This window comes from Massilia phyllostachyos, assembly GCF_021044825.1.
Classification (GTDB): Bacteria; Pseudomonadota; Gammaproteobacteria; order Burkholderiales; family Burkholderiaceae_D; genus Telluria; species Telluria phyllostachyos.
Genome location: NZ_JAJNOC010000007.1, coordinates 57,672 through 261,013, shown reverse-complemented (window position 1 = coordinate 261,013; position 203,342 = coordinate 57,672). Strand labels below are relative to the sequence as shown.

Below are 203,342 nucleotides of genomic sequence, written 5' to 3'. Positions count from 1 at the left end.
GCCAGACGGACAACGACGGGCTTCTGAGCGTGGTTTTCTGCAATCGGCAAGTCGGCGAAATCGACCTGCGCATTGCACGGTAAAATGGGCTGACGTGTGTAACCTATGTCTCTAGACATGTGTTACCTATGTCCCTGTGCCAAACAGGACCGCCCACCCTACGGGATTGAGGCAGATCAAACTTACGTAGCTAAGTAACTGATTTTTAAACAGATTCCGTACTATCCACAAGATCTGTGGATAAAGATGTGGAAAAGCACTACTTGACAAGCCGAAAGACCAGTAACGGCGCGGGTTTCAACAAAATGCCCGTTCCAGAGGCAAAAACGAACACCTTATAAATCAAGGACTTGCACATACGGCGCTTTACCCGGCAACCCCTCCGTTAGGAAGATTCCTACAAAAGCTGCCCGCGGGGGATAAGTCGCCAAACTGAGCCCATCTGCACGCATCTCGCACGGCGCATTTCCACGCTCGTTCCCATGCTCACTTCCAGGCATTGCGCACCCGGTCCCGCACCATCATCCTGACGCTTTCCGGCACCGGCTTGCGCAGGTGCTGGGTCCCGGCATTGAGCCAGACGGCTTCCTCGAAATGCTTGAGCATGGCCGGCGTGATGAAGCGGGTGCGCGCCGCATACACATGGCGGTCGCCGGTCGAGGCCTGCTGCTTGATGAAGAAGCGGTTCGGCAGCACCAGCTGCAGATGCTCGCGGGCGCGCGTCATGGCGACGTACAGCAGGCGCCGCTCTTCCTCGATATCGTCCTGGTTGCCGGTCGCCATGTCCGACGGGATGCAGCCGTCGACCACGTTCAGCACCGTTACCGACTGCCACTCCTGCCCCTTGCTCGAGTGAATGGTCGACAGGATCACGTAATCCTCGTCGAGCAGCGGCGGGCCGGCGCGGTCGCTGGTGGCCTCGGGCGGGTCGAGCGTGATCTCGGCCAGGAAGGCTTCGCGCGAACCGTGGCCGCCGGCCAAGGCCGCCAATTGCTCGACGTCGGCCGCGCGGACTGCGGCGTCGTCGTGCAGGCGTTCCAGGTGCGGCAGATACCACTCCTTGACCAGCTCGATGTCGGCCGGCCAGCGCAGGCCGGGCGTGCGCAGGCGGCGGTACAGGGCGCAGAAGGCGTCCCAGTCGAGCTTGCTGCGCGCGGGTGCGGCGAAGGCTTCCAGCGCCGCCACCGGGTCGGGCGATTCGGCCATGGCGTCCAGCAGGCGGGTCGCGGTGGCCTGCCCGATGCCGGGAATCAGCTGTACCGCGCGAAAGCCCGCCAGGCGTCCGGCCGGGTTCTGCACGAAGCGCAGCACGGCGAGCACGTCCTTGATGTGCGAGGCCTCGAGGAATTTCAGGCCGCCGAACTTGACGAAGGGGATGTTGCGGCGCATGAGTTCCAGTTCCAGCGCCGCGCTGTGGCTGGCCGCGCGGAACAGCACCGCCTGCTGGGTCAGCTTGACGCCAGCCTCGCGGTGTTCGAGGATGCGGTTGCAGACCCAGCGCGCCTGCTCGGCCTCGTCGGGGATCAGGACCAGCTGCGGCTTGCGGCTGGATGCCTTGTCGGTCCACAGCGTCTTGGCGTGGCGCTCGAGGGCGCCGGCGATCACGGCGTTCGACGCGTCCAGGATCGGCTGGGTCGAGCGGTAGTTGCGCTCGAGCGTGATGACTTCGGCCGGGCGCGTGAACTCCTTCGGGAAGTCGAGGATGTTGCGGATGGTCGCGCCGCGGAAGGCGTAGATCGACTGGGCGTCGTCGCCTACCACCATCACGCCCTCGCCGCCCGGCTTCATGCCCGTGATGATCGCGGCCTGCAGGCGGTTGGTGTCCTGGTATTCGTCGACCAGCACGTGGTCGAACCGGGCGCCCAGTTCGGGGCCGAGCTCCGGGTCGCCCGCCATCTCGGCCCAGAACAGCAGCAGGTCGTCGTAGTCGAGCACGTTCTGCTCCTGCTTGGCGTCGACGTAGGCGCCGAACAGGGTCTTGAGCTGGCCTTCCCACTCGCTGCACCAGGGGAAGGTCGACTGCAGCACCGCGCCCAGCTCGGCGCGGCTGTTCACCACACGCGAGTAGATCGACAGGCAGGTGCCCTTCAGCGGGAAGCGTTTTTCCGTGTTCGACAGGCCGATCTCGTGGCGCACCATGCCCATCAGGTCTTCCGAATCGCCGCGGTCGTGGATGGTGAAGGATTCGTCCAGGCCGATGCGGCCGGCGTATTCGCGCAGCAGGCGCGCGCCGATCGCGTGGAAGGTGCCGGCCCAGGGCAGCGTGATCTGGGAGCCGACGCCACTCCTGCCCAGCAGGCGCTGCAGGACGCCGCTGGCGCGCTGGCCCATCTCGTTGGCGGCGCGCCGCGAAAAGGTCAGCAGCAGCAGGCGCTGGGGGTCGGCGCCGGACTGGATCAGGCGCGCCACCCGGTGCGCCAGCGTGTTCGTCTTGCCGGAGCCGGCGCCTGCCACCACCAGCAGCGGACGGACGGGGTCGGCGCCGATGTCGTGCTCGACCGCGGCGCGCTGCTCGGCGTTCAGGCTGGCGAAGGGATCGGCGGCTGGCGCGGGCTGGTCGAGGACGGCGGACATGGGATGCGGGAACGGATGAGCATTGGATGCCATACTGTACATTTATCCAGTAAGCCTGCGCAAGCAGAAATCCAGCCTGGCCGGCGCACGATGCCGCCCGCTCGAACGGCCTTGCCCGCAATCAGGTCATGCATTACATGCACAGAATTCGCTAAGTCGCGGATCTATAAAAACTTTTCCGGATATCCACAAACTCTGTGAATAACTATGTGGACAAGCGGGGGCTTGACACGCGGAACACGGCCAATGATGCGGCTTTCAACAATTTGCCTATTGGGAAGGCAACGCGGACTACCCTGTAAATCAAGGGTTTACGTGCATGTCTCGCGTGCGCATCAGGCTCATCCACAAAATTATTCTTGGGAATTTTTTGTGCATAAGCCCGGGCCGCTTGACCCGGCTTCGAACCGAACTCGACAGTAGCCGAAGCGAGTTCAGGCGGGGTTGAGAGCGGCGCCGCCGCGCCGCCGCGCCGGCTCTAACAGGACGCGGGTGATGATGCCGGTATCGACCGCATGCGATTTCAGGAATTCGAGGGCGGACAGCGTGCCCGCCGCCCGCATCAGCATCAGCGCGTCGTCGATGATGTCGCGCTGGTGCAGATCGCACCGGGAATCGCCGGCGGCGGAGTCGGCAACGGCGTGGAGGGTTCGCGGGGGAGTCATCGTGCGCCTGGCCTTTCTGGAAATGGATTGGTGCGGCTGCGTGCAGTATGCTCGATGGCGGATCAAAGTCAATCTCAATTTTGATCAAATTCGCCCACTAGTTTTGGCTGAGTTCGCGATCGTTGGGTGAACCAAAACGCGTTGTCGAAGTCCTACGCATCGTCGAGTTAACTCATCTGGAGTGACGATGCAAGGCCCGCGCTTCGACGAATTGTTTGCTTTTCTGACCGCCGCGCCATTGTCCAGCGCCGATCTTGCCCGGCTGCGCGACTGGCTCGACAGCATCCGCGACCCGGCCGAATGCCTGGCGCTCATCGAAGCGGCCGCGGCAGGCCGGCCCTGTCCGCATTGTGCTTGCGCGCGTTTGCACCGCTCCGGCTTCGCCAGCGGCCTGCAGCGTTATCGCTGCCTGGGTTGTCGTCGCTCCTTCAATGCGCTGACCGGCACGCCGCTGGCCCGGCTGCGCAAGCGCGAGTGCTGGCTGCCATATATCAAGTGTTTGCTGGAATCGCGCACCGTGCGCGACGCGGCGCTCGTTACCGGCGTGCATCGCACAACGAGTTTTCGCTGGCGCCACCGATTCGCGCCGGGCGCCGCCAGGCACCGGCCCGCAGCATTGACGGGAATCATAGAGGCCGACGAAACCTACCGCCTCGAATCACAGAAGGGTTCGCGCACCTTGACGCGCCCGCCGCGCAAGCGTGGTGGCGCGGCCCGGCGGCGCGGCATCAACCGCGAGCATGATTGCCTGCTGGTGGCGCGTGACCGCATCGGCACGACGCTGGACTTCCATACCGGACGTGGTCCCGTGACCGCTGCGCAACTGCGCACCTGCCTGCAACCGGTGCTGCCGGGCGACGGGCTGCTCATCAGCGATGGCGCTGCGGCCTATGTCCGGTTTGCCCTTGACGCCGGAATCATGCACGAATCCGTCAACGTGCGGGCGGGCCGGCGCGCACGCGGCGCGATCCACATTCAGAACGTGAATGGCTGGCACAGTCGCTTCAAGAACTGGCTGGTGCGCTTCAAGGGCGTGGCCAGCCGCTACCTGGCGAGCTATTCCGGGTGGCAGCGATTACTGGATGCGCAAGCGTTGCGTACACCAGCGCAGTGGCTATGTGCTGCGGTACGACAAGTTCAGTGAAGGCAGCTGCGAATCCATCATTAATGCGAACACAGCCCTAGTTTTTTTGCTTGTGCGCCGTCAGCTGCCCAGCGCTGCGCCACCCCGCGCGCACGCCGCCTACAATGGCCGCGCCAACCATCACCCACGAGGACACCATGAGCATGCATCCCGACACCGACATGAATCCCGGCGACGAAGCCGAACCGGGCACGCCCGGCGCGGGCGAAGACGTCTGCGAAGCCTGTGCCGGCAGCGGCAAGCAATCCGACGGCAAGCCCTGCCCGAATTGCGGCGGCAGCGGCCACGTCATGCGGGGGATCGGCGGCGGCTGAGGCCGTACGACTGGCAGACCTGCGCGGCACACGGCATACTGGCAATATTGTCAATCACCAGCACAAGAACAGCCATGTCCAACCTGCTCAACGAACACGCCTGCTTCGGCGGCGTGCAGCGTTTCCATTCCTTCGATTCCAGTGCCATCGGCCTGCCGATGCGCTATTCGGTCTACCTGCCGCCCGGCGCCGGTGAGCAGCCGCTGCCGGTGCTGTTCTACCTGGCCGGCCTGACCTGCACCGAAGAGACCTTCATGACCAAGGCCGGCGCCCAGCGCGTGGCGGCCGAGGAAGGCCTCATCCTGGTCGCCCCCGACACCAGCCCGCGCGGCGCCGGCGTGCCGGGCGAGACCGACAACTGGGACTTCGGCGTGGGCGCCGGCTTCTACGTCGACGCCCTGCAGGAACCCTGGTCGCGCCACTACCGCATGTACAGCCACATCCTCGAGCTGCGCCAGCTGGTGCTCGACACCCTGCCCGCCGATCCCGCGCGCGTCGGCATCTTCGGCCATTCGATGGGCGGGCACGGCGCGCTGATGCTGGCGCTGCGCAATCCGGAGCTGTTCCGTTCGGTGTCGGCGTTCGCGCCGATCGCGGCGCCGATGCGCTGCCCGTGGGGCAAGAAGGCCTTCGGCGGCTACCTCGGGGCGGACGAGTCGGCATGGCGCCAGTACGACGCCAGCGAGCTGATGGCGGGGATGACGGGCGCGCCCTTCCCCGGCGGGATCCTGATTGACCAGGGGCTGGCGGACAAATTCCTGGCCGAGCAGCTGTATCCGGAAGCGTTCGAGGCGGCCTGCCTGGGCGTCGGACAGCCGCTGACGCTGCGCCGGCACGCGGGCTACGATCACGGCTACTACTTCATCTCGACGTTCGTCGAAGACCACCTGCGCTTCCACCGCCGCGTGCTCGGGTAATTCAACTCACGAATGCGTTGTCACTGTGCTTGCACGGGTTGAACGCGTGGGCGGAGGACCGCCCACCCTACGAGGGTGTGAAAAATTCGTCCATGGCTGCGTTGCCTCGTCTCGCCGTACAAATGTACTGTCTTCGACTCGGCGCCTTGCCATCGCCGTTTTTTCACACCCTCTACGGTTGCAGGCCATAGCGGTCGATGAAGGCCTTCACGCCACCGGGGTTCGCGGCTACCCAGCGCTCCAGCTCCGGGCGGTAAGCCTGGCGGAACTGCAGCAGCAAAATCCCCGCCTCCAGCTGCCCGTCCTTCTCCAGCGCCTGCATCGCCAGCAGCCCCGGATCGGTGATCCCCTCGCCGGTCTTCGCCTTGGCCTCGTCGGCGACGCGCAGCGCGGTGCGCCAGGACGCCAGCTCGATCTCGTAGGCCGACTTCGCCTTCGCCTTGTCCTCGGCGCGCATGTTCGCCTCGGCGATGGCGCGCGCCAGGCGGATGGCGGTGTCCGGGGTCTTGTCGCCGGACGGCCCGTCGACGCTGACCGTGAATTTGCCGTCCGCGCCCTGGTCCACGCGCGCACCGCGGCGCAGCCCCAGCGGCTTGAGCGGCGCCTGCGCCCGCGCCTGCGTGCGCAGGCCGGACAGCCAGGTCCAGCTCGGACGCTGGGACGGGTCCGCCGCCACGGCCGACAGCATGGCGGCTTCCGCATCCGCCAGCCGGCCCTGCTGGGCCAGGGTGCTGCCCAGGAAGCGCCAGGCCTGGGCGTTGCGCGGCTCGATCTCGGTGGCGCGCCGGAACAGGCGCTCGGCCGGGACCAGGTCCTTCTGGAAGAAGTAGCAGTTGCCGGCGCCGATCCAGGCCAGCGAAAACTTCGGATCGGCGCGCATCACGGCTTCGTAGCCGGCCAGCGCTTCCTTGTAGTTCGCCTTGGCGAACTGCTGCTCCGCCGCGGCGAACAGCGTGCGCGCTTCCCGAGTCGGCACGTGCAGCAACGAAGGCCCGTCGTCCAGCAGACGCAAAATTTCCTGCGCCACCGGATTGCCCGGCTCCAGCGCCAGCGCGCGCCCCGCCAGCGCCCGCGCCAGCCTGCGCATCTCCTCGACCTTCTCGGGTTTCGCCAGCGTCGACAGCTTGTAGAACACGCCGGCCGCCGCCGATTGCGGCAGCGAGGCATTCGGCGCCAGGGTCTCGGCTTGCTTGATCTTGTCCAGCGCTTCAGGGAACTTGCCCTGGCTCTCCAACACCTGGCCCTCTGCCAGCAGGCGCCGGCAATCGGCGGTGCAGGGTTCGGCGGCCGACGCCGGCAGGCACAGCGCGAGCACGGCGGACACGATCAGGGGGCGTAGCAGTCGCATTGCATGGTTCCATGAAATCAAAGCTGCATTTTACGCCGCCGGACGCCCTCCATTCCTCACCGATTCCCACAGGGCAAACGTACGCCGTGGCGGCACATCCCTGTGTATGCTGGCGGCATGGCATCCGGCGTCATGCGGCGCCCCGCCATGCTTGCCGATCGTCTTCGTCGAATGCGCTGTGCCATGCCGGACGCCAAGGGATACCAGGATCGCCAACACGCCGGCCGCGCGCTGGCGCGGCGGCTGCGCCACGAACTGGGGCCGAAACAGGCCGACTTGCTGGTGCTCGGCCTGCCGCGCGGTGGGGTGCCGGTCGCCTTCGAGGTGGCGCGGCTGCTGGGCGCCGAGCTCGACGTGCTGCTGGTGCGCAAGCTCGGCATGCCGCATCACGAGGAGTATGCCATGGGAGCGATCGGCAGCGGCGGCGTGCGCGTGCTGCAGCCGGGCGTGCCGGGCCGGATGGGCGTGACGCAGGAACAGGTCGACGAGGTCACCCGGCGCGAGCTGCTCGAACTCGAGCGGCGCGACCGGCGCTATCGCGGCGGGCGGCCGCCGCCGCGCATCGCGGGACGATGCGTGATCGTGGTCGACGACGGCATCGCCACCGGCAGCACCATGGCGGCGGCGCTGCAGGTGGTGCGGCGCCAGGGTCCGGCGCGACTGGTGGTGGCGGCGCCGGTCGGTGCGCCCGATACGGTCGCGCTGCTGGAAAGCCAGGCGGACCAGGTGGTCTGCCCGCTGGCGCCGTCGCGGTTCCAGGCAGTCGGACAGTATTACGGCGCCTTCGGGCAGACCGGCGACGAGGAAGTACAGGATTTGCTGGCGCAGGCATGGGCGACGCCCGCCGCGCAGCGTGGGCAACAGGACGGGCAACAGCACGTGCAATAGAACAGGCAACAGAACGGACACCAGAACAAGACAAAGGAGCGGACATGAAACCAATTCCAACCGAGACGGCAAGTGATGTGGGCATTGTGGGCAAGTGGCTGGGCGCGGCCGCGGCCGGCGCGCTGCTGATGTATTTGCTCGACCCCGAGCGCGGGGCGGCGCGGCGTTCGCGCGCCGTGTCGGCCGTGAAGAGCGGCGCCGCGCGCACCGGCGCCACGGTCGACCAGGCCCTGCACAGCGCCGGCGACCGCCTCGGCGCGCTCACCGACAGCGCGGCCGACGCGATCTCGCGCGGGGCCGGCAAGCTGCAGGCCCAGGCCGCGCCGCTGCTGGAACGGGTGCGCCACGGCGCCGAGGATGCCGGCGCGCGCATCGCCGACCAGGCCGACGCCTCGCGCGAGCGTATCCTGCGCGAAGCCGAAGCCCTGCGCGCCAAGTACGACGCCCAGCGCGACGCCGAACGCAGCCACGCCAATGCGGGCCGCAACCGCTACGATCATGACGAGCACTACCTCGAAGGCAGCAACAGCGGCGGCCTGGCCGGCTGGCTGCAGGACCTGGGCGAACGCATCGGCGAAACCGTCGGCGCGCGCCGCGGCCAGGATTCCGCGCTGCTCGGCGGCAGCCTGATTGGCCTGCTCGGCGTGATGCGCCGCAATCCCGCCGGCCTGCTGATCGGCCTGGCCGGCCTGGCCCTCCTGATGCGCTCGACCGGCAGCAAGCGCTACTCGGTCGGCTCGCTGTCGCTGCCGCCCACGCGCCACCTGGGCGCCCCCACCCCGGCCGAGCCGGCGCCGGTCCAGCCGGCCGAAGCGGCCCCGAGCAGCCCGACGCTGCACTGACGGACCCGCACCATGGCCACCGCCAGCGCCCATGAAACCGGCGCGATCCGCGCCGCGGCCCAGCCGCTGGACGGCGGCGCCGGCGACTACGATGCGCTGCTCGACTTCGTCGGCGACGCCCGCTTCGTGCTGCTGGGCGAAGCAACCCACGGCAGCGCCGAGTTCTACGACGAGCGGGCGCGCATCACCCGGCGCCTGATCGAGGAAAAGGGGTTTACCGCGGTCGCGGTGGAGGCCGACTGGCCGGACGCCTGGCGCGTCAACCGCTACGTGCGCGGCGAGGGGATGGACGCGGACGGCCGCGCCGCCCTGTCCGGCTTCGAGCGCTTCCCGAGCTGGATGTGGCGCAACACCTCGGTGCTCGATGTCGTCGAATGGCTGCGCCGGCGCAACGACGCCAGGGGAGCGGACAAGGTCGGCTTCTACGGCCTCGACCTGTACAGCCTGTTCACCTCGATCCAGGAAGTGCTGCGCTACCTGGACGGCGTCGACCCGGTCGCGGCCGAGGAAACCCGGCGCCGCTACGCCTGCTTCGACCACTACGAGCAAGACAGCCAGCACTACGGCTACGCCACCGGCGTCGGCCTGTCCGAATCCTGCCAACAGGGCGTGCACGCCGCGCTCACCGAGCTGCAGGAGCGCGCCTTCGACTACATGCGCGACGGCGGCCCGGGCGGCGCCAGCCCCGAGGACGCCTTCTTCTACGCCCAGCAGAACGCGCGCCTGGTGAAGAACGCCGAGGAGTATTACCGCACCATGTTCCGCGGCCGCATCTCATCCTGGAACCTGCGCGACAGCCACATGGCCGAGACCCTGGACGCGCTGGCGCGCCACCTGTCGGGCAGCGGCAAGCCGGCCAAGATCGTGGTGTGGGAGCACAACTCCCACATCGGCGACGCGCGCGCCACCGAGATCGGGCGCCAGGGCGAATGGAACGTCGGAGAACTGGCGCGCAAGGCCTACGGCAAGGACGCCTGCCTGATCGGTTTCACCACCTACGACGGCCGCGTCACCGCCGCCTCGGAATGGGACGGCCCGGCGCTGCACAAGCACGTCCGCCCTGGCATGCCGGGCAGCTACGAGCACCTGCTGCACGAAGTCGGCCTGCCGCGCTTCTTCCTGCCCCTGCGCGGGCCCGGCCCGGCGCGCGACGTCCTGCTGGAAGAACGCCTGGAACGCGCCATCGGCGTGCTCTACCTGCCGCGCACCGAGCGCCACAGCCATTATTTCATGGCCTCGCTGGCGCGCCAGTTCGACGCCATCGTCCACATCGACCGCACGAGTGCGGTGACGCCGCTCGATTCGACCAGCGGGTGGCATTCGGGCGAGCCGCCGGAGACCTATCCGCAAGGCCTATAAAACGCGGAACGACTGTACGGCATGTTCCCCCGCTAACTCCAAGACGTGCTGGGGCAGGTGGCCAAAACACGTCAACGGTTCCTCAGCCCTCGAAGACCGCATACCCATCCCTCCCCTTCCCCTTCGCCGCATACAGCGCCGTATCCGCCGCCGCCAGCAGCTGCTCCTGGTCCTGGCGCGGCGTCGACAGCGCCACGCCGACGCTGGTCGAGGCCTGCACCAGCCCGGCGCTGGTGCGGAACGGCGCGCGCATGGCTTCGACGATCTTGGCGGCGATGCGCTCGGCTTCCGGCCGGCCGCCGATCTCTTCCAGGATCACGACGAACTCGTCGCCCGACAGCCGCGCCGGGGTGTCGGTGGCGCGCACGCCCACCGTCAGGCGGCGCGCGAATTCCTTCAGCACCTCGTCGCCGACCCCGTGGCCGTGGGTATCGTTGATGCGCTTGAAGTGGTCGATGTCGAGGTAGGCCAGGGCCAGCGGGCGGCCGCTCCTCTGGCTGCGGTCGAGGGCGTGGTGCAGGGCTTCGCCGAACATGCGGCGGTTGGCGATGCCGGTCAGGGTGTCGATGCGCGCCAGTTGCAGCAACTGTTCCTCGACCTCCTTCACGTGGGTCATGTCGTGCACCAGCGAATACACGCCGGCCACGAAGCCGTCCGGCTGGACGTCGGGGATGTAGGTCGCCTGCAGGATGCGCGGCTCGCCGCGCACCGGGATGCGGATCTCGTGGGTCACGCCGTGGCCGGCGAAGGCCTGCTCCAGGTGAGGGAACACCTCTGCCGCGATGCCGTCGCCCAGCAGCTGGGAAATCGGCATGCCCTCGAGCTGGGCCGGTGCGACGCCGAACCATTTTTCATACGTGGCGTTGCCGAACTGGAAGCGGTGCTCACGATCCATGTACGAAATCAAAACCGGCAAATTATCGGTGATCATGCGCAGGCGCTTCTCGCTGGCCGCGCGCCCGCTCTCGGCGCGCTCGCGCTCGGCCATGAGGGCGTGGAAGGCCCGGCCCAGTTCGCCGATCTCGTCCTTGCGGCCGTCGCGCAGCACGTCGATCTCGGCGCGGTCATGGCGGATCGCGGCGACGTTGTCGCGCAGCGCCTGCAGTGGCGCCAGCAGGCGGAACACCAGCACCCAGGCCAGCAGGCCGGACGCCAGCGCCAGTCCGCCGGCCCCGAAGAAGGCGTTGTGGCGCATCGTGATCATCGGGGCGAAAGCCTCCGCCTGCGGATAGCGCGCGGCCAGGATCCAGCCGGTGCTGCGCAGATGCTTGTAGGCGTAGATCGATTCGCTGCCGTCCTCGCTGCGCGCTTCCAGCCAGCCCTCGAAGCCGGCCAGCGCCTGCTCGGTGCCCTGGTTCATGCCGGGAAAGCTGCTCACGTGCTGGAACAGGCGGCTCTCGTCCGGATGGTCGATCACCACGCCCTCGTCCGTCATCAGGAACAGGTAGCCGGTGCGGCCCGGCTTGAGCGCGCCGATCTGGCGCAGGAAGCCCGAGCGGCGCAGGTCGACGCTGCCGGACAGTACCGCGACTACCTTCCCCGCCGCATCCTTCAGCGGGGTGCTGAACACGACGATGTGGTGGCCTGTGAGGCGGCTGCGGATGGGGCGCGAGATCGTCCTGCCCTTGCCTGCAAGGGCGGCTTCGAAGTGGTCGTAGCCGCGCGCGTTGATCAGCTGCGCGCCGGGCAGCTCGCGCAGAGACAGCTTGAGTTCGCCTTCGGCGTCGAACACCACCAGGTTCAGGTATTCCTCGGCGCCCCACAGGCGCACCTGGCCTTTCAGGAAGGCGGGCAGGCGCGCCCAATCGGTGCGCAACTCCAGCGGGATACCGGCGCCCAGCGCCTCGACCTGGGCCATCCGCGCGCCGATGCGGTCGTCCATGAAGGAGGCGGCGCCGGACAGCATGGTGTATTGCTGGTCGCCGATGACGGCCTTCATGCCGCGCTCGGCGACGGACAGGGTGGACAGGGTGACCAGCAGCGTGGTCGCGAATACCAGCACGGCGGCGACGCACGCCAGGCGCAGCTTGAGGTTGGCAGAGGAGAGACGCGACCGTGAAATCACCATGAAAATTGACGGAAATGCTCAGTAGAATGACAAAGTATTACATATTCCCGGCCCCCGCCGAGTTCCATTCCGCATAGCAATTGTCTATAAAACTTACTCACGGGACATTTCCATTAACCACTGTTGATCCGAGAAGTTTTCGATTAGCATTTCAGGTTTCCCGCCAATGCACGAGGATCGCCCATGAGTACTTACACGCTGAACATCAACGGCAAGACGCAGGCCGTCGATGTCGAACCGGACACTCCCCTGCTCTGGGCGCTGCGCGACACCCTCGGCCTGGTCGGCAGCAAGTACGGCTGCGGCCTCGGCCAGTGCGGCGCCTGCACCGTGCACCTCGACGGCGTGCCGACGCGCTCCTGCGTGCTGCCGGTGTCGAGCCTGGGCAAGCAGAAGATCACCACCATCGAGGGCCTCGACCCGAAGGCCAGCCATCCGCTGCAGCAGGCCTGGCAGGAACTCGACGTGCCGCAATGCGGCTACTGCCAGGCCGGCCAGATCATGACCGCCTGCCACCTGCTCAAACAGCATCCGAAGCCGAGCGACGCCCAGATCGACGAAGCCATGGCCGGCAACCTGTGCCGCTGCGCCACCTATACCCGCATCCGCGCCGGCATCCACCGCGCGGCCAAGATCGCCGCCAATGGAAAGGGCAAGAAATGAAGCACAACGCTCCGCTTTCTCCATCGCGCCGCGGCTTCCTGCGCGCGACCAGCGCCGGCGCCGTCTTCATGCTCGGCATGTCGGCCGAGGGCGCCCTGGCCGCCACTGCGCGCGCCGCTGCCGCGCCGGGTATGGAATTCGCCCCCAACGCTTTCATTCGCATCGGCCGCGACGGACGCGTGACCTTGATCTCGAAGCAGCCGGAAATCGGCCAGGGCATCAAGACCTCGCTGCCGATGGTGATCGCCGAGCAGCTCGAGGTGCCGTGGAAGGACGTGCGCATCGTCCAGGCCGACCTCGATTCCGCGCTGTACGGTTCGCAGGGCGCGGGCGGCTCGACCTCGACCCCGACCAACTACGAGAACTTCCACCGCCTGGGCGCCGCCGCGCGCACGATGCTGGTGCAGGCCGCCGCCGAGAGCTGGGGCGTGCCGCCCGCCGAGTGCGCGGCCGAGCATGGCGCCGTGGTTCACGCTGCGAGCCGACGCCGGCTGGCCTACGGCGCGCTGGTAGAGCGCGCCGCCAGGCTGCCGGTTCCCGAATCGTCGCAAGTGGTGCTGAAGGACCCGTCCAAATACACCCTGCTGGGCACGCGCGTCGGCGGCGTCGACAACGCCGCCATCGTCAGCGGCCAGCCGCTGTTCGGCATCGACGTGCGCCTGCCCGGCATGCTGTACGCCGTGTACGCCAAGTGCCCGGTCTTCGGCGGCAAGCCCCTGAAAGCCAACCTGGCGGCGATCAAGGCCATGCCGGGCGTGAAGGACGCCTTCATCATCGAGGGCACGCCCAACCTGAACGGACTGCGCCCCGGCGTGGCGATCGTCGCCACCTCGACCTGGAACGCGATCCGCGCCAGGCGTGCGCTCGAAGTCGAATGGGACGAAGGCGAAGGCGCGGGCCACAGCTGGGCCGACTTCACGGCCCAGGCCAAGGCCGCGGCAAGCAAGCCCGGCGCGGCCACCGTGCGCAAGGACGGCGACGTCGCCGGCACCCTGGCGAAAGCCGCCAAGGTGGTCGAAGCCGCCTACAGCTACCCCTTCATCTCGCACGCGAGCATGGAACCGCAGAACTGCACCGCCTGGTTCAAGCCGGCCGACGGCACCCTGGAACTGTGGGCGCCGACCCAGAACCCGGGTTCCGGCCAGGCGCTGGTGACCTCGACCTTCGGCATCCCCAAGGAAAAGATCCGGCTGCACATCATTCGCAGCGGCGGCGGCTTCGGCCGGCGCCTGAGCTCGGACTTCATCGTGGAAGCCACCGCCATCGCACAAAAGGTCGCGGCCCCGGTCAAGCTGACCTGGACCCGCGAAGACGACCTGCAGCACGACCACTTCCGTCCGGGCGGCTTCCACTTCCTGCGCGGCGGCGTCGATGCCGCGGGCAAGGCTGTGGCCTGGCACAACCATTTCGTCACCTTCGCCAACCGGGTCGAGCGCGAGGGCAAGAGCATGCTCGCGCCGGGCAGCGGCGGCAATCTGTCGGGCGACGAATTCCCGGGCCGCTGGCTGGAAAACTGCACGTTGGAACAAACCGCGCTGGAATGCCGCGTGCCGATGGGCCCGTGGCGGGCGCCGGGCAGCTGCGTGTTCGCCTGGGTCTTCCACAGCTTCATCGACGAGCTGGCCCATGCGGGCGGACGCGATCCGCTGGAATTCCGCTTGGAGCTGCTCGGCAGCCGCGACATCGTGCCGGGCACCGGCGAGCGTGGCCAGCCTTATAGCGTGGCGCGCATGAAGAAGGTGCTGCAGGTGGCGGCCGAGGGCGCCGGCTGGGGCAAGAAGACATTCGCGCGCGGCCAGGGCCAGGGCATCGCCTTCCACTTCAGCCACCGCGGCTACGTGGCGCAGGTGGCGGAAGTGACGGTGTCGAAGGACGGCAAGCTGAAGGTCGACCGGGTGGTGGTCGCCACCGACATCGGGTCGCAGATCGTCAACCTGTCGGGCGCCGAGAACCAGGTCGAAGGCTCGGTGATCGACGGCCTGTCGACGATGATGTACCCGGCCCTCGACATCGACAAGGGCCGCATCGTGCAGAGCAATTTCCACGACTACCCGCTGCTGCGCATGCCGGATACCCCGGCGAAGATCGAGATGCACTTCGTCAAGAGCGACTATCCGGTGACCGGCCTGGGTGAACCGGCCCTGCCGCCGCTGGCGCCGGCGGTGTGCAATGCGATCTTCGCGGCGACCGGCAAGCGGGTGCGCGAGCTGCCGCTCAGCAAGATCGACCTGAGCTGGAGCTGACCCGGATCAGTGGCGGTGCGCGGGGTCGTTGTCCTGCGCGCCGTGGTACTCGAGGATGGAGGCGGCTTTTTCCAGCCGCCCCTCCTCGGCCGTAATCGTGATGACGCACTTGCCGATCTCCAGCCCCGGCGTGTACACATCCTTGTAATCGGTGCCGCCCTTCACCGCCGGCTTGTCGCCGACCGTGAAGTTCGCTTCCGACGGGCCGGCTTCGTCGCCGGTGTGGCTGATCTCGATGCCGTCCCGGTCGAAGCCCGCGTCCAGCAGGGCCTGGCGCGCGCGTTCGGCGTCCTGCACGTTGTCGATCACGCGTACGATTTGCTGTTTCATGGTGCCTCCATCGATGCCTGTTGGTGTCCACCGTAACAGAATCGGCGCGGCGCCGGCGCTCAGGTCGGGAAGGATTGCCGCCGGCCCGGCAAGCGCCTACACTCTGGACAAACTAACCCATCACTCAGCCCTTGGCACCCGACGACACCACTTACCGCGCGCAGTTCAATCCGCTGATCAAACCCTTCCTGGTCGTGAAGATCGGCTTCACCATGGCCTGCACCGTGATCGGCATCCCGCTCGCGATCGTGTGGTTCCTCGGGGTCGGGCGCTGGTGGGCCCGGCATTATTTCGACCGCCTGGAGTGCCAGCTCGGTCCGCGCAGCATCCGTTTCCGCAAGGGCATCCTGGTCACGACCGAGAAAACCATCCCGCTGGAAAACATCCAGGACGTGACCTTCGTCGAAGGCCCCATCCTGCGCCGCTTCAACCTGAGCACGCTGAAGTTCGAGACCGCCGGCCACAGCGCCGGCCAGGCCTCGGACATGCAGCTGACCGGCATCATCGATGCCCAGGCCTTCCGCGCCCGGATCCTGCGGGCGCGCGAAGCCTTGCGCCACGACGCACCCAAGCTACAGGGCAACGATGCGCAGCTGGCCGTGCTGCAGTCGATCGAGGCCAGGCTGGCGCAGATCGCCCTGCTGCTGGAGCGGCAGCAGGAACGCGGCGATTAACGCTGGATCGCGATCATGTAGTGATAGCGGCAATTCAGTGCACTTGATCGATCAAGTCGAGGAAACGGCGCGCCGCCGGACCGAGGGCGCGCTCGCGCGACCAGACGATGTCGATCTGCAGGCGGGTCTGCCGGCTGGCGTTTTCAAAAGCGATCTCGACCAGGCTGCCCGCCGCGACCAGCGGCGCTACCAGTGCGCGCGGCAACACGGCCCAGCCCAGGCCCGCCTGCACCAGGTTCAGCGTCGCCAGCTAGCTGTCGGTCTTCCAGACCTGGCGCGGCGACGGCGACGATGCGATCGCTCCCCAGTTCCTGGAAGCCTTCGCGCTCGTCGAGGCGCCTACGTTCGAACACCAGCACCAGGGCGGCCTCGCCCGCGTGCAGCAGGCGCAGGGCGTCGGCCTGCGGGGCCGACAGGATCGCCACGTCGAGCGACGGAAACTCCCGCCCCAGCACCGCCAGCGGCGCGGTCCAGGCGGCGCCGACCAGTTCCGGCGCGACCGCCAGCCGCAAGCAGCGTTCCAGCCCGCCGTGCAGCGCCAGCGCGTCGGCCTGCATCTGGCGCAGCTGGCTCGCCAGGTGGCGGGCGCGCGGTTCGAGCGCGCGCGCGGCGGCGGTCGGCGCCGGCTCGCGCCCGCCGCGGTCGAACAGGGACAGGTCCAGTTCCGCCTCCAGCTGCGCCATCGCCATCCTGACCGCCGACGGCACCCGCCCCAGCGCCCGCGCGTTCGCGGCTCTACACTAGCCTTCCCTTCATCCGCGAACAGGCATCCATGGCGCACCGCAGCCCGCAAGAACTGGTCGAAGACGACATCGCCGCCTACAACGCCTTCGATATCGCGGGCATGGCCGCCCTGCTGGCGGACGACATCCGCTTCGAACATCATTCCGGCGACGCGCTCACCGCCGAAGCCGATGGCCTGGCGGCGTTCCGCCAGCTGGCCGAAGCGTCGAAGGCGCTGTTCTCCCGGCGCGAGCAGCGCGTCACCGCCTGGACGCTCGGCGCGGACGCGGTCACCGTGGCCATCGACTACAGCGGCACGCTGGCCCGCGACATCCCCGGCGGCCCGGCGGCCGGCGCCGTGATCGCGCTCGAGGGCTGCAGCGATTTCGCCTTCGCGCACGGGAAAATCGTGCGCATCACCGACCGCAGCTGACCGCCTGTCGCGGCCCGGCGACACCCCGCGCGATTTGTCCGGAATTGAAACAATCGGTGAAAATTTCCATGTGAGCCGAAAACTATAATGCTGCATTGACTTGATCGCAGCGTTCGCCGAAGGACACATGGATTCGTTCACGCTCGTGGTGGCGTCCGCGCTGGCGGCCATCATCCTGGCCTGCAGCATGGGCCTGATCTACCGCGGCGGCGCGCGCCAGGCCTGCCTGCTCGACTGGATGGCGGCGGGCGTCTTCTTCGCCTGTAACAACGTCCTCGGCGCGCTCGCGATCAGCTACCAGGCCAGCCATTACCTGATCCCCGGCGTCGGCAATGCGCTCTACGTCGCCGGCCACTTCGGCATCCTGGCCGGCCTGCGCCGCCACCTCGGCCTGCGCACCGGATGGAAGCAGGTGCTCGCCTGCGCCGCCTGCATCCCGCTGCTGCATGCCCTGCCCTTCCTGCAGTCGTCGGTCATGCACCGGCTGTTCGTGTTCACCCCGATCATCGTCGCCATCAACCTGGGCGTCGCCGTCACGCTGTGGAACCACGTGCGGCGCGGCGAGTGGGCGCCCTACCTGCCGCTCGCCATCCTCGAACTGTTCTTCGCCTTCCAGCTGACCTTGCGCGCGGCTTACCTGATCCTGGGCGAAGGCCATGCGCTGACCTTCATGGGCAGCCAGTTCCTGCAGACCTCGGGCAGCCTGTTCGTGCTGGTGTTCCTGTCGGTGGCGTGCATGAGCTGCGCGCTGATCGTCACCCACCAGCAGGCCCAGCTCCTGCGCCGCGCCTCGCTCACCGACGCCCTCACCGGCTGGCTCAACCGGCGCGCCCTGCACGAGCGGGCCGGCGCCGAATTCCGGCGCTGCCGCGGCATCGGCGGCGCCCTGTTCTTCATCACCTTCGACATCGACCACTTCAAGCTGATCAACGACCGCCACGGCCATGCGACCGGCGACGCGGCGATCCGCCACGTGACCACGCTGGCGGCCGGCGCATTGCGCGGCAACGACGCCATGTTCCGCACCGGCGGCGAGGAATTCGCCGTGCTGGTGGCGCAGGGCGGCATCGAGGACGTGGTGGCGATCGCCGAGCGCCTGCGCGAACTGATCGCGGCTTCGCCACTGGTGGCGGACAACAAGACCGTGCGCATGACGATCAGCGTCGGCGTGGCGCAGATGCTCGACGCCGACGTCGCATGGGAAGACCTGCTGCGCCATGCCGACGAAGCGCTGTACCACGCGAAGGAACACGGGCGCAACCAGGTGACGCGCTACCAGCCGGCCTACGGCAAGCGCATCGAGCAGGTGCGCAAGGCCGGCTGACGGCCGCTCGGCGCTCAGGCAGGCAGCGCTTCGAGGCTTTCCGGCGCCTCCAAGCGCGCATCCAGCAGCGACAGCAGCTGCGCCACCGACATCGGCCGGCAGAACAGATAGCCCTGCATGCAGGGCGCGCCGTGGCTGGCCAGGAAGCGCGCCTGCGCCGCCGTCTCGATCCCCTCCGCCATCACCCGCAAGCCCAGGTGCGAGGCCATCGCCAGGATCGAGTGCACGATCGCGACCGCGTTGGCGTCGCCCGGCAGGCCGCTGATCAGGCTCCGGTCGATCTTGAGTTCGTGCAGCGGCATCTTGCTCAGGTAGGCCAGGTTCGAGTAGCCGGTGCCGAAGTCGTCGATCGAGAAGCGCACGCCCAGCGCAGCCAGCTCGCGCATGTTGACGGCGGTCTGCTCGAGGTCGTCCACCAGCAGGCCTTCGGTCACTTCCAGCATGATGTCGTGCGGCGAGACGCCGGTCTCCAGCAGGGTCGCGCGCACGCCGGCGACGAAACCGGGGTCGCCGAACTGGCGTGGGCTGACGTTGATCGACAGCGGCATCGCGTGGCCGGCGAGGGCCAGCTCGTGCCAGGCCAGGCAGGCTTCGCGCAGCACCCAGGCCCCGATCGGCACGATCAGGCCGGTGCTTTCGGCCAGCGGAATGAAGACGTCGGGCCCGACCGGGGTCACGCCGCCGCGGCGCCAGCGCAGCAGCGCTTCGGCGCCGACCGGGCGCTCGTCGCTGTCGACCTGCAGCTGCAGGTGCAGCGCCAGCTCGCCGCGTTCGACCGCGGTGGCCAGGTCGCGTTCGAGCGTGAGCGCCTCCTCGGCCGCGACCAGCATCGCGCTCTCGAACAGCGCGATGCCGTTGCGGCCGGCGGCCTTGGCCTGGTACATCGCGGTATCGGCTTCGCGCAGCAGGTCGTGGGCGCTGTGTTCGGGCCGGGTCGGCAGCGCCATGCCGATGCTGCCCGACGAGCGGTAGGCCTGGCCCTCGATCTCGACCGGCAGCGCCAGGCTGCTGCGCACCTGTTCCGCCATGCTGCGCGCCAGCGCGGCGGCGCCGACGCAGTCGCGGCCGAGGTCCTCCAGCAGCACCACGAATTCGTCGCCGCCGAGGCGCGCCACGGTGTCGGTCGGGCGCACCGCGGCGCGCAGGCGCTCGGCCACGCACTTGAGCATCAGGTCGCCGGTGGCGTGGCCGCGCGCATCGTTCACGGCCTTGAAGTTGTCGAGGTCGATGTAGAGGATGCAGCCGAAGCCGCGCGCGCCGCGCGCCCTGGCCAGCATCGCGTCGAGGCGCTCGGTCAGCAGGCGGCGATTCGGCAGGCCGGTCAGCACGTCGTAGAAGGCCAGCCGGTGGATCGCTTCGCTCGCATGGCGCTGCTCGGTGACGTCGTGGCCCACGATCACCCAGTGGCTGATCGCCCCGCCTTCGCTCGAGAACGGCACCATGTCGACCTCGATCCAGCGCGGCAGGCCGGCCCGGGTGTACAGCACCAGCTGTTCCTTGGTCCCCTCGCAGCGCGCCATGGCGGCCGCGATGCGGGCCACGGTGGCGCGGTCGGTGTCCGGCCCGTACAAGCAACGCAGGCTGGTCCCGATGATCTCGCGCGCCGTATAGCCGCTGCGATGCTCGAAGGCCGCGTTGGCGAACATGACCGGATTGGCGCCTTCGCCCTGCACCGCGTTGACGATCACGACCATGTCGTTCAGGCCGGCCAGCGCCGCCGATGTCAGGTTCAGGTCGCTGTTCACGGCGTGCAGCGAGGCCTGGCGTTCTTCCAGCGATTCGGCGAAGCCCTGCACGTCGTCGAGCGAACGCGACAGGCCTTTCAGCAAGCGCCCGCAGGCCAGGGTGACGAAGCCGACGACGCAGGTAAAATTCAGGACGAAGATCGACACGCCCAGGAAGGAGTCGTGCGGCAGGTTCGACACCGACAGCTCGCTGTGGCCGGCCAGGCCCAGCACCATCATGCAGCCGGCGCACACGCCGAGCGCGACGAAGCCGGGCCGCATGCCGAGCAGGATCACCGCGAGGATCGGCGGCGCCACCAGGTAGCACAGGCCGATCGCGCCCACCATCATCATCGAGGCCACGCCGATGACGAACAGCATCGCCAGGAAGTTCAGCACCCGCGCGGTGTAGGACAAGGCGTCGAAGCGCCAGATGGCCAGGATCCAGACCAGCGCCAGCGCATCCATCAGCGCCACGTCGGCGCGGCCGCGGAACAGCGCCAGCGCCGCGCTGGGGACCGCGGTGCAGAATGCGAACACCAGCACGATCGACATCAGCGAGGTGAAGATGCGCATGCGCCACGCAGCGAGATCGTCAAAATCCAGCATGGTCAGGTTTCTCTGTAGGTAACGATTTAGTAAGATCGTCAATTTCGTCAGAGAAACATAGTAACAGTATCCGCGCTGCACTGCGCAAATGTTGCAAGCGAATTGTGCGCGATTGACGCACATATCGAGGCTGATCACCTTTCGTTGAACGCGTGGGCGGAGGCCCGCGGGGCCGCCCAGGCCCACCCTACAAGGGAAGCACCGCCGTTACTTCGATCTCGACCCGCGCCCGCGCTTCCATCAGGCCGGCCACCTGCACCGCGCTCATGGCGGGATAATGGCGGCCGATCACGTCGCGGTAGGCCGCGCCGAGCGCCGCGCCGGCGTCCAGGTATTCGCGGCGGTCGACCACGTACCAGGTCATGCGCACGATGTGCTGCGGGCCGGCGCCCGCCTCGCGCAGCACCGCGACGATGTTTTCCAGGGCCTGGCGCGCCTGGGCGACGAAGTCGTCGCTGGCGAAGCGGCCCTCGGCATCCCAGCCGATCATGCCGCTGACGAAGATCTGGCGGCCGCTGGCGGCGACGCCGTTCGAATAACCCTTGGGACGCGGCCAGCCGGGCGGTTGAAGGATGTCCATCAGGCGCCCTCCCCTGCCAGCAGCTCGCGTGCGATGATCAAGAGCTGCACCTCGCTCGCGCCCTCGTAGATGCGCAGCGCGCGGATCTCGCGGTACAGGGTCTCGACGGTCTCGCCGCTGACGACACCCTGGCCGCCGAACAGCTGGACCGCGGCGTCGATGACCTGCTGGGCGGTTTCGGTGGCCGTCAGCTTGGCCATCGCCGCTTCCTTGGTCACCCGCTTGCCGCCGTCGCGCATCCAGGCGGCGCGGTAGGTCAGCAGCGCGGCGGCGTCGATGCCGGTCGCCATCTGGGCCAGCTTCGCCTGCGTGAGCTGGAAGTCGGCAAGGTGCTTGCCGAACATCGCGCGCTCCCTGGCACGCTGCAAGGCTTCATCGAGCGCCCGGCGCGCGAAACCGAGGCTGGCCGCGGCCACCGAGGTGCGGAACACGTCGAGCGTGGCCATCGCGACCTTGAAGCCCTGGCCCTCTTCGCCGATCAGGTTCGCCGCCGGCACCCGGCAGCCGTCGAAGCGCAGGCGCGCCAGCGGGTGCGGGGCGATGACGTCGATGCGTTCGGCGATCTCGAAGCCGGGCGTGCCGGCGTCGACGATGAAGGCGGAGATGCCTTTGGAACCGCGGCCGCTCTCCCCTGTCCGCGCGAAGACCACGTAGAAGTCGGCGATGCCGCCGTTCGAGATCCAGGTCTTGTCGCCATCGAGCACATACGCGTCGCCGTCGCGCCGCGCGGCGCAGGCCAGCGCCGCCACGTCGGAACCGGCCTGCGGCTCGGACAGTGCGAAGGCGGCGATCATGTCGCCGCTGGCGACGCGCGGCAGATACCGTTCCTGCTGCGCCGCGCTGCCGAACAGCGAGATCGCGCCGCTGCCCAGGCCCTGCATGGCGAAGGCGAAATCGGCCAGGCCGGCGTGGCGCGCCAGCGTCTCGCGGATCAGGCAGATGGCGCGCGTGTCGATGGCTTGCCCGGCGCCGCCGATGGCGTGGCGCAGCCAGCCGCCCTGGCCGAGCTGGGCGACCAGGGCGCGGCAGGCGGCGTCGACGTCGTTACCGTCTAGGTGCCCGATATGTTCGGCGGCCCAGGCGTCGAGTGCCAATGCCAGCGCGCGATGGCGCGGCTCGAAGAACGGCCAGTCGAGGTAGTCGCGGTCCGCCATTTCAGTTCCCCTCGAAACGCGGCTGGTCCTTGGCGACGAAGGCCTCGTAGGCGCGGTGGAAGTCGCGGGTCGCCATGCAGATCGCCTGGGCCTGGGCTTCGGCCTCGATGGCTTCGTCGACGCCCATATTCCACTCCTGCTGCAGCATCTTCTTGGTCATGCCATGGGCGAAGGTCGGGCCGTTGGCCAGCAGGGCGGCGAAGGCCTGCGCCTCCGACAGCACCGCTTGCGGCTCGCACAGCCGATTGAAAAATCCCCAGCGCTCGGCTTCCTCGCCCGTCAATACGCGGCCCGTGTAGAGTAGTTCGGCCGCCCTTCCCTGTCCGATCACGCGCGGCAGCAGCGCGCAGGCGCCCATGTCGCAGCCGGCCAGGCCGACGCGGGTGAAGAGGAACGCCGTCTTGCTGCGCGCGGTGCCGTAGCGGATGTCGGAGGACAGCGCCAGGATCGCCCCCGCCCCGGCGCAGACGCCGTCCACCGCGGCCACGATCGGCTGCGGACAGGCGCGCATGGCTTTCACCAGGTCGCCCGTCATGCGGGTAAAGGCCAGCAGGCCCGGCATGTCGAGCCTGGTCAGCGGCCCGATGATCTCGTGCACGTCGCCGCCCGAGCAGAAGTTGTCGCCCGCGCCGGTGATGACGACCGCCTTGACATCGGCAGCATAGGCCAGCGCCCGGAACAGGTCGCGCAGCTCGGCGTAGGAGTCGAAAGTGAGCGGGTTCTTGCGCTCGGGGCGGTCCAGGGTGATGGTCGCGACGCGGTCCTGGACCAAGTACTGGAAGTGGGTGGCGCGGTAATCGGCGAGGCGGCTGCCCGGCAAGTCGTGCATGCGTTGCTCCTGAGGGTGGATTCGGTATCAGCCTTCCAGCAGGCGCGCGGCCAGCTGCTGCGGCGACAGGCCCGCGTTGGCCGCCTGCTGCTGGCGCTCGCGCTCGAGGTTGCGCTCCAGCTGGCGCTTGCCGGCGCGGTACTGGCGCGGCCAGGCCGCGCCGCCGTAGCCGATGCGCGCGGCTTCCAGCAGGGTCCAGGCCGGGTTGGCCAGGTGCGGCCGCGCCACCGCGCACAGGTCGGCGCGGCCGGCGGCGATGATGCTGTTCACGTGGTCGGCCTCGTAGATGGACCCTACCGCGATGGTCGGAATGCCGGCCTCGTTGCGGATGCGGTCCGAGAACGGCGTCTGATACATGCGGCCGTAGACCGGCTGTTCCTGCTTGCTGACCTGCCCCGAGGAACAGTCGATCATGTCGGCGCCGGCCGCCTTGAACAGGCGCGCGATCCGCACCGCGTCACCTGGCGTGATGCCGCCCTCGACCCAGTCGTGGGCCGAGACGCGCACGCTGATCGGCAGCCCGGCCGGCCACGCCGCGCGGATCGCCGCGAACACGGCGAGCGGATAGCGGCAGCGGTTTTCCAGGCTGCCGCCATACGCGTCGCCGCGGCGGTTGGTGAGCGGCGAGATGAAGCTCGACAGCAGGTAGCCATGGGCGCAGTGCAGCTCCAGCCAGTCGAAGCCGGCCTGCGCGGCGGCCTCGGTGGCGCGCACGAAGTCAGCCTTGATGCGCTCCAGGTCCTCGATCGTCGCCGCGCGCGCGACTTGCGAGACGCCGGGCAGGTACTGTTGTTCGGAGCTCGACACCAGCGGCCAGTTGCCCGCATCGAGCGGCTGGTCGATGCCGTCCCACATCGGCCGGGTCGAGCCCTTGGCGCCAGCGTGCCCCAGCTGCACCCCGATCTTCGCGTCGCTGTTGGCGTGGACGAAGTCGACGATGCGCCGCCACGCCGCCGTGTGCTCCGGCGTATACAAGCCCGGGCAGGCGGGCGTGATGCGCGCATCGGCCGACACGCAGGTCATCTCCGCCATCACCAGCGCCGCGCCGCCGAGCGCTCGGGCGCCGAGGTGAGTCAGGTGGAAGTCGCCTGCCACGCCGTCGACCGCCGAATACTGTGCCATGGGAGAGACGATGACCCGGTTCTTGAGCAGAACGTCCCGCACGCGGAACGGCGTGAACATCGGCGGCGTCGGCCCGCCGGGCGCCGGCACGCCGGCCTGCACCGCGGCGCGGCGTGCGAACCAGTCCTCGAAACCGGCGATGTAATCCGGATCGCGCAGGCGCAAGCTTTCGTGCGACAGGCGCTGGCTGCGCGTCAGCAAAGAATAAGCGAACTGCTCGGCCTCCATCGCGCCGTAGCGCGCCACGTTCTCGAACCATTCCATCGAGTTGCGCGCCGCGCTTTGCAGCTTGAGCACCTCGACCCGGCGCACGTCCTCGTACGCCGCCAGCGCATCGTCGAGCGGACCGCCGGCGTCGCCGATGCAGCTGGCCAGCTCGATCGCGTCTTCCAGCGCCAGCTTGGTGCCGGAGCCGATCGAGAAGTGGGCGGTGTGGGCGGCGTCGCCCATCAACACCACCGGCACCCGCCGCCCGTCGATGTCGTCCCAATGCACCCAGTGCGCGCAGGCGATGCGCGGGAAGCGGATCCACATGCTGGAACCGCGCAGGTGCGCCGCGTTGGCCATCAGGCGGTGGCCATCGAGGTGGCGCGCGAACAGGCGCTCGCAGAAGGCCAGCGCCCCGGCCTGGTCCATCGCCTCCAGCCCGGCGGCCTGCCAGGTCTCTTCCAGGGTCTCGACGATGAAGGTCGAGGTCTCGCCGTCGTACTGGTAGGCGTGGGCCTGGAACCAGCCGTGTTCGGTCTCCTCGAAGGCGAAGGTGAAGGCCTCGAATTTCCTGTGGGTGCCGAGCCAGACGAAGCGGCAGTGGCGGCGCTCGAGCTCGGGCTGGAACACCTGCGCATGGCGTGCGCGGATGGCGCTGTTGACGCCGTCGCAGGCGACCACCAGGTCGGCCGCGTAGGCGCGCGCCAGTTCGGCTTCGTCGCGCACTTCGGTGTCGAACTCGAGGCGCACGCCGAGTTCCAGGCAACGCGCCTGCAGCACGCCCAGCAGGCGCTTGCGCGCGATGCCGCAGAAGCCGTGGCCGCCGGACGTCACCGTGCGGCCCTTGAAGTGGACGTCGATGTCGTCCCAGTGGTTGAAGGATTGCAGAATGGCGCGTGCGCTGGCCTCGTCCGCCTCGGCCAGGCGGCCCAGGGTCTGGTCCGAGAACACCACGCCCCAGCCGAAGGTGTCGCCGGCGCGGTTGCGCTCGACCACGGTGACTGCGTGGCCGGGGTGCCGCTTCTTGGCCAGCAACGCGAAATACAGGCCGGCCGGCCCGCCGCCCACGCACACGATGTTCATTCGCTCTCCTCCTGGTTCCCCTTCTATATTACCGTGCCGGATAGTTTAAGTGTCAAGCAAATGACCCGGCCTTGCCAATACAGCCGGCCCCGTGTTTAGTACAATAGAGAAACTTTCGCACTGTGCCGGTGCGCCTGCCACCATCCAACGAGAATCGAATGAACGCCCTGCTTTCGCGCCTACGCCTGAACAGCCTGCGCAGCCGGCTGATGCTGCTGGTCGCGCTGGCGATCACGCCGATCGCCGTGATGACCGTGCTGGGCGGGATGCGCGAGCGCGAGGCGGCGATCCGCGCCTCCGAGGAAAACCTGCAGCGCCTGACCAGCCTGGCCGCCGCCAACGAGGCGCAGTCGCTGGAACGCGCGCGCCAGATCCTGGTCGACCTGGTGAGCGTGCCGGACCTGATGGGCCCGCCCCCGCGCTGCAATGCGCTGCTCGCCGATGTCCTCGACCGCAACGAGGGCTACGTCAACTTCGGCCTGATCCGGCTCGACGGCGACGTCAGCTGCAGCGCGGTGCCGATGCTGCACCCGGTGAACCTGGGCGACCGCCGCCACTTCCGGCGCGCGATCGCCGAGCGCCGCTTCATCGCCGGCGACTACGTGTTCGGGCGCGTGATCCGCAGGCACACCATCAACCTCACCTATCCCGTGACCGACCGCGCCGGCAAGGTGGTGGCGGTGGTGTTCTCGGCGATGGACCTGGTCGGCCTCGACGCCTACATCAACGACATCAACCTGCCGCCCGGCTCGGTCCTGGCCACCGCGGACGCCGGCGGCCTGGTGATCTCGCGCCGGCCGGACCCGGAGCGCTGGTTCGGCCGCAAGCTCGCCCCCAAGCTGCTGGAAGCCATGCGCACCCCCTCGCACCGCCCGGTGGTGGTGGTCGGCGAAGACGGGGTCGAGCGCCTGCACGCGTTCGCGCGCGTGGGCGCGCCGGCGCTGTCGGAATACACGGTGACGATCGGCGTGCCGGTCGAGACCATCACCGCCGCCGCGCGCGACGCGCAGCTGATGTCGCTGCTCGGCCTGGGCGCGACCACCCTGCTGGCGCTGCTGGCGGCCTGGCTGGCGGGCGACATCCTGATCGTGCAGCGGGTGCGTAAACTCATGGACACCGCGCGCAGCATCGCCGCCGGCGAGCTGCAGGCACGTTCCGGCATCGCCTACGGCCGTGAAGAGATCGGCCGCCTGGCGCGCGCGCTCGACGAGATGGCGGCCGCGCTGCAGGCCAAGGAAGCGGCGCGCAGCCAGGCCGAGCGCGAGCTGCGCGCGGCCGACCAGCGCAAGGACGAGTTCCTGGCGATGCTGGCGCACGAGCTGAGGAACCCGCTGGCCCCGATCAGCACCGGCGCCCACCTGCTCAAACTCCTCCACTCCGACAACGCGCAGATCACGCAGACCTGCGCCATCATCGCGCGCCAGGTCGAGCACATGACCAGCCTGGTCGACGACCTGCTGGACGTCTCGCGCGTCACCCGCGGCCTGGTCTCGATCTCGACCCAGGTGCTGGACCTGCGCCAGGTGGTCGAGGATGCGGCCGAGCAGATCCGCCCCCTGATCACGGCGCGCCGCCACAAGGTGGTGCTCGACCTGCCCGACAGCCCGGCCACCGTGCGCGGCGACCACAAGCGCCTGGTGCAGGTGGTCGCCAACCTGCTCGGCAACGCCACCAAGTACACGCCGGAGGGCGGCCATATCCACCTGCAGCTGCGCGCCGGCGAGCAGGAATACGTGCTCGAAGTCGCCGACGACGGCATCGGCATGGAGCCCGGCCTGGTCGCGCGCGTGTTCGAACTGTTCACCCAGGCCGAGCGCACGCCCGACCGCGCCCAGGGCGGGCTCGGTCTCGGCCTGGCGCTGGCGCGCAGCCTGGTCGAGCTGCACGGCGGCGCGGTCGACGCCAGCAGCCCGGGCCTGGGCCAGGGCAGCACCTTCACCGTGCGCCTGCCGCGCTACGCCCAGCCGGCCGAGATGCCGATCGACGTGGCGATCCGCGAGGCGGCGCTGGTCACCAGTCCGCTGCGGGTGCTGGTGGTCGACGACAACCTCGACGCCGCCCACACCCTGAACCTGTATCTGGCGGCCGCCGGCCACCGGGTCGAGATCGCCTACAACGGCCACGACGCCTTGAAACTCGCGGCGGTGTTCGCGCCCCAGGTCTGCCTGCTCGACATCGGCCTGCCCGACATGGACGGCAACGAGCTGGCGCGCCGCCTGCGGCGCGAGCCCGCCACCGCGAACGCCATGCTGGTCGCCGCCACCGGCTACGGACGCCAGCAGGACCGCGAGGCCGCGATCGAGGCCGGGTTCGACCACTACATGGTCAAGCCGGTCAATACGGTGCAGCTGGGCGAATTGCTGGCGCAGGCCGCCGGCGGCGCGACGCGCTAAGAGCCTGTCCCGGTAGGTGGGGGGGAAAGTTCATGGCGATGCATGGCGGGTGTGAGCAAGGCGCGAGGAGGCCGCATGGCTAGCCATGCAACGACGAGCAACGCGGCGCACGTCTGCCAGGCGCGGCAGGAACGACTCCAACCTACCGGGACAGGCTCTTGGCCGCGCATCGCCTATGATGGCGCTTTCCTTGGGAGAGCGTGGATGGGTGAAGTCGGGGTGGTGCTGGCGATGCTGCTGGCAGTGGTCGCGAGCGGATACCTGGTGCGGCTGCTGCCGGTCGCCCTGCCCCTGCCGCTGGTGCAGATCGGGCTCGGCGTGGCCATCGCGAGCCTGGGCTGGCATCCGGTGCGGCTCGACCCGCACACCTTCTTCATCCTGTTCCTGCCGCCGCTGCTGTTCCTGGACGGCTGGCGCATCCCCAAGGTCGGGCTGTTCCGCGACAAGGGCGTGATCCTCGAGCTGGCGCTCGGCCTGGTGCTGTTCACCGTGGTCGGCGCCGGCTTCTTCATCCACTGGCTGATCCCCGAGCTGCCGCTGGCGGTCGCCTTTGCCCTGGCCGCGATCCTGGCGCCGACCGATCCGGTGGCGGTGGGCTCGATCGCCGCACGCGTTCCCATTCCGCCGCGCCTGATGCACATCCTGGAAGGCGAATCGCTGCTCAACGACGCCAGCGGCCTGGTGTGCTTCCGCTTCGCGGTGGCCGCGGCGCTCACCGGTGTCTTTTCGCTGTCCTCGGCCGCCCTGACCTTCCTGTGGGTGGCGCTGGCCGGCATCGCCGCCGGGGTGCTGGTCACGGTCGCGATGGGCGCCGTGCAGCGCCTGCTGGCTTCGCGCTTCGGCGAGGAGCCGGGCGCCTCGATCCTGCTCAATCTCCTGCTGCCGTTCGGCGCCTACATGGCGGCCGAGCATATCGGAGCCTCGGGCATCCTGGCGGCGGTCAGCGCCGGCATCACGATGAGCTACGTGGAACTGGGCGGGCGCGCCCTCGCCACCACCCGGGTGCGCCGCAACGTGGTGTGGGACACCGTGCAGTTCGCGCTCAACGGCGTGATGTTCGTGCTGCTGGGCGAACAGCTGCCCGACATCGTGCGCGCGGCTTTGAAGGGGCCGGACCTGCCGGTGCCGCGCGACTTCTGGTGGCTGGCCGGGAATGCGCTGGCGATCAGCTTCGGCCTCATTTTATTGCGCCTGGTATGGGTGTGGGTCTCGCTGCGGCTGTCGAACTTCGCCGCGCGGCGCGCCGGCCGGCCCGGCATCATGCCGAGGAAGCGCCTGATCCTGGCCACCTCGCTGGCCGGGGTACGCGGCGCCATCACCCTGGCCGGCATCCTGACCTTGCCGCTGGCGCTGCCGGGCGGCGAACCCTTCCCGGGGCGCGACCTGGCCGTGTTCCTGGCCAGCGCGGTGATCGTGGTGTCGCTGGTGGTGGCCAGCATCGGCCTGCCGCGCGTGCTGCGCGGGCTGGAACTGCCGCCGGAAACCGCGTCCGAGATCGAGGAAGACCGCGCGCGCCAGGCCGCCGCGCTGGCGGCGCTGGGCGCCATCGACACCGCCGGCAAGCCCGATCCCTACGACGAGAAGGACGCCGACATCCACGCCAGCGCCGCCGAGCAGGTGCGCGGGCTGTACCAGCACCGGCTGGGCGGGGCCGCGGGTGACGGCGCCCATCCGGCGCGGGTCCGGGTGGCCGAGGATGCCGAACGCTTCTACCGCCTGGCCGCGCTGGCGGCCGAGCGCAAGGTCCTGCAGCAGATGGCGCGCCACGGCCAGCTGTCCGACGAGACGGCGCGCCGCCTGGTGCAGGAACTCGACCTGGTCGAGGCGCGCTACCGCTCGTCCACGAAGCACTGATTGCCGTTGTAGGGTGGGCAATCCCTTGCCCACGCGTTCAACTCCCGGGTGCTCTGTAGCGACGCCATCTCTGGTCGGACGCGTGGGCGCAGGACCGCCCACCCTACAAAAGCCACCAATCATCCGCCAGCACCGAGGCGCGCGCACCGTGCGCAAGCGAACGGTGCGCCTCCCCCATTCGGCGTAGCATCGGGCGACCAGATTCGAGGAGACGCCATGCCCAACCAGGAACCGACCAGCGCCGACAACCCGCTCAGCGATCCGCCGGCCGCCGCCAGGGCGGCCGGCCTGCGTTACGTCCACGACGACCGGCCCGGCATCCGCCGCGAAAAAAAGGGCGACACGGTCGTCTACCTCGACGCCAAGGGCGAAGCGGTCGAGGACGAGGCCACCCTCGGGCGCATCAAGTCGCTCGTCATTCCGCCGGCATGGACCGACGTCTGGATCTGCCCACAGGCCAACGGCCACCTGCAGGCCACCGGGCGCGATGCGCGCGGCCGCAAGCAATACCGCTACCACCCGAAATGGCGCACCGTGCGCGACGAGGTGAAATACGAGCGCATGATCAGCTTCGGCCAGGCCCTGCCCCAGATCCGCGCGGAAGTCGACCGCGCCCTGGCCCTGCCCGGCCTGCCGCGCGAGAAGGTGCTGGCCACCATCGTCTACCTGCTGGAAGCGACCATGATGCGGGTCGGGAACGAGGAATACGCACGCACCAACAAATCCTTCGGACTCACCACGCTGCGCAACCGCCACGCGAAGGTCGACGGCAGCGACGTCGAGTTCAGCTTCCGCGGCAAGAGCGGCGTGTACCACAAGGTCAAGGTGCACGACCGGCGCCTGGCGCGCATCATCCGCCGGTCGCGCGACCTGCCCGGCCAGGAACTGTTCCAGTACATCGACGACGACGGCGACACCCACAGCATCGATTCGAGCGACGTCAACGACTACCTGCGCACGATCACCGGCGAAGACTACACGGCCAAGGATTTCCGCACCTGGTCCGGCACCGTGCTGGCCGCGCTGGCGCTGCAGGAATTCGAGAAGTTCGACTCCGAAGCCCAGGCCAAGAAGAACATCGTGCGCGCGATCGAGTCGGTGGCCGAAAAGCTCGGCAACACGCCCTCGGTCTGCCGCAAGTGCTATGTGCACCCGGTGGTGCTGGACGCCTACCTCGACGGCACGGTGCTGGAGACCCTGCGCGAACGCACCGAGGAAGAACTGAAGCAGGACCTGCACGCGCTGCAGCCGGAAGAAGCGGCGGTGCTGGCGATGTTGCAGCAGCGCCTGCGCCACGAGCAGGAGCAGGCCGACGCCAAGGGCAAGGCCAGGGAGAAAACCACCAAACCGGCGCGCGCCCCCGCGAAGAAAAGCGCCCGTGCGCCGCGGCAGCGCGCGCCCCAAGCCATGAGAGGAGCAGCATGAGCAATCCGACGCAATGGACCATCGAGCAGGTGGCCGCTTTCGAGCACCAGGTGACCGGCGTGACCGCCTCCGGGGACAATCGCATCTTCGTGAACTTCCCGCGCTGGACCGAGGACACGGCCGTCTCGGTCGCCGAGCTGCAGGCCGACGGCAGCCTGCGCCCCTACCCGGACGAGGAATGGAACGGCTGGCGCAATGCGCGCAAGGACGAGCTGGACCCGGCCAAGGGCTGGGTCTGCGTGCAGAGCATCGTGGCCGACGGCCGCGGCAGCCTGTGGGTGCTCGACCCGGCGGCCCCAAGCCAGGCCCACCTGGTCTCCGGCGGCGCCAAGCTGGTGCAGATCGACCTCGCCAGCAATGCGGTCACGCGCAGCATCGTGTTCGACGAGGACGCGGCCCCGCAAGGCTCCTACCTGAACGACGTGCGCTTTTCGAACGACGGCAAGTACGCCTACATCACCGATTCCGGCGTGGTCGGCGCCCTGCTGGTGATCGACCTGGCCAGCGGCAAGGTTGCGCGGGTGCTCGACGGCCACCCGTCGACCCAGATGAAGAAGGGCCTGGTGGTGAAAGCCGACGGCAAGGAGCTGCGCCGCCCGGACGGACGCGGGGTGGAGTTCTCAGCCGATGGTATCGAATTGTCAAGTGATGGCTGCTGGCTGTATTGGCAAGCGATCAAGGGCGACACCCTGTACCGGATCGCGACGCAGGTCCTGATCGAAGGGGGTCTGAAGGGCGACGACGTGGGCGACCAGGTCGAGGAATACGGCGTCAACGGGGTGTCGGACGGCCTCCTGATCCCGCAGGGCAGCAACAAGATGCTGCTCACCGCGGTGGAAGACGACGCGGTCAAGGTGCGCGACCTCGACGAAGGCCCCGGCGGAACGCCGCGCATCCTGGTGCAGGACGCGCGCCTGCGCTGGCCCGACACCTTCACGCAAGGCCCGGACGGCACGGTCTACGTGACCACCTCGCACATCCAGGACTCGGCCTTCTTCAAGCCGGACGCGCCGCCCGCCCTGCCGACCCAGCTGTGGCGCCTGGTCGGCCCCGGGTTCTAAACCTTACCTGATGTAGTAGCCGGACACCTTCCAGCTGCCGTCCGGCTCGCGCATCGGCACCACCATCTCGGTGGACCCGGGCTTGCCGGCGAATTCGGTGCTGTACTGGAGGACGACGTATTCGCCGGCCGGGGCGCCCGGCAGCGCGTGGGTGTAATGCGAGGACGTCAGGGTGCGCGCGCCGGCGGCGCCGATCGGGGCGCGCACGGCGCGCAGCCCCTCTTCCCACTTGGCCTGGGTGACGGCGCCGCGCAGGGCGCTCGCCGCGGCGCTCCAGCTGTCCCCGTATTTTCCCGCATCGACGATCGTCAGCCAGCTGGCCGCGGCCTTGACCGCCGCCTCGGTGCTCGCCGCCACGACGGCGGCATCTTCCTTCGCCTTCTGGACATCGTCCTGGGCGCCGGCCGGCGCGACGACAAAGGCAAGCGACAACAGGGCGGCGGCAGCGAGGCGCATGGGTTCTCCGGTGCGGTGCATGGTTGACCAGGACCGGATGATAGCGCGAATGGACGCGCGCGAGTTGCGCGCTTTGTCACTTTTACAGGGACTCAGTCCTTCTTGGCCTGGATCTCGGACGAGGCGATGTCGGCCAGGTCGCACAGGGCCTGCAGCTCGGTGCTGCGCAGGCGGCGCGGCTCGCGGTCGATCACGCACAGGGTCCCCATCGGCATCCCGCTGCGGTCGCGCAGCGGCACGCCGGCGTAGAAGCGGATGTGGGGCTCGGCCAGCACCAGCGGATTGTCGCGGAAGCGTTCGTCGGTGGAGGCGTCTTCGACCATGAAGGGCGCGTCCTGCAGGATCGCGTGCGAGCAGAAGGCCCATTCGCGCGGGGTTTCCTGCGGCCCCAGGCCGACCCGCGCCTTGAACCACTGGCGGCGCGCCGTCAACAGCGACACCAGCGCGATCGGCGAGCCGGTCACGGTGGCGGCCAGGCGCACGATGCGGTTGAAGCGTTCTTCGGGCGGGGTGTCGACCAGGCCGGTGGCGGCCACGGCGGCCAGGCGGCGCGCCTCTTCGTGGGATCCAGGCCACGTTTCGTCACCGGCCAGCACGAACTCGGGATCGGTCAATACCGGGGGTGTTGTCTCACCAGACAATGATCCGGATAAAGGACCGGCGCGATGAAGCATCGCCTCGATAGTGCTCTGGCGTGTACGGCGGTGTCCACCGGGCGTCTTCCACGAAGGAATGGCGCCGCTTTCCATCCATAACTGGACGGTGCTGGTCGCGACACCAAGCATCCGCGCCGCAGCGCTGGTGGTCAGGATGGGGTCCTCTTCGATGATCTTGCTCTGCATGTAGGGTCCTATCTATTGACGTAGTATACCCGATTTGCCGAAATCTCTCACCGAAAATGCTTGTATTAACGAATATGTTCTGCTATACACATTTTCGTCAATTTAAATTGATAAAAAGAAATTAAAAAGAAGCAAAAACAATCGATTTGCACAAATCTGTTCCGCAGGTCAATAGCGGTTCAACAACACGGAGAAGAGAGACAATGGCTGTTTTCAGAATCTCGGGCATCGCAACACGGCTATATTCGGCGTTTGCGCTGATCCTGGCGGTCACCCTGGTGCTGGCGGTATTCGCCATCAGCCAGGTCAACCTGATCGGCCAGGCCTTGCGTACCGCCGACAGCGTGCGCAACGCCGAACTCGAACCGCTGTACGCGGCGCGCGAGGCGCTGGCCCAGACCGGGATCGCGGCGCGCAACGCCTACATCTTCAAGGATCCGGCGGCCGCCAACCGCGAACTCGACCTGGTCGACGCCAGGAAGGCCGACTACCTGGCCGTCCTCGCCCGCCTCGACCCGGTGCTGCGCGAGAACCCGCTCTACGCCAAGGTGCGCGGCGGGATGCTGACGATGGCGAAGGAACTGGAGCGCCCGCGCGCCTACCGCGCCAGCGGCGACCTGGATGGCTTCGGCGCCTTCCTGGTCGAGGAATGCAGTCCGCTGCGGCGCCGGATCGTGGCCGACATCGACGTCCTGCTGCGCGACCTGCAGGCGCACACCGCCACGGCGATCGACGGCGCCGAAAGCCAGGCCGCCACCGCGCGCTACTGGATCACGGGCCTGGGCGTGCTGTCGGTGCTGCTGTGCATCGCGGTCGGCCTGCTGCTGGTGCGCAGCCTGCTCAAGCAGCTCGGCGGCGAGCCGGCCTATGCGACCAGCGTGGCCCACGCCATCGCCAGCGGCGAGCTGCATCACCCGGTCGACACCGCGAAGGCCGGCCCGGCCAGCCTGCTGCACGCGATGAGCACGATGCGCGACGGCTTGAGCGGCATCGTCGGCAAGGTGCGCGGCGGGACCGATGCGATCGCCTCGGCCTCGTCCGAGATCGCCTCCGGCAACCTCGACCTGTCGAGCCGCACCGAGACCCAGGCCGCGGCCCTGACCCAGGTGGCCGGCTCGATGAAGCAGCTGATCGAACTGGTGCGCCAGAACGCCGACTACGCGGCCCAGGCCAGCGCGCTGGCGCACGACGCCTCGCTGGTGTCGGTGCAGGGCGGCGCGGCGGTCGATTCGGTGGTCACCACCATGGGGCAGATCCACGCGTCGTCGAACAAGATCGTCGACATCATCGCCGTCATCGACGGCATCGCCTTCCAGACCAACATCCTGGCCTTGAACGCGGCGGTGGAAGCGGCGCGCGCCGGCGAACAGGGGCGCGGCTTCGCCGTGGTCGCGAGCGAGGTGCGCAACCTGGCGCAGCGCTCGGCGGCGGCGGCCAAGGAAATCAAGGCGCTGATCGAGGATTCGGCCAGCAAGGTCGACGCCGGCGCCACGCTGGTGAGCCAGGCCGGCGGCACCATCCGCAAGGTGGTCGAAGGCGTGCAGCGCGTCACCGAGATCATGGGCCACATCAGCGAAGCCACCGGCGCCCAGCGGCGCGACATCGAGCACGTCGACGGCGCGCTGGCGCGGCTGGACGAGATGACGATCCAGAACGCCGCCCTGGTCGAGGAAGCCGCGGCGGCCGCGCAGTCGCTGCAGACCCAGGCGGCGGAACTGGCGGCGGTGGTGAATACCTTCCAGCTGGAAGAGCCGGCGCAGAGCCGCTACCGCTTGCTGGCGTAGAGGGTGTGAAAAAACGGCTATGGCAAGGCGCCGAGTCGAAGACAGTACACTCGTACGGCGAGACGAGGCAACGCAGCCATAGACGAATTTTTCACACACTCGCAGGGTGGGCGGTCCTCCGCCCACGCGTTCAAATCCCGTATGAGCAGACGTATCGTCTGTCCATGGGACGGTTGAACGCTACTCCCCGGGGTGATTGAAGACCTGGCGCAGATAGGCCAGGAAGGTCTCGTCGGTACACATCGACTTGCCCGCCGTATCGGCCAGCTTGGCCACCGGCTGCCCGTTGCAGCGGGTGAGCTTCATGACGATGTTCAGCGCCGGATAGGGCGTGTCGTTGGTCAGCTTGGTGCCGATGCCGAAGCCCAGCGTGGTGCGGTCGGCGAAGTGGCGGTACAGCATCAGCGCCTTCGGCACCGTGAGCGCATCCGAGAACACCAGGCGCTTGGTGCGCGGATCGATGCGCAGGCGCGCGTAGTGGGCCAGCGCCTTTTCGCCCCACTCGACCGGGTCGCCCGAATCGTGGCGCAGGCCGTCGAACAGCTTGGCGAAATAAAGGTCGAAGTCGTTCAGGAAGGCGTTCATGCCGACCACGTCGGTGAGCGCCGTGCCCAGGTCGCCGCGGTATTCCTGCACCCAGTCTTCCAGCGCCGCCTTCTGGAAGTCGACCAGGCGCACGCCGAAGGCCTGGTAGGCCTGCAGGTATTCGTGGGCCATGGTCCCGATCGGCACCAGGTTGTATTTCTTCGCCAGGTAGACGTTCGAGGTGCCCTTGAAGAACTGCGGCAGCTCGCGCGCCAGGGTCGCCACCACCTCGTCGTGCCATTCGCCCGAGAAGCGCCGGCGCACGCCGAAGTCGAAGAACTCGAAGGGCGTGGCGCGCTTGGGCTCCTCATCGAACGCCCGCAGCTCTTCGATCTTCTGGTTCAGGCGCACCCGCGCCTCGACAATCGCAGCGTCCTGGTCGAAGCGGCGGAAGTACAGCTCGTTGACGATGTAGAGCACGAAGATCTCGAAGCCCATCACGTGCACCAGCGGGCCGGAAGCGTGGATGCGCAGGTGCGGGCCGTCGGTGGAGACCTGGATGAACTTGCGCTGGAAGCGGAACAGCGTAAGGAAGTCGGCGAAGTCGCTCTTGATGAAGCGCAGGCCGCGCAAGTACTCGACCTCTTCCTCGCTGAACATCAGGGAGCACAGGTGATCGAGCTCGCGCTCGACGTCGTCCTTCAGCTCGGCCAGCGGATAGGCCGGCTCGTTGCGGCAGCGGAAATCGTATTCGCCGTTCGCACCCGGGTGGGTGTGCATCAGCGCCTGCCACATGGTGAACTTGTACAGGTCGGTTTCCAGGAGGCTGCGGACGACGGGCTTCATGCTGTTCCTTCAGGTTGTGGTGTCTTTCTTCTTGCTCTTCTTCTTCGGCGCCAGCATGGTGCCGGTGCAGCCGGGGGTGCCGCAGCGGCAGGCGAACAGCTTTTTCAGGACCGGCGTGTGGCGCTCGTCGTAGATGAGGGCGTAATTGTAGTTCAGTTCCTCGCCGGGCTCGATGTCGCGCATCGCGTGGATGTAGACCTTGCCCTCGTCCTCGAAGGCTTCGCAGTTGGGCGAGCAGGCATGGTTGATCCAGCGCGCCGCGTTGCCGCGGCTGCCGCCGTCGATCACGCGGCCGTCGGCCAGCGTGAAGTAGAAGGTGTGGTTGATCGGGCCGCCGGCCTGCGCCGCGCGCTCGGTGGCCTCGTCCCAGGTGATGCGTTCGCCGCGGTACTCGATGATCCGCTCGCCCGCGCCGATCGGCCGCAGCGCGAACACGCCGTTGCCGTGGACGGGAGACTTCCGGACTTCATAGGCGGCGTCTTTAGTGGCTGCGCCAGGGCTGGATGGACGGGTGGTGGTCATCGATGGAAGTGGTGAAGAAGGGGGGGGTTGAGGTCGATGACTATTATGCAACGGAACGTGCGCGCCATGCCGCACGTCCGCGCAGCAGCCTTCAAGCGTTGAAGTCCTCTTCGCGATACTCGACACCCTCGGGCGCATCCGACTGGCCCCGCCCCGCTTCTTCACGACGCAATTCGACCCGGCGGATCTTGCCCGAGATGGTCTTGGGCAGTTCGCGGAAGGCGATGCGCCGGATCCGTTTGTAGGGCGCCAGCCTGTCGCGCGCAAAGGCGAGGATCGACGCCGCCACTTCGCGCGAAGGCGGGACGCCCTGGCGCAGCGTGATGAAGGCCTTCGGCACCGACAGCCGCAGCGGGTCGGGGCTCGGCACGATCGCCGCCTCCAGCACGTCCTCGTGCTCGATCAGCACGCTCTCGAGCTCGAAGGGGCTGATGCGGTAGTCCGAGGACTTGAACACGTCGTCGTTGCGGCCGACGTAGAAGTAGTAGCCGTCCGCGTCGACCGTGGCGGTGTCGCCGGTGTGGTAGTGGCCGGCGCGCATGACGGCGGCGGTCTTCTCCTCGTCGCCCTCGTAGCACAGCATCAAGCCCAGCGGCGCAGGCGCGAGGTCCAGGGATATCTCGCCCTCGCCCGCCGGCTGGTCGTCGATGTCGAGCAGGGCCACACGGTAGCCCGGCAGCGGGCGGCCCATCGAACCGGGTTTCACCAATTGGCCAGGCGGGTTGCCGATCTGCGCCGTGGTCTCGGACTGGCCGTAGCCGTCGCGGATGCGGATGCCCCAGGCCCGCTCGACCTGCTCGATGACTTCGGGATTCAGCGGCTCCCCCGCCCCGACCAGTTCGCGCAGCGGCGGCTGCCAAGCCGCGAGGTCTTCCTGGATCATCATGCGCCACACGGTCGGCGGCGCGCACAGCGAGGTGACGCCGCAGCGCACCACGGTGTCCAGCGCCGCCCTGCTCGAGAAACGCTCGTAGTTGTAGACGAAGATGGTGGCGCCCGCGTTCCACGGCGCGAAGAAGCAGCTCCAGGCGTGCTTGGCCCAGCCGGGCGAGGAGATGTTCCAGTGGACGTCGCCGGGACGCAGGCCGATCCAGTACATGGTCGACAGGTGGCCGACCGGGTAGCTCTGGTGGCTGTGCAGCACCAGCTTCGGCTTGGCCGTGGTGCCCGAGGTGAAGTAGAGCAGCAGCGGGTCGGTGGCGCGGGTCTCGCCTTCAGGCACGAACACCGACAGCACGTCGCGGCAATCATCGAAAGCGCGCCAGCCGTTTGGCTTGCCGCCGACGGCGATGCGGGTGAAGCTGCCCTGCATGGTCTCGAATTTCTGGCTTTCCGAGGCCAGCGTGATCACGTGCTTCACGCGGCCGCGCTCCAGGCGGTCCTGCAGGTCGTCGCCCGAGACCAGCATCGTGGTCGGCACCAGCACGGCGCCGAGCTTGATCCCGGCCAGCATGATCTCCCACAGCTCGACCCGGTTGGGCAGCATCAGGAGCACGCGGTCGCCGCGGTTCACGCCGCACAGGCGCAGGTACTCGGCCACCTGGCAGGAGCGCGCGGCCATGTCGGCGAAGGAGATCTTCTGTTCGGAACCGTCTTCCTCGACCACCCACAGCGCGGGGGCGTGGTTGTCCTTCGCCATGGGGTCGAAATAGTCGAGCGCCCAGTTGAAGGCGTCGAACCGGGGCGGCTGGTAATCGCGCCAGGCGGTGTCGTAGTCGAGGCGGTGCTGCAGCAGGAAGTCGCGCGCGTGAAGGAAGCGCTGGGTCGGCGTCATGGTGTCTCCTGGTCGCTTGTTGGCATGGCTGCTGCCGGCCATTTTGCCATGATTTACGCGGCGCCCGGCGCAACCGGGCCGGCCGGAAGTCAGAGACGTTTCAGGGGCGTGATCCGCATCTCGTCCTTCGGCTCCATCATGTCGATGACGCGGCAGTCGCCGCACATGCGCAGGCGGTCGAGGTGGCCGGCAAAAGCCGGGTGGGAGCCGAGGCGGCCCAGCATGTTCTCGACCATCTGCAGGGTGCCGAAGGGCTTGTCGCAGCGGATGCAGTGGAAGGGCTGGGTCTCGTTGAGCACCACCGGCCCCTTGCGGCTCTCCAGGAAGGACAGGCGCGGCTGCAGAGTGATGGCGTTTTCCGGGCAGGTGGTGGCGCACAGGCCGCACTGGACGCAGTTCTTCTCGATGAAGCGCAGCAGCGGCGCGCCCTGGCCGTCCTGCAGCGCGCCGGCCGGACAGGCGCCGACGCAGGACATGCACAGGCTGCAGGCCTTGCGGTCTACCTCGATGGCGCCGAACGGGGCGCCCGGCGGCAAGGCAATGATCTCGGGCCGGGCCGGCGCATGCCGGTGCAGGTGCTCGAGCGCGTAGTCGAGGGTGTTGCGCTTGTCGTTCGCCAGGTGGAACACGGCCGGCTCGGCCGGCGTCGCACCGCGCGGCGCATGGCGCAGGGCGACGGCCAGTTCCGCGGGCGCCTCCACGCGCAGCAGCTGGAGGTGCGGGCCGTCGTAGCCGAGGCCGTCGAGCACCGTCTGGGCGATCGCCATCTGCTGGTCGAGGGCGGCGACGTACTGCGGCGCCTCGTGTCCGGTCATCAGGATGGCGACGCCGGCCGCGCCGTAGGCGATCGCCGCGAACCAGACGTCGATGCCGGTCGATGCCGTGTGCTGCAGGGCCAGCGGGATGACGCGGCCCGGGATGGATTCACCAAGCTGGGCCAGCAGCGCGGCGCCGTGCTCGGGATCGTGCAGCAGCAGCACCGGTTCGCTGCCGCCGGCCGCGTGGTAGGAGCGCAGCGCGGCCTGGATGCGCTTGCCGGTCAGCTGCGCCGGCGGGAAGGCGTAGCTGATCGCGCCGGTCGGGCAGACCGTCGAGCAGGCGCCGCAGCCGGCGCACAGGTAGGGGCTGACCTTGATGCGCTCGCCGTCGTCCTGGATCGCCTGGGCCGAGCAGATGTCGATGCAGGCGCTGCAGCCCTTCTGGCCATTGCGGCCGTGGGCGCAGGTACGCTCCTTGTACGAGAAGTACTTCGGCTTTTCGAAGTCGCCGACCATCTCCAGCATGCTCTCCACCGCCTGCGCGCGCGCGGCCTCGTCGTAGCCCGGCGCGTAGTAGCCGTGCGGGCGCTGGTGGCTCGGGATCAGGCGCGTGGGGCTGAGGTCCAGCACCAGGTCGAAGCGGCCCTGCTGGACCGGCTGCAGCGGCGCCTGCCAGCGCGCCTCGAACGCGCCCAGCCAGCCGGCCACCGCGGCGACGCGCGCCACGTGCACCGGGTAGGGCCGCAGCGGCATCGTGTCCTGCAGGTCGAGCAGCAGCACCGTGACCGGCAGCGTGGCCGCCAGGCGGTCGGCCCAGGGCAGCGCGTGGACGGCGGAGCCGACCACCAGGGTGCGGCCGGAGGATTGGTAATTGACCGTGACGGCCGGCTCGAACACCGGAATCGCGTCGGCGGCGGAGATGGCGGCCGTGCGCGCATCGAGGTTGCGGCTTTCCTGGACAGGGTCGATCGGCGGGTGTTCGGTGAAGCGGATGTTCATGGGGTCCCTTGCTGGATGGTCGAGGGTCCGTCGCCGTCGCCCGGCGCGCCCTCTTCTTCTTTGTCGGCCTCCTGCCGGTCGCCCAGCAGCCGGGCCAGCAGGCCCGGCGCATGCTGGAGCGAGGCCAGCATGGCGGGGGCGAGCGGCGAGGCCTTGTTGTAGTCGCTCATATACATATCGAGTCCGTCGACCACGTTGAAGTGCGGGTCGGCGAACAGTTTTTTCAGGGCCAGGCGCTGCACCGACTTGTCGACGTCCTTCGCGACGAAGGAGGAAAAGTCGGCGTCCGGGGTCAGGCGCGCGGCGTCCTCGAGGGTCGGCAGCGGACGCGCCGGGGCTTCCGGCTCACCGGGCGCCGGCGCCACGGGCAGGGGTGGCGGCATCACCGGAGGCGCCGGCGGCGCCGGTGGCGCTTCCAGGGTCTCGCCGCGCGCCTTCAGGCGCGACCAACGCCGGAAGAATCCTTCGTCCGACATCAGGCTCCCTTCATCCGTGCTGGCGTCCGCGCCGCGGCTTGGGTTGATAGTGCTCGCGCAGGTAGCCGGCCACCCAGGCATAGATCTCGGCCGGCATGGTCACGCCGTCGGCCTGCTCGCCCGAGTCGAACATGCGGGTGCCCTCGACGTAGCTGGCCGAGGCCCGCACCGGCATCGCCCGGCCCTCCTCCATGCGCCACAGCACGAAGATCTTCGACTCCGGCGCCATGACGTTCTCGTAGTAGCCGTCGTTCTCGTCGGTCCAGAGTTCGAGTTCGAGGCCGGAGACGAGGTAGTAGTCGCGCTCCGGGCTTGCGCTCAGCACCTGCAGGCGCGGCAGTTCGCCGCGGTCGGGCACCACGCCCACCGCGGCCCAGCTTTCGTCCGCCCAGATGTGCTGGACGGCGCGGCGCTGCATGATCACCGCAATCGGCATGCTGGCCATCTTCATTGCTTGTTCGCCGTCTTCGGGGTGCTGCTTTTCTCCACCGCCGGGCCGACGCCCTTCGGCACCGCCCGGGTCGGTCCGCGCTTGACGTCCTCGCTCGGCGCGGCGGTGCCGTGCTTCTCGCTCTTGACCGGGACGTTGGCCGCGTTCAGGGCCTGGCGGCTGAGCGGCGCCGCGCCGGTGGCCGGGGCCGCCGCCGCCGTGCCGGGCGCCGCGTTGGCGGGCGGGGCCGCCGGCATGCCGGCCGCGGGCGGGGTCACCCCGGCCGGAACGGCGCCCGCCGCCGCCGCGGCGCGGGCCGCGCCGGGGGCGGTGCCGCCGGCCGCGGCCTGGGTGCCGCCGGCAGCCGTGCCCTGGGTGCCGAGGACCATGTTCGGCGCCCGGCCGGCGGCCGGCGCCGCCGCCGCCACCTGCACCGGCGGCTGGATCTTCCAGCCTTTCGCCGGCGCCTGTGCGCGCCAGCGCGCGGCCACCGCATCCATCGAGGCGGCCAGGTTTTCCTTGTCCCTGGCGGCCTTGGCGTCGTCCGCCGCCTTCTTGTCCGCCGCGGCCTGCTGCTGGGCCGGGGTCAGCACCGGCTTGGCCAGCGCCGCCCAGCTCTGCGGGCAGGCCAGCAGCGCGGCCAGTGCGCACGCGCTCGTGAGTCGCTTGATCATTGCTTGCTCTCCAGGGTGCCGCGGCCGGCCGGCGCCTGCGGCGCGGTATTGCTGGCGGCCGGGGCTTCGACCGTGCCGGGGGCCGGCGCGGCGGGCTTGCCGTGGTCGCCGGGCTGGGTCTGGGTGCCGGGCTGGGCGCCCGAGGGCGGGGTCACGCCGGCGGTCGGGCCCTGCCCGGTCTCGCGGGTGGCGCCGCCGACTTCCGCGCCGGAGGTGTTGCCGCCCGAGCCGCCCGCGATGCCCGGCGTGCCGCCGGCATAGGTGGCGTCGGTCACCGGCTTCGGGGTCTGGGCGATGATGGCGCCGCTGGTGGCGCCGCCGGACGAGACCTGGCCGGGATACTTCGTCTGCACGATGCCGCCGACGGTTTCATGACGGCCACGGTCGCAGCCGGCTGCCGATAGCGCCAGTGCGGCGAGCGCGCCGTGGAACAGGATGGTCGATGCTTTCATGATGGGTCCAGTGTCCTCAGTGCGCCGGTCCGGGACGCGGCGCCGGGCCGCGCGGGGCGTCCGGGTGCGGGCGATGGGCCGGGTCGGTGGCGGTGCCGTTCTTCACTTGTTCGTACCAGATCGCGTGGTGGGCCTGGGCCCAGGCTTCGTCCACGGTGCCTTCGCGCATGGCCTGGTAGGCGCCCGGGGTGCCCCAGGTGCCGATATAGATATGGCCCATCGATGCCGCGATATAGCAGGCGGCGCCGGCCACGTGCAGGTAGTTGGCTATCTGCAGCACGTAGCGGGTCTGCCCGAAGGTGACGAAATTCAGCACCAGGCCGCTCACCGACATCACGATGCCGAGCAGGAACACGCCGCCCCAGAACCAGGTCTTTTCGCCGGCATTGAAGAAGCCGGCCGGCACGTGCTTGTGCGACACCAGGCCGCCGCCCTGCTTCACCCACTGCCAGTCGTTGCGGTTAAAGAAATTACGGCCGAGGAAGGTGATGAACATCAGCACCGAGCAGACGATGAACAGCGGTCCGACGAAGTTGTGCAGGTATTTCGAGATGATGGCGAACCACGAGAACAGGTCGTGCCCCATCCACGGCAGCATGATCTTCTTGCCGTACATGATGATCAGGCCGCTGATGGCGAGCGCGATGAAGCTGTAGGCCGTGGCCCAGTGCACGTGGCGTTCCCAGGCCGTGAAGCGCTTGATGCGGCGCCCCGCCGGCGGCACTTCCTCCGCCGCGCCGACCGCCTTGTAGAACACGAAGATCAGCAAGGGCACGCCGAGCAGGATGAAGCCGGCGATGGCCGCGATCGGGCCGTTGCGCAGCTGGCGCCAGGTGTTGCCGCCGCGCTGGACGATGACATTCGCTTCGGTGGCGCCGTACTGGCCCAGGTAATGGCGGTCCATGTGCACCCGGCCCGAGGACGGATTGGTCAGCGAAGGCTCCGGCACGACGGAATCGCCTTCGATCTGGAGCATGGTCTGCTCCTCGGCGTAGGCCGGCTTGGCGTCCTTGTTCGGCACGCCGGCCTGGGCCGACGCCAGCATGAAGGTGCCCAGCAGCGCGAAGGCCAGTGCCAGGAGCAGGCGCAAGGATCGGGTGTGCATGGTGTGCTCCTCTTACGGATTGGCCCGGTTGTACTCGTTCTGCTTCATGCCGCGGTTCTGGATCGTGGCCGACCAGGCCAGGCGGTCGTTGTGGAAGCGGGTCTGGTAGTGGCGCGGGTCGGTCTTGCCGGCGTACTGGCCGTGCAGCCACTCGGGGTGCTGGTCGACCTCGAGGCAGCCGGCCAGCAGCAAGGGCAAGGCGATCAGGCAGTAACGAAGCTTCTTCATTGCGGGAACCTCCCAGGATCGTTCTGCGAGTCGCCCTTGATCTGGTTTCCGCGCGGCAGGTCGCCCTTTGCCTTGATCTCGCCGCCGCGCTTCGGCTTGCCGTAGGCGATCTTCCAGCCCCACAGTTCCGGGCCGTAGCCGCGGGTCTCGACGCGCTGGCGGTAGATGTCGGCGATCTGGTTGGCCTCGCCGCCCAGCAGCGCCTTGGTGCCGCACATCTCGGCGCAGGCCGGCAGCTTGCCTTCGGCGATGCGGTTGCGGCCGTATTTCTTGAACTCGGCCTCGGACGTGTCCGGTTCCGGGCCGCCGGCGCAGAAGGTGCACTTGTCCATCTTGCCGCGGTGGTTGAACATGCCGGTTTCCGGGAACTGCGGCGCGCCGAACGGGCAGGCGTAGTAGCAGTAGCCGCAGCCGATGCACTGGTCCTTGCTGTGCAGGACGATCCCGTCTTCCGTGTGGTAGATGCAGTTGGTCGGGCACACCGCCAGGCAGGGCGCGTCGGTGCAGTGCATGCAGGCGATCGACACCGAGCGCTCGCCCGGGATGCCGTCGTTGATGGTCACCACCCGGCGCCGGTTCACCCCCCACGGCGTCTCGTGTTCGTTCTTGCATGCGGTGACGCAGCCGTTGCAGTCGATGCAGCGCTCCGTATCGCAAATAAATTTCATCCTAGCGGCCATGCCACCCTCCTCTGCGATTGTTGGTTCAGGCGCGTACCACGCGGCACAGCGACACCTTGGTTTCCTGCATCATCGTCACGGCGTCGTAGCCGTAGGTCCAGGCCGTGTTGACCGCCTCGCCGCGCACGGTCGGCGCGCCGCCTTCGGGGTAGTGGCGCTCGAGGTCTTCGCCCATCCACCAGCCGCCGAAGTGGAAGGGCATCCACACCAGGCCGACCGGGACCCGCTCGGTCGGCATCGCCATCACCTTGATGCGCGCCCCGGTCGGGGTCTCGACCCAGATGTAGTCGCCCATCCTGACGCTCACCTGGACCGCGTCGCGCGGGTTGATCTCGCAGAACATGTTCTGCTGCAGCTCCGCAAGCCAGGGGTTGGAGCGGGTCTCCTCGCCGCCGCCCTCGTACTCGACCAGCCGGCCGGAGGTCATGATGAGCGGATAGTCCTTCGAATAGTCGACCGCCTGCACCGATTTGTACAGGGTCGGCAGGCGCCAGAAGTTGGCCTTGTCGTCGTAGGTCGGGTACCTGGCGACCAGGTCGCGGCGCGGCGACGCCAGCGGCTCGCGGTGGACAGGCACCGGGTCAGGGAAGTTCCAGACATTGCAGCGCGCCCGCGCATTGCCGAAGGGCGCGCAGCCGTGGGCGATGACGACGCGGATGATGCCGCCCGACAAGTCGGTCTTCCAGTTCTTGCCCTCCGCCATGGCCTGCTCCTGCGGCGTCAGCTCGGCCCACCAGCCCAGCTTCTTCAGGAACACGTGGTCGAACTCCGGATAGCCGACATCGAGCTGGCTGTCCTTGGTGGTCGAGCCGTCGGCCGCCAGCAGCGACACGCCGTTGTGCTCGACGCCCCAGTTGGCGCGGAACGGCAGTCCTCCCTCGGCCACCGACTTGTTCAGGTCGTACAGGATCGGGGTGCCCGGGTGCTTCATCTCCGGCGTGCCCCAGCACGGCCACGGCAGGCCGTAGTAGTCGCCCTTGCAGGGGCCGTCGTCGGCGCGCAGGGTGGTCGGGTTGAAGGTGTGCTTGTTCTCCATGTGGAGTTTCAGGCGCTCCGGCGAGCAGCCGGTGTAGCCGATGGTCCAGCAGGAGCGGTTGATCTCACGCAGGATGTCCTCGACCACCGGCTCGTTGTGCACGACCTTGATGTTCTTGCACAGCTCTTCGTGGAAGCCGAACTTCCTGGCGAACAGGTACATGATCTCGTGGTCGGTCTTGCACTCGAACAGCGGCATGATGACGCGCTCGCGCCACTGGATGCTGCGGTTCGAGGCCGTGCACGAGCCTTGCGTCTCGAACTGGGAGGCGGCCGGCAGCAGATACACGCCGTCGGTGCGGCCGTGCATCGCCGCCGTCATGCTCGGATAGGGGTCGATCACCACCAGCATGTCGAGCTTCTGCATCGCCGCCTTCATGTCCGGCAGGCGGGTCTGGCTGTTCGGCGCGTGGCCCCAGTAGAACACGGCGCGCAGGTTGCTCGGCTGGTCGATGTACTGGTTCTGCTCGTTCACGGCGTCGAACCAGCGCGACACCGTGATGCCCGGCTTTTCCATCAGCTCCTTGGAGCCGAAGCGCGACTTGATCCATTCATAGTCGACGCCCCAGACGTTGGCGAAGTGCTTCCAGGCGCCTTCGGCCAGGCCGTAGTAGCCGGGCAGCGAGTCGCCGTTGGGGCCGACGTCGGTCGCGCCCTGCACATTGTCGTGGCCGCGGTAGATGTTGGCGCCGCCGCCCGGGATGCCGATATTGCCCAGCGCCAGCTGCAGGATCGACAGCGCGCGCACGTTGGCGGTGCCGACGTGGTGCTGGGTGATGCCCATGCACCAGACCACCGACGAGGGACGGTTCTTGGCCAGCATCTCGGCCGCCATCTTCACCGAGGCTTCCGGCACGCCGGTGATGTCCGACACCTTTTCCGGCGTCCATTTGGCGACTTCCTTGCGCACGTCGTCCATGCCGTAGGTGCGCTGGGCGATGTATTCCTTGTCCTCCCAGCCGTTCTGGAAGATGTGCCACAGGATGCCCCAGACCAGCGGGATGTCGGTGCCGGGACGCACGCGCACGTAGTGGTGGGCGAAGCGCGCGGTGCGGGTGAAGCGCGGGTCGATCACGATCATCTTCGCGCCCAGTTCCTTGGCGTGCAGGAAGTGCAGCATCGAGATCGGATGGGCTTCGGCCGGATTGGAACCGATGAACATCACGGCCTTGCTGTGGTGCAGGTCGTTGAAGGAGTTCGTCATCGCGCCGTAGCCGAAGGTCTGGGCCACGCCGGCGACCGTGGTCGAGTGGCAGATGCGCGCCTGGTGGTCGCAGTTGTTGGTGCCGTAGAAGGACACCCATTTGCGCAGCAGGTAGGCTTGCTCGTTGTTATGCTTGGACGAGCCGATTACCATCAAGGAATCCGGCCCGGATTTCTGGCGCAATTCGATCAGCTTGTCGCCGATCTCGTTGATCGCCTGGTCCCAGGAGATGCGCTGGTACTTGCCGTTGACCAGCTTCATCGGGTAGCGCAGGCGGTGCTCGCCGAAGCCGTGCTCGCGCACCGAGGCGCCCTTGGCGCAGTGCGCGCCCATGTTGATCGGCGAATCGAAGGCGGCTTCCTGGCGCACCCAGACGCCGTTGGCGACCACCGCGTCCACCGAGCAGCCGACCGAGCAGTGGCTGCAGACGGTGCGCTTGACCTCGGTCGGCACCGGGGTGTCCGGGACCTGGTCTGCCTGCGCCGGTTCGATCACGTTCAGGGGCAAGTGGCGCGCCAGGGCGCCGGCGCCGACGGCAACGCCGGCGCCGGCCAGGAAGCGGCGCCGTTTCAATCCGCTGTCGCGGGTGGATTTGACTAGGGACATGCTGGCTCTCTCCGGGTTTCTGCTTGCGTTACCAGTAAGCGGCGGTCTGGTAGTAACGGCGGATGTGCTCGGTCTCGTGGTAGCCGCGCTTGACGCCCGGCTCGGCCTTCACGGGCGCCGCCACCGGCGTCTCGGCCTTGGCGTTGCCGGCGACGACCGCCACGACACCCAGTGGCGCGGCCTTCAGGAAGCTGCGCCGTGCCGGATCCGGTTTTTCTGCGGGCTGTTGCGGAAGCTGTTCCATATTCTTGCCTCTCTTGATTAATCCCTTGCCGCGGCCTCGACCGCGAAGGCCTGCGCCTCGATGTCGAGGAAAGCGCCGGCCAGGCGTGCGACCAGCCGGTAGTAGTTCGCCCCTTCCGCGCCGGCGATGTCGTCCAGGCAGCGCGCATACCAGGGTGCGATGTGGGCGCCGAAGAAAGCTTCCTGCTGCCCGACCGGCTGGCGCGCGATGCCCGGCGCGCCGGTAATAAGCACCCGCATGGTCTCGCACAGGGCGCCCAGGTGATCCTCGAACTCGCCCACGCCGCGCATGCGCCGGATGCCGAAGCGGGCCAGAGCGCCGCGCAGCTCGGCCAGCGGGGTGTCGTTCATGAAGCCGGACAGGTAGCGCGAACCGTAGGGGTTCACCGGCGGCGTGCCGATCGCAACGAAGAGCGCGTCGAATTCCTCCTGCACCGCATCCGGGTCCATGACGCCGGAGGCCAGGCTCAAGGCTTCCCAGGCCTGTTCCAGCGCCGGGTCCATGCCGGCGGAGAGGATCGGGTCGGCCGTGGACAGCGCGTCCAGAAGGCCGGCATCCGGGGCGCGCAACAGCAGGCTGGCCAGCAGCGCGTACAGGTCGGCGCGCGCCTGGTCTTCGCCGGGCAGCGGCATGGGAGCCGGGACTGTATTCACATTCACCGGACGGTCGATCTGGCTTGCGTCTGAAAGTGACAAAGTGCTGCACTCCTGTTAACAGATTCCTATTGGCAGTGTAGTCCTAACACGGGAGCAAGCCGCGCACGGTTGAGACTTAGCACCTATCCCAGTAGGGGGAGGGAAGTTGATGACGATGCCTGGCAAGCGCGGGCAAGGCGCGAGGACGCCGCATGGCGAGCCATGCAAGGACGAGCAACGCAGCCCCCGCTTGCCAGGCGCGTCGGCAACGACCGGTTCCCTATTGGGATAGGTTCCTATCGCATACCCAGCAGGCGCATCAGCATGCGGATCAGGTAGGCCACCAGCGCCAGCGTCAATACCCCGCCGGCCCACAGCGCCGCCATCCAGCCCAGCCGCCGCATCCATTCCTTGCGGCCGGCCATCAGTGGTACCCCGCGTCGGCCTTGACCTTGCCCCGGAACACCCAGTACGACCACCCGGTGTACATCAGGATGATGGGCAGGATAAGCAGGGTGCCGACCAGCACGAAGCCCTGGCTTGCCGGGGGCGAGGCGGCTTCCCAGATCGAGATCGCGGGCGGCACGATGTGCGGCCAGATGCTGATCGCCATGCCGGTATAGCCGAGGAAGATGAGCGCCAGCGCCGACACGAAGGGCACGCGGTGCGGCTCGCGCTGGAGCGAGCGTAGCAGCAGGACGATGAAGACCGCCACCAGGATCGGCACCGGCGCCAGGAACACGATGTTCGGGAAGGTGAACCAGCGCGCCGCCACCGCCGGGTCGCGCCACGGCGTCCAGATGCTGATGATGACGATGGCCGCCAGCAGCATCAGCGCAAAGGGCTTCGCCACCTGCACCATGCGCGCATGCAGCTCGCCTTCCGTCTTCATCACCAGCCAGGTGGCGCCCAGCAGGGTATAGGCGATCATCACGCCGATACCGGCGAGCAAGGGGAATGGCGCGATCCAGTCCAGCGGCCCGCCCACGTAGCTGCGCCCCGACACCGCGATCCCGTCCAGGAAGGCGCCCAGCGAGACGCCCTGGAAGAAGGCCGCCGTCACCGAGCCGCCGATGAAGGCCTTGTCCCACAGGTGACGTCCCTGTTCGGTGGCCTTGAAGCGAAACTCGAAGGCGACGCCGCGGAACACCAGGCCGACCAGCATGAAGATCAGCGGCAGGTACAAGCCGGACAGGATGATGGAATAGGCCACCGGGAAGGCCGCCAGCAGGCCCTCCCCGCCCAGCACCAGCCAGGTCTCGTTGCCGTCCCAGACCGGGGCCACGGTATTCATCATGGTGTCGCGGTCGCGCTTCTTCGGCGTGAACGGGAACAGCATGCCGATGCCCAGGTCGAAGCCGTCCAGCAGCACGTACATGAAGACCGCGAAGAAGATGATGACCGCCCAGATGACGGAGGTGTCGATGCCCATGTCAGCGCTCCCTGTCCTTGTTCCCGCCATCGCCCTCGCTGCCCTCGATGTCGGGCAGGTGGTCCGGACGCGCGTCGTTCTCGTCGTCGTCGCTCTGCACGTCGGCCGCCGAGATCGGCCGCATCGGCGTGCGCTCCTCGCCCGGTCCGCCCTGGCTCGGCGTGCGCAGTTCGAAGTGCTGCGGCCCCTTGCGGATCATGCGCAGCACGAACAGGGTGCCGGCCCCGAACACGAAGAAGTAGGACACCACGAAGATCGCCAGGGTCAGCGCCAGCGGCCCGGCGCCGTGGGGCGAGACCGCGTCGGCCGTGCGCAGGACGCCGTAGACCACCCAGGGCTGGCGGCCGACCTCGGTGGTGACCCAGCCGGCCAGGATGGCGACCAGGCCCGCCGGGCCCATGCACAGGGCGAAGCGCAGGAACCAACGCTGGCTCCATATCCGTCCACCGCGCCGCAGCCACAGGCTCCAGGCCCCAAGCGCGATCATCAGGAGGCCCAGCCCGACCATCAGGCGGAAACTCCAGAACACGATCAGGGAATTCGGGCGGTCCTCGCGCGCAAACTCCTTGAGCCCCTTGAACTGGCCGTTCCACGAGTGCGTCAGGATCAGGCTGCCCAGGTGCGGGATGCCGACCGCATACTTGGTGCGCTCCGCTTCCATGTCGGGGATGCCGAACAGCAGCAGCGGCACCGCCTTGTCGCCCTCGTTCTGCCAGTGGCCCTCCATCGCCGCCAGCTTGGCCGGCTGGTGCTGCAGGGTGTTCAGGCCATGGAAGTCGCCGACCACCGCCTGGATCGGCGCGACCAGCAGGATCATCCACATCGCCATCGACAGCATCTTGCGCACCGCCGGGTTGTCGCGCTTGCGTAGCAGTTGCCACGCGGCGGAGGCGCCCACGATCAGCGCCGTGGTGAGATAGGCCGCGATCACCATGTGCACCAGCCGGTAGGGAAAGGAAGGATTGAAGATGATCGCCAGCCAGTCGGCCGGCACCATGCGCCCGCCCTCGATGGCATAGCCCTGCGGGGTCTGCATCCAGCTGTTGGCGGCCAGGATCCAGGTCGAGGAGATCAGGGTGCCGACCGCCACCGCGCAGGTGGCGGCGAAGTGCAGGGCCGGGCCGACCCGGTTCCAGCCGAACAGCATCACGCCCAGGAAGCCGGCTTCCAGGAAGAAGGCCGTCAATACCTCGTAGGACAGGATCGGCCCCATGATGCTGCCGGCGAATTCGGACAGGTAGCTCCAGTTGGTGCCGATCTGGTAGGCCATGACGATGCCCGAGACCACGCCCATGCCGAAGGTGACGGCGAACACCTTCAGCCAGTAGTGGTAGAGGTCGACGTAGACCTGGCGCCTGGTGCGCAGCCAGCACAGTTCGAGCACGGCGAGGTAGCTCGCCATGCCAATCGTAATCGCCGGAAACAGGATGTGGAAGGACATGGTGAACGCAAATTGCACGCGCGCCAGATCCAGGGCGGACAAACCGGACATTGCAGCTCCTGTTGCGGGTTTTTCTTATGGGTGTCCGGAATCTAGCATGCAGGATGGGTGCGCACGGTTGCCAAAATTTGTTTCGCATCCAATCGTGCGGATGCTCTGCCATAACTTCCTTCCGAGCAGGAAACCCGGGGGCACTGATCCACATTAATGCCAGCGCAGATCGGCGCGGCGGCCCTGATGGGCTCGTCTATATTGGCTGTCGGTGCCGAGCCCGCCTCGCCATCGCTTCCCTCCTCCCATCGATCGACAACAGGAGATCGTCATGACCAACACACAGATCCCGCTGGCCAGCTCGGCCCCGCCGAGCCCCTGGGCCCAGGCCACCGCCTCGGCCGACACCAAGGCGGCGCGCAGCCTGTCGCCGGCCGCGGCATCCGACCCGCAGCCCGAGCTCAGCGGCAACGGGTTCACCTACCGCCACGACTGGGGCGCGCGCCGCGGCCAGTGGGTGCTGCGCCTGAACTGGGCCGCCGTCACCCCGCAGTCGCGGGTGCTGGTGGCCGCCGCCGAAGGCGCCGCCGGCGGGCCGGATGCCGGCAAGCTCGTCGGCTCGGCCCGCTTCACCGTGCACAACGTCGCGCCGCGCGCCGGCGGCGTCGACATCTGGGTCGACATCGAGTGGAGCGCCGATATTTCCCTCCACGTCGACTACCTCGTCGTCAATCCCTGAGTTGCGCCCACCACTGAAGGAGATGCAAGAATGTCGCCCAACGATCGTCTCGACCGCGATGCGGTCATGCTGCTGGACACCCCGCCGCAGGAACGCGCCGCTTCGGACAGCAACCTTCCCCCCTGGGCCGAGGCCAGCGCCGACGTCACGCCCGACGCCGGCCGCCTGCAGCCGGCCCTGAACGGCGACGGCTTCACCTACCGCCACGACTGGGGCGTGCGCCACGGCGAGTGGGTGCTGCGCCTGAACTGGAGCGAGATCAATCCGCGCTCCCAGGTCTTCGTCTCGATCGCCGAAGGCGCCGGCGGACTGAACGACGGCAAGTTCATCGGCGCGGCCCGCTACACCGTGCACAACATCGCCCCGCGCGCCGGCGGCGTCGACATCTGGATCAACATCGAGTACCCGGTCGACATCTCGCTCTACGTCGACTACCTGGTGGTCAACCCGGCCGGCGCCGGCGCCAGGACGGTCTCGGTGACTGTGCACCGCCACAGCAGCGTCGCCCTCAGCGAGATTGATGCTGACCGCATCCTGGGCGACATGGGCACGATCCTGCAGAACGACGACACCGGTCCGGACGTCGCCACCCCGGTGCAGTTCGTGCGCAACGGCGCGGTGCGCGTGCTGCCGGCCACGGTGCCCGCCACCATCGCCACCGCGGCCGACCTGAACGCGCTGCTCAGCGCCGGCTCCGGCGTGAAGATCGTACAGGCGATCCGCTGGTGCGGCGGCCCCGGCGACACCATCATCGGCTGCGCCCCGGTCGGCAGCGGCACCGTCAACGTCGCCGCGGTGCGCTTCACCGCCAACCAGGAAGGCCTGATCTGGGTCCACGAATACGGCCACAACTGCGGCCTGCCGCACCGTACCGACGACCCGCGCGCGGTGATGTATCCGTCGGTCGGGGTCGACCACAACGTGGTCAACGCCGCCGAGTCGGCCGCCTACCTGGCCGGCCCGGTCGCCGTCACCGGCGGAGTCATGGCCGCCAGCGGCTGCAACTGCGCCAACGGCGGCCTGCGCGCGCCGGCCGACGTGCGCGACTTCGTGCAGCAGCATTGGGTCGAGGGCGTGCCCCACGAACTGGCCTCGCAGTACGGCGAAGCGGACGCGAAGAAGCTGGTCGACTGGCTGGTGAACGAGCCCGGACGGCACGAGCAATTCCTGGGCCAGATCGTGGCCACGCTCGGCTACATCGGCGCGCAAATCGCGGTCCAGCCGCTGATCGACTTCGTGAAGAGCCCGCGCACCGGGCGCGCCGTGTTCAATGCGAAGAACATCGCCCTGATCCGCCTCGGCGACCTGGCCAACCGCTCGGGCAGCAAGGCGGCGGTCGAGTTCCTGGCGCAAGTCGCGCGCGACACCGCGCTGGCGCGCACCCTGGCCGCGCCGCAGGCGGCGCTCGAACAGGCCGACGCCGGCAAGGCCGGCCTGAGCGCCGTGAGCGCCGAGACCCTGGCTTCAGAGCTGGCCGTGTCGGCGACCTTCGGCCTGGCCCTGGCCGGGACGGAAGCCGCACGCCGCACCGTCGAGGCGCTCAAGGCGGACCAGAACGCGTTTGCCTCGGTCAACCAGGCGGCCGGCGAAGCGGCGCGCATCGCGGCCACGGTGGTGCAGAAAGGCCATGAAGAGTATTACCGGATGAAGCAGCAGCGCCACCAGCTGTAAGCCATCCCCGCGCAGGGCGCCCCTGCGCTGTACGGACGCGCACCGGTCTATAATGGTCGCGTCCGTACTTCGTTTACAGTCATGAACCAAGCCATCTCGCTGCCGGGCGACGCGCCGGTCAGCATCCAGGCCCTCAAGACCAGCTGCGCCGCCTGCAGCATGCACCAGCTCTGCCTGCCCATGGGTCTCGAGGACGCCGACATCAACCGTCTCGACCAGATCATCGGCGGACGCCGCCGCCTGGCCAAGGACGAGCGTCTGTACCAGATGGGCGAACCGTTCACGAGCCTGTACGCGGTGCGCTTCGGCCACTTCAAGACCTACCAGGTGAACGCCGCCGGCGAGGAGCAGATCACCGGCTTCCAGATGGCCGGCGAGCTGCTGGGCATGGACGCGATCAGCGGCGCCCACCATTGCGACGCGGTGGCGCTGGAAGACAGCGAAGTCTGCGAGATCCCGTTCGCGCGCCTGGAAGAGCTGTTCGGCCAGGTGCCGGCGCTGCTGCGCCACTTCCACCGCATCATGAGCCAGGAAATCACGCGCGAGCAGAACGTCATGCTCCTGCTCGGGAACATGCGCGCCGAGCAGCGCTTCGCCGTGTTCCTGGTCAACCTGTCGGCGCGCTATGCGGCGCGCGGCTATTCACCCAACAGCTTCCAGCTGCGCATGTCGCGCGAGGACATCGGCAACTACCTTGGCCTCACCATCGAGAGCATCAGCCGCCTGCTGTCGCGCTTCAAGAAGCAGGGCTGGCTGCAGGTCGACAAGCGCGAAGTCACGCTGCTCGACCCGGCCAAGCTGAAGGCGCTGGCGGCCGGCCTCGATGCGTGCAGCCCGATGGGCTGAGCGCAGGGTATCGTCATGCCGGCCAAGCCGCACTTCGACCTGCACCTGCGCAGCTACGGTGAGTCGCGCGAGTCGGACCGCCATGTGTACGCCCAGGTGGTGCTGCCGGTCAGCGGCGAAGTCGCGCTCGAGATCGAAGGCCGCCAGGGCCGGCTCGACCCGCTGCACGCGGCGCTGGTGGCGCCGGGCGCCTGGCATTCCCAGTACAGCCAGGTCGCCAACCGCTCGCTGATCCTCGACATCACGGCCGAGGCCCTGCAGCATGGACCGTGGCAGGAACTGCTCGAGCGCCCCTTCACCGGAATCGGCCCGGCCGCGCGCAAGCTGGTCGAGTTCATGGGCATCCTGGCGGACAGCCAGCCGGTGGCGCCGACCGTGCTGCAGGGATGGGCCCCGCTGCTGCTCGACACCCTGAGCATCGGCGCGCCGCAGGCCACGTCGCGCCTGGCCGCCCTGCTCGCGCGCATCGAGCTCGAGCCCGGCCTGCCCTGGACCACCGAGGCCATGGCCCGCACCGCCGGCGTCAGCGTAAGCCGCCTGCACGCCCTGTTCCGCGCAGAGCTGGACGCCAGCCCCCACGGATGGCTGCTCGATTGCCGCCTGCAGCGCGCCTGCGCGCTGTTGTCCGGCACCGACCGCGCCGTCGCCGACGTGGCGTTGGCGACCGGCTTTTCCGAGCAGAGCGCGCTGACGCGGGCGATGCGGCGCCTGCTCGACACCACGCCGGCCGCCTACCGCGCCCGACATCGGGAGACGCGGTCAAAGCGCCAGTAGCTTTTGCCAAGCATCCGCAACACGCGCGGCCGACAATCTCCACTTTCAGGAGACCTCATGCGCGCGCCATCTTCCACCCCGTCTTCCACCATCCGGCTCGGCATCGGCGCCGGCATCCTCGCCGGGTCCTTCTGGGGCCTGGTGTTCCTGGCGCCGATCCTGGTGCCCGGCTTCACGCCGCTGGAGTTATCGAGCGGGCGCTACCTGGCCTACGGCCTGGTGGCGGCAGTGCTGATCGCGCCCGGCTGGCGCCGGCTGCTGCGCCGCCTGGCGTGGCGCGAATGGCGCCAGCTGGCCTGGCTCAGCCTGTGCGGGAACATCGTCTACTACCTGTTCGTCGCCCAGGCGGTGCAGGCCGGCGGCGGCGTCATGACGGCGATCGTGATCGGGCTGCTGCCGCTCACCGTCACCCTGGTGGGCTCGCGCGACCATGGCGCCCTGCCCCTGCGGCGCCTGGCGCCCGCCCTGCTGCTGGGAGCGGCGGGGCTGGGCTGCATCGCCTGGCAATCGCTGGCGTCGTTAGAGGGCAGCGGCTCGGCGCTCGGCCTGGGCTGCGCGGTCGGCGCGCTGGTGTCGTGGACCATCTATGCGGTGGCCAACAGCCGCTGTTTGGCGAGGCTGGATGGCGTGAGCGCGCACGATTGGAGCCTGCTGACCGGCGTCATGACCGGCCTGCAAGCCCTGCTGCTGGCGATTCCCGCCTTCCTGCCCGGCGGCGAGGCCCACGCACAGGCCGAGTGGCTGCGCTTCGGCGGCGTGGTGCTGGCGGTGGCGATTCTTTGCTCGGTCGTCGGCAACGGGCTGTGGAACTACGCCAGCCGCAGCCTGCCGCTGGCGCTGACCGGGCAGCTGATCGTGTTCGAGACCATCTTCGCCTCGCTCTACGGCTTCATGTGGGAAGCGCGCTGGCCGACCGCTTGGGAAGTGGCGGCGCTGGTGCTGATGGTCGGCGGCGTGGTGTCGTGCGCGAACGCGCACCGGAAGTGAACTTCAAAGTTCGATGACGAGGTCCGGACGGAAGGCTTCCTGCTCGCCCTTGCTCAGGTAGCCGAGCGGATTGGCGACGACGCGGCAGAACCAGGACCTGGACCCGTCGTCGCCGCTAACGACGTAATCGTTGGCGCAGTGCAGGTGGCCGTGCATCCAGACGTCGGCCTGCGGCAGCAGATGGTCGAGCGCATTGCAAAAGCCGGCGGTGCCGGGCGTCAGGCCATAGCGCGGGTCGGCGCTGCGCAGGCTGGGGGCGAAGTGCGTGACCGCCACCGTGACGCCGTCGAACGGCGTGTCCAGGGCGTTGCGCAGCCAGGCCTGGCAGTCGAGCGACATCGCGCGCAGGCCCTCGGCCAGCACCGGCGCGCCATCCTTCAGGGTGGTGTTCTTGGCCAGGTAGTAGTTGGCGGCGCGGAAGGCCTTTTCGCGCTTCTGCAACTGCTTGGTGAGTTCCGTCTCCTGCATCGCCAGCGCGTCGAAATCGCTCCACAAGGTGGTGCCGATGAAGCGCACGTGATCGATCACGACCGTCTCGCGGTCCAGCCATTCGATGCCGAGCTGCGCGCAGGTGGCGCGCAGGCGCGCGTAGGCCAGGTCGAATTCGAGGCCGTCGAATTCGTGGTTGCCGGGGATGTAGAGCACCCGTGCCTTCGTTGCACCATCGCGCAGCGGCGAAAAGCGCGCCAGGCCGAAGTCCTCGCCCGTCAGGCGCGACCCAAGCTGGTAGGAGCCGATGTCGCCCGCCAGCACCACGACGTCGGTCTCGGGATGGATGAGGGGGACGAAGGCCGGGTAGCGTTCGAGGTGCAGGTCGGAGAAAAGCTGGATGCGCATGGTCGGCGCAGTATAGCGGCTTTCGCCGCCAGGCTGCGCCGCGCGCTTTCAGAAGGTGATGCGCACCCAGGGAGCGCTGCTCTTCGCCGCGCCGTGGTAGACCGCTTCGATGTTGTTGCCGTCGGGGTCGAGCACGAAGGCGCCGAAGTAGCCGGGGTGATAGGGACGCTCGCCGGGCCGGCCGTTGTCCCTGCCGCCGGCCTGCAGCGCGGCGAAGTAGAAGGCGTTCACCATCTTCTCGTCGCGCGCCTGGAAGGCGAGATGGTGGCGCCCGGTCAGCACGCCCTGCGCGGCCTTGCTCCTGCGGCTGGAGACGAACAATTCGTCGGCCCAGAAGTAATCCGGCCCTTCGCCGCCGAGCGGAATGCCGAGCACCTCGAACACGGCGCCATAGAACCTGCGCGAGGCCTTCAGGTCGCGCACCACCAGCTGGATGTGGTCGATCAGGCGGCCGCGGTAGATTTCCTGTGTTTCCATGCTGTTCTCCCAATGAAGACGTTCATGAAATACAGCTCGTGAAGGCGCAGTGTAGCACTCCAGGCAGCTAGCCCCAGATGCCCGGCAGCTTGCCCCGTGCGGCCTCGCTCAGCATCTTCAGCGCGTCGGCCTCGATGCGCGCGGCGGGCACGTGGCGCAGCACCTGGTCGGCGAACGCGGGTAAACCCATCAGCATGCTTGAAACGCGCGCCACTTCGCCCGAGCGCAGCGCGATCCGGAACCAGCCGGCGCTCTTCGCGTAGCGGATCTGCTCGACCTCGTCCCAGCCGAAGGACAGGCGCCGCCCGCTGGGACGCCCAATATCCATGCCCGCCTCGCGCACCGCATGGCGTCCGTTGACATAGTCGGCCACGAGGAACAGGGACAGCAGCGTCAAGCCGACGAAGAACAGGTAGAACCAGACACTCACGGTATCGTCGGGCCAGATGGTGAAGGCCGCCATCACGCCGACCCAGAGCACGGTGCCGGCGCTGCCCAGCGCGAGCATCGAGCGGGGCTGCTGCAGGCGGTCGAGGTCTGCCGCGCGCCGCGCCTGTTGACGGCTGCGCGCCAGCCAGCGCATGGTGAAGGCCGTCGCCACGATCCAGAACAGGGCCTGGGCCACGGCGCTCAGCCAGCCGGGCATCGTCATTCTTGTCCTTTCGGTACGGCGTGCAGCTGCTGGGCGACGTACTGGTACCACTTGTCGTGCGAGATCGGTTCGCGGCCGGGGATGACGTTGATCCGCTCGAAACTGCGGTAAGTTTCGGGACGGTCGAGGAAGACCAGGTAGGTCATGCCGACGTCGAAGCGCGGCGTGACGTAACACCAGTTAGAGAGTCCGCCCAGCCGGCCGCCGCCTGCCTGCCAGAAGCGTTCGTCACTGTGGTCGGGAGAGGCGGCGACGTCGTCGGCGACGGCGCTGCGGGCCGTGATCTCGAAGCGGCCGCGGTAGGGTCCGGCCAGGTGCTGCAGCACCGTGAAGTCGTAGACGACCTGGCCGGATTCCGATTCGGCCGCCCGCACTACTTTCGCCACGTAGACCTCGCGCGCCGAGGCCACGAGCATCTCGGGCGAGGCATCCATGCCGGGCTTGCGGGTGCGGCAGGCATGGGCGGAACCCGTGCCGATCGCCGCGATGACGAGTGCGGCCACGAGACGCCGCACCGGTTTGTCGAATCGCTTGCTCAAACTCAGGCCTTCTTCTGCTGCGCGATCCAGCCATCCACCAGTTCGCCCAGCACGTCGAGCGGCACCGAGCCGGCGCCCAGCACCAGGTCGTGGAAACCAGGGAGCGAGAACTTGGCGCCCAGTTCGCGCCTGGCCTTCTCGCGCAGCTCGATGATGCGCAGCATGCCGATCATGTAGGCGTTGGCCTGGCCCGGCCAGGCGACATAGCGCTCGACTTCCTGGGCGCCGATGCCGTAGTCGATCGCCTGCTGGCGGGTCCAGCCCTTCGAATGCAGGCCGGTGTCGACCACCAGGCGGCGCGCGCGGAACAGTTCCGAACCCAGCGCGCCGAGCAGGCCGGGGACGTCGCCTTCGTACCAGCCCTGCTCCACCGCCAGGCGCTCGGTGTACAGCGCCCAGCCTTCCGAGTGGGCGCTGCCGCCGCTGAAGATGCGCTGGCTGCGGTATTTCGGGATGCCGGTCAGCTCCTGCTGGATCGCCAGCTGGAAGTGGTGGCCCGGGACCGCCTCGTGATACGACAGGCTGCGCATCCGGATCATGTCGAAGGTCGGGCCGCGCATCGGCACCCAGAAGATGCCGGGACGGGTGCCGTCCGGCGCCGGCAGCGAGTAGTGGGCGGCGGCCGACGGTTCGGTCAGCGGCGGTTCGCGACGCACTTCGACCGGCGCGCGCGGCTTAAGGTTGAACAGCGTGCTGCTGCGGCGTTCGGCGTCCTTGACCATCTCGGCGTAGCCGGCCAGGATCGCGGGACGCGGATCGCCCTCGCCTTTCGGTTGGAAGCGCGCGTCGAGCTGCTTCATGCGCTCTTCGATATTGCCGTCCGTGAGGCCGAGCGAACGCAGGTGCTTGTCCATCTCGCCTTCGATGCGCGCGACTTCGCGCAGGCCGATCTCGTGGATCTCGTTCGGGGTCAGCTTGGTGCTGGTGAAGTTCTCGACCGCGCGCGCGTAGGCGGCGGCGCCGTTCGGCAGGCGCGAGATGCCGGCCACGTCGCCGGTGCGCGGATGGATCTCCGCCATGAACTCCTGCACCCGCTTGTAGGCAGGACGGATGCTGTCCTCGACGATGCGGGCGGCGCGCGCCAGGGCGGCATTGCGCGCGTCAATACTCAGGCCGTCCATCTTCTCGGTACGCTGGGCCAGCGACGTCACCAGCACGTTGTCGCCGGCGGCGGGCTTGAGGAAGGTGTCGACCTGGTACTGGGCGCGCTCGAGGATGAAGCGCGGCGGGATCAGGGAGCGGCTGGCGGCGTCGAGGGCGCGCGCCAGGGCTTCGTCCATGCGCGTGCCGACCTGCTCCAGGCGCGCCAGATAGCTGTCGACGTCCTGCGGGTTGCGCAGCGGGTGCGTCGTGGTCATGAAGTTGACCAGGCTGACCTGCACGCCGCTGAACTGCGAGAACACGAAGGCATGGTCCTCGAAGGGTTCGTTGGCGATCACGTTCTGCAGCGACCAGCGCATCACGCTGGCGGAGGTGCGCTGGGTCGCGTCGAGCGGGCCCGCCATCCATTTGTCGAGACGCGCCAGGCCGCTGCGCGCCAGCGCCTGCACCTTCTGGCGCTGCGCCTTCGTCAGGGGCGTGAGCTGGCGGTCCAGGCGCGCGCCTTCGGCGCCGCCGAAGTACTGGGTCGAGGTGGCCATCTGCGGATTCATGCGCACCCAATCCTGCGCGAACTGGTCGGCCCATTTATCGAAGGCCTTGTTCGGCTTGGCGGCGGCGGACTTGCTTGGCGCGGCCGCGTGGGCGGCGAGCGGCAGGCTGGCGACGGCGACGGCGGCGGGAATGAACAGGGCGCCGACTAAGGCGCGCAGGCTGCGCTGGCGATGGGATGGCATCGTTGGTCTCTTTCTTGTCGTGATGGATTGGGTTTGCCGCGCTGGAATCTAACACGGAAGCGGCGCCGAAAACAATGCGCACGCCATTGACGGACGCTGGCCGACGATGCCAGACTAGGGCATTCCCATCCTGGAGAACAAGCATGCGCATCCTGCATTTCACGTTCGCCCTGCTGGCACTGTCGGCGCCGGGCCAGCAGGGCGACGCCGCCGCGGCCGAACCCGCGACCCTGGCCAGCCTGCCCGCCCAGGTGCGCGAGCTGCTGGAACGGCGGCATGGCGAAATGGGCGATGCGGGTGCGCCCTTCAGCCAATGGTGCCAGACCGATCCCGGCACCTACCACGCACGCCTGGTGTCGATCGAAGCGGAGCCGGAGCGGATCGTGATCCTGTTCGAGCATGGCAGCCTCGCGGGTGCGCTGAAGGCGCGCGCCGAATACCGTCTCGACAAGGGGACGTGGACCGAGCCCGGCATGGCGCCTGTGCCGGCGCCCGAGGCGCCGCCGGTACGCTGGACCGGGCGGACGCGCCATTTTTCCTCGCCGCTGGACACGGTGTCGCCGCCGCTGACGGCAACGCTCACGTCCCCGCTGGCCACCGTGACGTCCCCGCTGGTGCGGCGCGGTCCTTGAACAGCCGGTCCATCACCACCCACTCCCCGCTCAGGTAAATTCTGGCATGCATATGAAATTTTCTTTCACCGAAATCGCGCTGCTGGGCGCCCTTCTCGGCGCCGCGCCAGCCCAGGCCGAGCAGTTCAAGGTCCTGCTGTTCACCAAGACCGCCGGCTGGCACCACGACGCCGTGAATGCCGGCGTGAGCGCGGTGCAGGAACTGGGCAAGCTGCACGATTTCGGCGTGTTCTGGACCGCCGACGCGAACCGCGTGATGAACGACGCCGAGCTGGCCAAGTACCAGGCCGTGATCTTCCTGCTCACCACCGGCGACATCCTCGACGAGGCCCAGCAGGCGGCCTTCGAGCGCTACATCCGCAAGGGCGGCGCCTTCGTCGGCGTGCACAGCGCCTCGGACACCGAGTATGGCTGGCCGTGGTACACGAAGATGGTCGGCCACATGTTCAAGGTCCATCCGGCGGTGCAGACCGCGGTGCTGCAAGTCCGCGAACGCAACTTCCCCGGCATGGAACGCTTCGCGCCGCGCACCCTGTTCACCGACGAATGGTACGAGTTCGGGCCCGCCACCTCGGACAAGCTGACCTACCTGCTCACCGTCGACGAAAGCAGCTACCGGCCCGAGACCGCGAAAAGTCGCGGGATGGGCGCCTTCCACCCGGTCAGCTGGTACCAGTCCTACGACGGCGGACGCGCCTTTTATACGGCGCTGGGGCACATGGCGGCGAGCTACCGCGATCCGGTGTTCCTGCATCACCTGTATGGCGGGATCTACTGGGCGGCGACGGGACGCGGTTTCAAGGCCGAGTGAGTATTTAATGTGGTGCCCGATCCAGTCCAAATGCCGATCTCGTCAAATCCGGCTGGAGCCTCCAGCGCCTGAGCAAGACAACAGAACAGCACGCTATTCCCGGTCCGCCCGAATCAGGAGCGTCGCTTCCTTGTTCGGGCGCCACGACCGCGCCAGCCTCCAGGCGCCTTGCGCCGTCCCGCCTTCGATCACCACCTGCCAGTTCGTCGCCTGCAGCCCCGGCGCCGCCGCCGAAAAGCGGCCGCGCGCATCGGGCAAGGCCTCCAGCACGCGGTCGCGCTCCGGCAGCGTCGGATGCGCCAGGCGGATGTGGAACGGCGCCACCAGCGCCTGGCCATGGCTGGTCAATCGTCCTTTCAACTTCTCCCTTTCGTAGGCCGCCTCGAATGCCAGGTCCAGGCGGGTTGCCTCGCGGTCGCGCCGCAGTTCCTGGTTGATCGCCTTGCCCTGCTTGTAGTAGTCGCCCACCACCATCGCATCCGGCCGGCTCAGCGCCAGCCAGGTGGTGATCGCGCCGGCCACCACCACGGCCACCGGACCGATCATCAGGAACCACGGCCAGCGGTGGCGGTACCAGGGAGCGTTCGTCGACATGTCGTTCTCCATTCCTTATTTCGGCACGAGGAAGACGGCGTCCTCGCTCACCTGCAGACCATGGCCGTCGGCCGACGCCACGCTGAACGCGATCCGGTTCGAGCCCGGCATCGCCTGGCCGGGGCCGATGCGCACCCGCACCGGCACCGCGCGCGTGCTGGCAGGGCCGATCTCGACCACCTCGCCTTCGACCACCTGCGCCGAGACGATGCCGGTGACGGCGATGCGCAGGCGCTGCGGGGACTCCAGGGTGTTCATCAGCTGCAGCCGGTAGACGTTCTCGATCATCCCGTCCTCGACCTCGCGCCCCATCGAGCCGCGGTCGCGGATCACGTCGAGCTTGAGCGGATTGCGCAAGGCCAGCGACGCCACCATCGCCATGCCCAGGACCGCCAGCACCAGGGTATAGACCAGCACGCGCGGGCGCAGGATGCGGCGGCGCACTTCGGCCGTGCTCAGGCGCCCGGCCAGCGCGTTCTCGGTCGCATAGCGGATCAGGCCGCGCGGGCGCGCCACCTTGTCCATCACGCCGTTGCAGGCGTCGACGCAGGCGGCGCAGCCGATGCATTCGTACTGCAGGCCCCGCCGGATGTCGATGCCGGTCGGGCAGACCTGCACGCACATGCTGCAGTCGATGCAGTCGCCCGCCCCTGGAACAGTCTGCCGGGGATTGCGCGGTTCGCCGCGCGCGGCGTCGTAGCTGACGATCAGCGTGTCCTTGTCGAACATCGCGCTCTGGAAGCGCGCATAGGGGCACATGTACTTGCAGACCTGCTCGCGCATCCAGCCGGCGTTGCCATAGGTGGCAAAGGCGTAGAACAGCACCCAGAAGGTTTCCCACGGCCCCAGGCCGAACGAAGCGATGCTGGCGCCCAGCTCGCGCACCGGCGTGAAGTAGCCGACAAAGGTGAAGCCGGTCCAGCCGGCCACCAGCAACCAGGCCGCGTGCTTGCCGCCCTTGCGCGCGATCTTCTCCAGCGTCCAGGGCTGGCGCGCGAGCCGGATGCGGGCGCTGCGTGCGCCTTCGAAGCGGCGCTCGATCCACAGGAAAATCTCGGTATACACCGTCTGCGGGCAGGCGAAGCCGCACCATACCCGCCCCGCCACGGCCGTCACCAGGAACAGCCCGTAGGCGCACAGGATCAGCAACGCGGCCAGATAGATGAAGTCCTGCGGCCACAGCACCAGGCCGAACAGGTAGAACTTGCGGCTGGCCAGGTCGAACAGCACCGCCTGGCGGCCGTGCATCGAGATCCAGGGCAGGCCGTAGAACAGCAGCTGGGTGAGCCACACGCAGGCCCAGCGCAGCGAGGCGTAGCGGCCCTTGATCTCGCGCGGATGGATCTCCTCGCGCGCCGCGTACATGCGGATGACCGCTTCCTGTTGAACAGTCATTTTGCTTCAGCCGTCACGATGGGCTGATTCGACAGGCTCCACACATAGGCCGCCAGCACGTGCACCTTCTCTTCTCCGAGGAACTCGCCGAAGGCCGGCATGGTGTTGCTGCGGCCCTTGCGGATGGTTTCCATCACGGTCTCCTGGCTGCCGCCGTAGAGCCAGACCTTGTCGGCCAGGTTGGGCGCGCCGAGCAGCGGATTGCCCTTGCCCTCAGGGCCATGGCAGGCGGCGCAGGCGGCGAACTTCGGTTTGCCAAAGGCGACCTTGATCGGGTCGGCGGTGAGGCCGGACAGGTTGCGCACATAGTGGGCCACGCTCTCGATGTCCTTGTCCGAACCGAGCGCCGCCCCCATCGCCGGCATGGCGCCGACGCGGCCCTGCATGATGGTCCGCTTGATGGTGGCGGGCTCGCCGCCGTGCAGCCAGTCCTGGTCCGCCAGGTTCGGGAAGCCCTTGCTGCCGCGCGCGTCCGAGCCGTGGCACTGGGCGCAGTAGGTCAGGAACAGACGCTCGCCGATGGCGTGGGCCTGCGGGTCGCGCGCCACCGCCTCGATGTCCTGGCCGGCATACTTGGCGAACAGCGGGCCGAAGTCGTTTCTCGCCTGCTTCAGTTCGGCCTTGTATTCGCCGGCCGAGTTCCAGTTCAACTTGCCGGTGTATGCGCCCAGGCCCGGATACAGGAACAGGTAGCCGGCGCCGAACACGATGGTCAGGTAGAACAGCACGATCCACCAGCGCGGCATCGGCGTATTCAGTTCGGTCAGATCCTCGTCCCAGACGTGGCCGGTGGTTCTCTCCGGCGTGCCGTCCGCGCGCAGTTTCACCCGGTGGGTCGACTGCGTCCACAGCAGGATGCCGCAGCCGAGGATGGACAGCACGGTGATGACGGCGATGTACCAGTGCCAGAAGCCGTTGAAGAAATCAGCCACGGTCGCCCTCCTCGTCCGCGAAGGGCAGCAGCGCGGCGCTGTCGAAATCGCTGCGCTTGCGCAGCAGGTAGGTCCAGGCGACGATGCCCACGAACGTGACGAAGCTGATGACCGTCATCACGCTGCTCGCGCTGTCGAAAATCTGTTGGAGTGCCATGTTCTAATTCCTCGTCTTGATCTGGGTGCCCAGCCCCTGCAGGTAGGCGATCAGCGCATCCTGCTCGGTCTTGCCATCGAGTTCCCCCGGCCCGGCGGTGATCTCGGTTTCGGTGTACGGCACGCCCAGGCGCCTCATCGCGCGCATCTTCGGCACGATCTCGGCGGGATTGAGCTTGGCGCCGGCCAGCCACGGATAGGCCGGCATATTCGATTCCGGCACCACGTCGCGCGGGTTGTCCAGGTGGGTGCGGTGCCATTCGTCGCTGTAGCGCCCGCCCACGCGCGCCAGGTCGGGGCCGGTGCGCTTCGAGCCCCACTGGAAGGGGTGGTCGTAGACGAATTCGCCGGCCACCGAGTAGTGGCCATAACGCTCGGTCTCGGCGCGGAACGGCCGGATCATCTGCGAATGGCAGTTGTAGCAGCCCTCGCGGATGTAAACGTCGCGGCCGGCCAGGCGCAGCGGCGAGTAGGGTTTGAGGCCGGCCACCGGCTCGGTGGTCGACTTCTGGAAGAACAGCGGCACGATCTCGACCAGGCCGCCGAAGGAAATCACGAGCAGCACCAGGCCGATCAGCAGCCAGGGGTTCTTCTCGATCCATTCATGGGTGAATTTCATGTTCGTCGTGCTCCAGGTTCAGGCGTGCGCCGCTTCGACGTGCGCCAGCTGCGGCTTGATGCCGGGGATCGGCGCGTCGCTGCTGCGGGTGCCGCGCATCGTCAGCCAGGTGTTGTACGCCATCAGGACCATGCCGGACAGGTAGAGCAAGCCCCCGGTGAAGCGGATCACGTAATAGGGATAGGTGGCCTTGACGCTCTCGGCGAAGGTATAGGTCAGCGTGCCGTCCGGGTTCACCGCGCGCCACATCAGGCCCTGCATCACGCCGGCGATCCACATCGAGGCGATGTAGAGCACGATGCCGATCGTGGCGACCCAGAAGTGGGTCTCGACCAGGGCGACACTGGCCATCCGCTGCTTGCCCGCCATGCGCGGAATCAGGTAGTAGATCGAGCCCATGGTGATGAAGCCGACCCAGCCCAGGGCGCCGGCGTGGACGTGGGCGACGGTCCAGTCGGTGTAGTGCGACAGCGAGTTGATCGTTTTAATCGACATCATCGGCCCCTCGAAGGTGGCCATGCCGTAGAACGAGAGCGAGACGATCATGAACTTCAGGATCGGATCCGAGCGCAGCTTGTGCCAGGCGCCCGACAGGGTCATGATCCCGTTGATCATGCCGCCCCAGCTCGGCGCCAGCAGGATCAGCGAGAACACCATGCCGAGCGACTGGGTCCAGTCGGGCAGCGCGGTGTAGTGCAGGTGGTGCGGGCCGGCCCACATATAGGTGAAGATCAGGGCCCAGAAGTGGACGATCGACAGGCGGTAGGAATACACCGGACGCTCGGCCTGCTTGGGGATGAAGTAGTAGACCATGCCGAGGTAGCCGGCGGTCAGGATGAAGCCGACCGCGTTATGGCCGTACCACCACTGGATCATCGCGTCCTGCACGCCCGCATACACCGAATACGACTTCATGCCCGACACCGGGATCACCGCGCCGTTGACCACGTGGAGGATGGCGACCGCCAGGATGTAGGCGCCGAAGAACCAGTTGGCGACGTAGATGTGCTTGACCTTGCGCTTGACGATGGTGCCGAAGAAGACCACCGCATACGCCACCCACACCACGGTAATCAGGAGCACGATCGGCCATTCCAGCTCGGCGTATTCCTTCCCGCGCGTGAAGCCCAGCGGCAGGGACACGGCGGCCGACACCAGCACCGCCTGCCAGCCCCAGAAGGTGAAGGCGGCCAGCCGGTCGGAGAACAGCCGCACCTGGCAGGTGCGCTGCACCACGTAGTAGGACGTGGCGAACAGGCCGCAGATGCCGAAGGCGAAGATGACGGCGTTGGTGTGCAGCGGACGCAGGCGGCCGTAGCTGAGCCAGGGGGTATCGAAGTTGAGTGCGGGCCAGGCGAGCTGGGCCGCGATGAAGACGCCGGCGGCCATGCCGATCACGCCCCACACGACCGTGGCGACGGCAAACTGGCGCACGATCTTGTAGTTATAGTTTAGACTGGTGTCCAAGATGCTCTCCTGAAAAGTCCTTGTGGATGACAATCAGGAGTGTCGTTTTTCGTACTGTAAAAATCCTTGATCTGAATCAAATTGTTCAGTTTCAGATGAGCTCAGCGAACAGGAAAAACGCTATGCCGCCGCTATCGCAATCCGTGTCGGAACAATTGAAGGCGAGCCTGCACCAGGCGCGCATGGACTTGCTCGAGACCGTGCGTGGCCGCACCGAGTCGCCCGACGATGAAGCGCCGCGCATCGGCCCGCTGGCGCACCAGGGCCAGAGCGATGACGCTCCCCAAGCGGAAATGCTGAGTCACAACGAGCAGCACCTGGCCGACCACGAAACCGCCCTGCTGCACGAGATCGACGTCGCCATCGGCAAGCTCGAAGCCGGCGGCGCCGGCATCTGCGAATCCTGCGGGCGCGACATCCCGGAAGCGCGCCTGCTGGCCACGCCCACGGTTCGCCTGTGCATCGAGTGCCAGCAAGAGCTCGAGCACGACCGGCACATCGGCCGCGGCCCCTCCATGTAGGGTGGACGGCTCCACCTGGGCAGTTTGAATTGCCGCGCATCGAACGCCGTCCGCGCGTTCAACTCACCGATGCTCCGCCGCGCCGTCGGCCCCCACCCGGTCATCGTCAACCAGAATCCTGAGCCCCGGCCCCTCGAGATCCTCGAACTGCCCACTCTCCGCCGCCCCGAAGAACACCCACAAGGCCAGCCCCACCAGCATCACGCTGAGCGGCACCAGCAAATACAACGCCTCCATCTCACCCTCTCCTCAACCGCAGCGCATTGAGCACCACGACCGCCGAACTGAGCGCCATCCCGATCCCCGACAGCCAGGGATTGAGCATCCCGCTCGCCGCCGCCGGAATCGCGGCCAGGTTGTAGACCGTGGCCCAGGCCAGGTTCTGGCGCACGATCCGCAATGTACGGCGCGCCGTCTCGGCCGCATCGGCCAGCGGCCCCAGTCCCTCGCCCAGCAGCACCCCGTCCGCATGCAGCTGCGCCAGCTCGGCGCCGCGCCCCATCGCGAAGGACACGTCGGCTCCCTTCAGCACCGCCGCGTCGTTGACGCCGTCGCCGACCATCGCCACCACCGCCCCGCCCTTCTGCAGCTCGCGCACGAAGGCCAGCTTCTCGGCCGGCAGCCGGCCGCCGTAGGCATGGGCGATGCCGAGCTGGCTGGCCACGGCCTGGGCCACGCCCTGCTCGTCGCCGCTGAGCAGCACCACGGTCTTGCCGCAATCGCGGAAGCGCCGCACCACCTCTCGCGCTTCCTCGCGCAGGCTGTCGGACAGATCGAAGCGCGCCAGCCAGGCCCCGGCGCGCGCCAGCCACACCGTGGTGATGCCCGGCGGCGCGGCCGTGCGCGCCATGCCGCCCGCCAGTTCGGCGACGAAGGGCGCGCTGCCGATGCGGTAGACCACGCCGTCGATGCTGCCCTCGATGCCGCGCCCGATCTCGAAGCGCAGCTCGCGCGCCTGCAGGCCGGACTCCGGCATGGCGGCGCGGATCGCGGCGCTGAGCAGGTGCGCGCTGTCGGTCTGCAGGGCGCCGGCGATGCGCAGGCAGATCTCGTTATGCAATTCCCCGACCGGCAGCACCCGGCGCAGCCGCGGGCAGCCGTGGGTGAGCGTGCCGGTCTTGTCGAACACGACGTGGGTGGCGCGCTCGAATGTCTCGAGGGTATGCGGCGCCACCGCCAGCACGCCGCGCCGCAGCAGGCGGTCGGTCGCCGCGGCCAGCGCGGTCGGCGTGGCCAGCGACAGGGCGCAGGGGCAGCTCACCACCAGCACCGCGATCGCGGCCTGCCAGGCGCGCCCCGGGTCGAGCACCTGCCACACCGCGTACACCGCCACGGTGAGCAGCAGCAGCGCGACCACGAACCAGGCGGCGACGCGGTCCGCCCACAGCGCCAGCGCCGGCTTGCCCTGGCCGGCGCGCTCCACCAGCCGCACCAGGGTCGCCAGCGTGCTCTCGTGCGCGGTCGAGGTGACGCGCACCACGATGGCCTGGCCGGCATTGATCGCGCCGCCAGGGAGCGCGTCGCCGACCACGGCCGGGCGCGGCTGGCTCTCGCCGCTCAGCAGCGAGACATCGACGTCGGTCTCTCCTTCGATCACCACACCGTCGGCCGGCACCGCCTGGCCCGGCTTGACCAGCACCAGGTCGCCCGGCGCCAGGCGCGCGGACGGCACCAGTTCGGTGTCGCGCAGCAGCCGGTCGCCGCGCAGGCGCAGGCTCGAGGCCGGGGCGCCGCGCCGCAGCCGGTCCAGCGCCTCGGTGGCGCGGCGGCGCGCTTCCAGTTCGAGGGTGCGGCTGCCCAGCAGCAGGAAGATGAACATGGTGATCGAATCGAACCAGACCTCGCCCACGCCGGAGACCAGGCTGGCGCAGCTGGCGGCGAAGGCGGCCGCGATGCCGAGCGCCACCGGCACGTCCATGCCCGGCATGCCGCGCCGCAGGTCGCGCCAGGCGCCCTGGAAGAAGGGCAGCGCCGAATACAGCACGGCCGGCAGGGTCAGGGCGAACGAGGCCCAGCCCATCAGCGCGCGCATGTCGGCGTCCATGGTGCCGTCGTCGGCCAGGTAGACCGGCACCGCATACATCATCACCTGCATCATCGCCAGGCCGGCCACGAACAGCTGGCGCAGCAAGGTGCGGCGCGCGCGCCGCAGGGCGTCGTCGTGACGGTGCGCCTCATAGGGATAGGCGGCGTAGCCGATGCGGCGCAGCGCGCGCACGATGACGCTCGGGCGGCATAGCGCCGGATCCCAGCGCACGAACACGCGTCCAAGGGCGACGTTCAGCGCCACTTCGCGCACGCCAGGCAGCGCGCACAGGCGGCGCTCGACCAGCCAGACGCAGGCGCCGCAGCGCACGCCCTCGATGGTGAAGCTGCCCTCCCCTTCCTCGCCGGCCTCGTCATACAGCGCCAGCTCGGGCGCGTCGGCGTCGCCGCCGGCGGTGGCCGCGAATTCCGTGCGGTTCTTGTAATAGCCGCCAAAGCCGCCGTCCACGATGGCCTCGGCCGCGGCCGCGCAGCCGGGGCAGCACATGCTGCGCGCCGCGCCGCCGACCCGCGCCTCCCAGCGGCTGCCGGGCGGCACCGGCAGGCCGCAGTGGTAGCACCCGAGCGGCTCGCTGCCCGCGTCCCGCGCGTCGCGCATGGCCGGCGCGAGCACGGCGCTCATTGCGCCGCCCCGATGCACAGGATGTCGAAGACGCTCGCGGGCATGCCGCCCGCGGCGCGCCACAGACCGAGCAGGCCGAAGCCGAGCACCAGCAGGCCGCAGGCGCGGCGCACGGCGTGCAGTTGCAGCACGGTGCGCAGGCGCACCCCGGCCATGCCGATCGCGGCCAGCATCGGCAGGGTGCCGAGGCCGAAGGCCAGCATCACGGCCGCGCCGCCGCTGGCCGAGCCACTCAGCATGGCGGTGGCCAGCACGCTGTACACCATGCCGCAGGGCAGCCAGCCCCACAAGGCGCCGGCCGCGAACAGGCGGCCGGGCGAATCGAAGGGACCGATCTTCGCCAGCAAGGGCGAGATCCGGCGCCACAACACCCGCCCGCCCCGCTCCAGCCAGGCCAGGCCGCGCCAGGCATCCAGCAGGTAGAGGCCGAGCGCCACCAGCATCAGGTTGGCGGCCCAGCCGGCGCCGGCCTGCAGCAGCGGCAGCCCGGCCAGGCGCCCCACGCCGCCGGCCAGGCCGCCGGCCAGCGCGCCGGCCATCGCGTAGCTGGACAGGCGCCCGGCATTGTAGGCGGCGACATGGCTGGCCGCGGCCGGCCACTCCCAGCTGTAGGCGCCCACGGTGCGCACCGGCACCGGGAAGGCGCGCGCCGGCAGCGGCACGGACAGCGCGGCGACGATCCCGCCGCACATGCCGGCGCAGTGGACGCTGCCGAGCAGGCCCACCAGGAACACGGGCAAGAGGCCGATGCCGTGGAGCGTGTTCATACGGTCTGCGAGTGACGCGGACCATCCGGCCGCGCGGCCAGGTAGCGGTCGAACACCATGCAGATGTTACGGATCAGGAGGCGGCCCTTGCTGCTCACGGTCAGCCACTCCGCGCCGATGGTAAGCAGGCCATCCTCTTCCATTTTGCGCAGGCGCGCCAGTTCGGGCGCGAAGTAGTCGCGAAACACGATCGGGAAGGCTTGCTCGAGCGCGGGAATCGAGACCTCGAACTGGCACATCAGCTTCTGGATCAGGCTGCGCCGCAGCAGGTCGTCCACGCCGAGGCGGGCGCCGCGCGCCACCGGCAGCTCGTTCTGGTCGAGCAGGTCGTAGTAGGCATCCAGGGTCTTGACGTTCTGGCTGTAGGTCGCACCCACCGCGCCGATCGCCGACACGCCGCAGGCCACCAGGTCGGTGTCGGCATGGGTCGAGTAGCCCTGGAAGTTGCGGTGCAGGCGGCCCTGGCGCTGGGCCACGGCGAGGTCGTCGTCCGGCTTGGCGAAATGGTCCATGCCGATGTAGACATAGCCTGCGGCGTCCAGGCGCTCGATGCACAGCTGGAGCATCGCCAGTTTCGTTGCGCTGTCCGGCATCTCGGCGTCGATGATGCGGCGCTGCGGCTTGAACAGGTGCGGCATGTGGGCGTAGTGGTAGACCGCGATGCGGTCCGGGCTGGCAGCCACCACCTTGTCCAGTGTCGCGCGCATGGTGTCCAGGGTCTGCTTCGGCAGGCCATAGATCAGGTCGATGCTCACCGAGCGGAAGCCCGCCGCGCGGGCGGCGTCGATCACGGCGCGGGTATCTGATTCGGGCTGGACCCGGTTGACGGCGCGCTGGACGTCCGCATCGAAATCCTGCACTCCCAGGCTGATGCGGTTGAAGCCCTGGCGCCGCAGGCTGTGCACGCGCGCGGGCGAGACGGTGCGCGGGTCGACCTCGATCGCGTACTCGCCGGCGGCGTCGGGCGCGAAGCGGAAGGTGCGGCGCAGGTGGGAGGTCAGGTCCTCCATCTGCTCGTCGCTGAGGTAGGTCGGGGTGCCGCCGCCGAAGTGCAGCTGCTCGACCTCGCTGCTGCTCGACAGCAGGGCCGCCTGCATCGCGATCTCGCGCTTCAGGTAGGCCAGATAGGTCGCGGCCTTCTCGCGGTTCTTGGTGACCACCTTGTTGCAGGCGCAGTAGTAGCAGACCGTGTCGCAAAAGGGAATGTGCAGGTAGAGCGAGAGCGGGCGCGCGCCGCCGCGGGTGCGCAGGCCGGCCACCGCGTGCAGGTAGTCGCGGTAGCCGAAGCTATCGTCGAAACGGTCGGCGGTCGGGTAGGAGGTGTAGCGCGGGCCCGACTTGCCGAGGCGCCGCAACAGGTCGGCGTCGAATTCGACGCCCTGGTGGACGGCGGCGGGCGGCGCCGCGAAGGCCGGCTGGACCGGGGTGGGAAGCGCTGTTGCATGCATGTCAATCTACTCCTGCTACGCCCGGTTTGCGGAACTGCAAACCGGCTCGAATAGCAGGCAGTCTATTGATTTGCGTCCCGAAAATCCTTGACTTGCATCAAATACGACTCAGTCTGCTTCCCTAAAACAGGTTGTAGGGTGGGCCTGGGCGGCCCCGCGGGCCTCCGCCCACGCGTTCAACTCACGGATGCATCGAGGCGACGCCTCTACTAGTTGAACGCGTGGGAGCGGGAGCGCCCACCCTACGAGTGTGTGAAAAATTCGTCCATGGCTGCGTTGCCTCGTCTCGCCGTACGAGTGTACTGTCTTCGACTCGGCGCCTTGCAATAGCGGTTTTTTCACACCCTCTACGGTATCCCGACGGCGCTTGACTGAAGGGCATCAGGCTCGGTCTGCTCCCATTGAAACAGCTGCCCCACCGGCAGTTCGTTGCGGTCCAGCAGCGCGTAATAGTCATACAGGGCGCCCACGTTGCGGCAGGCCGGCGCGCCGAAGCCGGTGCGCGCGCCCACCCCGCAGCCGCACGTAGCCGTCGGCGCCGCTTGGCGCATAGGACGCGATGTCGAGGTGGTCGCTGCACAGCTGCAGCATGCGCTGAGCGACGCTGCCGGCGGTGATGGTGTCCTCATCGCGCCCGGCGCCGGGACGGTGGCAGGGCAGCACGCGCTCCGGCGCGGCGGCCAGGACCGCTCCCAGCATCCGGCGCAGCTGCCCGAACTCCTGGTCCGGCGCGCCGAAGGGAAAGGCCATGCAGACCGTGCCCAGCCCGGCGGCGCGCGCGGCCGCGACCTGCGCTTCCAGCTGGCCGGCATGGGTGCCGGCGGCATCGAGCTCGAAGCGGATGCGGCTGAACCCCTGCGCGCGCAGGCGCGCCAGGCGCCCGGGCGTGACGCCGCCCGGGTCGATGGTGGCCTCGTGTTCGGCCGTGTCGCCGTCGAGGAAGCGGAACTGCCGGCGCAGGTGCGCCAGCAGGGGATCCAGCCGGCACTCCGGCAGCTGGCTGGCGCCGGCCCCTTCGAAGCTCAGTTGCCGGATCGTGCTCACGCCGGCCAGCAGCACCGCGTGCATCGCCGCTTCGCGCTTCAGGTAGCCGAGATAGGTGTCGAGGGCGCCGTCGGGATCGGCGTCGCCGGCGAACGAGGGAATGTGCAGGCGCAGCGCGAGCGGGCGGGCGTCGCGCAGGGGGAAGCGGGCGACCGCGGCCAGGTAGTTGAGCCACGCCGGTGACGGTGCGGTGACATGGGGATCGGCGTGCATGATCGCTTCCAGGGAAATCGCGCTTTGCGAAATTGCAAAGCGCTCGACTCAGCATCAGTGTAGGAAGCGGATTCAGCGGTCATTTGATTTGTATCAAACGACTGAAGCGCCGTGCATGTACCCGACGCGGCCCGTCTCAGCTGCCCTTGCCGAACTTGAACACCGACAGGGCCTGCACCAGTTGGGCGGCCTCGTCGGCCACCTGGTTCGAGGCGTTGGCCGATTCCTCGACCAGGGCCGCGTTCTCGCGCGTGATCCCGTCCAGCGCGGCCATCGCGGCATTCACCTGGGCGATGTCGAGGCCCTGCTCGCGGCTGGCGCCGGTGATGCCGTGCATGATGGCGGCGGCTTCGCGCACCGAGTCGACCACCTCGCGCATGGTCTGGCCGGCGTCGCCCACCAGGGCATTGCCGGCGCCGACGTGCTGCACCGAGGCTTCGATCAGCGCCTTGATTTCCCTGGCCGCGGCGGCCGAGCGCTGCGCCAGGCTGCGCACCTCGCCCGCGACCACCGCGAAGCCGCGGCCCTGCTCGCCGGCGCGCGCCGCTTCCACCGCGGCGTTGAGGGCCAGGATATTGGTCTGGAAGGCGATGCCGTCGATCAGGCCGATGATGTCGACGATGCGGGTGGCCGAGGCGCTGATCTGCTCCATGGTGGCGCCGACCCGGGTCACCGCCTGGCCGCCGCTGCCGGCCACGCTGGACGCCGCCTCGACCATGCCGTCGGCGCGCACCGCGCTCTCGAGGTTGTGGCCGGCCGCCTGGGCGATCTGGGCCAGGCTCGTAGCCGTCTGCTCCAGACTGGCGGCCTGGGCTTCGGTGCGGCTGGCGAGGTCGCCGTTGCCGGCCGCGATTTCGCGCGTCGCGTGCTCGATCGAGGCCACGTTGCGGCGCACGTCGCCGACGATGGCGGTGAGGTTGACGTTCAGCTGGCGCAGCGCGAGCTGCAGTCGGCCGATCTCGTCGTCGCGCCCCGCCTCGACCGGGTGCGACAGGTCGCCGCCGGCCAGCGCGTAGACGGCGGCGGTGGCGTCGCGCAGCGGACGCGCGATGCTGCGCTGCAGTTCGGCCCAGGCCGCGAGGGTGGCGGCCACGCCGATGCCGGACAGGATTTTCCACACCAGGCCGTCGGCGGCGACGCCGAGCGCCGTTATCAGGAGCGACTGGCTGGCCATCATGATGCCGAGGCGCCGCGCCAGCGGCAGGCGGCGCAGGCGGTTCAGGCGCTCGCGCCAGCCGGTGCGCACGGCGGCGCCGCGCCGGATCGCCACGCCCTTGGCCTCGCCGGCGCGGATCTGCCGGTACAGCTCGCTGGCGGTCTTGACCTGCTCGCGCGTGGGCGCGGTGCGCACCGACATGTAGCCGGTCACGCGCCCGCCTTCCTTGACCGGCACCACGTTCGCCACCACCCAGTAGAAGTCGCCGTTCTTGCGCCGGTTCTTGACCAGGCCGGTCCAGGGCTCGCCCGCCTGCAGGGTCGTCCACAGGTCGGCGAAGGCTTCCGGCGGCATGTCCGGATGGCGCACGATATTGTGCGCCTTGCCGAGCAGCTCGGCTTCGCTGAAGCCGCTGGCTTCGACGAAGCTCGGGTTCACATAGACGATGCGGCCCTTGGTATCGGTCTTCGAGACGATGGACTGGCCTTCTTTTAATACGTATTCGATGCCGGTCACCGGAAGATTGCTTCTCACTACGACTCTCCTTTGTTTCTCATGGGCAAATTTTAACGCCCGACGATAGGCAGGAGAATGGGACTTTTTGACATGGATCAAAAATTGGAAGAATCGTCCCGGATTTTTCTCCTGACTTAGTTGATTTACATCACTGTTGATTCGTGTACTCTGTGAGATATGGACAACCTGACACATTCCCTCGTCGGCCTCGCCCTGGGCGAACTGGTCGACCGCGCCCTGCCCGCCCCCAGCGATCCGGCGCGCGGGCGGACCCGTCGCCGCCTGCTGCTGGCGACCGGCCTGCTGGCCAGTAATTTCCCCGATCTCGACCTGGTGCTGACGCCGCTGCTGCCGGCGCCGCTCGGCTACCTGATCCACCATCGCGGCCATACCCATACCCTGCTGTACGCCCTGCCCCAGGTGGCCCTGCTGCTGGCGATGCTGTGGCTGCTGTGGCCAGGCGCGCGGCGCCTGGTGAGGGAGGATGGGCGGACGCGCCGCGCCGTCGTCGCTACCGCACTGCTCGGCATGGTGCTGCACCTGTCCTTCGACGCGCTCAATGTGTATGGCGTGCATCCCTTCCACCCCTTCGATTCGCGCTGGCTGTATGGCGACCTGGTGTTCATCGTCGAACCGGTGTTCTGGACGGCGCTCGGGGTGGCCGTGGCCTTGCCGCGCGGGCCGCGCCTGCGCTGGCCGCTGCTGGCTTTCTTCGCGGCGACGCCGCTGGTGTTTACCTGGCTCGGCTTCCTGCAGTGGGGCTCGCTCGCCCTGCTGGCGGCGATCGGCCTGGCGGTCGGGGCCGCCCACCATCGCTGCGGCGGACGTGCGGGGCTGCTGACTGCGTGTGCGCTGTGCCTCGGTTTCGTCGGCGTGCAGGGCCTGGCCGGCGTGCAGGCGCGCGCGCAGGTCCGCGCCGCGCTGGCGCAGCTGGCGCCGGGGGCGCGCGTGTTCGACATTCCGCTGTCGTCGTTCCCGGCCAATCCGCTGTGCTGGTCGTTTGCCACCGTGAGCGAGGATGCGGCGGGCGGCAATGGACCGGGCAACTATGCCGTGCGGGTCGGCGTGCTCAGCCTGGCGCCCGGATTGAGCCCGGTGGCCAGCTGCCCGGTGCGTTTCGGCGGCCAGCCCGGCAGCGAGCAGCCTGCGCTGGCATGGAAGTTCAGCCAGACCCGCAGCGTGGCCGAGTTCCGCGCCCTGCAGCGCGATAACTGCCACTTCGACGCCTGGCTGCGCTTCGCCCGCGTGCCCGCGCTCGCAGGCGGTGTGGCGACCGACGTGCGCTTCGGCGCGCCGGACCAGCCGAACTTCTCGACCCTGCCCTATGCCGAACGGCAGGGCGCGCCCTGCCCGGCGCCGCTGCCAGGCTGGGGCTATCCGCGCGCCGACCTGCTTGGCTGGGACCGGCCCGGATGAAACGGCGGCGGCAGGCGGGCGGCGCCGCGCCGCTGCGGCTATACTGCCGCAATGGACCCCGACCTGCCCCTGCCCGCCACCGCCTGCTACTGCTCCTCGCTGCGCCAGGCCTCGCGCTACGTCACCTCCTTCTACGACCAGATGCTGTCCGGCTCCGGCCTGCGCGTGACCCAGTTCGCGATCCTGTCGCGCCTGCGCAGCCGCCCGGCCACCGTCAGCCGCCTGGCCCAGGGCATGGTCATGGACCGCACTACCCTGGCGCGCAACCTGCAGCCGCTGGTGCGCGCCGAACTGGTGGCCGTGCGGCCCAGCGAGCAGGACCGGCGCGAGCGCGTGGTCGAGCTCACCGCGCTGGGACGCGCCAAGGTCGAAGAGATCCTGCCGGCCTGGCGCCGCGCCCAGGCGCGCTTTGACGAACAGTTCGGCGCCGACCGCGGCGCCCAGCTGCTCGCCACCATGCGCGCCGTGGTCGACAGCGGCCTGCACGCCCCTGGCGAACTGCCCGCCGTGCAGGAATGAACCGGGCTCGGGAATGCTCCCCGCCGCCAATGTTGCGTACAATGCGCGGTTTCGCCTATCCGGAACCGATGTGAGCATGCATGCCTTTCTCTCCAACGGCGGCGCCGCCGGCGCCCGCATCGCGGCCCGCGACTGGACACGCCACCCGCTCGGCCCGATCGACGCCTGGCCGGCGGCCCTGCGCACCTCGCTCGGCCTGATCCTGGGCTCGTCCTTCCCGACCTTCCTGGCCTGGGGCCCGGACCTGGCGCTGATCTACAACGACGCCTACGAACCCCTGCTCGGCATGAAGGCCGACGACGCGCTCGGCCGCCCGCTGCCGGATGTGTGGGCCGAGGCCTGGGACTCCGTCGGCCCCTACGCGCGGCGCGTGATGGCCGGCGAGTCCTTCTTCTTCGAGAATTTCGCGACCCGGCTCGAGCGCCACGGTTATCCGGAACAGGCCTGGTTCACCTTCTCCTACAGTCCGGCGCGCGACGAGACCGGGGCGGTGTGCGGCGTGATGTGCACCGTGATCGAAGTCACCGACAAGCTGCGCGCGCTGGCCCGACACAAGGAGGCCGAGGAGCGCCTCGCGCTGTCGCTCGAAGCCTCGGGCAATATCGGCACCTGGTCCTACGATCTCGGCACCGCCGCCACCCACGTCGACGAACGCTTCGCGCGCCTGTTCCAGGTCGACGCGGCCCTGGCGCGCGACGGCACCGAGCTGACCCGCTTCACCGACATGATCCATCCGGCCGACCGGCCGCGCGTGCTGGCCGCGATCGACCACGCGATCCTGACCGAGACCCTGTACGATGTGGAGTACCGCATTCCGCAACTCTCGGGCGTGGACGTGTGGGTCAATGCGCGCGGCAAGGTGTTCGCCGACCCCGAGACCGGCGCGCGCCGCTTCGCCGGCATCGCGGTCGACATCACCGAGCGCAAGCGCGCCGAACAGGCCCAGGCGGCGGCCGAGCGCGCGATGCAGGTCAGCGAAGCGAAGTTCCGCCTGATCGCGAATGCGATCCCGCAGCTGGTGTGGTCGGCCGGCCCGGACGGCGTCAACGATTACCTCAACTCGCGCTGGCACGAATTCACCGGCCTGCTTGAAGAGCGGATCGGCGGCAACGGCTGGCTCGCCCTGGTCCACCCCGACGACCTGCCGCTGCTGGAAGCGCGCTGGCGCGCCAGCCTCGCCAGCGGCGCGCCCTACGAGGTCGAGCACCGCATGCGCGATCGCCATGGCGAATTCCGCTAGATGCTGAACCGCGCCGAAGCCTGGCTCGACGAAGCCGGCCGGCCCACGCGCTGGATGGGCGCCCTCACCGACATTCACGACAACAAGACCGGCGAGGAAGAGCTGCGCGCCCAGGCGCGGCGCAAGGACGAGTTCCTGGCGATGCTGGCGCACGAGCTGCGCAACCCGCTGGCGCCGATCAGCAACGCGGCTCAGCTGCTGTCGATGACCGCCCACGACCCGCAGCGGGTGCGCCAGTCGAGCGAGGTGATCGTCCGCCAGGTGCGCCACATGACGTCGCTGGTGGACGACCTGCTCGACGTCTCGCGGGTGACCCGCGGCCTGGTCGAACTCGAACGCGAGCGGGTCGACCTGTGCCTGGTGGCGGCCAGCGCGGTCGAACAGGCGCGCCCCCTGATCGACGCGCGCCGTCACCACCTGGTGGTGCATTACGGGCCGGCGCGGGCCTGGATCCTGGGCGACCGCATCCGCCTGGTGCAGGTGCTGGTCAACCTGCTCAACAACGCCGCCAAGTACACCGCCCAGGGCGGCACCATCGTGCTCGCGGTCGAGGCGCACGGCGACAGCGTGACGGTCTCGGTGCGCGACGACGGCATCGGCATCGACCGCGCCATGCTGCCGCACGTGTTCGGGCTGTTCACGCAAGCCGAGCGCACGCCGGACCGTTCGCAGGGCGGGCTGGGACTGGGACTGGCGCTGGTGCACAGCCTGGTGCAGCTGCATGGCGGCCGGGTCGAGGCGCATAGCGAGGGGCTGGGCAAGGGCAGCTGTTTCGCGGTTACCTTGCCGAGCGTGGCGGCGCCGGCGGATGCGCAGGGCGAGGAGCTGCCGGTCCGCGCTTCCGGCGCGGGGCCGGCGCGGCGCATCCTGGTGGTGGACGATAACGTCGACGCCGCGCTGTCGCTGGCCGACGTACTACGCTCGCTGGGCCATACGGTCGCCACCGCGCACGGCTCGCGCGCCGCGCTGGCGCTGGCCGAAGCCGACTGGCCGGACGTCTTCATCCTCGACATCGGCCTGCCCGACATCGACGGCTACACGCTGGCGCGGCGCCTGCAGGAACTGGGAGATGCGCGGCCGGCGCGCTATCTGGCGCTGACCGGCTATGGTCAGGCTCACGACCGCGTGCTGGCGCGCGGCGCGGGGTTCGATCATCACTTCGTCAAGCCGGTTAATCTGGAGGCGCTGGTGGAGGCGATCGGGGACACGCTGTCCGGGCACGGTGTCTGAACTGCCGCCGGGAGTTTCGGGCCAGGCTGTCGACGATTCTTGAAGTGGTCCCAAGGTGGAAACGACGCATCTGGGCGGATTCCCAGACAGCGTCACGCCAAGCTAATCCAGCGTCCAGACGTATTGGAGTAATACCCATTCCTTCTCAAGCTGGCCATCTTGCGGCGCTACAGCAAGCTTGCATCGAGCAGTAGCCTCCAAGGCAGCTTTGTCTTGCATTTTGTGCCCACTCGACTTGACGATCTCTTTATCGAGCACAGTGCCATCAGTGTCAATCAGGAACTTCATTGTCACCGTTCCAGTCATCTGTCTCTCAATCGCTTCGCGGGACCACGCCGGTCTCTTGCAGGGCATGACTGGCATTGCTGAGCGAAGTTTGGGGAGCGCATCAGCCTGCTCAGACGCGGTACTGTTGGGTGAGGTGTCTGTTTGTGCTTTGCAGGGAAGCGCAACGATCGCGGCAGTGACTACGAAGCAAGATAGGCTTCGATACAGAGTGGCCTGCATACTACTTTGCGTGTTAGAGACTTGATACATCAGGTGGTTTCCTACATAGCAACTTCGATGGCGATGAGCCAAGCATAGCAGGTCTCCTTCGCTCAATAAGCGCGGACTGTCACAAAGGACAGCAAGCTCCCCAGAGCGGACTTTGGCTTCCAGGCGAGAGACTGATTGGCGCTTTGGTTCCTATAGGCTAGTCGGATCGTTTTCAGTGTCTCTACCGGTTGACAAATTCATTCCTGTGAAAGCAGCCCGGTTGCGCCCGACGAATTCTTCAAGTTTTTCATAGGGCACCTCGTCGCCGCATGCCTTATTACTGAGAAGCGCAAAATCATGGGTCTCGTTATCCCTGATTGAACCCATCCACAGTCGCCGCTGCGCTTCATGCAGGTGCGGGTCGGGAAACGGAAACATATCAGCCGCATCCTCGATACATGCGGCTACCGTATCAGCTCCGATTTGGCGAAACGCTTCAACAAACATCGAATACGGCGGATTGTGTGGAAAGTCGTTTTCGAAAAAGTATTCGAGGCCGCCGTTATCGATGATGCCTTGAGCTGCAGTAACGATGACAACGGTTCGCATAGGTTCAGACAAGCGTGCGGCGTTCCCGTCGAATTCCCGAAGGAACGTTTGGGAGTAATCAATCGCTTTATCGAAGAAGGATTGAATCACGCATGAACTCCTAGCGATTTCGTCGGACATTGGCACCGGCGAAACCAACGTATCCAGTGACTGGCGCATGGGTCGACCCGGTTAGCCCGTCGATCTCAACGTCTGCTATTGGCGCGAATCCGCCCGTCTGACTCGGCATAGCAAGTTGCCGAGATAAGAAATCGCAGGCTCTCGAGACCCGCGGCTATCGACGCTTTGTGAACTGTCGTGGTACCGGTCCGCCAAACCTCAGTCATAAACGGAAAGCTTGACTGATGCCCCATCCGGTAAACCGGCAATTTGCTGGGCAAGATGACCGGAGGCTCTGATGAGTTCATCGAACGCGATCGTGCCGAGGTTATCTCCGCCGTACTCACCGCCGAGTACTCCAGGGATCTTCAGGCAGTATTTTCGCCCTGGAGCTAACGCGCCGAACCGTTGAAAAGCCTGGTCTACCAAATCTCGCATATACCAGTCATACAGGAACTCCTGGTTCGTGGCCAAGCCATCCAGTTCTTCTCGACCGCTCGCTACAACCTCGCAATAAAGATCTTCCGGGCATAGACGCCAGTACTGCCCGCGCACGTCTCTCAAGATCAGGTTGCCGAATTCGTTGTCATCCATGATGTCGACCTGCTCGATGCCTACCCATCCCCAAGCGCTTCGGACCTCGTCAAGTAACTGCACGCTTCGCCCCCCAATCACGCATTCCATATGCCCGCTCCGGTGCCGATAGCTGACAGTCAGTTTTGGCTCACTGTACGAGCTTGACGGTGGGAGGACAAGCCCCCCAGTTGCTTTGGGGTCTTACGGCACCGTTGATTAGTCGAAGGATGCGCCACACAAGCGTGCCAGCAGCGCATCGATCTCATCCAGCCCGGCCGGCTTGGTGAGATGCGCATCGAACCCCGCAGCCAGTGCTTCACTGCGGTCATGTTCCGCCCCCCACCCGGTGTGCGCGGCCAGCAGCGCGCCGTCCAGGTGCGGCATGGCCCGCACCGCGCGCGCCACCTCATAGCCGGACAGGCCCGGCATCCCCACATCCAGGATCAGCAATGCGAAAGAATCCGCGCGCGCACTGGCCAGCGCCTCCTCGCCATCGTGCGCCAGCGTCACCTGGTGGCCGCGCGCCGTGAGCACCGCGGCCAGCATGGTGGCCGCATCGACGTTGTCGTCGGCCACCAGGATGCGCAGGCCGCTTTCCACGGGCGTCGCCTCGCCGCGCTCCGATCCGTCAGGACGTGCGGCAGGCGCGGTCGCCAGGCTCGCCAGCGGCAGGCGCAGCGTGAAGGTGCTGCCCTGCCCTGCGCCGGCGCTGGCCGCCGTGATGGTCCCGCCATGCATCTGCACCAGGCTGCGCACCAGCGCCAGCCCGATGCCGAGGCCGCCCTGGGCGCGGCCGATGTTCTGCGAGACCTGGCTGAACATCTCGAACACGCTCTCCAGCGCATCCGGCGGAATCCCGATGCCGCTGTCGCGCACCTCGATCACGGCGTCGCCGCCCTCGCGCCGCGCCGCAAGCGCGATGCGGCCGCCGCCGGGCGTGTACTTGCAGGCATTGGTGAGCAGGTTGGCCAGCACCTGCGCCAGGCGGGTCGGGTCGGCGTCGAGCCACAGCGGCTCTTCCGGCAACGCCACCGCGAGATCGTGGCCGGCCGCCTCCACCATCGGCATCACGCCCTCGATGGCGGCGCCGACGATTGTGCCCAGCGCCACCCGTTCGCGCTTGAGTTCGATCTTGCCGCTGTCGATGCGCGCGATGTCCATCAGGTCGTCGATCAGGTGCACCATCTGGCGCAGCTGGCGGTCCATCATGGCGCGTGCGCGGCCCAATGCCTCCTGGCTCGCGCCGGGCAGCTGCATCAGGTCCAGGCCCGTGCGCAGCGGCGCCAGCGGATTGCGCAGTTCGTGCGCGAGGGTGGCCAGGAAGCGCGTCTTGCGGCCGTTGGCGTCGAGCAGGTCGACGGTGGCCTGGCGCAGGCGCTCCTCGGCCAGCTTGCGTTCGGTGATGTCGCGGCTGACCGTGGCGTAGCCTTCCGGCCGGCCGTCGGCATCGCGAATCACGTAAACGGTATAAATCATCCAGACCGGCTCGCCGCTCCGGAAGTGGCGCATCCGGACCTCGGTCTCGGCGTGGCCTTCGCGCGCCACGCGCGGCAGGAATTCGTCGCGGATGAAGGCGCGGTCTTCGGGATAGAAGAATTCCTGCACCGGCGTGTTCAGGGCTTCCTCGTAGGACCTTGCGCCCACCAGGCGCAGCGCGGCCTGGTTCAGGAAGAAGGGTTTCAGGTCGAGGCCGGCCATGCCGATGAAGTCCTCGCTGCGCTCGGCCAGCGAGACGAAGCGCTGGCGATCCAGTTCAGCCTGGCGGCGGTCGTGGATGTCTGTGGTGGTGCCGACCCATTCGCGGATCGCGCCGTCCTCGTTAAAGATCGGCACCGCGCGCGCGGCGGTCCAGCGGTATTCGCCGCCGAGCGCGCGCACGCGCTGCTCGGCCTCGTAGACGCGGCCCTCGGCCATGCAGCGGCGCCAGTGGGCCAGGCAGGCCGCGCGGTCGTCCGGATGCACGGCGTCGGTCCAGCCGAAGCCGCGCCATTCTTCATAGGTCTGGCCGGTGTAGGCGCGCCAGGTCGGCGAGTCGGCTTCCATCGATCCGTCCGGGCCGCAATGCCAGACCACCTGGGTCGAGGCTTCGATCAGCGAGCGGAAGCGCTGCTCGTTGCGGCTGATCGCTTCTTCCGCCAGTTCGCGCTCGGTGACGTCGCGCGTGGTGCCGGCCACCGCCTCGACCTCGCCGTCGGGGCCGATCACCGGCACGAAGATGTATTCGTACATGCGGCGCCCGAAAGTGCCGTTGAAGGGCACGGTGCCCTTGATCGGCTTCCTGGTGGCCTTGACCTGCTCGATCTCGCGGCCATGCATCTCGGCGTGCCAGTCGGGATAGCCGAGCTCCAGGCAGTTCTTGCCGATCGCCTCATCCCAGGTCTTGCCCCACATCTGCAGCAGCACCGCGTTGGCGTAGGTGAAGCGGTGATCGAGGTCGAACACATAGGCCAGGTCGGGCGAATTCGACAGGAAGGTTTCGTACAGGCGGCGGCGCTGTTCGGAGGTGCGGCTGACCTCCTGCAGCGCGACGTCGCTGCGGCCCTTGGCGGCGGCCAGCTCGCGCTCGGCGCGGCGGCGCTCCGCGACTTCTTCCTCGAGGCGCAGGTTCAGGGTCTGCAGGGCGAGGCGGTTCTGGTGTTCTTCGGTGACGTCGGTGCAGACCACCAGCACGCCCTGGATGCCGCCGTCGTCCTCGATCGGGCTGAAGCCGTAGGTCCACCAGGCGTCGCGCAGCATGCCGTCGCGCAGCAGCGGCACCAGTTTGCGTTCGTGCCAGGTGGCGGGGCCGCCCGCCAGGATGTCCTCGATCTCCGGCCCGATGATCGGCCAGGCTTCGGTCCAGCAGTCGCGGCCACGCGCGCCGAGCGCGGCGGGGTGGCGGGCGCCGTCCATGGTGGCGCGGTAGGCGTCGTTGTAGAACTGGACCAGCTCCGGGCCCCAGAACAGGAACATCGGGTGGCGCGCGCCCAGCATCAGGCGCACGGTGTGCTTCAATGCCGGCGGCCAGCCGGCGGGCGTGCCCAGCGGCGACGCATGCCAGTCGCGGGCGCGCATCAGGGCGCCCATTTCGCCGCCGCCGGACAGGAAGGCGGTGGACATGAAGGTGTCGCATTCTCCAGATAGCATGGGCGAAGCCGGGTCAGGGAGGGTGGCGGGCAGTATAACCGGGGCGCCGGGAAAGCTTGCGCTCCCGATAGAAAATCCTTCGAAGCCGTTACCGGAGGAAACGAAAATTTCGCCCGTTACGGTTTGGAACAATTTCGAATCGTGCAGACACTCAGCCGGGATTAGGATTTTGCTTATGAACTTCAGCTTCTCAACCCCACACAAAGGTGCCTGCCTGGTGAAGCTCTGGGCCAGCGGGCGTTACGGTTTTTCGCTGCCGAAGAAGGTCGAGATCACCGGTCCCGACGGCGTCACGGTGACCTTCGTGCATCGCAGCCGGAAAGTCGGGATCAAATCCGAACTCACCAACCGCACGCTGGTCAGAATCGCTATCGCCCAGTACCTGGCGGCGGCCGGCGGCGAGCCCGCCTTGCCGGAAGTGGAGATCGACGACGGGGCCACGCCCTTCGCCGGCACGCTGACGCAGATCCGGCCGGTCGCGCCGCCACCGCCGCCGCCGCGGGTCCGGCCATCGCGCGTGATGCCGCGCGCGGCGGTCAAGGAAGCGGCTTGAAGAACCCGAACGACACCCGACACGCGACACGAGGACAACCATGCGAATCACCTTCACGCCCGGCCAGGTGGCCATGCTGATCGAACGCGGCGAGCGCCAGCTCGAACAGATCGTCACGGATTCGGTGCGCCTGGACGGCCCGGGGCGCAACATCGCGCGCTCGTGCCACCACGCGCTGCACGAGACCGTGGTGACCCTGACCCGCCTCTACCGCGAGCAGGTCGAGGGCGGCGCGCCGGTCGCCACCCGCATCGCGCGCGCCTACGCCAAGGGCACCGATGCGCAGTCGGGGGCCCCGACCATCGCCTGCGTGCGCACCATCCAGTCGCTACTGCGGGAGGCGCCTGTCGTGAGCCCGACCGCAGCGCCGGCCCCGGCTCCCGATACAACCGGCGCCTCCACGACGGCGCCGGTCGCCGATTGCCGCACCTGAACCTCCGTCAGGCGCCGGTGCAGCGCCTGCGCTGACGGCGGTCGATCCTCGATGCAGGCCGCACGGCGCGGCCTGCGATGGCGAACCCGTCTTGCGTGTCAGGCGACGCCGAGCCTGCGCGCACGGGTATTGCCGCCCACGCCCACCGCGGTAGCGATCGCCAGCGCCTGGAACAGCGCCACGCCCGCGAACACCCAGCCCGGGTGGCCCGCATCCATCACCAGCCCGAACAGCAGCGGACCGATCGCCAACCCGCTGTCCAGGCCCGAATACACCACGCCATACACGCGGCCGGTGGCGCCGGCCGGCGCCGCGGCGCGGATCATCAGGTCGCGCGAGGGGCCGGCCACGCCCGAGCACAGGCCGATCAGCGCCATCAGCGGCAGCGCCATCCAGGCCGGACCGGCGCCCGCCGCCAACACCAGCGCCAGCAGCGCCGCCGCCGAAAAGGCCAGCGCCACGATGCGGTCATGGTGCTGGCTGCCTGCGCCGAGGAAGCCGCCCGCGACCATGCCCAGCGCCGAGGCCAGCATGTAGGCGGTGTAGGAGCTGGTGGCCAGCACGTGCGAGATGCCGTACAACGATTCAAGACTGATGGTCGAGAAGGCCTGGATGCCGCCCAGGGCGACGGCGGTCAGGAGGAAGAAGCCGAAGCACAGCCACACCGCGCGCAGCCTGAGGAAGCCGAGCGTGTCGCCGCCCGCGCCGGCTTGATGGCGGACGATCGGGTCCGGATACAGCGCGTGGCGGTTCAGCACCAGGAGCAGCAGCACCGCCACCGGCAACGCCGCCGCGCACAACAGCGCCACGCGCCAGCCCTGGCTGGCCGCGATGGTCGCCAGGAACAGCGGCGAGGCGGCCCAGCCGATGTTCCCGCTGATGCCGTGCACCGAGAAACCGTGCGCCAGCCGCGGGCGCGAGACGCGCTGGTTCAGCAAGGTGTAGTCGGCCGGGTGGAACACCGAGTTGCCGACGCCGGCGAGGAAGGCGCCCACTGCGAGCCCCGCGTAGCCGCCGGCCTGCGACAGCACCAGCGCGGAGACACCGAGCATCGCGATCCCCGAGAACAGCACGGCGCGCGCGCCGAAGCGGTCGACCACGAAGCCGGCCAGCGCCTGGCCGACGCCGGAGACGACGAAGAACACCGTCATCAGGAGGCCCAGCTCGGTGTAGCTGAGGTTGAAGGCGGGCTTCAGCCAGGGGATCAGGGCCGCCAGGATCAGGTGGTAGAAGTGCGATGTGCCGTGCGCCAGGCCGACCAGGCCGATCACGCGCGCATCCTGCCGCAAGCTGTTGTCGTCGTTTTTCATGCTCGTGCTGTTTGTCGAAAAGGCCAGTGTAAGCACGATCGCGCCGTCCGTTTTAAGATAGCGTGTCAAGATTTATCGAGAAACCGTCATGCGCACCCTTCCTCCCGCCGCCGGGCCGGGCCCGACCTGCGAACGCCCGGTCGGTCTTTCGGCACGCGACCTGCCGGCCGACGTCGTGGTCGGCGCCCACAGCCACGAGTGGGGCCAGCTGACCTATGCCGCCGACGGCATGCTGCGTGTGAGCGCGGACGGCGGCAGCTGGATCGTGCCGCCGCAGCGCGCGATCTGGATCGCCCCGCACGTCGAGCATGAAGTCACCTTGCTGGAAGCCGCGCGCCTGACGCCGCTGCGCGTGCACGCGACGCGCGCGCCCTTCCCGGGCGAGAACTGCCGCGTGGTGGAAGTCGGCGCCCTGCTGCGCGAACTGATCGCGGCGCTGGTGACCGGCGGCGACGGGCTGCCGGAACGGCGCGCGGCCCTGCTCGGGGAACTGATCCTCGACGAGCTGGCGCAGGCCCCGACCCGGCCGATCCGCGTGCCGCTGCCGCGCGACAAGCGCCTGCTGCACCTGTGCCGGGCGCTGATGGAAGCGCCGGGCGACAGCCGCACCCTGGGCGAATGGGCGCGCGCCGCCGGCGCGTCCGAACGCACGCTGGCGCGCCTGTTCGAGACGGAGCTGGGCATGAGCTTCGGCCAGTGGCGGCGCCAGGTGCGCCTGGCCCACGGCGCCTCGCTGATCGCGCGCGGCATGCCGCTGTGGCAGGTGGCCGAGCAGCTCGGCTACGCCAGCCAGTCGGCGTTCACGGCGATGTTCCGCAAGACCTTCGGCGCCCCGCCGTCCGCCTATTTCGCCGCCGGCTTAACGTAGGGTGGGCGGGCAATGCCCGGAATTGCCAGCCCACCCTACTAGAAGCTGATGACGAAGCGGGCGCCCTGGCCCTGCCCCAGCGGACGCGCGTAGCGCACCGTGCCGCCGTTGCCGTGGACCAGGTGCCGCACCATCGCCAGGCCAATTCCCCCGCCCTGCTTCTTGGTAGTGAAGAAGGGCGTGAAGATATGGGCCACCAGTTCCGGCGGCACCCCTGGCCCGTCGTCCGACACCTCGATGCGCAGCCGGCCGCCGCGCACCAGGCGCGCCGTGACGCGCGCGCCCGCCCCCGCGACCGCGCCGCTGGCCTCGAAGGCGTTCTTGAGCAGGTTGATCAGGGCCTGCTCCAGCTGGCCGGGATCGGCCACCAGCTCGAGCGAGGACGGCTCCACGGCGAACAGCACCTCGCCGCCGCGCGCACGCCAGCCGGGGCCGACCAGCGCGCGCACCCGTTCGAACAGGTCCTGCAGCACGATCCGCTCCGGCTGCGCGGCCGGCACGTTGGACAGGCTGCGGTAGCTGGCGACAAAGGCGGCCAGGCTGTCGGCGCGGCGGCTGATCGCATCCAGTGCCGTCACCAGGTCGTCGCCCACGTCCGGCGCCAGGCCCGGGCGGCACTCCTCGAGCATGGCGCGCGCGGTGCGCGACAGCGAGGCCACCGGGGTGAGCGAATTCATGATCTCGTGGGTCAGCACGTGCACCAGCTGGCGCCAGGCATCGAGCGCCGCCGCTTCCAGCTCGCTCTCGACCGGCATCAGGGCCGCCAGGCGCTGGCTGCTTCCCTGCAGCGCCAGCGTCGATACCGCCACCAGCGCACGCTCGACGCCGCGCTCGGTGTCGAAGGCGATCATGCCGCGGCCCTCGCCCGCCTGGGCGACCAGTTCCGCATACAGGCTGGACGGATCGCTGGCGCGGCCCGGCGCGACCAGCTTGCGCGCATTGCCGTTCAGGGGCGCCACCACCCCGCCTTCGATGCGAAACAGCGCGATCGGCGCATGCTCCAGGCGCGCTTCCAGGGCCTGGGCCTGGTCGACCAGGTGCTGCTGCTCGATCGTGAGCACCGCCTTCGTTTCCGGCGGCCTGGGGCGGCGCAGCATGGCCAGCCGCGTCGTACAGCGCATCAGTGCGAACAGCAGCGGCCAGGCCGCCAGGCCGCACAGCACCACCAGGCGCGGCGCGTCGTGGACCCGGCCGGCCAGGTAGCCGAGCAGCGCCGCACCCAGCGCGCACAAGAGTGCCGCCGTTTTCAGGCGCGCCTCAGAGGCCATGCTTTTCCATCTTGCGATACAGGGCGGCGCGGCTCAGGCCCAGCATGCGCGCCGCCATGCTGATATTGCCCTTGGCCTTGTCGAGGGCGGCGGCGATGGTGTCGCGTTCGCGCGCGCCGAGACGGAAGTCCTCCGGCTCGGCAGGCGCAGCGACAGTGGCGGTTGCAGGCGTGGCCAGGCCGAAGTCCTCGAAGTGGTATTCAAGCCCGGGCGCCAGGATCGCCGCCCGTTCGCAGGCATGGCGCAGCGCGCGCACGTTGCCGGGCCAGGACCAGGCGCACAGGCGCTCCTGCGTGTGCGGCGCCAGCTCGCGCACCGGCCGCCCGTACTGGCTTTCGTACAGCGACAGGTAGTGGTGCAGCAGCTGCGGGATGTCTTCCTGCCGTTCGCGCAGCGGCGGCACCCGCAGCACGATGGTGTTCAGGCGGAACAGCAGGTCGGGCCGGAACACGGACGGGTCGAACAGGCGCGCCTCGTCCAGGTTGGTGGCGCTCACCACGCGCACGTCGAGGCCCTCGGCGCGGTCGGCGCCGAGCGGGGTGACTTCGCGCCGTTCCAGCGCGGTCAGCAGCTTGGCCTGGGCGCCGAGCGGCATGTTGCCGATCTCGTCGAGGAACAGGGTGCCGCCGCGCGCCGCCTGGAAGCGTCCGGCGCGGTCGCTTCGCGCGTCGGTGAAGGAGCCTTTGCGGTGGCCGAACAGTTCGCTCTCGAAGGTCGCTTCCGGCAGCGCGCCCATGTCCACCGCGAGAAAGGTCGCGGGCGCGCGGCGCGAGGCCGCATGGATGGCGCGCGCCACCAATTCCTTGCCGACGCCGTTTTCGCCCAGCACCATGACGTTGGCCTCGGTCGGGGCGACGGCGGCGATCATCGACCTCAAGGCGTGCATCGGGCTGGAGTCGCCCATCAGCGGCGAGCCGTCCCCTGCCGCGGGCGCCGCCGCCTGGCGCGCCACGGCGCCGTCCACCGCCGCCACCAGCCGGTCGTTGTCCCAGGGCTTGGTGATGAAGTCGAGCGCGCCGCGCTTGATGGCCTCGACCGCGAGCGGCACGTCGGCGTAGGCGGTCAGCGCGATCACCGCCGGGGGCCGCGGCAGCGCGCGCAGGCGCGCCAGCACCGCCAGGCCCTCGAGGCCATCGATGCGTCCCGGCGTGAAGTTCAGGTCCAGCAGCACCACGTCCGGCCGGCTGGCGGCGAGCCGCGCATCGAGCTGCGCCGGGTCCCCCAGGGTCGCCACCCGCGCATGGCGCCGGCGCAGCAGCAGCTGGGCGGCGCAGGCGACGTCGTCGTCGTCGTCGAGGATCAGGATGGAAGCGGGCGATGGCGGCATGGAGCGCATTCTAGCAGCGCATCCGGCCGCGGTGGACAGGTCGCCGGACACCTGTCCGCTCCCGCACATGCATACCTGTCCGCTTCCGGACAGTTCGGTGCGAAACCGTGTCGGCAAGAGCCAGAAAGCGCGTGGCACGGAAGTTGCGATGAAGGAGGCATCGACACTTTGACACCCGCAACGCATGGACCGACTACCCCCACAAGCAGCACACAGCGCCGTCACCGGCGCCGCCATGGACATGGTGGTGACCAGGCCGAAGCGCCGCCTCTATCTGCGCATCGGCGCCGCCCTGCTGCTGCTCGCCGCCTTCGGCGCCGGCGCCTGGCGTCTGATGCCGCACGGCCTGCAGGTCGACGCCGCCGACGTGCGCCTCGCCCGCGTCGAACGGGGCGTGTTCCGCGACGACATCGTGGTGCGCGCCAGCGCCCAGCCGCTGAACTCCATCATGCTCGACTCGGTCGAATCGGGCCGGGTCGAGGAAGTGCTGGTCGAGGATGGCCAGCCGGTCGCCAAGGGCCAGCTGCTGTTCCGCCTGTCGAACCCGATGCGCAACCTGGCCCTGCTCGAGCGCCAGGCCGAGCACGCGCAGCAGATCTCGAACCTGGCCAACCTGCGCGTGGCGCAGGAGGCCGGCCGCAGCGAGCACCGCCGGCGCCTGGCCGACCTCGAATTCACCTTGCTGCAGGCGGTCAAGCAGCATAGCCGCAACCAGAAACTGGCGCAGCAGGGCTTCATTTCGGCGGTCGCCCTGGACGAGTCCAGCGACAAGCTGGCGCAGCAGCGCCGCGTGCTGGACAACGAGCGGCGCAGCATCGAGACCGAGGAAGGCGTGCGCCAGCGCGGCCTGCAGCAGATGGAGACCGCGATCGACGGCTTCCAGTCCGGCCTGCACCTGGTCAGCGCCACTGTCGACGCGCTCAACGTGCGGGCGCCGGCCGCCGGCGTGCTGACCGACTTCCGTCTGCAGGTCGGCCAGACCGTGCGCCCCGACCAGAACGTCGGCCGCATCGACGACCCCAAGCGCTTCAAGATGTCGGTCCAGATCGACGAGTTCTACCTGAGCCGGGTCACGCGCGGTCTGCAGGGCGGCGTGACGCAGGAAGGCAAGCGCCATCCGCTCAGGGTCAGCGCCGTGTTCCCGCAGATCCGCGAGGGCCGCTTCACCGCCGAGATGGTGTTCACCGATGGCCAGCCGGCGGTACTCAGCCCCGGCCAGAGCCTGGACGCCCAGCTGACCCTGGGCCAGCCGGCCAGGGCCCTGCTGCTGCCGATCGGGCCTTTCATGAACGACAGCGGTGGCGCCTGGGTCTTCGTGCTCGAGAAGAACGGCCACGACGTCCGCAAGCGCACGGTGCGCCTGGGCCGCCGCAACAACAGCCACGTCGAAGTGCTGTCCGGGCTGAACTCCGGCGAGCAGGTCGTCGTCTCCAGCTATGCGCCGTTCGGCAAGGCCGAGCAGCTGCAGATCAACCGCTAGAATCAAATTCAAACGAACGACAAAACAAGAAAGGAAGCACCATGCTGAAACTCAGGGGCGTCTCCAAGATCCACCTCGCGGGAGAAGTCCAGACCCGCGCCCTCGACCGCGTCGACGTCGACATCGCGGCCGGCGAATACGTCGCCATCACCGGGCCCTCCGGCTGCGGCAAGTCGACCCTGCTGTCGGTCCTCGGCCTGCTCGACGTGCCGAACGAGGGCGACTACTTCTTCGAAGGCCAGAACGTGGCCGGCTGGAGCGAAGCGAAACTCAATGCCCTGCGGCGCGGCAAGATCGGTTTCATCTTCCAGAGCTTCAACCTGATCGAGGAATTGTCGGTCTACGAGAACGTCGAGCTGGCCCTCGAATACACCGGCACCCCGGCCCTCGAACGGCGCCGCCGGGTGGAGGCGATGCTGGAGCGGCTGGGCGTGGCGCACCGCGCGCGCCACCATCCTTCCCAGCTCTCCGGCGGCCAGCAGCAGCGCGTGGCGATCGCGCGCGCCCTGGTGGCGCAGCCCGCGATGCTGCTGGCCGACGAACCGACCGGCAACCTCGACACCGCCCATGGCGACGAGGTGATGCGCCTGCTGCGCAACATCAACGCGGAAGGGACGACCGTGGTCATGGTCACCCACTCGCCCAGCCACGCGGCCCAGGCCTCGCGCACCCTGCACCTGGTCGACGGCCGGGTGGTGGTCGACGCCCTGCAGGCGGCATGAGGAGCGCCCGATGATACTTCGCGATTTCCGCATCGGCTGGCGCCTGCTGGTCAAGGAACCGGCCTACTCCGCCGTCGTCGTCATGGGCCTGGCGGTGGGCTTCGCCACCTGCTTCCTGCTGCTCGGCTACGTGGTGCATTCGTTCTCGTATGATCGCCACGTGCCGGAGCGCGGCCAGGTCTATCGCCTGATGCAGCACTGGAACATCTTTGCCGGCGCCCGGTGGGGCGACGGCGTCAGCCTGCCGGCGCGCGACGCCATTCTCGCCAGCGGCCAGCCGCTGCTGGCCAGCGCCATGATCTCGCGCGACGTCGACGTACGCATCGGCGGCGCGGTGCAGACCATCGACGTGAGCGTGGTCGATACCGCTTTCCGCGAGATTTTCCGGCCCAAGGTCCTCGCTGGCGACCTGGGCGCGACCCTGGCGCGTCCCGACGCCCTGGCCTTGACGCGCGAGACCGCGCTCAAGCTGTTCGGGTCGCTGGACGTGGTGGGCAAGACGATCGGCATCGCCGGGCAATCCTACCAGGTGGGCGCGCTGCTGGAAGACCAGCCGGCCGCCACCACCCTGCCCTATGCCGCGCTGGCCGGCATCCGGACCCGCATCTGGAATGCCGAATACCGCGAGCTGGTCACGAACAACTGGGGCTCTTCGCATGGCCGGGTGTATATTAAGCTGCTGCCCGGCGCCGATGCGGCGCAGGCGTTGGCCGCGATGCGGCGCACGATGCTGGCGTCCAGCTTCTACCAGCGCCAGAGCCCGGACCAGATCGCTTCACTGAACGGCCGCGACATGATCGACTTCCGCCTCGGCCCCCTGGCCGACGCCTACCTCGACCCGCTGATCAAGGGAAGCAATCCGGTGCACGGGGAGCGCAAGGCCATCTTCGGCCTGGCCGCAGTAGGCTTGCTGATCCTGGTGCTGGCGGCCACCAACTACGTCAACCTGGCCACCGTACGCACGGTGCGGCGCCAGCGTGAGATCGCGATGCGCAAAGTGCTCGGCGCCGGCGCCAAGGCGGTGAGCCGCCACTTCCTGGCCGAGTCGGTGCTGGTGTGCCTGGTCGCGACCGTGATCGGCCTGCTGCTTGCCTGGCTGCTGCTGCCGGTGTTCGCTGACCTGGTGCAACGCAAGCTCGACCACATCTTCAATCCGCTCGCACTCGTCGTCAGCCTGGCGCTGGGCGTGCTGGTGGGCTTGCTGGCGGGCGCCTACCCGGCATGGTCCGCGATCAAGGTACGCCCGACCGCGGCCCTGGCCGGCCGCGGCAACAGCGAAACGGTCGGCGGCCTGCGCCTGCGCCGGGTTCTCACCGTGCTGCAGTTCGCCACCGCCATGGGGTTGACCGGGCTGACCCTGGGCGTGGCCTGGCAGACCCGTTACGCCAGCAGCCTCGATCCGGGCTTCGACCCGGATCCTCTCCTGATCGTGGAAACCGCCGGCGACATGCGCGACGCGAACGTGAGCGCCTTCCGCGACGCCCTGGCCCGCATCCCCGGCGTCAGCGGCGTTGCCGTCAGCAACGTCCCCATGACCACGAATATCAACACCAACTCGATGAAGCGCGAAGGCGGCACCACGGTCTCGGTCAGCTGGTTCCGCATCAGTCCCGACTTCTTCGGCGTGTACGGCCTGAAGCCCGTCGCCGGACGCCTGTACGACCCGGCGCGCGACCGGCCGGCGGACGAAGACAAGATCGTCATCAACGAGGCGGCGGTGCGCACGCTCGGCTTCTCCAGCGCCCTGGAGGCGGCCGGCAAGTCGATCGATGTCGGCAACGGCAGCATCAAGCAGGTGATCGGCGTCGTCCCCGACATCCGCGACGTCTCCGCACGCGAAGAACCGCAGCCGACGATGTACCGCCTGGGCCTGCAGACCGGCGTGTTCACGGTCCGCACCGCGGACCGTGAAGGCGTCCAGCACGCGATCGAGGCGCTGTGGCCGCGCTACTTCCCGAACGACGTGCTGCAGGTGCAGCGCATGTCGGCGCTGTTCGCGCAGAGCTATGCCGACGACCTGCGCCTGGCCAAGCTGCTGGCCGCGTCCAGCGTGATCGCCACCGCGATCGCCGCCTTTGGCATCTACGTGCTGGCGGCCTACAACGTGCAGCGCAAGGCGCGCGAGATCGTACTGAGAAAACTCTACGGCGCCGGCAGCGCCGCCATCGGCCGCCTGGTAGCGCGCGAGTTCCTGGCCCTGATCGGCATCGGCGCGCTGATCGGCCTGCCGGTCGCATGGCTGGCGCTGGAGCGCTATCTCGCCGGCTTTGCCGAGCGCGCCCCAGTCGGCGCTTGGACCCTGGCCGCGGCGCTGGCGGTCGCCTTGCTGGTGGCGCTGGGCTCGACCGTCCGCCATGTGGTAAGCGCGATGCGGATCCGCCCGGTCCAGGCCTTGCGCGAGTAGCACAGGCGCATACAGCCGGCCTCACTCCCCGCCATACCCAAAATTGCCATTTCCGCAAGAAATGGCAATTTTTTGTCCTTTCCATGTATTACGGAGGCCGATAAACATGAACATTCACACAACAATCGTCAACATCCCCGACGCTGTAAATCTCTCCAATTGTTTGCAGATGATTAGCGTAATTTGACGATTCCGACAGCGAGACGGCCCCGGTTTCATCACTTAATTAGTTTCCCTAGGGAATTTTCTGTATTGCGCAAGCGATATCATCAATTTCCCCGTTGCATTAAGCTTACATTTAGAACAATTTCCTTGAAAAAAAATAAATGGCATGAGATCATCACGCCTCACATAGTGCAAATAAGAAATGATCGTTGTAACCAGTGCAATTCAGTCACTGTGTGAACGCTGTCCCACACCACAATAAACGAGGGAAACCCATGAAGAAATTCGTCAACAACCTGCTTCTCGCAGGCGCTCCGCTGGTCATGCTGATCGGCAATGCTGCTGCAGACACCTGCGGCGGTCGTTTTGGTCCGTGCGAAGTGCCGGAACCGAGCACCCCTGCCCTGTTCCTCGGCGCGATCGGTGTCGCGATCGCTGTCGCCAAGTTCCGGAAGAAAAAGTAATCCGGTTCTCCATTGCGCGCTGAACCTTGCGCGCAATGCATCGCAGCACAACCCGTTAGTGAACCCGGCGCTGGCCCGAACAGGCCCGCATGGGCACCTGTTCGCCAAAATTTGGCGATTGATCCTCCAAATACGTTTCCAAGGACAACCATGTCAGCCACGCCGCGCGTTATTACTTTCGTCTCCGAATGGGGTTCGCCCGATCACTACTGGCTCCCGGGCCTGTACATCCAGGGCGTCACGCCGCTGAATCCGGGCAACACGTCCGCCGGCACGCTGTACACCCCGTGGTGCCTGGCCAAGGATATCCCGCTGCCGATCGAGGCGACCTATAGTGCTTATATCTATTCGTCGTACGAGATCGGCAGCCTGTCCGCCGTCCCCGGTCTTGCGAACAGCATCAACCTGGCGAACCTGGACAACATTAACTGGCTGCTGAACAATTACAAGCGCCTGAACGCGGTCGACGGCGACGTCCAGGGCGCCATCTGGAAGATGATGGGCAGCTCGCCCCTCAAGAACTACATCGGCCCGCAGGATATCCAGAAGATCGACGCCCTGGTCGCCGAAGCGATGCAGCACGATGGCTACGTCCCGGACATCGGCGACACCATCGGCGTGATCGTGGATCCGTGGGCGAACAGCGTCCACCGCCAGCCGCTGATCGTGGAAATGAAGGCCGCCTCGCTGGGCGACCGCGTCTGGCACGACGCCAACGCCAACGGCATCCAGGACGCCGGCGAGGAAGGCATCGCCGGCGTGACCGTCAAGCTGGGGCGTGACCAGAACCAGGATGGCGATTTCGACGACGCCGGAGAACTGCTGGGCACCGCCACCACCGACGCCAACGGCAACTACGTGTTCAAGGGCCTGACCCCGTCGCTCGAGTACCGCGTCACTTTCTCGCTGCCGGCCAGCTACGACCGCGTCAGCCCGCGCCAGTCCGACGGCAGTCCTGCATCGGGCGCCAACAGCGACGCCGTGTTGTCCAACGTCGTCGTGCTCGCACCGGGCGAAAACAACAGCAGCATCGACGCCGGCTTCTACCGCAGCGCGAGCCTGGGCGACCGCGTCTGGCATGACGCCAACGGCAACGGCCAGCAAGATGCGGGCGAGCTGGGTATCGCCGGCGTGAAGGTTACCCTGGTCGGCGGCGGCGCCGATGGGCTGATCTCGACCACGCTCGATAACACCAGCGTCGAGATGGTCACCGACGCCAACGGCAACTACACCTTCGGCGGCCTGACCCCGGGCGTGGAATACCAAGTCAAGTTCGGCGCCCCGGAGGGCTTCGTGCCGACCCACGCCAACGTCGGCAACGACGCCAGCGATTCGGACGCCGTCGGCGGCCTGTCTCAGATCGTCAAGCTGGCCTCGGGCGAGAACAACACCACCATCGACGCCGGCTTCTACCGGACCGCCGGCCTGGGCGACCGCGTCTGGCTGGACGCGAACGGCAACGGCCGCCAGGACGCGGGCGAAACCGGCATCGCGGGCGCCAAAGTGACCCTGATCGGCGGCGGCGCCGACGGCCTGCTGTCGACCACCGCGGACAACACCAGCGTCGAGACCACGACTGACGCCAACGGCAACTACAAGTTCGACGGCCTGACGCCGGGCGCCGAATACCAGGTGAAGTTCGAAGCACCGAGCGGCCATGTGTTCACGGCCGCCGACAAGGGCGACGACAGCGGCGACAGCGACGCCGGCGCGGGCGGCCTGTCGCAGATCGTGAAACTGGCCTCGGGCGAGAACAACACCAGCATCGACGCCGGCGTGTACAAGCCGGCCAGACTGGGTGACGTCGTCTGGCATGACGCCAACGCCAATGGCCAGCAGGATGCGGGCGAGAGCGGCATCGAAGGCGTGACCTTGACCCTGGTCGGCGGCGGCGCGGACGGCCTGATCGCCACCACGGCCGACAACGTCGAATTCACCACCGTCACCGGCGCCGGCGGCAGCTACCGCTTCGACGGCCTGACCCCGGGCATGGAATACCAGCTGACCTTCGGCGGCAAGGATGGCTACGTCGCCAGCGGCGCCGACATCGGCGATGACGAGACCGACTCGGATGCGGGCATCGGCGGCAAGAGCCAGGTCCTTACCCTGAAGTCGGGTGAACACAACGGCAGCATCGACGCGGGTGTCTACAAGCTCGCCAGCCTGGGCGACCGCGTCTGGCTGGACGCCAACGCCAACGGCCAGCAGGATGCGGGCGAAGTCGGCGTCGCCGGCGCCAAGGTCACCCTGATCGGCGGCGGGCTTGATGGCCTGCTCTCGACCACGAACGACAACACCAGCGTCGACACCACCACCGACGCCGACGGCAACTACACGTTCGAGGGCCTGACCCCGGGCGTGGAATACCAGGTCAAGTTCGGCACGCCGGACGGCTTCATCGCCACCAGGGCCAACGCGGGCAATGACGCGGGCGATTCGGATGCGGTCGCAGGCCTGTCGCAGGTCGTCACGCTGACCTCCGGCGAGAACAACACCACCATCGACGCCGGCTTCTACCAGAGCGCCAGCCTGGGCGACCGCGTCTGGCTGGATGCGAACGGCAATGGCCAGCAGGACGATGGCGAAACCGGCGTGGCCGGCGTGAAGGTCACCCTGATCGGCGGCGGCGCCGACGGACTGCTCTCGACGACTGCCGACAACACCAGCGTCGAGACCACCACCGACGCCGACGGCAAGTACCGCTTCGACGGCCTGACTCCGGGCATGGAATACCAGGTCAAGTTCGGCGCGCCGGCGGGCACCGTGTTCACCAGCCAGGACAAGGGCGATGACGCGAGCGATTCGGACGCGAACAGCGCCGGCCTGTCGCAGATCGTCAAGCTCGCATCGGGCGAGAACAACACCACCATCGACGCCGGCGTGTATGCCCCGGCCAGCCTGGGCGACCGCGTCTGGCATGACGCCAACGCCAACGGCCAGCAGGATGCGGGCGAAGCCGGCATCGGCGGCGTGACCGTGACCCTGATCGGCGGCGGCGCCGACGGCCTGCTGTCGACCACGGGCGACAACACCAGCGTCGAGACCACCACCGACGCCAACGGCAACTACAAGTTCACCGGCCTCGTCCCAGGCATGGAGTACCAGGTCAAGTTCGGCGCCCCGGCCGGCTTCGTCGCCACCGGCGCCGACGTCGGCAACGACGCGAGCGATTCGGACGCCGTCGGCGGCCTGTCGCAGGTCGTCAAGCTGGCTTCCGGCGAGAACAACACCACCATCGACGCAGGCTTCTACAAGACCGCCAGCCTGGGCGACCGCGTCTGGATCGACGCCAACGCCAACGGCCAGCAGGATGCGGGCGAAACCGGCGTAGCCGGCGCCAAGGTCACCCTCATCGGCGGCGGCGCCGATGGCCTGATCTCGACCACGGCCGACAACACCACCGTGGAAACCACCACCGACGCCAACGGCAACTACAAGTTCGACGGCCTGACCCCGGGTATGGAATACCAGGTGCAGTTCAGCGCACCGGCCGGCCACGTGTTCACCGGCGCCGACCAGGGCAACGACGCTTCCGACAGCGATGCGAACGGCAGCGGCCTGTCGCAGATCGTGAAACTCGCATCGGGCGAGAACAACACCACCATCGACGCCGGCGTATACGCCCCGGCCAGCCTGGGCGACCGCGTCTGGCTCGACGCCAACGGCAACGGCCAGCAGGACGACGGCGAAACCGGTGTGGCCGGCGTCAAGGTTGTCTTGACTAGCGGCGGGCTTGATGGCCTGATCTCCACGACTGCCGACAACACCAGCGTCGAGACCACCACCGACGCCGACGGCAAGTACCGCTTCGACGGCCTGGCGCCGGGCGTGCAATACCAGGTGCAGTTCGCCAAGCCTGCCGGCAGCGTGTTCACCGCCCAGGACAAGGACAATGACGCCAGCGATTCGGACGCCAATGCGAATGGCCTGTCGCAGGTCGTCACGCTCAAGTCGGGCGAACACAACGCCACCATCGACGCCGGCATCTACCTGCCTGCGAGCCTGGGCGACCGCGTCTGGCTCGATGCCAACGCCAACGGCCAGCAGGATGCGGGCGAAGTCGGCGTCGCCGGCGCCAAGGTGACCCTGATCGGCGGCGGGCTTGATGGCCTGCTCTCGACCACGGGCGACAACACCAGCGTCGACACCACCACCGACGCCAACGGTAATTACAAATTCGAGGGCCTGACCCCGGGCACCGAGTACCAGGTGAAGTTCACCGCCCCTGCCGGCTCCGTGTTCACTACCCAGGACAAGGGCAACGACGCCAGCGACTCCGACGCCAATGCGAGCGGCCTGTCGCAGGTCGTCAAGCTGGCCTCGGGCGAAAACAACAGCACCATCGACGCCGGCGTGTATGCACCGGCGAGCCTGGGCGACCGCGTCTGGATCGACGCCAACGGCAACGGCCAGCAGGATGCGGGCGAACTGGGCGCCGCCGGCGTCAAGGTCACCCTGATCGGCGGCGGGCTTGACGGCCTGATCTCGACCGGGGGCGACAATACCCGCGTCGAAACGACCACCGACGCCAACGGCAACTACAAGTTCAGCGGCCTGGTGCCGGGCATGGAATACCAGGTCCAGTTCGGCAAACCGGCCGGCACCGTGTTCACCTCGCAGGATCTGGGCAATGACGCCAGCGATTCGGACGCCAATGCCACCACCGGCCTGTCGCAGATCGTGAAACTGGCATCGGGCGAGAACAACACCACCATCGATGCCGGCATCTACACCCCGGCCAGCCTGGGCAACCGCGTCTGGCTCGACGCCAATGCCAACGGCCAGCAGGACGCGAACGAAACCGGCGTCGCCGGCGTGACCGTCACCCTGACCGGCGGCGGCGCGGACGGCCTGATCTCGACCACGGCCGACAACACCACGGTGACCACCACCACCGACGCCGGCGGCAACTACCTGTTCAAGGACCTGGTCCCGGGCATGCAGTACCAGGTCACCTTCGGTAAACCAGCCAATATGTTCTTCACCAAGAAGGACGTGGGCCTGGACGCCAGCGACTCGGACGCCGACGCCGTTACCGGCAAGACCCAGGTGATCACCCTGAAGTCGGGCGAGTTCAACGACACCATCGACGCCGGCGTGTACGCCAACGCCAGCATCGGCGACCGCCTGTGGATCGACACCAACGGCAACGGCCTGCAGGACGACGGCGCCACCGGCCTGGCCGGCCGCACCGTCACCCTGATCGGCGGCGGGCTTGACGGCCTGCTCTCGACCACGGCCGACAACACCAGCGTCTCGATGCTGACCGGTACCGACGGCGCCTACAACTTCAGCAACCTGACCCCGGGCGTACAGTACCAGGTCCAGTTCAGCAAGCCGACCGGCTACGTGTATACCGGCAGCAGCATGGGCGGCAACGACGTGACGGATTCGGACGCCAACTCGACCACCGGCATGACCCGCGTGGTCACCCTGCAATCGGGCGAGAACAACAAGAACCTGGACGCGGGCCTGGTCAACGTAACCGGCGACCTATCGATCACCAAGACCGACGGCGTCTCCTTCGTCACCCCGGGCCAGACCATCACCTACAAGATCGTGGTGACCAACACCGGCACTGCGATCGCGGCCAACGCCGTGGTCACCGACAGCATCCCGTCGACCCTGACCAACGTCACCTGGACCAGCAGCGCCACCAGTGGCGCCAGCGGCAACCAGGCCTCGGGCAGCGGCAGCATCAACGACACCGTGACCCTGAACGGCGGCTCGAGCATCACCTACACCGTCACCGCCAAGGTCGCGTCGCTGTCGGCGCTGGAAACCATCTCGGACTTCTCGACCCTCGGCAACAACGTCGGCGTCGGCAGCAGCAAGACCGTCAACGGCGTGACCGCCGAAGCGGCCTGGGTGTCCGGCTCGAGCATCAACAGCGCCACCCTGTGGGCCCGCGACTCGGGCGAGGACAAAGGCCTGGGCGTGCTGTCGCGCGGCGAGAGCAGCTCGGACGGCGAAGCCGCCACCGGCCTGTCGAACCAGAAGAACATGGAAGTCATCCGCCTGACCAAGGACGATGCCGACCAATGGAGTTCGCTGTGGGTCTCGAACCTGGACAAGGACGGTTCCGGCGGCGCCGAGATCGGCACCCTGTACTGGTCGGACAGCGCCACGCCGGACATCACCCGCTTGACCACCAAGTTCACCTTCAAGGCCGGCGACTTCGGCGTCGGCGCGGAAAGCGGCGACATCCTGAGCCTGCGTCCGTCGAACTTCGACGCCAGCGCCAAGTACGTGTTCTTCGTCGCCGGCAGCAACCCGAGCGGCAACAACAACGACTTCCTGGTATGGAAGGCGGGCACCGTGCCGGCCCAGCTGTCGAACACCGCCAAGGTGACGCCGCCGTCGACCTTTATCGACACCAACAGCGGCAACAACAGCGCGACCGACACCGACGACATCAAGCTGCCGACCCCGGTGGCCGTCAAGCGCGGTTCGATCGGCGACACGGTCTGGGAAGACAACAACTACAATGGCATCCGCGACAGCGGCGAAGCGGGCATCAAGGGCGTCACCGTGAAGCTGCTGGACGCCAGCGGCAAGGTGCTGGAAACCACCGTCACCGACAGCAACGGCAAGTACCTGTTCGACAACCTGAACGCGGGCAGCTACCGCGTCGAGGTGGTGGAACCGAGCGGCTACTACGTGACCAAGCCGAACGTCGGCAGCAACGACGGCGTCGACTCGGACATCGACACCGCCAACGGCAGGACCGGCCTGATCACCCTCACCCAGGGCGAGAACGACCTGACCTGGGATGCGGGCCTGTACCGCAAGGCTTCGCTGGGCGACAAGGTGTGGGAAGACCTGGACCACGACGACATCCAGGACAGCAACGAAGGCGGCATCGGCGGCGTCACCGTGCAGCTGTACACCTCGGGCGGCACGCTGCTGGCGACCACCAAGACCAACAGCAGCGGCAACTACAAGTTCAGCAACCTGGACCCGGGCACCTACTACCTGAAGTTCGACAAGGGCGATGTCATCTACAAGGGCATCAACATGGACAACTGGAAGTGGGCGAGCAAGAACGTCGGCAACAACGACGCGATCGACTCGGACGTGAACGGCGACGGCGTCTCGAAAGTGAACGTGACCCGCACCGACAACATCACCCTGAGCTCGGGCGAGAACGACATGACGTGGGACGCCGCGATCACCCCGATCGCGATCGACCTGAACGGCGATGGCGTGCACACCGTGGCGCGCTCGGCCTCAAGCGCGACCTTCGACCTGCTCGGCACCGGCAAGGGCATCGCCTCGGGCTGGCTGTCCTCGAGCGACGGCTTCCTGGCGGTCGACCACAACGGCAACGGCAAGATCGACGACATCTCGGAACTGTTCGGCGGCGCCAAACAGGGCGCGGGCTTCAGCCAGCTGGCCAGCTACGACAGCAACCATGACGGCGTGGTCGACGCCCAGGACGCCGCCTTCGGCGACCTGCGCATCTGGCAGGACGCCAACGGCAACCACCAGACCGACGACGGCGAGCTGATGACGCTGGCGCAGGCGGGCGTGGTCTCGCTCAAGGTCGACTACGTGGTCCTGCCCTTCGTCGACGGCCAGGGCAACCTGCACCTCGAGCGCAGCAGCGCCACCTTGGCGAACGGCCACGTCACCGACATGACCGACGTCTACTTCGCCATCGACGCCCGCGACGCCGCCGCCTCCGGCGCCCCGACCCTGGCCGACCTGCTGGCCTCCGTCGAGACCGATGCGGCGGTGCCGGTCGCGATCATCGGCCAGGCAGCCATGGCCGCATAAGCGTCTCCGCGCCATCGCGAAAGGGCTGGATACCACCGGGTTTCCAGCCCTTTTTTCGTTTTCCCGCCAATCCCCTCACACGAGGTTGGTGTGCATGTTTACTAAAAGGATACTAAATAGGGTGCGGTTTAGCATTGCTTTGTTGCCCAGAAGGCAAACTCGGCATATATATACGTGTCACAAGAATACGCCTGACGCCACCGTTGGAGACACCATGACCGTTCGCTTTACCCGAGCAGTTCACCTTCTTTCCGTCCTGAGCATCCTGGCCATCGTGGCCGTGAACCCCGCCGATGCCGCCACGCCCGGCAGTCCCGCCGCTGCCGTGAACGTGTTTATCGGCACCGGCGGCGACGGCCATACCTTCCCCGGCGCTACCCGGCCCTTCGGCATGGTGCAGCTCAGCCCCGACACGCAAGTGCGCCACTTCCGCCAAAGCTATCCCTGGGCCTCGGGCTACAACTACGCGGACGACTCGATCCTGGGCTTCTCGCATACCCACTTCTCGGGCAGCGGCCACTCGGACCTGGGCGACGTGCTCCTGATGCCCTACAGCGGCGACACCAAGCTGGAGCCGGGCTATCCCGAGCGGCCGCATTCGGGCTACCGCTCGCGCTTCTCGCACGATGAAGAAAAGGCGGAGCCGGGCTACTACGCGGTGCGCCTGAAGGACAACGAGGTCGACGTCGAGCTGACCGCCAGCGAGCGGGTCGGCCTGCACCGCTACCGCTTCGGCAAGGATGCCCAGGCCAAGGTGATCCTCGACCTGCGCCAGAGCATCTACGACTATGGCAGCAAGAACCTGTGGTCGCGCCTGCGCCTGCGCGATGCGACCACGATCACCGGCATGCGCGAGACGCGCGGCTGGGCGCCGGGCCGCCAGCTCTACTTCGCCATCAAGTTCTCGCGTCCGATCACCAACCGCCAGCTGCTCAACCGCGAGGAAGCGATCGAGTACCGCGGCTTCGCCTCGCCCGGCAAGACGCCCGCCGAGAAGCCGATCGTCGAAGGCAAGGCGCTGATGGCGAACCTCGAATTCGGCGTGCCGAGCGACGGCCAGCTCCTGGTGAAAGTCGCCCTGTCGCCGGTCAGCGAGGACAGCGCGATCGCCAACCTGGACGAGATGCCGGGCTGGGACTTCGACGCCGAGCGCACCCGCGCCTCGACCGCGTGGAACGAAGCCTTGTCCACCGTGAAGGCCGAAGCGCCGGAGCCGATGCGCACCATGTTCTACACGGCGCTCTACCACAGCATGCTGGCGCCGTCCCTGTTCATGGACCGCGACGGCCGCTACCGCGGCCCGGACAACCAGGTGCACCAGGCGAAAGGCTTCAACTTCCACTCGACCTTCTCGCTGTGGGACACCTACCGCGCCCTGCACCCGCTGCTCACGCTGGTCGCGCCCGAGAAGCGCAACGCCGACTTCGTGAACTCGCTGATCGCGGCCCAGGAACACAGCCCCTACGGCATCCTGCCGGTGTGGTCCTTCCACGGCCTGGAGACCTGGTGCATGATCGGCTACCACGCGGTGCCGGTGATCGCCGACGCCTACATGAAGGGCGTCAAGGGCTTCGATCCCGAGAAGGCATTGAAGGCCATGCAGGCCTCCGCCGAGTACGGCCCCTACGGCGGCCTGGAACACTACATGAAGCTCGGTTACGTGCCGATCGACAAAGAACCGGAAGCGGCCTCCAAGACCGTCGAATACGCGTTCGACGACTGGACCATCGCGCGCATGGCCGAGAAGATGGGCAAGAAGGATGTCGCCGCCAACTACTACAAGCGCGCCCAGAACTACCGCAATGTGTTCGACAAGGAGACGGGCTTCATCCGCGCGCGCAAGTCGACCGGCGAATTCCGCACCCCGTTCAACCCGGTGCAGTCGAACTTCGGCAGCGACTATACCGAGGGCAGCGCCTGGCAGTATTCCTGGTATATGCCGCACGATAACGCGGGCCTGCTGTCCTTCCTCGGCGGCGACGCCGGCCTGGTGGCCAAGATGGACGAGGTGTTCGACGCCAGGATCCGCGACGACCTCTACGCCCACATGGAAGACATCTCGGGCCTGATCGGCCACTACGCCCACGGCAACGAGCCTTCGCACCACGTGGCCTACCTGTACAACTACGCCGGCGCGCCGTGGCGCACCCAGGAGCGCGTGACCCAGATCATGGCCAGCCAGTACCACAACCGCCCGGACGGCCTGTCCGGCAATGACGACCTGGGCCAGATGTCGGCCTGGTTCGCCTTCACCGCCATGGGCTTCTATCCGGTGGCGCCGGGCTCGAACGAGTACGTGATCGGCCGCCCCTTCCTGGAGCGCACCCAGCTGAACCTGCCGAACGGCAAGCGCTTCACGATCCGCGCCGACGGCCTGTCGGAAGCGAACCGCTACATCGGCCGCGCTCTGCTGAACGGCAAGCCGCTCGCGCGCACCTTCCTGCGCCACGAAGACATCACCGCCGGCGGCGAACTGGTGTTCACCATGCAGGCCACCCCGAACAAGGACTGGGGCAAGGAGCGCAGCGCACGTCCCTATACCCAGACCCCGTATCAACAATAACCAACAGACCTGAGACGCCATGACCATGAAACTCGCAGCAGGCCTCCTCCTCGCAGCCAGTGCCCTTGCGGCACAGGCCCAGGTGGTGGGCAAAGTCACCGACCCGGTGGAGTGGGCCAACCCGCTGATGGGCACCCAGAGCAAGCCGGAGCTCTCGAACGGCAACACCTACCCGGCCATCGCCGTCCCCTGGGGCATGAACTTCTGGACCCCGCAGACCGGCAAGATGGGCAACGGCTGGGCCTATACCTACGACGCCGACAAGATCCGCGGCTTCAAGCAGACCCACCAGCCGTCGCCCTGGATGAACGACTACGGCCAGTTCGCCATCATGCCGGTGGTGGGCGGCAAGCGCTTCAACCAGGATGCGCGCGCCAGCTGGTACTCGCACAAGGCCGAAGTCTCCAAGCCCTACTACTACAGCGTGTACCTGGCCGACGCCGACGTCACCACCGAGATCGCGCCGACCGAACGCGCGGCCCAGTTCCGCTTCACCTTCCCGAAGTCGGATGCGAGCTACATCGTGGTCGACGCCCTCGACAAGGGCTCTTACGTGAAGATCATCCCGGGCCAGCGCCGCGTGATCGGCTGGAGCACCCGCCACGCGCACAAGCTGCCGGCGAACTTCAAGAACTACTTCGTGATCGAGTTCGACCAGCCCTTCTCCTCGACCGACACCTGGCAGGGCGAGAAGCTGCTTGATGGCGTGCTGGAAAGCCAGGGCGAGCATAGCGGCGCGCTGGTGGGCTTCCGAACCGCCAAGGGCCAGAAGGTCAATATGCGGGTGGCCTCGTCCTTCATCAGCCTGGAACAGGCGGAACTGAACCTGCGCCGCGAACTGGCCCAGGACGATTTCGACACCACGAAAGCAAAAGCCAAGGCGCTGTGGAACGGCGTGATGGGTAAGCTCCAGGTCGAAGGCGGCTCGATCGACCAGACCCGCACCTTCTATTCCTCGCTGTACCGCATGGTCCTGTTCCCCAACAAGATCTACGAACTGGACGCCAACAACCAGCCGGTCCACTGGAGCCCCTACAACGGCGAAGTGCTGCCGGGCCGCCTGTTCGCCGGCACCGGCTTCTGGGACACCTTCCGCGCCCTCTACCCCTTCCTGAACCTGGTCTACCCCTCGATCAACGCCGAGATGCAGGAAGGCCTGGCCAACTCCTTCAAGGAAGGCGGCTGGCTGCCGGAATGGTCGAGCCCCGGCTACGCCAACGTCATGATCGGGAATAACTCGGCCTCGGTGGTGTCGGACGCCTGGATCAAGGGCGTGCGCGGCCAGGACATCGAGACCCTGTGGCAGGCCCTGAAGCACGGCGCCGACAACGAAGGCCCGATGACGGCGGTCGGCCGCGCCGGCGTGAAGTACTACAACGAACTCGGTTACGTGCCCTACGACGTCGGCATCAACGAGAACGCCGCGCGCACGCTGGAATACGCCTACGACGACTTCACCATCTGGCGCCTCGGCAAGGCCCTCGGCAAGCCGAAGTCGGAAATCGACATCTATGCCCAGCGCAGCATGAACTACAAGAAGCTGTTCGACCCCGAAACGGGTCTCATGCGCGGCAAGAACAAGGACGGCAGCTTCCAGACCCCGTTCAATCCGTTCAAGTGGGGCGACGCCTTCACCGAAGGGAACAGCTGGCATTACTCGTGGTCCGTGTTCCATGACGTCGACGGCCTGGTGAATCTGATGGGCGGGCGCAAGGCCTTCGTGGACAAGCTCGATTCCGTGTTCTCGCTGCCGCCGATTTTCGACGAGAGCTACTACAAGCAGGTGATCCACGAGATCCGCGAGATGCAGATTGCAAACATGGGCCAGTACGCGCACGGCAACCAGCCGATCCAGCACATGATCTACCTGTACAACTACGCCGGCGCGCCGTGGAAGGCCCAGCACTGGATCCGCGAGACCATGGACCGCATGTACGCGGCGACCCCGGACGGCTACTGCGGCGACGAGGACAATGGCCAGACCTCGGCCTGGTACGTGTTCTCGGCCCTCGGCTTCTACCCGGTCACACCCGGCGTGAACCAGTACGTGGTCGGCACGCCGCTGTTCCCGAAAGCCACCGTCAAGCTGGAGAACGGCCGCAGCTTCAGCGTGAACGCGAAGGGCCAGGGCCGCTACGTCGACGCGCTGAAGGTCAACGGCAAGGCGGTCCAGCGCACCTGGCTCTCGCACGAGGAACTGATGAAGGGCGCGCGCCTGGACTTCAGCATGTCGGCCAAGCCGAACATGGTGCGCGGCACCCGCGAGCAGGACGTGCCCTACTCCTTCTCGCGCGACGAGAAGCAGTAACCTCGTAGAGGGTGTGAAAATACGGCGATGGCAAGGCGCCGAGTCGAAGACAGTACGCTCGTACGGCGAGACGAGGCAACGCAGCCGTAGACGAATTTTTCACGCCCTCGTAGGGTGGGCGGGGACCGCCCACCCTACGAAACCAACGGTTGGGCCCATGGGACCGTCCCGGAGCGGGCGCGTCCCTCCTCGTTTTTGATGTAGTATTTTTCCAGCTTTACCGGCGGCCCCATGCCATCGTGGCCGGCCGCCGGATGCATCGCCATCGTCAACCCTGACCGTCGACTGCCATGCTGGAAGCCCCGCTGCCACCGGACGAAGCGCGCCGGCTGGAGGTCCTGCGCGACCTCGGCCTGCTCGATACCGCGCCGGATGAACGCTTCGACCGCATCACGCGCCTCGCGGCCGCCCTGTTCGGCGTGCCGATGGCCTTCGTCACGCTGGTCGACAGCGAGCGTAACTGGTTCAAGTCGCGCGTCGGCCTCGACCTCGACGCCATCCCGCGCTCGTTCGCCTTTTGCGCCCGCGCGATCCTGGAGCGCGACGTGCTCGTCATCGAGGACGCAGGGAGCGATCCGCGCTACGCGGACAACCCCTATGTGACGGGCGCGCCGCACGTGCGCTTCTATGCCGGCCATCCGCTCGCCACGCCCGACGGCAGCTGCCTCGGCACCCTGTGCGTCCTCGACACCGCGCCGCGCGGCTTCGGCGCGCGCGAGCGGCGCCTGCTGGCCGACCTGGCGGCGGTGCTCGACGGCGAATTCGCGCAGGCCTGGGCCGCCGCCCGCCGCGAACGCGCCGAGCAGCTGCAGCGCGCCCAGCAAGCCTGGCTGGAGACGGTGCTCGAATGCCTGCCGGACGGCGTCATCACGCTCGACGCCAGCGGCTTCCTGTTGTCGGCCAACCCGGCGGCGCAGCGCCTGCTTGGCGGCCCCGAGGTCGCGCTGGTGGGACGCCCGGCCCAGCACTTCGTGCTCGAACGCGCGGCCGGCCTGGCCGCCGGCCTGCGCGCCGGCCCGATCCTGGAGCAGGTGGCCACCGCGCGCCGCCTCGACGGCGCCACCTTCCCGATCGAATTCTCGCTGAGCGCCATGCTGCTGGGCGGGCAGCGCCACTACTGCGCGGTGTTCCGCGACATCGCGCGGCGCCAGGAGGAACAGGCGCGCCTGGAAGCGGTCGACGCGCGCCGCCGCAAGAACTTCGCCACCGCCACCCACGAACTGCGCACCCCGATGGCGAGCGTGCTCGGATTCTCGGAACTGCTGCTCAAGCGCGACTTCGACCCGGCCACCAGCCGCGAACTGGTCGAGATCATCCACCGCCAGGCCGGGGTGCTGGTCACCCTGGTCAACCAGCTGCTCGACCTGTCGCGGATCGAGGCCGGCGGCAAGGAAGCGCTGCGGGTCGCGCCGCTGGACGTGGCCGACCTGCTCGGCCGCGCCCTCGACGCGATCGAAGGCCTGGGCCAGAACGGCCGCATCGGCATCGACATCGACGTGGGGCTGGCGCCGGTGGTGGGCGACGCCGACCGCTTGCAGATGGCGCTGGTGAACATCCTCAACAACAGCATCAAGTATTCGGCTCCCGGCACGCCGATCGCCGTGCGGGCGTTCGCCAGCCAGAACGGCAAGCTGGCCGCGGTCGCGATCCGCATCAGCGACCAGGGGATCGGCATGACGCCGGAACAGCAGCAACGCATCTACGAGGCCTTCTACCGGGCCGACACGGTCACCACCACCCAGGGCAGCGGGCTGGGCATGGCCATCTTCAAGGAAATCATCGACCTGCACAACGGCACGGTCGAAATCGCGTCCGTCCTCGGCAAGGGGACGGCGGTGACGGTGATCCTGCCGGCGGCAGGCGCTGTCCGGCCCAATTCCGCACATCGGTAAATACGGAAAATCCACTAAAACCGGAAAGATCGATATAAACGTCCGTGCACAGCAGCGGCACGGTTCTTTTTTGCGCCGGAAGCCTGTCCAAACAACCATTTACCTGGGGAAGCCACTTACTTCCGAGGGACATGTTCTTCCTAAGCAACACACCAAGTAAATTTCCATTGAGAAATTCAGCAAAAGTGATACCATGCGTCCATGTTCAAAATTCAGCAAATCCGAAACATGACTCTCAACCGCTTCATCGCCGATCTGCTCGACCTCTGCCGTCTGCGCCATCTCGACCGCTTCGACCTGCTGCTGGCCGGCTTCACTCTCTGGACCCTGCTGCTGGCCGGCGGCTCCGCCTTCGCCGCCGGCGCCGACCAGCTCGACGTCGGCATGCAGGCTTTCCGCGTCGTCAACGTCGCCGGCAAGCCGAGCCTGCAGCCGACCGAACATGCCCGCCCGGGCGACACCATCGAGTACCGGGTCAGCTACCGCAACGCCGGCGCCACCCCGGCGCGCCAGGTGGCCGCCACCCTGCCGGTCCCGGCCGGCTCGATGGTCTACCTGCCCGACACGGCCAGCCCGCAGCGCGTCGAGGCCAGCCTGGACGGCAAGACCTGGGCCCCGGCGCCCCTCACCCGCACCGTGACGCGCGAAGGCCGCAAGGTCGTCGAACAGGTCCCGGCGCGCGAGTACCGATTCCTGCGCTGGAACCTGGGAGACATCCCGGCCGGCCAGACCCTTGCCGTCAGCGCCCGCATGCGCGTGGTCGCGGACGACAAGGAATAAGCAGTCCGCAGTTCAGCAGCACCGCAGTCACGGAATAACAGCACTTTAACAACACCCCGTCCCACAAGGAAGTTCACATGAAGACCACCAAGCTTTCCTCCGCCCTCTGGACCGCCGCCCTCGGCGGCGCGCTGCTGGGCGCGGCGTCGTCGGCCTACGCGGCCACCCCCGCCGGCACCCGCATCACCAACCAGGCCACCGCGACCTATACGGATTCGACCTTCACCAACCGCACCGCGGCCTCGAACACCGTGGTCACCACCGTGCAGCAGGTCGGCGCGGTCAGCCTGGCCGGCACCGGCGTCAAGAACGCCGTCAGCGGCGGCCAGGTCGTGTACGCCCACAGCGTCACCAACAACGGCAACGGCGACGACACCTTCGCCTTGAGCGTCGCCAACACCGGCGGCGTGTTCACCATGGCCAACACCGTCTTCTACCCGGACGCCAACAACGACGGCGCGCCCGACGCCGGCGCCGCGGCGATCACCGTGACCCCGACCGTCGCGGCCGGCGCCACCTATCGATTCGTGGCCGTGTCCTCGCTGCCGGCCAGCCTGGCCAACGGCAGCAGCAACATCCTGACCGTCACCGCCACCAGCGCCTTCGACACCACGGTCAAGGCCACCGCCCTCGACACCACCACCGTCGCCGGCGGCGCGGGCGTGGACATCACCGCCAACACCACCGGCGGCGTCAAGGGCGCGGGCCCGGGCGCCGAGGCGAGCGCCCAGGACAGCAAGAACATCGCTGCCGGCGGCACCGCGCGCTTCACCCTGTCGCTGGCCAATGCCGCCGGCACCGCGGACACCTTCAACCTGGACGCCAGCACCGTCGCCAACTTCGGCACCGTGGGCCTGCCGGCCGGCTGGACCGTCGTCTTCAAGGACGGCAACAACTCGGTGATCACCAGCGCCACCGTCGACGCCAACGGCACCAAGGTGATCTACGCCGAAGTCACCGCCCCGGCCGGCGCCACCGCCGGCACCCTGGACGTCTACTTCCGCGCCACCTCGCCCGACAGCGGCGCGAGCGACCGCATCCACAACGCCGTGGTCGTGGGCGCCGCCGGTTTCCTGACCCTGACCAAGGCGCAAGCCCTGGACGCCACCTGCGACGGCATCCCTGACACGCCGTTCAGCAGCGCCGACATCACCAGCGGCGCGGTGCCGGGCGCCTGCATCCGCTACGAGATCACCGCCAGGAACACCGGCGGCAGCGACATCGGCGCGGTGACCGTCAGCGACAACATTCCGGCCAACACCGTCTACCACGCAGTCCGCGCCGCCGGCACCACCCTCGGCGACCTGCTTGCGCCGCTGGCCGGCGGCGTCGGCAGCGTGTCGACCACCATCCTCCTGATGCATCCGAACGATACGGCGGTCCTGACCTTCGGCGTCAAGATCACCCCGTAATCCCTCCCCCCCTGCAGTCATGGACGCGGCGCCCATCCGGGCGCCGCGGCGGACCCGGTCATCCTTTTTTTCATCATGCGAGCAACTCTCCGTCACCTCGCAGTCCTGTTCCAGGCCTGCGCACTCCTGCTTGGCGCAGCCGGCGCCCAAGCCGCCATCGTCAACAAGGCCAGCGCGACCTGGAACGACCCGGAGCGCGGCATCCAGCGCCAGCAATCGAACACCGTGACGGCGGTGCTCCCCGAACTGATCACCTACTACACCGACGCGCGCTACCAGAGCCCGGCGCGCGTCACCAGCGCCGCCTCGACGCTCTACGTCCAGGCCGTGGCGCCGGCCTGCAACGCCGACCCGCTGGTGGCCGAGACCATCACGATTTCCATCAGCGCCACGCGCGCCGGCGACGCCGAAAAATACAGCGCGGTCGAGACCGCCCCGGACAGCGGCGTGTTCCGCACCACGCCCTCGCTCGAAGAAGCCAACGCAGTCGCGAAGACCGCGGCCGCGAACACGTCGCGGCTGGCGAAAGGCGGCGGCGACGATCCCGACGACGTCCCGCTCCCGGCCAACACGATGAGCGTCGCCGACGGCGCGCTGCGCGCCATGAAGAACGACACCCTGATCGCATCCATCGACAGCTGCGGCAGCCGCACCGCCGTCGCCTCGATCCTGGTCGACCCGAACGGCGTGGTGTTCGACGCCGCCAGCAACGCCCCGATGGCGGGCGCGCGCGTCAGCCTGATCGACGTCAGCGGCGCCGGCAACGGCGGCGTGGCCGGCGGCCCGGCGCGCGTGTTCGGCTACGACGGCGTCACCGCCATGCCGTCGAGCGTCATGACCGACGCCAACGGCGTGTATTCCTTCCCGCTGGTCGCCCCCAGCCTGTACCGCCTGGCGGTCGAGGCGCCGGCGTCCTACGCCTTCCCGTCGAAGGCCGCGCCGAGCTCCCTGCCCTCGACCCGCGACGTGCACCTCTACGGTTCCTTCGGCGGCAACTTCACCGTCAGCGCCGACATGGGCCCGGTGATGATCGACCTGCCGCTCGACGCCAAGCCGGGCATCCTCTACCTGGAAAAAACCGCGTCGCGCGCCAGCGCCGACATCGGCGACGTGGTCGACTACACCATCCGCGTGCACAACACCGCCGACGAGGCGCTGCAGTCGGTGGTGGTCGACGACGACCTGCCGGCGGGCTTCCGCTACCAGGCCGGCACCCTGCGCGTCGACGGCGCGCCGATCGAGCCGGAAGGCGGCGCCGGCCCGGCGCTGCGCATCAAGGTGGGCGAGCTGCCCGCCACCGGCGCCATCGTGGTGCGCTACCGCGTGCGCGTCGGCGCCGGCGCCCTGAACGGCGACGGCATCAACCGCGCCCGCGCCTCGAGCGGCGCGCCGCGCGCCCTGGCCAGCGGCGTGGCCGCGGCCAAGGTCAAGGTCGACGCCGGCCTGTTCGCCGACAAGGGTTACCTGGTCGGCCAGGTGTTCGCCGACTGCGACGGCAACGGCCTGCGCGATAAGAACGAAGCCGGCATCCCCGGCGTGCGCATCTGGCTGGAAGACGGCAGCTTCGCCCAGACCGACGCCGACGGCCGCTACAGCTTCGCCGACCTGTCGCCGCACACCCACGCCGCACGCCTGGACCAATTGACGCTGCCGCAAAACGCCGTCATCGCCAGGGACGCGGCCAACCGCTTCGTCGACCTGCAGGACGGCCAGCTCGGCAAGGCCGACTTCGCGATCGACGCCTGCTCGCCGCAGCTGCTCGACGCCATCAAGGCGCGCCGCACCACCCTGCAGGCCAGCAACGCCGCCGCCGAACGCGCAGCCAGCAGCCAGGCCGTGGCGCCGGCAGCGGCTGCCGCCACCGACGTTTCGAAGCTCGACAACAGCCTTGGCTTCGTCGGCCTGCAGGACGGCGCCGTGATGCCGCACGCCCTGGCGACCATCCGCGTCAAGGGCACGGCCGGCGCCCGCTTCGAACTCGATGTGAACGGCAAGACCGTCGGCATGGAACGCGTCGGCCAGCGTTCGACCGTCGCCGAACGCCAGCTGGAAAGCTGGGAATTCGTCGGCGTCACCCTGAATCCGGGCCGCAACCGCCTGGCCCTGCGCCAGTTCGACAGCTTCGGCAACCCGCGCGGCGCCAGCACCCTGGAGGTGATCGCGCCGGGCGAAGCGAAGACCGTGCGCCTCGAACTCGACAAGGCTACCCAGGCCGCCGACGGCCGCTCGCTCACCACCGTGCGCGTGCACATCGAAGACGCCAACGGCGTGCCGGTCACCGAGCGCACCCCGGTCACCCTGGTCGCGACCCGCGGCAGCTGGGAAGCGCAGGACCTCGATCCGCGCGAACCGGGCATGCAGGCCTTTGTCGAAGGCGGCTCGGCCCAGTTTGCCCTGCGCGCGCCGAACGAAGCCGGCGACGCCGCCCTTACCGTCTCCAGCGGCGCGCTGCGCGGCGAAGCGGCCGTGAACTTCGTGCCGGCCCAGCGCCCGCTGCTGGCCACCGGCGTGATCGACGCCGCCGTCGGCCTGGGCCGCAGCAGCGGCAACACCGTGCGCCCGTCGCGCACCTTCGACAGCCTGGACGACACCCTGCGCGGCCTGAGCGCCGGCCTGGAAGACCGTCACGCGGCGGCAAGTGGCCGCGCCGCCGCCTTCATGAAGGGCACCGTCGCGGGCGACACCCTGCTCACCATGAGCTACGACACCGACAAGCCGAAGCAGGACGCCGAACGCCGCCTGTTCCGCGACCTCGACCCGAACGCCTACTATCCGACCTATGGCGACGACGCGGTGCGCGGCTTCGAGGCGCAATCGGCCGGCCGCCTCTACCTGCGCGCCGAACGCAATAAATCGTATGTCGCCTACGGCGACTTCACCCCGGCGAACGGCAACCCGGCGCGCAAGCTCGGCGCCTACCAGCGCAGCCTGACCGGCCTGCGCCAGCACCTGGAAAGCGGCGCCCTGGTGGTCGACAGCTTCGCCAGCTACGACAGCACCCGCCAGCTGGTCGAAGAGATCGCCGCCAACGGCACCTCGGGCCCCTACCTCACCGGCAGCGGCGCGATGGTCATCAACAGCGAGCGCGTCGAGATCGTCATCCGCGAACGCAACCGCGACGGCGTGATCGTGGCCAGCCGCCCGATGGTGCGCTACGTCGACTACGACGTCGAGCCGCTCACCGGCCGCATCCTGTTCCGCGCGCCGGTCGCCAGCCTGGACGCCGACCTGAACCCGCAGTACGTGCGCATCAGCTATGAAGTCGACCAGGGCAACCCGAACTTCTGGGTGGCCGGCGTCAGCGCCCAGTACCGCGTCGGCCCGCGCCTCGAAGTCGGCGCCGCCGTCGCCACCGATCGCAATCCGGCCCAGACCCAGACCCTGTCGAGCGTGAACGCGACCGTCAAGCCGGACGACAAGACCACCGTGATCGTCGAAGCCGCCCGGATGGACCGCGCCGGCAAGGACCTCGGCCGCGCGGCCCGCATCGACGCCGTGCGTGTCGACGGCGCCCTGGAAAGCCGCGTGTTCTACGGCCGCGCCGACGAGAACTTCGACAACGCCTCGGCCAACCTGCCGCGCGGCCGTCTTGACGCCGGCGCGCGCCTGCGCTACCGCGTCGGCGAGCGCGCCACCGTCGACCTGGAAGCCCTGCACACCGCCGACGCCATTACCAAGGCCGAGCGCAACGGCGTGCTGGTCGGCGGCGGCTACGCCTTCGCCGGCGGCGTGCGCGTCGAAGCCGGCGTGCGCCATGCCCGCGAACAGGCGCCGAGCGGCGCCGTCGTGGCCCAGCCGGCGCTGACCAGCGTGCGCATGAAGGTCGCGGCCCAGATCCCGAACCTGCCGCAGGCCGGCGTGTTCGTCGAGGCCGAGCAGGACGTCAAGGATGCGGGGCGCCGCATGGTGGCCCTGGGCGGCGACTACCGCTTCGCCGGCGGCAGCCGGGCGTACGCGCGCCATGAGCTGATCAGCAGCCTGGGTTCGAACTACGCCCTGAACGACAGCCAGCAGCGCAACGCCACCGTGATCGGCCTCGATTCGGACTACATGCAGAACGGCCGCGTGTTCTCGGAATACCGCGCCCGCGCCGGCGGCAGCGACGGCGGCCTGGGCGAGCGCCAGGCGGAAGCCGCGATCGGCCTGCGCAACCTGTGGCAGCTGGGCGAAGGGGTGCGCGCGCACACCAGCTTCGAGCGCGTGCGCGTGCTGTCCGGCTCCCAGGCCAACGAGGCGGTGGCCGTGACCGGCGCCGTCGAAATCTCGCGCAGCCCGGTCTGGAAAGGCACCGCGCGCCTCGAGCTGCGCCACGCACAGGACAGCGACAACGTGCTCTCGACCCTGGGCCTGGCGCGCCGCCTGGACGCCGAATGGTCGCTGCTGGCGAAGAACACCGTGTCGGCCAGCCGCAGCCGCGCCAACGACACGCTGCGCCTGAACGAATTGGGCCAAGCAGGGGTCGCCTTCCGCGCCCTGGAAACCCTGGGCTGGAACGGCCTTGCCAAGTACGAATACAAGGTCGAGCGCGACACCGGCGCCGAGCAGGTCGAGCGCGCCGTGCACATGGTGGCCGCCAACGCCAACTGGCAGCCGACCCGCGAGACCCTGTTCAGCGCGCGCATCGCCGCCAAGCTGGCGCGCGACCGCTCGCTCGGCCTGGACAGCCGCAACAGCGCCCAGCTGCTCGGCGTGCGCGCCACCCACATGATCGCCAAGGACTGGGACGTGGGCGCCTCGGCCCAAATGCTGCTGGACGGCGGCGCCGCCAAGGGCCGCCAGTTCGGCGCCGGCGTCGAAGCCGGCTACCGCCTGCGCGACAACATCTGGGTCTCGGCCGGCTACAACCTGCTGGGCTTCCGCGAGCGCGACCTGGCCGGCGCCGACGCCACCCAGAAAGGCGTGTACCTGCGCCTGCGCATGAAATTCGACGAACGCCTGCTCGAGGGCCTGCTGGCCCCGGCAAAATAAGGGAACACGGACATGACCGCCCACGTTTTCACCCGCCTTCGCCTGGCTTTCCAGGGCCTGCTGCTCGCCGTCCTGCTGGCGCAAGCCATGCCGGCGTCCGCCGCCTGCTCGGTCGGCGCCTGCATCACCGCCGGCCCGCGCCTGGCCAGCGTCAGCACCACCCAGAGCGCCCTGCTCAATCCCCTGCTCGGCGGCCTGCTGGGCAGCAGCCTGAACCTGTCGGTGTCCGACTGGAACGCGCTGGCCCAGGGCGACGTCAAGCTGCTCGGCATGCTCAATGCCCTGCAGGCCACGGCCAACGTCTCCAGCCCCGCGCAGGCGCTGGGCGCCGGCGTGACCCTCGGCCAGATCGCCGCGGCGCTGGAAGCGCAGGCGCGCGCCCAGGCCAACACCAGCCTGGCCGGCGTGCTGGCGCTCCTGCGTTCGCAGCTGGGCAGCGCCACCGCCACGGTGCGCCTGTCCGACCTGCTGAAGGTGTCGATGGACAGCGGCGCGCTGGCCGACACCACCGTCAACGCGCTCGACATGCTGACCGGCCTGGTGCAGCTGTATAACTACCGCAATGTGGTGAGCACCCCGAAACCGGTCGGCATCTCGGGCGGCGCGCTCGGCATGGCGGGCGTGATCAACAGCCTGCAGCTGTACGCCCAGGTGATCGAGCCGCCGGTCTACGTGTGCGGCCCGGCCACCTCCACCTTCCATTCGGCCGCCGTGCGCACCAAGCTCAAGCTCGACCTGGTCACCCTGAGCCCGGCCACCACCCTGCTCACCGCGCTGCCGGGCGTGTACGCCGCCTCGATCGCGATCGGCAAGCTCGACGTCTACGTCGAGGTGGCGCGCGCCGAAGGCAGCCTGGCCGCGGTCGACGCCACCACCCGCGCCGTCACCCTGCAGGTCTCGCCCGGCGTCACCGACATCTACATCGGCGGCATCGAGGACGGCGTGTTCTTCAACCGCAGCCGCAGCATCCAGGATGCCGACGTCGGCTTCGGCAACGTCGGCGCCCTGGCGCTGAACAGCCTGAACGTCGCGATCGAGGTCAGGAGCATCGTGCGCGGCCAGGGCTCGCTGCTGCCGGTGCCGGTGACCATGTCGGGAACCTTCCCGCAGACCACCACGGTGTCGTCCAGCACCGCCTTCGTCACCAACGCCGCCAACAGCCTGGTGAACAAGCTCGAACTGCGCACCACGCCCTCGCTCGGCTTGCTCGACGTGGCCGTCCTGCCGGTGCTCAGGACCGTGGTCAGCGGCGCCCTTACGCCGGTGCTGGCGCCGGTGCTGACCGGCGTGGCCGACCCGTTGCTGCAGCTGCTGGGCATCGGCCTCGGCCAGGCGCAGGTGACCGTACACGGCATCTGCCAGGCCTGCGACGACTTCAAATTGACCAAGACCGTCGACAAGCCGAGCGCCCTGCCCGGCAGCGTGATCACCTACACCATCGTGTACCAGAACACCGGCACCACGACCCTGAACAACCTGGCGATCGCGGACGCGACCCCGCCCTTTACCACCTATGCGAGCGGCGCCTGCGGCACGCTGGCCGCTGGGCTCGGCGCCTGCGCCGTCGCCGCCCAGCCGGCCGCGGGTGCGACCGGGCCGGTGCGCTGGCAGTTCACCGGAACCCTGGCGCCGGGCGCCTCCGGCACCGTCAGCATGAGTGTATTGGTACAATAGTAAATGTTGCCCAACATACACACATACTAAATATTACAATTTGGATACTTTCGGAAAGTGTGAATATTTGATAGATTTGATGGACACCTCGAAACGTACGCATTAGCACGATCGTGCGGGCCCCTGCCCGAGCGGACAACGTCCTTGGTTATCACCGCCGGCCCAGCGCCGCGGCCACTCATCCGCCTGCGCGCAGGCACGACCATGGACGCAAGACCGGAAATGACGCAGGACGCAGGCAAGCAGGACCATCTGAACGAAGAAGTGTGTTCCACCAAGGACGCGGCGCGGCTGCTCGGCGTCTCGCACCGCACGGTGCAGCTGTGGGTCGAGAGCGGCCAGCTGCAGGCGTGGAAGACGCCGGGCGGGCATCGCCGCATCAGCATGTCCTCGGTCGAACGCATGATCGCGCGCCGCGACCCGTCCGCCGGCGCGGTCCAGGATGCGGCGCCGCCGCTGAAGACGGTGCTGGTGGTCGACGACGACCCTTCGATGCGGCGCCTGTACCAGCTCGAACTCGACGGCTGGGGCCTGCCGCTGCGCCTGGTCCTGGCCAGCGACGGCTTCGAAGCGCTGATCCGCATCGGCGAACTGCGCCCAGACCTCCTCATCAGCGACCTGAACATGCCGGGCATGGACGGCTTCCGCATGATTCGTCGCCTGCGCAGCGACGACGCCGGCCGCGCGCTGTCGATCATCGTGGTCAGCGGCATGGACCGCGAATCGATCGCCGCCCTCGCGCTGCCGGGCGACATCCCGGTGTTCTCCAAGCCGGTGCCGTTCGGGCAACTGCGCGCGGCGGTCGAAGCGGCGCTGTCGAAGGCCTGAGTTTTCGCTCACCAACGGGGGACGGCGCGTTTCGAGCCATTAGCCCGAAGACCGTCGCTCCCGCGAAGGCGGGAGCCCAAGTTTGCATGCAGTCCGGCACCGCATGCGTTCACACCTGGCTGAAAAATTGGATTCCCGCCTTCGCGGGAATGACGTGCCGAAGGTCGTGGCGCCAGGCGCCTGGCCTCACACCTGCGCCCCTCCAGGCAGGCGGCAGCCGCCCTCGTCGCACGCGTCTTCCGAGCCCTACGCCAGCAGCCGTCCCATCAGGCTTCCCACCAGCATGTCGTGCTGGTGCCCGAACAGGCTGTGACGCAGCCTGCCCTCGCGGTCGAACAGCATCAGGGTCGGCGTGCCGCGCAGCCGATAGCGCGCCATGGTGCGCGGAACAGGGCCGTCCGGATCCGGCTGGTCGATCGCCACCGGGAAGCCGATACGGTATTCGTGCACGAAGGCGGCCAGCGCCTGCGGGCCCATGGCGGCGTGGTGCTCGAACACGCTGTGCAGGCCGAGCACCGCCAGCTCGTGGCGGCCGAACAGCGCCTCCATCGCCTTCGCCTGCGGCAGCGCGTGGCTCACGCAGCCGGGGCACAGCATCTGGAAGGCGTACAGCGCCACCACCTTGCCGCGCAGCGCGGCCAGGGTCAGCGGGCCCGGCGTGTTCAGCCAGGCCGCGACCTCGAATTCCGGCGCGGGGCCGGTCGTCAAGGCCGTGTCCATCACTGCGCCCGCAGCTTCACGCCGGGGAAGTCGACCGGCACCGCGAAGGCCACGTTCACGTAGTTGGTGAACAGGTTCAGGGCCACGTGCGCCATGATCTCGACGATCTCGCCGTCGCTGAAACCGGCGCCGCGCAGGCTGGCGACGTCGGCTTCCTGGACATGGGCGCGGTTCTCCACCACGGCGAGCGCGAAGGTCAATGCGGCGGCGGTCTTCGGGTCGGTTGATTGCCCGGCCTGGGCGGCGCTCATTTCCTGGGCGCTGGCGCCGGCCTTGCGGCCGAGCGCCGTGTGCGCGGCCAGGCAGTATTCGCAGCCGTTGCGGTCGGCGATGGCGACCGCGATCTGCTCGCCCAGGCGCGCCGGCAGGGCGCCGCCGCCGAGGGCGCCGAACGATCCCCACATGCTGCGCAGTGCGGCCGGCGAATTGGCGACGGCGCGGAACATGTTCGGGATGACGCCGAAGGCGCCGTGGATCTGCTCCAGCAGCTGGCCGGCTTCACCCTGGGCGGCGGCGGGGTTGACGAGCGCGATGCGCGACGATTGGGACATGGTGTGCTCCTTCAGTTTCGATTGCGGCCGATGCATGGGTGCGGCCGCTTCACCCGCAAATCCTTTGATTTAAAATAGGAGTCCTAATTATTACTGCCAAAAAAAACGGTCAGGCAAACGCCTCCCAGTTGCGGCGCTGGACCAGCGGATCGGCCGGCGCGTGTTCGGCGCAGTCGATGCGCAAGAAGGAGATCGGCAGCGGCGCGTTCACCAGGGCGCAGTGATGCGGGACCTCCTGCCCCGGGTACTTGTTCGCTTCAAAATGGCGGCACGACAAGCAGGCGCGCAGCTCGGGGAAGCGATCGGTCTTCTGCAGCTCGGCGATCAGCTTGAACAAGCCGGTCAGCATCTGCTGCTGCTGCCCCGCCGGCAGGCGCGCCACCGCCGTATCGGCGAACGACAGCGCATGCCCCAGGCGCGCGGCGACCGCCTCGCCCTCCGGCGTCAGGTGCAGCGCCGTGGCGCGCCCGTCGTCCGCGGCCTTCGCCTTGCGCACCAGGCCCTTGGCCACCAGGGCGGCCACCGAATCGCTGGTGCTGGCCGCCGAGATCGACAGCTGCTTCGCCAGCCAGCTCAGGCGCACGCCGGTGGTGCGGTATTGCAGCAGTTGCAGGATCTCGGCCTGGGCCGGGTTCAGGCCTTCCGCGAGCGAGACTTCCCACATCCCCGAGCGCAGCACGGTGGCGATGCGGCCGATGGCGGTCACGATGCGCGCCGAGATGTCCGGCGTGCTGTCCCAGGGCGTTTCTGCTTCGATGTCCATGCGAGGCAGAATACCACGTTCCGGCGATATGTCAAGGAGTCCTAATTAAATGCCGGCGCCGGTTCGGTAGGGGGCGCTGCCCCGCGCGCCATTGCGCTAGCATGGCCCCATCACCCACATCCAGGAGGAGACCATGGCAGCTTCCGAACAAGCCAATATCCAGCATTGCATCGACGCCTGCGCCGCGGCCCTGCGCGCCTGCCAGGCATGCGCCGCCGCCGACATCCGCGAAGGCATGAACGGCTGCGCGCCGATCAACCTCGATTGCGCCGACATCTGCGCCGCCACGCTCAACGTGCTGTCGCGCGGCTCGCCGCACCACGGCGACTATTGCGCCCTGTGCGCCCACATCTGCCGCGCCTGCGCGGCCGAATGCGCGAAACACGCGGCCGAGCACCAGCATTGCGCCGAGTGCCAGGCCGCCTGCGAGCGCTGCGCCGCCGAGTGCGACAAGCACGCGCGCGAACGCCACATCTGAACCGGTTTTAACGCCGGCTTAACATCCGGCTAACGGGGGACTGAGCCATGCGCGCCTAGCATGCGCGGCATGGCTTCCTCCGTACCGAACACCGCCCCCCACGCTTCCCTCCCCGCCACCCGCCTCGCGCGCATCACCGCCTGGGCCGGCCCCTACGCGGCGCTGTTCCAGATGGTCCTGCTCGGCCTGGCGCTGCTGTCGCTGTCGCGCCTCGGCCTGGTCGCCTGGCAGTGGGACCGGGTGCGGGCCACCGGCATCGCGCCGAGCGTGTTCGTGCAGGGCGTGCGGGCCGACCTGATCCTGCTCGGTTACTTCGCCGCCGTGCCGCTCCTGTTCGCGCCGCTGCTGGCGCACCGCGCCACCGCCCGCTTCTGGCGCGCCGCCACGCTGGGCTGGGCCACGCTGGCGCTGGTCTTCATCGCCTTCATGGAGCTGTCCTCGCCCCAGTTCATCCTGCAGTACGATGTGCGGCCGAACCGCCTGTTCATCGAATACCTGGCCTATCCGCGCGAAGTCTTCGCGACCTTGTGGAATGGCTTTCGCATCGCGCTGGTGCTGGGCTGCGGCCTCACCGTCGTGATCGGCGCCGCCATCTTCTCGCTGCTGCGGCGCGCGGCGCGCGGGTCCGGCGCCTGGCCGGCGCGGCGCCTGCTGCTGTTCTGGCCTGTGCTCTGCTTGCTGGTCGCGATGCAGGTGCGCTCGACCCTCGGCCACCGCCCGGCCAACCCGGCGCTGTTCGCCCTGAGCGGCGACTCGCTGGTGAATTCCCTCATCATCAATTCCGCCTGGTCGGTGCTGGACGCGGCCGGCGCGATGCGCAGCGAGTCCAGCTCGTCCGAGATCTACGGCGCGATGCCGCGGGCACAGGTCCTCGACACGGTGCGCGCCGCGCCCTGGCTGCGCACCGCCCGCTTCGACCAGCCCGGCCTTCCCACCCTGCACCGGCAGCAGGCGGCGGTGACGCGCGCACGGCCGCTGAACCTGGTGATCGTGCTGGAAGAAAGCCTGGGCGCGACCTTCGTGGAGTCGTTAGGGGGCCTGCCGGTCACGCCGGAGCTGGAAAAGCTGAAGAGCGAGGGCTGGTGGTTCGAGCAGCTGTACGCCACCGGCACCCGCTCGGTGCGCGGCATCGAGGCGGTGGTGGCGGGCTTCGCGCCGACGCCGGCGCGCAGCGTGGTCAAGCTCTCGCTGGCCCAGCGCAACTTCTATACGCTGGCCGACGGCCTGGGGCGCGCCGGCTACCACACCGAATTCGTCTACGGCGGCGAAGCGCACTTCGACAATATGCGCGGCTTCTTCACCGGGAACGGCTTCAGTCAGGTGGTCGACCTGCCGCAGATGCAGCCCCGTTTCGTGGGCAGCTGGGGCGCCTCGGACGAAGACCTGTTCGACAAGTCGCTGGCGCGCCTGCGGTCGCTGCACGACGCCGGCAAGCCCTTCTTCAGCCTGATCTTCACCTCCTCCAACCACGAACCCTTCGAGTACCCGGACGGCAGGATCACGCCGCACGACGCGGCGAAACAGACCGTCAACAACGCGGTCAAGTACGCCGACTACGCGCTCGGCAAGTTCATCCGCGCGGCGAAACAGGAGAGCTACTGGAAGGACACCGTGTTCCTGATCGTGGCCGACCACGACAACCGGGTCTACGGCGACGCCCTGGTGCCGGTCAAGAAGTTCCACATCCCCGGCCTGATCCTCGGCGCCGACGTCCAGCCGAAGCGCATCCGGCCCATCGCCAGCCAGATCGACCTGGCGCCGACCCTGCTGTCGCTGCTGGGCGTGTCGAGCACGCACCCGATGATCGGGCGCGACTTCGCGCGCGACAGCGAGTCGCCGGGGCGGGCGCTGCTCCAGTTCAACAATATCTTCGCCTACCTGGAGGGGGCGTCGGCGACCATCCTGCGTCCCGGCGCGGCGCCGCTGCTGGGCCGCTACGACGCCGCCACCGGCGTGCTGGATCCGCATGCGGGCACGCCGAGCCGTGCGCAGGCCGAGCGGGCGCTCGCGCACGTGCTGCTGCCGTCGCTGCTGTACCGCGAGCAGCGCTACCGGGCGGCGCCCTGAACGGTCCGGGCCCGAAACAAAGCTGCAACAAACCGGCCGGCCGCCGGTACTCTTTTGTCTATCGTTCCTGCTAAGATGGCTGCGCCACGCCACCGACCCGGGACGACAAGATGCTTGCACCATTCGCGCGCCTGCTGCTTGCCTTCGCATTCGCCTTCTCCCTCCTGAGCGGATGGGCCCGGGCCGCGCCGTCGCAGGAAACCGGCCATGCGCGCGCCAGCCTGCTGGTCCATGCGCCGGAGGGCGTCAAGGCCGGCGCCACGGTCTGGCTCGGCCTGCGCATCGAGCACCAGCCGCACTGGCATACCTACTGGCGCAACCCGGGCGACTCCGGCCTGCCGACCACCATGGCCTGGACCCTGCCGGCCGGGTTCGAAGCCGGCGACATCGCCTGGCCGACTCCGAAGCAGCTCCCGCTCGGCCCCCTGATGAACTACGGCTACGACGGCGACCTGCTGCTGCCGGTGCGCCTCACCGTGCCCGCGAGCTACGCAGGCGCGCCCTCGCCGCTCAAGGTGCGCGCCGACTTCCTGATCTGCGAAGAAGTCTGCATCCCGGAGTTCGCGGAACTCGATCTCGTCCTGCCGGCCGCGCCGCAGGTGTCGCACGCTCCATTGTTCGAGCGCGCCTTCGCCGCCATGCCGCGCCTGGACACCGGCGCCGGCGCCGATGCGCGCCTCGAAGAAGACGCCCTGGTGATCGAGGTCGCGGGCCTGCCCGCCGCCTGGCGCGGCAAGGCGGTGCAGCTGTTCCCGGAAAACGGCGCGGTGCTCGACCATCCGGCGCCGCTCGGCCAGGCCTGGCGCGGCGACGTCCTGCAGCTGCGCGCGCCCCTGTCGGCCCAGCGCAGCGAGAGTCCGGCGGCGATGGAGGCGGTGCTCACGGCGGAACATGCGGCGCCCGGGATCCGCATCGGTTTCGACATCGCGGGCGCGTGGCCGCAGCCCGGCGCCGCGGCGGCGCCTGCGCCGGCGGCGGCGCCTGCGCCGGTGGCAGCGAGCGCGCCCGTGCCCCAGGCTTCAGACCGGTCCTGGCTGGCGGTGCTCGCCTTCGCCTTCCTCGGCGGCGCCATCCTCAACCTGATGCCCTGCGTGTTCCCGGTGCTGTCATTGAAGGTGCTCGGCTTCGCCCAGCATTGCGGCGAGCGCAGGCGCATCGTCGCGGGCGGCTTCGCCTACACGGCCGGCGTGATCGTCTCCTTCCTGCTGCTGGCGGGCCTGCTCCTGCTGTTGCGCGCCAGCGGCGAGCAGCTGGGCTGGGGCTTCCAGCTGCAGTCGCCGCCGGTCGTCGCGGCGCTCGCCATCCTGTTCACCCTGATCGGCCTGAACCTGGCCGGCCTGTTCGAGTTCCGCCACCTGCTCCCGAACCGCATCCTCAACGCGCGCGCCCGCAACCCGGTGGCCGACGATTTCCTGACCGGCGTGCTGGCGGTGGCGGTCGCCTCGCCCTGCACCGCCCCCTTCATGGGCGCGGCGCTCGGCGCGGCGCTGTCCTGGCCGGCGCTCCAGGCGCTGTCGGTGTTCGCCATCCTCGGCGCCGGCATGGCCGCGCCCTACCTCGCCGCCAGCCTGTTCCCGGCCTTCGCGCGCATGCTGCCGCGCCCGGGGCCGTGGATGGCGCGCTTCAAGACCTTCATGGCCTTCCCGATGTTCGCCACCGTGGTCTGGCTGCTGTGGGTGCTCGGCCAGCAGGCCGGTATCGATGCGATCGCGGGCCTGCTCGGCCTGCTGGTGGCGGGCGCCTTCGCCCTGTGGGTGCTGGGGATCCCGGCGCGCGGCGCGGCGGGGCGATGGATCGGCGTCGGCGCGGCGGCGATCGCGGTCGCGGGCGCGGCAAGCTGGTCATGGCCGGCGCTGCGCGGGGCGCCCGTGACCGCGGCCGCGGAAAGCGGCTGGCAGCCGTGGTCGCCGCAGGCGGTGCGGGAAGCGCGCCAGGCCGGACGCCCGGTCTTCGTCGACTTCACCGCCGCCTGGTGCGTCACCTGCCAGTACAACAAGCGCACCACCCTCGCCGATCCGGGCCTGCTGCAGGACTTCCGCGCCAGGAACGTGGTGCTGCTGCGCGCCGACTGGACCCGGCGCGACGAGACCATCACGCAAGCCCTGAAGGAACTCGGCCGCAGCGGCGTGCCGGTGTACGCGCTCTACCGCGACGGCGCGCCGCAACCGACGCTGCTGTCGGAACTGCCGAGCGTGGATGAAGTACGGCAGGCCCTGGCCGCGCCTTGACTTACGATACGTTCCCGATGCATGTGCAGTCCCACCAACCCAAGGAGGATTTCATGAAGCGCACCACCATCGCAAGCTCCCTGTTCGCCGCCGCCATGCTGCTCGCCGGCGCCGCCCAGGCCGAGGCCGTGGTCGGCCAGGCCGCACCAGGCTTCTCCGGCGTCGACAGCGCCGGCAAGCCGGTCTCGCTCAACCAGTTCAAGGGCAAGTACGTGGTGCTCGAATGGGTCAATCCCGAGTGCCCCTTCGTCAAGAAGCACTACGACGGCGGCAATATGCCGGGCGTGCAGAAGTACGCGGCCGGCAAGGGCGTGGTGTGGGTGGCGGTGAACACCAGCCCCGAAGGCGGCGACCGCGGCGCGAAAGCGAGCGCCGTGAACGACTGGCTGAAGGCCAAGGGCGCGGCGCCCACGGCCACCGTGATGGACGTCGGCGGCGCGATCGGCAAGGCCTACGGCGCGCGCACCACGCCGCACATGTACCTGATCGACCCGAGCGGCAAGCTGGTCTACGCCGGCGCGATCGACAGCAAGCCCACCGCCAACCCGGCCGACATCAAGACCGCCACCAACTACGTGGTCCAGGCGATCGACGATGCGCTGGCCGGCAAGCCGCTGGCGCAGGCGGTCACCAAGCCCTACGGCTGCTCGGTCAAGTACGGCTGAGCCGCCGGCATGCGCGCAGGATAATCGTTCCCCGCCCCGGCTTTTGCGGCCGGGGCGCTGCTATGATGGCCGCACCACATCAACAAGGGGATATCCGAATGCGTCGTCCACGTGCTTCTCGCCTGTTATCGCGCCGTTCCGTGCTTGCCGCGGCGGCAAGCCTGGCAGTCCTGCTGCCGGTTTCCAGCGCCTTCGCGGCGCCCTTCGAATCGAACCGCATCACCGTCATCTCCGTCGGCGCGGGCCCCGACGTGGTCCTGATCCCGGGCCTGAACTCCTCGCCGCGCGCCTGGGCCACCACGGTGGCCGCGGTGCCGGGCTACCGCTACCACCTGGTGCAGCTGTCGGGCTTCGCCGGCCAGCCGGTGGGCGGCAACAAGGAAGGCGACGTCGCCGCGCCGGTGGCGGAAGAAATCGCGCGCTACATCAAGGACGCCGGCCTGAAGCAGCCGGCGGTGATCGGCCACTCGATGGGCGGCACCATGGGCCTGATGCTGGCGGCGCGCCATCCGGATGCGCTGTCGAAGCTGATGGTGGTCGACATGTACCCCTACCTCGGCACCTTCTTCGCCGGCCCCGGCGCGGGCCCCGACAAGGTCGCGGCGGTGGCCGACGCGATCGCCGCCGGCAACCTGGCGGCCAGCCCCGAGCAGCGCCGCCAGCGCGCCAACGAGACCATCGCCGGCATGGTCGACACCGCCGACATGCGCCCCGGCGCGATCGACGATTCGATGAGCAGCGACGCGGGTGTCAGCACGCGCGCCTTCCGCGAACTGCTGGTGACCAACCTGATTCCGGAACTGTCGAAGATCAGCAAGCCGGTGACCGTGCTCTACGTGCAGCCGAAGACCGTGCCGCTGCCGGCCGAGCAGTTCGATGACGTGTACAAGAGCGCGTATGCGCCGGTGCGGCAGCTGACCTTGAAGCGTATTCCGGACAGCGCCCACTTCATCATGTGGGATCAGCCGCAGCGCTTCCAGGGCGAGGTCAAGGCCTTCCTGGCCGAGCCGTGATGCTGTTGTAGGGTGGGCCTGGGCGGCCCCGCGTTCCTCCGCCCACGCGTTCAGCTCCCGGATGAGCTGTCCCTGCGCCCCCCGTAGTTGGACGCGCGCACGGCGAAGCCGTGCACCCTACCGTTCAGGCCTGGAGCTGGGCGCGCAGCGTCTCGATGAAGCGCGCCTTGTCGAACAGCGTCAGGACTTTCGTATCCCCCCCGCCTTCCGCCGGCACTTCCAGCACCTCGCCCGCATCGCGCCGCATGTCCTGCGGGCCGTTCAGCTTCAAGAGCTGCGGCGACGGACGGCGCTGGCTGTCCGGCAGCGACAGGATGGTGTCGACGTGGTCGACGATGATGCCGTAGCGTTCGTCGCCGTGCTCGAGCACCAGGATGCGGCGCTCGGTGGTGCCGCTGGACGCCGGCATGCCGTACAGGCGGCGCAGGTCGATCACGCACACCATCTGCTGGCGCAGCTGCATCATGCCGTGCACGCACTCCGGCATGCCGGGCGGGCGCGTCACATTCTCGGCGAAAGGCACGATCTCGCGCACCTGCTTGATGTCGGTGGCCCAGCCGGTGTCCAGCGAGAAGGCCAGGTAGACCTGGCGCCGGCCAACCGCGCTCGAGGCCTGGCCGGCGGCCTTGACCTGGTCCTGGTACAGGCGCCGGTGGCCGGAGCAGATCTCCGACACCTCGGCGTCCGAGAAGATCTGCGCATGCGCCAGGAAGATCGCATCGGCGCCGTCCGGATCCGGCAGGCAGCCGCGGAACATGCCGGCGCGGCGCGTGCCGAGCATCGGGATCGGCAGGATGTCGCTGTCGAAGTAGGGCCGGATGTCGTCCACCGAATCCACCAGCAGGCCCAGGCGGTCGTCGCCGACGCGCACGATCAGCACGCGCTGGTCCTCGCCCGCCTGGCCGCTGCCGGCCTGCAGCAGAGCCGCGAAATCGACCACGCCGACCGGCGCGCCACGCAGGTTGAACCAGCCCTTGCAGAGCTTGCCCAGCATGACCGATTCGTTCAGTTCCGGCACGCGGATGATTTCCTGCACCGCTTCCATGGCCAGCGCGAAGTGCATGCCGCCGACGCGGAAGGCGATGCATTTATGCCCCTGCGCCTGGCGCAGGAAGCGCTGGCGCTCGGCGTTGCGGGTGGCGTTCGACAGCGAGCGCACCTGCGGCACGTTGTCGATGCGGATCAGGGCCGCCGGGTCGAGCACCTGCAGCATGCGCTCGCCGCCGTCGAGCGTGATGGCGCCCTTGATCACGGCCTGGCCGCCCTCGTAGCGCAGGGTGCTGCGCTGCTCGGGGGCGACGCGCAACACCTCGCCGGTCATGTCGAACACCAGGCCGACCTGCACGTCCTCGTGGTCGATGATGGCGACGCGCTGCTCGCTGGACGAAGCCGGCGCCTGCGGGTCGAAGATGCGCGCCAGGTTGACCATCGGGATGGCGACGCCGCGCAAGGTGAAGATGCCTTCCAGGTAGGGCGGCGATAGCGGGATCGGGGTGATCCGGTAGGGCGAGCGCACCACTTCGCGGATGCAGTCGGCGTCGATCGCGAACTCCTGGCCGCCGAGGTAGAAGGTGCCGAACAGTTCCATGCCGGCGGCTTCCTGCAGCGCGCGCGCGCCGAGGGCGATCGCCTGGGCGCGCGCCGCCACCGCGGCCTGCACTTCCGGCGACGAGATCAGTTGGGGAGAGGCGTTCATGCGAAGGCCTCCTGCGGCTCGCCGACGCGCACCACTTCGAATGTCTGGCGCTCGCAATCGATGCTGATGCGGCGGCCGCGGCTGCCGCCGACGTCCTGGAACGCCACGTTCAGGCCGCGGCTGGCCAGGTGTTCGCGCGCGGCGGCGATGTTGCGGCGTCCGACCTGGTGGTCGGCGCCGTGGGTGCGCAGCATGTGGGCGCCGCCGGCGACGACCACCTCGACCTCGCCGTAGTGCTCGCGGCGCACGCCCATCGCGGCCAACAGGCCGGGAATGGCGGCGCTGACGTAGCGCGCGCCGCTGCCGGCAGTGTCCACGCTGTCCGGCAGGAAGCAGTGCGCCAGGCCGCAGCGGCCGCGCGCGCGCCAGATGATGCCGATGCCGACGCAGGAGCCGAGCAGCGCGGTCAGGACGTCCTCGCCCGCGCCGACGCGCATCTGGCCGCTGTACACGTGGCGGGTGTGCTCGATGTCCATGCGCGCGCGAGACTGCGGCAGCGCCGGCGGCGGCGCGGTCCTTGCCGCGTGATTGAAAGCCTGCGTAGTTGCGAACATCATGCGCCCTCCCCGGCGATGCGATAAACGTGATGCTGTTCGAATTCGAACGGCGTGGCGATGCGGCTGATGGTTTCCTGCTCGCCCAGCACGAGGCGGCCCCTAGAGCGCATGGCGACGCGCACCTGGCGCAGCGCGCGTTCCTGGGTCGCTTCGTCGAAGTAGATCAGGACGTTGCGCAGCATGACCAGGTCGAAATGCCCGCGCATCGGGGCGGGCCCCAGCAGGTTGTGCTCGGCGAAGGTGACGCACTCGCGCAGGGCCGGCGTGACGACGTATTCGCCGGCTGCGGCGCCTGGGGCCATGTACTTGGCGAACAGCGCCGGGTGCGCCGCCTGAAAACGTTCGGCCGAGCGGCCGCCGTAGCTGCCGCTCCTGGCCTGGGCCAGCGCTTCGCTCGCGATGTCGGTGGCATGGATCGCGTAGCGGAAGTTCGGATGGCGTTCACGCAGCTCGGCGCACAGCATGGCCAGCGAATACGCTTCCTCGCCGGTGGCGGCGGCCGCCGACCAGATGCGCAGCACGCCGCCGTCGGCGTTGTTGCGCCAGGCGTCGAGGAAGCTGCTCTCCAGCCAGCGCCACACCGCCGGCGTGCGGAAGAAGGCGCTGTCGTTGGTGGTGACCATGTTCACGAAGGCCTCGACTTCCGGGCCGCCCGCTGCGACGCGGGCGACGTAGTCGCGGTAGCTGGTGAGACCCAGGGCGCGCATGCGCGGCAGCAGGCGGCCTTGCAGCAGCACGCGCTTGTGCTCGTTCATCGCGATGCCGGTGTGCTGGCGCACCAGGGCGATCACGCTATGCAGGGTGTCGTCGGCGAGTTCCATCGGCTCAGACCATGAAGCGGCTGACGGCGTGGCTGAGGCGCTCGGCGTTCTCGTTCAGGCCTTCGGTCGAGCGGGCGATGCTGTCGCAGCTGCCGGCCGATTTCTCGGTTTCCTGGGCGATGTAGAGGATCGCGGCGCTGACTTCCTTGGCGGTCAGCGACTGCTCGCTGGCGCTCGACGAGATGTCCGAGATCGCCTGCGAGGTGCGCGCCACGCCGGCGGCGATGCGGTCGAACGCTTCGCTGGCCTGGCGCGAGATGTCGCTGCCCTGGGCCACGCGGCGCACCGATTCGTTGATCAGCTTCGAGATTTCCTTGGTCGCCTGCGAGGAGCGCTCGGCGAGCTTCCTCACTTCGTCCGCCACCACCGAGAAGCCGAGGCCGTGTTCGCCGGCGCGCGCCGCTTCGATCGCGGCGTTGAAGGCGAGCATATTGGTCTGGCTGGCGATGTCGCCGATCACCTTGACGATCTCGCCGATGTCTTCCGACGACTGGTTGATCATGCCCATCGCTTCGATCGAACGGGCGATCGCGTTGGCGCCCAGCTCCGCTTCGTTGCGGGTGGCCTGGGCCAGGGCGTTGGCGTCCTGGGTGTTGCGGGCGATGCTGCCGATCGAGGCGGTCAGGCCGTCGACCGAGGCGTTCATCTCTTCCACCGTGGCGCCGAGGGCCTGGGCGCTGGCGGCGACGGTGTTGGAACGGTCGGCGATGGTGCGCGAGGATTCCGACAGGCGGTCGGCTGCGCCGACGACGTCGCCGATCACGCTGCGCAGGTCGCCGATCATCTTCATGACGCCGCGCGCCAGCTGGTCGAGCGGCTCGTCGCCGTCGATCTGGACGTCGCCGGTCAGGTCGCCGCGCGCGGCGCGCGCCACCTGTTCCAGCAGGCTGTCGACCTTGCGGCGCTCGAGCTGGGTGCGGTTGACCGCGGCCTGCTCCAGCATCACCTGCTCGGTGATGTCGGTGGCGAACTTCACCACCTTGACCGGACGGCCCGAGAGGTCGAAGATCGGGTTGTAGGTCGCCTGGATCCAGACCACCTTGCCGTCGTTGCCGATGCGCTTGTAGCGGCCTTCGTCGTACTCGCCGCGGCCCAGCTTCTGCCAGAACTTGCGGTAGGCGGCGCTGGCCGCGTATTCGTCGTCGCAGAACACGCGGTGGTGCTCGCCCTCGACGTCGGCCAGCTGGTAGCCGAGCAGGTCGAGGAAGTTTTCGTTGGCGCACAGGAGCACGCCGTCCATGTCGAATTCCACCACCGCCTGCGACTTGCGCATCGCGGCGACCATGCCGGCGGATTCGCCATTGCGGCGCTTTTGTTCGCTGACGTCGGTCGCGAACTTCATGACCTTGACGATGCGCCCCGCTTCATCGAGGATCGGGTTATAGGACGCATTGATCCAGACTTCCTTGCCGCCCTTGCCGAGACGCTTGTACTCGGCGCGCTCCAGCTTGCCGCAAGCCAGGTCGGCCCAGAACTGCACGTACTCTTCCGATTCGACGAAGGACGGCTCGCAGAACATCGCGTGGTGCTTGCCGACGATCTCGTCGGCCGCATAGCCGGTCAGCGCCAGGAAGTTATCGTTGGCGCGCAGGATGGTGCCGTCGAGGCCGAACTCGATCAGGGCCTGGGCACGGTCCAGGGCGCCGTGGATGGCGCGCAGTTCGTTGATATCTTTCGATTCCGGAAGCGTAGTCTGCATGGTTGTGTGATGGTTGGGACAGTGGACAAGCGAGTTGCCGCTTGGAATGTCGCTATCATCACAGAAAACGCAAAATCAGTAAATCCGGTAAAAACGAAAATCGCTGATTTGTTGGTTTTGTTGCGCTTCCGAAACACATTTTATGCGGCAAGCATGCGCCAGCACTTACACGAAGGGCCAGGACAGCACTTGCCGCGCGTGCAACACCGCGCGCGCCGGTATATAGCCGATGGCGAAGACCAGCAGCGCCAGGCCCCACAGGCTGCCCAGCAGGGCCAGCCAGGCGCCGCCGACGCTGGCGCCGGCCACCAGCAACATCATCCAGACCTCGATGCTGAGGAAGAATCCGCGTGCTTCGCGCCATGCCTGCAGCATCGACGCGGCGGCATCCCTGATGATCTTGTGATAATGGTCCATGGTGTCCTCGGCATGCATGAAATAAATACGGGAATAAATGCGAAAAATGAAAGCTCGACGCCAGAAATGACAATCGCCGACACAGGCCGGCGATTCGAGGAGCATATGATACGCTGCGGTGCAGCATATTGGCGTATAGCAATATTTAGCGTTGCGCGGAACGATGCAGCTGGACCACGGACGCCTTCACGCCCGGATGCCGGAATTCTTCCAGCAGCACCGCGGTTTCGGCGCGGGCGCGCGCCATGTTCGCCGCCTTCACGTGGCCGTAGCCGCGGATGGTCTCCCCCACCCCGGCCAGCTTGAGCGCCGCGGCGCGGTTTTCCAGGGTGAGGCCGGTCGCGAGCATGTCCGCCAGCGCCAGCCAGTCGTCGCGCAGGCGGCGCTCGGCGCGCCGCTCGTGGGTGTAGCCGAAGGGGTCGAGCGCGGTGCCGCGCAGGACTTTCAGGGGCTTGAGCAGGCGGAAGGCGCTGCGCATCCAGGGACCGAAGCGCATCTTGGCGGGGACGTCCGTGCCGGGCTTGCGCCGCGCCAGCAACGGCGGGGCCAGGTGGTACTCGACGTGGAAATCGCCCTCGAACTGCTGGCCGAGGCCCTCGAGGAAGCCGGTGTCGAGGTGCAGGCGCGCCACCTCGTACTCGTCCTTGTAGGCCATCACCTTGAACAGGGAGCGGGCCAGGGCCTTGCTGACCGCCCGTTTCGAGCCCGGGCCTTCGATCTCGACTTCGCGCGCCTCCAATCCAGCCACGAGAGCGCGGTACTGCCCTGCGTAGCGCGCGTCCTGGTAGCGCGTCAGCCAGTCGGCGCGGAAGGCGACGATGTCGTCCAGCGATGCCGGCGGCGTGAACTGGATCACCTTGGCCGGCTGCGCCAGGCGCGCGACCGCCTTGGCGTCGGCCGCCACCAGGCGTCCCAGCAGGAAGGCCTTCTTGTTCATCTCGACGGCGACGTTGTTCAATTCGATCGCGCGCATGAGGGCCGGCAGGCCGACCGGGACCAGCCCGAGCTGCCAGGCCGCGCCCATGATCAGGATGTTGGCGCCGATCGGGTCGCCCAGCACGCCGGCGGCGACTTCCTGGGCGTTCAGGCGCAGGGCCGGGCCGCCCGCGTCCTCGATCTTGGCCAGCAGGTCGTCCTTGCGGATGTCGGCGTCCGGATCGCGCGTGAACTCGGCGGTCGGGGTTTCGTTCTCGTTGGCGACTACGCGGGTATGGCCGCGCCGCATGACGGCCAGCGCGTCCGGCATGGCGGCCACCACCAGGTCGCAGGCCAGCAGCGCGTCGGCCTGCTGCAGGTCGATGCGCACCTGGTGCAGCTGCCGCGGCGACGGCGCCACCCGCACGTGCGACATCACCGCCCCGCCCTTCTGGGCGAAGCCCATGAAGTCGAGGGTCGATGCGCCCTTGCCCTCGAGGTGGGCCGCCATCGTGATCAGGGCGCCCACGGTCACCACGCCAGTGCCGCCGACACCCGCCACCAACATCTCGAAGGGCTTGGCGAAGCCGTAGGGCGTGGGCAGCGGATAGGCGGCCAGCATCTCTTCCAGCTGGCCGAGCGACAGCGTGGCGGCCTCAGGTTTCTTCAGGGCGCCGCCGATGACCGAGACGAAGCTCGGGCAGAAGCCTTCGACGCAGGAATAGTCCTTGTTGCAGGACGACTGCTCGATCTGGCGCTTGCGGCCGAGCGGCGTCGCCAAAGGCAGGATCGACAGGCAGTTCGACTGCACGCCGCAGTCGCCGCAGCCTTCGCAGACCGCCGGATTGATCACCATGCGGCGCGCCGGGTCGGGGAAGACGACCTTGTCCGGCTTGTTCTTCTTGCGGCGGCGGCGCTTCTCGGCGGCGCAGGTCTGGTCGTAGACCAGCACCGTCACGCCGGCCACCTCGCGCAGGCGGCGCTGGATGGCGTCGAGTTCGGAGCGGTGGTGCACGGTGACGCCGGCGGCCAGCTGCACGCCCGTGTATTTTTCCGGCTCGTCGGTGACGACCACCGCCTCGACCGCGCCCTCGCTCAGCACCTGCTGGACGATCTGCGGCACGCTCAAGGCACCGTCCACCGGCTGGCCGCCCGTCATCGCCACCGCGTCGTTGTACAGGATTTTATAGGTGATGTTGGTGCGCGCGGCGATGGCCTGGCGGATCGCCAGGTAGCCCGAGTGGTAATAGGTGCCGTCGCCCAGGTTCTGGAACACGTGCTTCTCGCGCGTGAAGCGCGAGGCCGCGACCCAGGGCACGCCCTCGCCACCCATCTGCGTGAGCGTGAAGGTGTCGCGCCCCATCCAGCTCGCCATGAAGTGGCAGCCGATGCCGGCCAGCGCGCGGCTGCCTTCAGGGACCTTGGTCGACGTGTTGTGCGGGCAGCCGGAGCAAAAGTACGGGGTGCGCTTGACCATGTCGGCGCCGTTCGACAGCGCATCAAAGCGGCAGAACTGCGGCAGGTGCTGCGCCAGGTCGAGATCGGGGAGCTTCGGCGCCAGCCAGCGCACCAGGGCCGGGGCGATGCGCGAGGGACGCAGCTCGCCCAGCTGCGACAGCAGCGGCGCACCGACGGTGTCGGTCTTGCCGAGCACCTGCGGACGCTGTTCCGGCGCGAGGTTGTACAGCAGGCTTTTCAGCTGGCCCTCGATGACGTCGCCCTTCTCTTCCACCACCAGCACTTCCTGCAGGCCGTCGGCGAAGGCGTGCAGGCGATTGCGCGCCAAAGGGAAGGTCAGGCCCGGCTTGTACAGGCGCAGGCCGGCGGCTTCGAGCTTGTCGAGTCCGAGGCCGATGCGCTCGAGGGCTTCGAGCAGGTCGAGATAGGCCTTGCCCGCCGCGATGATGCCGAGCTTCGCCCCTGGCGCTGCGACCACCAGGCGGTCGATCGAGTTCACGGCGGCGAAGGCATGCACGGCGTCCAGCTTGTCGGCCACACGCTGTTCGATCGCGAGGCTGGGCAGGTCGGGCCAGCGGTAGTGCAGGCCGTCGGCGGGGGCGGCGTAGTTCGCGGGCGTGTGGTAGACGGGCGGCTCCGGCAGTTCGACGACGGCGCCGCCCTCGACGGTTTCCGAGATCGCCTTGAAGCCGACCCAGGCGCCCGAGAAGCGCGACAGCGCCCAGCCGTACAGGCCGAATTCCAGGTACTCCTCGATGTTGGCCGGATTAATGACCGGCATGCCCCAGGCCATGAAGGCGTGATCGGACTGGTGCGGCATCGAGGACGATACGCAGCCATGGTCGTCGCCGGCCACGACCAGCACGCCGCCCAGCTTCGATGAACCGTAGGCGTTGCCGTGCTTGAGGGCGTCGCCGGCGCGATCGACACCCGGGCCCTTGCCGTACCACATGGCGAAGACGCCATCCACGGTGCGGTTCGGGTCGCCGCCGACCTGCTGGGTGCCGAGCACCGCGGTCGCGCCCAGCTCTTCGTTGATCGCGGGGAGGAACTCGATGGCTTTCGCCTTCAGGATGCTGGAGGCGCGCCAGACTTCCTGGTCGACCGCGCCCAGCGGCGAGCCGCGGTAGCCCGAGATGAAGCCGGCGGTGTTCAGGCCGGCCCGTTCGTCCATGGCCTTTTGCATCACCGTCATGCGGATCAGGGCCTGGGTGCCGGTCAGGAAGACCCTGCCCTGGGTACGTTTCAGGTTGTCGTCCAGCCGGTAGCCGGGGTCGGCCAGGCTGGTGTCCGCGGTCCCTTCCCTGCCTGCTACCTCGTCATGCATCGATCCCATCCATTGTCTCCATTGTTCAGCCCTGCGGGGCTTGTGTATGGTGGTAGATGATAGTCTTCGTGCAGAAAATAACGTTTCTAACTTGCCGGGTTTTGGCTGAGAATAGGGAAATTATTTCGCTTTGGAGCCTTGAATGGACAAATCCAACCTCGATCCGGCGTCATTACGCATCCTGCGCGAACTGCAGCAGGACGGCCGCCTGTCCGTCAACGAACTGGCCGAACGTGTCGGCATGTCGGCCTCGCCCTGCTGGCGGCGCCAGAAGGAGCTCGAGGAGAACGGCTTCATCCGCCGCTACGCCGCCCTGCTCGACCGCCGCAAGCTCGAGCTGGGGCTGGTGTGCGTGCTGCACGTGTCCCTGACCCGGCACGAAGCGGGCGTGGTCGACACCTTCGAGGCGCAGATGAAGGCGTGTTCGGAGGTGATGGAGTGCTATGAGGTGACGGGGACGTCGGACTACATCGTCAAGGTGATGGTGAAGGACATGGATGCTTACCACGACCTGCTGCACAACGTGCTGCTGAAACTGCCTGGGGTGTCGCAGCTGAATACCAGCGTAGCGCTGCGGGAGGTAAAGTACGAGACGGCGCTGCCCTTCTGAGAAGCGCGACCGGCCTCAGGTTTCGCTTCGCAGACGGGCCAGGGCATCGATACCGTGTCCGAATGTCAGACCCTATCAGGTGCCTCGAAATCCAACTGCTCGGCCAGACCCACCAACGGATCACCCAGCTTTGCGCGCCGGTCCTCACGCTCCTACTCGGCAAACAGACTGAGCTGGGGTGTCAACATGGTGGCACTCGCTGGCCGGGTGCAATGTCAGGATTCTACTCAGCCGTTGGCATTTCAGCCGAGGTTTTTCGGGGTGGCCTGAGTATAGTAGTTTCCGTCTTGAGCAGTGCTATCGCGGCTAATGCTCACTGGATGTCATCTCATTCTGTCAGCAACGTAAAGAGCTGCAAAACCGCATCAAGGCTCGGGAATCTGAATCCAGATGCCATTACTCCAGTCGGTGATATGGGTCCATGTCACACGCCGAGAACCATGGCTTCGTCCGTGACCGCAGGTTTGGTTCGCCCATTTGCATGTGCATACTGGACGTCCTCCACCTGTTTCCTACGTTGCAAATGGGCATACCGATACTTCTCGTCGCCCCCCAGGTAGATTACCCTCGGGTCGGAAGGCAATGTCGCATCCTTTGCAAAGCCGGCCAATGAATCGTGCACATAATGGTCGAAAAAGTTGATGATAATTTCATCGTCCAACCCCTTGTTATGGATGAACTCGTTCTCAAATGCTTCGATAAGCACTTTATAGTGCGGACGCAGTTCTCGGCGCGTGAACGTGTTTGGCGCACCGCCGGGCGCTCGGTGCTCCGAGTACATGGAGCGAATCGATTGGACATCCGCAATAAGCCGCGCATCGTACATATCTACCATCGAAGCAAAGTTGCTCATGTCCGGTAGAGCATCTCGTCTGGCTTTTGCTTTCAGCAAAGCGTCTCTACGGTCCCCGTGTTCGGCCAGCGCCAAACGCAGCTCAGCGTCGTACCTCGATATTTCATCGGGAGACAGATTGCTGTAATCATTCAGGGCATACCTCTGCCTCCGTTGACGAGCAGCATTCAAAGCTCGCATTGACTTGCGCTCGTTTTCCTCCAAGCCGGCGATTTCCTTGTCAAGAACGGCCCGTTCTCCAGAAAAGTTTGCATGAACGCGTGCGATCTCGTTAGCCTCATCCTGATTTCCATTTTGCTTCCGGCGAATTGCCCGGAAGCGCCATGCGTAATACAGAGCCATATGTGCATTCATCAATGGCCCTAGATTGCTGAGACCCTGCACTTTTGTTTGATAATAGTTGTAGGTTTCCAGAATTTGCGGGCTCATGTCGAAGTCGTCTCGTTGATCGTCCCTCCATGCGCCGCTGCCGACCAAGGGCACGCCGTGTTCCAGTGCGAACTGGTACATGCTATGAAGTGGGACCAACCCCAACTTGGACCGCCCGTCGCTACTGCGCCCGCCTTCGCCTGGCCGATAGCTACCGCCGACATCAGAATGCGCCCCTGGAAAAACAGTTTCGTGAAATTGCTCCGGCTTTATCACCTTGCCTTGTCGCAGGATGCTGACACTATCTACTGGAAACGAGTTACGGATTTCGTGCGCGGCTACAAAATGCCGAACATGCTCCACCATTTCCGGAATCGCCATCTTGCCGCCCCAGTCCTGGTGACCGTCAAAGACTCCGGGAGCAGGATCAGCGCCCGGAAGCGCTCCCTCAGCAAATGCCAGCGATGCAGGCCGTGTTGCGGCGAAGTCCGGGTCTGACAAGCGTGCCGAAATAATATGTTTGAGGCCGCGCATTGCGGCAACCTTGCCAACATTGTTGACGCTCATCGGCAGACCTACCGACGCGACAGTATCGAACAGTCCCATGAAGCGAACACGCAAGCGATGATTTCCTTGCCTGAGGCGCCAACCGTTGTTACTAACGACACCACGCTCAGCGAGGAGGAGGTTGGCGAACGCACGGGCAAGTGCCGCACCTCGGCTAAATCCGAACAAAGCTACATTGATCTCGATGATCTCGTTGCCTGGAGTTCTCGCTCGCTCCAAGTGCGCTTTCAAACGCTCGTCGAATTGTTCGAGCGCCCAATCGAGCCGTGCGTCGCCTAAACGGCCGCTTCCCAATCCCAACGTGCCGCCACCGTCGTCTCCGACTGCACTGAAATAAGTTCCTACTCCAGGAATATATATCCTGTAGATACCCTTGACGAGGTCGTCTTCCACATGAACCCGATAAAGCTTGGCGACATTACTATGTTTTGCCGTACCAACATCGGCATTCATATTGTTGCCGGTGCCGTCGAAGAAAAAACTCAGCCACGGCCGTTGGCGGCAGCTTCCCGGCGGAGGCTCCTGAGCTGCCTGTCTGGCTGCGGCCACAAGCCCAGCACCGGCTGATGGCATGCGCACGACCGGACAGGTTTCCGCCACCAGCATATTTGCCTGATCTGCTCCGCTGCGCAGGGCTGTTGCTTGCGGATTTAATGGAGGCGACTTGCTGTCTCCTACCTGGTCATTGTCCTGGCTTGTCATCATTTGGACACCGTGGATATCTGGTTTTATCTTCCCGCTCCCTGTCCAGCACCAGACGAGGCGGAGATGGATGCTCGGTCGCAGCAACCTGGACCGAGCCATCAGGATAAAAATGGACCTCCATGTAGCGCGCCCGGTCGGTTGCTCGTTCATCGACTTCGACTTCCGCTTCTTTGAAGAAGGGGAACAAACGCTGATGAACCTCGTGCGAATCGCTGGCGCGAACCTTGTAGTAACAGGCACCGGTCTGCCAGCGCACTTTGACCTTGTAACCCTTTACACCTGGCCAATATTTTGCGCAGCAGACGGTGCCGCCTCCACCACCTGCAGGAGAGCTGACATACAGATTTCCTCCTCCCTCACCACCGACACTGAACTCGTTAATATATCGATTGGTGTAGTTGTATCCCACCAGTGATAGGGAAACCTGACGCGGCTCGTTGAAAACCGGTAATGCTCCGGGGCCACCTTGCGAGCTCACGGCCTTACTGCAAGCAAACAGCGCGAGCAACAGCATCATGGCCGTGCACCGTGCAATTAGTTGATTCAAATTTGATTTAATCGCCAACTGAGACTCCTGAAAAACTATCTTTCGTGTTCTGCCACTGCATCGACAAAGCTGATCGATTCCAGACCGACCTTCGCAAGAATTTCGCGCCAGGGCGACAAGTGCGCGAACTCGTCGCCATGCAGTAGCGCCAGGCTGCAATAGAGGGCCACTTCATGGGTTGCGACAACTCCGGCTGCTTCAGCGGCAACCATATGGCGCTCCAGGAAAGCAATCCGTTGTACCGGCGCCATGCGGATGTATGCTTCGGGCAGCATTGATCTCAGCTGTGCCGCAACCTGGTCGATCTCACTGGCGTCCAGCAATGCAAATTCCTGTGCGGCTGACAGTTCCAAGGGAACGAAAATGTCTTCGGACACATGCTGCGCGGGTTGAGTGCGCAGTTGCCCGCGTCGGTCCAGATACCACCAGCAATCTGCCGGATCGAGAAAGCGACAACGCTGTTCTTCGTCGAGCACCGCAATCAGGGCTTCGAATACGCGTGGATCGAAAAAACGCAGCAAGACATCGATTTCGTCCGAAATACGGGCGCGAATCCGTCTTGCGAGACGATCGCCCAACTGGTCCAGTCCCAGGGGAGAGCTGAGCATCAACATGGACGATGCATAGGTGCCATGCTCCTCCAGCCATTTGAGGAAATGAAGATTCGACGAGACAAGAGGGAACAACAGAGGCGCTGCCGACAGTGCCCGTTCCTCTCTGCTTTCGTTGAACAAACTAGTCCAGACAACTCCGGATTGAACGAGATGGCGGTACAGACCCGGCATGCCCGCGTGATCGGCTAGACAAAACAGGCCGTTGCCAGGATGGATGTCCGCAGCGGACCGACAGAACGCGTGCAGATCGAGATAGTTGTGTATGTTCATCGGATGACAAATGGTGCACCGGCTGCTCTCGCCTTGAGCAGGCATTCAACGCAGATCGACTGCGGCATCAAGGGGAGCGCATAGGACATGCTTGCAGGACCGATGAACGACTTCTTCGCTGCATGGATCGTGATGTTACCGGGGCATTGCACCGTGATGTTTCCCCCTTCGATCGTGATATTCGCCCCATCCGCGGTGGACAGCGAGATGCTCTTCGCCGCCGCCCAGTCCACATACGCATTCGCGCTGACGACATCCACTTCTTCGCGGGCCTGCACCTTCAGCACATCGGCCTGCGCCTGCACGTCGATCGCGTCCTTCGCCGCAATCACCTGCAACCCGATGCCACCCTCGCCCGGCTTCACCGCCCCGGCCAGCATGCCGATCGTCTGCCCCCCGTGCACCCGCAGCTGCCCGCCGGTGACGAACTGCGTATCCTGCCCACTCATGAGGGCCACGGTCTCGCCGTTGGACAGCTGCACCGCCTGCCCCGCCGTCACGCCCAATCCCGCCTTCGCCGACATCGCGATCACCGGGTCGGTCGTATGCGGCAGCTTGCACTCCCCGGGCGCCGTGTCCTTCTTCGCCGCGCTCGACCTGGCGGCATCCACGCCTTCGCTTCCCACCATGCCCGACACCGCGTTCAGCATCGCCTGCAGCGGCGCGGCCTTCTCTTCCAGCACGCTGCTCTTGTCTTTCGCAGCGCCGAGATGCGCCGCCAGCCCGACGGTCTCGTGCTTCACCGCCGCATCGCTGAAGCTCTCGCCCAGCTTGACCGCCTGCTTCATCAGCGCGATCCCCGCCACGTTGTCACCCGCCGGCTCGCGCTCGCCCGCGCCATGATTGATGCGATAGCTGCTCACCAGCAGACCGGCATGCGCACGCACGGCCCCATACGCATCGGTACGCAGCTCCGCGCCCACGCCGCGCAGGCTGCCGCGGAAGTTATCGGCGCCATGCACCAGGTGGCCGAGATTGAGCTCGGTGGCGGCCAGCGTGGTGCGCAGCTGCACCCGCCCCTGCGCGTCGGTATCGTCGAACAGCAGCTGGTTGTAGCCGGCGCCGCCGAATTCCTTGCTGCGCACGCCCCACTGGGCGGCGGCGTTGCGGTGGCCGGGGCTGTCGCCCGACGCCCCATGCCACACCGGCGCATTGCCGCCGGCGAGATTGCCCTGGTTTGAGGCCGCATGGTCGCGCGCCGCGCCATACGTCGCGCTGCCGTCCTCCTGGCTGGCCGCGCCGCCCTCGCCCTGGCCGTTGTACACCGCGCCGACGATGAGCGGCCGGTCGATGTCGTTCTCGATGAACTGGACGATCACTTCCTGTCCGATGCGCGGCAGGAACTGGCTGCCGATGCCGCCGCCGGCCAGGCGCTGCGCGACCCGCACCCAGCAGGTCGCGTCGCCGCTGTCCTGCCAATGGAAGCGGATGCGCACCCGTCCCAGACGGTCGCAGTGGATCTCGTCGCTGCCTGTCGGCGTGTCGGCGCCGTCGGGCCCGACCACGATCGCGCTCTGCGCCCCCATCGCGGTCGGACGCGGATGCGCACGGCCGTCGTTCCCTTCCAGCTGCGGGCGCCACGGCAGGTCGTGCGGCAGCGCCTCGAAGCAGTTGGCATAGCCACTCTGCTGCGCCTGGGCGATGGCGAGCGCGAAGTCCGGCAGCGCATCGAGCTCCAGCGCCTCCTGAAGCAGTTCCGGGATCGGCCCGAACAGCTCCGCCAGCGCTTCAGTGGCCCTGGCCGGCAGGTTGTTCACGCCCACGCTGTCGACCCGCAGCACGGTGTACGCCGCTGCCTCGCCCAGGCGCTGCAGGGGCGCGCCGAGGATATCGAGGCGGGTGCCGGCGCGCAAGGTGCGCAGGGTCGAGCGGCCGCGCCACAGCCCGGCGCGCGCCTCGCGCGACTCCATCTGGATGGTCGCATGGCGTTCGGCCTGGGCGCGGTCGGCATAGTGGTACTGGCCCGGCGCGTCATAGGATTCGAGCGGCGGCAACCGCGATGATGGCGCCAGGCGCGAGGGCACGCTGCCGGCCACCGCCTTCTTGGCCTTGTAGTCGTAGCTGAGCAGGGTGGTCGCCGAAGGCCCGATGCGGCGCACGGTGGCCAGCGCCTGCACGGTGTCGCTCAGTTCGCGCGCATGGGCGCCGTGGAAGCGCACGCCGGTCCCGCGGCTGGACGGGTCGTCCGGGATGGCGGCGCCGCTGGTGGTGTCGGCGAACAGCACCATCTCCGGGCCGCCCTCGCCCTGCTCGAAGCGCCAGGCCAGGCCCTCTTCGGCCAGCAGGCGCAGGACGAAGGCCAGGTCGGATTCGCGGTACTGGCAGCAGTAACTGCGCGGCACGGCGCCGGCCATGAACGAGACCGCATCGTCGCTCCAGCGCCAGCGCGCCGCAGGCAGCTGGGCGCCGAACACCTCGTCGACGATGTCGGTGACCTGCTTGTCCTGCCACACGCGGCTGTTGCGCACGTGGGCCAGGCGCCAGATCCAGTGGCTGATGCGCAGCCGGTAGCGCGCGAAGCCGCCTTCGCTGCCCAGCAGCGCCGCCTCGCTGATCTCGCCGGCGAAGGTGCTGCGGGCGCCGTCGGCCAGGCTGATTTCCAGCCCCGCCGGCCGGCCGAGCAGCGCGGCGATGTCGATGTCGGCGCGGGTCGAGAGCGCGATCACGTCGCGCATGCCGACGCCCTGCACCTCGTCGCGCGCCGCGAAAGCTTCCACCAGCAACCCGCCCGAGCCGAGCGCCGGGCTGTCGTCTTCCAGGTTCAGGGCATACAGGCGGGTGGCGCTGGCGAATTGGGCGAGGGCCGCCATGGCCTGGTCGAGCAGTTCACGACGCATGTTCAACTCGATACTTTGGAGATCCGGACCGACTTGCATTCGGCTGCGCCCTTGGCGCTGCCCTGGCACACGCGCACCCGGCAGCGCTGCACTTCGGCGGCGGTGGCGTTGGTGGCGCAGCGCTTGTAGATCTCTTCGGGCGAGCCGGCTTCCGGGGTCTTGGTATGGGCCAGCAACGCGGCCAGCAGGGCGACGTCGTTGTCGACCGGGGCGGCGCGTTTCGGCGCCGCCTTGGCGGCAGGCGCCTGCGCGGGCCTGGCGGCAGGCTTCGGCCTGGCCGGCGCGGCCGCCACGCGCGGCTTGTCGCTGCGTGCGGGCTTGTCCTGGGCCGGTTTGGCCTTGCCGCCATCCTTGGCCGCGCCGTCCTGGCGCGCGGCGGGCGCGGGCGCATCGAGCAGGCTGGCCAGCTCGGGTTTCGACGCGGCCGGCGGCGCGGCGTGCAGCGCGTCGGACAGTTCGTTCTTGCCCTTGATCGCGGCAACGGCAGGCGTGTCGAGCGGGGCCGGCTCTTCTTCCCGGATCAGCGCCGCCGTAGCGATGTCGGGAGGTGCCGGAGCCGGGAGTGCCGCGGTCGGCGCCGGCGCCACGGCCTGCACCGGCGCCGCCGGCATCGACGATGGCGCGTGGGCGGCGGCCAGGGTCGCGTCGGCCGAATCGTTCACACTGCCCAGCGCCAGCCAGGCCAGCGTCGCAATCCCCGCAAAGGCGACGCCGAAGACGGCGGCGCGCACGCCGCGCTGGCGGTCGTGCCGGGGCCGGTCCGGGGCGACGCGCGCAGGCGCGGCCCGGCCGTCGAGCTGGCTGAGGACGCTGCGGTCTTCCTGCGCCGGGGCTGCGCTCCCTGAAAGAAGACTGGGTCGGCCCGCGCCGGGGCGGCGTTCGCTGTCGTGCAAAACACACTCCTCTGTTGAGTTGACCATAACTCTACGTCAAACGTGAAAACGGTGCCAAAAACCAAGTAACCAATTGTGCGTCGCTATGCATTACCCATAATTTCAATCGTGCGGGGAGTTATCGCACTAGAAAGATATACTCTGCGGCAACTGCGTTTCCGTAACAATTCTTAGATAAGGAAAAGTACGTGCTGCTCCTTGCTGTTGCGTTGTACTTCGCACTGGCATGCCTGATCAGCTGGATGCTGCTGTTCCCCACGGGACGCGCCTTCATGCACCAGGCCCTGCTCGGCGCCGGCACACGCATTCAACGGCACTGGCAGTCGATCGCCCGGCGGCGCACGCCGGCCCTCGCATCGACCCGCCGGTCCGGCCGCGATGCCCTCCACGGGGCCGGCCGGTTCCTGCGGCAGCATTATGCAATCTGCATGGCAGGCGTCGTCCTGCTCGCCGCGCCGGCGCTGTTCGCGCTGATCAGCGGTTCGCACACGCGCCTGAGCGGCTTCGAGGACGACACGCGCGAGGTCAACGGCCAGGTCGCGGCCCTGCTCGAGGGCGAAGGGCTGGTGCCGCCGCCGCCCTTGCCGCCGGTGGCGTTCACCACCGCGGAAGTGAGCGAAGCGCGTCCGCTGATCGCCTCGGCGAGCCGCGACTGGGCGATGCTCGACCCCGATTTCGAACAGCGCCTGCTGCTCGCGTTCCGCATCATGAAGGAGAAGCACGGATACGAGATGGTCCTGCTGGAAGGCTACCGCAGCCCCGAACGCCAGCAGAAGCTGGCCGCGATGGGGCCGAGCGTGACCAACGCCGCCGCCTTCCAGAGCTGGCACCAGTACGGCCTGGCCGCGGACAGCGCCTTCCTGCGCAACGGCCGCATCGTGATCACCGAAAAGGATCCCTGGGCCATGCGCGGCTACCGGTTGTACGGTGAAGCGGCGGAATCGGTCGGCCTCACCTGGGGCGGCCGCTGGAAGATGATGGACCTGGGGCATACGGAACTGCGCCGCCCCGGCGTGATGAAGCGGCGCTAGCGAACGGAGAAAAGAACATGGCAGGACCCTTGAACAGGCACAGGCGCGGCCTTCCATCCGCCGCCACCGGCGCCGGCCGGCATACCACGGCGGACCAGGTCTAGCATGCGCGGCTGGCTCAAGGGCGCGCTGCTCTCCTCGTCCGTGTTCGGCGCCAGCTGGCTCGGCGCGGTGTCGTACTGGCGTTCGACCAACCGCATGCCGTCGGTGCTGGACCTGCTCACCTGGCTGGCGCTGCTGCCGCTGGCCCTGCTGCTCGCGTTCTGGGTCGGGCGCCGCATCATGGCGGCGCGCGCCGCGCCCGCGGCCGCCGCCGCGCCGGAAGCGCCGGCCGCCCCGGCCGCGGCGCCGGCCCTGCCCGCGCTGGCGATCCTGGCGGCCGCGGTGCGCACGCCGCACGGGTCCAGCGCGCAGGAGCTGGCCCAGGCCGTCGCCGAAGGACGCGCGCGCGCCGGCCTCGATCCGGAACTGGTGGACGTCGAAGGCTTTCCCGTGATGAGCGCGCGCGCCGGACTGGACGCCATCGCCGAGATCCGGGCCGAGCTGGATGCCTGGCGCAGCGCCGCGGGACTGGCCGACCCGCGCTTCACGCACGAACAATGGCGGGCGCTGGCGCTCGGCGCCGCGGCCGCCGGCGAGCTCCTGATGCAGGCGGCCGGCCATCCGCAGCTGCAGGCCGCGACCGACGGCGCCCATGATGCGGCGGCGCCGCTGCTGCAGATTCACGCCGCGCTCGCATCCGGCTGGAGCGAGGAGCAGCGCACCGTCATCGCCGCCTGGCTGGGGGCGCTCGCGGCGCAGGCCGGATGGCCGGACAAGCGGGTGGAGAGCAGCTGCCTGCCCGTGGGGGCGCCCGCGCTCCTGGCGCGGCTGGCCGATCGAGCACACCATGCCGGCGCACCGGTCTTCGCCATCGTCCTCGACTTCGGCTCGCAGATCGGCGACACCGCCGCGCAGGAGCTGGCGGCGCAAGGCGCGCTGTTCGCCGCCGCCAATCCGCAGGGCCTGATCCCGGGCGAGGCGGCGGCCGGCCTGCTGGTCGCCGACGGCATGCAGGCAGCCGGCTTCGGCCTCCCGGCCACCGCGCTGCAACTGGCGAGCGCGCCGCGCAGCGCGGCCGAGGCCGGCCGCAAGCCGGACGCCGCCCGGCTGCGCAGCCTCGCCACGACGCTGCTGCCGGACGCGGACGACGCGGCCGCCGTCAGCGCCCTGTATGCCGACACCGGCCACCGCAGCGCCGGCCTGATGGAACTCATGAAGTTCGCCCGCGACGCCCTGCCCCACCTCGACCCTGGCCAGGACCTGCACAGCCTCGGCGCGGCCTGCGGCCATTGCGGCCACGGCGACGAGGCGCCCTTCCTGGCCGCCATCGCCCTGGCCCACCAGCACGTACTCGATACCGCCGGCGCCGCCCTGTGCGTCGGCAACGAACACCCATTACAACGCCACGCCGCCCTGGTTCGTCCGGACGCGGCACTTTCCTGACCGAGAACGACCGACGATGCAAACACTTCGGCAAACACTGACTTCACGACCCGCTCTCACCGCGGCCGGCCTGCTGGCGCTGGCGGCGCTGCTGTGGCTCGCCACCGCCCTGCTCGGCCTGCCGTCGGCCTGGGCCTGGACCATCTTCCTGCTCGCGCTGCTCGGCGTGGGCGCCGCCTGGGGCTGGCGCCGCTACCGGCGCCAGCAGGCCGGCGTGCAGCTGGGCGACATGCTCGAACAGCAGGCCACGGTGGCCACCAGCGCGCCGAAGGCGAATCCGGCCCAGCGCCAGGAACAGGAAGAGATCCGCAGCCGCATGCTGGACGCGATCTCCACCATCAAGGGCTCGAAACTGGGCCAGCTGTCGGGCGACGCCGCCCTCTACGAGCTGCCCTGGTACATGATCATCGGGAACCCGGCGGCGGGAAAAAGCACCGCGATCGCCAGCTCCGGCTTGCAGTTCCCCTTCGCCGACAGCAAGATCGTGCACGGCGTCGGCGGCACCCGCAACTGCGACTGGTTCTTCACCACCGACGGCATCCTGATCGACACCGCCGGCCGCTACTCGGTGCAGGAAGAAGACCGCGCCGAGTGGTTCGGCTTCCTCGCGCTGCTGAAGAGGTACCGCAAGAAAGCGCCGATCAACGGCGTCATCATCGCCGCCAGCGTGGCCGAGCTGACGGGGAATCGCCCCGAGTTCGCGATCAACCTGGCCAAGAACCTGCGCCAGCGCGTGCAGGAGCTGACCGAGAAGCTCGAGGTGCACGCGCCGGTCTACGTGGTCTTCACCAAGGCCGACCTGATCACCGGCTTCAACGAATTCTTCCAGGACGCCGAGCGCGGCGAGCGTGACCGGATCTGGGGCGCGACCCTGCCCTACAGCCAGAACGTCACCGGCCAGCAGGTGCTGGACCAGTTCGATGCCCGCTTCGACGAGCTGTACGAGGGCCTGAAGGACATGAGCGCGGCGAACATGGCGCTGCAGTGGCGCGAACGCATGCCGCCCGGCGTGTTCACCTTCCCGCTCGAATTCTCCAACATCAAGGGACCGCTGCGCGCCTTCATCGCCACCCTGTTCGAAGAAAACCCCTTCCAGTTCAAGCCGGTGTTCCGCGGCTTCTACTTCACCAGCGCGCTGCAGGAAGGCGAGCCGGTGTCGGTGTCGTCCGAGCGCGTGGCGCGCCGCTTCGACATCAAGCTGCAGCCGCACGAGGAAGGCGAAGTCCAGCAGCAGCAGGGCTACTTCCTGCTCAATCTCTTCCGCAAGGTGATCTTCGCCGACAAGGACCTGGTGGCGCAGTACGCGAGTCCCGCCAAGATCCGCATGCGCTACGCCGCCTTCATCGCCTGCGTGGCGGTGGCCGGCCTGGCGCTGGGCGGCTGGACCTGGTCGACCATGAACAACCGCCAGCTGGTCGCCAACGTCGAGGCCGACCTGGCCCAGGCCGCGCGGGTGCAGGCCAAGCGGGTCGACCTGCAGTCGCGCTTCGAGGCGCTGCAGATCCTGCAGGACCGCATCGAGCAGCTGGAACGATACAGAGAGGACCGGCCGCTGTCCCTGAGCCTGGGCCTGTACCAGGGCGACTACCTGGAGCGCAAGCTGCGCGAGGAATACTTCAGCGGCGTGCGCGAAGTGATGCTCAAGCCCGTCGGCGAATCGCTGGAAGGCTTCCTGACGGAGGTGAACCGCAACGCGGCCGCGCTGCAGCCGTCGGCGCGCGCCGGCAGCGCCAGCGACGCCGCCGCCCAGACCGCGGCCCAGGCCTCGCAGCAGTTCAAGGATTCCTCGCCGACCAGCAGCGAGGACGCCTACAACGCCCTGAAGACCTACCTGATGCTGTCCGATCCGGCGCGCGCCGAAGGCGCCCACCTGAACGACCAGCTGACCCGCTTCTGGCGCAACTGGCTCGACGCCAACCGCGGCGCCATGCCGCGCGAGGAGATGATCCGCGGCGCCGAGCGCATCATCACCTTCTACCTGTCGCAAATCCAGGACGTGTCCTGGCCGCGCCTGGAGCCGAAGCTGGCGCTGGTCGACCAGACCCGCGACAACCTGCGCCGCGTGGTGCGCGGCATGCCGGCGCGCGAGCGTGTCTACGCCGACGTCAAGGCGCGCGCCGCCACCCGCTTCCCGACCATGACGGTAGCCCGCATCGTCGGCGAGCATGACAAGGAGCTGGTGCTGGGCAGCTATGCGATCCCCGGCACCTTCACGCGCGAGGCCTGGGAAGGTTTCGTGCAGGATGCCTTCCGCGACGCCGCCAACCGCGAACTGCAAAGCGCCGACTGGGTCCTGAAGACGGCGTCAAAGGACGACCTGACCCTGGAAGGCAGCCCCGAACAGATCCAGAAGTCGCTGGTGGAGCTGTACAAGAACGACTACGCCAAGGAATGGCAGCGCTTCCTGCAGGGCGTGACGATCCAGGACCTGGCCAGCTTCGAGGCCGCCGCCGGCGCCATGAACCGCCTGGGCGACCCGCAGACCTCCCCCATCGGCAAGCTGGTGACCACGGTCTACCAGCAGACTTCCTGGGACAACCCGACCCTGGTCGACGCCGGCCTGCAGCAGGCCCAGCGCGGCGTGATGGCCTGGTTCAAGGAGACCGTCCTGCGCCAGAAGCCGTCGCAGGTGAACATCAACATCCCGGCCGGCACGCCGCGGAACACCGCCCTGCCGCTCGGGCCCGTCGGTCGCGAGTTCGCGGGCGTGGCGCGCATGGTGGTCGCCAAGGACAACAACGCGTCCCTGATGCGCGGCTACATGGACCAGATGTCCAAGCTGCGCAGCCGCTTCAACACCATCAGGAACCAGGGCGACCCCGGCCCCGGCGCCAAGCAGCTGATGCAGCAGACCCTGGACGGCAGCGGCTCGGAACTGGCCGACGCCCTCAAGTACGTGGACGAGCAGATGCTGATCGGGATGAGCGACAGCCAGAAGGCGGCCATTCGCCCGCTGCTGGTGCGCCCGCTGATGCAGAGCTTCGCGGTGATCGTCAAGCCGACCGAACTCGAGATCAACAAGGTATGGGCGGCCCAGGTGGTGCAACCCTTCCGCCAGAACCTGGCGCCGAAATACCCGTTCGCGGTGGAGTCGCGCCTGGAAGCGAGCAACCAGGAGATCGGCGAGATCTTCGGACCGGGCGGCGCGATCGCCAAGTTCTTCGACACCACCATCGGCCCGCTGGTGGTGCGCCGCGGCGACGTGCTGGCGGCCAAGACCTGGGCCGACATGGGCATCCACCTGGCGCCCACCGTGGTGGCCAGCTTCCCGGGCTGGATCGCGCCGCTGTCCGCCAACGGCGTGGCCACCGTGGCCGCCACCAGCGGCGGCGAGGAACAGACCATGTTCGACCTGCAGGCCCTGAGCGCGGTCGGCGCCACCGAGTTCACCATCGAGATCGACGGCCAGGCGCTGCGCTGGCGCGGCCAGGCCCAGCCCTGGGTCCACATGGCCTGGCCCAGCAGCTTCGGCACGCCGGGCGCGCGCATCACCGCGATCACCCCGCAGGGCCGCAGCGTGACCCTGTTGAACGAGCCGGGCCGCACGGGCCTGAAGAGCATGATCGAATCCTCGAGCCGCAAGAAGAAGGATGGCGGCGTGTTCGAGCTGACCTGGTCGAACGAAGGCGTGAGCGTGTCGGCCAACCTGAAGGTGATCGGCACCCGCAAACCGGCCGCGGCCCCCGCGCCGGCGCCGGGCGCGAACAGCGCCGGCTTCAAGCGCCTGCGCCTGCCGGACACCGTGGTCGCCGCGCCAGCCGCCATCATCGCCACCGCCGGAGCCGCCCAATGAGCCGTCTCGCATCGAACGCCGGCGCCGCCGGCGCCCACCTTGCATCCGTCGGCTACTTCGGCAAGGTGCCGAGCCGGGGCGACTTCATCAAGGCCAGCGACAACCCGGCCCTGCTCAAGATCCTCGACGACTGGCTGGCCCGCTCGATGGACTTGCTCAGCAGCGACGCGCGCTGGAAGCTCAGCTACGACGCGATGGCGCCGCTGCACTTCGCCATCATCGGCCCGCGCCGCCGCCATGCGATCGCGGGCCACATCGTGGCCAGCAGCGACCAGTCGAGCCGGCGCTTCCCCTTCCTCATGATGAGCACCCTGGAGGTGAACGAGCCGGCCGAATTCGTGCCGGACGCGCCGCTGGTGCTGAACCGCCTGTGGAACCGCCTCGAAACCTTGAGCGCCGGCGTGCTCAAGGCCGCGGATGCCACCGCGCCGCTGCAGGCCGCCACCAGCCAGGCGATCGAGGTCGACCTGCGCACCGCCGCCTACGACGCGGCCTTCGCTGACTTCCTCGAGATGCAGACCGTCGGCGGCCTGCAGGCCATGCTGGCCCAGGCCGGCTTCAAGGGCACGGTGCGCCTGCTGCTGCTGGCGCTGGGCATGCTGCTGCAGCCGGTGCTGGCCAGCAGCTCCAGCCGCCTGGAAAAGAGCCTGCTGCTGCCGCTGCCGCGCGACCCGATGTACCGTAGCCTGGTGGCGGCGTTCTGGATGCACCTGATCACGCCTTTCCTGGCGCGCGCCGACTTCGAGCTGGCGCTGTTCCTGACCCGCATGAACGAGCGTCCGGCCCTGGTGCTGGGCTTTTCCGGCGCCTCGGCCCAGACCCTGCAGGCCATCATCGACCCGCACGCCGCGCTGGAGCGCCACATCACCTTCGACGAACTCGATTGGGTCGAGGACCAGGTCAACGACGACTACGCCGTGCGCAAGCTGTCGACCTACCTGGCCCAGGACGAGCTGTCGCTCAAGTCCGCCCTCGATTCGCTCGGCACCGCTTTTATCGGAACCTAGACATGGCACGATTCTTCCCTCCCCTCCTGCTGGCGCTGCTGTTCGGCGTCGCCGACCCGGCACTGGCCCAGGCGCCGCAACCCGGCCAGGTGCTGGCCGCCGGCACCGTCCCCGACGAAGCCACCAAGGCCGCCGTGCTGGCGCGCCTGCGCGAACTGTACGGCGCCGAGCGCGTGGTCGACCAGATCGCGATCGGCCAGGTGGCCGTGCCGGCCAACTGGAACGGCTATGTGCAAAAGCTGCTGTCGCCCGACCTGAAGCAGATCAGCCGCGGCCAGCTGAAGATCGACGGCACCACGGTCAGCCTGCGCGGCGAAGTCGCCAACGAGGGCCTGCGCCAGAAGATCGCGGGCGACGTCGCCGCCAGCCTGAACCCGACCTACACCGTCAACAACGGCCTGCGCGTGTCCAGCAACGAGCAGGGCATCCTGGACAGCGCGCTGGCCAACCGCGTGGTGGAATTCGAAAGCGGCAAGGCGGCCCTGACGCCCAGCGGGCGGGCGATCCTGGACGAGATGATCGCCGCCATGCAGAAGGTGAAAGGGCGCAAGGTCGAGATCATCGGCCACACCGACAACGTCGGCCTGCGCGCCACCAACCAGGGCCTGAGCCAGGCGCGCGCCGAGGCGGTGAAGGCCTATATGGCCAGCCACGGCATCAACGGCGAGCTGCTCACCGCGTCCGGCCAGGGCTCGGACCGTCCGGTGGCCAGCAACGACACCACCGAGGGACGGGCGCGCAACCGCCGCATCGAATTCCGCATCGCACAGTAAAAGCACAAGGATCACGCATGTTCAACGCCGAAGACCTCCTTCAGCCCATCAGCCCGGAGCGCCCCGCCGGCGCCGACCTGAGTTTTTCCGCCGACATGGACGCCATCGTCCACGCCCGCAAGTTCGACGACCCTTCGCTCGACCAGGGCGAATGGGTGACCGAACTGAAGGAAGCCGACTGGGATTTCGTCGTCAAGCGCAGCAGCGCCCTGCTTTCCAATACCAGCAAGGACCTGCGCCTGGGGGTGTGGCTGACCGAGGCGGCCGCCAAGCGCCATTACCTGGCGGGGCTGGCCGAGGGCTTGCGCGTGGTCGGCGGCCTGGTGGAACGCTTCTGGGACCAGGGACTGTACCCGGAAGCGGAGGACGGCGACCAGGAGCAGCGCATCGGCAACCTGGCCTGGATCCTGGCGCGCATCCCCGGCCTGCTGAAGGAGATCCCGGTCACCGACGGCAACGGCAGCGCCTGGACCCTGCTCGACTTCGACGTCGCGCGCAAGGCCAACCTGGACGACGGCCGCCGCCTGGCCGAGATGGAAGCGGCGCGCCGCGCCGCCAGCACCGCCTTCCGCAGTGCCTTTGCCGCGGGCGCCCAGGCTTGCATGGACGCGCTGCTCGACCTGGAACGCGCGGCCGACGCGCGCCTCGGCAACGAGGCGCCGGCCTTTGTCGCCGCGCGCGACGCGGTGCAGGACCTGATCCGCACCATGCCGGCGCCGGACGAGCCGGCAACGGCCGCACCGGCGCAGCAAGCCTCGACGGGTACGCCGTCCACAGCGCAGCCGCAAGCGGCGGCGGCGCCGGCCGGTCCGCCGGGCGCGATCACGACCCGCCAGCAAGCCATCACCCAGCTGCGCGCCATCGCCGACTTCTTCCGCCGCACCGAGCCGCACAGCCCGGTATCCTACTTCGCCGACAAGGCGGCCAATGCCGGCGAACAGGACCTGCACACCTGGCTGCGTTCGGTCGTCAAGGATTCGGCTTCGCTGGCGCACATCGAGGAAATGCTGGGGGTGCAGCAGCAGGACGGTTGATGCGCGGCCGGCCACGGGTTCATGCCCCTGCCCCTACCCATACCCACAGTCCACGGTCACCGTCGATATCCGGAAGGCGTTCTCCGGCGGCGGGCCGGCAACGCAAGGCGATGCGTTCGGCCGCGATATACCATCCGGGCGCGGGGCACGCGGCCCCGGTGGGAGCGGCAACGATCCCCCACCCGGCCAGCTCCTCCGGCGGCATGTCCACGCCAAGGGCATGCACGCGTGCGACCAGCTTCAATTCGTCGATGGCCCGGCGCAGCGCCACGAAGAAATCCCAGTCGCCGAGGTCCTCGTCCGGCACATACGTGAACAGGCTGACCGAATACAGCAGCAGGTACTTGCCCGAGTCGTAAGTCACCTCGATCAGCGGCGCAGGGGTGAAGCAATCGCGCAGGCTGAAGGTGCTCATGTTGGGGAGCGGGCTGCCGTCGCCATGCACCGCGTCAATCAGGTCGGCGCTCACGCTGGGCATCAGGTCGACGATGCGGCCGCGCGCGTCGCGCCGAAACAGGCTGAAACGCCGCCCGGACGGCTCCCTGAACACCAGCTCCTCGCCCGCCGTCCAGTAGCAGCAATAGCGCCGCCCGTCCTCGATGGTATAGCTGCCCCGGAGCGGTTCGCCGATGCGCTGGACCAGCGTCATGGCCCCGGCCGGCGGCGCCCCCTCTTCCGGCGCCGGTTCCCAACGGCCGGTCGCGTCATCGAACGCGATGATGTCGTCGGCGGCGTGGTGCCGGTACAGCCAGACCACATTCACTACGCGGCCGGCGCGGCCGCCATCGACTGCACGCCGAGCTGCTCGAACAGGGAACGCACCTCCCCGGCGTTCTCGCGCCGGAGCAGCGCGAACGACTGGTATTCGTCGAACGGCGAGATGGCCGCCAGGGTCCAGCCCAGCGGCGCCAGGCGCCGGTCGAACCAGGCCAGCACCGCGCCGGAAAAGTCGTCGCTGCGGAACACCCGGCGCGATTCCTCGGCGCTCGCATACGGCAGCGCGGCGCCCAGCAATGCATTGACCTCAGCCACCCCTTCTTCGCCGAAGGTCTTCCACTCCCAGCCGGCCAGGCGGCTCGATTGCGCCAGCACGGCGTGGATCGCGCCTGCCAGGTCCTCGCGCGCGAACGCATCCTGCGGCGCCGCGTCGACGGGATCGTGGCGGAACAGCGCCGCCATCGTCTCGTCCCACAGCGCGGCCACGTCAATCCGCTCGAGCCGCTCGGCCAGCCGCATCGGCCGCGCGACCCGGGCCAGGCGCTGCGACAGGTCTTCCTCGTCGTCCTCGTCCAGCGCGTATTCGTCACTGCGCTCGCCGTCCGGAATGCGCAGCACGACACGCAGGGCATCGCCGGCGAGCGCCAGGTGATAGGAACGGTAATCCGTGTAATCCGTCCCGATTTCCAGCACACCGTCCTCGAAAGTGTGCACCACCCGGTCGATCTCGTCGTAACAGGTCACCGGCTGCTGCGCGCTCGACCTGGCGGTGTCGATCAGGTAGACGGCGTCGTCATGGAATGGATGGCGCGCGTCTTCCATCGTCAGGCAATCGCGTAGCTGAACTTGCCGTCCGCATCGGCGGTCACCGCGATGCGCTCGATCGCCCCGCCCTCGGCCATGCGCGCCAGCACCGACTCCGCCACCTCCGGCAGCAGGGTGCCGTTCAGGATGTTGTCGACATTGCGCGCGCCGGAATCGACTTCGGTGCAGCGCGCCAGCACCGCTTCCACCAGCGCCTCGTCGTACTCGAAGGCGGCCTTGTGGTTGGCGGCGATGCGCTCGCCGATGCGGCGCAGTTTCAGCTCGATGATGTTGGCCAGCACGTCGTCCGACAGCGGATAGTAGGGCACGACTTTCAGGCGGCCCAGGAAGGCCGGCTTGAACTGCTTGACGAGATAAGGCCGGATCATCTCTTCGAGCGCATCGGACGCCGGCAGCGCTTCCTCGGCCTTGTTCAGGCAGGCCTGCATCATCACGCTGGACGCGACGTTCGAGGTCAGGATGATGATGGTGTTGCGGAAGTCGATCTCGCGCCCCTCCGCATCGTCCATCACGCCCTTGTCGAAGACCTGGAAGAACAGCTCCATCACGTCCGGGTGCGCCTTTTCCACTTCGTCGAGCAGCACCACGCTGTAGGGGGTGCGCCGCACCGCCTCGGTCAGCACGCCGCCTTCGCCGTAGCCGACGTAGCCCGGGGGCGAGCCTTTCAGGCCGGAGACGCTGTGCGCTTCCTGGTATTCGCTCATGTTGATGGTGATGAGTTTACGCTCGCCGCCATACAGCACGTCAGCCAGCGCCAGCGCGGTTTCCGTCTTGCCGACACCCGAGGGGCCGACGAACAGGAACACGCCTTTCGGCTTGTTGGGGTCGTCCAGGTTGGCGCGCGCGGTGCGCACGCGCTGGGCCACCGCCTCGATCGCATGCGGCTGGCCGATCACGCGTTCTTCCAGCATGGGCTTCAGGTTCAGGACGGTCTTGATCTCGTCCTTGACCATCTTCCCGAGCGGGATGCCGGTCCAGCCGGCGACGATCTCGGCCACCACATGGCCGTCGACCTGCACCGGGACCATCGGCGTCTCGCCCTGCAGCGCGCGCAGTTCTACCGCCAGCGCCTGCACATCCCCGCCCTTGCCCTCGCCCGCCTCGATGGCGCGGCGCGCTTCCACGATGCGGCTGCTGAGCGCCTTTTCGCTTTCCCAGCGCGCGCCCAGGGTGGCATGCCGGTCCTGCAGGGACGCCGCCTCGCGTTCCAGCTCCTCGAGGCGCGCCCCATGCTGGCTGCCGCTGGCCTGCTCGCGCCTGAGCGCGGCGGCTTCGGCCTCGATCCGTTCCAGGCGCCGCGCCGTGTCTTCGATGGGGGCCGGCGTCGCGTTCTGGCCCAGCGCCACCTTGGCGCAGGCGGTGTCCAGCACGCTGATCGCCTTGTCCGGCAGCTGGCGGCCCATGATATAGCGGTGCGATAAACGTACTGCCTCGGTGATCGCCTCGTCGTAGATGCGCACGCCGAAATGCTGCTCCATCAGCGGCGCCATCCCGCGCAGCATGGCGCAGGCCAGTTCCTCGCTCGGCTCCTCGACCTTGATCACCTGGAAGCGGCGCGCCAGCGCGGCATCCTTTTCGAAATACTTCTTGTACTCGCCCCAAGTGGTGGCCGCAATGGTGCGCAGTTCGCCGCGCGCCAGCGCCGGTTTCAGCAGGTTGGCGGCGTCGTTCTGGCCGGCGGCGCCGCCGGCGCCGATCATGGTGTGGGCTTCGTCGATGAAGAGGATGATCGCGTGCGGACTCTTTTTCACTTCGTCGATCACGTTCTTGAGGCGGTTCTCGAACTCGCCCTTCACCGAGGCGCCGGCCTGCAGCAGGCCCATGTCGAGGGTGTGGATCTCGACGCCCTTGAGCACGTCCGGCACGTCACCCTGGGCGATGCGCAGGGCAAGCCCCTCGACCACGGCGGTCTTGCCGACGCCCGCCTCGCCGGTCAGGATCGGGTTGTTCTGGCGCCGCCGCATCAGGATGTCGACCGCCTGGCGGATTTCCATGTCGCGCCCGATCACCGGGTCGACCTTGCCGTCGCGCGCGCGCTGCGTCAGGTTGGTGGTGAACTGGTCGAGCGCCGGCGTCTTCGATGCCGCGCCCGTCGTCAGCTCGCCGACCGGGTCGCTGCCTTCCTCGGCTTTCGGCTCCACGCTCACGGCTTCCTGCGAGCCGGCCGCCAGCTTGTCGAGATTGTGCTTGATCTGGTCGACGTCGAAGCGGTCGAACAGCCTGGAGCCGCGGTAGGCCAGCTGCGACAGTTCCGGATCGCTCAAGAGCGCCTGCAGCAGGTGACCGCTGCGGATCGCGGCGGGACGGCCGGCCGGGATGTCGAGCGAGGCGATCAGCCAGGCGTGCTCGAACAGCTTGGGCAGGCGCGCCGAGAACACGGGCGTACGCGTATTGCCGGTCTTGAGGCGCGCGACCTCGGCCTGCAAATCGGCTTCCAGCATGCCGGCCGCGATGCCGCTCTGGCGCGCGATGATGGCGAAGTCGCTCTTCGGCTGCTCCAGCAGCGCCAGGAACAGGTGCTCGAGATCGACCTCGTACTGGCCGGCGGCCACGCACAGCCCGGCGGCGCGGGTGGCGGCATTGCGGCAGGTGTCGTTCAGTTTGCCGATCAGGGTCTTCAGGTTCAGGCTCATGCCGAGGTTCCTTGCAGGTCGATAGGATTAATCGGTAGTGTCATAGCGCGTGGACGTCGTAGCGCACGTCGTCACGGTCCGGCATCGGCGAGTCCTGTTCGGCGCTCACCATGAAACTGTCCCAACCGAGGCGGCCGGCGCCGATGCCGTTCTCGGGGTCGAGCAGGGTCGGGCGCACGTCTTCGCCGTGCAGCACCAGCTGGATCTCGTATTCGAGCGTCACGCCGGTCATCATCGACAGCATGCTGGACAGCGCCCGCGCCGCCTTGCCGCCCGGGAGAAAGGCATCGAAGCGGCTGCGCCGCAGCGGGCCGACCACGATGCGCATGCACAGGTCGCGCTGCCACACGCGGGTGCCCGCCATCGCGCCCGCGCCCAGCAGCGACGCCCCGTACCCCAGGCGGCTCTGCTGCTCCTCTGGCACGTCGTACCAGCGCCCGACGAACTGCTCGGCCCTGACCTGCTCGCCGAAGTACTCGGACAGCACGCGCGCGATCTGCACCGCGGACGCCGGCTTGTGGCGGATGCTGGTGCCGAAGTAGCCGATCGATTCGTCCAGCAGCTCGCCGTGGCTCTCGTCGATGAAGCGCCGGCGCAGCGCCTGCGGGCCCAGCCCCGCCAGCGACAGCAGCAGCGGCAGGAAGCCGTCGCGGCCCTCGACCTGGTACTTCAGCTCGAGCCGGTACTTGCGCCAGGCTTCGTAGAACAACGCCAGCGAGCGGTTCGAGAAGGTGTCCAGAAAAGCGCGCGGCGCCTCGTCCTTATCGTGCAGCACCTGGCCGGCGATGCGCTCGGTGTAGTGGGCCGGCAGCGCGCCCGATCCGCCCAGCAGGCCCATGAAGGCCGGCGTGATGCGGATGTACTGCAGGCGCGGCGCCTCTTCGCCCTCAGGTACAACGCGGCCCGGCGCCGCCTCCGGCGGGTCGGCGCGCAGCGCTTCCAGCTCGCTGGCCGGGAAGCTCAGGCGGGTAGAGTTCTCGAAACGCAGGTGGCGCGCGACCGCGCCGGCGCCGACCAGGCCGTGGCGCTTGAACCAGAGTTCGAGCAGGCGCACCGCCTGAAAGTACTGGAAGCGCTGCGGCTGGGCGAACAGGCGCTGGATTACAGCAGGCTCGAATCGCCGCTTCGGGGGCTGCATTTGAATAGCTCTTCTCCGGTTTTGCTGGACACGACCACCAGTTGCGTGAAGCTGTTGGCGTGCACGTACAGGCCCAGGAAACGTTCCACCACGTGGGCGAAGGCATGGATGCCGCTGCCCACGAAGGCTTCCTCGTCGATGGCGAGGCGCACCTCCATGCCGCGCACCAGGCTGGCGAAGGGGTTCCCGGGCAGCCAGGCGTGGGTCGCCTTGTAGGCGATGGCCGCGATGCCGCCGACCTGGCGCTGCGAGGCGGGCGAGCGCGGCAGGTCGTACATGGCCAGCATCTCGCGGAAGGCTTCGACCCCGCCCTCGCTGAGCGAGAGGTGGTTCAGCGAGAGGTGCGAGATCAGGCGCCAGTGCGCGCCGCCGCCCTGCTCGAAGCGCTGCGAGATGGTCGGCTTGCGCAGGAAGGTGATGGCGCCGACGCGCGCGCCGCCCTCCATGAACAGGTCGCCGCCGCGCTGGCCCCAGGGCAGTAGCGCCGGCAGGTCGCGGTTGGTGCAGGTCAGCTCCAGGCTCAGGGTGTCGGTCTCGATCGCGGCCGGGTCGAAGTCGATGTCGACGATCGAGATCTCGGTCTCGTAGCCGGGGCTTTGCAGCGCCACCGTCGGGTCGCGCCGCATCACCCAGTAGTGGCCGTTCTTTTCCGGGGTCTGGCCGTGGCGCAGCGAATAGAAGGGGCGGAACCGGACGATCGATTCGCCCTGCGGCGTCTGGCGCACCAGGTTGACCGAATCGATCGACACCACCTCGTAGGCGAACGCGCGGCGCGCATCGGCCACCACCGGATAGCTGGCGCTGGTGTGGGTCAGGCGGATCGGTTCGCCGCGCTTCCTGAACAGGTTGACCACCGGGGTGCAGCCCAGGCGCAGGTTCTGGTTCGACAAGGTGCCCAGCATGCGCGCCAGGTTCGAATCGGCGCGAATGCCTGACACCGCCAGGTGCAGGGTCACCGCGCGGCACCCTGGCGGCAGGCGCGCGAGCAAGGCGTCGGTATCGATGTCGACGAAGTTGAATTTTTCCGGGAAGCTGAAGTATTCGGTCAGCAGGCGGTAGGCCGCGTGCGAGCGCGCCGGGAAGTCGATCAGGCCGTCCGCCTCGTCGAAGCCGGCCGGCAGCAGGGGCACGGCGTCGAGCTGGATCCAGCGCCCGCTGGCGCCGTCCTCGGCCCAGGCGGACACGCTGCGCATGAACAGCGCGTCGCGCAGCGCGGCGCAGAACGAGGCTTCGCCGTCGAGGAAGACGCGCAGCTTGCCGAGGCCAAGCTGGCGCAGGCCGGCCTGGGGCGAGCTGCCGGTGAGGGTGATGCTGATGCCGGCCCCGGCGCCGGGCGGCAGGCGCACCGCGGCAGGCGCTTCCAGGATCGGGTTGAAGCCGGCCGCGGTCAAGGCGACCGGCGCCACCGTGACCGGATAGGCGGTCCTGAAACTGCAGTCGGCGCCGCGCACCTTGCGGCTGGTGAGCACGGTGCCGCGTTCGACGCGGGTGGCGCTGCTCAGCTGGCTGGCGGCCGCGGCGTAGTCCATCTGCACGATCGAGCACGATGGGAACGGCTGCAGGTAGTGCGGGTACAGCACCGCGAACAGCGCTTCGGTGAATTCGGGGTAGTCGTCGTCCAGGCGCTTGGCCACGCGCGCATTGAGCAGGGCGAAAGCCTGGATCATGCGTTCGATGTGCGGGTCCTCGCACACCTCGCCGCCCATCAGGAGGCGTCCGGCGATCTTCGGGTAGCGCTCCGAGAATTCGCGCGAGTAGCGGCGCAGGAACCCCAGTTCGCTTTCGTAGTACGGCAGCAGTTCTTCCATCTAGACTCCTGCCGCGCGGCGCCCCCGGCTGATCGTGTAATGCTGGCTGGTGGGTTGCAGCACGGCGTCGAAATTGACCGGCTCCTGGGCGGCATGCACCACCAGCAGCGCCGTGATCGAGAAATTCAGGCAGTTGACCGCGTCGTCGCGCAGTTCCAGCGAGGCGCGCACATTGCGCAGGCGCGGTTCGTGGCGCGCGATGGCCGCCTCGAGGCAGGCGCAGATGTGGGCGCGGTCGTCGAAGCTCGAGAGCGAGCGGCCGGCGAAATCCCGAAGACCGTAGGTCACCAGCGAACGCCGGCACTCCGGGAACTGCTTCTGCGCCAGCTCCGGCATGGCGACGCGGGTGTTGAGGAGCGCTTCGAGATCGCGCGCGACCGAGTCCTTCAGTTCTTCGATCGACATGCGCAGGGGAGAAGCGCTGCGGCTGCCATGCGCGGGCCCGTCCATCAGGCGGTCCATCAGTCCCGGAACGTAGCCCTGCATGCCCTCCTCCCCTTGTTCGCGGCCGGTCAGGCGGTCTTGTTGGCCGACAGGTCCCAGCCGCCCGAGGTGTTGCCGCCGGCGCCGCCGCCGACCTTCTGCTGGGTGTACTTCCACTTGACCTTGGAGTACTTCAGCTTCAGGTCTTCGGTCAGGATGTCGCCCGGCTGCACCGACGGCGCCACGCTGCTGATCAATACGTTCTCGAGCTCGATCTCGAAGTACTTGACGCGCTCGCCCTGGCCGTCGGCGCGCAGGAATTCCAGCTTGGCCTTCGGCAGGGTCTTGCCCGACGAGCAGTTCTGCAGCAGCAGCGGGGTGGCCAGGTCGGCCAGCTTGGAGATCACGATATCCTTGTGCTCGGTGCGCTCGGCGGTGTGGCCGCCGCCGGTGGAGGCGGTCGCCGACTTCGGCTGCAGCACTTCCCAGTTGACGGACTTCACCTCGATCCAGTCCTTGTGGCCGGAGTCGGCGGATTCGCCCTTGATCCCGTCGATTTGGAGGTAGACGTCGATTGCCATGGTGTTCCTTTCAGATGTAGTGAACGATTACGCGGTTACGATTTGGTCGATGCGGGAAGCTCCGCGACCAGTCGGAGGGAAACGGACAGCTCGTCGAGCTGGAAGTGCGGACGCAGGAAGGAGACCGCGCGGTACACGCCTGGACGTCCCGGCACTTCCGACACCTGCACCGACGCTTCGCGCAGCGGGAACTGCGCCTTCTGCTCCTGGCTCGCGTTGTCGTCCAGCAGGACGTACTGCGCCAGCCAGCGGTTCAGGAAATCCTCGACGTTCGACGCGGCGGCGAAGCTGCCGATCTTGTCGCGCATCATGGCTTTCATGTAGTGGGCGATGCGCGACACCGCGAAGATGTATTGCAGCTGGGACGACAGCACCGCATTCGCATTGGCCGCATCCGAGTTGTATTTCTTGGCCTTCTGGGCCGACTGGGCGCCGAAGAAGGCGGCGTAGTCGGTGTTCTTGCAGTGGACCAGCGAGATGAAGCCGAGGTCCGACAGTTCCTTCTCGCGGCGGTCGGTGATCGCGATCTCGGTCGGGCATTTCAGCGCGACTTCGCCCTCGTCGGTCTTGAAGGTGTGGGTCGGCAGGTTCTCGACCAGGCCGCCGCCTTCCACGCCGCGGATCGCCGCGCACCAGCCGAAGTCCTCGAATGCGGCGGTGAGCTTGGTGGCGAAGGCATAGGCCGCGTTGCACCACAGGTATTTGTGGTGGTCGCTGCCGTCCACGTCCTCGACGAAGTTGAAGCCCTCGGTGGTGGCGCCGTCCAGCGGGTTGTACGGCAGGCGGCCCAGGAAGCGCGGCAGGGTCAAACCGACGTAGCGCGCGTCTTCCGACTCGCGGAACGACTTCCACTTGGCGTATTCGACGGTGTCGAAGACCTTGGCCAGGTCGCGCGGGCGGCCCAGGTCCGCATAGGTCTCGAGGCCGAACAGCTCCGGCGAGGCGGCCGAGATGAAGGGCGCGTGGGCGGCGGCCGCCACGTGCGACATCTGCTCGACGAAGTACATGTCTTCCGGCTGGCGCGTGATCTCGTAGTCGCCGATCAGGGCGCCGAAGGGCGCGCCGCCGAAGGTGCCGAATTCCTCTTCGTAGACCTTCTTGAACATGGTGCTCTGGTCGAACTCGAGCGCGCTCTGGAAGTCCTTGACCAGCTCGCGCTTGGTCGCGTTGAGCATCTTGATCTTGAGGTTGGTGCTGGTGGCGCTGTTCTTGACCAGGTAGTGCAGGCCGGTCCAGCTGGATTCCAGCTTCTGGAACTCGGGCGCGTGCATGATGGCGGAGAGCTGTTCCGAGATCATCTGGTCGAGTTCGGCCACGCGCGCATCGATGGTGGCGGCCAGGTTGTTCGACACCACCACGGTGCCGTCCAGCACCTGGCTCACCAGTTCGGAGATCAGGTCCTTGGCGCGCGCATGCTCGGTGCTCGACTTGGCCACCTTGCTCTGCTCGACGATCTGGTCGAGCAGCGCGGTCTCGTTGGTTTGCGCGCTTGTTTGCATGACTTCGGCATTGACGCCTGGCGTGACTACGGCGGACATGTCAGTCTTCCTTCTTGACGTTGGCTTGCTGGCCCAGCTCGGCCAGTTTCTCGGTGCTGTTCAGGACGTCGCTCAGGAGATCCTCGAGCTTGTCGTTGCCGGCCATCTTGTTGCGCAGGTCGGCCAGCTTGGTGCGCGCTTCCAGGAGTTTGCGCAGCGGCTCGACCTGCTCCACCACGGCTTCGGGACGGAAGTCGTCGAGCGAGCGGAAGGTCAGGTCCACGCCGATCCGGCTGTCGTCCTTGGCCAGGGTGTTCTCGACCGTGAAGGCGGTGCGCGGCTCGATGCCCTTCATGACCTCGTCGAAGTTGTCGCGGTCGACGTTGACGAAGCGGCGGTCCTTGAGGCGCTTCTGCTCCACCTCGGACTTGCCGGCGAAGTCGCCGACCACGCCCATCACGAAGGGCACTTCCTTGGATTCGATGGCGTCGCCGATCTCGACGTCGTAGGTCATCTGCACGCGCGGCGGACGGATCTTCTGCAGCCGCTTCTGGGCACTTTCGGACTTGGACATGGTTTCCTCTTGTGGTGGAGTCGTTGGAACTGCTTCAGTTCAGGCCCTCGAAGGGATTGGCGCCGGAGCTCGCGGTCTTGCCGCCCTTGGCCGGCTTCTTCGCGGTGCGGGTCGGGGCCTGCGGGCGTTCGCGCTCGCGCTCGCGCGCGGCCGGCGCGGGCGCCGGCGCCGGCGGCACCAGCACCGTCTCGCCCAGGTTCTCGCGCAGCAGCTTGGCCAGCTCCTGCGATTCGGTCCGGATCGAGCCGGACAGGTTGTTCTGGCGGCTCAGGTCTCCCAGCGCGCGCGTCGACAGGCGCAGGCCGCTGATGGCGACGATGCTGTTGGCCAGCTTGTCGTTGGGGTCGCGCACCAGCACCTCGAGCGCGGCCTGGATCGCGTCGCCATACTGGCCGGCCTCGTAGCGGGTCTGGGCGATGTGGGTCCAGGGGGTCTTTTCGGCCGGGTAAGCGGCGGCGCCCTGCTTCCACAGCGTGACCGCCTGCTCCTTGTTGCCGCTGGCGGCGGCCTGGCTGGCCTGCGCCAGCAGCTCGTCGAGCTTGGGCGGGCCGCTCGGCGCGGTCGGGGTGGAACTGCAGGCGCCGAGCAGCAGCGCCAGGCCGGCGGCGGCGCCGATGCGCTTCCATGCGGCAGGAATATAGAAAGTGCTGAGGGTCATGCCTATCCTCTACGGGTAACTTTAAGTTATTACTTTTGTTAAATACTGCTGGTTCCGCGGCACAATACCAGAAACCAAGAATTCCCCATTTTCAATTGAAACTCACAAATTCTCACGCGCTGCAACCCCGCGCACGATTGAAATCCTGTGTCACTTGAGAAATGGGGAAATGTTACTATCAGCCCAATTTTTGGCGGCCCGCGCGCGCCGTCTCATAGGGAAAAGGACCGCATGACGAGCAAAGTCTTATGGGGCGAGGGATTGCTTCTGCGCCCCCAGCACTTCCAGCAGCAGGACCAGTATCACGAGCGGCGCCTGCACGAGAGCCTTGCCTTGGCCCATCCTTATGCATGGGGGGTAAAATTACTGAAAGTCGATACCGAGGCGCTGGCGAGTAATGTACTGAGAGTCATGGCTCTGTCTGTACGCTTCCAGGACGGCGAACTGGTCGACGCCCCCGCCAGCGACGCCCTGCCGGACAGCATCGACCTCTCCACCCTGCTGCAGAACCAGCAGAGCGTGACCTTCTACGCCGCCCTGCCCGCCTTCAAGCCCTTCGGCGGCAACTTCGCCCAGCCGGGCCAGCCCCAGGACAGCGCGCGCTACCTGCAGGACAACCGCGAAACGCCCGACCTCTACACCCAGGCCGCGCACGCCCAGCTGGCCTACCTGAAGAAGACCGTGCGCCTGGTCCCGGAACACGAACCGCGCGATTCCTACACCAGCTTCGCGCTGCTGCGCCTGCGCCGCGTGGCCACCGGCGGCTTCGAGCTCGATCCGGAATTCGTGCCGCCCAGCGTGGCGGTGCAGAGCGCAGCTAGCGTGGTCAATGGCTTGCGGCGCCTGCTCGACGCCCTGCAGGCCAAGGTCAGCGCCCTGTACGGCCACCACCGCGAGCCGAGCCGCAACGTGATCGAATACCGTTCCGGCGACATGTCCTCGTTCTGGCTGCTGCACACGGCCAGCACGGCGTACGCCTCGCTGACCCACTACTTCCACCATCCGAGCCTGCATCCGGAGCGCCTGTACGAGCAGCTGCTCGGCCTGGCCGGCTCGCTGATGACGTTCTCCAAGAGCTGGCAGCTGTCCGACCTGCCGGTCTACCAGCACGCCGACCCGGGCCCGGGTTTCGCGAAGCTGTACGCCATCATCCGCGAGCTGATCGACACCGTGATCTCCTCGAAATACTTCTCGATCGCGCTGGAGGAAGTGCGGCCGTCCTACTACCTCGGCAAGCTCGACTCCGGCAAGATCGACGACAAGACCGCCTTCTACCTGGCGGTGACCAGCACCATGCCGCTCGCCGAACTGGTGAACGCGGTGCCGCTGCGCCTGAAGGTCGGCGCGCCGGACGACGTCGACAAGTTCGTGCTGGCCGCGATGCCGGGCGTGCGCCTGCAGCACGCGCCGCAGGTGCCGGCCGCGGTGCCGGTACGCCCCGACACCGTCTACTTCGTCGTCGACGCCAAGGGCCAGATGGTTGAACGCATGCTGCAGGCGCAGTCGGTCTCCGTGTTCGTCCCCTCGAGCATGAACGACCTGCGCCTGGAACTCGTCGCCGTAACCGCCTGACAGACACGCCATGAACACCATGACCGCTCCCTCCCTGATCGGCGCCGGCCCCGTCCCGGCGACGGAAAGCCAGGCGCCCCAGACGCTGCTCGACCTGATGTACGACGGCTTCTACGCCCTCTTCATGCTCAAGAACGGCAACGCGCCCAAGAACGACGGCGAGTTCGCCGCGCGCATGACCCAGTTCCTCGACGAGTTCGGACGCGCGGCCAAGCGACAGGGCGCTTCCAGCGACGACATCGACGCCTCCAAGTACGCCTTCTGCGCGGCGGTCGACGAGATCATCCTGCGCAGCCGCTTCACCATCGCCGACCGCTGGGCCACCAACCCGCTGCAACTGACCTTGTTCGGCGACCAGCTGGCGGGCGAGAACTTCTTCAACCGCCTGGAAGCGCTGCGCGCGCGCGGCAGCGCCCACCTGGAGGCGCTCGAAGTGTTCCATATGTGCCTGCTGCTCGGCTTCCAGGGCCGCTACGCGCTGGAGGGCAGCGAAAAGCTGAACTACTACACCTCGCGCCTTGGGGAGGAGATCGCGCGCATGAAGGGCAAGCGCGGCGGCTTCGCGCCGCACGCCGAGCGCCCCGACCAGGTCGTGCACAAGCTGAGGAACGACTTGCCGCTGTGGGTGCTGTTCACGGTGTTCGCGCTGATCTGCGCGCTCGGCTACATCGGCCTGCGCACCACCCTGGCCGGCAATACCGAGCAGCGCATGGCGGCGCACAACGACGTGGTCAAGATGGCGCCGCGCCAGGCCAACCTGACCATCACCCTGCCCTGATGGACTCGCGCGACCTGCTTGCCGCGGCAGGCCAGGCGCTTGGCCGCTTCGGCACCAAGCTGTCCCAGCATGCGCGCCTGGTGACGCTCGCCAGCAGCCAGGACGGCGCGCTGCCGGAAGCGCTGATGGCCGAGCGGGTGCGCGGACGCGAAGCGGTGGGCGAACCCTACGCCTTCGAGGTCGACGCGCTCAGCACCTCGACCGACCTCGATCTCGACGCCTTCATCGGCGAGGAACTCACCGTCACCCTGCTCCAGCCCGACGACTCGCGCCGCGCCTGGCACGGCCTGTGCACGGCGGCCGAGTGGCTGGGCGCCGACGGCGGCGTGGCGCGCTACCGCCTGCTGCTGGAACCGGCGCTGGCCCTGCTGCGCCTGCGCCGCGACAGCTACATCTTTCAGGACAAGAATGTCCAGGACATCGTCACCGAACTGTTCGCCGACTACCCGCAGCTGCGCTTCGAGTTCGACGTCTCCCAGGAGCTGGCGGTGCGGCCGGTCTGCACCCAGTACCGCGAGAGCGACTACGATTTCTTCGTCCGGCTGATGGTTTCCGAAGGGCTGTCCTGGCGCTTCGAGCACGACCAGGCCGAGCCGAGCGGCGACGGCCAGTCGCGCCACAAGCTGGTGATCTTCGACAGCCAGGCCGAGGCGCCGGACACCCCTGGCAACCCCGTGCTGCGCTTCCACGGCATGCGCGCCACCGATCGCGATGACGCCATCGACGGCTTCGGCGCGCGGCGCCAGGCGGCGGCCAATGCGGTGACGATCAGCAGCTGGGACCCGGCGCAGCTGCAGGCGCCGAATGCGGAACTGGCTTCCAGCCTGGACGCGGGAGAGCTGCCGCCGTTGCCGGTCTACGACGGCGCCGGCGAACGCATCGCCAGCAGCGGCGCCGACGGCCATGCCCAGCTGATGCTGCGCGCGCTGGAGCTGGACAACAAGGTGTTCGAGGGCCAGGGCGCGGTGCGGCGCCTGGCGCCGGGCCACCGCTTCACGCTGGCGCAGCACGAGCGCTATCCTGAAGGAGAGAATGCCTTCAAGACGCTGTGGGTGGAACACGAGGCCCGAAACAATATCGATACCGGCGTCGCCGGCGCCGACCGCGCCGGCTGGATCGAGCCCGGCACCTACCGCAACCGCTTCGGCTGCGTGAGGGAGAGCGTCGCCATCGTGCCGCGCGCCACCGCCCTGCCGCACGCCCACACGGCGCTCGGGCCGCAGACCGCGCTGGTGGTCGGCGTTCAGGACGCCATCGCCACCACGGTGCGCGACCACCAGGTGCGGGTGCAGTTCGCCTGGCAGCGCGGCCAGGGCAGCAACGCCGGCGGCATGCCGCACGACGTCGACGCCACCGGCGCCGCGCCCGGCGACGAACGTTCCGGCGCCTGGGTGCGCGTGGCCGAGGCGCTGGCCGGCCCCAACTGGGGCTCGCAGTTCACCCCGCGCATCGGCACCGAGGTGCTGGTCGACTTCCTCGAGAACGACATCGACCGCCCGCTGGTCGTGGCCCAGCTCTACAACGGCCCTGACGTGCCCCCCTTTTCCGCCGGCGTCGATTCGGGCGTCAACCATGCGGGCACCATCTCGGGCATCCACACGCGCGGCTTCGACGGCGCCGGCTACAACCAGTGGCAGCTGGACGACACCCGCGGCCAGCTGCGCATGCGCCTGGCCAGCAGCGCCGCGACCTCCCAACTGAACCTCGGCTACCTGATCGAGCAGTCGCCGGGTGGCGCCCAGCGCGGCGCCTACCGCGGCAGCGGCTTCGAACTCCGCACCGAGGCCTGGGGCCTGGTGCGCGGGGCCGAAGGCGTGCTGCTCACGACTCACGCGCGCGCGGCACAGGGTTCTGGTGTGACGTCGACCCAGATGGATGCTGGGGAGAGCCTGGCTGGCTTGAAGTCGGCACAAAAGCGCGACACCACCCTGCTGGACGCCGCCACCGCCCAGAAGGCGCTGAGTAGCAAGGCGACGCGCGAGGCGTTCGATGCCTTCATGGCCGATATCGACCCAAAGGAAAAGGGCAAGTTCGATGGCGCCGTCAACGGCCAGGAGGCGCTCAAGGGCAAGGCGGGGGCGCGCGAACTCGACGCCGGCGCGCCGGTGGAGCGCTTCGCCAAACCCCACGTGCTGATGGGTGCGCCGACGAACGTCAACTGGGCGACGCCGGCATCCACCGTGCTGTTCGCGGGGCAGCAACTGCACTGGACCACGCAGGGCGATACGCACATGAGCGCCGCCTATACCGTGTCGACGGTGGCGGCGGCAGCGGCAAACCTGTATGCACATGAGGGCGGCGTCCAGGCCTTCGCGGCCAATGGGCCGGTATCGCTGCAGGCGCATACGGATCAACTGGAGATCCTGGCCGACAAGGAAGTCGTGGTGGTGTCCGCGAACGACAGCATCGAGATCAAGGCGAAGCAAAAGATCGTGCTGCAAGCGGGGCAGTCGTCGATCACCCTGGATGGGGCAAACATCACGTTTGCCTGTCCAGGAGAGTTTTCCGTAAAGGGAAGCCAGCATGTGTTTGAACGCGGTGCCAGCGTACCGGCTGACCTTTATAAACTTCCTAACACAAGCGTCAGATTTTACGATGAAGCCTTTGTCCTCCGTGATCCGAGCGGCGTGCCGCTGAAAGGCATGCCGTATATCGTGGAGGCTCCCGACGGAAAAATTGCCCAGCAAACCGACCTGAATGGCGAAACCGACCGCATCGCGACCGACAACAGCGAAGAATTGAAATTCTCCCTGCAATGGTTTGAAATTGAAGAATAAAGAATCTGTTCCTCGATTCCGAGAAAGAAATTTCGATGAGTGACCCTACCAACGTCTCGGCGCAGACCAATACGACCTCCAGTTCACGCGTAACGATCGACTGCAATTGCAACACGATGTGGTCGCTTGCACATCAATTCAGCACGATCAGGCTATGTACCCAAACTGGAGAACGTCGAGGCAAACTTGTCAGGGACTACGCGGTTCGCGCAAGGCGGATTTCAGCCAGCTACGCACGTTTCTATCTCGAGATCGAGGATGGCGGATCTCCCGAAAAGAAAGGCAGGTACTATTGGATGGCATTAGGCGCGTTCGCGAGTAAAACAGTTGCGTGCACATTCGATGCCTGGCAGGTAAAAAGAATGACCCATGTCGATAGCACCGTCTGGGAGGGCCTTGGAAAAGGCAATTTCTGGTTATTCTTCGACATCAGTGGGTGGCATTGGTATCGGAACATGTATCCAAGTTCCTTCACCCAGTGCTTGAAGAGCCGAAACACCGACCAACTCGTAGGGAAAATCAAGAGCCAGCTGAGCTATCTACCCTGGAGCAAAGAGGCGCTGCCGATAATAAATAATCTGCGCGTATCAAACGAAATCATCGCCGGTTTCGAAGAAGTTACAAAATATGAGCAGGCCGCCCCACCTCGGCGTGCTGATATTCAGTTCAAACATCTCCTTGCAATCGCGAATCATGAGCAAGGCATCATCCTTCAGCCCTTGATTTACAAAAATGAGTCATTTGCTGCACGCATAAGATTTCAGCGAAATCTACTGGTAAATTGGGCGACTCCACCTATCGAACTGGTGTTTCACCATTCGTGCAGCATCGAAGATGGAACACTAAAATCGGTAGCACCAGATGGAACAGAACTCGAGAATCTCGAAATGAGGATGGCGTGGATCGTCAGTGCTGCAGGAATGTTCCATACGCTCATGCAACGCAAAAATTCGTACATGGAAAATGAATTGCGAACCATGGCAGGATGGGTAGACATGCCTGACTCGAAGACCTTCGCCGAGAAAGCGAAGGAGGTCGGGGAAAAGCTTAACAGTTCGATCCGCTCCGCTGTTGAGGCTATAAGATGAGATTCACGCGCATCTTGATTCTGGCATTGGTTCTGCTGGCGATTGGAACCGGCGCCAGATACGGATTCAACAAGGAGCAAAACAATATGACCAATAGTAATGGCAGCGTTGAGATCGCGCTGGGGGCATCGGGTGAATCACTGGAAAAAAAGTACCCGTCTTCAGTCACCGTCAGTCGGCAACCTGCTGGCCTTTCTTTCTACAAACTCAACTGGACGTCAAACAATAAAGGCACTGTGAGACTTGTGCACGGCAAACATGGCGTAACATTCGAGAATGTTCTCCATGTATTAGGGACGGAAGACGATAGCGACAAGAGCGCAGGAATTAACGAATTCTACGTCGTCTGCGGAATCACTGGTCCGAACGGAATCAGCGACGCTGAGGCTAGAACCCATATTTTTTCAGTCATCGAGAAATTAAAACTCGCCGGCTGGAAGTCGACCATCCCTTTTTCCTCGCCCAGACTCTTCAGCAAGGATGTACTGTCCTTCATGCTCGTGTCGGGAGAAGATACGACGTTAAGCGCCGACTACCAGCCGACGCTCGAGGAATGGGTAAAGCTGGAAAATCTTTCAACTTGGGCATTTTATGCAGATGGAACTTTCATCGACTTGAGCTTTACTCGAGACCAAATCTTGAAAACGGACAACGGACGTTCAGCATATGTGATCAACCTCAAAATAAGAACTGACGAAGAGTATTATCGGTCATTTGTTGCACCGGATCAGAGGGAAAATTGGCGAGCACTGCTCCCATCCGCCATCGAAGAAAGCACTGAGCGGCGCCAACAATTGGAGCAAATAGCAATTAAAAAAGGATTCAAAATCGATTCCAGCTATACCGACCCGCCCCTGCCGCGATGAGTTGATATGGAGTGGGTATCCACCCTGGCTGGCGCTCCTCATTTCGCTGGCGCCGGCGCTTGCGTGCGGCGCAAGCGTTTGGCGAAATCGCGAAGAAAGGCATCGCGCCAGCGGCTGACCGTCTTCGCACCCTGGTGCTGCCCCTCGGCCAGGCGCGGATCGGGGTCGTCGGTCCACCAGTTCGGATAGCGGCTCGAGGGCTGGCGCGCCAGCTCGGGCGCCGGGTTACGCGAGGCGAAGCCGCCGGACTGTCCGTCCAGGCCTGGATGGTTGCTGGCGATGCGGTAGGTCCAGGCCTTGACTTCCTTGGGCGAGAACAGGAACAGCCAGGAACCGTCCGGCTGGGGGAAGCCCGGGAATTCCTGCTTGTCGACGATGAGCGTCGCGCGCGGCGCGGCCGGCGCCTTGCCTGCCGGGCGGTAGCGCAGCTCCATGATGGCGAAGGTCTCGACCACGGTTCCTTCCGGCGGCGCGCCGTCGAACACCATGCGTGGCCGGTCCCAGGCGCGCACGAAGCTGCCGCCCCAGTTTTCCCGAGTCGGATCCTCCGGGTTCGTCCCCAGCACGTAGCTGAGCGACGGCGTGTCGCCCATCTTGATCTGCGGCGCGATGCCGACGAAATAGTCGCCCAGCGCGCCCGCGCCCTTGACGTGGCGTTCGACGAAGGCGGTATTGCCCAGGTCTCCCGACTGGTCGCCGCCGGTGAACCAGCCGCGGTAAGTCGCGTTGTTCTCGATGATCCACAGGTCGGCATGCTCGCGCGCCAGGTAGTCGTAGGCCGCGTTCGACCACTTCTTGTTCGGGCCGCCGATCATGTAGACGCGCAGCCTGGGCTTGATGTCGGGCGCGTCGTGCAGGGCCTGGGCCAGGTCCTCGAAGCCGCCCCACAGCAGCACCCACAGCGGGCGCGGATCGTCCTTGCGCGCCTGCTGGACGATCCAGTCCGAGCCTTCGGTCGGGCGGGTCCAGCCCGGCGGCGGCGCCAGGTCCAGGCCGCCCTGCTTCGAGATGCTGCGCAGCCGGGCGGGCGTCGGATAGGCCGGCGACCAGGTCTTCAGGTTCGGATAATCCTTCTCGTAGGCGTCGATGATCGCCAGCAGGTGGCGCTTGCGCTCGCGCCCTTCGCCCCAGGGCGAAGCGATCAGGCCTTCGAGCTCGATGGCGTCGGCATACAGCAGCAGGTGGACCAGGGACTGGAAGTCGTCGAAGTCGGTGCCGCCGATGTCTGTGGAGACGATCACGCGCGGCTTCACGCCGGTGGACGGCGCCGGCGCAAGGGCGGCCGCGGACAGCGGCAGCGACATGGCGAGCAGGGCAAGCAGATGGCGGCGATGCATGGCCATGGCTCCTTATGGCGATGGGGTGGACAGGGCGGGAACGGCGCGCTGCAATGCCTTCAGCACGATCGGCGCGACGATCTGAGCGCCCTCTTCGTTCAGGTGGGTCAGGTCGGGGCCCTTGGCGTCCGGCTTCGGCGGCGGACCGAGGGTGACGGTGCGCGCCTCACCAAGCTCGCCGAAGGCGGCCAGGGTGGCCGCGTGCACGTCGACCACGGCCAGCTTGCGCTCGCTCGCGACCGCGCGCGTGGCTGCGGCCCAGGGCGCCAGGGTATCGAGCAGCTTGCCGCCCTCGAAGGTGCGACGCGCCAGCGGCGTGGCCAGGACCGCAATAGCGCCCGCGGCCTGCGCCTCGCTCGCGTAGCGCCCCATATTGACCGGGAATTCGGTCTTCAGGTCGGTCGAGCGGCCAGGCTTGCCCGGCTGGTCGTTGTGGCCGAAGCCGATCATCACATACGTCGTGCTATGGCCGCCCTGCTCGCCCAGCAGCTTGACTACCCTGTCCCAGTGGCCTTCGGCGCGGTAGCTGCTGGTGCTGCGGCCGGCGCGCCCCAGGTTCACGCAGGCCACCTGCGGCTCCAGGCGCCGGCACAGGGCGTCGCCGTAGCCGCCCTTGGGCGCCATCGTCGAGTCGCCCACCAGCACCAGGCGCGGCCGCGACGCGCCTCCCGCCCACGCCGCGTAGCGCTCGATCGCCTTGGCCGGCACCGCGCCGAACCAGGCGTAACCGTTGCGGCGCTCGACCTGCAGCTCGTTGACGTCGTCGTGGATGCTGCGGTCGCGGTCGCCGAAGATCGGTTTCAAGGTCTGCGCATCGTAGTAGCGCGCCCAGATCGCGGGTGCGCCGGGCGCCGGCGCCAGTTGCCTGCCGTTCGGGGTCTGCTTCCAGGCGACGTCGCGCAGGGCCGCCGCGCGCAGCCAGGCGACCCCGCCGTGCACGGCCTCGCGCAGCGCGGGCGACGGATCGGGCTGGCGCATCAGGAACTGCAGCACGCTCGCACTCTCGGCGCTGGCCAGCGAGGCCGGTTCGAAGTTGCGCGCACCGACCAGCGCCAGGGTCAGGGTATCGTGCTGCTGGCCCCAGCCGGTCAGCCTGCCGTCCACGCTGCGCTGCTGCGCGGCCAGGAACATCGCGACCGCGCGTCCCACCGCGGCCCGCGCTTCTTCTCGCGCAGGCGCCGGCACGAAGGCGAAGTCGCCGCGCCCGTCCGCGACGTCGTTCAAGAGCGTCACGACGCGCACCATGGCGTCGTCGTTCAGCGTCACCGCATCGTGGTAGCCGCCTTGCAGCGGATAGACCTGCGGGAAGCCGCCGTTCGGGTACTGGGCGTTCAGGATGTAGCGCAGGCCTTTTGCGAAGGCGGCGCGATACGGTTCGCCGCGCGCCGCATCAAACTTTGCCTGCACCCGCGCGAGGAAGCGCAGCTCGTTGGTGGTGGCGCCGTTGTCGAAGGTGCCGACGTAGTTCCAGGAGAGTTTGGTCTGCCCGGTTTCGAATGGCACCCAGGGCTCGCCCTTGCGGCGCAGCGCGCCCGAGCGGTCGCTGTTCTTGCCCCAGCCGCCGGCCGGGGTCTGGAAGCCGAGGATGTTGTCGGCGATGCGCAATGCGTCCGCCGTGCCGTACCAGGCGGCGCTCTGGCGCAGGGTCATCCCGCCGTCGCCGGCGCCGTGAGGACGCGGCGTGGTGTCGAGCGGGCCTTCCGCCGCCAGTTGCGCCTTGTCGGCCGCCATCAGGGCGCGCGAGCGCGCCAGGTAATCCTTCCACGGGCCCTGCTGCGCGGGCGGCAGGGTGGCGACGCGGGCCTCGCTCAAGGGCTGGGCCGGGGTCATGGTCGACAGGGTCGCGGCCTGGCACAAGGGCGGCAGGACCGGCAGGGCCAGCAAGCCGAGATACAGTGCGTGATTGCGCATGGTGTGAGCTTCCACAATGAAAACGGGCCCCACAGGGCCCGGTGAAGGACGGCGCGGCTGCGCCGTCCCCAGGGTCAGGCGGGATGCAAGCTTAGAACTTGTATTCCACCGAGACGCGGTACACGCGGCCCATCATGTCGGCGAGGCTGGTCAGGTAGCCGCCACCGTAGATGGTGTTGGCGGTGATCGGCGGCCATTCTTCCGTGATGTTGTTCACGCCCAGCGACACCGTGGTGTTCTTGATGCCGGTGTAGCGCACGTTCAGGTTGAACTGGCTGTACTCGTCGACCTTGGTCAGGGTCGAACCTGCGCGCGGGGTCAGGTCGGTCAGGCCGGTGTTGAAACGCTGCGACAGCGTGGTCTTGAAGTCGCCGTAGCCCCAGGTCACCTGGGCGGTGTACTTCCAGCGCGGGTTCACCTGCGGTGCGCCGGCCAGGCCGGCGTTCGGACCGGCGCTGCCGAAGCGGCCGTCGTTGGTGATGATGCCGACGTTGCTGCTCCAGACGCCGCCCGCCTCGCTCTGGAACTCGTAGCGGTGGTACCAGGTCGCATCCAGCTTGGCGTCGAAGGTGCCGAAGCTGGTTTTCGGGAAGCGGTAGCTGGTCGAGATGTCCGCGCCGCGGATGCGGGTCTGGCCGCGGTTCGCCTGGCTGGCCACGATGTAGTCGATGGTGCCGTCGGCCTTGCGGTTGATGAAGGTGTTGTACTTGGCCGGGTTCTGCTGGATCTCGGCGATCGACACCGCGCCCAGCACGTCACGCAGCTTCAGGCCCCAGTAGTCGACGGTCAGCGACAGGTTCTTGACCGGCTCGAAGCCGAAGCCGATGTTGAAGCCGCGTGACTTCTCGGGCTTCAGGAAGCTGTTGTTCGGCGACTTGGTCCAGTAGGTGGTCTGCACGTTGCAGACCTGGTCGAAGGTGTAGCCCTGCGACGGGGTGCCGGTGCCGGCCACCAGCGGCTGCGAGCTGCGGCACAGGACCGGGTCGTCCATCACCTGGGTGCGCACTTCCGGCGTCGGGTTCTGGATGTCCATGATCGACGGCGCGCGGAAGCCGCTCGAGACCGAGGCGCGCACCAGCAGCTTGTCGTTCGGGGTCCAGCGGGTCGCCAGCGCCGGGTTGACGGTGGTCTGGTCCAGGTCGTCGTAGCGGTCGGCGCGCACCGAACCGTTGACCGTCAGGGTCTTGGTGACCGGGGCGTCGGCTTCCAGCACCAGCGACGAGATCTTGCGCTTGAGTTTCTTGGCCACGCCCTGCGGCACTTCGCCCACCAGGTCGGTCTGGGTCACGTTGCCGGAAGCGTCGATGGCGTAGCTGCCGTCGGCGCGCTTGAGCACGTAGTCGAGCGGGGCATTGTGGGTCCTGGCCGAGTCTTCGCGCAGTTCGCCCGAGATCGCGACCACCAGGTCGCCGCCGCCCAGTTCCCACACCGGCTTGGTGACGGTCAGGTCGATGCTCTTGTTGAAGGCCTTGTTCAGGCGGTAGGTGTAGTCCTCGGCCTGGATGCTGCGCAGGTATTCGACGCCGGCGGCGTCCTGCGGGCCGAACGGGTTCAGGATGCCCTTGTCGAAGCCTTCCTGGGCCTTCGAGTACAGGATGTAGCCTTCGCCGACGCGGGTGTCGCGCTTCGAGCGGCCGTAGTTCAGGCCGGCGCGGTAGTCCCAGCCCAGCACTTCGCCTTCGGCCGACAGCACGATGCGGTCGTTGCCCTGCTCGTCGTTGCGGTAGGCAGGTCCCAGTTCGCCCGGACCCCACTGGAAGTAGATGGTCCGGTTGTTCATGTTCAGGTTGCTGACCGTGCCCGGGGTCTTCGTACCGTCGATGTACATGGCCGGGCTGTTGGCGCCGGTATTGCTGCCCACGACCTGCGGCAGCGGGGTGATGCCCTTGCCCGGGTAGAAGCGGCTGCTCGGCGCCAGCGAATAGGTGGTGAAGGGCTGGTTCGAGCCCGGCACCTGCATGCCGCGGAATTTCTGCACGGTGAATTCGGAGTGCAGCACGTCGAGGTCGATCTTGTGGCCGCCGGCCAGGTTCCAGCTGGCGCGGCCGCTGACCGTGGTGATCTCGCTGCCGTCGGTGACCGCGGTCCAGTACAGGGCGTTGCGGATGCAGCCCGGCGCGTAGGTCGGGGTCGCGGCGGTGCTCAGGTTGCCGAGGGTCGGACGCGACCACGGCGAATCGCAGCCGGTGGCGAAGTTCGGGTTGTAGTTCGAGTTCGCGTTGCGCGCGAAGCCGAAGTTGGCCAGCGGGTTCGGGTTGCGGCCGTCGGGCGTGATGCCCAGGCCCAGCGTGCGCAGCACGTCCGGGTCGTGCTGGTCCGGACGGTCCTTCTGGAACAGCGCGTCCTTCTTCTGGTGGTCGACGGCGATGTAGGCATTGAAGCCGTTCTCGCCCAGGTTGCCCCAGCCGACGATCGCGCCGATGCTCTTGGTCTTGCCGCCGCCGCTCAGTTCCGGGCGCGCGTATTCGGCCTTGATGTTGGCGCCTTCGAAGCCGCGCTTGGTCCAGTAGTTCTGCACGCCGCCGATGGCGTCGGCGCCGTAGATCGAGGCGCCGCCGCCGTTCAGGGTCTCGACGCGGTCGAGCGCCATGCGCGGGATCACGTTGACCGAGATGTACTGGTCCTGCAGCGGCTCGTTCGCCAGGCGGCGGCCGTTCAGCAGGGACAGGGTGCGCATCGGGCCGAGGCCGCGCAGGTTGGTGACCGGGCCGGCCGCGCCGGTGTTGGTGCCGAGCGAGAGCGACTGCGGCTGCTCGAGCACGAAGTCCTTCAGTTCGGTGTGGCCGCGCGCTTCCAGTTCCTGCGCCTTGACGGTGACCACCGGGTTGGTGCCCTCGTCGGCGACGCGGCGGATCAGCGAGCCGGTGACGACCACGGCCTGGGCGACCGGGGTGTCGGCCGGAGCGTCGGTGGTCTGGGCCTGGGCGGCCGCGGTCAGCTGGAACAGCGCGAGGCTCACCGCGGTGGCGAGCGTGGCGCGGCGAGGGGTGGGAACAAAGTACGGCTTCATCCTGTCTCCTTGATTATTTTGTAAGAATTGATATGACCACACGGCTATCTGGTCAGGCCACTGCTGCCGGCCTCACCCTCAACCCCTACCTCTCTGTGAAGGTTTTACAAGAATTGATATGACCACATCATAAACTGGTCTGTCCACTTTGTTGAAAAAAAGTGTTGTAATGTTCCTTTAATACATCAAAAAAACGATTGCGCACCCCAAAATTATTCTCCGAGGATAGATTTTGGTGTAGGGGACAGTCGAAAATCATCCGCCCATGGGGCTGGCCCGTGCAAAAAATGCGGCTCCCCGAGCCAGTCCGACCAATCATTAAATTGGTCTTGCCAATTTTTATACTTCACGCCACCATACGTCAGCCGGCGCATGACCGGCCCGATAAATCAAGCGTGGAGACGGACAATGAGTGACAAGAACGAGAACCTGCGGGGAATCGACCGCCGTACGGTACTGAAGACGGTCGGCGCGGCCGGCCTGCTGGTGGCGACCGGCGCCTACGCGGCGGCAGCGCGCAAGCGCTATGCGGTGGTGGGCGTGGGTTCGCGCGCGCGCATGTTCACGAATGCGATGACGGGGCCGTTCCGCGAGACGTCGGAAGTGGTCGCGGTGTGCGACCGCAATGCCGGGCGCCTGGCGCGCGCGGTGAAGACCATCAGCGACACCGGCGCCAGCCAGCCGCGCCCCTATGCCGCGGCGGACTTCGACCGCATGCTGCGCGAAACGAAGCCGCAGTTCGTGATCGTGACCACCACCGACGCCAGCCACGACGACTACATCGTGCGCGCGCTGGACGCCGGCTGCGACGTGATCACCGAAAAGCCGATGACCACCACCGCCGAAAAGGCGCAGCGCATCCTCGATGCCGTCAAGCGCAGCGGGCGCCAGGTGCGGGTCACCTTCAACTACCGCTACTCGCCGCCGCGCACCCAGATCAAGGAACTCCTGATGTCGGGCGAGATCGGCGACGTCATCTCGGTCGACTTCACCTGGCTCCTGAACACCGTGCACGGCGCCGACTACTTCCGCCGCTGGCACGCCAACAAGGCCAATTCGGGCGGCCTGATGGTGCACAAGTCGACCCACCACTTCGACCTGGTCAACTGGTGGCTCGGCGCCCAGCCGGAGACCGTGCACGCCTTCGGCTCGCGCCAGTTCTACACACCGGAAACCGCGCGCCGCATGGGCTTGTCCGGCCCGCACGAGCGCTGCCTGACCTGCCCGGAAAAACAGAAGTGCAGCTTCTACTTCGACCTGGCTTCCGACCCGGGCCTGAAAGCGCTGTACCTCGAGAACGAGAAATACGACGGCTACTACCGCGACCAGTGCGTGTGGCGTCCGTCGATCGACATCGAGGACACCATGAACGTGATGGTCCGCTACGACAACGGCGTCCACCTGAACTACGCGCTGTCGGCCTACGATGCCTGGGAGGGCTACCACATCGCCTTCAACGGCACCAAGGGCCGCATCGAGCACCGCATCGTCGAATCCGGCGGCGCGGCGGGGGCAGCGAAGGTGCAGAGCGGCAGCGAGAGCGTGTCGATCCGCGTGATCCCGATGCGCGGCCAGCCGCGCGACATCGAGCCGATCATCGGCAAGGGCAGCCACGGCGGCGGCGACGACGTCATGCTGAACGAGATCTTCGGCACCGGGCCGGTGGATAAATACAAGCGCGCCTCGGACGAGCGCGCCGGCGCCTGGTCGGCCCTGGTCGGCATCGCGGCCAACAAATGTTTCGAGACCGGCCAGACGGTGCGCATCGCCGACCTGGTCACCGGCCTCACCCCGCCCGACCGCGCGCCGATGCCGGACCGCCGCGCGCCGGTGGCGATGCCGGTGCGGATCAGGATTCCCTGATCGAAGCCCTGACGCTCCCTTGCGCATCCGCTGCGCCGGCGTAGCGGCGCGGCGAACGGCCGAAGGCGCGCCGGAATGCGTAACCGAAGGCGCTCTCCGAGCCGTAGCCCGCCAGCGCCGCGGCGGCAGCCACCGGCACGCCCCCGGCACGCAACGCGCGCTCGGCCAGGCACAGGCGCCAGCGCCGCAGGTAGTCGAGCGGCGCGACGCCGGCCAGCTGCCGGAAACGCGCCGCGAAATTCGAGCGCGACATGTGCGCCTCGGCCGCCAGCGACTCCACGGTCCAGGCAAGCGCCGGCGCGCGGTGCATCGCCGCCAGTGCACGCGCGATGCGCGCATCGGCCAGCGCGCCGAACAGGCCAGGCCGCGCCGCTGCGTCCAGCGCCGCTGCGCGCATCAGTTCCACGAACAGCATGCCGGTCAGGTGGCCCTGCACCACGTTCGAGGCCGGCGCGCCGGCGCCGCTTTCCGCCTGCAGGCGCTCGAGCAGCCAGCGCACCGTCGCGGCGGCGCTGCCGGCGCCGTCCAGCAGCACCACTTCCGGCAGCGCTTCGGTCAGGAGCGGCGCGAGGGCCGGATCGAGCAGCATGCGTCCGCCAAGGATGCGGACCTCGTCACCCGCGCCGATGCGCGCCACGCCTCCTTGCGCGCCCGCGAACACGATGCCGGCGTCGACCGGCGCGAGGTCCGGGTCGCTCGCCACCACGAAGGGCCGCCCGCCGGCCAGCATGAAGCAGTCGCCGGCGCGCAGGCGCAGCGGCGCGCCTTCGCCACAGCGCAGCCAGGCCTCCCCTTGCAGCACCGCGTTGAATTTCAAGCCGGCGTAGCGCCCCACGCCGACCGACCAGGCGCCGCCCGCCGCCAGCCCGGTGGACAGCGCGGCGCGGGCATCGAGGACGCGCAGGACGTCGGACAAGGGGTCCATCATTTCGGATTTCCTCGATAGTTTTGTGGACGGTTCGGCATGGATCGTCCGGAACGGTCTTCGCATAATAGCGTCTTCACGAACCGGAGGAAAATCCATGCGCACTCCCCAGCACCCCATTCATTCGGGCTTCGGCCCGGCCACGACGGCGCAGGAGGTCCTGCGCGGGGCCGACTTGCGCGGGCGGACCGCGATCGTCACCGGCGGCTATTCCGGACTCGGGCTGGAGACGGCGCGCGCCCTGGCCCGCGCCGGGGCGCGCATCATCGTGCCGGCACGCGACCCGGCGCGCGCGCAAGCCGCGCTGCAGGGCATCGCGGGCGCCGAGACAGCGCCGATGGACCTGGCCGACCCGGCATCGGTCGACGCCTTCGCCGCCCGCTTCCTGGCCGGCGGCGCGCCGCTCGACCTGCTGGTGGCCAGCGCCGGCATCATGGCCACGCCACTCACCCGCGACGCCCGCGGTCACGAGCTGCAGTTCGCGGTCAACCACCTCGGCCACTTCCAGCTGGCGGCGCGGCTCTGGCCCGCGCTGCGCCGCGCCGGATCCGCACGCGTAGTGGCGTACTCCTCGCGCGGCCACCAGATCGCCGGAATCGGCTGGGACGACATCGATTTCACGGGGCACGCTTACGACAAATGGGTCGCCTACGGCCAGTCGAAGACTGCCAACGCCCTGTTCGCCCTCGGCCTGGATGCGCGCGGCGCGACCGACGGCATCCGCGCCTTTTCCCTGCACCCCGGCACGGTGCTCGGCCCGCTGGCGCGCCACCTGAGCGAGGCCGAGATCGACGCCTTCGATGTGCGCGACGCCGGCGGCGCCGCGATCAATGCGCCGGAACGCGACCTCAAGACGGCGGCACAGGGCGCGGCCACCGCAGTGTGGTGCGCGACCAGCGGTCAGCTGGACGGCATGGGCGGCGTCTATTGCGAGGATTGCGACGTTGCGCCGATCGAGGACGCCGGCCGCTTCGGTGTGCGGCCCTGGGCCGCCGACCCGGACGCGGCCGAGCGCCTGTGGCGCCTGAGCGAAGCGCTCACCGGCGTCGGGATCGGCTGAGAACCGGCCTGCCTCGGAAAAGCGGCCAGACATCCGCACTGCCGTCCGGGCGAGATCGCCGGCATGGCGGCGTATATGGCGAGCCATGCAAGGACGAGCAACGCAGCCCCCGCTTGCCAGGCGCGTCGGTAACGACCGGCTCCCTGTTGGGATAAGTTCTAGGACTCACAAGTCGACCGACAGGTAGGCCGAGGCCAGCCGCCCCGAGATCACGTCATAGGCCCCGGCCCCGCGCAGCTCCAGCCCGTAGGTATCGAACAGGTTGCTGACCGCCACCCGCAGCGAAGCCGGACGCCCGGCCAGGGTGAAGCGGTAGCGTCCTGCGAACGAGGCCAGGGTGCGCGCGGGGAGCGCGACGCGGTTGTCGACCGTGGCCGTGATCGCCCCGCTGTGCGAGGCCGTCATGTCCAGCGACAGCCCCTCGATCCAGGGCGTGCGCCAGTCGAGATTGAGTTCGGCGCTGCGCCGGCTCATGCCGACCGGGCGCTCGCCTACCCGTCCCAGGCGCACACCTTCGCCGGTCGCGCGTGGCCGCGACAGCACCGCGCCCGCCACCAGGTTCAGGCGCGGCGTCAGGCGGCCCGCCACTGACACTTCCAGGCCGCGGTTCTGCACGTCGCCCAGCTGCGCATAGCGGTTGCCGGCGTCGAAGTTGAAATAGGGTTTGCGCAGGTCGAACACGGTGGCGACCAGCTTCATGTCCTTCGACAGCGCATAGCGCAGCCCGAGGTCGCCCTGGGTGGTGCGGATCGCCGGCAGCAGCTCGTTGCGGTTGATCGCATTGCTGGGCGCGACCCCGCTTTCCTCCAGCCCGCGCGTGAAGCTGCCGAAGGCGACCAGGCCGGCGCCCAGGTAACCGGCCGCGGTCGCGTTGTAGAGCCAGGGATCGTCCTGCGCGGTGGCGAGCGCCAGGCCGGGCTTCTGCAGGCGCTTGCGGTAGTCGGTCTTCTGCAGGCTGAAGCCGACCTCGCCGACGCCGCGCCAGCGCCCGTCGTAGGCGACGCCGCCGGTCCACTGGCGGGTGCGGTCGCGGGTCTGCGGGCCGAACACGAAGGCCGGCTGCGGCGCGGCGTAGGGCGCGTCGATCGAGGTGCGCCCCAGGTCGAAGGATTGCGAGCCGTCGTAGCGGCGCTCGCGGTCGCGTCCGCGCACGCTGACGTGCAGCTTGTGCAGGCGCGGGCCTTTGCTGACGGTGCGGGTGGCGCGCAGTTCGCCGCTGGTCGAGGCGTTTTCGGCCGGCGGGTCGACGATCAGGCGCCGGTTGCCGGTGCGGTCCGGCGTCACGTCGGTGAGCAGGTGCGTGAAGGCGCGGTGGTCGGCGTACATCGAGCGGAAGATCCCGCCCTGCAGCAGCCAGTCGGGCGACGCGCGCAGCGTCGCCAGCAGGCCGCCGTTCATCGCGGTGGTGCGGTAGTCGGCCCATTCCGGTCCGTTGAAGCGGCGCCGCTCGATGCGCGGCGGCAGCACGCTCCCGCGCGGCAGGTAACTCGGCGCCTTTTCGTCGTCGTAGGTTTCGGAGCGGTGCCAGAACGGCACCAGCTCCAGGCCGGCGAAGGGCTGCCAGCGCAGGCTCAAGGCAGCGTTGCGGTAGCGCGAATTCGTCCCGTTCGGATACTCGTTGGCGCCGGCCGCGCCGCCCACGCCGAGGCTCAGGCCCGGCGCCAGCGGCTGCTCGCCATCGAGCTCCACATAGGCCGCCCCATAGCTGTCGCCGCCCGTCACCAGCCCCACGCGCGCGCTGTCGCCCGGTTTGCGGAAGCTGTAGTCGACGATGCCGGTCGGCGCCGGGAAGGGATAGCCCTGGGCCGAGATGCCGACCCGGATATTGGTCGCGCGCCGGATGCGCGGCGTCAGGCCCCATACCTGGTCGAAGTACAGGCCCTCGATGCGCGCGTTGCCGGCGGCGATCGGCGAGAAGCCGCGCACGCTCGACGAGTTGTACAGGCCGATGGTCTCGCGCCCGACGCTGGTGCCGAAGGCATCCTCGGCCTGGCGCATCGCGTTCTCGTCGCTGCGGCCGGCGATCGCCTGGGTGCCGGGGCTGTCCGGCGCGTCGGGCTGGTCGGCGGCGGGCGGCGTGGTCTGGGCCAGGGCGGGAGCGATGCTGAGGGCCAGCAGCAGGGTCGAACTCAGGGTTTTCAGCATCGGGAAGCGCGCACGGATCGGGAAAAACGGCGATTATCGGGTATTGATAGAGTATTATCAACCGGAAACAACAGCCGAATCGAGCGATGAAACAGTACACCCTCCCCCAAAACTCCTTTCTACTCCTGCTGGGGCTCGTGACCCTGGCCTTCTTCTGGATCCTGCTGCCCTTCTCCGGCGCGGTATTCTGGGGCATGGTGCTGGCGATCGTGTTCGCGCCGCTGCACGAGCGCATCCTGCGCGAAGTGAAAGGCCGCCCGAACACGGCGGCCCTGATCACCCTGCTCGTGATCATCCTGATGGTGATCCTGCCCCTGACCCTGATCTCGGCCTCGCTGGTCGACCAGGCCCTGGGCCTGTACGCGATGGTCAGCGGCGGCCAGCTCGACTTCAACGCCATGCTACGGCGGGTCATCACCGGCCTGCCCGACTGGGCCGGCTCGCTGTACGAGCGCTACTACCCGACCGTGCTGAGCACCGTGCAGGACAAGCTCGCCGCCGGCGTGGCCCAGGCCAGCCAGCTGGCGGCGCGCTATGCCGTCAACTTCGGTTCGAGTGCGCTGAACTTCCTGGTCAGCATGACGGTGATGCTGTACCTGCTGTTCTTCCTGTTCCGCGACGGCCGCACGATCGCGGCGCGCATCAAGCGCGCGGTGCCGCTCAGCTCACGCTACAAGAAGCCGCTGTTCGACAATTTCGTGACCGTGATCCGCGCCACCGTGAAGGGCAACGTGCTGGTGGCGATGGCGCAGGGCGCGCTGGGCGGCCTGATCTTCTGGTTCCTGGACGTGCCGGGACCGGTGCTGTGGGGCGTGGTGATGGCCTTCCTGTCGCTGCTGCCGGCGGTGGGCGCGGCCATCATCTGGGGGCCGGTGGCGATCTGGTTCCTGTTCACCGGGTCGATCTGGCAGGGCGCGGTGCTGGCGCTGTACGGCGTGCTGGTGATCGGCCTGGTCGACAACGTGCTGCGCCCGATCCTGGTCGGCAAGGACACCAAGCTGCCTGACTACCTGGTGCTGCTGTCGACCATCGGCGGCATGGCCCTGTTCGGCCTGAACGGCTTCGTGATCGGGCCGGTGATCGCGGCGCTGTTCATCGCGTCGTGGAAGCTGTTCGCGAATTCCGAGGAATTCCACGACGAGTGATGACGCGCCGTGGATGAATCGTCTTAGAAGGTCAGCGTCACGCTGCGCGGGCAGTGGTCGCTCGGCTCGATGCGCTGGGCCGGCGACTGGATCACCGCGGTCTTGCGCGACACCAGTCCCGGCGCCTGGCGCGACGCCAGCGGGGCGCTCAGCACGATGTGGTCGAGCCCCGTGAAGCCGCGGCAGCTCGATTCCGCCTGCAGCGGCACCTGGGTGAGCGGACGGCCGGCGTCGGCCAGTTCCTGCCACAGGTAGCGCGTCGCCACCTTGCCGCTCGCGTCCTGCTTCGGCACGCCCAGCGCGCTGCTGCCGTCGATGCGCACCTGCTCCGGCTTGATGTCGGCGGCGGCTTCCTCGTCGATGCGGCGGTTGAAGTCGCCCAGCAGCACATACTCGGGGCTGGACTTGGCGGTGCTGTCGAGCCAGCGCTCGAGCGGCGCGACCTGGCGGTTCAGGACCGCGCAGGCGGGGGCCGGATCGTCCAGCAGGCGCGCCTGGTAGATCGGGGTCGGCACGATGTTGGCGCAGCCGGACTTCAGGTGCACGTTCAGGAAGCTGACCTTGCGGCCCGGCAGCTGCAGCTCGAGCGCCAGGCCCGGGCGCACCTTGCGCGCCTTCGGATCGTTCGGATCGTCGCTCACCGCCAGCTCGCGGTTGACGTTGCAGCGTCCCTCTTCGCGGCTCAAGCTGCGGTCCCAGGCGAAGGCCACGGTCTGGAAGCCCTCGTGCGGCGCGTCGCACACGCTGAAGCGGTCGGCGTAGCGCCCCAGCAGGGTCTTGACCACGTCGGCCGAGCGCACTTCCTGGAAGGCCAGCACGCGCACGCCCTGGGTTTCGATCAGCTTGTCGATGGTGGCCTGCAGGCCGGCCAGCTTGGCCGCGTAGTCGAGGCTCGTCGGCGGCGTGCTGGTGTTGCGGCCGAGGTAGGCGTTACACGGGACCATCATGGCCGCCTGGGACGGGCCGCCGGCCTGGCGCTCGGTGTCGGCCACGCACTGGGCGGCGGCCTTCACCGCCGCTTCGTCGGGACGCGCGCCGCCCGGGCCGCGCTTGGGGCGGGTGTCGCACCAGGAGACCGCGTTGCAGACGGCGGCGTGGCGGTCGAAGTCCTGCTGCGAGCCGGCCCAGGCCAGGTTGAAGGAAGCGACACCGATCTGTACCGCGGGCGACTGCGGGGCGACGGGGTCGGCGGCGTGGGCCGCGGGAGCGGCAAGCAGCGAAACGAGAAGAGCAATACGCGTCAGGTTCATCATGGACTTCGGCTGAATGGAGTGAAGCAGGGATTATCGCGGACTTCGGCTGGTGCGGCAAACAACAAAAAGAGACCGCGGCCGGTGGCAGGCTGGATGAGTTAACGTTACCATACGCCTTCGTCCATCCCATTCGCAAGGAGTCAGAATGCTGCTGCCGTCCCAAGAAATGCGCACCACCTTCCTGCTGGCGGTCGCCGGCCTGGGTGGCCTCCTGTACGGCATCGACGTCGGCATCATCGCCGGCGCCCTGCCCTACCTGGAAGCCAGCGCCGCCCAGATCTGGAAACTGTCGACCCAGCAGCTCGGCCTGATCGTGGCCGCCGTGCTGCTCGGTTCCGTCCTGTCCTCGCTCGCCGCCGGCGCCATCGCGGAAGCCATCGGCCGCAAGTGGCTGATGTTCGTGGCCGGCCTGCTGTTCAGCGCCAGCATCCCGGTCATCGCGCTGGCCGACGGTTACCAGGCGCTGCTGCTGGGGCGCCTGCTGCAGGGCGTGAGCGGGGGCCTGATCGGCGTGGTCGTGCCGCTCTACCTGGCCGAGACGCTGCCGGCCGCGGTGCGCGGACGCGGGACCGCCATCTTCCAGCTGCTGCTGACGGTCGGGCTGCTGCTGGCCGCCCTGATCGGCCTGCTGGTGGCGCAGGAAGTCGAGCTGGTGGCGAAGAGCGCCCCGGAGCGCCTGGCCGCGGTCCAGGATGAAGCCTGGCGCCGCATCTTCTGGCTCAGCCTCGCGCCGGGCATCCTGTTCACCGCCTGCGTGCTGGCGCTGGTCGAGTCGCCGCGCTGGCTGCAGGCGCGGGCACGCCAGGACGAGGCGCTGCGCGCGCTAACGTTCACGCGCGCGCCACAGGACGCGGTGCGGGAGCTGCAGGCCATCGCCGGCGCCCGCGAGGAAGTGCGCCTCGATGCCGGCGGCTCCCTGCTGCAGCGCCGCTACGTGCTGCCCTTCCTGCTGGCCTGCCTGATCCTGGTCTGCAACCAGGCCACCGGCATCAACTCGATCCTGGCCTACGCCGTCACCATCCTCGACCAGGCCGGCCTGAGCGGATCGCAGGCCAACGTGGGCGACTTCCTGCTCAAGATGGTGAACGTCGTGATGACGGCCCTGGCGGTGATCCTGGTCGACCGCAAGGGCCGCAAGTTCCTCTTGACGTTGGGCAGCGGCGGCATCGTGCTGTCGCTGCTCGCCGCCGCGCTGCTGTTCCGGGCCGGCGAAGCGGCGCAGATCGACGTCGCGCCGCAACTGGCGGCGCAGGTAAGGGAGCGCGCGCTCCATCTGGGCACCGCCGACCTGCACGCCCTGGCGCCGGCCAGCCAGTACCAGTTCGAGATCGCCTACCGCTACGGCCCCCTGACCCAGGTGCGCAGCGTGCGTGCGGGACAGGCGCTAGACATCGCGCCGCCGCGCGCGGTGGACGGCGACAGCGTCCTCGGCGCCTTCTTCCGCGGCCTGCACCTGAATCCCTTCCCCGACATGCGCGCCGCGCTCGACGCGCCCTTGACGATCGAGCGCGCGCATATCGGCCCGGCGCCGAACGCCGGCCACGGCTGGCTGCTGCTGGGCTGCCTGCTGGTGTTCATGGCCAGTTTCGCGATCGGCCCGGGCGTGTGCGTCTGGCTGGCGCTGTCGGAACTGATGCCGACCCGGATCCGCTCGAACGGCATGAGCGTGGCGCTCCTGATGAACCAGTTCGTCTCCACCGTGATCGCCGCCATCTTCCTGCCCACCGTCGGCCAGCACGGCTACGCGCCGATGTTCTTCGCCTGGGCCGGCTGCACCGTCGTGTACTTCCTGGCCGCCACCTTCCTGCTGCCGGAAACGCGCGGGCGCACGCTGGAAGAGATCGACCGGCATTTCACGCGCAAGGCGCGCCAGGCGTGACCGCTTGCGGGCCTTAAACAAAAAAGCCCGGGGTAGCTGCCCCGGGCTTCATACAACGACGACGAAAGTACGGACGCTCAGAACGTGAAGTCCGCCCGCATCGTGAAGTAGCGCTTGTAGTCCCGCGCCGGCATCCAGTTGGCGGTGTTGACCATCAGCGCGGTCGTGCTCCAGGCGCCGTTGCGGAAAGCCTGCGCCAGGTTGGTCGCATACGACTTGTCGAACAGGTTGTTCACCATGAAGCTCAGCTTGTACGCGTCCTTCTTCTCGCGGATGCCGAAGCCCAGGTTGAAGATGCCGTAGCTGCCCTGCGTCGTCAGCGGATTCTGGTTCAGGCTGTACTGGACCGGGCTCTGGAAGCGGTAGGCGCCGGTGACGAAGGCGTTGTACGAGCGCTCGAGCGGGATGTCGTACTGGCCGCTCAGGTTCAGCTTGTGCTTGGGCGCGTTGGTGAGCGTGGCGCCGGCCAGGTCCTGGAAGATGCCGGTGCCGTAGGCCCGGTTCGGCGCGCATTGCGGCGCATTGGCGGTGCCGGTGCCGGCGGCGTTGAGCACCGCGTAGCACGGGCCGTTCGGGAAGGCGCGGATGGTGGCGCGGGTGAAGGCATAGGCGCCGTTCAGCACCAGCTGGCGGTTCACGCGCCAGCCCAGGTCGGCCTCGATGCCCTGCGTGCGCAGCGCCCCGATGCTGTGCAGCTGGGTGCGGAAGATGCCGTCGGTGTCCATGAAGCTGGCCGACTGCTGGAAGCCCGTGAAGTTGGTGCGGAAGGCGGCCAGGTCGAGCGCCATCGCGCCGTTCAGGAGGGTCATCTTGACGCCCGCCTCATAGCTCTTCGCGTCTTCGCCCGGCACCGGCATGTTCCTGGCGACGTTGGCGTCGAAGCTGCTGGTCAGGTCGTAGGCCTTGCCCTTGTGGCCGGTCGCATACGAGACATAGGCCATGGTGTACGGGTCGAAGCGGTGCTCGAGGCTGGCCTTGCCGGTGACCTTGTTCTCGTCGTCGTCGCTGCGGAAGAACTGGCCCGGCTTGTTGATGCTGCCCGGCAGCGGCTGGATGCTGGTGAACGTGTAGCCGGTCTCCTCGCGGTTGTAGCGCAGGCCCAGCGAGACGCCGGTCTGCGGCGTGATGTCGAAGCTGCCCTGGCCGAAGATCGCGCGGTTGGTGTTGTAGGCGGTCGAGTTGTAGGTGACGCCGGTGCCGATGCCGGCCGGCGGCGAGAGCAGCGGGCCGCGGATGAAGTCGCGCGCCAGGTTGTTCTTGGCGTACCACAGGCCCAGCACGTAGCGCAGGCGCGCCTTGTCGGGCGAGGTCAGGCGCAGCTCCTGGGTGCGCGATTCGACGTCGAAGGCGCCGTAGTAGGCCTGGCCGCCATGGAAGCCCGCCGGCTTGCTGGCGAAGCTCAGCAGGCCCAGGTCGGTGTCGGTGCCGTCGCCGTCCTGGTAGTCGTCCATGCGGTAGTGCGACCACGAGGTGATCGAGGCCAGCGTATGCCCCGCCAGCACGCCCCTGTCGTCGAAGCTGTACACGGCTTTCAGGCCGGCGCCGACGTCGTCGGCGCTGCCGCCGGCCGGGAAGTCGTTGCGCACGGAGACGTTGCCCGGCCCGATATTGATGCCCTTCAGGACCGTGCTGGCCGGCAGCGACGGGGTATTCGCGAACACGCCGCCCGGGCTCATGAAGGTGAACGGCGTCACGCAGCAGTTCTTCTCGAACTTGGCGGCGCGCGGCGCGAACACCACCTGCCACTGGTCGCCCGGCGTCCATTCGAGCTTGCCCACCACGCTGGTATCGTTCGAGCCGTTCATGCGTCCGCCATCCGTGAGGTTGCGCACCACGCCCGGGAAATCGGTCTTGCTGACCGCCAGGCGCATGCGCACGGTGTCGCTCAGCGCGCCGGAGACCGAGGCGTTGGCGCGCCACTCGCTGTCGTTCGACATGAGGACCGAGGCGCGGGTCTTCCACAGGCCGTCGATCGGCTTGGTGGTGATGCTGACGGCGCCGGCGATCGAGGACTTGCCGAGCAGGGTCGATTGCGGGCCCTTGAGGATTTCGATGCGCTGCACGTCGTTCAGGTTCTTGAAGGCGTTCGCCTGCATCGCGTAGGGGATGTCGTCGATCACGACGGCGACGTCCGGCTCCACGCCGATGCCGAGCGAGAAGGTGCCGATGCCGCGCAGGTTGATGCTGTAGTTGCCCGGCTGGGTGCTGTAGCTGACGCTCAGCGCCGGCGACAGGGCCGGCAGGTCGTCGAAGTCCTTGACGTTGTTGCGCTGGAGGACGGCGTCGGTGAGCACCGTGATCGCGGCCGGCACGTCCTGCAGGTTCTGGGCGCGCTTGTTGGCGGTCACCACCACCGACTCCAGCTTGGTCTCTTCCTTGGCCGGCGCACTGTCCTGCGCCTGGGCCAGGCTGGCCAGCGCCAGGCCGACGGCCAGGGCGACCGGGCGCACGGCGAACGCTGCGGCGTGCTCTCGTTTGTTCTTGCTGTTCACGTCAATACCTCCTCTTGGAAACTCTTATTAGCGTCACGCCGGGGCATGACTATATGATGTGGGAACGTTATCAGACCTGGATTTCAAAAAGCCGCAGCGCTCCGCTGCGGCCATGTGGTAACGCTATCTTATTTCCTGCACCCCTTCAAGTTGTTATTGAAAAAACTGCTCCGTTCGTACCACGCCGCCAACACGCTAGCGGCTGTCCTCGCGCCGCTTTGGCGGCGTTGCTCTGGATTCCGCTCTGAATTCCGCCTCGAAGCCGCTTCCCGCCGCGCCCCTGGTGTCGATACGCAGCCGCAGCCGCGGGCTGGTTTGCATTACCGTGACGCCCGGGCTGGCGCGCAGCAGCCGGCTTGCCGCCGCGGCCAGTTCGAGTTCGATCGCGGCTTCACCCTGGGTCGGCTCGGCCACCGCGATGCGCAGCCGCCCCGCGCTGCGTTCGACGACCACGGCGGCCGGCGCGGAACTGCTCACATACGGCTTGCCCGCGCGCGGCGCGCTGCCGGCCTGCCACAGGTTGGCCGCGTACACGCCCTTGGCCGGCAGGGAGACGGCCGCCGCGCGCGCATCGTTGGCCTCGATGCGCAGGCCATGGCTAGTCGCCGCCGCACTGGTTGCGGCCTCGCTGGCGCCAGGCAGCAGCAGATAGGCATAGCTCGGCGCGCCGTGCGGAATCGTCAGGAACTGGTAGCTGTCGCGCCAGGTCTCCTGCGAGAGCGCATGTTCGTTCACGTCGCGCCAGGACCCGCTGCGCTCCTCGCGCCGAACCAGCAAGGGCCCGCCTTGCGGGAACACGTAACCGATCCGGCTGCCGGTGCGCGTATCCGCCAGGTGGGCCCAGCGCGCTCGTTCGACGGCGCCGTTTACAAGGGGTTGACCGTCCACCAGCAGCCGTGCGCCCCGGGGGTCGGCCAGGCGCCGGTTCTCGACCACCGTCTCGGCCGCGCCCTGCCCGCCCTCGATGCCGGAACCGAGCGCCAGGATCCGGTCGTTCAGGAAGAACCAGGACTTGCGGCCGGCCAGCTGCGAGCCGGTGATCTCTCGCATCGAGAACGCCATGCCGATGGCGGCGTAGCTACCCAGGCTGGCGCCGCCGACCCAGGCCTCCGGATTCGGGAACTGCTTCCATTCCAGCGGCCGCCCCTGCCCCGAACCGTCGGTGGTGGTGCCGGGCAGGCGCCGGCTGTCGACCGTGGCCCAGAACTCCGCGCCGAACTGCGCCTGGTCGGCGTCGTACAGCGCCAGCATGCCGGCGCCGGTCCACCAGCCCTTCAGGTTCTCGCCGTTGCCGAATTCGAAGGCCGTGGTGCGCGGCGAGGTCAGGCTCAATACCGCCGCGAAGCCCGGGCCGCGCAGCACCGCGCGGTCCATCGCGGCGTAGATGCGTGCGCCTTGCGGCTCGGGCGCCGCGGTGACGGCGGGGTCGTTCGCGATGGCCTGCAGCAGCGCGCGTTCGTACAGGGTGAAGCCGGACGGGCCCTGGGCGGCGGCCTGCGCCAGGTAGTCGGGGCCGCCGGTGCGGTCGCGCGTCATCCACCCTTTGATGGCCGCGCGCAGGGCCGCTGCATCGGCCGGCGGCGCCAGCGCCGCCAGCTCCGCCAGCGCGGCGATCACCGCCCGCCCGGCCCGGCGGTCGCCGTATTCGCGCGTGGAGATGCGGCGGCCGCGGAAGGCGTCCGGCATCGCGCCGTCGACGATCAGGGAGGCGTAGCTGTCGCGCGCCCACAGGTAGATGCGCGCCGCGCGGGCGTCGCGCACCGCCCAGTCCGAGCCCGCCAGCAGGGTAAACAGGCGCGCATAGTCGGTCAGCAGCACCACGCCGTAGCTGCCGGTGTAGGGCACGGTGCCATGCTGGATGAAGGAGCCGTCGCGGTAGAAACCGTCGCCCTTGTCGACGTAGTCGAAGGAGGATCCGATGGCGTCGCGGGCGGCGGCGATGCGGGCGCCGTCCTTGCGCAGCACGCCGGCCAGCGCCTCTTCCAGCGCCTTGTCCAGCAGGTTGGCGCCGGTCTCGAGCTCGGGGCTCAGGGTCCCGTCCTTGCGCGCCCGGTAGCGCGGGTCGGGCGTGTACCAGGCGATGGCGTCCAGGGCGCGCGTGCGCAGCCCGGCCGGCACGCTATCCCAGCCCAGCACCAGGATGTTCAGCAAGGCCTGCGGCACGCCGATCTGCCAGTCCCACCAGTTGCCGTGGGCCGGACGGCGCGCCACGTAATGCTCGCGCAGCAGCCAGTCCAGGCCGAGGTTGAGCGCCCGCGCCAGGCGCGGATCGCGGTAAGACGGGCTGCCCGGCGTCGCATACGCCTGCGCCAGCTGGCCCAGGCGGCGCGCATTGCTGGTGACGGCGGCCGAGGCCAGGATCGGGTTCGGGTCGCGAAAGCCCGCGATATCGTCCCACAGCGCGCCCTGCGGCGCCGAATGCATCCGCCCCAGCTGTTCCTGGGCGGCGTCGGATTCGGCGCGCAGCCGCGCCGCCACCTCGGGCGCCGCGCGGTCCAGGGTGGCCGGCCCCACCAGGCGCGCCTCCCAGCGCAGGCGCAAGTCGTCGAAGCGGTCGGCCCGGGCCAGTCCCGGCGCCAGAATCGCTGCGAGCAACCCCATCATCCACCATGTGCGTCGCATTCCCTTCCCTTTCGTCAGCCGGAAATGCTGACCTTGACCGGCGCCGCCAGGCGCGCCGCCTCGTTGCTCACATGCGTTTCCCACGCCTTGGCGTCCGCGAAGTCGCCGCCCTTGCTCCAGGCCGACCCCAGGTAGTAGACGAAAGGCTGCTGCGGCCGGCTTGCTGCGACCAGCATGAAGTGGCTGTCGTCGGCCAGCGTGGCCCTGGCATTCTGCACGATCACGGCGCAGGCATTGCTGCCGTTGCTGCCCTGCGCGGGTTCCCAGTAGCTGAGCAGCTTGTTGCCGTCCAGGACATGGCCATCGCCGGTGCGGCGCGCGATGCCCACACCGACGCTCAGGGGCGCCGGCGACGGGCTCGTGAAGCGGCTCTCGACCCGGCTGAAATGGCTGCCCGCGTCCAGGCTCACGCGGCGCACCTCGGCCACCTTGCGGCCGGCCGCATCCCAGGCATCATAGTGCAGTTCGAACACCGCGCGCAGCGGGCCGTCGGCGACCACCTTCCAGCTGCTGAAGTTGGACGAGGTGTGCAGGGTGCGGCCCTCGACGATGCCGAGGCCGCCGCAGCCGCGGCTCGGCCCCACGTGGTAATAGTCGAGTCCTTCGCCGGTATCGACGTGGTAGGCGCCGCCCTTGTACCAGGCGTCCAGCACCAGCTTGCGGGTCGATTTGGACCAGATGTCGATGCCGCTCGAGCGCAGGCGCTCGCGCGGGTCCTTCAGCACCGCGGGACCGTAGGTGCGGAACGCGACCCGGTCGTTCTCCCACGCGAAGTCGTCGAGCCGTTCGGGCACGAAGCGGGCGTGAGCGCGCGCCGCCACCGGCGGCGCGGCCGGCACCGATGCGCGCGGCAGCAGCAGGAAGCGGCGGGTCTCGCCGGGCGCGAGGTCGGTCTGGAACAGCAGGCCGCCCTCGACCGCCTGGGCCGGCAGCAGGCGGCTGGTCTGGGCGTCCATCACCGCGACGTCGCCGGCCGCGCCGGCCAGTTCGACCGATTCCTCCAGCCGGCGCAGGCCGGTCCCGTTGCTGACGCTGGCGACGCGCGGCGCCTTGCCGTCCGCGAGACCCATGCGGTACACCTCGCTGCCGGCCAGCAGGAAGGCGCCGACGCCGAACACGTCGGTGGAATCGGGCGGGAAGTTCTTCGGGTCGATGCCGAGCGGCTGCACGTGCACCAGCTTGCCGTCGGCCTGCACATTGTTCGACAAGGCCTGCCAGGCGCGCGCCACCGCCGGGCCGAAGCGCTCGCGCGGCAGCAGGCCCTGGTTGACGCCCCAGGCCAGCGCATAGGTGTACAGGCCGCTGCCGCTGCTCTCGCGGTTCGGATAGTTTTTCGGGTCGAGCAGGCTGGCGCGCCACAGGCCGTCCGCCTGCTGCAATCCGAGCACCCGCTCGGCCATCTCGCGGTACTGCTGCACGAAGCGGGGACGGTCCGGGTGGTTGTCCGGGATGTACTGCAGCATGCGCACCAGGCCGCCCAGCACCCAGCCGTTGCCGCGGCCCCAGAACACCTTGCTGCCGTTGGCTTCCTTCATGTCGAAGTAGCGGCTGTCGCGGTAGAACAGGTGTTCTTCCTTGTCGTACAGGTAGTCGGAAGTGATCCACCACTGCCGGATCGCGAACTCGAGATAGCGCGCGTCGCCGGTGGCGGCGCTCAGGCGCGCCCAGGCCGGGGGCGCCATGAACAGGGTGTCGCACCAGGACCAGCGGTGCAGCACGTCGACCGCGTTCCAGTTCATCGAACCGGGACGCGGCTCCGCCAGCATCTCGTCGAACTGCGCCCGCATCGGCGCGATCATGCGCGGATCGCGCATCTGCAAATAAAGCTCGGCGTACATCTGGCCGATCGCCTGGTCGTCCGCGTGGAATTTGCTGGGGCCCAGGCGCCAGCGGGTGCGCTCGCCGATCGCCTGCATCGCGGCGCGGTACTTGTCCTGGCCGGAGATGCCGGTGAGGGCCATGAAGCCGGTGTTCCCGACCGCCACGGTCCAGTCGTCGTCCGGATAGGTGGAAGGATGCGCCAGCTGCCAGTCCGCGACCCGCTCCATCAGGCCGAGCACCGCCTGCGGCGCCGGCACGCCCGCAGCGGCGGCGCGGCCGGCGCTCGCCTGCGGCGCAGCATCGGCCAATGCGGCCGCGGCGGCCATGGCAGCGGGTGGCTGGCACAGGGCGGCGCTCAGGACGAGCAGGGGAAGCTGGGCGGGCATACGGAAATACATGGGCGGTCCATCCTTGTCGGTTGAGCCCCTGCATGCAGGGCGATGAGTTAACGATACCACACAAATTCCGCATGGTGATCGAATGTTGGCCGAATATGCATTGACGTGGCGCCGCCGGCACAAGATATGGTAACGTTATCAAATGCACGCCGACCACCACCTCCCCGCCCATCCTCCCGCGCTCGATCCGGCCCTGCGCCAGGTCGACGCCATGCTGGCCGAATTCGCCACTGCCTTCCCCGACGACACCAGCAGCGGCGGCCGTTACCGCCCGCGCCGCCATGCGCCCCATGCACCCGGCGCCAACGTCGGCTGGACCACCGGTTTCTGGACCGGCACCCTGTGGCTGGCCTGGGAGCTCAGCGGACAAGCGCGCCACCGCGAAGCGGCGGTCGCGCAGACCCGGGATTTCGCACGCCGCCTGAGCGCCGGCACCGACCTGGAACACCACGACCTCGGCTTCCTCTACCTGCTGAGCAACGTGGCGGCCGACCGCCTGCTGGCCCTGCCCGGCGCCCGCGTCACCGCGCTGGCCGCGGCGCGCCGCCTGCTGCACCGCTTCCTCCCCGGCGCCGGCGTGATCCAGGCCTGGGGCGCCATGGACGACCCGGAACAGCGCGGCCGCGTGATCGTCGACTGCATGATGAACCTGCCGCTGCTGCACTGGGCCACCGCGGTCAGCGGCGACCCGCAGTACCAGCAGGCGGCGCGCATCCACCTGCAGACGACCTGCCGCCACCTGGTCCGCCCCGACGGCTCGACCTGCCACACCTTCTACTACGATCCGGACACCGGCGCGCCGCTGCGCGAAGCCACCCACCAGGGCCTGTCGGACAGCTCCTGCTGGTCGCGCGGCCAGGCCTGGGCCATCTACGGGCTGGCCCTGAACCACCGCCATGCGCCCGACCTCGGCCTGCTCGAGCGCGCAGCGCATGCCGCCGACTATTTCCTGGCCCACCTGCCGCCCGACGGCGTCGCCCTGTGGGACCTTGGCCTGGCCCACGACAGCGGCGAGCCGCGCGACAGTTCCGCCAGCGCGATTGCCTCCTGCGGCCTGCTCGAACTGGCGGCGCAGCTGCCGCGCGGCGCGCGGCGCGACGCTTACCAGGAGGCGGGACGGCGCCTGGTGGAGTCGCTGTTCGCCGAATGCGCGGTGATCGACGTCCCCGCCGGCGGCCTGCTGCGCCACGGCACCTACCACCGGCTGGCCGGCCTCGGCGTCGACGAATGCACCTTGTGGGGCGACTACTATTACCTGGAAGCGCTGGCGCGCCTGCAGCGCGGCTGGAGCAGCTACGACCGCGCGCCCGGCTTTTCACACCCTGCGCGCGCGTAGGCGCGCAGCAGCACGTACCAGCAGGTGACCCCGCACGCCGCCGCCGCCCCGCTGGCAAGGAAGATGACGCGGAAGTCGCCGCCGTTCCAGTCCAGCAGGCCGCCGACGGCGACCGTGCACACCACGGTCAGGAGCGCCGTGACCGAGCTGGAAAATGCGGCCAGTGCGGAGAAGTGCGCTTTCGGCAGCAGGGCCGGCAACAGCGCGGCGGTCCCGGTCAGGAAGGCGCCCGCCAGCACCGAGTGCACCACGAACCAGAGCAGGAAGGAGAGCCGGCCGTCCACCAGCGCGAAGGCGCCGAGCATGCACACCGCGTACAGGCCGAGCACTGCGTAGCCGACCCGCAGCGGATGGATGCGGTCGGCCAGCCAGCCCAGCGGCAGCGCCATCAGGATCGAGATGCTGTAGGCGATCGCCACCGCCTGGCCGTAGCTGGTGCGGTCGACGCCGAACTGGGCCAGCGCGGCATAGCTGTTGATGTTGACCGGCAGGACGCAGACGGTGCCGATCGCCAGCGCCAGGAACAGCAGCCCGTGGAAGCGGTCGACCTGGTCCGTGCCCCGGCGCAGGCCGCGCAAGCCCGGCGCGGGGGCCGGCTGGTGCGGCGGATAGCGCGGTTCGCGCACGCCGGCGCACAGCACCATGAATCCCGCCATGTAGGCCGCCGCGATCACCAGCAGGACCGTGCGCGCCAGCGCCGGCAGTTCGTCGTTGAAGACCAGGTAGAAGAAGGCGACGCCGACGCCGAGGCTGACGATGCGGAACAGGCCGAAGAAGCGGCCCAGGATCCGGTGCGGCACGGTGTCGTTGATCAGGGCCGTGAACAGGGCGTTGGCCAGCACCGTGAACAGTTCGTAGACGGTCCAGCACAGGCACATCCAGCCGACCAGGAAGGCTTGGCGGCTCGCCGGGCCGGCCCCGCTCCAGCGCCACAGCAGACCGGCCGCCGCGTCGCTATAGGCCAGGCCGACGATGCTGGCCGAGATCATCGGCGTGCAGACCAGCAGGAAGGGGATGCGCCGGCCGATGCGGGTGCGGGTGCGGTCGCTCCAGGTGCCCAGCAGCGGGCCGAACACCATCGCGATCAGGGCCGGCAAGGCGCCGAACAGGATGTTCGGCAGCAGCGCATCCTGGCTGACCGCGAGCAGCTGGGTCTTGAACAGGTCCGGCATGGCGCGCTCCTTGAGCGACCAGGCCAGGTCGCCGACCAGGAGAAAGCACAGCAGCAGGGGAAAACCGGCGGCCGCCAGCGCACCGGGCGCGCGCCTGGCGCCCGGTGCGATCACGCCCGCTTCGCCTTCCGCCATTTGGAGCGCCCTGCCGCTAGCGGCGTGCCGCCATGGGAGCGCCGGATGCGCGCAGGGCGCCCATGCTCAAGCCTGCGCCCGCCGGCCGCGCGCACGCGGCCTGGCGCGCGGCGCCGGCGCGGGCGCGGCGGCGGTGGACGCGCGCACGATGAATTCGCTGGGGAACTCGATGCGGTGGCGCCGCCCCGGCTGGCCCTGGATGCGCCGCACCAGCTCCTGCACCGCCGCATGCGCCATCGCCTCGACCGGATGGCGCAGCGTGGTCAGGGCCGGCTGCACCAGCGCCGACGCGGGAATGTCGTCGAAGCCGACCACCGACACGTCCTTCGGCACCTCCAGCCCCTTCTCGCGGATCGCATTGATGCAGCCCAGCGCCATCGAATCGTTGCCGGCGAAGATGGCGGTCGGCGGTTCAGGCAAGTCCATCAGCGCCCGCCCCGCCTCCAGGCCCGCCACCTCGCTGAAGTCGCCGCCGACCACCAGCGCCGGATCGACCTCGAGCGCGGCCGCCTCGTGGGCCAGGCGGTAGCCGCGTTCGCGCAGTTCGCTCTGGCCGGTATAGGCCATGCCGCGCACGAAGGCGATGCGGCGGTGACCCAGGTCCAGCAGGTGCGAGACGGCGTCGTGGGCGCCGTTGACGTTATCGCCGCGCACCACCGGCAGCGTGGTCTCGCGGCTGAAGTAGTTCACCAGCACGATCGGGCTCGCGCTCTGCTCCAGCTGCTCGAGGTAGTCGTCGGTCATGCGCGGCAAGACGAACAGCAGGCCGTCCCACAGGCCGTGCAGCATCTGGCTCAGGCGCTTGCCGCGGCCGTGTCCCAGGTCGCCCAGCGAGTTATAGATGAACATGTCCATCTCAATCTTGCGCACCTCTTCGCTCAGCGCCGTGACGAAGGCGTTGATCACGGCCGAGGACAGGTCGTTGACCACCACGCCGATGACGTTGGTCTTCCCGCCCTTCATCATGCGCGCCAGCGCGTTCGGCACGTAGCCGAGTTCCTTGGCCGCCGCATGCACCTTGGTTCGCATCTCCTCCGACGCATAGCCCTCGCCGCTCAGCGCGCGCGATGCGGTCATGGTGGAGACGCCGGCCAGCTTGGCGACATCGACCAGGGTCACGCCCGACTTTTTCATGGTTTGCCTTCTACCGGATAGGTTAACGTTACACATTGTACCGGCTCAAGGCAGCGGCTGCGAGACCGCGGCGCTACTGCACGGTCACGACCAGCACCGGCCGGTAGCCGGCGGTCGCGTGGCTGCGCGCGGCGTAGTCGACCGAGCCGTTGGCGCCGTAATTCTGGGCCGCCTCGATCGCGAAGGAAAGCTGCTTGCCGCCGCCGCTTGCCGCCTGCGCCTGGGCCGTCACGTCGACCTGCATCTGGGTGCCGATCGCCGGCACCGTCCAGCTCGCGACCGGCGCGCCGTTCGCGGGACGGTTGTTCCAGGTGACCGTGGCCTCGTCCCAGCCCGGCGCGGTGAGGTAGAGATGGTGGACGATGCCGCCCATGCCGGCCGCCACCGGCGTCAGGCGCAGCGAGGCGCCGGTGATCGTGCCCTCCACCGACGACAGGTCGAACTTCAGCATGCTGTTGCGGGCGTAGCCGACCGCGTCCGCCTTGACGGTGAGCGTGTTCGTGCTGCCGTAGTTGGTATTGCCGTAGCTGCCGTCGCGCAGGAACGCGTCCGCCGCCGGCGCCAGCGAGGAGGTGCCGCTCAGCGCGAAGCGGGCGGCGAAGGACTTGCCGAGCGCGCCGGCGACCGCGAGCTGCAGCTTGATGGTCGGGCTGGCCTGCACCACGGTCACGCCCGGGTCGAGCGACAGCACGCTCTGCGCAGCGCGGTTGATCTCGACATTCAGCAGGCCGGTATTGGTCTGGGTCGGATCGGCCACGCTGACCTGCAGGTCGGTGCCGGCCTGCTTGAGCATCACCACCGCCTTCTTGTCGCTGGTGACCAGCGGCTGGCCGCCCGCGCTGATGGTCTTGCTGCCGTCGTTCCAGAACACCAGGCCGGTCACGCCCTGCGCGGCATCCTTGACGGCGGCCCCGCCGGCCGAATTCTCCAGGATGCTGATGCCGCTGTCCGCCGCGAATGCCGCCGTCTCGGCCGCGCTGCGGCCGGGCAGCACGATGTAGGCGTAGCTCGCATTGGCCGGATCGACGCCGTGGCCCAGGGCCAGGCTCAGGTAGTTGTCCGCCACCTCGGCGGTGTTGCCGGCGGCATGCACCTGGCTCCACCTGCCGCTGCGGCGTTCGCGCAGCGCGCCGACAGTCGGCGCCGTCGGGAACACATAGCCGATGTCGGCGCCGGCCACCGTTCCCGCCAGGTGCGCCCAGGAGACCTGCGGCAGCGCCGCCGACCAGCCCAGGGCCGCATCCTGCACCTCGCCGTCGACCGTCAGGACATTGCTGCCGTCGGCGTTCAGCTTGCGGTTCTCGACGATGGTCTCGACGGCGGCCCCGCTGGTCGAGCTGATGGCGGCGCCGGTGGCGACCATCTTGTCGCCGAAATAGAACCAGGCCTTCTTGCCGCCCAGGGTGGTGGCGCTCAGGTTCTGGGTGTGGAATTCCATGGCCGCCGTCGCGAATTGCCCGCCCAGCTCGGCCCCGCCGACGCCGGCGCGGATATTCCCGTAGAACTTCCATGGCACCGGCGTCCCGCTGCCGCTATGGTCGGTGGTGATGCCAGCCAGGCGCCACATGTCCACCGTGGCCCAGTAGTCGCCCGCATATTGCAGCGCGTCGGCGTTGTACAGCGAGGTCATGCCGGCGCCGCTCCACCAGCCCTTCAGGTTCTCGCCGTTGCCGTTCTCGAACGACGACATGCGGCGCGAGAACATCGACAGCGCAAAGGCGTGCCCCGGGCGGCGCTGCACGACGCGGTCGGCGGCGGCGTAGACCCGGGTCTCGACCGGCTCGTCCGCCGCGACGATCGCGTCGTCTTCCAGGATCGCTTTCAGGCGCGTGACGTCGGTGGCGGACAGGCCGCTGCCGACACCGACGCCATTGATCGGCACGGGGCTGAAGTACGACGCGCCGAAGCTGGTGTCGCGCGCCATCCAGCCCTTGAGCACCGACTTGATCTCGTCGGCCTGGCCGGCGGGCAGGCTGTCGGTCAGATTCAGCATGGTGCCCACCAGGCTGCGCCCCACCAGGTGGTCGGTCGAGGTCTGGCGCGCGATGCTGCGCCCGCGCTGGTTGTCCATCATCGCGCCGTCGTAGATGAAGGGGCGGAAGGCCCGCATGGCCCAGTCGAACACCACGCCGCGGTTCGGATCCGTCACTTCCCAGGGGCTGCCGTCCAGCAGGTAGTAGAGGCGGCCGATATTGGTCAGGAGCGGCGCGCCGTAGCCGCCCACGTAGGGCGTGTGCAGGTGCTGGACGAAGGAGCCGTCGGCGTAGAAGCCATCGCCCGTGTTCACGTAGGGCAGCGCCGGAGCGACGGCGTCGCGCCCGGCGGCCAGCTTGCCGCCGTCCTTGCCGAGCATGCCGCGCATGGCGACGACCCAGGCCTTGTCCAGCAGGTTGGCGCCGGTTTCCACCGTCGCCGTGGCGGGCACGCTGCCGTCGCGCGCGGTGCGGCGGGTGGGGTCGGGCACGAAGCGGTCGATCGCCGCGATCAGGGCCGCGCGCTGGGCGGCAGGCTGGTCGGCGTACAGGATGAACATCAGGTTGTTGACCTGCT

157 protein-coding genes (1 of these 157 only partly in view) are annotated in these 203,342 nt (G+C 68.1%); 66 read left to right on the top strand and 91 right to left on the bottom strand.

Annotation, left to right across the window (positions count from 1 at the left end; translation table 11 throughout):
• Positions 1 to 486 precede the first annotated feature (486 nt).
• Together LQ564_RS19795 and LQ564_RS19790 are read right to left on the bottom strand one after the other, a co-directional pair.
• Positions 487 to 2,574, bottom strand: coding sequence for an ATP-dependent helicase (locus LQ564_RS19795; protein WP_231059835.1), 2,088 nt, complete (start codon positions 2,572 to 2,574; stop codon positions 487 to 489).
• Positions 2,575 to 3,008: 434 nt separating this feature from the next.
• A complete protein-coding gene (locus tag LQ564_RS19790) occupies positions 3,009 to 3,239 on the bottom strand; it encodes a hypothetical protein (RefSeq protein ID WP_231059834.1) in 231 nt (76 codons plus the stop codon).
• A gap of 187 nt (positions 3,240 to 3,426) precedes the next feature.
• On the opposite strand from LQ564_RS19790, the gene LQ564_RS19785 reads away from it, so the two are divergent.
• The 3 genes from LQ564_RS19785 to fghA all read left to right on the top strand — a co-directional run bounded on the left by LQ564_RS19785 (position 3,427) and on the right by fghA (position 5,614).
• Positions 3,427 to 4,383 carry an IS1595 family transposase gene (locus LQ564_RS19785; protein ID WP_231059833.1) on the top strand — a complete coding sequence of 319 codons (957 nt, stop codon included), beginning with the start codon at positions 3,427 to 3,429 and terminating at the stop codon, positions 4,381 to 4,383.
• A gap of 137 nt (positions 4,384 to 4,520) precedes the next feature.
• Positions 4,521 to 4,697, top strand: a complete 177-nt coding sequence (locus tag LQ564_RS19780) for a hypothetical protein (RefSeq protein WP_231059832.1) — start codon at positions 4,521 to 4,523, stop codon at positions 4,695 to 4,697.
• Between the two features lie 74 nt (positions 4,698 to 4,771).
• A complete protein-coding gene (gene fghA / locus LQ564_RS19775) occupies positions 4,772 to 5,614 on the top strand; it encodes an S-formylglutathione hydrolase (RefSeq protein ID WP_231059831.1) in 843 nt (280 codons plus the stop codon).
• Between the two features lie 172 nt (positions 5,615 to 5,786).
• On the opposite strand, the gene LQ564_RS19770 is transcribed toward fghA, so the two are convergent.
• A complete protein-coding gene (locus tag LQ564_RS19770) occupies positions 5,787 to 6,962 on the bottom strand; it encodes a tetratricopeptide repeat protein (RefSeq protein ID WP_231059830.1) in 1,176 nt (391 codons plus the stop codon).
• 183 nt (positions 6,963 to 7,145) lie between these two features.
• Here LQ564_RS19770 and LQ564_RS19765 point away from each other — a divergent pair, with 183 nt between their 5' ends.
• From LQ564_RS19765 to LQ564_RS19755, 3 genes are read left to right on the top strand one after another with little or no spacing between them, the layout of a single operon-like run.
• On the top strand, positions 7,146 to 7,850 hold the full coding sequence (locus LQ564_RS19765) for a phosphoribosyltransferase (RefSeq protein WP_231059829.1): 705 nt from the start codon (positions 7,146 to 7,148) through the stop codon (positions 7,848 to 7,850).
• Between the two features lie 44 nt (positions 7,851 to 7,894).
• Positions 7,895 to 8,692: an apolipoprotein A1/A4/E family protein gene (locus LQ564_RS19760; RefSeq protein ID WP_231059828.1), complete on the top strand. Its 798-nt coding sequence runs from the start codon at positions 7,895 to 7,897 to the stop codon at positions 8,690 to 8,692.
• 12 nt (positions 8,693 to 8,704) lie between these two features.
• A complete protein-coding gene (locus tag LQ564_RS19755) occupies positions 8,705 to 10,051 on the top strand; it encodes an erythromycin esterase family protein (protein ID WP_231059827.1) in 1,347 nt (448 codons plus the stop codon).
• Positions 10,052 to 10,133: 82 nt separating this feature from the next.
• Here LQ564_RS19755 and LQ564_RS19750 read toward each other — a convergent pair whose 3' ends face one another.
• On the bottom strand, positions 10,134 to 12,119 hold the full coding sequence (locus LQ564_RS19750; protein WP_231059826.1) for a diguanylate cyclase domain-containing protein: 1,986 nt from the start codon (positions 12,117 to 12,119) through the stop codon (positions 10,134 to 10,136).
• 183 nt (positions 12,120 to 12,302) lie between these two features.
• On the opposite strand from LQ564_RS19750, the gene LQ564_RS19745 reads away from it, so the two are divergent.
• Both LQ564_RS19745 and LQ564_RS19740 read left to right on the top strand, forming a co-directional pair.
• A complete protein-coding gene (locus LQ564_RS19745) occupies positions 12,303 to 12,782 on the top strand; it encodes a (2Fe-2S)-binding protein (RefSeq protein ID WP_231059825.1) in 480 nt (159 codons plus the stop codon).
• Complete coding sequence (locus tag LQ564_RS19740; RefSeq protein ID WP_231059824.1) at positions 12,779 to 15,025, top strand: xanthine dehydrogenase family protein molybdopterin-binding subunit; 2,247 nt, start codon at positions 12,779 to 12,781, stop codon at positions 15,023 to 15,025. Before LQ564_RS19745 ends, LQ564_RS19740 begins: the two co-directional genes overlap by 4 nt.
• Before the next feature lie 6 nt (positions 15,026 to 15,031).
• Here LQ564_RS19740 and LQ564_RS19735 read toward each other — a convergent pair whose 3' ends face one another.
• Positions 15,032 to 15,355: a hypothetical protein gene (locus LQ564_RS19735; RefSeq protein WP_231059823.1), complete on the bottom strand. Its 324-nt coding sequence runs from the start codon at positions 15,353 to 15,355 to the stop codon at positions 15,032 to 15,034.
• Positions 15,356 to 15,486: 131 nt separating this feature from the next.
• Here LQ564_RS19735 and LQ564_RS19730 point away from each other — a divergent pair, with 131 nt between their 5' ends.
• Positions 15,487 to 16,029, top strand: a complete 543-nt coding sequence (locus tag LQ564_RS19730; protein WP_231059822.1) for a PH domain-containing protein — start codon at positions 15,487 to 15,489, stop codon at positions 16,027 to 16,029.
• A 34-nt stretch (positions 16,030 to 16,063) separates the two neighbouring features.
• Here the strand turns inward: LQ564_RS19730 and LQ564_RS26045 are convergent, their stop codons facing one another.
• Entirely contained in the window at positions 16,064 to 16,237 is a 174-nt protein-coding gene (locus tag LQ564_RS26045) for a type 2 periplasmic-binding domain-containing protein (protein ID WP_371873518.1), read from the bottom strand.
• Complete coding sequence (locus LQ564_RS19725; protein WP_371873517.1) at positions 16,173 to 16,718, bottom strand: LysR substrate-binding domain-containing protein; 546 nt, start codon at positions 16,716 to 16,718, stop codon at positions 16,173 to 16,175. Before LQ564_RS19725 ends, LQ564_RS26045 begins: the two co-directional genes overlap by 65 nt.
• A gap of 83 nt (positions 16,719 to 16,801) precedes the next feature.
• On the opposite strand from LQ564_RS19725, the gene LQ564_RS19720 reads away from it, so the two are divergent.
• Together LQ564_RS19720 and LQ564_RS19715 are read left to right on the top strand one after the other, a co-directional pair.
• Positions 16,802 to 17,185: a nuclear transport factor 2 family protein gene (locus LQ564_RS19720; RefSeq protein WP_231059821.1), complete on the top strand. Its 384-nt coding sequence runs from the start codon at positions 16,802 to 16,804 to the stop codon at positions 17,183 to 17,185.
• Between the two features lie 127 nt (positions 17,186 to 17,312).
• A complete protein-coding gene (locus tag LQ564_RS19715) occupies positions 17,313 to 18,509 on the top strand; it encodes a GGDEF domain-containing protein (RefSeq protein ID WP_231059820.1) in 1,197 nt (398 codons plus the stop codon).
• 14 nt (positions 18,510 to 18,523) lie between these two features.
• On the opposite strand, the gene LQ564_RS19710 is transcribed toward LQ564_RS19715, so the two are convergent.
• The 5 genes from LQ564_RS19710 to LQ564_RS19690 form a co-directional block, all read right to left on the bottom strand.
• A complete protein-coding gene (locus LQ564_RS19710; protein WP_231059819.1) occupies positions 18,524 to 20,842 on the bottom strand; it encodes a putative bifunctional diguanylate cyclase/phosphodiesterase in 2,319 nt (772 codons plus the stop codon).
• 187 nt (positions 20,843 to 21,029) lie between these two features.
• Positions 21,030 to 21,422 carry a RidA family protein gene (locus tag LQ564_RS19705; protein ID WP_231059818.1) on the bottom strand — a complete coding sequence of 131 codons (393 nt, stop codon included), beginning with the start codon at positions 21,420 to 21,422 and terminating at the stop codon, positions 21,030 to 21,032.
• Positions 21,422 to 22,576, bottom strand: coding sequence for an acyl-CoA dehydrogenase family protein (locus LQ564_RS19700; RefSeq protein ID WP_231059817.1), 1,155 nt, complete (start codon positions 22,574 to 22,576; stop codon positions 21,422 to 21,424). The genes LQ564_RS19705 and LQ564_RS19700 overlap by 1 nt, the downstream gene beginning before the upstream one ends.
• Position 22,577: 1 nt before the next feature.
• On the bottom strand, positions 22,578 to 23,405 hold the full coding sequence (locus tag LQ564_RS19695) for an enoyl-CoA hydratase family protein (RefSeq protein WP_231059816.1): 828 nt from the start codon (positions 23,403 to 23,405) through the stop codon (positions 22,578 to 22,580).
• Positions 23,406 to 23,432: 27 nt separating this feature from the next.
• Entirely contained in the window at positions 23,433 to 25,817 is a 2,385-nt protein-coding gene (locus LQ564_RS19690; protein ID WP_231059815.1) for a bifunctional salicylyl-CoA 5-hydroxylase/oxidoreductase, read from the bottom strand.
• A gap of 158 nt (positions 25,818 to 25,975) precedes the next feature.
• Between LQ564_RS19690 and LQ564_RS19685 the strand changes: the two genes are divergently transcribed.
• The 4 genes from LQ564_RS19685 to LQ564_RS19670 all read left to right on the top strand — a co-directional run bounded on the left by LQ564_RS19685 (position 25,976) and on the right by LQ564_RS19670 (position 32,550).
• Positions 25,976 to 28,210: a hybrid sensor histidine kinase/response regulator gene (locus LQ564_RS19685; protein ID WP_231059814.1), complete on the top strand. Its 2,235-nt coding sequence runs from the start codon at positions 25,976 to 25,978 to the stop codon at positions 28,208 to 28,210.
• Positions 28,211 to 28,414: 204 nt separating this feature from the next.
• The gene (locus LQ564_RS19680; RefSeq protein WP_231059813.1) at positions 28,415 to 30,064 is read left to right on the top strand and encodes a Na+/H+ antiporter; all 1,650 of its coding nucleotides are present in this window, start codon (positions 28,415 to 28,417) and stop codon (positions 30,062 to 30,064) included.
• A 216-nt stretch (positions 30,065 to 30,280) separates the two neighbouring features.
• A complete protein-coding gene (locus tag LQ564_RS19675) occupies positions 30,281 to 31,489 on the top strand; it encodes a DNA topoisomerase IB (RefSeq protein ID WP_231059812.1) in 1,209 nt (402 codons plus the stop codon).
• Positions 31,486 to 32,550 (top strand): L-dopachrome tautomerase-related protein, encoded by a 1,065-nt coding sequence (locus LQ564_RS19670; RefSeq protein ID WP_231059811.1) that lies wholly within the window; start codon positions 31,486 to 31,488, stop codon positions 32,548 to 32,550. The genes LQ564_RS19675 and LQ564_RS19670 overlap by 4 nt, the downstream gene beginning before the upstream one ends.
• Positions 32,551 to 32,553: 3 nt before the next feature.
• Here the strand turns inward: LQ564_RS19670 and LQ564_RS19665 are convergent, their stop codons facing one another.
• Positions 32,554 to 33,006: a DUF4019 domain-containing protein gene (locus LQ564_RS19665; RefSeq protein ID WP_231059810.1), complete on the bottom strand. Its 453-nt coding sequence runs from the start codon at positions 33,004 to 33,006 to the stop codon at positions 32,554 to 32,556.
• Between the two features lie 92 nt (positions 33,007 to 33,098).
• Complete coding sequence (locus LQ564_RS19660) at positions 33,099 to 33,848, bottom strand: GAF domain-containing protein (protein ID WP_231059809.1); 750 nt, start codon at positions 33,846 to 33,848, stop codon at positions 33,099 to 33,101.
• Between the two features lie 203 nt (positions 33,849 to 34,051).
• Here LQ564_RS19660 and LQ564_RS25925 point away from each other — a divergent pair, with 203 nt between their 5' ends.
• Positions 34,052 to 35,632: a methyl-accepting chemotaxis protein gene (locus LQ564_RS25925; RefSeq protein WP_272492133.1), complete on the top strand. Its 1,581-nt coding sequence runs from the start codon at positions 34,052 to 34,054 to the stop codon at positions 35,630 to 35,632.
• A gap of 180 nt (positions 35,633 to 35,812) precedes the next feature.
• Here the strand turns inward: LQ564_RS25925 and pncB are convergent, their stop codons facing one another.
• The 17 genes from pncB to LQ564_RS19570 form a co-directional block, all read right to left on the bottom strand.
• Positions 35,813 to 37,003, bottom strand: a complete 1,191-nt coding sequence (gene pncB, locus LQ564_RS19650; RefSeq protein WP_231059808.1) for a nicotinate phosphoribosyltransferase — start codon at positions 37,001 to 37,003, stop codon at positions 35,813 to 35,815.
• Positions 37,004 to 37,012: 9 nt separating this feature from the next.
• Positions 37,013 to 37,525, bottom strand: a complete 513-nt coding sequence (locus tag LQ564_RS19645) for an SET domain-containing protein (RefSeq protein ID WP_231059807.1) — start codon at positions 37,523 to 37,525, stop codon at positions 37,013 to 37,015.
• A 91-nt stretch (positions 37,526 to 37,616) separates the two neighbouring features.
• The gene (locus tag LQ564_RS19640) at positions 37,617 to 39,299 is read right to left on the bottom strand and encodes an AMP-binding protein (protein WP_231059806.1); all 1,683 of its coding nucleotides are present in this window, start codon (positions 39,297 to 39,299) and stop codon (positions 37,617 to 37,619) included.
• Between the two features lie 89 nt (positions 39,300 to 39,388).
• Complete coding sequence (locus tag LQ564_RS19635; RefSeq protein ID WP_231059805.1) at positions 39,389 to 41,056, bottom strand: 4Fe-4S binding protein; 1,668 nt, start codon at positions 41,054 to 41,056, stop codon at positions 39,389 to 39,391.
• Positions 41,053 to 41,532, bottom strand: coding sequence for a DUF3306 domain-containing protein (locus tag LQ564_RS19630; RefSeq protein WP_231059804.1), 480 nt, complete (start codon positions 41,530 to 41,532; stop codon positions 41,053 to 41,055). The genes LQ564_RS19635 and LQ564_RS19630 overlap by 4 nt, the downstream gene beginning before the upstream one ends.
• A 10-nt stretch (positions 41,533 to 41,542) precedes the next feature.
• On the bottom strand, positions 41,543 to 41,983 hold the full coding sequence (locus tag LQ564_RS19625) for a DUF3305 domain-containing protein (RefSeq protein WP_231059803.1): 441 nt from the start codon (positions 41,981 to 41,983) through the stop codon (positions 41,543 to 41,545).
• The gene (locus tag LQ564_RS19620) at positions 41,980 to 42,636 is read right to left on the bottom strand and encodes a hypothetical protein (RefSeq protein ID WP_231059802.1); all 657 of its coding nucleotides are present in this window, start codon (positions 42,634 to 42,636) and stop codon (positions 41,980 to 41,982) included. The genes LQ564_RS19625 and LQ564_RS19620 overlap by 4 nt, the downstream gene beginning before the upstream one ends.
• Positions 42,633 to 43,088, bottom strand: coding sequence for a hypothetical protein (locus LQ564_RS19615; RefSeq protein ID WP_231059801.1), 456 nt, complete (start codon positions 43,086 to 43,088; stop codon positions 42,633 to 42,635). The genes LQ564_RS19620 and LQ564_RS19615 overlap by 4 nt, the downstream gene beginning before the upstream one ends.
• A gap of 16 nt (positions 43,089 to 43,104) precedes the next feature.
• Positions 43,105 to 44,193, bottom strand: coding sequence for a formate dehydrogenase subunit gamma (locus LQ564_RS19610; protein ID WP_231059800.1), 1,089 nt, complete (start codon positions 44,191 to 44,193; stop codon positions 43,105 to 43,107).
• 12 nt (positions 44,194 to 44,205) lie between these two features.
• On the bottom strand, positions 44,206 to 44,421 hold the full coding sequence (locus tag LQ564_RS19605) for a hypothetical protein (protein ID WP_231059799.1): 216 nt from the start codon (positions 44,419 to 44,421) through the stop codon (positions 44,206 to 44,208).
• Positions 44,418 to 45,089: a formate dehydrogenase FDH3 subunit beta gene (fdh3B, locus tag LQ564_RS19600; RefSeq protein WP_231059798.1), complete on the bottom strand. Its 672-nt coding sequence runs from the start codon at positions 45,087 to 45,089 to the stop codon at positions 44,418 to 44,420. Before fdh3B ends, LQ564_RS19605 begins: the two co-directional genes overlap by 4 nt.
• 37 nt (positions 45,090 to 45,126) lie before the next feature.
• Positions 45,127 to 47,946, bottom strand: coding sequence for a formate dehydrogenase subunit alpha (locus tag LQ564_RS19595; RefSeq protein WP_231059797.1), 2,820 nt, complete (start codon positions 47,944 to 47,946; stop codon positions 45,127 to 45,129).
• A 28-nt stretch (positions 47,947 to 47,974) separates the two neighbouring features.
• Positions 47,975 to 48,190, bottom strand: a complete 216-nt coding sequence (locus tag LQ564_RS19590; protein ID WP_231059796.1) for a formate dehydrogenase — start codon at positions 48,188 to 48,190, stop codon at positions 47,975 to 47,977.
• Between the two features lie 17 nt (positions 48,191 to 48,207).
• The gene (locus tag LQ564_RS19585; protein WP_231059795.1) at positions 48,208 to 48,849 is read right to left on the bottom strand and encodes a TorD/DmsD family molecular chaperone; all 642 of its coding nucleotides are present in this window, start codon (positions 48,847 to 48,849) and stop codon (positions 48,208 to 48,210) included.
• Positions 48,850 to 49,121: 272 nt separating this feature from the next.
• Entirely contained in the window at positions 49,122 to 49,250 is a 129-nt protein-coding gene (locus tag LQ564_RS19580) for a DUF2474 domain-containing protein (protein ID WP_231059794.1), read from the bottom strand.
• Positions 49,250 to 50,257 (bottom strand): cytochrome d ubiquinol oxidase subunit II, encoded by a 1,008-nt coding sequence (gene cydB / locus LQ564_RS19575; protein ID WP_231059793.1) that lies wholly within the window; start codon positions 50,255 to 50,257, stop codon positions 49,250 to 49,252. The genes LQ564_RS19580 and cydB overlap by 1 nt, the downstream gene beginning before the upstream one ends.
• Position 50,258: 1 nt before the next feature.
• Positions 50,259 to 51,749, bottom strand: a complete 1,491-nt coding sequence (locus LQ564_RS19570) for a cytochrome ubiquinol oxidase subunit I (RefSeq protein WP_231059792.1) — start codon at positions 51,747 to 51,749, stop codon at positions 50,259 to 50,261.
• A 271-nt stretch (positions 51,750 to 52,020) separates the two neighbouring features.
• Here LQ564_RS19570 and LQ564_RS19565 point away from each other — a divergent pair, with 271 nt between their 5' ends.
• From LQ564_RS19565 to LQ564_RS19545, 5 genes are all read left to right on the top strand, one after another.
• Positions 52,021 to 52,428, top strand: a complete 408-nt coding sequence (locus LQ564_RS19565; protein ID WP_231059791.1) for a hypothetical protein — start codon at positions 52,021 to 52,023, stop codon at positions 52,426 to 52,428.
• Between the two features lie 30 nt (positions 52,429 to 52,458).
• A complete protein-coding gene (locus LQ564_RS19560; RefSeq protein WP_231059790.1) occupies positions 52,459 to 54,099 on the top strand; it encodes a hypothetical protein in 1,641 nt (546 codons plus the stop codon).
• Between the two features lie 81 nt (positions 54,100 to 54,180).
• Positions 54,181 to 54,945 (top strand): fumarate/nitrate reduction transcriptional regulator Fnr, encoded by a 765-nt coding sequence (gene fnr, locus LQ564_RS19555; RefSeq protein WP_231059789.1) that lies wholly within the window; start codon positions 54,181 to 54,183, stop codon positions 54,943 to 54,945.
• A 15-nt stretch (positions 54,946 to 54,960) separates the two neighbouring features.
• Entirely contained in the window at positions 54,961 to 55,719 is a 759-nt protein-coding gene (locus tag LQ564_RS19550; protein WP_231059788.1) for a helix-turn-helix transcriptional regulator, read from the top strand.
• A gap of 57 nt (positions 55,720 to 55,776) precedes the next feature.
• Complete coding sequence (locus tag LQ564_RS19545) at positions 55,777 to 56,706, top strand: DMT family transporter (RefSeq protein ID WP_231059787.1); 930 nt, start codon at positions 55,777 to 55,779, stop codon at positions 56,704 to 56,706.
• A 3-nt stretch (positions 56,707 to 56,709) separates the two neighbouring features.
• On the opposite strand, the gene LQ564_RS19540 is transcribed toward LQ564_RS19545, so the two are convergent.
• From LQ564_RS19540 to LQ564_RS19520, 5 genes are all read right to left on the bottom strand, one after another.
• A complete protein-coding gene (locus tag LQ564_RS19540) occupies positions 56,710 to 57,543 on the bottom strand; it encodes a metallophosphoesterase (protein WP_231059786.1) in 834 nt (277 codons plus the stop codon).
• A 48-nt stretch (positions 57,544 to 57,591) separates the two neighbouring features.
• Entirely contained in the window at positions 57,592 to 58,020 is a 429-nt protein-coding gene (locus LQ564_RS19535) for a VOC family protein (RefSeq protein WP_231059785.1), read from the bottom strand.
• A gap of 67 nt (positions 58,021 to 58,087) precedes the next feature.
• Complete coding sequence (locus LQ564_RS19530) at positions 58,088 to 58,672, bottom strand: hypothetical protein (protein ID WP_231059784.1); 585 nt, start codon at positions 58,670 to 58,672, stop codon at positions 58,088 to 58,090.
• Entirely contained in the window at positions 58,669 to 59,211 is a 543-nt protein-coding gene (locus LQ564_RS19525) for a hypothetical protein (protein WP_231059783.1), read from the bottom strand. The genes LQ564_RS19530 and LQ564_RS19525 overlap by 4 nt, the downstream gene beginning before the upstream one ends.
• Positions 59,212 to 59,213: 2 nt before the next feature.
• Positions 59,214 to 61,046, bottom strand: a complete 1,833-nt coding sequence (locus tag LQ564_RS19520) for a DUF885 domain-containing protein (protein WP_231059782.1) — start codon at positions 61,044 to 61,046, stop codon at positions 59,214 to 59,216.
• 143 nt (positions 61,047 to 61,189) lie between these two features.
• Between LQ564_RS19520 and LQ564_RS19515 the strand changes: the two genes are divergently transcribed.
• Complete coding sequence (locus tag LQ564_RS19515) at positions 61,190 to 61,678, top strand: hypothetical protein (protein ID WP_231059781.1); 489 nt, start codon at positions 61,190 to 61,192, stop codon at positions 61,676 to 61,678.
• A 52-nt stretch (positions 61,679 to 61,730) separates the two neighbouring features.
• Positions 61,731 to 62,489: a ThuA domain-containing protein gene (locus LQ564_RS19510; protein WP_231059780.1), complete on the top strand. Its 759-nt coding sequence runs from the start codon at positions 61,731 to 61,733 to the stop codon at positions 62,487 to 62,489.
• 93 nt (positions 62,490 to 62,582) lie between these two features.
• On the opposite strand, the gene LQ564_RS19505 is transcribed toward LQ564_RS19510, so the two are convergent.
• From LQ564_RS19505 to ccoN, 6 genes are read right to left on the bottom strand one after another with little or no spacing between them, the layout of a single operon-like run.
• Positions 62,583 to 63,083: a FixH family protein gene (locus tag LQ564_RS19505; protein ID WP_231059779.1), complete on the bottom strand. Its 501-nt coding sequence runs from the start codon at positions 63,081 to 63,083 to the stop codon at positions 62,583 to 62,585.
• Between the two features lie 15 nt (positions 63,084 to 63,098).
• Positions 63,099 to 64,478: a cytochrome c oxidase accessory protein CcoG gene (ccoG, locus tag LQ564_RS19500; protein WP_231059778.1), complete on the bottom strand. Its 1,380-nt coding sequence runs from the start codon at positions 64,476 to 64,478 to the stop codon at positions 63,099 to 63,101.
• Complete coding sequence (ccoP, locus tag LQ564_RS19495) at positions 64,475 to 65,410, bottom strand: cytochrome-c oxidase, cbb3-type subunit III (protein ID WP_231059777.1); 936 nt, start codon at positions 65,408 to 65,410, stop codon at positions 64,475 to 64,477. Before ccoP ends, ccoG begins: the two co-directional genes overlap by 4 nt.
• Positions 65,403 to 65,567, bottom strand: a complete 165-nt coding sequence (locus LQ564_RS19490; protein WP_231059776.1) for a cbb3-type cytochrome oxidase subunit 3 — start codon at positions 65,565 to 65,567, stop codon at positions 65,403 to 65,405. Before LQ564_RS19490 ends, ccoP begins: the two co-directional genes overlap by 8 nt.
• A 3-nt stretch (positions 65,568 to 65,570) precedes the next feature.
• Positions 65,571 to 66,185, bottom strand: a complete 615-nt coding sequence (gene ccoO, locus LQ564_RS19485) for a cytochrome-c oxidase, cbb3-type subunit II (protein ID WP_231059775.1) — start codon at positions 66,183 to 66,185, stop codon at positions 65,571 to 65,573.
• An 18-nt stretch (positions 66,186 to 66,203) separates the two neighbouring features.
• Positions 66,204 to 67,652, bottom strand: coding sequence for a cytochrome-c oxidase, cbb3-type subunit I (gene ccoN, locus LQ564_RS19480; RefSeq protein WP_231059774.1), 1,449 nt, complete (start codon positions 67,650 to 67,652; stop codon positions 66,204 to 66,206).
• A gap of 122 nt (positions 67,653 to 67,774) precedes the next feature.
• Between ccoN and LQ564_RS19475 the strand changes: the two genes are divergently transcribed.
• Entirely contained in the window at positions 67,775 to 68,173 is a 399-nt protein-coding gene (locus LQ564_RS19475; RefSeq protein WP_231059773.1) for a TraR/DksA family transcriptional regulator, read from the top strand.
• A 63-nt stretch (positions 68,174 to 68,236) separates the two neighbouring features.
• Here the strand turns inward: LQ564_RS19475 and ccoS are convergent, their stop codons facing one another.
• The 6 genes from ccoS to LQ564_RS19445 all read right to left on the bottom strand — a co-directional run bounded on the left by ccoS (position 68,237) and on the right by LQ564_RS19445 (position 76,003).
• Positions 68,237 to 68,410 (bottom strand): cbb3-type cytochrome oxidase assembly protein CcoS, encoded by a 174-nt coding sequence (gene ccoS, locus LQ564_RS19470; RefSeq protein WP_231059772.1) that lies wholly within the window; start codon positions 68,408 to 68,410, stop codon positions 68,237 to 68,239.
• Position 68,411: 1 nt separating this feature from the next.
• Entirely contained in the window at positions 68,412 to 70,841 is a 2,430-nt protein-coding gene (locus LQ564_RS19465; protein ID WP_231059771.1) for a heavy metal translocating P-type ATPase, read from the bottom strand.
• Positions 70,838 to 71,608: a sulfite exporter TauE/SafE family protein gene (locus LQ564_RS19460; RefSeq protein ID WP_231059770.1), complete on the bottom strand. Its 771-nt coding sequence runs from the start codon at positions 71,606 to 71,608 to the stop codon at positions 70,838 to 70,840. The genes LQ564_RS19465 and LQ564_RS19460 overlap by 4 nt, the downstream gene beginning before the upstream one ends.
• Entirely contained in the window at positions 71,605 to 73,056 is a 1,452-nt protein-coding gene (gene hemN, locus LQ564_RS19455; protein WP_231059769.1) for an oxygen-independent coproporphyrinogen III oxidase, read from the bottom strand. Before hemN ends, LQ564_RS19460 begins: the two co-directional genes overlap by 4 nt.
• A gap of 453 nt (positions 73,057 to 73,509) precedes the next feature.
• Complete coding sequence (locus LQ564_RS19450) at positions 73,510 to 74,313, bottom strand: hypothetical protein (RefSeq protein ID WP_231059768.1); 804 nt, start codon at positions 74,311 to 74,313, stop codon at positions 73,510 to 73,512.
• 136 nt (positions 74,314 to 74,449) lie between these two features.
• Positions 74,450 to 76,003, bottom strand: coding sequence for a methyl-accepting chemotaxis protein (locus tag LQ564_RS19445; RefSeq protein WP_231059767.1), 1,554 nt, complete (start codon positions 76,001 to 76,003; stop codon positions 74,450 to 74,452).
• A gap of 159 nt (positions 76,004 to 76,162) precedes the next feature.
• Between LQ564_RS19445 and LQ564_RS19440 the strand changes: the two genes are divergently transcribed.
• From LQ564_RS19440 to LQ564_RS19425, 4 genes are all read left to right on the top strand, one after another.
• On the top strand, positions 76,163 to 77,401 hold the full coding sequence (locus LQ564_RS19440) for a metal-dependent hydrolase (RefSeq protein ID WP_231059766.1): 1,239 nt from the start codon (positions 76,163 to 76,165) through the stop codon (positions 77,399 to 77,401).
• A gap of 51 nt (positions 77,402 to 77,452) precedes the next feature.
• Positions 77,453 to 77,920: a MarR family winged helix-turn-helix transcriptional regulator gene (locus LQ564_RS19435; RefSeq protein ID WP_231059765.1), complete on the top strand. Its 468-nt coding sequence runs from the start codon at positions 77,453 to 77,455 to the stop codon at positions 77,918 to 77,920.
• Positions 77,921 to 77,996: 76 nt separating this feature from the next.
• A complete protein-coding gene (locus LQ564_RS19430) occupies positions 77,997 to 79,160 on the top strand; it encodes a PAS domain-containing protein (RefSeq protein ID WP_231059764.1) in 1,164 nt (387 codons plus the stop codon).
• Positions 79,161 to 80,390, top strand: a complete 1,230-nt coding sequence (locus tag LQ564_RS19425; protein ID WP_231059763.1) for a hybrid sensor histidine kinase/response regulator — start codon at positions 79,161 to 79,163, stop codon at positions 80,388 to 80,390.
• Positions 80,391 to 80,492: 102 nt separating this feature from the next.
• On the opposite strand, the gene LQ564_RS19420 is transcribed toward LQ564_RS19425, so the two are convergent.
• The 4 genes from LQ564_RS19420 to LQ564_RS19405 form a co-directional block, all read right to left on the bottom strand.
• Positions 80,493 to 80,744 (bottom strand): energy transducer TonB, encoded by a 252-nt coding sequence (locus tag LQ564_RS19420; protein ID WP_269143607.1) that lies wholly within the window; start codon positions 80,742 to 80,744, stop codon positions 80,493 to 80,495.
• A gap of 333 nt (positions 80,745 to 81,077) precedes the next feature.
• Positions 81,078 to 81,566, bottom strand: a complete 489-nt coding sequence (locus tag LQ564_RS19415) for a DMP19 family protein (RefSeq protein WP_231059761.1) — start codon at positions 81,564 to 81,566, stop codon at positions 81,078 to 81,080.
• Between the two features lie 228 nt (positions 81,567 to 81,794).
• Positions 81,795 to 82,169: a T6SS immunity protein Tdi1 domain-containing protein gene (locus LQ564_RS19410; RefSeq protein WP_231059760.1), complete on the bottom strand. Its 375-nt coding sequence runs from the start codon at positions 82,167 to 82,169 to the stop codon at positions 81,795 to 81,797.
• Between the two features lie 198 nt (positions 82,170 to 82,367).
• Positions 82,368 to 85,250, bottom strand: coding sequence for a PAS domain S-box protein (locus LQ564_RS19405; RefSeq protein WP_231059759.1), 2,883 nt, complete (start codon positions 85,248 to 85,250; stop codon positions 82,368 to 82,370).
• 202 nt (positions 85,251 to 85,452) lie between these two features.
• Here LQ564_RS19405 and LQ564_RS19400 point away from each other — a divergent pair, with 202 nt between their 5' ends.
• A complete protein-coding gene (locus LQ564_RS19400) occupies positions 85,453 to 85,830 on the top strand; it encodes a hypothetical protein (RefSeq protein WP_231059758.1) in 378 nt (125 codons plus the stop codon).
• Between the two features lie 40 nt (positions 85,831 to 85,870).
• Positions 85,871 to 86,263, top strand: coding sequence for a hypothetical protein (locus LQ564_RS19395; RefSeq protein ID WP_231059757.1), 393 nt, complete (start codon positions 85,871 to 85,873; stop codon positions 86,261 to 86,263).
• 98 nt (positions 86,264 to 86,361) lie between these two features.
• Here LQ564_RS19395 and LQ564_RS19390 read toward each other — a convergent pair whose 3' ends face one another.
• On the bottom strand, positions 86,362 to 87,573 hold the full coding sequence (locus LQ564_RS19390; RefSeq protein WP_231059756.1) for an MFS transporter: 1,212 nt from the start codon (positions 87,571 to 87,573) through the stop codon (positions 86,362 to 86,364).
• 88 nt (positions 87,574 to 87,661) lie between these two features.
• On the opposite strand from LQ564_RS19390, the gene LQ564_RS19385 reads away from it, so the two are divergent.
• Positions 87,662 to 88,441, top strand: a complete 780-nt coding sequence (locus tag LQ564_RS19385) for an AraC family transcriptional regulator (protein ID WP_231059755.1) — start codon at positions 87,662 to 87,664, stop codon at positions 88,439 to 88,441.
• Positions 88,442 to 88,479: 38 nt separating this feature from the next.
• On the opposite strand, the gene LQ564_RS19380 is transcribed toward LQ564_RS19385, so the two are convergent.
• Both LQ564_RS19380 and LQ564_RS19375 read right to left on the bottom strand, forming a co-directional pair.
• Complete coding sequence (locus LQ564_RS19380) at positions 88,480 to 89,709, bottom strand: sensor histidine kinase (RefSeq protein ID WP_231059754.1); 1,230 nt, start codon at positions 89,707 to 89,709, stop codon at positions 88,480 to 88,482.
• Positions 89,699 to 91,036 (bottom strand): sigma-54-dependent transcriptional regulator, encoded by a 1,338-nt coding sequence (locus LQ564_RS19375; protein WP_231059753.1) that lies wholly within the window; start codon positions 91,034 to 91,036, stop codon positions 89,699 to 89,701. The genes LQ564_RS19380 and LQ564_RS19375 overlap by 11 nt, the downstream gene beginning before the upstream one ends.
• Positions 91,037 to 91,220: 184 nt before the next feature.
• On the opposite strand from LQ564_RS19375, the gene LQ564_RS19370 reads away from it, so the two are divergent.
• From LQ564_RS19370 to LQ564_RS19310, 13 genes are all read left to right on the top strand, one after another.
• Positions 91,221 to 92,516, top strand: a complete 1,296-nt coding sequence (locus LQ564_RS19370) for an efflux RND transporter periplasmic adaptor subunit (RefSeq protein ID WP_231059752.1) — start codon at positions 91,221 to 91,223, stop codon at positions 92,514 to 92,516.
• A 41-nt stretch (positions 92,517 to 92,557) separates the two neighbouring features.
• Positions 92,558 to 93,238 (top strand): ABC transporter ATP-binding protein, encoded by a 681-nt coding sequence (locus tag LQ564_RS19365; protein ID WP_231059751.1) that lies wholly within the window; start codon positions 92,558 to 92,560, stop codon positions 93,236 to 93,238.
• 10 nt (positions 93,239 to 93,248) lie between these two features.
• Complete coding sequence (locus tag LQ564_RS19360; protein WP_231059750.1) at positions 93,249 to 95,642, top strand: FtsX-like permease family protein; 2,394 nt, start codon at positions 93,249 to 93,251, stop codon at positions 95,640 to 95,642.
• A 440-nt stretch (positions 95,643 to 96,082) separates the two neighbouring features.
• The gene (locus LQ564_RS19355) at positions 96,083 to 96,271 is read left to right on the top strand and encodes a PEP-CTERM sorting domain-containing protein (protein WP_231059749.1); all 189 of its coding nucleotides are present in this window, start codon (positions 96,083 to 96,085) and stop codon (positions 96,269 to 96,271) included.
• A gap of 150 nt (positions 96,272 to 96,421) precedes the next feature.
• The gene (locus tag LQ564_RS19350) at positions 96,422 to 104,050 is read left to right on the top strand and encodes an SdrD B-like domain-containing protein (protein WP_231059748.1); all 7,629 of its coding nucleotides are present in this window, start codon (positions 96,422 to 96,424) and stop codon (positions 104,048 to 104,050) included.
• Positions 104,051 to 104,264: 214 nt separating this feature from the next.
• Positions 104,265 to 106,613 (top strand): GH92 family glycosyl hydrolase, encoded by a 2,349-nt coding sequence (locus LQ564_RS19345; RefSeq protein WP_231059747.1) that lies wholly within the window; start codon positions 104,265 to 104,267, stop codon positions 106,611 to 106,613.
• Positions 106,614 to 106,632: 19 nt separating this feature from the next.
• Positions 106,633 to 108,921 carry a GH92 family glycosyl hydrolase gene (locus LQ564_RS19340; protein WP_231059746.1) on the top strand — a complete coding sequence of 763 codons (2,289 nt, stop codon included), beginning with the start codon at positions 106,633 to 106,635 and terminating at the stop codon, positions 108,919 to 108,921.
• Between the two features lie 290 nt (positions 108,922 to 109,211).
• Entirely contained in the window at positions 109,212 to 110,813 is a 1,602-nt protein-coding gene (locus LQ564_RS19335; RefSeq protein WP_231059745.1) for a GAF domain-containing sensor histidine kinase, read from the top strand.
• Between the two features lie 228 nt (positions 110,814 to 111,041).
• A complete protein-coding gene (locus tag LQ564_RS19330) occupies positions 111,042 to 111,593 on the top strand; it encodes a hypothetical protein (RefSeq protein ID WP_231059744.1) in 552 nt (183 codons plus the stop codon).
• A 77-nt stretch (positions 111,594 to 111,670) separates the two neighbouring features.
• A complete protein-coding gene (locus tag LQ564_RS19325; RefSeq protein WP_231059743.1) occupies positions 111,671 to 113,005 on the top strand; it encodes a hypothetical protein in 1,335 nt (444 codons plus the stop codon).
• A 75-nt stretch (positions 113,006 to 113,080) separates the two neighbouring features.
• Positions 113,081 to 117,973 (top strand): SdrD B-like domain-containing protein, encoded by a 4,893-nt coding sequence (locus LQ564_RS19320; RefSeq protein WP_231059742.1) that lies wholly within the window; start codon positions 113,081 to 113,083, stop codon positions 117,971 to 117,973.
• 12 nt (positions 117,974 to 117,985) lie between these two features.
• Positions 117,986 to 119,647, top strand: coding sequence for a DUF7507 domain-containing protein (locus LQ564_RS19315; protein ID WP_231059741.1), 1,662 nt, complete (start codon positions 117,986 to 117,988; stop codon positions 119,645 to 119,647).
• Positions 119,648 to 119,869: 222 nt separating this feature from the next.
• A complete protein-coding gene (locus LQ564_RS19310) occupies positions 119,870 to 120,475 on the top strand; it encodes a response regulator (RefSeq protein ID WP_231059740.1) in 606 nt (201 codons plus the stop codon).
• A 246-nt stretch (positions 120,476 to 120,721) separates the two neighbouring features.
• Here the strand turns inward: LQ564_RS19310 and LQ564_RS19305 are convergent, their stop codons facing one another.
• The 3 genes from LQ564_RS19305 to LQ564_RS19295 form a co-directional block, all read right to left on the bottom strand.
• Positions 120,722 to 121,195 (bottom strand): redoxin domain-containing protein, encoded by a 474-nt coding sequence (locus tag LQ564_RS19305; RefSeq protein WP_231059739.1) that lies wholly within the window; start codon positions 121,193 to 121,195, stop codon positions 120,722 to 120,724.
• Positions 121,195 to 121,746 (bottom strand): carboxymuconolactone decarboxylase family protein, encoded by a 552-nt coding sequence (locus tag LQ564_RS19300; protein WP_231059738.1) that lies wholly within the window; start codon positions 121,744 to 121,746, stop codon positions 121,195 to 121,197. Before LQ564_RS19300 ends, LQ564_RS19305 begins: the two co-directional genes overlap by 1 nt.
• A 109-nt stretch (positions 121,747 to 121,855) precedes the next feature.
• Positions 121,856 to 122,509, bottom strand: coding sequence for a MarR family winged helix-turn-helix transcriptional regulator (locus tag LQ564_RS19295; protein ID WP_231059737.1), 654 nt, complete (start codon positions 122,507 to 122,509; stop codon positions 121,856 to 121,858).
• A gap of 133 nt (positions 122,510 to 122,642) precedes the next feature.
• Between LQ564_RS19295 and LQ564_RS19290 the strand changes: the two genes are divergently transcribed.
• From LQ564_RS19290 to LQ564_RS19270, 5 genes are all read left to right on the top strand, one after another.
• Complete coding sequence (locus tag LQ564_RS19290; RefSeq protein WP_231059838.1) at positions 122,643 to 122,987, top strand: four-helix bundle copper-binding protein; 345 nt, start codon at positions 122,643 to 122,645, stop codon at positions 122,985 to 122,987.
• 69 nt (positions 122,988 to 123,056) lie between these two features.
• Positions 123,057 to 125,054 carry an LTA synthase family protein gene (locus tag LQ564_RS19285; protein ID WP_231059736.1) on the top strand — a complete coding sequence of 666 codons (1,998 nt, stop codon included), beginning with the start codon at positions 123,057 to 123,059 and terminating at the stop codon, positions 125,052 to 125,054.
• 110 nt (positions 125,055 to 125,164) lie between these two features.
• Positions 125,165 to 127,282, top strand: coding sequence for a protein-disulfide reductase DsbD family protein (locus tag LQ564_RS19280; protein ID WP_231059735.1), 2,118 nt, complete (start codon positions 125,165 to 125,167; stop codon positions 127,280 to 127,282).
• A gap of 53 nt (positions 127,283 to 127,335) precedes the next feature.
• Positions 127,336 to 127,947 carry a redoxin domain-containing protein gene (locus LQ564_RS19275; RefSeq protein ID WP_231059734.1) on the top strand — a complete coding sequence of 204 codons (612 nt, stop codon included), beginning with the start codon at positions 127,336 to 127,338 and terminating at the stop codon, positions 127,945 to 127,947.
• Between the two features lie 98 nt (positions 127,948 to 128,045).
• A complete protein-coding gene (locus LQ564_RS19270; protein WP_231059733.1) occupies positions 128,046 to 128,960 on the top strand; it encodes an alpha/beta fold hydrolase in 915 nt (304 codons plus the stop codon).
• A gap of 124 nt (positions 128,961 to 129,084) precedes the next feature.
• On the opposite strand, the gene LQ564_RS19265 is transcribed toward LQ564_RS19270, so the two are convergent.
• The 6 genes from LQ564_RS19265 to LQ564_RS19240 all read right to left on the bottom strand — a co-directional run bounded on the left by LQ564_RS19265 (position 129,085) and on the right by LQ564_RS19240 (position 137,850).
• Positions 129,085 to 130,656 carry a chemotaxis protein CheW gene (locus LQ564_RS19265; RefSeq protein ID WP_231059732.1) on the bottom strand — a complete coding sequence of 524 codons (1,572 nt, stop codon included), beginning with the start codon at positions 130,654 to 130,656 and terminating at the stop codon, positions 129,085 to 129,087.
• A complete protein-coding gene (locus tag LQ564_RS19260; RefSeq protein WP_231059731.1) occupies positions 130,653 to 131,213 on the bottom strand; it encodes a chemotaxis protein CheD in 561 nt (186 codons plus the stop codon). The genes LQ564_RS19265 and LQ564_RS19260 overlap by 4 nt, the downstream gene beginning before the upstream one ends.
• Positions 131,210 to 132,034, bottom strand: coding sequence for a CheR family methyltransferase (locus tag LQ564_RS19255; protein ID WP_231059730.1), 825 nt, complete (start codon positions 132,032 to 132,034; stop codon positions 131,210 to 131,212). The genes LQ564_RS19260 and LQ564_RS19255 overlap by 4 nt, the downstream gene beginning before the upstream one ends.
• A 4-nt stretch (positions 132,035 to 132,038) precedes the next feature.
• On the bottom strand, positions 132,039 to 133,733 hold the full coding sequence (locus LQ564_RS19250; protein WP_231059729.1) for a methyl-accepting chemotaxis protein: 1,695 nt from the start codon (positions 133,731 to 133,733) through the stop codon (positions 132,039 to 132,041).
• 165 nt (positions 133,734 to 133,898) lie between these two features.
• The gene (locus LQ564_RS19245; RefSeq protein WP_231059728.1) at positions 133,899 to 134,150 is read right to left on the bottom strand and encodes a hypothetical protein; all 252 of its coding nucleotides are present in this window, start codon (positions 134,148 to 134,150) and stop codon (positions 133,899 to 133,901) included.
• A gap of 145 nt (positions 134,151 to 134,295) precedes the next feature.
• On the bottom strand, positions 134,296 to 137,850 hold the full coding sequence (locus LQ564_RS19240; protein WP_371873520.1) for an indolepyruvate ferredoxin oxidoreductase family protein: 3,555 nt from the start codon (positions 137,848 to 137,850) through the stop codon (positions 134,296 to 134,298).
• A gap of 142 nt (positions 137,851 to 137,992) precedes the next feature.
• Here LQ564_RS19240 and LQ564_RS19235 point away from each other — a divergent pair, with 142 nt between their 5' ends.
• Positions 137,993 to 138,460, top strand: coding sequence for an Lrp/AsnC family transcriptional regulator (locus tag LQ564_RS19235; protein WP_231059726.1), 468 nt, complete (start codon positions 137,993 to 137,995; stop codon positions 138,458 to 138,460).
• Between the two features lie 424 nt (positions 138,461 to 138,884).
• On the opposite strand, the gene LQ564_RS19230 is transcribed toward LQ564_RS19235, so the two are convergent.
• The 5 genes from LQ564_RS19230 to LQ564_RS19210 form a co-directional block, all read right to left on the bottom strand.
• The gene (locus LQ564_RS19230; RefSeq protein WP_231059725.1) at positions 138,885 to 140,954 is read right to left on the bottom strand and encodes a T6SS phospholipase effector Tle1-like catalytic domain-containing protein; all 2,070 of its coding nucleotides are present in this window, start codon (positions 140,952 to 140,954) and stop codon (positions 138,885 to 138,887) included.
• Positions 140,932 to 141,471 carry a DUF3304 domain-containing protein gene (locus LQ564_RS19225; RefSeq protein ID WP_231059724.1) on the bottom strand — a complete coding sequence of 180 codons (540 nt, stop codon included), beginning with the start codon at positions 141,469 to 141,471 and terminating at the stop codon, positions 140,932 to 140,934. Before LQ564_RS19225 ends, LQ564_RS19230 begins: the two co-directional genes overlap by 23 nt.
• 65 nt (positions 141,472 to 141,536) lie before the next feature.
• Positions 141,537 to 142,385, bottom strand: coding sequence for a DUF4123 domain-containing protein (locus tag LQ564_RS19220; RefSeq protein ID WP_231059723.1), 849 nt, complete (start codon positions 142,383 to 142,385; stop codon positions 141,537 to 141,539).
• Positions 142,382 to 145,222 carry a type VI secretion system Vgr family protein gene (locus tag LQ564_RS19215; protein WP_231059722.1) on the bottom strand — a complete coding sequence of 947 codons (2,841 nt, stop codon included), beginning with the start codon at positions 145,220 to 145,222 and terminating at the stop codon, positions 142,382 to 142,384. Before LQ564_RS19215 ends, LQ564_RS19220 begins: the two co-directional genes overlap by 4 nt.
• A 2-nt stretch (positions 145,223 to 145,224) precedes the next feature.
• Positions 145,225 to 146,115 carry a hypothetical protein gene (locus tag LQ564_RS19210; protein ID WP_231059721.1) on the bottom strand — a complete coding sequence of 297 codons (891 nt, stop codon included), beginning with the start codon at positions 146,113 to 146,115 and terminating at the stop codon, positions 145,225 to 145,227.
• 188 nt (positions 146,116 to 146,303) lie between these two features.
• Here LQ564_RS19210 and LQ564_RS19205 point away from each other — a divergent pair, with 188 nt between their 5' ends.
• The 6 genes from LQ564_RS19205 (at position 146,304) to tssA (ending at position 155,238) form a co-directional block, all read left to right on the top strand.
• The gene (locus LQ564_RS19205) at positions 146,304 to 147,146 is read left to right on the top strand and encodes a M15 family metallopeptidase (RefSeq protein WP_231059720.1); all 843 of its coding nucleotides are present in this window, start codon (positions 146,304 to 146,306) and stop codon (positions 147,144 to 147,146) included.
• A gap of 105 nt (positions 147,147 to 147,251) precedes the next feature.
• A complete protein-coding gene (locus tag LQ564_RS19200) occupies positions 147,252 to 148,631 on the top strand; it encodes a hypothetical protein (RefSeq protein ID WP_231059719.1) in 1,380 nt (459 codons plus the stop codon).
• A gap of 16 nt (positions 148,632 to 148,647) precedes the next feature.
• Entirely contained in the window at positions 148,648 to 152,424 is a 3,777-nt protein-coding gene (gene tssM / locus LQ564_RS19195) for a type VI secretion system membrane subunit TssM (RefSeq protein ID WP_231059718.1), read from the top strand.
• Positions 152,421 to 153,431: a type VI secretion system-associated protein TagF gene (gene tagF, locus LQ564_RS19190; protein WP_231059717.1), complete on the top strand. Its 1,011-nt coding sequence runs from the start codon at positions 152,421 to 152,423 to the stop codon at positions 153,429 to 153,431. The genes tssM and tagF overlap by 4 nt, the downstream gene beginning before the upstream one ends.
• Positions 153,432 to 153,433: 2 nt before the next feature.
• Complete coding sequence (locus tag LQ564_RS19185; protein WP_231059716.1) at positions 153,434 to 154,204, top strand: OmpA family protein; 771 nt, start codon at positions 153,434 to 153,436, stop codon at positions 154,202 to 154,204.
• 17 nt (positions 154,205 to 154,221) lie between these two features.
• On the top strand, positions 154,222 to 155,238 hold the full coding sequence (tssA, locus tag LQ564_RS19180; protein ID WP_231059715.1) for a type VI secretion system protein TssA: 1,017 nt from the start codon (positions 154,222 to 154,224) through the stop codon (positions 155,236 to 155,238).
• 19 nt (positions 155,239 to 155,257) lie between these two features.
• On the opposite strand, the gene LQ564_RS19175 is transcribed toward tssA, so the two are convergent.
• The 10 genes from LQ564_RS19175 to LQ564_RS19130 are packed head-to-tail and all read right to left on the bottom strand — an operon-like array spanning position 155,258 to position 166,073.
• Positions 155,258 to 155,995, bottom strand: coding sequence for a hypothetical protein (locus tag LQ564_RS19175; RefSeq protein ID WP_231059714.1), 738 nt, complete (start codon positions 155,993 to 155,995; stop codon positions 155,258 to 155,260).
• 5 nt (positions 155,996 to 156,000) lie between these two features.
• Complete coding sequence (locus LQ564_RS19170) at positions 156,001 to 156,777, bottom strand: DUF6630 family protein (RefSeq protein ID WP_231059713.1); 777 nt, start codon at positions 156,775 to 156,777, stop codon at positions 156,001 to 156,003.
• Positions 156,778 to 156,779: 2 nt separating this feature from the next.
• Positions 156,780 to 159,413, bottom strand: a complete 2,634-nt coding sequence (gene tssH, locus LQ564_RS19165) for a type VI secretion system ATPase TssH (RefSeq protein WP_231059712.1) — start codon at positions 159,411 to 159,413, stop codon at positions 156,780 to 156,782.
• Positions 159,414 to 159,453: 40 nt separating this feature from the next.
• Complete coding sequence (tssG, locus tag LQ564_RS19160) at positions 159,454 to 160,551, bottom strand: type VI secretion system baseplate subunit TssG (protein ID WP_231059711.1); 1,098 nt, start codon at positions 160,549 to 160,551, stop codon at positions 159,454 to 159,456.
• Entirely contained in the window at positions 160,515 to 162,359 is a 1,845-nt protein-coding gene (gene tssF, locus LQ564_RS19155) for a type VI secretion system baseplate subunit TssF (protein ID WP_231059710.1), read from the bottom strand. Before tssF ends, tssG begins: the two co-directional genes overlap by 37 nt.
• Positions 162,360 to 162,845, bottom strand: a complete 486-nt coding sequence (tssE, locus tag LQ564_RS19150) for a type VI secretion system baseplate subunit TssE (protein ID WP_231059709.1) — start codon at positions 162,843 to 162,845, stop codon at positions 162,360 to 162,362.
• A gap of 26 nt (positions 162,846 to 162,871) precedes the next feature.
• Positions 162,872 to 163,363: an Hcp family type VI secretion system effector gene (locus LQ564_RS19145; RefSeq protein ID WP_231059708.1), complete on the bottom strand. Its 492-nt coding sequence runs from the start codon at positions 163,361 to 163,363 to the stop codon at positions 162,872 to 162,874.
• Between the two features lie 35 nt (positions 163,364 to 163,398).
• Positions 163,399 to 164,862: a type VI secretion system contractile sheath large subunit gene (tssC, locus tag LQ564_RS19140; protein WP_231059837.1), complete on the bottom strand. Its 1,464-nt coding sequence runs from the start codon at positions 164,860 to 164,862 to the stop codon at positions 163,399 to 163,401.
• A 40-nt stretch (positions 164,863 to 164,902) separates the two neighbouring features.
• Positions 164,903 to 165,415: a type VI secretion system contractile sheath small subunit gene (tssB, locus tag LQ564_RS19135; protein ID WP_231059707.1), complete on the bottom strand. Its 513-nt coding sequence runs from the start codon at positions 165,413 to 165,415 to the stop codon at positions 164,903 to 164,905.
• Between the two features lie 34 nt (positions 165,416 to 165,449).
• Positions 165,450 to 166,073, bottom strand: a complete 624-nt coding sequence (locus LQ564_RS19130; RefSeq protein ID WP_231059706.1) for a tetratricopeptide repeat protein — start codon at positions 166,071 to 166,073, stop codon at positions 165,450 to 165,452.
• Between the two features lie 231 nt (positions 166,074 to 166,304).
• On the opposite strand from LQ564_RS19130, the gene tssK reads away from it, so the two are divergent.
• Genes tssK through LQ564_RS19105 form a run of 5 tightly spaced genes read left to right on the top strand, consistent with a single transcriptional unit; the run spans position 166,305 to position 173,154 of the window.
• A complete protein-coding gene (gene tssK / locus LQ564_RS19125; RefSeq protein WP_231059705.1) occupies positions 166,305 to 167,645 on the top strand; it encodes a type VI secretion system baseplate subunit TssK in 1,341 nt (446 codons plus the stop codon).
• 10 nt (positions 167,646 to 167,655) lie between these two features.
• Complete coding sequence (gene icmH, locus LQ564_RS19120) at positions 167,656 to 168,423, top strand: type IVB secretion system protein IcmH/DotU (RefSeq protein WP_231059704.1); 768 nt, start codon at positions 167,656 to 167,658, stop codon at positions 168,421 to 168,423.
• The gene (locus LQ564_RS19115; RefSeq protein WP_231059703.1) at positions 168,423 to 171,200 is read left to right on the top strand and encodes a type VI secretion system Vgr family protein; all 2,778 of its coding nucleotides are present in this window, start codon (positions 168,423 to 168,425) and stop codon (positions 171,198 to 171,200) included. Before icmH ends, LQ564_RS19115 begins: the two co-directional genes overlap by 1 nt.
• Positions 171,201 to 171,235: 35 nt before the next feature.
• Positions 171,236 to 172,288 (top strand): DUF2515 family protein, encoded by a 1,053-nt coding sequence (locus LQ564_RS19110; protein ID WP_231059702.1) that lies wholly within the window; start codon positions 171,236 to 171,238, stop codon positions 172,286 to 172,288.
• Complete coding sequence (locus LQ564_RS19105; RefSeq protein ID WP_231059701.1) at positions 172,285 to 173,154, top strand: hypothetical protein; 870 nt, start codon at positions 172,285 to 172,287, stop codon at positions 173,152 to 173,154. Before LQ564_RS19110 ends, LQ564_RS19105 begins: the two co-directional genes overlap by 4 nt.
• 38 nt (positions 173,155 to 173,192) lie before the next feature.
• Here the strand turns inward: LQ564_RS19105 and LQ564_RS19100 are convergent, their stop codons facing one another.
• The 3 genes from LQ564_RS19100 to LQ564_RS19090 form a co-directional block, all read right to left on the bottom strand.
• Positions 173,193 to 174,491 carry a DUF1593 domain-containing protein gene (locus LQ564_RS19100; RefSeq protein ID WP_231059700.1) on the bottom strand — a complete coding sequence of 433 codons (1,299 nt, stop codon included), beginning with the start codon at positions 174,489 to 174,491 and terminating at the stop codon, positions 173,193 to 173,195.
• Positions 174,492 to 174,503: 12 nt separating this feature from the next.
• A complete protein-coding gene (gene pelA / locus LQ564_RS19095; protein WP_231059699.1) occupies positions 174,504 to 176,402 on the bottom strand; it encodes a pectate lyase in 1,899 nt (632 codons plus the stop codon).
• A 91-nt stretch (positions 176,403 to 176,493) separates the two neighbouring features.
• On the bottom strand, positions 176,494 to 179,412 hold the full coding sequence (locus LQ564_RS19090; protein WP_231059698.1) for a TonB-dependent receptor domain-containing protein: 2,919 nt from the start codon (positions 179,410 to 179,412) through the stop codon (positions 176,494 to 176,496).
• A gap of 408 nt (positions 179,413 to 179,820) precedes the next feature.
• Between LQ564_RS19090 and LQ564_RS19085 the strand changes: the two genes are divergently transcribed.
• Positions 179,821 to 181,275: a Gfo/Idh/MocA family protein gene (locus tag LQ564_RS19085; RefSeq protein WP_231059697.1), complete on the top strand. Its 1,455-nt coding sequence runs from the start codon at positions 179,821 to 179,823 to the stop codon at positions 181,273 to 181,275.
• On the opposite strand, the gene LQ564_RS19080 is transcribed toward LQ564_RS19085, so the two are convergent.
• Positions 181,262 to 182,203, bottom strand: coding sequence for an AraC family transcriptional regulator (locus LQ564_RS19080; protein ID WP_231059696.1), 942 nt, complete (start codon positions 182,201 to 182,203; stop codon positions 181,262 to 181,264). The two genes, LQ564_RS19085 and LQ564_RS19080, sit on opposite strands and share 14 nt — an antisense overlap.
• Before the next feature lie 94 nt (positions 182,204 to 182,297).
• On the opposite strand from LQ564_RS19080, the gene LQ564_RS19075 reads away from it, so the two are divergent.
• Entirely contained in the window at positions 182,298 to 183,260 is a 963-nt protein-coding gene (locus LQ564_RS19075) for an oxidoreductase (protein WP_231059695.1), read from the top strand.
• A gap of 165 nt (positions 183,261 to 183,425) precedes the next feature.
• Here the strand turns inward: LQ564_RS19075 and LQ564_RS19070 are convergent, their stop codons facing one another.
• Positions 183,426 to 185,405, bottom strand: a complete 1,980-nt coding sequence (locus LQ564_RS19070) for a TonB-dependent receptor (RefSeq protein WP_231059694.1) — start codon at positions 185,403 to 185,405, stop codon at positions 183,426 to 183,428.
• An 86-nt stretch (positions 185,406 to 185,491) separates the two neighbouring features.
• On the opposite strand from LQ564_RS19070, the gene LQ564_RS19065 reads away from it, so the two are divergent.
• A complete protein-coding gene (locus LQ564_RS19065) occupies positions 185,492 to 186,550 on the top strand; it encodes an AI-2E family transporter (RefSeq protein ID WP_231059693.1) in 1,059 nt (352 codons plus the stop codon).
• 23 nt (positions 186,551 to 186,573) lie between these two features.
• On the opposite strand, the gene LQ564_RS19060 is transcribed toward LQ564_RS19065, so the two are convergent.
• Positions 186,574 to 187,803, bottom strand: a complete 1,230-nt coding sequence (locus tag LQ564_RS19060) for an exonuclease/endonuclease/phosphatase family protein (protein WP_231059692.1) — start codon at positions 187,801 to 187,803, stop codon at positions 186,574 to 186,576.
• A 145-nt stretch (positions 187,804 to 187,948) separates the two neighbouring features.
• On the opposite strand from LQ564_RS19060, the gene LQ564_RS19055 reads away from it, so the two are divergent.
• Positions 187,949 to 189,682: an MFS transporter gene (locus LQ564_RS19055; RefSeq protein WP_231059691.1), complete on the top strand. Its 1,734-nt coding sequence runs from the start codon at positions 187,949 to 187,951 to the stop codon at positions 189,680 to 189,682.
• 77 nt (positions 189,683 to 189,759) lie between these two features.
• Here LQ564_RS19055 and LQ564_RS19050 read toward each other — a convergent pair whose 3' ends face one another.
• From LQ564_RS19050 to LQ564_RS19040, 3 genes are all read right to left on the bottom strand, one after another.
• Positions 189,760 to 192,174, bottom strand: a complete 2,415-nt coding sequence (locus LQ564_RS19050; RefSeq protein ID WP_231059690.1) for a TonB-dependent receptor — start codon at positions 192,172 to 192,174, stop codon at positions 189,760 to 189,762.
• 195 nt (positions 192,175 to 192,369) lie between these two features.
• Positions 192,370 to 194,769 (bottom strand): polysaccharide lyase 8 family protein, encoded by a 2,400-nt coding sequence (locus LQ564_RS19045; RefSeq protein ID WP_231059689.1) that lies wholly within the window; start codon positions 194,767 to 194,769, stop codon positions 192,370 to 192,372.
• Positions 194,770 to 194,810: 41 nt separating this feature from the next.
• A complete protein-coding gene (locus LQ564_RS19040) occupies positions 194,811 to 197,015 on the bottom strand; it encodes a glycoside hydrolase family 88 protein (RefSeq protein WP_231059688.1) in 2,205 nt (734 codons plus the stop codon).
• A 142-nt stretch (positions 197,016 to 197,157) separates the two neighbouring features.
• On the opposite strand from LQ564_RS19040, the gene LQ564_RS19035 reads away from it, so the two are divergent.
• Complete coding sequence (locus LQ564_RS19035; protein ID WP_231059687.1) at positions 197,158 to 198,351, top strand: glycoside hydrolase family 88 protein; 1,194 nt, start codon at positions 197,158 to 197,160, stop codon at positions 198,349 to 198,351.
• Here LQ564_RS19035 and LQ564_RS19030 read toward each other — a convergent pair.
• The 3 genes from LQ564_RS19030 to LQ564_RS19020 form a co-directional block, all read right to left on the bottom strand.
• The gene (locus LQ564_RS19030) at positions 198,309 to 199,658 is read right to left on the bottom strand and encodes an MFS transporter (protein ID WP_231059686.1); all 1,350 of its coding nucleotides are present in this window, start codon (positions 199,656 to 199,658) and stop codon (positions 198,309 to 198,311) included. The two genes, LQ564_RS19035 and LQ564_RS19030, sit on opposite strands and share 43 nt — an antisense overlap.
• Positions 199,659 to 199,724: 66 nt before the next feature.
• Positions 199,725 to 200,792: a LacI family DNA-binding transcriptional regulator gene (locus tag LQ564_RS19025; protein ID WP_231059685.1), complete on the bottom strand. Its 1,068-nt coding sequence runs from the start codon at positions 200,790 to 200,792 to the stop codon at positions 199,725 to 199,727.
• A gap of 73 nt (positions 200,793 to 200,865) precedes the next feature.
• Positions 200,866 to 203,342, bottom strand: partial view of a polysaccharide lyase family 8 super-sandwich domain-containing protein gene (locus tag LQ564_RS19020; RefSeq protein ID WP_231059684.1) — the 3' portion only. It continues 460 nt past the right edge of the window; only the last 2,477 of its 2,937 coding nucleotides appear in the window; the start codon falls outside the window, past its right edge; the stop codon is at positions 200,866 to 200,868.

What these genes read in the sequence shown, in the direction of transcription:
- LQ564_RS19795 (WP_231059835.1), bottom strand. Translation starts at nt 2,574, where the DNA reads ATGTCCGCCGTCCTCGACCAGCCCGCGCCAGCCGCCGATCCCTTCGCC.
- LQ564_RS19680 (WP_231059813.1), top strand. Translation starts at nt 28,415, where the DNA reads ATGGGTGAAGTCGGGGTGGTGCTGGCGATGCTGCTGGCAGTGGTCGCG.
- LQ564_RS19390 (WP_231059756.1), bottom strand. Translation starts at nt 87,573, where the DNA reads ATGAAAAACGACGACAACAGCTTGCGGCAGGATGCGCGCGTGATCGGC.
- LQ564_RS19170 (WP_231059713.1), bottom strand. Translation starts at nt 156,777, where the DNA reads ATGGAAGACGCGCGCCATCCATTCCATGACGACGCCGTCTACCTGATC.
- LQ564_RS19345 (WP_231059747.1), top strand. Translation starts at nt 104,265, where the DNA reads ATGACCGTTCGCTTTACCCGAGCAGTTCACCTTCTTTCCGTCCTGAGC.
- LQ564_RS19710 (WP_231059819.1), bottom strand. Translation starts at nt 20,842, where the DNA reads ATGCTGGATTTTGACGATCTCGCTGCGTGGCGCATGCGCATCTTCACC.
- LQ564_RS19615 (WP_231059801.1), bottom strand. Translation starts at nt 43,088, where the DNA reads ATGAAAGCATCGACCATCCTGTTCCACGGCGCGCTCGCCGCACTGGCG.
- LQ564_RS19105 (WP_231059701.1), top strand. Translation starts at nt 172,285, where the DNA reads ATGAGATTCACGCGCATCTTGATTCTGGCATTGGTTCTGCTGGCGATT.
- LQ564_RS19385 (WP_231059755.1), top strand. Translation starts at nt 87,662, where the DNA reads ATGCGCACCCTTCCTCCCGCCGCCGGGCCGGGCCCGACCTGCGAACGC.
- LQ564_RS19080 (WP_231059696.1), bottom strand. Translation starts at nt 182,203, where the DNA reads ATGATGGACCCCTTGTCCGACGTCCTGCGCGTCCTCGATGCCCGCGCC.
- LQ564_RS19765 (WP_231059829.1), top strand. Translation starts at nt 7,146, where the DNA reads ATGCCGGACGCCAAGGGATACCAGGATCGCCAACACGCCGGCCGCGCG.
- LQ564_RS19740 (WP_231059824.1), top strand. Translation starts at nt 12,779, where the DNA reads ATGAAGCACAACGCTCCGCTTTCTCCATCGCGCCGCGGCTTCCTGCGC.
- LQ564_RS19340 (WP_231059746.1), top strand. Translation starts at nt 106,633, where the DNA reads ATGACCATGAAACTCGCAGCAGGCCTCCTCCTCGCAGCCAGTGCCCTT.
- LQ564_RS19405 (WP_231059759.1), bottom strand. Translation starts at nt 85,250, where the DNA reads ATGTCCACCGCCTTCCTGTCCGGCGGCGGCGAAATGGGCGCCCTGATG.
- tagF (WP_231059717.1), top strand. Translation starts at nt 152,421, where the DNA reads ATGAGCCGTCTCGCATCGAACGCCGGCGCCGCCGGCGCCCACCTTGCA.
- LQ564_RS19630 (WP_231059804.1), bottom strand. Translation starts at nt 41,532, where the DNA reads ATGTCGGACGAAGGATTCTTCCGGCGTTGGTCGCGCCTGAAGGCGCGC.
- pelA (WP_231059699.1), bottom strand. Translation starts at nt 176,402, where the DNA reads ATGCGCAATCACGCACTGTATCTCGGCTTGCTGGCCCTGCCGGTCCTG.
- LQ564_RS19375 (WP_231059753.1), bottom strand. Translation starts at nt 91,036, where the DNA reads ATGCCGCCATCGCCCGCTTCCATCCTGATCCTCGACGACGACGACGAC.
- LQ564_RS19410 (WP_231059760.1), bottom strand. Translation starts at nt 82,169, where the DNA reads ATGGATGACAACGAATTCGGCAACCTGATCTTGAGAGACGTGCGCGGG.
- tssH (WP_231059712.1), bottom strand. Translation starts at nt 159,413, where the DNA reads ATGAGCCTGAACCTGAAGACCCTGATCGGCAAACTGAACGACACCTGC.
- LQ564_RS19115 (WP_231059703.1), top strand. Translation starts at nt 168,423, where the DNA reads ATGGACTCGCGCGACCTGCTTGCCGCGGCAGGCCAGGCGCTTGGCCGC.
- LQ564_RS19285 (WP_231059736.1), top strand. Translation starts at nt 123,057, where the DNA reads ATGGCTTCCTCCGTACCGAACACCGCCCCCCACGCTTCCCTCCCCGCC.
- LQ564_RS19695 (WP_231059816.1), bottom strand. Translation starts at nt 23,405, where the DNA reads ATGCACGACTTGCCGGGCAGCCGCCTCGCCGATTACCGCGCCACCCAC.
- LQ564_RS19255 (WP_231059730.1), bottom strand. Translation starts at nt 132,034, where the DNA reads ATGGAACTCGCCGACGACACCCTGCATAGCGTGATCGCCCTGGTGCGC.
- tssE (WP_231059709.1), bottom strand. Translation starts at nt 162,845, where the DNA reads ATGCAGGGCTACGTTCCGGGACTGATGGACCGCCTGATGGACGGGCCC.
- LQ564_RS19145 (WP_231059708.1), bottom strand. Translation starts at nt 163,363, where the DNA reads ATGGCAATCGACGTCTACCTCCAAATCGACGGGATCAAGGGCGAATCC.
- LQ564_RS19130 (WP_231059706.1), bottom strand. Translation starts at nt 166,073, where the DNA reads ATGACCCTCAGCACTTTCTATATTCCTGCCGCATGGAAGCGCATCGGC.
- LQ564_RS19475 (WP_231059773.1), top strand. Translation starts at nt 67,775, where the DNA reads ATGCCGCCGCTATCGCAATCCGTGTCGGAACAATTGAAGGCGAGCCTG.
- LQ564_RS19335 (WP_231059745.1), top strand. Translation starts at nt 109,212, where the DNA reads ATGCTGGAAGCCCCGCTGCCACCGGACGAAGCGCGCCGGCTGGAGGTC.
- LQ564_RS19435 (WP_231059765.1), top strand. Translation starts at nt 77,453, where the DNA reads ATGGACCCCGACCTGCCCCTGCCCGCCACCGCCTGCTACTGCTCCTCG.
- LQ564_RS19250 (WP_231059729.1), bottom strand. Translation starts at nt 133,733, where the DNA reads ATGCAGACTACGCTTCCGGAATCGAAAGATATCAACGAACTGCGCGCC.
- LQ564_RS19030 (WP_231059686.1), bottom strand. Translation starts at nt 199,658, where the DNA reads ATGGCGGAAGGCGAAGCGGGCGTGATCGCACCGGGCGCCAGGCGCGCG.
- cydB (WP_231059793.1), bottom strand. Translation starts at nt 50,257, where the DNA reads ATGGGCATCGACACCTCCGTCATCTGGGCGGTCATCATCTTCTTCGCG.
- LQ564_RS19200 (WP_231059719.1), top strand. Translation starts at nt 147,252, where the DNA reads ATGCGCGGCTGGCTCAAGGGCGCGCTGCTCTCCTCGTCCGTGTTCGGC.
- LQ564_RS19225 (WP_231059724.1), bottom strand. Translation starts at nt 141,471, where the DNA reads ATGATGCTGTTGCTCGCGCTGTTTGCTTGCAGTAAGGCCGTGAGCTCG.
- LQ564_RS19395 (WP_231059757.1), top strand. Translation starts at nt 85,871, where the DNA reads ATGCGAATCACCTTCACGCCCGGCCAGGTGGCCATGCTGATCGAACGC.
- LQ564_RS19745 (WP_231059825.1), top strand. Translation starts at nt 12,303, where the DNA reads ATGAGTACTTACACGCTGAACATCAACGGCAAGACGCAGGCCGTCGAT.
- LQ564_RS19570 (WP_231059792.1), bottom strand. Translation starts at nt 51,749, where the DNA reads ATGTCCGGTTTGTCCGCCCTGGATCTGGCGCGCGTGCAATTTGCGTTC.
- LQ564_RS19590 (WP_231059796.1), bottom strand. Translation starts at nt 48,190, where the DNA reads ATGGAACAGCTTCCGCAACAGCCCGCAGAAAAACCGGATCCGGCACGG.
- LQ564_RS19235 (WP_231059726.1), top strand. Translation starts at nt 137,993, where the DNA reads ATGGACAAATCCAACCTCGATCCGGCGTCATTACGCATCCTGCGCGAA.
- LQ564_RS19620 (WP_231059802.1), bottom strand. Translation starts at nt 42,636, where the DNA reads ATGATCAAGCGACTCACGAGCGCGTGCGCACTGGCCGCGCTGCTGGCC.
- LQ564_RS19330 (WP_231059744.1), top strand. Translation starts at nt 111,042, where the DNA reads ATGACTCTCAACCGCTTCATCGCCGATCTGCTCGACCTCTGCCGTCTG.
- tssK (WP_231059705.1), top strand. Translation starts at nt 166,305, where the DNA reads ATGACGAGCAAAGTCTTATGGGGCGAGGGATTGCTTCTGCGCCCCCAG.
- LQ564_RS19305 (WP_231059739.1), bottom strand. Translation starts at nt 121,195, where the DNA reads ATGGACACGGCCTTGACGACCGGCCCCGCGCCGGAATTCGAGGTCGCG.
- LQ564_RS19185 (WP_231059716.1), top strand. Translation starts at nt 153,434, where the DNA reads ATGGCACGATTCTTCCCTCCCCTCCTGCTGGCGCTGCTGTTCGGCGTC.
- LQ564_RS19075 (WP_231059695.1), top strand. Translation starts at nt 182,298, where the DNA reads ATGCGCACTCCCCAGCACCCCATTCATTCGGGCTTCGGCCCGGCCACG.
- LQ564_RS19295 (WP_231059737.1), bottom strand. Translation starts at nt 122,509, where the DNA reads ATGGACATCGAAGCAGAAACGCCCTGGGACAGCACGCCGGACATCTCG.
- LQ564_RS19060 (WP_231059692.1), bottom strand. Translation starts at nt 187,803, where the DNA reads ATGATGAACCTGACGCGTATTGCTCTTCTCGTTTCGCTGCTTGCCGCT.
- LQ564_RS19635 (WP_231059805.1), bottom strand. Translation starts at nt 41,056, where the DNA reads ATGAACATCCGCTTCACCGAACACCCGCCGATCGACCCTGTCCAGGAA.
- LQ564_RS19715 (WP_231059820.1), top strand. Translation starts at nt 17,313, where the DNA reads ATGGATTCGTTCACGCTCGTGGTGGCGTCCGCGCTGGCGGCCATCATC.
- LQ564_RS19665 (WP_231059810.1), bottom strand. Translation starts at nt 33,006, where the DNA reads ATGCGCCTCGCTGCCGCCGCCCTGTTGTCGCTTGCCTTTGTCGTCGCG.
- LQ564_RS19790 (WP_231059834.1), bottom strand. Translation starts at nt 3,239, where the DNA reads ATGACTCCCCCGCGAACCCTCCACGCCGTTGCCGACTCCGCCGCCGGC.
- LQ564_RS19460 (WP_231059770.1), bottom strand. Translation starts at nt 71,608, where the DNA reads ATGAACACGCTCCACGGCATCGGCCTCTTGCCCGTGTTCCTGGTGGGC.
- LQ564_RS19645 (WP_231059807.1), bottom strand. Translation starts at nt 37,525, where the DNA reads ATGACCACCACCCGTCCATCCAGCCCTGGCGCAGCCACTAAAGACGCC.
- LQ564_RS19640 (WP_231059806.1), bottom strand. Translation starts at nt 39,299, where the DNA reads ATGACGCCGACCCAGCGCTTCCTTCACGCGCGCGACTTCCTGCTGCAG.
- LQ564_RS19280 (WP_231059735.1), top strand. Translation starts at nt 125,165, where the DNA reads ATGCTTGCACCATTCGCGCGCCTGCTGCTTGCCTTCGCATTCGCCTTC.
- LQ564_RS19245 (WP_231059728.1), bottom strand. Translation starts at nt 134,150, where the DNA reads ATGGACCATTATCACAAGATCATCAGGGATGCCGCCGCGTCGATGCTG.
- LQ564_RS19490 (WP_231059776.1), bottom strand. Translation starts at nt 65,567, where the DNA reads ATGGCACTCCAACAGATTTTCGACAGCGCGAGCAGCGTGATGACGGTC.
- LQ564_RS19420 (WP_269143607.1), bottom strand. Translation starts at nt 80,744, where the DNA reads ATGCCCTGCAAGAGACCGGCGTGGTCCCGCGAAGCGATTGAGAGACAG.
- LQ564_RS19360 (WP_231059750.1), top strand. Translation starts at nt 93,249, where the DNA reads ATGATACTTCGCGATTTCCGCATCGGCTGGCGCCTGCTGGTCAAGGAA.
- LQ564_RS19215 (WP_231059722.1), bottom strand. Translation starts at nt 145,222, where the DNA reads ATGCGTCGTGAACTGCTCGACCAGGCCATGGCGGCCCTCGCCCAATTC.
- LQ564_RS19705 (WP_231059818.1), bottom strand. Translation starts at nt 21,422, where the DNA reads ATGGACATCCTTCAACCGCCCGGCTGGCCGCGTCCCAAGGGTTATTCG.
- LQ564_RS19770 (WP_231059830.1), bottom strand. Translation starts at nt 6,962, where the DNA reads ATGCGACTGCTACGCCCCCTGATCGTGTCCGCCGTGCTCGCGCTGTGC.
- LQ564_RS19310 (WP_231059740.1), top strand. Translation starts at nt 119,870, where the DNA reads ATGACGCAGGACGCAGGCAAGCAGGACCATCTGAACGAAGAAGTGTGT.
- LQ564_RS19430 (WP_231059764.1), top strand. Translation starts at nt 77,997, where the DNA reads ATGCATGCCTTTCTCTCCAACGGCGGCGCCGCCGGCGCCCGCATCGCG.
- fghA (WP_231059831.1), top strand. Translation starts at nt 4,772, where the DNA reads ATGTCCAACCTGCTCAACGAACACGCCTGCTTCGGCGGCGTGCAGCGT.
- LQ564_RS19085 (WP_231059697.1), top strand. Translation starts at nt 179,821, where the DNA reads ATGAGTGACAAGAACGAGAACCTGCGGGGAATCGACCGCCGTACGGTA.
- LQ564_RS19535 (WP_231059785.1), bottom strand. Translation starts at nt 58,020, where the DNA reads ATGGAAACACAGGAAATCTACCGCGGCCGCCTGATCGACCACATCCAG.
- LQ564_RS19230 (WP_231059725.1), bottom strand. Translation starts at nt 140,954, where the DNA reads ATGATGACAAGCCAGGACAATGACCAGGTAGGAGACAGCAAGTCGCCT.
- LQ564_RS19760 (WP_231059828.1), top strand. Translation starts at nt 7,895, where the DNA reads ATGAAACCAATTCCAACCGAGACGGCAAGTGATGTGGGCATTGTGGGC.
- ccoG (WP_231059778.1), bottom strand. Translation starts at nt 64,478, where the DNA reads ATGACTGTTCAACAGGAAGCGGTCATCCGCATGTACGCGGCGCGCGAG.
- LQ564_RS19755 (WP_231059827.1), top strand. Translation starts at nt 8,705, where the DNA reads ATGGCCACCGCCAGCGCCCATGAAACCGGCGCGATCCGCGCCGCGGCC.
- LQ564_RS19750 (WP_231059826.1), bottom strand. Translation starts at nt 12,119, where the DNA reads ATGGTGATTTCACGGTCGCGTCTCTCCTCTGCCAACCTCAAGCTGCGC.
- LQ564_RS19560 (WP_231059790.1), top strand. Translation starts at nt 52,459, where the DNA reads ATGTCGCCCAACGATCGTCTCGACCGCGATGCGGTCATGCTGCTGGAC.
- LQ564_RS19265 (WP_231059732.1), bottom strand. Translation starts at nt 130,656, where the DNA reads ATGAACGCCTCTCCCCAACTGATCTCGTCGCCGGAAGTGCAGGCCGCG.
- LQ564_RS19290 (WP_231059838.1), top strand. Translation starts at nt 122,643, where the DNA reads ATGGCAGCTTCCGAACAAGCCAATATCCAGCATTGCATCGACGCCTGC.
- LQ564_RS19605 (WP_231059799.1), bottom strand. Translation starts at nt 44,421, where the DNA reads ATGAAGAAGCTTCGTTACTGCCTGATCGCCTTGCCCTTGCTGCTGGCC.
- LQ564_RS19670 (WP_231059811.1), top strand. Translation starts at nt 31,486, where the DNA reads ATGAGCAATCCGACGCAATGGACCATCGAGCAGGTGGCCGCTTTCGAG.
- LQ564_RS19270 (WP_231059733.1), top strand. Translation starts at nt 128,046, where the DNA reads ATGCGTCGTCCACGTGCTTCTCGCCTGTTATCGCGCCGTTCCGTGCTT.
- tssF (WP_231059710.1), bottom strand. Translation starts at nt 162,359, where the DNA reads ATGGAAGAACTGCTGCCGTACTACGAAAGCGAACTGGGGTTCCTGCGC.
- LQ564_RS25925 (WP_272492133.1), top strand. Translation starts at nt 34,052, where the DNA reads ATGGCTGTTTTCAGAATCTCGGGCATCGCAACACGGCTATATTCGGCG.
- LQ564_RS19025 (WP_231059685.1), bottom strand. Translation starts at nt 200,792, where the DNA reads ATGAAAAAGTCGGGCGTGACCCTGGTCGATGTCGCCAAGCTGGCCGGC.
- LQ564_RS19300 (WP_231059738.1), bottom strand. Translation starts at nt 121,746, where the DNA reads ATGTCCCAATCGTCGCGCATCGCGCTCGTCAACCCCGCCGCCGCCCAG.
- LQ564_RS19100 (WP_231059700.1), bottom strand. Translation starts at nt 174,491, where the DNA reads ATGCATCGCCGCCATCTGCTTGCCCTGCTCGCCATGTCGCTGCCGCTG.
- LQ564_RS19565 (WP_231059791.1), top strand. Translation starts at nt 52,021, where the DNA reads ATGACCAACACACAGATCCCGCTGGCCAGCTCGGCCCCGCCGAGCCCC.
- LQ564_RS19690 (WP_231059815.1), bottom strand. Translation starts at nt 25,817, where the DNA reads ATGAACATCGTGTGCGTGGGCGGCGGGCCGGCCGGCCTGTATTTCGCG.
- hemN (WP_231059769.1), bottom strand. Translation starts at nt 73,056, where the DNA reads ATGCATGCAACAGCGCTTCCCACCCCGGTCCAGCCGGCCTTCGCGGCG.
- LQ564_RS19240 (WP_371873520.1), bottom strand. Translation starts at nt 137,850, where the DNA reads ATGCATGACGAGGTAGCAGGCAGGGAAGGGACCGCGGACACCAGCCTG.
- LQ564_RS19660 (WP_231059809.1), bottom strand. Translation starts at nt 33,848, where the DNA reads ATGCAGAGCAAGATCATCGAAGAGGACCCCATCCTGACCACCAGCGCT.
- LQ564_RS19510 (WP_231059780.1), top strand. Translation starts at nt 61,731, where the DNA reads ATGAAATTTTCTTTCACCGAAATCGCGCTGCTGGGCGCCCTTCTCGGC.
- tssC (WP_231059837.1), bottom strand. Translation starts at nt 164,862, where the DNA reads ATGCAAACAAGCGCGCAAACCAACGAGACCGCGCTGCTCGACCAGATC.
- LQ564_RS19425 (WP_231059763.1), top strand. Translation starts at nt 79,161, where the DNA reads ATGCTGAACCGCGCCGAAGCCTGGCTCGACGAAGCCGGCCGGCCCACG.
- LQ564_RS19325 (WP_231059743.1), top strand. Translation starts at nt 111,671, where the DNA reads ATGAAGACCACCAAGCTTTCCTCCGCCCTCTGGACCGCCGCCCTCGGC.
- LQ564_RS19725 (WP_371873517.1), bottom strand. Translation starts at nt 16,718, where the DNA reads ATGGCGATGGCGCAGCTGGAGGCGGAACTGGACCTGTCCCTGTTCGAC.
- LQ564_RS19700 (WP_231059817.1), bottom strand. Translation starts at nt 22,576, where the DNA reads ATGGCGGACCGCGACTACCTCGACTGGCCGTTCTTCGAGCCGCGCCAT.
- LQ564_RS19550 (WP_231059788.1), top strand. Translation starts at nt 54,961, where the DNA reads ATGCCGGCCAAGCCGCACTTCGACCTGCACCTGCGCAGCTACGGTGAG.
- LQ564_RS19380 (WP_231059754.1), bottom strand. Translation starts at nt 89,709, where the DNA reads ATGGCCTCTGAGGCGCGCCTGAAAACGGCGGCACTCTTGTGCGCGCTG.
- LQ564_RS19735 (WP_231059823.1), bottom strand. Translation starts at nt 15,355, where the DNA reads ATGAAACAGCAAATCGTACGCGTGATCGACAACGTGCAGGACGCCGAA.
- LQ564_RS19610 (WP_231059800.1), bottom strand. Translation starts at nt 44,193, where the DNA reads ATGCACACCCGATCCTTGCGCCTGCTCCTGGCACTGGCCTTCGCGCTG.
- LQ564_RS19545 (WP_231059787.1), top strand. Translation starts at nt 55,777, where the DNA reads ATGCGCGCGCCATCTTCCACCCCGTCTTCCACCATCCGGCTCGGCATC.
- LQ564_RS19355 (WP_231059749.1), top strand. Translation starts at nt 96,083, where the DNA reads ATGAAGAAATTCGTCAACAACCTGCTTCTCGCAGGCGCTCCGCTGGTC.
- LQ564_RS19530 (WP_231059784.1), bottom strand. Translation starts at nt 58,672, where the DNA reads ATGACGATGCCCGGCTGGCTGAGCGCCGTGGCCCAGGCCCTGTTCTGG.
- ccoS (WP_231059772.1), bottom strand. Translation starts at nt 68,410, where the DNA reads ATGGAGGCGTTGTATTTGCTGGTGCCGCTCAGCGTGATGCTGGTGGGG.
- tssB (WP_231059707.1), bottom strand. Translation starts at nt 165,415, where the DNA reads ATGTCCAAGTCCGAAAGTGCCCAGAAGCGGCTGCAGAAGATCCGTCCG.
- ccoO (WP_231059775.1), bottom strand. Translation starts at nt 66,185, where the DNA reads ATGAAATTCACCCATGAATGGATCGAGAAGAACCCCTGGCTGCTGATC.
- icmH (WP_231059704.1), top strand. Translation starts at nt 167,656, where the DNA reads ATGAACACCATGACCGCTCCCTCCCTGATCGGCGCCGGCCCCGTCCCG.
- LQ564_RS19275 (WP_231059734.1), top strand. Translation starts at nt 127,336, where the DNA reads ATGAAGCGCACCACCATCGCAAGCTCCCTGTTCGCCGCCGCCATGCTG.
- LQ564_RS19110 (WP_231059702.1), top strand. Translation starts at nt 171,236, where the DNA reads ATGAGTGACCCTACCAACGTCTCGGCGCAGACCAATACGACCTCCAGT.
- tssM (WP_231059718.1), top strand. Translation starts at nt 148,648, where the DNA reads ATGCAAACACTTCGGCAAACACTGACTTCACGACCCGCTCTCACCGCG.
- LQ564_RS19055 (WP_231059691.1), top strand. Translation starts at nt 187,949, where the DNA reads ATGCTGCTGCCGTCCCAAGAAATGCGCACCACCTTCCTGCTGGCGGTC.
- LQ564_RS19685 (WP_231059814.1), top strand. Translation starts at nt 25,976, where the DNA reads ATGAACGCCCTGCTTTCGCGCCTACGCCTGAACAGCCTGCGCAGCCGG.
- LQ564_RS19720 (WP_231059821.1), top strand. Translation starts at nt 16,802, where the DNA reads ATGGCGCACCGCAGCCCGCAAGAACTGGTCGAAGACGACATCGCCGCC.
- LQ564_RS19365 (WP_231059751.1), top strand. Translation starts at nt 92,558, where the DNA reads ATGCTGAAACTCAGGGGCGTCTCCAAGATCCACCTCGCGGGAGAAGTC.
- LQ564_RS19070 (WP_231059694.1), bottom strand. Translation starts at nt 185,405, where the DNA reads ATGCTGAAAACCCTGAGTTCGACCCTGCTGCTGGCCCTCAGCATCGCT.
- LQ564_RS19465 (WP_231059771.1), bottom strand. Translation starts at nt 70,841, where the DNA reads ATGAGCGCCGTGCTCGCGCCGGCCATGCGCGACGCGCGGGACGCGGGC.
- LQ564_RS19400 (WP_231059758.1), top strand. Translation starts at nt 85,453, where the DNA reads ATGAACTTCAGCTTCTCAACCCCACACAAAGGTGCCTGCCTGGTGAAG.
- tssA (WP_231059715.1), top strand. Translation starts at nt 154,222, where the DNA reads ATGTTCAACGCCGAAGACCTCCTTCAGCCCATCAGCCCGGAGCGCCCC.
- LQ564_RS19675 (WP_231059812.1), top strand. Translation starts at nt 30,281, where the DNA reads ATGCCCAACCAGGAACCGACCAGCGCCGACAACCCGCTCAGCGATCCG.
- LQ564_RS19320 (WP_231059742.1), top strand. Translation starts at nt 113,081, where the DNA reads ATGCGAGCAACTCTCCGTCACCTCGCAGTCCTGTTCCAGGCCTGCGCA.
- LQ564_RS19035 (WP_231059687.1), top strand. Translation starts at nt 197,158, where the DNA reads ATGCACGCCGACCACCACCTCCCCGCCCATCCTCCCGCGCTCGATCCG.
- LQ564_RS19040 (WP_231059688.1), bottom strand. Translation starts at nt 197,015, where the DNA reads ATGTATTTCCGTATGCCCGCCCAGCTTCCCCTGCTCGTCCTGAGCGCC.
- LQ564_RS19595 (WP_231059797.1), bottom strand. Translation starts at nt 47,946, where the DNA reads ATGTCCCTAGTCAAATCCACCCGCGACAGCGGATTGAAACGGCGCCGC.
- fnr (WP_231059789.1), top strand. Translation starts at nt 54,181, where the DNA reads ATGAACCAAGCCATCTCGCTGCCGGGCGACGCGCCGGTCAGCATCCAG.
- LQ564_RS19440 (WP_231059766.1), top strand. Translation starts at nt 76,163, where the DNA reads ATGGACAACCTGACACATTCCCTCGTCGGCCTCGCCCTGGGCGAACTG.
- LQ564_RS19505 (WP_231059779.1), bottom strand. Translation starts at nt 63,083, where the DNA reads ATGTCGACGAACGCTCCCTGGTACCGCCACCGCTGGCCGTGGTTCCTG.
- LQ564_RS19220 (WP_231059723.1), bottom strand. Translation starts at nt 142,385, where the DNA reads ATGAACATACACAACTATCTCGATCTGCACGCGTTCTGTCGGTCCGCT.
- pncB (WP_231059808.1), bottom strand. Translation starts at nt 37,003, where the DNA reads ATGAAGCCCGTCGTCCGCAGCCTCCTGGAAACCGACCTGTACAAGTTC.
- LQ564_RS19370 (WP_231059752.1), top strand. Translation starts at nt 91,221, where the DNA reads ATGGACCGACTACCCCCACAAGCAGCACACAGCGCCGTCACCGGCGCC.
- LQ564_RS19580 (WP_231059794.1), bottom strand. Translation starts at nt 49,250, where the DNA reads ATGGCCGGCCGCAAGGAATGGATGCGGCGGCTGGGCTGGATGGCGGCG.
- LQ564_RS19520 (WP_231059782.1), bottom strand. Translation starts at nt 61,046, where the DNA reads ATGCCATCCCATCGCCAGCGCAGCCTGCGCGCCTTAGTCGGCGCCCTG.
- LQ564_RS19625 (WP_231059803.1), bottom strand. Translation starts at nt 41,983, where the DNA reads ATGAAGATGGCCAGCATGCCGATTGCGGTGATCATGCAGCGCCGCGCC.
- LQ564_RS19450 (WP_231059768.1), bottom strand. Translation starts at nt 74,313, where the DNA reads ATGCACGCCGATCCCCATGTCACCGCACCGTCACCGGCGTGGCTCAAC.
- LQ564_RS19515 (WP_231059781.1), top strand. Translation starts at nt 61,190, where the DNA reads ATGCGCATCCTGCATTTCACGTTCGCCCTGCTGGCACTGTCGGCGCCG.
- LQ564_RS19315 (WP_231059741.1), top strand. Translation starts at nt 117,986, where the DNA reads ATGACCGCCCACGTTTTCACCCGCCTTCGCCTGGCTTTCCAGGGCCTG.
- LQ564_RS19540 (WP_231059786.1), bottom strand. Translation starts at nt 57,543, where the DNA reads ATGCGCATCCAGCTTTTCTCCGACCTGCACCTCGAACGCTACCCGGCC.
- LQ564_RS19350 (WP_231059748.1), top strand. Translation starts at nt 96,422, where the DNA reads ATGTCAGCCACGCCGCGCGTTATTACTTTCGTCTCCGAATGGGGTTCG.
- LQ564_RS19785 (WP_231059833.1), top strand. Translation starts at nt 3,427, where the DNA reads ATGCAAGGCCCGCGCTTCGACGAATTGTTTGCTTTTCTGACCGCCGCG.
- LQ564_RS19090 (WP_231059698.1), bottom strand. Translation starts at nt 179,412, where the DNA reads ATGAAGCCGTACTTTGTTCCCACCCCTCGCCGCGCCACGCTCGCCACC.
- LQ564_RS19065 (WP_231059693.1), top strand. Translation starts at nt 185,492, where the DNA reads ATGAAACAGTACACCCTCCCCCAAAACTCCTTTCTACTCCTGCTGGGG.
- LQ564_RS19260 (WP_231059731.1), bottom strand. Translation starts at nt 131,213, where the DNA reads ATGATGTTCGCAACTACGCAGGCTTTCAATCACGCGGCAAGGACCGCG.
- LQ564_RS19780 (WP_231059832.1), top strand. Translation starts at nt 4,521, where the DNA reads ATGAGCATGCATCCCGACACCGACATGAATCCCGGCGACGAAGCCGAA.
- tssG (WP_231059711.1), bottom strand. Translation starts at nt 160,551, where the DNA reads ATGCAGCCCCCGAAGCGGCGATTCGAGCCTGCTGTAATCCAGCGCCTG.
- fdh3B (WP_231059798.1), bottom strand. Translation starts at nt 45,089, where the DNA reads ATGAAATTTATTTGCGATACGGAGCGCTGCATCGACTGCAACGGCTGC.